The sequence below is a fragment of the Micromonospora chokoriensis genome (assembly GCF_000718555.1).
GTDB lineage: Bacteria > Actinomycetota > Actinomycetes > Mycobacteriales > Micromonosporaceae > Micromonospora > Micromonospora chokoriensis_B.
In genome coordinates this window covers 1-226,232 of the sequence record NZ_JOAN01000006.1, presented here as the reverse complement: position 1 = coordinate 226,232, position 226,232 = coordinate 1, and the positions used below count along the sequence as shown (strand labels likewise).

Annotated in this window: 226 protein-coding genes, 2 tRNA genes and 1 pseudogene (1 of these 229 running past the window's edge); 84 read left to right on the top strand and 145 right to left on the bottom strand. The window is 70.9% G+C overall.

Annotated elements, in window-relative coordinates:
* A protein-coding gene (locus IF46_RS0111105; protein ID WP_030488232.1) for an acyl-CoA thioesterase crosses the window boundary here: on the bottom strand, positions 1–33 show its 5' end (the start). It extends 414 nt beyond the left edge of the window; the window shows 33 of its 447 coding nt (coding positions 1–33); it begins with the start codon at positions 31–33; its stop codon lies off the left edge, out of view.
* A 12-nt stretch (positions 34–45) separates the two neighbouring features.
* Positions 46–1,722 (bottom strand): energy-dependent translational throttle protein EttA, encoded by a 1,677-nt coding sequence (gene ettA, locus IF46_RS0111100; RefSeq protein WP_030488231.1) that lies wholly within the window; start codon positions 1,720–1,722, stop codon positions 46–48.
* Positions 1,723–2,073: 351 nt separating this feature from the next.
* Between ettA and IF46_RS0111095 the strand changes: the two genes are divergently transcribed.
* A complete protein-coding gene (locus IF46_RS0111095; RefSeq protein WP_030488230.1) occupies positions 2,074–3,474 on the top strand; it encodes an alpha,alpha-trehalose-phosphate synthase (UDP-forming) in 1,401 nt (466 codons plus the stop codon).
* A 41-nt stretch (positions 3,475–3,515) separates the two neighbouring features.
* Complete coding sequence (otsB, locus tag IF46_RS0111090) at positions 3,516–6,077, top strand: trehalose-phosphatase (protein ID WP_051723845.1); 2,562 nt, start codon at positions 3,516–3,518, stop codon at positions 6,075–6,077.
* Positions 6,078–6,273: 196 nt separating this feature from the next.
* On the opposite strand, the gene cobA is transcribed toward otsB, so the two are convergent.
* From cobA to cobC, 3 genes are read right to left on the bottom strand one after another with little or no spacing between them, the layout of a single operon-like run.
* Positions 6,274–7,503, bottom strand: coding sequence for a uroporphyrinogen-III C-methyltransferase (gene cobA, locus IF46_RS0111085; RefSeq protein ID WP_030488228.1), 1,230 nt, complete (start codon positions 7,501–7,503; stop codon positions 6,274–6,276).
* Positions 7,500–8,615 carry a nicotinate-nucleotide--dimethylbenzimidazole phosphoribosyltransferase gene (gene cobT / locus IF46_RS0111080; protein WP_030488227.1) on the bottom strand — a complete coding sequence of 372 codons (1,116 nt, stop codon included), beginning with the start codon at positions 8,613–8,615 and terminating at the stop codon, positions 7,500–7,502. The genes cobA and cobT overlap by 4 nt, the downstream gene beginning before the upstream one ends.
* Positions 8,615–9,700, bottom strand: coding sequence for an Rv2231c family pyridoxal phosphate-dependent protein CobC (gene cobC, locus IF46_RS0111075; protein ID WP_051723835.1), 1,086 nt, complete (start codon positions 9,698–9,700; stop codon positions 8,615–8,617). Before cobC ends, cobT begins: the two co-directional genes overlap by 1 nt.
* Before the next feature lie 121 nt (positions 9,701–9,821).
* Here cobC and IF46_RS0111070 point away from each other — a divergent pair, with 121 nt between their 5' ends.
* A complete protein-coding gene (locus IF46_RS0111070) occupies positions 9,822–11,951 on the top strand; it encodes a transglycosylase domain-containing protein (protein WP_030488225.1) in 2,130 nt (709 codons plus the stop codon).
* Between the two features lie 15 nt (positions 11,952–11,966).
* Here IF46_RS0111070 and IF46_RS0111065 read toward each other — a convergent pair whose 3' ends face one another.
* Positions 11,967–12,536, bottom strand: a complete 570-nt coding sequence (locus IF46_RS0111065) for a GNAT family N-acetyltransferase (protein ID WP_030488224.1) — start codon at positions 12,534–12,536, stop codon at positions 11,967–11,969.
* Positions 12,533–13,936: a cobyrinate a,c-diamide synthase gene (locus IF46_RS0111060; RefSeq protein ID WP_036391711.1), complete on the bottom strand. Its 1,404-nt coding sequence runs from the start codon at positions 13,934–13,936 to the stop codon at positions 12,533–12,535. The genes IF46_RS0111065 and IF46_RS0111060 overlap by 4 nt, the downstream gene beginning before the upstream one ends.
* A 217-nt stretch (positions 13,937–14,153) precedes the next feature.
* On the opposite strand from IF46_RS0111060, the gene IF46_RS0111055 reads away from it, so the two are divergent.
* A complete protein-coding gene (locus tag IF46_RS0111055) occupies positions 14,154–14,975 on the top strand; it encodes an SURF1 family protein (protein WP_030488222.1) in 822 nt (273 codons plus the stop codon).
* Between the two features lie 10 nt (positions 14,976–14,985).
* Here IF46_RS0111055 and IF46_RS0111050 read toward each other — a convergent pair whose 3' ends face one another.
* From IF46_RS0111050 to IF46_RS0111030, 5 genes are all read right to left on the bottom strand, one after another.
* Positions 14,986–16,578: an ATP-dependent DNA ligase gene (locus IF46_RS0111050; RefSeq protein WP_030488221.1), complete on the bottom strand. Its 1,593-nt coding sequence runs from the start codon at positions 16,576–16,578 to the stop codon at positions 14,986–14,988.
* Positions 16,579–16,672: 94 nt separating this feature from the next.
* A complete protein-coding gene (locus tag IF46_RS0111045; protein WP_030488220.1) occupies positions 16,673–16,879 on the bottom strand; it encodes a hypothetical protein in 207 nt (68 codons plus the stop codon).
* Positions 16,880–16,956: 77 nt separating this feature from the next.
* Entirely contained in the window at positions 16,957–18,300 is a 1,344-nt protein-coding gene (locus tag IF46_RS0111040; protein WP_030488219.1) for a dipeptidase, read from the bottom strand.
* A gap of 36 nt (positions 18,301–18,336) precedes the next feature.
* A complete protein-coding gene (locus IF46_RS0111035) occupies positions 18,337–19,482 on the bottom strand; it encodes a M48 family metallopeptidase (protein ID WP_036391705.1) in 1,146 nt (381 codons plus the stop codon).
* A 179-nt stretch (positions 19,483–19,661) separates the two neighbouring features.
* The gene (locus tag IF46_RS0111030; RefSeq protein ID WP_232234005.1) at positions 19,662–20,450 is read right to left on the bottom strand and encodes a uridine kinase family protein; all 789 of its coding nucleotides are present in this window, start codon (positions 20,448–20,450) and stop codon (positions 19,662–19,664) included.
* Between the two features lie 224 nt (positions 20,451–20,674).
* On the opposite strand from IF46_RS0111030, the gene IF46_RS0111025 reads away from it, so the two are divergent.
* Entirely contained in the window at positions 20,675–21,076 is a 402-nt protein-coding gene (locus tag IF46_RS0111025; protein WP_030488216.1) for a rhodanese-like domain-containing protein, read from the top strand.
* Between the two features lie 383 nt (positions 21,077–21,459).
* Here IF46_RS0111025 and IF46_RS0111020 read toward each other — a convergent pair whose 3' ends face one another.
* The 3 genes from IF46_RS0111020 to IF46_RS0111010 all read right to left on the bottom strand — a co-directional run bounded on the left by IF46_RS0111020 (position 21,460) and on the right by IF46_RS0111010 (position 25,117).
* Entirely contained in the window at positions 21,460–23,001 is a 1,542-nt protein-coding gene (locus IF46_RS0111020; protein WP_030488215.1) for a cobyric acid synthase, read from the bottom strand.
* The gene (locus IF46_RS0111015) at positions 22,998–24,065 is read right to left on the bottom strand and encodes a cobalamin biosynthesis protein (RefSeq protein WP_084597865.1); all 1,068 of its coding nucleotides are present in this window, start codon (positions 24,063–24,065) and stop codon (positions 22,998–23,000) included. Before IF46_RS0111015 ends, IF46_RS0111020 begins: the two co-directional genes overlap by 4 nt.
* A 227-nt stretch (positions 24,066–24,292) precedes the next feature.
* Positions 24,293–25,117: a single-stranded DNA-binding protein gene (locus IF46_RS0111010; protein ID WP_030488213.1), complete on the bottom strand. Its 825-nt coding sequence runs from the start codon at positions 25,115–25,117 to the stop codon at positions 24,293–24,295.
* 303 nt (positions 25,118–25,420) lie between these two features.
* Between IF46_RS0111010 and IF46_RS0111005 the strand changes: the two genes are divergently transcribed.
* Positions 25,421–25,831: an HPF/RaiA family ribosome-associated protein gene (locus IF46_RS0111005; RefSeq protein ID WP_030488212.1), complete on the top strand. Its 411-nt coding sequence runs from the start codon at positions 25,421–25,423 to the stop codon at positions 25,829–25,831.
* A gap of 163 nt (positions 25,832–25,994) precedes the next feature.
* Positions 25,995–26,990 carry an alpha/beta hydrolase gene (locus tag IF46_RS0111000; RefSeq protein ID WP_051723834.1) on the top strand — a complete coding sequence of 332 codons (996 nt, stop codon included), beginning with the start codon at positions 25,995–25,997 and terminating at the stop codon, positions 26,988–26,990.
* A 21-nt stretch (positions 26,991–27,011) separates the two neighbouring features.
* Here the strand turns inward: IF46_RS0111000 and IF46_RS0110995 are convergent, their stop codons facing one another.
* From IF46_RS0110995 to IF46_RS0110980, 4 genes are all read right to left on the bottom strand, one after another.
* Positions 27,012–27,707 (bottom strand): hypothetical protein, encoded by a 696-nt coding sequence (locus tag IF46_RS0110995; RefSeq protein ID WP_030488210.1) that lies wholly within the window; start codon positions 27,705–27,707, stop codon positions 27,012–27,014.
* A gap of 302 nt (positions 27,708–28,009) precedes the next feature.
* On the bottom strand, positions 28,010–28,525 hold the full coding sequence (locus IF46_RS0110990; protein WP_157562893.1) for a hypothetical protein: 516 nt from the start codon (positions 28,523–28,525) through the stop codon (positions 28,010–28,012).
* A gap of 139 nt (positions 28,526–28,664) precedes the next feature.
* Positions 28,665–29,069, bottom strand: coding sequence for a GntR family transcriptional regulator (locus IF46_RS0110985; protein ID WP_030488208.1), 405 nt, complete (start codon positions 29,067–29,069; stop codon positions 28,665–28,667).
* A 396-nt stretch (positions 29,070–29,465) separates the two neighbouring features.
* Positions 29,466–30,221 carry a GntR family transcriptional regulator gene (locus tag IF46_RS0110980; RefSeq protein WP_084597864.1) on the bottom strand — a complete coding sequence of 252 codons (756 nt, stop codon included), beginning with the start codon at positions 30,219–30,221 and terminating at the stop codon, positions 29,466–29,468.
* Between the two features lie 94 nt (positions 30,222–30,315).
* Here IF46_RS0110980 and IF46_RS34350 point away from each other — a divergent pair, with 94 nt between their 5' ends.
* The 4 genes from IF46_RS34350 (at position 30,316) to IF46_RS0110960 (ending at position 31,783) form a co-directional block, all read left to right on the top strand.
* Positions 30,316–30,510: a hypothetical protein gene (locus IF46_RS34350; RefSeq protein WP_157562890.1), complete on the top strand. Its 195-nt coding sequence runs from the start codon at positions 30,316–30,318 to the stop codon at positions 30,508–30,510.
* A gap of 2 nt (positions 30,511–30,512) precedes the next feature.
* Complete coding sequence (locus IF46_RS0110970) at positions 30,513–30,833, top strand: hypothetical protein (RefSeq protein ID WP_084597863.1); 321 nt, start codon at positions 30,513–30,515, stop codon at positions 30,831–30,833.
* Positions 30,830–31,066, top strand: coding sequence for a hypothetical protein (locus tag IF46_RS0110965; RefSeq protein ID WP_051723832.1), 237 nt, complete (start codon positions 30,830–30,832; stop codon positions 31,064–31,066). The genes IF46_RS0110970 and IF46_RS0110965 overlap by 4 nt, the downstream gene beginning before the upstream one ends.
* Positions 31,067–31,357: 291 nt before the next feature.
* Positions 31,358–31,783 carry a hypothetical protein gene (locus IF46_RS0110960; RefSeq protein WP_030488204.1) on the top strand — a complete coding sequence of 142 codons (426 nt, stop codon included), beginning with the start codon at positions 31,358–31,360 and terminating at the stop codon, positions 31,781–31,783.
* Positions 31,784–31,962: 179 nt separating this feature from the next.
* Here the strand turns inward: IF46_RS0110960 and IF46_RS0110955 are convergent, their stop codons facing one another.
* Positions 31,963–32,244 carry a hypothetical protein gene (locus IF46_RS0110955; RefSeq protein ID WP_030488203.1) on the bottom strand — a complete coding sequence of 94 codons (282 nt, stop codon included), beginning with the start codon at positions 32,242–32,244 and terminating at the stop codon, positions 31,963–31,965.
* A gap of 84 nt (positions 32,245–32,328) precedes the next feature.
* Between IF46_RS0110955 and IF46_RS0110950 the strand changes: the two genes are divergently transcribed.
* On the top strand, positions 32,329–32,562 hold the full coding sequence (locus tag IF46_RS0110950; protein ID WP_030488202.1) for a hypothetical protein: 234 nt from the start codon (positions 32,329–32,331) through the stop codon (positions 32,560–32,562).
* Between the two features lie 88 nt (positions 32,563–32,650).
* On the opposite strand, the gene IF46_RS0110945 is transcribed toward IF46_RS0110950, so the two are convergent.
* The 35 genes from IF46_RS0110945 to IF46_RS34750 all read right to left on the bottom strand — a co-directional run bounded on the left by IF46_RS0110945 (position 32,651) and on the right by IF46_RS34750 (position 55,976).
* Positions 32,651–32,908 carry a hypothetical protein gene (locus IF46_RS0110945; RefSeq protein WP_036391702.1) on the bottom strand — a complete coding sequence of 86 codons (258 nt, stop codon included), beginning with the start codon at positions 32,906–32,908 and terminating at the stop codon, positions 32,651–32,653.
* 27 nt (positions 32,909–32,935) lie between these two features.
* Positions 32,936–33,184, bottom strand: a complete 249-nt coding sequence (locus IF46_RS0110940) for a hypothetical protein (protein ID WP_030488200.1) — start codon at positions 33,182–33,184, stop codon at positions 32,936–32,938.
* 2 nt (positions 33,185–33,186) lie between these two features.
* A complete protein-coding gene (locus IF46_RS0110935) occupies positions 33,187–34,077 on the bottom strand; it encodes a hypothetical protein (protein ID WP_030488199.1) in 891 nt (296 codons plus the stop codon).
* Between the two features lie 31 nt (positions 34,078–34,108).
* A complete protein-coding gene (locus IF46_RS0110930) occupies positions 34,109–34,399 on the bottom strand; it encodes a hypothetical protein (protein ID WP_051723831.1) in 291 nt (96 codons plus the stop codon).
* 10 nt (positions 34,400–34,409) lie between these two features.
* The gene (locus tag IF46_RS0110925; protein WP_030488197.1) at positions 34,410–36,542 is read right to left on the bottom strand and encodes a hypothetical protein; all 2,133 of its coding nucleotides are present in this window, start codon (positions 36,540–36,542) and stop codon (positions 34,410–34,412) included.
* Positions 36,539–38,155: a hypothetical protein gene (locus tag IF46_RS33235; RefSeq protein WP_051723830.1), complete on the bottom strand. Its 1,617-nt coding sequence runs from the start codon at positions 38,153–38,155 to the stop codon at positions 36,539–36,541. Before IF46_RS33235 ends, IF46_RS0110925 begins: the two co-directional genes overlap by 4 nt.
* 1 nt (position 38,156) lies before the next feature.
* Entirely contained in the window at positions 38,157–38,570 is a 414-nt protein-coding gene (locus tag IF46_RS0110915; protein WP_030488195.1) for an HK97 gp10 family phage protein, read from the bottom strand.
* 6 nt (positions 38,571–38,576) lie between these two features.
* Positions 38,577–38,708 (bottom strand): hypothetical protein, encoded by a 132-nt coding sequence (locus IF46_RS35500; RefSeq protein ID WP_269638755.1) that lies wholly within the window; start codon positions 38,706–38,708, stop codon positions 38,577–38,579.
* A 31-nt stretch (positions 38,709–38,739) separates the two neighbouring features.
* The gene (locus IF46_RS0110905; protein ID WP_030488194.1) at positions 38,740–39,087 is read right to left on the bottom strand and encodes a hypothetical protein; all 348 of its coding nucleotides are present in this window, start codon (positions 39,085–39,087) and stop codon (positions 38,740–38,742) included.
* Positions 39,088–39,099: 12 nt separating this feature from the next.
* The gene (locus tag IF46_RS0110900) at positions 39,100–39,504 is read right to left on the bottom strand and encodes a hypothetical protein (RefSeq protein WP_030488193.1); all 405 of its coding nucleotides are present in this window, start codon (positions 39,502–39,504) and stop codon (positions 39,100–39,102) included.
* A 2-nt stretch (positions 39,505–39,506) separates the two neighbouring features.
* Positions 39,507–39,914 (bottom strand): hypothetical protein, encoded by a 408-nt coding sequence (locus IF46_RS0110895; RefSeq protein WP_030488192.1) that lies wholly within the window; start codon positions 39,912–39,914, stop codon positions 39,507–39,509.
* A 3-nt stretch (positions 39,915–39,917) separates the two neighbouring features.
* Positions 39,918–40,496, bottom strand: a complete 579-nt coding sequence (locus IF46_RS33230) for a hypothetical protein (RefSeq protein WP_030488191.1) — start codon at positions 40,494–40,496, stop codon at positions 39,918–39,920.
* Between the two features lie 12 nt (positions 40,497–40,508).
* The gene (locus tag IF46_RS0110885; protein ID WP_030488190.1) at positions 40,509–40,946 is read right to left on the bottom strand and encodes a hypothetical protein; all 438 of its coding nucleotides are present in this window, start codon (positions 40,944–40,946) and stop codon (positions 40,509–40,511) included.
* Between the two features lie 41 nt (positions 40,947–40,987).
* Positions 40,988–44,188: a phage portal protein gene (locus IF46_RS0110880; protein ID WP_030488189.1), complete on the bottom strand. Its 3,201-nt coding sequence runs from the start codon at positions 44,186–44,188 to the stop codon at positions 40,988–40,990.
* 62 nt (positions 44,189–44,250) lie between these two features.
* On the bottom strand, positions 44,251–45,783 hold the full coding sequence (locus IF46_RS33225) for a terminase (RefSeq protein ID WP_232234004.1): 1,533 nt from the start codon (positions 45,781–45,783) through the stop codon (positions 44,251–44,253).
* The gene (locus IF46_RS0110870) at positions 45,671–46,084 is read right to left on the bottom strand and encodes a terminase small subunit (protein WP_157562887.1); all 414 of its coding nucleotides are present in this window, start codon (positions 46,082–46,084) and stop codon (positions 45,671–45,673) included. The genes IF46_RS33225 and IF46_RS0110870 overlap by 113 nt, the downstream gene beginning before the upstream one ends.
* A 202-nt stretch (positions 46,085–46,286) precedes the next feature.
* Complete coding sequence (locus tag IF46_RS0110865; RefSeq protein WP_030488186.1) at positions 46,287–46,661, bottom strand: hypothetical protein; 375 nt, start codon at positions 46,659–46,661, stop codon at positions 46,287–46,289.
* A 336-nt stretch (positions 46,662–46,997) separates the two neighbouring features.
* Positions 46,998–48,227: an HNH endonuclease gene (locus IF46_RS0110860; protein WP_030488185.1), complete on the bottom strand. Its 1,230-nt coding sequence runs from the start codon at positions 48,225–48,227 to the stop codon at positions 46,998–47,000.
* A 122-nt stretch (positions 48,228–48,349) separates the two neighbouring features.
* Positions 48,350–48,613 (bottom strand): hypothetical protein, encoded by a 264-nt coding sequence (locus IF46_RS0110855; RefSeq protein WP_030488184.1) that lies wholly within the window; start codon positions 48,611–48,613, stop codon positions 48,350–48,352.
* Positions 48,610–48,975 carry a hypothetical protein gene (locus IF46_RS0110850; protein WP_232234003.1) on the bottom strand — a complete coding sequence of 122 codons (366 nt, stop codon included), beginning with the start codon at positions 48,973–48,975 and terminating at the stop codon, positions 48,610–48,612. The genes IF46_RS0110855 and IF46_RS0110850 overlap by 4 nt, the downstream gene beginning before the upstream one ends.
* Positions 48,968–49,324, bottom strand: coding sequence for a hypothetical protein (locus tag IF46_RS0110845; RefSeq protein ID WP_030488182.1), 357 nt, complete (start codon positions 49,322–49,324; stop codon positions 48,968–48,970). The genes IF46_RS0110850 and IF46_RS0110845 overlap by 8 nt, the downstream gene beginning before the upstream one ends.
* A complete protein-coding gene (locus IF46_RS0110840) occupies positions 49,324–49,629 on the bottom strand; it encodes a hypothetical protein (protein ID WP_030488181.1) in 306 nt (101 codons plus the stop codon). The genes IF46_RS0110845 and IF46_RS0110840 overlap by 1 nt, the downstream gene beginning before the upstream one ends.
* Before the next feature lie 34 nt (positions 49,630–49,663).
* Positions 49,664–49,846 carry a hypothetical protein gene (locus tag IF46_RS0110835; RefSeq protein WP_030488180.1) on the bottom strand — a complete coding sequence of 61 codons (183 nt, stop codon included), beginning with the start codon at positions 49,844–49,846 and terminating at the stop codon, positions 49,664–49,666.
* The gene (locus IF46_RS0110830) at positions 49,843–50,742 is read right to left on the bottom strand and encodes a hypothetical protein (RefSeq protein WP_030488179.1); all 900 of its coding nucleotides are present in this window, start codon (positions 50,740–50,742) and stop codon (positions 49,843–49,845) included. Before IF46_RS0110830 ends, IF46_RS0110835 begins: the two co-directional genes overlap by 4 nt.
* The gene (locus IF46_RS33220) at positions 50,735–52,060 is read right to left on the bottom strand and encodes a hypothetical protein (protein WP_051723829.1); all 1,326 of its coding nucleotides are present in this window, start codon (positions 52,058–52,060) and stop codon (positions 50,735–50,737) included. Before IF46_RS33220 ends, IF46_RS0110830 begins: the two co-directional genes overlap by 8 nt.
* Positions 52,057–52,458, bottom strand: a complete 402-nt coding sequence (locus IF46_RS0110820) for a hypothetical protein (protein WP_030488177.1) — start codon at positions 52,456–52,458, stop codon at positions 52,057–52,059. Before IF46_RS0110820 ends, IF46_RS33220 begins: the two co-directional genes overlap by 4 nt.
* Positions 52,451–52,972 (bottom strand): DUF6085 family protein, encoded by a 522-nt coding sequence (locus IF46_RS32450; protein ID WP_036391697.1) that lies wholly within the window; start codon positions 52,970–52,972, stop codon positions 52,451–52,453. The genes IF46_RS0110820 and IF46_RS32450 overlap by 8 nt, the downstream gene beginning before the upstream one ends.
* A complete protein-coding gene (locus tag IF46_RS0110810) occupies positions 52,969–53,208 on the bottom strand; it encodes a hypothetical protein (protein WP_030488175.1) in 240 nt (79 codons plus the stop codon). The genes IF46_RS32450 and IF46_RS0110810 overlap by 4 nt, the downstream gene beginning before the upstream one ends.
* The gene (locus IF46_RS0110805) at positions 53,205–53,450 is read right to left on the bottom strand and encodes a DUF6011 domain-containing protein (protein ID WP_030488174.1); all 246 of its coding nucleotides are present in this window, start codon (positions 53,448–53,450) and stop codon (positions 53,205–53,207) included. The genes IF46_RS0110810 and IF46_RS0110805 overlap by 4 nt, the downstream gene beginning before the upstream one ends.
* A complete protein-coding gene (locus tag IF46_RS0110800; RefSeq protein WP_030488173.1) occupies positions 53,443–53,979 on the bottom strand; it encodes a hypothetical protein in 537 nt (178 codons plus the stop codon). The genes IF46_RS0110805 and IF46_RS0110800 overlap by 8 nt, the downstream gene beginning before the upstream one ends.
* A complete protein-coding gene (locus tag IF46_RS0110795; protein ID WP_051723828.1) occupies positions 53,976–54,632 on the bottom strand; it encodes a sigma-70 family RNA polymerase sigma factor in 657 nt (218 codons plus the stop codon). The genes IF46_RS0110800 and IF46_RS0110795 overlap by 4 nt, the downstream gene beginning before the upstream one ends.
* On the bottom strand, positions 54,629–54,928 hold the full coding sequence (locus tag IF46_RS34755; protein ID WP_030488171.1) for a hypothetical protein: 300 nt from the start codon (positions 54,926–54,928) through the stop codon (positions 54,629–54,631). Before IF46_RS34755 ends, IF46_RS0110795 begins: the two co-directional genes overlap by 4 nt.
* Complete coding sequence (locus IF46_RS0110785; RefSeq protein WP_030488170.1) at positions 54,928–55,326, bottom strand: hypothetical protein; 399 nt, start codon at positions 55,324–55,326, stop codon at positions 54,928–54,930. The genes IF46_RS34755 and IF46_RS0110785 overlap by 1 nt, the downstream gene beginning before the upstream one ends.
* 45 nt (positions 55,327–55,371) lie before the next feature.
* Positions 55,372–55,614, bottom strand: a complete 243-nt coding sequence (locus IF46_RS0110780; RefSeq protein WP_051723827.1) for a hypothetical protein — start codon at positions 55,612–55,614, stop codon at positions 55,372–55,374.
* Positions 55,615–55,763: 149 nt separating this feature from the next.
* On the bottom strand, positions 55,764–55,976 hold the full coding sequence (locus IF46_RS34750) for a helix-turn-helix domain-containing protein (RefSeq protein WP_030488168.1): 213 nt from the start codon (positions 55,974–55,976) through the stop codon (positions 55,764–55,766).
* Positions 55,977–56,289: 313 nt separating this feature from the next.
* On the opposite strand from IF46_RS34750, the gene IF46_RS35730 reads away from it, so the two are divergent.
* The 5 genes from IF46_RS35730 (at position 56,290) to IF46_RS0110750 (ending at position 59,198) form a co-directional block, all read left to right on the top strand.
* On the top strand, positions 56,290–56,610 hold the full coding sequence (locus tag IF46_RS35730) for a hypothetical protein (protein WP_030488167.1): 321 nt from the start codon (positions 56,290–56,292) through the stop codon (positions 56,608–56,610).
* Positions 56,610–57,947 carry a tyrosine-type recombinase/integrase gene (locus tag IF46_RS35145; RefSeq protein ID WP_232234002.1) on the top strand — a complete coding sequence of 446 codons (1,338 nt, stop codon included), beginning with the start codon at positions 56,610–56,612 and terminating at the stop codon, positions 57,945–57,947. Before IF46_RS35730 ends, IF46_RS35145 begins: the two co-directional genes overlap by 1 nt.
* A 43-nt stretch (positions 57,948–57,990) precedes the next feature.
* Positions 57,991–58,063 (top strand) — tRNA-Arg (locus IF46_RS0110760).
* A gap of 140 nt (positions 58,064–58,203) precedes the next feature.
* Positions 58,204–58,671, top strand: a complete 468-nt coding sequence (locus IF46_RS0110755; RefSeq protein ID WP_030488165.1) for a hypothetical protein — start codon at positions 58,204–58,206, stop codon at positions 58,669–58,671.
* Positions 58,672–58,751: 80 nt separating this feature from the next.
* Positions 58,752–59,198, top strand: a complete 447-nt coding sequence (locus IF46_RS0110750) for a hypothetical protein (protein WP_030488164.1) — start codon at positions 58,752–58,754, stop codon at positions 59,196–59,198.
* 209 nt (positions 59,199–59,407) lie between these two features.
* Here IF46_RS0110750 and IF46_RS0110745 read toward each other — a convergent pair whose 3' ends face one another.
* Both IF46_RS0110745 and IF46_RS0110740 read right to left on the bottom strand, forming a co-directional pair.
* Positions 59,408–59,941 (bottom strand): hypothetical protein, encoded by a 534-nt coding sequence (locus IF46_RS0110745; protein ID WP_030488163.1) that lies wholly within the window; start codon positions 59,939–59,941, stop codon positions 59,408–59,410.
* Between the two features lie 127 nt (positions 59,942–60,068).
* Complete coding sequence (locus IF46_RS0110740) at positions 60,069–60,605, bottom strand: barstar family protein (protein WP_030488162.1); 537 nt, start codon at positions 60,603–60,605, stop codon at positions 60,069–60,071.
* Between the two features lie 198 nt (positions 60,606–60,803).
* Here IF46_RS0110740 and IF46_RS0110735 point away from each other — a divergent pair, with 198 nt between their 5' ends.
* Together IF46_RS0110735 and IF46_RS0110730 are read left to right on the top strand one after the other, a co-directional pair.
* A complete protein-coding gene (locus IF46_RS0110735) occupies positions 60,804–61,967 on the top strand; it encodes a DUF4236 domain-containing protein (RefSeq protein WP_198041415.1) in 1,164 nt (387 codons plus the stop codon).
* Positions 61,968–62,368: 401 nt separating this feature from the next.
* Positions 62,369–62,848, top strand: a complete 480-nt coding sequence (locus IF46_RS0110730) for a hypothetical protein (RefSeq protein ID WP_030488160.1) — start codon at positions 62,369–62,371, stop codon at positions 62,846–62,848.
* Between the two features lie 49 nt (positions 62,849–62,897).
* Here the strand turns inward: IF46_RS0110730 and IF46_RS0110725 are convergent, their stop codons facing one another.
* Positions 62,898–63,131, bottom strand: a complete 234-nt coding sequence (locus IF46_RS0110725; RefSeq protein ID WP_030488159.1) for a GntR family transcriptional regulator — start codon at positions 63,129–63,131, stop codon at positions 62,898–62,900.
* Positions 63,132–63,306: 175 nt separating this feature from the next.
* On the opposite strand from IF46_RS0110725, the gene IF46_RS0110720 reads away from it, so the two are divergent.
* The 5 genes from IF46_RS0110720 (at position 63,307) to IF46_RS0110700 (ending at position 66,711) form a co-directional block, all read left to right on the top strand.
* A complete protein-coding gene (locus IF46_RS0110720) occupies positions 63,307–63,828 on the top strand; it encodes a hypothetical protein (RefSeq protein ID WP_157562875.1) in 522 nt (173 codons plus the stop codon).
* 227 nt (positions 63,829–64,055) lie between these two features.
* Complete coding sequence (locus IF46_RS0110715) at positions 64,056–64,382, top strand: YciI family protein (RefSeq protein ID WP_030488157.1); 327 nt, start codon at positions 64,056–64,058, stop codon at positions 64,380–64,382.
* 61 nt (positions 64,383–64,443) lie between these two features.
* Positions 64,444–64,941, top strand: a complete 498-nt coding sequence (locus tag IF46_RS0110710) for a SigE family RNA polymerase sigma factor (protein WP_030488156.1) — start codon at positions 64,444–64,446, stop codon at positions 64,939–64,941.
* Complete coding sequence (locus IF46_RS0110705) at positions 64,941–66,005, top strand: hypothetical protein (RefSeq protein ID WP_030488155.1); 1,065 nt, start codon at positions 64,941–64,943, stop codon at positions 66,003–66,005. The genes IF46_RS0110710 and IF46_RS0110705 overlap by 1 nt, the downstream gene beginning before the upstream one ends.
* 172 nt (positions 66,006–66,177) lie before the next feature.
* Entirely contained in the window at positions 66,178–66,711 is a 534-nt protein-coding gene (locus IF46_RS0110700; RefSeq protein ID WP_030488154.1) for a hypothetical protein, read from the top strand.
* Positions 66,712–66,910: 199 nt separating this feature from the next.
* On the opposite strand, the gene IF46_RS0110690 is transcribed toward IF46_RS0110700, so the two are convergent.
* Positions 66,911–67,888, bottom strand: a complete 978-nt coding sequence (locus IF46_RS0110690) for a hypothetical protein (RefSeq protein WP_030488153.1) — start codon at positions 67,886–67,888, stop codon at positions 66,911–66,913.
* Between the two features lie 143 nt (positions 67,889–68,031).
* Here IF46_RS0110690 and IF46_RS0110685 point away from each other — a divergent pair, with 143 nt between their 5' ends.
* From IF46_RS0110685 to IF46_RS33745, 5 genes are all read left to right on the top strand, one after another.
* Positions 68,032–68,427 (top strand): VOC family protein, encoded by a 396-nt coding sequence (locus IF46_RS0110685; RefSeq protein WP_030488152.1) that lies wholly within the window; start codon positions 68,032–68,034, stop codon positions 68,425–68,427.
* Positions 68,428–68,545: 118 nt separating this feature from the next.
* Complete coding sequence (locus tag IF46_RS0110680; RefSeq protein ID WP_030488151.1) at positions 68,546–69,724, top strand: sensor histidine kinase; 1,179 nt, start codon at positions 68,546–68,548, stop codon at positions 69,722–69,724.
* Complete coding sequence (locus IF46_RS0110675) at positions 69,714–70,922, top strand: hypothetical protein (protein ID WP_051723826.1); 1,209 nt, start codon at positions 69,714–69,716, stop codon at positions 70,920–70,922. Before IF46_RS0110680 ends, IF46_RS0110675 begins: the two co-directional genes overlap by 11 nt.
* The gene (locus IF46_RS0110670) at positions 70,895–71,608 is read left to right on the top strand and encodes a response regulator (RefSeq protein ID WP_030488149.1); all 714 of its coding nucleotides are present in this window, start codon (positions 70,895–70,897) and stop codon (positions 71,606–71,608) included. Before IF46_RS0110675 ends, IF46_RS0110670 begins: the two co-directional genes overlap by 28 nt.
* Positions 71,609–71,680: 72 nt before the next feature.
* Positions 71,681–72,403: a hypothetical protein gene (locus IF46_RS33745; protein WP_157562871.1), complete on the top strand. Its 723-nt coding sequence runs from the start codon at positions 71,681–71,683 to the stop codon at positions 72,401–72,403.
* Here the strand turns inward: IF46_RS33745 and IF46_RS0110660 are convergent.
* The 6 genes from IF46_RS0110660 to IF46_RS0110635 form a co-directional block, all read right to left on the bottom strand.
* On the bottom strand, positions 72,285–73,268 hold the full coding sequence (locus IF46_RS0110660) for a GlxA family transcriptional regulator (protein ID WP_084597859.1): 984 nt from the start codon (positions 73,266–73,268) through the stop codon (positions 72,285–72,287). The genes IF46_RS33745 and IF46_RS0110660 overlap by 119 nt on opposite strands.
* 4 nt (positions 73,269–73,272) lie before the next feature.
* Positions 73,273–73,881, bottom strand: a complete 609-nt coding sequence (locus IF46_RS0110655; protein ID WP_030488146.1) for an isochorismatase family protein — start codon at positions 73,879–73,881, stop codon at positions 73,273–73,275.
* A gap of 81 nt (positions 73,882–73,962) precedes the next feature.
* Positions 73,963–74,715 (bottom strand): lysophospholipid acyltransferase family protein, encoded by a 753-nt coding sequence (locus IF46_RS0110650; RefSeq protein WP_030488145.1) that lies wholly within the window; start codon positions 74,713–74,715, stop codon positions 73,963–73,965.
* A 97-nt stretch (positions 74,716–74,812) separates the two neighbouring features.
* Positions 74,813–76,873, bottom strand: coding sequence for a glycogen debranching N-terminal domain-containing protein (locus IF46_RS0110645; protein WP_030488144.1), 2,061 nt, complete (start codon positions 76,871–76,873; stop codon positions 74,813–74,815).
* Positions 76,873–77,244, bottom strand: coding sequence for an SCP2 sterol-binding domain-containing protein (locus IF46_RS0110640; protein WP_030488143.1), 372 nt, complete (start codon positions 77,242–77,244; stop codon positions 76,873–76,875). Before IF46_RS0110640 ends, IF46_RS0110645 begins: the two co-directional genes overlap by 1 nt.
* A 242-nt stretch (positions 77,245–77,486) precedes the next feature.
* Positions 77,487–77,903: a CBS domain-containing protein gene (locus IF46_RS0110635; protein ID WP_030488142.1), complete on the bottom strand. Its 417-nt coding sequence runs from the start codon at positions 77,901–77,903 to the stop codon at positions 77,487–77,489.
* Between the two features lie 165 nt (positions 77,904–78,068).
* Here IF46_RS0110635 and IF46_RS0110630 point away from each other — a divergent pair, with 165 nt between their 5' ends.
* Positions 78,069–78,641 carry a nucleotidyltransferase family protein gene (locus IF46_RS0110630; RefSeq protein WP_030488141.1) on the top strand — a complete coding sequence of 191 codons (573 nt, stop codon included), beginning with the start codon at positions 78,069–78,071 and terminating at the stop codon, positions 78,639–78,641.
* Positions 78,642–78,656: 15 nt separating this feature from the next.
* Here the strand turns inward: IF46_RS0110630 and IF46_RS0110625 are convergent, their stop codons facing one another.
* The 5 genes from IF46_RS0110625 to IF46_RS0110605 all read right to left on the bottom strand — a co-directional run bounded on the left by IF46_RS0110625 (position 78,657) and on the right by IF46_RS0110605 (position 83,350).
* On the bottom strand, positions 78,657–79,097 hold the full coding sequence (locus IF46_RS0110625) for a PPOX class F420-dependent oxidoreductase (RefSeq protein WP_030488140.1): 441 nt from the start codon (positions 79,095–79,097) through the stop codon (positions 78,657–78,659).
* A gap of 139 nt (positions 79,098–79,236) precedes the next feature.
* Positions 79,237–80,262 carry an aspartate-semialdehyde dehydrogenase gene (locus tag IF46_RS0110620; protein ID WP_030488139.1) on the bottom strand — a complete coding sequence of 342 codons (1,026 nt, stop codon included), beginning with the start codon at positions 80,260–80,262 and terminating at the stop codon, positions 79,237–79,239.
* A gap of 167 nt (positions 80,263–80,429) precedes the next feature.
* Positions 80,430–81,767 carry a M16 family metallopeptidase gene (locus tag IF46_RS0110615; protein ID WP_030488138.1) on the bottom strand — a complete coding sequence of 446 codons (1,338 nt, stop codon included), beginning with the start codon at positions 81,765–81,767 and terminating at the stop codon, positions 80,430–80,432.
* Entirely contained in the window at positions 81,764–83,053 is a 1,290-nt protein-coding gene (locus IF46_RS0110610) for a M16 family metallopeptidase (RefSeq protein WP_030488137.1), read from the bottom strand. Before IF46_RS0110610 ends, IF46_RS0110615 begins: the two co-directional genes overlap by 4 nt.
* A 78-nt stretch (positions 83,054–83,131) precedes the next feature.
* Entirely contained in the window at positions 83,132–83,350 is a 219-nt protein-coding gene (locus IF46_RS0110605) for a hypothetical protein (RefSeq protein WP_030488136.1), read from the bottom strand.
* Between the two features lie 273 nt (positions 83,351–83,623).
* On the opposite strand from IF46_RS0110605, the gene IF46_RS0110600 reads away from it, so the two are divergent.
* The 3 genes from IF46_RS0110600 (at position 83,624) to IF46_RS0110590 (ending at position 85,587) form a co-directional block, all read left to right on the top strand.
* The gene (locus tag IF46_RS0110600; protein ID WP_030488135.1) at positions 83,624–84,718 is read left to right on the top strand and encodes a 3-deoxy-7-phosphoheptulonate synthase; all 1,095 of its coding nucleotides are present in this window, start codon (positions 83,624–83,626) and stop codon (positions 84,716–84,718) included.
* A 417-nt stretch (positions 84,719–85,135) separates the two neighbouring features.
* Positions 85,136–85,369 (top strand): hypothetical protein, encoded by a 234-nt coding sequence (locus IF46_RS0110595; RefSeq protein WP_420063559.1) that lies wholly within the window; start codon positions 85,136–85,138, stop codon positions 85,367–85,369.
* A 23-nt stretch (positions 85,370–85,392) separates the two neighbouring features.
* Positions 85,393–85,587, top strand: a complete 195-nt coding sequence (locus IF46_RS0110590; protein WP_030488133.1) for a hypothetical protein — start codon at positions 85,393–85,395, stop codon at positions 85,585–85,587.
* Between the two features lie 45 nt (positions 85,588–85,632).
* On the opposite strand, the gene IF46_RS0110585 is transcribed toward IF46_RS0110590, so the two are convergent.
* The 3 genes from IF46_RS0110585 to IF46_RS0110575 are packed head-to-tail and all read right to left on the bottom strand — an operon-like array spanning position 85,633 to position 86,899.
* A complete protein-coding gene (locus tag IF46_RS0110585; RefSeq protein WP_030488132.1) occupies positions 85,633–86,169 on the bottom strand; it encodes a DUF1360 domain-containing protein in 537 nt (178 codons plus the stop codon).
* A gap of 53 nt (positions 86,170–86,222) precedes the next feature.
* The gene (locus IF46_RS0110580) at positions 86,223–86,561 is read right to left on the bottom strand and encodes an SRPBCC family protein (RefSeq protein ID WP_030488131.1); all 339 of its coding nucleotides are present in this window, start codon (positions 86,559–86,561) and stop codon (positions 86,223–86,225) included.
* Positions 86,561–86,899, bottom strand: coding sequence for a DUF6158 family protein (locus IF46_RS0110575; protein WP_420063558.1), 339 nt, complete (start codon positions 86,897–86,899; stop codon positions 86,561–86,563). Before IF46_RS0110575 ends, IF46_RS0110580 begins: the two co-directional genes overlap by 1 nt.
* Positions 86,900–87,031: 132 nt before the next feature.
* On the opposite strand from IF46_RS0110575, the gene IF46_RS0110570 reads away from it, so the two are divergent.
* Positions 87,032–87,457, top strand: a complete 426-nt coding sequence (locus tag IF46_RS0110570) for a hypothetical protein (RefSeq protein ID WP_198041414.1) — start codon at positions 87,032–87,034, stop codon at positions 87,455–87,457.
* A 25-nt stretch (positions 87,458–87,482) separates the two neighbouring features.
* Positions 87,483–87,812, top strand: coding sequence for a DUF3817 domain-containing protein (locus IF46_RS0110565; protein WP_030488128.1), 330 nt, complete (start codon positions 87,483–87,485; stop codon positions 87,810–87,812).
* Positions 87,813–87,861: 49 nt separating this feature from the next.
* Here the strand turns inward: IF46_RS0110565 and IF46_RS0110560 are convergent, their stop codons facing one another.
* Positions 87,862–88,383 (bottom strand): DUF6232 family protein, encoded by a 522-nt coding sequence (locus IF46_RS0110560; protein ID WP_030488127.1) that lies wholly within the window; start codon positions 88,381–88,383, stop codon positions 87,862–87,864.
* A gap of 413 nt (positions 88,384–88,796) precedes the next feature.
* On the opposite strand from IF46_RS0110560, the gene IF46_RS0110555 reads away from it, so the two are divergent.
* Complete coding sequence (locus IF46_RS0110555) at positions 88,797–89,774, top strand: C40 family peptidase (protein ID WP_030488126.1); 978 nt, start codon at positions 88,797–88,799, stop codon at positions 89,772–89,774.
* 72 nt (positions 89,775–89,846) lie between these two features.
* Here the strand turns inward: IF46_RS0110555 and IF46_RS0110550 are convergent, their stop codons facing one another.
* The 4 genes from IF46_RS0110550 to IF46_RS0110535 all read right to left on the bottom strand — a co-directional run bounded on the left by IF46_RS0110550 (position 89,847) and on the right by IF46_RS0110535 (position 94,159).
* Positions 89,847–90,836 (bottom strand): sigma-70 family RNA polymerase sigma factor, encoded by a 990-nt coding sequence (locus tag IF46_RS0110550; RefSeq protein ID WP_030488125.1) that lies wholly within the window; start codon positions 90,834–90,836, stop codon positions 89,847–89,849.
* A 377-nt stretch (positions 90,837–91,213) separates the two neighbouring features.
* Positions 91,214–92,155 carry an N-acetylmuramic acid 6-phosphate etherase gene (gene murQ, locus IF46_RS0110545; RefSeq protein WP_051723823.1) on the bottom strand — a complete coding sequence of 314 codons (942 nt, stop codon included), beginning with the start codon at positions 92,153–92,155 and terminating at the stop codon, positions 91,214–91,216.
* Positions 92,152–93,066, bottom strand: coding sequence for a MurR/RpiR family transcriptional regulator (locus IF46_RS0110540; RefSeq protein ID WP_030488123.1), 915 nt, complete (start codon positions 93,064–93,066; stop codon positions 92,152–92,154). Before IF46_RS0110540 ends, murQ begins: the two co-directional genes overlap by 4 nt.
* 76 nt (positions 93,067–93,142) lie before the next feature.
* Positions 93,143–94,159, bottom strand: a complete 1,017-nt coding sequence (locus tag IF46_RS0110535; protein WP_036391681.1) for an NAD-dependent epimerase/dehydratase family protein — start codon at positions 94,157–94,159, stop codon at positions 93,143–93,145.
* 170 nt (positions 94,160–94,329) lie between these two features.
* On the opposite strand from IF46_RS0110535, the gene IF46_RS0110530 reads away from it, so the two are divergent.
* Positions 94,330–95,022 (top strand): SDR family NAD(P)-dependent oxidoreductase, encoded by a 693-nt coding sequence (locus IF46_RS0110530; protein ID WP_030488121.1) that lies wholly within the window; start codon positions 94,330–94,332, stop codon positions 95,020–95,022.
* Here the strand turns inward: IF46_RS0110530 and IF46_RS0110525 are convergent.
* The gene (locus IF46_RS0110525) at positions 95,007–95,675 is read right to left on the bottom strand and encodes a thymidylate kinase (protein ID WP_157562908.1); all 669 of its coding nucleotides are present in this window, start codon (positions 95,673–95,675) and stop codon (positions 95,007–95,009) included. The genes IF46_RS0110530 and IF46_RS0110525 overlap by 16 nt on opposite strands.
* 182 nt (positions 95,676–95,857) lie before the next feature.
* Between IF46_RS0110525 and IF46_RS0110520 the strand changes: the two genes are divergently transcribed.
* Genes IF46_RS0110520 through IF46_RS34745 form a run of 4 tightly spaced genes read left to right on the top strand, consistent with a single transcriptional unit; the run spans position 95,858 to position 97,635 of the window.
* Complete coding sequence (locus IF46_RS0110520; RefSeq protein WP_030488119.1) at positions 95,858–96,442, top strand: nucleotidyltransferase; 585 nt, start codon at positions 95,858–95,860, stop codon at positions 96,440–96,442.
* On the top strand, positions 96,439–96,714 hold the full coding sequence (locus IF46_RS0110515) for a hypothetical protein (RefSeq protein ID WP_030488118.1): 276 nt from the start codon (positions 96,439–96,441) through the stop codon (positions 96,712–96,714). The genes IF46_RS0110520 and IF46_RS0110515 overlap by 4 nt, the downstream gene beginning before the upstream one ends.
* Before the next feature lie 10 nt (positions 96,715–96,724).
* Positions 96,725–97,501 carry a metallophosphoesterase family protein gene (locus IF46_RS0110510; protein ID WP_030488117.1) on the top strand — a complete coding sequence of 259 codons (777 nt, stop codon included), beginning with the start codon at positions 96,725–96,727 and terminating at the stop codon, positions 97,499–97,501.
* Entirely contained in the window at positions 97,492–97,635 is a 144-nt protein-coding gene (locus IF46_RS34745) for a GPGG-motif small membrane protein (protein ID WP_007464364.1), read from the top strand. The genes IF46_RS0110510 and IF46_RS34745 overlap by 10 nt, the downstream gene beginning before the upstream one ends.
* Positions 97,636–97,750: 115 nt before the next feature.
* Here IF46_RS34745 and IF46_RS0110500 read toward each other — a convergent pair whose 3' ends face one another.
* Positions 97,751–98,524, bottom strand: coding sequence for a M23 family metallopeptidase (locus tag IF46_RS0110500; protein ID WP_030488116.1), 774 nt, complete (start codon positions 98,522–98,524; stop codon positions 97,751–97,753).
* A 250-nt stretch (positions 98,525–98,774) separates the two neighbouring features.
* Here IF46_RS0110500 and IF46_RS0110495 point away from each other — a divergent pair, with 250 nt between their 5' ends.
* The 5 genes from IF46_RS0110495 (at position 98,775) to IF46_RS0110475 (ending at position 105,025) form a co-directional block, all read left to right on the top strand.
* A complete protein-coding gene (locus IF46_RS0110495) occupies positions 98,775–100,118 on the top strand; it encodes an ABC transporter substrate-binding protein (protein WP_030488115.1) in 1,344 nt (447 codons plus the stop codon).
* Between the two features lie 66 nt (positions 100,119–100,184).
* Positions 100,185–101,231, top strand: coding sequence for a carbohydrate ABC transporter permease (locus IF46_RS0110490; RefSeq protein WP_030488114.1), 1,047 nt, complete (start codon positions 100,185–100,187; stop codon positions 101,229–101,231).
* 1 nt (position 101,232) lies between these two features.
* Entirely contained in the window at positions 101,233–102,201 is a 969-nt protein-coding gene (locus tag IF46_RS0110485; protein ID WP_030488113.1) for a carbohydrate ABC transporter permease, read from the top strand.
* 69 nt (positions 102,202–102,270) lie between these two features.
* The gene (locus tag IF46_RS0110480; protein ID WP_030488112.1) at positions 102,271–103,317 is read left to right on the top strand and encodes a LacI family DNA-binding transcriptional regulator; all 1,047 of its coding nucleotides are present in this window, start codon (positions 102,271–102,273) and stop codon (positions 103,315–103,317) included.
* Between the two features lie 34 nt (positions 103,318–103,351).
* Positions 103,352–105,025, top strand: a complete 1,674-nt coding sequence (locus IF46_RS0110475) for a glycoside hydrolase family 13 protein (protein WP_030488111.1) — start codon at positions 103,352–103,354, stop codon at positions 105,023–105,025.
* Positions 105,026–105,115: 90 nt separating this feature from the next.
* Here IF46_RS0110475 and IF46_RS0110470 read toward each other — a convergent pair whose 3' ends face one another.
* From IF46_RS0110470 to xylA, 3 genes are all read right to left on the bottom strand, one after another.
* Complete coding sequence (locus tag IF46_RS0110470) at positions 105,116–106,549, bottom strand: MFS transporter (RefSeq protein WP_030488110.1); 1,434 nt, start codon at positions 106,547–106,549, stop codon at positions 105,116–105,118.
* 94 nt (positions 106,550–106,643) lie between these two features.
* A complete protein-coding gene (xylB, locus tag IF46_RS0110465; protein WP_030488109.1) occupies positions 106,644–108,071 on the bottom strand; it encodes a xylulokinase in 1,428 nt (475 codons plus the stop codon).
* A 9-nt stretch (positions 108,072–108,080) separates the two neighbouring features.
* Positions 108,081–109,268, bottom strand: a complete 1,188-nt coding sequence (gene xylA / locus IF46_RS0110460; RefSeq protein ID WP_030488108.1) for a xylose isomerase — start codon at positions 109,266–109,268, stop codon at positions 108,081–108,083.
* A gap of 78 nt (positions 109,269–109,346) precedes the next feature.
* Between xylA and IF46_RS0110455 the strand changes: the two genes are divergently transcribed.
* Both IF46_RS0110455 and IF46_RS0110450 read left to right on the top strand, forming a co-directional pair.
* Positions 109,347–110,585: an ROK family transcriptional regulator gene (locus IF46_RS0110455; RefSeq protein ID WP_030488107.1), complete on the top strand. Its 1,239-nt coding sequence runs from the start codon at positions 109,347–109,349 to the stop codon at positions 110,583–110,585.
* 127 nt (positions 110,586–110,712) lie between these two features.
* Positions 110,713–112,323 (top strand): PP2C family protein-serine/threonine phosphatase, encoded by a 1,611-nt coding sequence (locus IF46_RS0110450; RefSeq protein WP_232234001.1) that lies wholly within the window; start codon positions 110,713–110,715, stop codon positions 112,321–112,323.
* A gap of 13 nt (positions 112,324–112,336) precedes the next feature.
* Here the strand turns inward: IF46_RS0110450 and IF46_RS32435 are convergent, their stop codons facing one another.
* Positions 112,337–112,957: a MarR family winged helix-turn-helix transcriptional regulator gene (locus tag IF46_RS32435; protein WP_036391673.1), complete on the bottom strand. Its 621-nt coding sequence runs from the start codon at positions 112,955–112,957 to the stop codon at positions 112,337–112,339.
* A gap of 96 nt (positions 112,958–113,053) precedes the next feature.
* On the opposite strand from IF46_RS32435, the gene IF46_RS0110440 reads away from it, so the two are divergent.
* Positions 113,054–114,184 (top strand): PP2C family protein-serine/threonine phosphatase, encoded by a 1,131-nt coding sequence (locus IF46_RS0110440; protein WP_030488104.1) that lies wholly within the window; start codon positions 113,054–113,056, stop codon positions 114,182–114,184.
* Positions 114,185–114,194: 10 nt separating this feature from the next.
* Here IF46_RS0110440 and IF46_RS0110435 read toward each other — a convergent pair whose 3' ends face one another.
* From IF46_RS0110435 to IF46_RS0110405, 7 genes are all read right to left on the bottom strand, one after another.
* Positions 114,195–115,676 (bottom strand): sugar transferase, encoded by a 1,482-nt coding sequence (locus IF46_RS0110435; protein ID WP_030488103.1) that lies wholly within the window; start codon positions 115,674–115,676, stop codon positions 114,195–114,197.
* Positions 115,677–115,892: 216 nt separating this feature from the next.
* A complete protein-coding gene (locus IF46_RS0110430; protein WP_030488102.1) occupies positions 115,893–117,647 on the bottom strand; it encodes a substrate-binding domain-containing protein in 1,755 nt (584 codons plus the stop codon).
* Between the two features lie 157 nt (positions 117,648–117,804).
* Positions 117,805–118,842 (bottom strand): lactonase family protein, encoded by a 1,038-nt coding sequence (locus tag IF46_RS0110425; protein WP_030488101.1) that lies wholly within the window; start codon positions 118,840–118,842, stop codon positions 117,805–117,807.
* Between the two features lie 86 nt (positions 118,843–118,928).
* Positions 118,929–119,531, bottom strand: coding sequence for a GTP-binding protein (locus IF46_RS0110420; RefSeq protein WP_030488100.1), 603 nt, complete (start codon positions 119,529–119,531; stop codon positions 118,929–118,931).
* Positions 119,512–119,901 carry a DUF742 domain-containing protein gene (locus IF46_RS0110415; RefSeq protein WP_030488099.1) on the bottom strand — a complete coding sequence of 130 codons (390 nt, stop codon included), beginning with the start codon at positions 119,899–119,901 and terminating at the stop codon, positions 119,512–119,514. The genes IF46_RS0110420 and IF46_RS0110415 overlap by 20 nt, the downstream gene beginning before the upstream one ends.
* Complete coding sequence (locus IF46_RS0110410; RefSeq protein WP_030488098.1) at positions 119,891–120,313, bottom strand: roadblock/LC7 domain-containing protein; 423 nt, start codon at positions 120,311–120,313, stop codon at positions 119,891–119,893. The genes IF46_RS0110415 and IF46_RS0110410 overlap by 11 nt, the downstream gene beginning before the upstream one ends.
* Positions 120,313–122,679, bottom strand: a complete 2,367-nt coding sequence (locus IF46_RS0110405) for a nitrate- and nitrite sensing domain-containing protein (RefSeq protein ID WP_030488097.1) — start codon at positions 122,677–122,679, stop codon at positions 120,313–120,315. Before IF46_RS0110405 ends, IF46_RS0110410 begins: the two co-directional genes overlap by 1 nt.
* Before the next feature lie 313 nt (positions 122,680–122,992).
* Here IF46_RS0110405 and IF46_RS0110400 point away from each other — a divergent pair, with 313 nt between their 5' ends.
* The 5 genes from IF46_RS0110400 to IF46_RS0110380 all read left to right on the top strand — a co-directional run bounded on the left by IF46_RS0110400 (position 122,993) and on the right by IF46_RS0110380 (position 127,121).
* Positions 122,993–123,586 (top strand): hypothetical protein, encoded by a 594-nt coding sequence (locus tag IF46_RS0110400; RefSeq protein WP_030488096.1) that lies wholly within the window; start codon positions 122,993–122,995, stop codon positions 123,584–123,586.
* An 11-nt stretch (positions 123,587–123,597) separates the two neighbouring features.
* Positions 123,598–124,485, top strand: a complete 888-nt coding sequence (locus IF46_RS0110395; protein WP_030488095.1) for a hypothetical protein — start codon at positions 123,598–123,600, stop codon at positions 124,483–124,485.
* Positions 124,486–124,676: 191 nt separating this feature from the next.
* Complete coding sequence (locus IF46_RS0110390) at positions 124,677–126,335, top strand: sodium:solute symporter family protein (RefSeq protein WP_030488094.1); 1,659 nt, start codon at positions 124,677–124,679, stop codon at positions 126,333–126,335.
* A 15-nt stretch (positions 126,336–126,350) separates the two neighbouring features.
* The gene (locus IF46_RS0110385; protein WP_030488093.1) at positions 126,351–126,659 is read left to right on the top strand and encodes a hypothetical protein; all 309 of its coding nucleotides are present in this window, start codon (positions 126,351–126,353) and stop codon (positions 126,657–126,659) included.
* Between the two features lie 75 nt (positions 126,660–126,734).
* On the top strand, positions 126,735–127,121 hold the full coding sequence (locus IF46_RS0110380; RefSeq protein ID WP_030488092.1) for a hypothetical protein: 387 nt from the start codon (positions 126,735–126,737) through the stop codon (positions 127,119–127,121).
* A 121-nt stretch (positions 127,122–127,242) separates the two neighbouring features.
* On the opposite strand, the gene IF46_RS0110375 is transcribed toward IF46_RS0110380, so the two are convergent.
* On the bottom strand, positions 127,243–129,018 hold the full coding sequence (locus IF46_RS0110375; protein WP_030488091.1) for a glycoside hydrolase family 6 protein: 1,776 nt from the start codon (positions 129,016–129,018) through the stop codon (positions 127,243–127,245).
* Between the two features lie 600 nt (positions 129,019–129,618).
* Between IF46_RS0110375 and IF46_RS0110370 the strand changes: the two genes are divergently transcribed.
* Both IF46_RS0110370 and IF46_RS0110365 read left to right on the top strand, forming a co-directional pair.
* Positions 129,619–130,755 (top strand): hypothetical protein, encoded by a 1,137-nt coding sequence (locus IF46_RS0110370; RefSeq protein ID WP_030488090.1) that lies wholly within the window; start codon positions 129,619–129,621, stop codon positions 130,753–130,755.
* A 1-nt stretch (position 130,756) separates the two neighbouring features.
* A complete protein-coding gene (locus IF46_RS0110365) occupies positions 130,757–131,458 on the top strand; it encodes a class F sortase (protein ID WP_030488089.1) in 702 nt (233 codons plus the stop codon).
* A 74-nt stretch (positions 131,459–131,532) separates the two neighbouring features.
* Here IF46_RS0110365 and IF46_RS0110360 read toward each other — a convergent pair whose 3' ends face one another.
* Positions 131,533–136,614, bottom strand: a complete 5,082-nt coding sequence (locus IF46_RS0110360; RefSeq protein ID WP_030488088.1) for an NAD-glutamate dehydrogenase — start codon at positions 136,612–136,614, stop codon at positions 131,533–131,535.
* A gap of 289 nt (positions 136,615–136,903) precedes the next feature.
* On the opposite strand from IF46_RS0110360, the gene IF46_RS0110355 reads away from it, so the two are divergent.
* Positions 136,904–138,868 (top strand): penicillin-binding transpeptidase domain-containing protein, encoded by a 1,965-nt coding sequence (locus IF46_RS0110355; protein ID WP_030488087.1) that lies wholly within the window; start codon positions 136,904–136,906, stop codon positions 138,866–138,868.
* 615 nt (positions 138,869–139,483) lie between these two features.
* Here IF46_RS0110355 and IF46_RS0110350 read toward each other — a convergent pair.
* From IF46_RS0110350 to IF46_RS0110320, 7 genes and pseudogenes are all read right to left on the bottom strand, one after another.
* A pseudogene (locus tag IF46_RS0110350) lies at positions 139,484–140,452 on the bottom strand (arginase family protein); the annotation flags it as partial.
* A 66-nt stretch (positions 140,453–140,518) separates the two neighbouring features.
* Positions 140,519–141,433 carry a tetratricopeptide repeat protein gene (locus IF46_RS0110345; RefSeq protein ID WP_030488085.1) on the bottom strand — a complete coding sequence of 305 codons (915 nt, stop codon included), beginning with the start codon at positions 141,431–141,433 and terminating at the stop codon, positions 140,519–140,521.
* A 208-nt stretch (positions 141,434–141,641) separates the two neighbouring features.
* On the bottom strand, positions 141,642–143,330 hold the full coding sequence (locus IF46_RS0110340) for an acyl-CoA mutase large subunit family protein (RefSeq protein WP_030488084.1): 1,689 nt from the start codon (positions 143,328–143,330) through the stop codon (positions 141,642–141,644).
* Positions 143,331–143,436: 106 nt separating this feature from the next.
* The gene (locus IF46_RS0110335; protein WP_030488083.1) at positions 143,437–143,838 is read right to left on the bottom strand and encodes an Asp23/Gls24 family envelope stress response protein; all 402 of its coding nucleotides are present in this window, start codon (positions 143,836–143,838) and stop codon (positions 143,437–143,439) included.
* 160 nt (positions 143,839–143,998) lie between these two features.
* On the bottom strand, positions 143,999–144,418 hold the full coding sequence (locus IF46_RS0110330; RefSeq protein WP_030488082.1) for an Asp23/Gls24 family envelope stress response protein: 420 nt from the start codon (positions 144,416–144,418) through the stop codon (positions 143,999–144,001).
* Between the two features lie 275 nt (positions 144,419–144,693).
* Positions 144,694–145,698 (bottom strand): methylmalonyl Co-A mutase-associated GTPase MeaB, encoded by a 1,005-nt coding sequence (gene meaB / locus IF46_RS0110325; RefSeq protein WP_030488081.1) that lies wholly within the window; start codon positions 145,696–145,698, stop codon positions 144,694–144,696.
* Positions 145,695–146,894, bottom strand: a complete 1,200-nt coding sequence (locus IF46_RS0110320) for an acetyl-CoA C-acetyltransferase (RefSeq protein WP_030488080.1) — start codon at positions 146,892–146,894, stop codon at positions 145,695–145,697. The genes meaB and IF46_RS0110320 overlap by 4 nt, the downstream gene beginning before the upstream one ends.
* Before the next feature lie 61 nt (positions 146,895–146,955).
* Here IF46_RS0110320 and mce point away from each other — a divergent pair, with 61 nt between their 5' ends.
* The 4 genes from mce (at position 146,956) to IF46_RS0110300 (ending at position 152,845) form a co-directional block, all read left to right on the top strand.
* Complete coding sequence (mce, locus tag IF46_RS0110315) at positions 146,956–147,429, top strand: methylmalonyl-CoA epimerase (protein ID WP_030488079.1); 474 nt, start codon at positions 146,956–146,958, stop codon at positions 147,427–147,429.
* A gap of 320 nt (positions 147,430–147,749) precedes the next feature.
* Entirely contained in the window at positions 147,750–149,105 is a 1,356-nt protein-coding gene (gene ccrA / locus IF46_RS0110310; RefSeq protein WP_030488078.1) for a crotonyl-CoA carboxylase/reductase, read from the top strand.
* Positions 149,106–149,435: 330 nt separating this feature from the next.
* The gene (locus IF46_RS0110305; protein WP_030488077.1) at positions 149,436–150,698 is read left to right on the top strand and encodes a DivIVA domain-containing protein; all 1,263 of its coding nucleotides are present in this window, start codon (positions 149,436–149,438) and stop codon (positions 150,696–150,698) included.
* 176 nt (positions 150,699–150,874) lie between these two features.
* Positions 150,875–152,845 carry a hypothetical protein gene (locus IF46_RS0110300; RefSeq protein WP_030488076.1) on the top strand — a complete coding sequence of 657 codons (1,971 nt, stop codon included), beginning with the start codon at positions 150,875–150,877 and terminating at the stop codon, positions 152,843–152,845.
* Positions 152,846–152,936: 91 nt separating this feature from the next.
* Here the strand turns inward: IF46_RS0110300 and IF46_RS0110295 are convergent, their stop codons facing one another.
* Positions 152,937–153,275, bottom strand: a complete 339-nt coding sequence (locus tag IF46_RS0110295) for a hypothetical protein (RefSeq protein ID WP_030488075.1) — start codon at positions 153,273–153,275, stop codon at positions 152,937–152,939.
* 364 nt (positions 153,276–153,639) lie between these two features.
* Here IF46_RS0110295 and IF46_RS0110290 point away from each other — a divergent pair, with 364 nt between their 5' ends.
* The 3 genes from IF46_RS0110290 to IF46_RS0110280 all read left to right on the top strand — a co-directional run bounded on the left by IF46_RS0110290 (position 153,640) and on the right by IF46_RS0110280 (position 155,834).
* The gene (locus tag IF46_RS0110290) at positions 153,640–154,419 is read left to right on the top strand and encodes a helix-turn-helix domain-containing protein (RefSeq protein WP_030488074.1); all 780 of its coding nucleotides are present in this window, start codon (positions 153,640–153,642) and stop codon (positions 154,417–154,419) included.
* The gene (locus IF46_RS0110285; protein WP_030488073.1) at positions 154,410–154,598 is read left to right on the top strand and encodes a DUF397 domain-containing protein; all 189 of its coding nucleotides are present in this window, start codon (positions 154,410–154,412) and stop codon (positions 154,596–154,598) included. Before IF46_RS0110290 ends, IF46_RS0110285 begins: the two co-directional genes overlap by 10 nt.
* A gap of 135 nt (positions 154,599–154,733) precedes the next feature.
* On the top strand, positions 154,734–155,834 hold the full coding sequence (locus tag IF46_RS0110280; RefSeq protein ID WP_084597870.1) for an AI-2E family transporter: 1,101 nt from the start codon (positions 154,734–154,736) through the stop codon (positions 155,832–155,834).
* A gap of 3 nt (positions 155,835–155,837) precedes the next feature.
* Here the strand turns inward: IF46_RS0110280 and IF46_RS0110275 are convergent, their stop codons facing one another.
* The 5 genes from IF46_RS0110275 to IF46_RS0110255 form a co-directional block, all read right to left on the bottom strand.
* Positions 155,838–156,647: an alpha/beta hydrolase gene (locus IF46_RS0110275; RefSeq protein WP_030488071.1), complete on the bottom strand. Its 810-nt coding sequence runs from the start codon at positions 156,645–156,647 to the stop codon at positions 155,838–155,840.
* A gap of 92 nt (positions 156,648–156,739) precedes the next feature.
* Positions 156,740–157,063 (bottom strand): hypothetical protein, encoded by a 324-nt coding sequence (locus IF46_RS0110270; protein ID WP_232233999.1) that lies wholly within the window; start codon positions 157,061–157,063, stop codon positions 156,740–156,742.
* 46 nt (positions 157,064–157,109) lie between these two features.
* A complete protein-coding gene (locus IF46_RS0110265) occupies positions 157,110–158,900 on the bottom strand; it encodes a 3-hydroxyacyl-CoA dehydrogenase family protein (RefSeq protein WP_030488069.1) in 1,791 nt (596 codons plus the stop codon).
* A 129-nt stretch (positions 158,901–159,029) separates the two neighbouring features.
* Positions 159,030–160,100 (bottom strand): alpha/beta fold hydrolase, encoded by a 1,071-nt coding sequence (locus IF46_RS0110260; RefSeq protein WP_420063556.1) that lies wholly within the window; start codon positions 160,098–160,100, stop codon positions 159,030–159,032.
* An 82-nt stretch (positions 160,101–160,182) separates the two neighbouring features.
* On the bottom strand, positions 160,183–160,599 hold the full coding sequence (locus IF46_RS0110255) for an FHA domain-containing protein (protein WP_030488067.1): 417 nt from the start codon (positions 160,597–160,599) through the stop codon (positions 160,183–160,185).
* Positions 160,600–160,855: 256 nt separating this feature from the next.
* On the opposite strand from IF46_RS0110255, the gene IF46_RS0110250 reads away from it, so the two are divergent.
* Both IF46_RS0110250 and IF46_RS0110245 read left to right on the top strand, forming a co-directional pair.
* Positions 160,856–162,352, top strand: a complete 1,497-nt coding sequence (locus IF46_RS0110250) for an aldehyde dehydrogenase family protein (RefSeq protein WP_030488066.1) — start codon at positions 160,856–160,858, stop codon at positions 162,350–162,352.
* An 80-nt stretch (positions 162,353–162,432) separates the two neighbouring features.
* Positions 162,433–163,089 (top strand): methyltransferase domain-containing protein, encoded by a 657-nt coding sequence (locus tag IF46_RS0110245; RefSeq protein WP_030488065.1) that lies wholly within the window; start codon positions 162,433–162,435, stop codon positions 163,087–163,089.
* Positions 163,090–163,097: 8 nt separating this feature from the next.
* Here IF46_RS0110245 and nucS read toward each other — a convergent pair whose 3' ends face one another.
* On the bottom strand, positions 163,098–163,757 hold the full coding sequence (gene nucS, locus IF46_RS0110240) for an endonuclease NucS (protein ID WP_030488064.1): 660 nt from the start codon (positions 163,755–163,757) through the stop codon (positions 163,098–163,100).
* A 71-nt stretch (positions 163,758–163,828) separates the two neighbouring features.
* Between nucS and IF46_RS0110235 the strand changes: the two genes are divergently transcribed.
* Entirely contained in the window at positions 163,829–164,446 is a 618-nt protein-coding gene (locus IF46_RS0110235; RefSeq protein ID WP_030488063.1) for a DUF4126 domain-containing protein, read from the top strand.
* Between the two features lie 80 nt (positions 164,447–164,526).
* Entirely contained in the window at positions 164,527–164,823 is a 297-nt protein-coding gene (locus IF46_RS0110230) for a DUF1540 domain-containing protein (RefSeq protein WP_030488062.1), read from the top strand.
* Positions 164,824–164,860: 37 nt separating this feature from the next.
* Here the strand turns inward: IF46_RS0110230 and IF46_RS0110225 are convergent, their stop codons facing one another.
* Positions 164,861–166,867 (bottom strand): protein meaA, encoded by a 2,007-nt coding sequence (locus tag IF46_RS0110225; protein ID WP_030488061.1) that lies wholly within the window; start codon positions 166,865–166,867, stop codon positions 164,861–164,863.
* Between the two features lie 151 nt (positions 166,868–167,018).
* On the opposite strand from IF46_RS0110225, the gene IF46_RS0110220 reads away from it, so the two are divergent.
* Positions 167,019–167,870 carry an ABC transporter ATP-binding protein gene (locus IF46_RS0110220; RefSeq protein ID WP_030488060.1) on the top strand — a complete coding sequence of 284 codons (852 nt, stop codon included), beginning with the start codon at positions 167,019–167,021 and terminating at the stop codon, positions 167,868–167,870.
* Complete coding sequence (locus IF46_RS0110215; protein ID WP_030488059.1) at positions 167,867–168,712, top strand: ABC transporter permease; 846 nt, start codon at positions 167,867–167,869, stop codon at positions 168,710–168,712. Before IF46_RS0110220 ends, IF46_RS0110215 begins: the two co-directional genes overlap by 4 nt.
* Before the next feature lie 42 nt (positions 168,713–168,754).
* Here the strand turns inward: IF46_RS0110215 and IF46_RS0110210 are convergent, their stop codons facing one another.
* Positions 168,755–169,603: a 3-hydroxyacyl-CoA dehydrogenase family protein gene (locus IF46_RS0110210; protein ID WP_030488058.1), complete on the bottom strand. Its 849-nt coding sequence runs from the start codon at positions 169,601–169,603 to the stop codon at positions 168,755–168,757.
* A 78-nt stretch (positions 169,604–169,681) separates the two neighbouring features.
* Positions 169,682–171,127 (bottom strand): UDP-N-acetylglucosamine 1-carboxyvinyltransferase, encoded by a 1,446-nt coding sequence (murA, locus tag IF46_RS0110205; protein ID WP_030488057.1) that lies wholly within the window; start codon positions 171,125–171,127, stop codon positions 169,682–169,684.
* On the opposite strand from murA, the gene IF46_RS0110200 reads away from it, so the two are divergent.
* A complete protein-coding gene (locus IF46_RS0110200; protein WP_030488056.1) occupies positions 171,126–171,698 on the top strand; it encodes a cob(I)yrinic acid a,c-diamide adenosyltransferase in 573 nt (190 codons plus the stop codon). The genes murA and IF46_RS0110200 overlap by 2 nt on opposite strands.
* Before the next feature lie 413 nt (positions 171,699–172,111).
* On the opposite strand, the gene IF46_RS0110195 is transcribed toward IF46_RS0110200, so the two are convergent.
* From IF46_RS0110195 to glyA, 13 genes are all read right to left on the bottom strand, one after another.
* Positions 172,112–172,567, bottom strand: a complete 456-nt coding sequence (locus tag IF46_RS0110195; RefSeq protein ID WP_030488055.1) for a DUF2550 domain-containing protein — start codon at positions 172,565–172,567, stop codon at positions 172,112–172,114.
* A gap of 12 nt (positions 172,568–172,579) precedes the next feature.
* Positions 172,580–172,861: a F0F1 ATP synthase subunit epsilon gene (locus IF46_RS0110190; protein WP_030488054.1), complete on the bottom strand. Its 282-nt coding sequence runs from the start codon at positions 172,859–172,861 to the stop codon at positions 172,580–172,582.
* Between the two features lie 88 nt (positions 172,862–172,949).
* The gene (locus tag IF46_RS0110185) at positions 172,950–174,092 is read right to left on the bottom strand and encodes an LCP family protein (protein WP_030488053.1); all 1,143 of its coding nucleotides are present in this window, start codon (positions 174,090–174,092) and stop codon (positions 172,950–172,952) included.
* Between the two features lie 223 nt (positions 174,093–174,315).
* Entirely contained in the window at positions 174,316–175,752 is a 1,437-nt protein-coding gene (gene atpD / locus IF46_RS0110180) for a F0F1 ATP synthase subunit beta (protein ID WP_030488052.1), read from the bottom strand.
* Entirely contained in the window at positions 175,752–176,681 is a 930-nt protein-coding gene (locus IF46_RS0110175) for a F0F1 ATP synthase subunit gamma (protein WP_030488051.1), read from the bottom strand. The genes atpD and IF46_RS0110175 overlap by 1 nt, the downstream gene beginning before the upstream one ends.
* 4 nt (positions 176,682–176,685) lie before the next feature.
* Positions 176,686–178,338, bottom strand: coding sequence for a F0F1 ATP synthase subunit alpha (atpA, locus tag IF46_RS0110170; protein WP_030488050.1), 1,653 nt, complete (start codon positions 178,336–178,338; stop codon positions 176,686–176,688).
* Between the two features lie 140 nt (positions 178,339–178,478).
* Entirely contained in the window at positions 178,479–179,300 is an 822-nt protein-coding gene (locus IF46_RS0110165; RefSeq protein ID WP_030488049.1) for a F0F1 ATP synthase subunit delta, read from the bottom strand.
* The gene (locus tag IF46_RS0110160) at positions 179,300–179,839 is read right to left on the bottom strand and encodes a F0F1 ATP synthase subunit B (RefSeq protein WP_030488048.1); all 540 of its coding nucleotides are present in this window, start codon (positions 179,837–179,839) and stop codon (positions 179,300–179,302) included. Before IF46_RS0110160 ends, IF46_RS0110165 begins: the two co-directional genes overlap by 1 nt.
* Positions 179,840–179,865: 26 nt before the next feature.
* Entirely contained in the window at positions 179,866–180,099 is a 234-nt protein-coding gene (locus IF46_RS0110155) for an ATP synthase F0 subunit C (RefSeq protein WP_030488047.1), read from the bottom strand.
* 66 nt (positions 180,100–180,165) lie between these two features.
* Positions 180,166–180,963 (bottom strand): F0F1 ATP synthase subunit A, encoded by a 798-nt coding sequence (atpB, locus tag IF46_RS0110150; protein ID WP_030488046.1) that lies wholly within the window; start codon positions 180,961–180,963, stop codon positions 180,166–180,168.
* An 11-nt stretch (positions 180,964–180,974) separates the two neighbouring features.
* Positions 180,975–181,211: an AtpZ/AtpI family protein gene (locus IF46_RS0110145; protein ID WP_030488045.1), complete on the bottom strand. Its 237-nt coding sequence runs from the start codon at positions 181,209–181,211 to the stop codon at positions 180,975–180,977.
* A gap of 181 nt (positions 181,212–181,392) precedes the next feature.
* Entirely contained in the window at positions 181,393–181,818 is a 426-nt protein-coding gene (locus tag IF46_RS0110140; protein WP_030488044.1) for a hypothetical protein, read from the bottom strand.
* On the bottom strand, positions 181,811–183,100 hold the full coding sequence (glyA, locus tag IF46_RS0110135) for a serine hydroxymethyltransferase (protein WP_030488043.1): 1,290 nt from the start codon (positions 183,098–183,100) through the stop codon (positions 181,811–181,813). Before glyA ends, IF46_RS0110140 begins: the two co-directional genes overlap by 8 nt.
* A gap of 35 nt (positions 183,101–183,135) precedes the next feature.
* Here glyA and IF46_RS0110130 point away from each other — a divergent pair, with 35 nt between their 5' ends.
* Positions 183,136–184,596, top strand: a complete 1,461-nt coding sequence (locus IF46_RS0110130) for an SDR family oxidoreductase (RefSeq protein WP_030488042.1) — start codon at positions 183,136–183,138, stop codon at positions 184,594–184,596.
* A gap of 10 nt (positions 184,597–184,606) precedes the next feature.
* Here IF46_RS0110130 and IF46_RS0110125 read toward each other — a convergent pair whose 3' ends face one another.
* The 4 genes from IF46_RS0110125 to prmC form a co-directional block, all read right to left on the bottom strand.
* Positions 184,607–186,718: a transglycosylase domain-containing protein gene (locus tag IF46_RS0110125; protein ID WP_030488041.1), complete on the bottom strand. Its 2,112-nt coding sequence runs from the start codon at positions 186,716–186,718 to the stop codon at positions 184,607–184,609.
* Positions 186,719–186,824: 106 nt separating this feature from the next.
* Positions 186,825–187,436 carry a phosphotyrosine protein phosphatase gene (locus tag IF46_RS0110120; protein ID WP_030488040.1) on the bottom strand — a complete coding sequence of 204 codons (612 nt, stop codon included), beginning with the start codon at positions 187,434–187,436 and terminating at the stop codon, positions 186,825–186,827.
* Positions 187,437–188,084, bottom strand: a complete 648-nt coding sequence (locus IF46_RS0110115) for an L-threonylcarbamoyladenylate synthase (RefSeq protein ID WP_030488039.1) — start codon at positions 188,082–188,084, stop codon at positions 187,437–187,439. It lies immediately after the preceding gene.
* Positions 188,084–189,031: a peptide chain release factor N(5)-glutamine methyltransferase gene (gene prmC / locus IF46_RS0110110; RefSeq protein ID WP_030488038.1), complete on the bottom strand. Its 948-nt coding sequence runs from the start codon at positions 189,029–189,031 to the stop codon at positions 188,084–188,086. The genes IF46_RS0110115 and prmC overlap by 1 nt, the downstream gene beginning before the upstream one ends.
* A 73-nt stretch (positions 189,032–189,104) precedes the next feature.
* Between prmC and IF46_RS0110105 the strand changes: the two genes are divergently transcribed.
* The gene (locus IF46_RS0110105) at positions 189,105–190,652 is read left to right on the top strand and encodes a sensor domain-containing diguanylate cyclase (protein ID WP_030488037.1); all 1,548 of its coding nucleotides are present in this window, start codon (positions 189,105–189,107) and stop codon (positions 190,650–190,652) included.
* A 121-nt stretch (positions 190,653–190,773) separates the two neighbouring features.
* Here IF46_RS0110105 and prfA read toward each other — a convergent pair whose 3' ends face one another.
* Positions 190,774–191,862, bottom strand: a complete 1,089-nt coding sequence (gene prfA / locus IF46_RS0110100) for a peptide chain release factor 1 (protein WP_030488036.1) — start codon at positions 191,860–191,862, stop codon at positions 190,774–190,776.
* A 134-nt stretch (positions 191,863–191,996) separates the two neighbouring features.
* Positions 191,997–192,221, bottom strand: coding sequence for a 50S ribosomal protein L31 (gene rpmE, locus IF46_RS0110095; protein WP_030333150.1), 225 nt, complete (start codon positions 192,219–192,221; stop codon positions 191,997–191,999).
* 275 nt (positions 192,222–192,496) lie between these two features.
* On the opposite strand from rpmE, the gene IF46_RS0110085 reads away from it, so the two are divergent.
* Complete coding sequence (locus IF46_RS0110085; protein ID WP_030488035.1) at positions 192,497–193,393, top strand: AAA family ATPase; 897 nt, start codon at positions 192,497–192,499, stop codon at positions 193,391–193,393.
* A 68-nt stretch (positions 193,394–193,461) separates the two neighbouring features.
* On the opposite strand, the gene rho is transcribed toward IF46_RS0110085, so the two are convergent.
* The 9 genes from rho to argS form a co-directional block, all read right to left on the bottom strand.
* A complete protein-coding gene (rho, locus tag IF46_RS0110080) occupies positions 193,462–195,615 on the bottom strand; it encodes a transcription termination factor Rho (RefSeq protein ID WP_030488034.1) in 2,154 nt (717 codons plus the stop codon).
* 296 nt (positions 195,616–195,911) lie between these two features.
* A complete protein-coding gene (gene thrB / locus IF46_RS0110075) occupies positions 195,912–196,856 on the bottom strand; it encodes a homoserine kinase (RefSeq protein WP_030488033.1) in 945 nt (314 codons plus the stop codon).
* A 64-nt stretch (positions 196,857–196,920) separates the two neighbouring features.
* Positions 196,921–198,165 carry an MFS transporter gene (locus tag IF46_RS0110070; RefSeq protein ID WP_030488032.1) on the bottom strand — a complete coding sequence of 415 codons (1,245 nt, stop codon included), beginning with the start codon at positions 198,163–198,165 and terminating at the stop codon, positions 196,921–196,923.
* A gap of 11 nt (positions 198,166–198,176) precedes the next feature.
* Entirely contained in the window at positions 198,177–198,995 is an 819-nt protein-coding gene (locus tag IF46_RS0110065) for a polysaccharide deacetylase family protein (RefSeq protein ID WP_030488031.1), read from the bottom strand.
* A gap of 159 nt (positions 198,996–199,154) precedes the next feature.
* Positions 199,155–202,433: an efflux RND transporter permease subunit gene (locus IF46_RS0110060; protein WP_030488030.1), complete on the bottom strand. Its 3,279-nt coding sequence runs from the start codon at positions 202,431–202,433 to the stop codon at positions 199,155–199,157.
* A gap of 142 nt (positions 202,434–202,575) precedes the next feature.
* A complete protein-coding gene (gene thrC, locus IF46_RS0110055) occupies positions 202,576–203,625 on the bottom strand; it encodes a threonine synthase (RefSeq protein ID WP_030488029.1) in 1,050 nt (349 codons plus the stop codon).
* 139 nt (positions 203,626–203,764) lie between these two features.
* Positions 203,765–205,075, bottom strand: a complete 1,311-nt coding sequence (locus IF46_RS0110050) for a homoserine dehydrogenase (protein ID WP_030488028.1) — start codon at positions 205,073–205,075, stop codon at positions 203,765–203,767.
* A gap of 8 nt (positions 205,076–205,083) precedes the next feature.
* Positions 205,084–206,469 carry a diaminopimelate decarboxylase gene (lysA, locus tag IF46_RS0110045; RefSeq protein ID WP_030488027.1) on the bottom strand — a complete coding sequence of 462 codons (1,386 nt, stop codon included), beginning with the start codon at positions 206,467–206,469 and terminating at the stop codon, positions 205,084–205,086.
* 1 nt (position 206,470) lies between these two features.
* Positions 206,471–208,138, bottom strand: coding sequence for an arginine--tRNA ligase (gene argS / locus IF46_RS0110040; protein WP_030488026.1), 1,668 nt, complete (start codon positions 208,136–208,138; stop codon positions 206,471–206,473).
* Between the two features lie 97 nt (positions 208,139–208,235).
* On the opposite strand from argS, the gene IF46_RS0110035 reads away from it, so the two are divergent.
* From IF46_RS0110035 to IF46_RS0110020, 4 genes are all read left to right on the top strand, one after another.
* Positions 208,236–209,033, top strand: coding sequence for a DUF3105 domain-containing protein (locus IF46_RS0110035; RefSeq protein WP_030488025.1), 798 nt, complete (start codon positions 208,236–208,238; stop codon positions 209,031–209,033).
* Between the two features lie 8 nt (positions 209,034–209,041).
* Positions 209,042–209,713 carry a DUF305 domain-containing protein gene (locus IF46_RS0110030; RefSeq protein ID WP_030488024.1) on the top strand — a complete coding sequence of 224 codons (672 nt, stop codon included), beginning with the start codon at positions 209,042–209,044 and terminating at the stop codon, positions 209,711–209,713.
* Between the two features lie 421 nt (positions 209,714–210,134).
* Positions 210,135–210,827 carry a winged helix-turn-helix domain-containing protein gene (locus IF46_RS0110025; RefSeq protein ID WP_030488023.1) on the top strand — a complete coding sequence of 231 codons (693 nt, stop codon included), beginning with the start codon at positions 210,135–210,137 and terminating at the stop codon, positions 210,825–210,827.
* A gap of 90 nt (positions 210,828–210,917) precedes the next feature.
* A tRNA-Arg gene (locus IF46_RS0110020) sits at positions 210,918–210,992 on the top strand.
* Between the two features lie 81 nt (positions 210,993–211,073).
* Here IF46_RS0110020 and IF46_RS0110015 read toward each other — a convergent pair.
* Positions 211,074–212,426 carry a hypothetical protein gene (locus tag IF46_RS0110015; RefSeq protein ID WP_030488022.1) on the bottom strand — a complete coding sequence of 451 codons (1,353 nt, stop codon included), beginning with the start codon at positions 212,424–212,426 and terminating at the stop codon, positions 211,074–211,076.
* A gap of 122 nt (positions 212,427–212,548) precedes the next feature.
* Between IF46_RS0110015 and IF46_RS33215 the strand changes: the two genes are divergently transcribed.
* A complete protein-coding gene (locus tag IF46_RS33215) occupies positions 212,549–213,007 on the top strand; it encodes a hypothetical protein (RefSeq protein ID WP_051723818.1) in 459 nt (152 codons plus the stop codon).
* 22 nt (positions 213,008–213,029) lie between these two features.
* Here the strand turns inward: IF46_RS33215 and IF46_RS0110005 are convergent, their stop codons facing one another.
* From IF46_RS0110005 to IF46_RS0109985, 5 genes are read right to left on the bottom strand one after another with little or no spacing between them, the layout of a single operon-like run.
* A complete protein-coding gene (locus IF46_RS0110005) occupies positions 213,030–215,402 on the bottom strand; it encodes an ATP-binding cassette domain-containing protein (RefSeq protein ID WP_030488020.1) in 2,373 nt (790 codons plus the stop codon).
* A gap of 29 nt (positions 215,403–215,431) precedes the next feature.
* The gene (locus IF46_RS0110000) at positions 215,432–215,842 is read right to left on the bottom strand and encodes a VOC family protein (protein WP_030488019.1); all 411 of its coding nucleotides are present in this window, start codon (positions 215,840–215,842) and stop codon (positions 215,432–215,434) included.
* Between the two features lie 5 nt (positions 215,843–215,847).
* Positions 215,848–216,297 carry a helix-turn-helix transcriptional regulator gene (locus tag IF46_RS0109995; protein ID WP_030488018.1) on the bottom strand — a complete coding sequence of 150 codons (450 nt, stop codon included), beginning with the start codon at positions 216,295–216,297 and terminating at the stop codon, positions 215,848–215,850.
* Between the two features lie 38 nt (positions 216,298–216,335).
* Positions 216,336–217,295, bottom strand: a complete 960-nt coding sequence (ligD, locus tag IF46_RS0109990; RefSeq protein WP_030488017.1) for a non-homologous end-joining DNA ligase — start codon at positions 217,293–217,295, stop codon at positions 216,336–216,338.
* Positions 217,292–218,755 carry an MFS transporter gene (locus tag IF46_RS0109985; protein WP_084597856.1) on the bottom strand — a complete coding sequence of 488 codons (1,464 nt, stop codon included), beginning with the start codon at positions 218,753–218,755 and terminating at the stop codon, positions 217,292–217,294. The genes ligD and IF46_RS0109985 overlap by 4 nt, the downstream gene beginning before the upstream one ends.
* Before the next feature lie 78 nt (positions 218,756–218,833).
* Between IF46_RS0109985 and IF46_RS0109980 the strand changes: the two genes are divergently transcribed.
* The 3 genes from IF46_RS0109980 (at position 218,834) to IF46_RS0109970 (ending at position 222,179) form a co-directional block, all read left to right on the top strand.
* Positions 218,834–219,265, top strand: coding sequence for a winged helix-turn-helix transcriptional regulator (locus tag IF46_RS0109980; RefSeq protein ID WP_420063555.1), 432 nt, complete (start codon positions 218,834–218,836; stop codon positions 219,263–219,265).
* Between the two features lie 101 nt (positions 219,266–219,366).
* Positions 219,367–219,951, top strand: a complete 585-nt coding sequence (locus tag IF46_RS0109975) for a TetR/AcrR family transcriptional regulator (RefSeq protein WP_051723816.1) — start codon at positions 219,367–219,369, stop codon at positions 219,949–219,951.
* Positions 219,951–222,179, top strand: a complete 2,229-nt coding sequence (locus tag IF46_RS0109970; RefSeq protein ID WP_030488013.1) for an MMPL family transporter — start codon at positions 219,951–219,953, stop codon at positions 222,177–222,179. The genes IF46_RS0109975 and IF46_RS0109970 overlap by 1 nt, the downstream gene beginning before the upstream one ends.
* 109 nt (positions 222,180–222,288) lie before the next feature.
* Here the strand turns inward: IF46_RS0109970 and IF46_RS0109965 are convergent, their stop codons facing one another.
* On the bottom strand, positions 222,289–223,545 hold the full coding sequence (locus IF46_RS0109965; protein WP_030488012.1) for an erythromycin esterase family protein: 1,257 nt from the start codon (positions 223,543–223,545) through the stop codon (positions 222,289–222,291).
* A 128-nt stretch (positions 223,546–223,673) separates the two neighbouring features.
* On the opposite strand from IF46_RS0109965, the gene IF46_RS0109960 reads away from it, so the two are divergent.
* Together IF46_RS0109960 and IF46_RS0109955 are read left to right on the top strand one after the other, a co-directional pair.
* On the top strand, positions 223,674–223,865 hold the full coding sequence (locus IF46_RS0109960) for a DUF2795 domain-containing protein (protein WP_030488011.1): 192 nt from the start codon (positions 223,674–223,676) through the stop codon (positions 223,863–223,865).
* Between the two features lie 131 nt (positions 223,866–223,996).
* Complete coding sequence (locus tag IF46_RS0109955; RefSeq protein WP_030488010.1) at positions 223,997–226,204, top strand: PQQ-binding-like beta-propeller repeat protein; 2,208 nt, start codon at positions 223,997–223,999, stop codon at positions 226,202–226,204.
* Positions 226,205–226,232 lie beyond the last annotated feature (28 nt).

The following is a 226,232-nucleotide window of genomic DNA, read 5'->3' as shown; positions in this document are numbered from 1 at the left end:
CAGTGTGCAGTGGTAGACGAAGCGATCAGACACCTTCTCGGCCGGTCAGTCGCGGGTCAGCTTGCGGTAGGTCACCCGGTGCGGCCGGGCAGCCTCCGCGCCGAGGCGGTCGATCTTGTTCTTCTCGTACGCCTCGAAGTTGCCCTCGAACCAGAACCACTTGGACGGGTCCTGGTCGTCGCCCTCCCAGGCCAAAATGTGCGTGGCCACCCGGTCCAGGAACATCCGGTCGTGCGAGATGACCACGGCGCAGCCGGGGAACTCCAGCAGCGCGTTCTCCAGGCTGGAGAGCGTCTCCACGTCCAGGTCGTTCGTCGGCTCGTCGAGCAGGATGACGTTGCCGCCGATCTTCAGGGTCAGCGCCAGGTTGAGCCGGTTGCGCTCACCGCCGGAGAGCACCTTCGTCGGCTTCTGCTGGTCCGGGCCCTTGAAGCCGAACGCGGCGATGTACGCCCGCGACGGCATCTCGACCTTGCCCACCATCAGGTAGTCCAGCCCGTCGGAGACGACCTCCCAGACGGTCTTGTCGCCGTTGAGGCCCTCGCGGTTCTGGTCGACGTACGACAGCGAGACGGTGGGGCCGACCCGGACCGCGCCGTCGGTCGGCTCCTCCAGCCCCACGATGGTCTTGAACAGCGTGGTCTTGCCGACGCCGTTGGGGCCGATGATGCCGACGATGCCGTTACGCGGCAGCGAGAACGACAGGTTGTCGATCAGCAGCCGGTCGCCGAAGCCCTTGCTGAGGTTGTTCGCCTCGATCACCGTGCTGCCCAGACGCGGGCCCGGCGGGATCTGGATCTCCTCGAAGTCGAGCTTGCGGGTCTTCTCCGCCTCGGTGGCCATCTCGTCGTACCGGTCCAGGCGGGCCTTGGACTTGGTCTGCCGGGCCTTGGCGTTGGAGCGGACCCACTCCAGCTCCTCAGTGAGGCGCTTCTTCATCTTGGCGTCACGGCGACCCTCGACGGCCAGCCGAGCGGCCTTCTTCTCCAGGTAGGTGGAGTAGTTGCCCTCGTACGGGTAGGCCCGACCGCGGTCCAGCTCGAGGATCCAGTTGGCCACGTTGTCGAGGAAGTACCGGTCGTGGGTGATCGCCATGACGGTGCCGGCGTACTTCGCCAGGTGCTGCTCCAGCCAGGAGACGCTCTCCGCGTCCAGGTGGTTGGTGGGCTCGTCGAGCAGCAGCAGGTCGGGCGCCTCCAGCAGCAGTTTGCAGAGCGCGACCCGGCGGCGCTCACCACCGGAGAGCTGGGTCACGTCGGCGTCCGGCGGCGGGCAGCGCAGCGCGTCCATGGCCAGTTCGAGCTTGGAGTCGATGTCCCAGGCGTCGAGGTGGTCAAGCTCCTCCTGGAGCTTGCCCATCTCCTCCATCAGCTCATCGGAGTAGTCGGTCGCCATCTGCTCGGCGATCTTGTTGAACCGCTCCAGCTTGGCCTTGGTCTCGGCGACCGCCTCCTCGACGTTGCCGAGCACGGTCTTGGCCTCGTTGAGCGGGGGCTCCTGGGCGAGCATGCCGACGGTGTAGCCGGGCATGAGTCGCGCCTCGCCGTTGCTCGGCTTGTCCAGCCCTGCCATGATCTTGAGGAGGCTGGACTTACCGGCGCCGTTCGGGCCGAGCACACCGATCTTGGCCCCCGGCAGGAAGCTCAACGTGACGTTGTCGAGCACGACCTTGTCGCCGTGCGCCTTGCGCGCCTTTTCCAGGACGTAGATGTACTGGGCCACGGTGCGGGCTACCTCCGTCGGTTGCTGTCGCTGATCGGCGGCGCGGCGCGGGCTGTGAGATCCGCCCGCCGCCGCCGGCCGGGAGCCGGCCACGCGCACGCCATCGTCAATCCTGACAGGTACGGCGCGCTTCGCCCACATCACCCCGCCCCAGGAGTACGCGGACGTGCCGCGTTCCGCCCCGGCAGTGGCCGGTCATCGACCTCCGAGGCACCGACTGTCACCAAGATCACCTTTGGGATTCGGCACGTCCGGGGCGGGTAGGAGACTCCGGCACGGGGCACAAGACGCCGCAGCTACGCTCAGTACGCTCATCGCGGTGGACCCGTCAGCACCCGGAGGTGGCCGATCGTGACCGTCCGTAGCTCCTTTGTCGTAGTGGCGAACCGTCTGCCGGTCGACGAGGTGAGCACACCCGAGGGCCGGCAGTGGCGACGCAGCCCCGGCGGGCTGGTCACCGCGCTGCATCCCGTACTCGCCGAGCATCAGGGCACCTGGGTCGGCTGGGCCGGTGGCACCGGCGCGGCCCCCGAGCCGTTCGACCTGGAGGGGATCCGGCTGCACCCGGTCCCGCTCAGCGCGGAGGAGCTGGAGCGCTACTACGAGGGCCAGTCCAACGCGACGATCTGGCCGCTCTACCACGACGCGGTGGAGACGCCGGCCTACAAGCGCCGCTGGCGGGAGGCGTACCGCCTGGTCAACGCCCGGTTCGCGGAGGCGGCAGCGGACGTGGCGGCCGAGGGTGCGACGGTCTGGGTGCAGGACTACCAGCTTCAGTTGGTGCCGGCGATGCTCCGCGAGCTCCGCCCGGACCTGCGGATCGGGTTCTTCCTGCACATCCCGTTCCCGCCGATCGAGCTGTTCATGCAGATGCCGTTCCGCACCGAGATCCTGCGCGGTCTGCTCGGCGCCGACCTAGTCGGTTTCCAGCAGCGGCTGGCCGCGCAGAACTTCGTCCGGCTGGCCCGGCACCTGCTCGGGCTGCGCTACGAGGGGCAGATGATCCAGGTCGACGGTCGGCAGGTGAAGGCGGGCGCCTTCCCCATCTCGATCGACACCCAGGAGATGGAGCGGATGGCCGCCGACCCGGCGATCCAGGCCCGGGCCAAGCAGATTCGCGCCGAGCTGGGCGACCCGAAGACGATAATCCTGGGTGTGGACCGGCTGGATTACACCAAGGGCATCGAGTTGCGACTCAAGGCCTTCCGGGAGCTGCTGGCTGACGGAAAGTTGACAGTTCCCGACGCGGTCATGGTTCAGGTCGCCACGCCCAGCCGTGAGCGCGTGGAGCACTACCAGGCACTTCGGGTGAAGGTGGAGCGCGAGGTCGGTCGGATCAATGGCGAGTTCGGCAGGGTCGGCGTGCCGGCGGTGCATTATCTGCATCAGTCGTACAGTCGCAGTGAGCTTGCCGCGATGTACGTTGCTGCCGACGTGATGATGGTGACCCCGCTGCGAGATGGAATGAATCTCGTAGCCAAGGAGTACGTCGCGTCGCGTGCCGACCAGGGTGGCGCGCTCGTGCTCAGTGAATTCGCCGGCGCCGCAACGGAGCTGCGTCAGGCCTTCTTGTGTAACCCGCACGACCCGGACGCGGTCAAGGACGCCCTGCTCCGGGCAGTGCACGTGGAGAAAACCGAGGCACGCCGCCGGATGCGGACAATGCAACGTCACCTGCGTACCCACGACGTGGGCCACTGGGCCAAGTCTTTCCTCTCCGAGCTGGGAGTTCCCGAGGCGGAGGCCGAGTGAACACGACCGTCAACGATGGCCCCGCGAACGCCACCGGGGTGATGGACCCCGAGCTGCGCGCCGCCATCGGCCGGATCGCCCGGGTCCCCCAGCTCCTGGTCGCCTGCGACTACGACGGCACACTGGCGCCGATCGTGGAGGACCCGAGCACAGCCGTCCCGCTGCCGGAGTCGGTAGCCGCAGTCCGCGCGCTCGCCGCGCTGCCGCAGACCACCGTGGCGGTCGTCTCCGGGCGGGCGCTGCGCGACCTGGCCGCACTCTCCCGCCTGCCCAGCGAGGTGCACCTCGTCGGCAGTCACGGCTCCGAGTTCGACATCGGCTTCGTCGAGCGGCTCTCCCCGGAGCTGGTCGCGGTGCGCACCCAGGTCCGCAACGCGCTGCGTGAGATCGCCGCCGAGCATCCGGGCATCCGGCTGGAACGCAAACCGGCAAGCGTCGCGATGCACACCCGCGGGGTCGACCCGCAGGTGGCCGCCGCCGCCATCGAAGCGGTCCGCACCGGCCCGGCCACCTTCGACGGCGTCACGGTGACCCAGGGCAAGGAGGTCATCGAGCTCTCCGTCGTGGCCACCCACAAGGGCACCGCGCTCGACCAACTGCGGACCCAGCTCGCCTCCAGCGCGGTGCTGTTCATCGGTGACGACGTCACCGACGAGAACGCGTTCGGCCACCTGCACGGCCCCGACCTCGGCATCAAGATCGGCCCGGGCGACACCCAGGCCAACTACCGGGTGGCCGACCCGCTGGAGGCCGCGCGGGCACTGGCACTGCTGCTGGAGACCCGGCGACACTGGCTGTTCGGCGAGCGTGCGGTGCCGATCGAGCGGCACTCCATGCTGGCCAATGGACGTACCGTCGCTCTGCTCACCCCCGAGGCCAAGGTGAGCTGGCTCTGCCACCCCAAGCCGGATTCGGCGGCGATCTTCGCCGACCTGGTCGGTGGCAGCCCGGCCGGTCACTTCAGCGTCGCGCCGGAGCGCGGTGGCATCCCGCTGGGCCAGCGCTACCGCTCCGGCACGATGACCGTGGAGACCCGCTGGTCCGGGCTCACCGTCACCGACTGGCTCGACAAGCCGGCCCGGGAGACCACCCCGGACGGCCCGGCGGTCGTCACCGGTGACTCGACCCTGATCCGGGTGCTCACCGGCAGTGGCAAGGCAACTGTGGAGTTCGCGCCGAGGCCCGAGTTTGGTCAGGTGGCCGTGCAGTTGCAGCCGCTCGGCGACGGCCTGCTGGTGCTCGGCTCCAACGAGCCGGTCGCGCTCTACTCCCCCGGCCTGCAGTGGGAGGTCCGCAACGACGGCGGGTACGAGACCGCCAAGGCGGTCGTCGACCTCTCCGCCGCCGGCGGGCAGGTCGTGCTGGAGCTGCGCTTCGGCACGCACAGCCTGGAGCACCACCGGGTGCCGATCCACGAGCGGCAGGCCGCCGCCGAGCAGCCGTGGAAGGACTGGGTGGCCTCGCTGCGGCTGCCGTCCACCGCTCGGGACCTGGTCGCGCGCAGCGCCCTCACCCTGCGCGGGCTGTGCCACGAGGCCACCGGCTCGATCCTGGCCGCGGCGACCACCTCGCTCCCCGAGGAGCTGGGCGGCGTCCGCAACTGGGACTACCGCTACTGCTGGCTGCGCGACGCCGCCCTGACCGCCCGCGCGCTGGTCGACCTGGGCTCCGTCGAGGAGGCCGAGGCGCTGCTGCGCTGGGTGGACGGCTGCATCGAGCGCACCGGCGGGCACCCGGAGCGACTGCACCCGCTCTACACCATCGACGGGTACGAGCTGGGCGCCGAGGCGGTCATCGACACGCTGCCCGGGTACGCCGGCTCCCGGCCGGTCCGGGTCGGCAACCTCGCCAACCACCAGTTGCAGCTGGACGTCTTCGGCCCGATCGCCGACCTGATCGCGGCCGTCGCCGACGCCCGCGGCTCGGTCCGTGACGACGAGTGGCGGGTCCTGGAGAACATGGTCGAGGCGGTCCGCCGCCGCTGGCACGAGCCCGACCACGGCATCTGGGAGGCCCGGCTGCCACCCCGGCACCACGTCTTCTCCAAGGTGATGTGCTGGATGACCGTCGACCGCGCGCTGCACGTCATGCGCGAGCACGGCGGCGAGGACCGGCCCGAGTGGAAGGACCTGCGCGACCGGATCGGCGCCAACGTGCTGGAGCACGGCTGGCACTCCGACGTCGAGGCGTACAGCGTCGCGTACGGGGACGAGGACATGGACGCCTCGTCGCTCTGGATCGGGCTCTCCGGCCTGCTCCCGGGTGACGACCCGCGCTTCCTCTCCACCGTCCTGCGGATCGAGGCGGACCTGCGCAGCGGCCCGGTCGTCTACCGCTACCACTGGGACGACGGCCTGCCCGGCCGTGAGGGCGGTTTCCACATCTGCACGGCGTGGCTGATCGAGGCGTACCTGCGCACCGGCCGCCGCACCGACGCCGAGGAACTGTTCGCGCAGATGGTGCTGACCGCCGGCCCGACCGGGTTGCTCCCCGAGCAGTACGACCCGCTCGCCGAGCGCGGCCTGGGCAACCACCCGCAGGCGTACAGCCACCTCGGTCTGATCCGCTGTGCCCTGCTGCTGGACAACATGCTCAAGCAGTAGTTCGCCGTACGTGACTGACGGGGCCGGAGCGCTTGCGCTCCGGCCCCAACGTCGCTCCGGCCAAGGGCGAATCCGTGCGAGCTTGGATCGCCGAGAACCGCCCCAGCCCAGCCGACGAGGACTGACCGGCCGCAGCTGGCAATCTTGGACAGTTTCCGTTAGCGCGTACTGCAGCGACCTCGATGAAGTCGGCCGGTCAGCCGTCGAGGGCGTCCACCACGTCGCCCAGCACCACGACGGCGGGTGGGCGTAAGTCGGCCGTGAGCACGTCGGCGGCCACCTCACCCAGCGTGGAGCGCAGGACCCGCTGGGTGCCGGTGGTGGCTTCCTGGACCACGGCGGCCGGGGTCTGCGGCGACCGGCCGTGCGCGATCAAGGTGGCCGTGATGGCGGCGAGGTTCTTGAGCCCCATCAGGATGACCAGCGTCCCGCGCAGGCCCGCCAGGGCGTCCCAACGCACCAGCGAGGCCGGTGAGTCGGGTGCCAGGTGCCCGGAGACGACTGTGAACTCGTGCGCCACCCCCCGATGAGTGACCGGGATGCCGGCCGCCGCCGGCGCGGCGATCGAGCTGGTCACCCCGGGCACCACTGTCACCGGCACGCCGGCCGCCGCGCAGGCCAGCAGCTCCTCGCCGCCCCGCCCGAAGACGTACGGGTCACCGCCCTTGAGCCGCACCACGAAGGCACCAGCCAGAGCACGGTCGACCAGGATCTGGTTGATCTCCTCCTGGGCCCGGGACGGCCCATAGGGGATCTTCGAGGCGTCCACCAGCTCGACGTCCGGGCGCAGCTCGTCGAGGAGCAGCCCGGGCACCAGCCGGTCGGCGACCACCACGTCGGCCTCGGTGAGCAGCCGCCAGCCCTTCACGGTGATCAGCTCCGGGTCACCCGGCCCGGCACCCACGAGCGCGACCCGCCCACCGGTCGTCCCAGTCGAGGCGTCGGGTCGGCCAGCGATCCCGCCCGGCACCAGGCGGACCGCGAGCAGGTCACGGATGGCGTCGCGGACGGTCATCGCGCGGCGGGGGTCGCCGCCGCCGAACACCGCCACGGTGACCGGGCCGTGCCGGGTCACCGCGGGGGTCCAGGCGGTGGCGGCGGTCCGGTCGTCGGCCCGGACGCAGAAGATCCGCCGCTCGGCGGCGACGGCGCTCACCGAAGCCGCCGCGATGGGGTCGTCGATCGCCACGTGGACCAGCCACGCGCCGTCCAGGTCCTCGGGTGCGAACCGGCGCGGCACCCAGTGCAGCCGACCCGCGTCGACCCGAGCGCGCAGCGCCGGGGTCAGCTCCGGGGCCACCAGCAGGACGTCCGCACCGGCGTCCAGCAGCGCGGGCACGCGCCGGGTGGCGACCGCGCCGCCACCCACCACGACGACCCGCCGCCCGTCGAGCCGCAAACCCAGGGGGTACGGACTAGTGCTCACTTCTCGGCCACCCCGGCGGAGTCGAACGTGGCCACCTCGTGCAGCACCCGGACCGCGCCGGTGACCACGGGCAACGCCAGCAGCGCTCCGGTGCCCTCGCCGAGGCGCAGCCCCAGGTCGATAAGCGGGTCGAGGCCGAGGTGACGCAGTGCCACGGTGGCCCCCGGCTCGGCCGAGCGGTGACCGGCGACCATGGCGTCGACCGCTGCCGGGGCGAACGCGGCGGCGGCGAGCGCGGCCGAGACCGCGATCACGCCGTCCAGCAGCACCGGCGTCCGGCGCGCGGCGGCACCGAGGATCAGCCCGGCCAGGGCGGCGTGCTCCAGGCCGCCGACGGCGGCCAGCACACCCAGCGGGTCGGTCGGGTCAGGCATGTGCCGGGCCAGCGCGGCCCGGACCACCGCCACCTTGTGGGCGTACGTCGGGTCGTCGACCCCGGTGCCCCGGCCGGTGGCGTCGAGCGGGTCGGCACCGGTGAACGCGGCGATCAGCGCGGCGGCCGGGGTGGTGTTGCCGATGCCCATGTCACCGGTGAGCAAGATGCCGGCACCGGCGTCGATCAGCTCGTCGGCGATCCGGATGCCGGTCTGCACTGCCGCCAGCGCCTCGTCCCGGGTGAGTGCCGCGGTCACCGCCAGGTCGCGGGTGCCCCGGCGGACGGACGCGACAACCAGACGAGGCACGGCCGGGTCGAGCACAGCCGGGTCGAGCACAGCCGGGTCGAGCCCAGCCGGGTCGGCGACCGGCCCGGTGGGCAGCGGGGTGGCCACCCCGACGTCGACCACGGTGACCGACGCGCCGGCCTGCCGAGCGAACGCGTTGACCACCGCCCCACCGGCCAGGAAGTTGCCGATCATCTGCGCGGTGACCTCCTGCGGCCAGGGGCTCACCCCCTGGGCGTGCACCCCGTGGTCGCCCGCGAAGATCGCCACAGCGGCCGGCTCGGGCAGCGGTGGTGGGCAGGCTCCGGCCAGGCCGGCGAGGCGTACCGAAAGCTCCTCCAGCGCGCCCAGCGAGCCCGCCGGCTTGGTCAGCCGGCCGTGCAGCTCCCGGGCGGCGGCCATGGCCGCTTCGTCCGCTGGGCGGATCGCCGCGATCGTGGTCTCCAGCATCATGCCTCCATGATCTCGCGCAGCACCTCGATGAACGCATCGGTGGTGTTTCGGTCGCGTACCGCCACTCGCAGCCAGTCCGGGCCGAGGCCGGGGAACGTGTCACCTCGGCGCACCGCCCAGCCGCGCTCGCGCAGGGCGGCCCGGACGAGGGTCGCGCCGGGCCGGTGCAGCAGGACGAACGCGCTGGCGGGGCGGCCGATGACGCGTACACCGGGAAGGTCGGTGAGGCGCGCGACCAGGTGGTCGCGGTCGGCGGCGAGGTCGGCGGCGATCGCGCGTTCGGCCTGGACCGCGACGTCGCTGGCGCAGGCGGACGCGGCGGCCAGCGCGGGTGTGCTGACGGCCCAGAGCGGCTGCACGGCGGCCAGCCGGGACAGCAGCTCCGCAGCGCCGAGCAGGTAGCCGATCCGCAGGCCGGCGAGGCCCCAGGTCTTGGTGAGGCTGCGGACCACGAGCAGCCCGGGCAGGTCGCGGCGTTCGGCGAGCGACTCCGGTTCGCCGGGGTGCCCGGGGGCGATTGTGGTGTCGGCGAACGCCTCGTCGACCACCAGCACCCGGCCGGGGCGGGCCAGCGCGGCCACCGTCTGGGCGGGGTGCAGCACCGAGGTCGGGTTCGTCGGGTTGCCGATCATCACCAGGTCGGCGTCGGCGGGCACCCGGGCCGGGTCGAGGCGGAAGTCGTCGGCGGCGTCGAGCAGCACCCGCTCGACCGGGTGCCCGGCGGCCCGCAGCGCGGCCTCCGGCTCGGTGAACTGGGGGTGCACCACCACCGGGCGGCGAACGCCACGCAGCGCCTGCGCGATCAGCACGAAGCCCTCGGCGGCGCCGGCGGTGAGCAGCACCTCGTTCGGGTGACGGCGGTGTCGGGCGGCGACCGCCGCCCGCGCCGACGTCGGGTCCGGGTAGCGGGCCAGGTCGGTCAGGGTCGCGGCGATCGGGTCGGCCAACCAGGCGGGTGGCCGGGCCCGACGGACATTGACGGCGAGGTCGATCAAGCCGGCGGTGGCCTCGGCGTCGCCGTGGTGCGCGAGGTCCGGCTCGGCCCCGGGGGGCGGGGCGATCGGGCTCGACTGATCGGACATGTCCGCGATCCTGCCGGGAAGGTGGGCGGGGGGACAGACGATCTCGGCGTAAGCCGCGTCACCACTCGCCGGTTTAAGAGTTCTTCTCATGTACGAATCGGAAATGTCATAACTTGACCCTGTGAGCAACCGACCCCTTGCTGCCGCTGGTCGTCTCGTCCCTCTCCTGCGCGCCGGGCTGATCGCCGGAATCGTGATCGCCGCCGCCGCGTACCCACTCGTCGCCCTCACCGGGCTCGGCGCGAAGGCCACCGCGCACGCCGTGGATCAGAAGACCCGGGTGCTGACCACCGCCATGCCCGCCGAGACCTCGTACGTCTACGCGCCCGATGGCAAGACCGTGCTGACCATGTTCTACGAGGAGTACCGGCAGTACACCAAGCTGTCGGACATGTCGCCGAACATCCAGCAGGCGATCGTGGCCGCCGAGGATTCCCGGTTCTACCAGCACCACGGCGTCGACCCGAAGGGCGTGGCCCGGGCCTTCGTCTCCAACGCCCGCTCCGGCGGCTCCCAGGGTGCGTCGACGCTGACCATGCAGTACGTCCGGATGGCCCTGCGGGACAGCGCGACCACGCCCAAGGAGGTCCAGGAAGCCACCCAGCAGACCAGCCTGCGCAAGGTCAAGGAGATGCGGATGGCGCTGGACCTGGAGAAGGAGCTGAGCAAGGAACAGATCATGGAGCGCTACCTGAACTCGGCGTACTTCGGGCACCGGGCGTACGGCATCTACGCGGCCAGCGAGATCTTCTTCTCCAAGACCCCGAAGGACCTCACCCCGGTCGAGGCCGCCACCCTCGCAGGACTGGTCAAGTCCCCATCCGAGTACGACCCGGCCGACTCCGACCAGAAGGAGGCCACCGGACGGCGTAACTACGTCCTGGACCGGATGAGCCAACTCGGCTATCTCTCCCCCGACTCGGCCGCCGCCGCCAAGTCCGAGCCGATCCGGCTCAAGCTGACGACCCCGCCGCACGACTGCGCCGCGGTGCCGGAGAAGTACAACAGCTGGGGCTTCGCCTGCGACTACCTGAAGAACTGGTGGAGCGCGCAGCCCGCGTTCGGGGCGAACCGGCTGGAGCGGATGGACAACCTGCGCCGGGGCGGCTACCGGATCGTGCTCAGCCTCGATCCGAAGATCCAGGCGGCGGCGGAGAAGAGCGTCGGCGCCAAGGAGGCCACCGGCAGCCCGTTCGCCAACGGGATCGTGGTCTCCGAGCCGGGCACCGGCCGGGTGAAGGCGATGGCGGTGAACCGGACGTACTCGCTGGACCTGGCGGAGAACCCACAGAGCTCCAACCCCGAGGCCGGGCCGAAGGTGAAGGCCAACTACCCGAACACGGTGGCGCCACTGCTCGGTGGCGGCGACCTGGCGGGCTACCAGGCCGGGTCGACGTTCAAGATGTTCCCGATGCTGGCCGCGCTCGACGCGGGGATGCCGCTGTCGACCTCGTTCAACGCCCCACACCGCTACCGGTCCGAGGTCTACGACGGGTGGGCGCCCTCCAACGCCAGCGGCGCGATGAGCGGCCAGCAGACCATGTGGTCCGGCTTCGGCAAGTCGGTCAACACGTACTTCGTGTGGCTGGAGGAGAAGGTCGGCGCGGACCGGGCGGTCCGGCTCGCCGAGCAACTCGGGCTGCGGTGGCGCACCGACGTCGACCGGGACCACGCGTCCCCGGCCAAGGCGAAGAAGTGGGGTGCGTTCACCCTGGGCGTCTCCGACGCCACCCCGCTGGAGATGGCGAACGCGTACGCCGCCATCGCGGCCGACGGACGCTACTGCGAGGCCATCCCGGTGCAAGCGATCATGAACCGGGACGGCACACCCGCCACGTACGCCACCCCGGGCGGCCTGCACCGCGAGGTGGCCAAGCCACGCTGCCGGCAGGTGGTCAACGCGGACGCCGCGCGGGCGGCCACCGACGCGGCCCGCTGCCCGACCGGAGACACCCCGGCACGCGGCAGCTGCGGCGGCTGGTCCACCGCCGACAGCGTGCGCGGCACGGTCGGGCGCCCGGTGGCCGGCAAGACCGGTACGACCGACAGCACCCGGTCCGCCTGGTTCGTCGGCTACACCCCGGAGTTGGCCGCGGCGAGCTTCATCTCCGACCCGGACAACCCGTTCAACGCGGTCGGTGACGGGCAGTCCCAGATCCCGATCAAGGCGGTCTCGGAGACCCTGCGCGACGGCCTGAAAGGCACACCGACCCGCCAGTTCACCCCACCATCCGACGCCATAGTCGGCTGACAGGGGCAGAGCGGGTCAGCGCAGGTCGGCGGCGACGAACGACCAGAGCTCCAGATCCACCCGACCGCTGCCGACGAACCCGGCGTTACGCAGCAGGCCCTCGTAGCTGAAGCCGGCCTTCTCGGCGACCCGGCGCGAGGCCAGGTTGCCGGGCGCCACCCGCAGCTCGACCCGCTGGAAGCCGTGCTCCAGGATCAGCGCGATGGCCACCGCGTCGACGGCCTCGGCGGCGAGGCCGAAGCCCCGGGCGTGGGCCGCCATCGCGTAGGAGATCTCGGTGAGCCGGGCGCCCCAGTCGGTGCGCCGCGTCCACAGCGAGCCCACCACCTGGTCGTCCTCCCGCCGGAGCACCGCGTAGTGGTCGCCCTCCCCGCTGTCGCGCCGCTGCCGGGCCAACTCGGTGCACCAGGCGTGCCCGTCAATCGGGCCGGAGTCGTCGGGCAGTGGCAGCCACCGCCGGGTCAGCTTGTCGGCGAAGATCCCCCCGGCCGCCGCCGCGTCCGCCGCCGTGAGCCGGCGCACCTCGGTACGCGGGGTGGAGACGGTCAACGCCGGGAAGCGGCGCACCGCCACCTGACCGATCACACCGACACCCCGCCAGGCTGCGCGGGGACCACCTCGCTCGTCGGGTCGGCCGCCGCCGCGGCGACCAACCGGGCGGCCGTCGCCGGATGGCCGGCCCAGTGCAGGGTGAGCTGTGAGGCGTGCACGTTGCGCCAGACGAAGCCCTCCGGCGTGCCGCCGTCCCAGCTCCACGCCGGGCGTTGACCAGCACGGGGGGTGAGCACGGCGCGGTGCGCCTTGTGCCCGACCAGCACCGTGCCGTTGGCGGCCACCACGCTGTCGGTCTGGGCGGTCGCCTCCCGGTAGCCGGCCACCACCCCGTCGCGGCTGACGCCGACCGCGTCCAGGACACCGCACATCGGCAGCCCGTCCAACTCCCGAGCCAGCCAGAGCAGCCCGGCGCCCTCGGCGATCACCGGACGCCCGGTCCGCGCCAACTCGGCCACCGCGATGCAGAGCCGCCGGTTGGCCGACAACTGCTCGGCGTACGCCTCGGGCAGCGCGCCACCGACGACAAGCGCGCGGGTGCCGACCGGCAGCGCCTCGTCGCGCAGCGGGTCGACGACGACGACCTCGGCGCCGGCGGCCCGGAGCAGCTCGGTGGTCTCCGGGTGGCTGAAGCTGCCCCCCGGCCCACCGGCCACCGCCACCAGCGGGCGGTTCGCCGGAGGTGTGAACGCACCGAGAGCCTCCTCGGGAGACCAGGCCGGCGCCGGCAGCGGCGGGGCGGAGCGGGCCAGCCCGAGCAGCCGCTCCAGGTCGACCGTGGCGGCCACGGCCTCGCCCAGCCGGCGGACCGCACGGACGGCATCGGGCGAGTTGTCGACCACCGGGGCCACACCGTGCCGCCGCGACGGCAGCACCGCCGGCAGGTCCTGACGACGCAGCGCGCCGTAGACCGGCACTCCCACGTCGTCCAGCGCCTCGCGCAGCATCGCCTCGTGCCGCGACGACGCCACCCGGTTGAGGATCACCCCGCCGAGCCACAACTGCTCGTCGTACGAGCGGAAACCGTGCACCAGGGCCGCCACCGACTGACCCATCGCGGCCACGTCGATGACGAGCACCACCGGGCTACGCAGCGCGGCGGCCGCGGCGGCCGTGGACTCCTGCTCGGGGCGGCCACCGACCGAGTCGTACAGGCCCATGCTGCCCTGCACCACGGCGAGCCCGGCACCGGCGGCGCCGTGCGCCACCAGCGGGGCGAGCCGGTCGACGCCGACCAGTCGGGGGTCGATCACCCGACCCGGCCGACCGGAGGCGAGACCGAGGTAGGCGGCGTCGACGTGGTCCGGCCCGAGCTTGAACCCGGCGACGTCGACCCCTCGCTCGGCAAGGGCGGCGAGCAGCCCGATCGCCAGCGCGTTCTTACCGTGCCCGGAGGACGGCGCGCTGAGCACCAGGCGCGGCACGACGGTCATCATCGACTCCTCGCGAGCGGCGGCGGGTACGCGACGGGACGACCGAGGCCGATCCGTCGGCGTGACGATACCCGTCCGGCCGGAGACGCGAGCACCGCCAACCGGGGCGAGCGGATCGGCCCTGGCACGGCCCTGCGGGCCGGTCCCGGCCCGGTCTCGGCCCGAACCCGCCCCGGTCCAGGTCAGTGGCGCCGGTCATACGAGTAGCCTCGGTGCCGTGTACCGGTTCCTGCTGAGCCCACGTTGGCTGGGCGCTCTCGCGCTGACCTTGGTCGCCGCCGCCGTGATGGTCTTCCTCGGCAACTGGCAGCTGGACCGCTACCGGGGGCGCACCGAGGTCAATGAGCGGATCGACGCGGGCCAGCGGATGGCCCCCGCGCCGCTCGCCGACGCGCTGCGCGCTCCCACCGGCGGCGCGGGGACGGTGGGTCCGGCCCCCGCCGAGGACAAGGTCTGGACCCGGGTCACCGTCACCGGCCGGTACGACCCCGCGAACTCCGTGCTGGTGCGTGGCCGGACGGTGGACAGCCGGGTCGGCTTCGAGGTGCTCACCCCGCTGGTGCTCGCCGACGGCACGGCGCTGCTGGTGGACCGGGGCTGGATCCCGCCGGCACCGGGTGGGGCGACCGCCCAGCCGTCGGTGCCCTCCGTGCCGACCGGCGACGTGACGGTGGTCGGTCGGGTGCACGAGACCGAGAGCGGCGCCGGTAAGGCTGCCCGTCGCGACGGGCTGCTGGAGATCCGGCGGATCGGGTTGTCGCGGCTGGCCGGCGAGCTTCCCTACCCGGTCTACGGTGCCTACCTGCTGCTCGACGAGCAGACGCCGGCGGCCGATCCGGTGTTCAAGGCGGTGCCGGTGGGGCACACCAACAACTGGCAGAACTTCGGCTACGTCGTGCAGTGGTGGCTCTTCGCGGTGATGGCCCTGTTCGGTTACGGCTGGGTGGCCCGCCGCGAGGCCCGCCGGGCCGCCGGCATCGGCACCACCCCGGCACCCCTGGACCGGGCCGCCGAACCGACCCCGACCGCGTCCGCCTGATCTTGCCCGGTCAGCCACTCACGCGTCCGTCGTGGATGGCGCGGACCGCGTCGATGGTGTCCGCCTCGGCGGCGGACTTGTCGTCGCGATAGCGCACCACCCGGGCGAAGCGCAGCGCCACCCCACCGGGGTAGCGCGAACTCGTCTGCACCCCGTCGAAGGCGATCTCCACCACCTGCTCGGGCCGGACCCGGACCACCCACTCGCCGCGCTCCACGGCGAGGTCGAGGAATCGCTCGGTCTGCCACCGCAGCAACTCGTCGGTGAGCCCCTTGAACGTCTTGCCGAGCATGACGAAGTCGCCGGTGCTCGGGTCACGCGCGCCCAGGTGCAGATTCGACAACCAGCCCTGCCGTCGGCCACTGCCCCACTCGACGGCGAGCACCACCAGGTCGAGGGTGTGCCGCGGTTTGACCTTGACCCAGGCGGCACCGCGCCGGCCGGCGTCGTAGGGGGCGTCGGGTGCCTTGACCACCACGCCCTCCTGCCCGGCGTCGAGGGCGGCGGTGAAGGCCATTGCCGCCTGCTCCGGGTCGTCGACCTCCATCCGCCCGACCAGCAGCGACGAATCGACCGAACCGGCGAGGGCGGCCCACCGATCCCGGCCGGGAAGGTCGATCAGATCCTCGCCGTCGAGGTGCAGCAGGTCGAAGAAGTACGGAGTGAGCACTGTCGCCCCCGTGCTGGCAGCCGCCGCGAGCACCGCCGGGGCGACCGGAGTGCGCCCGGTGGTGCTCGGGGTGGTGCGTCGGGCGGCCCGGCTCGACGTCTGCTGGAACGGCAGTGGTCGGCCGGTCTCGTCCAGGCCGATCGCCTCGCCGTCGAGCACCATCTCCCGGCCGGGGAGGGCACGGACCGCGGCGACCACCTCGGGCACCCGGGTGGTGATCTCGTCGAGGCTGCGGGTGAAGACGGCGATGTCGGCGCCGGAGCGGTGCACCTGGATGCGGATGCCGTCGAGCTTCACGTCGACCACCGCCGGCAAGCCGGTCGCGCCGAGCGCCGCGTCGACCGAGGGAGCACTCTGCGCGAGCATCGGTGCCAACGGTCGGCCGACCCGCAGACCGAACCCGGCCAACTCGGCGGCACCGCCGGCCAGCGCGGCCACCGCCACAGCCCGCAGGTCACCGGCGAGCAGCAGCGCCCGGCGGACCGCCGCCACCGGCACGTCGGCGGCCCGGGCCACCGCGTCGGCGAGGAGCCCGGCCTGAGCCCCCTGGCGTAGCTCGCCACTGAACAGACCGGTGAGCAGGCGCTGCTCGTCGGCCGTCGCCGCCGCGTAGAGGGCACCGAGCAGCGACCGCCGCCGAGCCTGCGAGCCCGAGCCGTGCACCGCGGCGATCTGCGCGATGGCCGCGTCGACGGCGGCCACGGTCAACGTCGGCTCGGCGGCCGGTGGCGGCAGGTCACGCAGACTCGCGTAGCCGACCCCGGTCTGCCGTTGGCGCAGCTCACCGGCGAGATAGCCAGCGCCGGGCTCGATCTCGGCGGGATCGAGGCGGCGCAGCGCGTCAGCGAGCAGCGCCACCTTGGCCCGTCGGCTACTGGTGGCGCCGACGGCGGCCGAGGTGGCTGCCAGGTCGAGGAACCGCACGTAGCTCATCCTGCCAGTCACCTCCGACACCGCCCGGGCATTGCCGTGCCCGGGTGGTGTCGGCAGGGTGCCGCCCGCTCACGCGGACGACGGGTCAGGCGGATCAGGCGGAGATGGGCTCCTCGATGCGCAACCCTCGGGCGCGGACTTCGCCGGCGACCCGGGAGAGCACCGAGTCGAGGGCGACCAGAGCGGCGGAGAGCTCACCGAGCTGTTCGTTGAGCGTGTCCTCGGACCACGCGGAGACATCGACATCTCCCAGTGCGCTGACAGCGGCCCCCAACCGGGCCATCACCTCGTTCGTACTCATGTACGAAAGGCTATAACAGACAGCCGTCCGACACGCCGTAAACTCCCAGATCAGGCCCAAAGTTGCCGTTCTGGTGCCTACCTGCTCGCTGCCGCCACGTTGCCCAGCAGGAGAGCCTCGGCGAGGCACACCTTGGCGAACTCACCCAGGTGCAGACTCTCGTTCGGGCCGTGCGCGCGGGCGTGCGGGTCCTCCACTCCGGTCACCAGGATCGCCGCCTTCGGGAACATCTCCTGGAAGGTGGCGATGAACGGAATCGAGCCACCGATGCCGATGTCCACCGGATCGGTGCCATCCCAGGCGACCCGGAATGCTGCCCGGGCGGCGTCGAACATCGGCCCGGACGCGTCGATCACGCACGGGTCACCGTCGTGTTCGAAGGTGACCGTCACCTGCGCACCCCACGGCGCGTGCTGCTCCAGGTGCGCGCGCACCGCCGCGTACGCCCGCTTGGGGTCGTCACCCGGGGCCAGGCGGATGCTGAGCTTCGCCTTCGCGGCCGGCACCAGGGCGTTCGGCGCCTCGCCGGTGGACGGCGCGTCGATGCCGAGCACCGCCAGCGCGGGCTTGGTCCAGATCCGGTCGGTGATCCGGCCGGTGCCGATGAACTGCACGCCCTCGGCCAGCCCGGCCTCGGCCCGCACCCGGTCCTCCGGGTAGTCGACGGTGGCGCCCACCCGGGCGACCAGCCCTTCCACGGCCACGTCACCGGCGTCGTCGTGCAGGGTCGCCAGGAGCCGGACCAGCGCGGTGAGCGCGTCCGGCACGGCGCCGCCGAACATGCCGCTGTGCACCGCGTGGTCCAGCGTGCGCACCTCGACGAAACAGTTGACGATGCCGCGCAGCGAGGTGGTCAACGCCGGTACGCCGATGTCCCAGTTGCCGGAGTCGGCGATCACGATGACGTCCGAGGCGATCTCGTCGCGGTGATCGATCAACAGTTGCTCCAGCGAGTCGGAGCCGTACTCCTCCTCGCCCTCGATGAAGAGGACCACGCCGACCGGCAGCGCGTCACCGTACGCGCGCAGCGCCGCGACGTGCGCCATGATCCCGGCCTTGTCGTCGGCCGCGCCTCGGGCGTAGAGCCGACCATCCCGTTCCACCGGCTCGAACGGGTCGGACTCCCACAGCGACCGGTCGCCGACCGGCTGGACGTCGTGGTGGGCGTAGAGCAGCACGGTGGGCGCACCGGGCGGGGCGGCCCGACGGCCGATCACCGCCGGCTGGCCACCGGAGCGCACGATGTCGACGTCCAGGCCACAGCCGCGCAGCAGCTCGGCGACCGCCTCGGCGGAGCGTTCCACGTGCGAGTGGTCGAAACCCTCGAAGGCGATGCCGGGGATGCGGACGAGGCGCTCCAGGTCGGCCCGTACGCCAGGCATCTCCCGCTCGACGGCGGCCCGCACCTCGGACTCGGACATGATCGGTGAGGTCATGACCGGCATCGTATGCCGGCCTTACCCGGGCGTGCCGGCCGAGCCCGTACCGTCACCGCCTCCCGCCGGGCCGGCACCTGCCCGCGCGCCGGGGGCGGCCCGGCCGGCGCGATGCGCGCGGCCCGCCGCCTCGGTAGCCGCATCCATCCACGAGCGGGCCCGACCGGCGGTGCCGCCCACCCACTCGCCGACGTCGCTCGCGCCGTCGCCGAGGCGACGCAGCAAACCCACCAGCGGGTCGGTGGAGCGGCTGAACTCCTCCCGGTACGACTCGGCAGCCGCCTTGATCTCCTCCGAGACGCTCGTCGAGCTGTCGTCCTCGCGGCGCGGATAGTCCCCGGCCAGCACCCGCCCGTACGCCCCGGAGTCGATCCACTGGCGCAGTTGCGCAGCCCGCGCCACCGGCGTCGGATGGGTGCTCCACGCGGTCATCCGAATCTTGTGCAGGCTGTCGCGCAGGTCACCGCCGCCGGCGTACTCGGCGGCCTGCTCCAGGAAGGCGGCGGTGTCGATCTGGGACAGGTCACCGCCGCCAGCCAGCTTCATCAGCAGCCGCAGCGCGGCCGCCGGGTCCTGCCCGGCGAGCAGACCAGCCCGGTCGGCGGAGAGTTCCGCCTTGCGCCACCACTCCAGCATCGCCGCGATGATGGCCCGCAGCGCGATCGCGCCGACCGGCAACCAGCTCAGGTTGGCCGCCCACCGGGTAAGGATCATGAGCATGGTCTTGTAGACCGCGTGCCCGCTGCCCACGTGGCCCAACTCGTGGCCGAGCAGGCAGCGCAGCTCGTCCTCGTCGAGTTGCTGCACGCACGCGGAGTTCAGCACGATGAACGGCCGCTCCAACCCGACCGCCTCAGCGCCCAACCAGGGCGACTGGGTCACGTACAGCTCGGGCAGCTCGGCCACGTCGAGCACCGCCGCGGCCTCGGTGTAGCGCTGCCACACCGCCGGGTACTGACGGTGGTCGACCCGGATCCCGGAGGCCAACACGGACAGCCGGAAACCCCGCTCGTTCCACATCCCGAAGAACGCCCGCACCACATCGTCGAACCCGCGCAGCTCCCGCAACGCGACCAGGGCGCCCCGGTCGGCCGGGTGCTCCCAGGCCCGCGAGCTGATGCCGGTGAGGGTGATCCGACGCCGCGCTGGCGCATCCGCTGCCGTCATGGTGGCTCCCCGTTCGCCGTAGCTCCCCGCATCGTGAGCTCCCCGCATCGTGCCCCAGCCAGCGGCCGACGTCCATGCCCGCTCGGGGACTGACGTTGATGCCCGCTCGGGGACTTACGTTGATGCCCGCTCGGGGACTGACGTTGATGCCCGCTCGGCTGCTGACGCTGACGCCCCGCTCAGCGAATGCGCGTGTAGTACCGATCCGCGTCGTGCGGCAGCGTCGGCGCGCCATCGACCACCAGGTGCGCGTGGGTCACGGTCTCGTCGGCGGCGAAGTGCGCACGCTCCCCCTCATGCCAACGACGCAGCTCGGGAAGGATCTCCGGCCCGTCCCGGGCGACCGCGCGAGCCAGCCGCAGCGACGCGGGCGCGGTGACGAACACGGCCAGCGTCAGCTCCGGCCGGACCACCGCTCGGGCCGCGCTGACCCCCTCCACCACCAGCACCGGCGCCGCCGGAACCGGAACCGGCCAGGGCAGAAAGCATTTCCGGACCCAGCTGTACCTCCGGTAGACACCCGGCTCCCCGTTGCGCAGCGGAGCGAGCACCCCCTCCTCGAGCCGGGGCCAGAAGGTGACCTGGTCATCCCAGCCGTCGAGCAGGTCGTCGGTGTGCAGCAGCGGCGGTCGGCCGCCAAGCAGCGCCGCCAGGGCAGCCGCGAGCCGCGCGGCGAACCGGCTCTTACCCGCGCCACTCGGCCCGTCGACTGCGACCAGCCGGGTCCGCCCCAACCGCGCCGGGCCCGCGAGCACCCGACGGGCCAATTCGGCGTACGCCTCGACAACTGCCACGGTCGGCCCGCCAGTTCCCGGGTCCGGTGCGGCGTCCTGCTCCAGCGCAGCCTGCGGGTTCGGCCCGTCAGCCTGCGGGTTCAGCGCGGCGTCCCGGTTCAGCGCAGCCTCGCGTGGTGCATGACCGCAGTATGCCGCCACGGCCGCTGGGCGGGGTGATCGACTCCGGCTCATTGATGTCGCGGTATCCCGGTCACCAGGACACCGCGACTTCAGCAAAGCCGAGTGGATCAAGCCGGTTGGGCGGTCACGATGGGCCACCCTGACACGTCCGGCTGACCGTCCCGGCCGAGCATTCTCACGTCCGGGGGAATTGGGGCGGCGACGGGTGACGGGCGGCCCGTTCGCCGCCCCGGGTGCTACCGAATCGGCATGATCGGGTGGTGCTCCGAGACGTGATGAGCCCCGGTATAGACGCCCTGCTCGAACAGGCCCGCGCCGGGCTGCACCGACTGACTCCGCAACAGACCGTCGAAGCGGTCCGAGGTGGTGCGCTGCTGGTCGACACCCGCACCGAACCGCAACGCCGCGAACAGGGCGACCTGCCGGGTGCGGTCGTCATCGACCGGACCGTACTGGAATGGCGCCTCGATCCGGCCAGCGCCTGGCGGATCCCGGAAGCCACCGGGTACGACCGGGAGATCGTGCTGGTCTGTCGACAGGGCTACAGTTCCAGCCTTGCCGCCGCCAGCCTGCAGACCCTCGGGCTGCGCCGGGCCACCGACATGATCGGCGGCGTGGACGCCTGGCTCGCCGCCGGCCTCCCCACAACCGACCGCCCAGCCGACATCCGCCCCTGAACCCCAGCACCTAGCGGTGCTGTCCAGGGCCCCCGCGACCCCGAGACCTCGCGACCCCGCGACCCAGCGACCTCGCGACCCAGCGACCCAGCGACCTCGCCACCTCGCGACCCCGCGACCTCGCCACCCCGCGGCCCCACCACTCGCGACCTCGCAACCCGCGACCTTGCGGCCGCGCCCACCTCAAGATCGTGCTCGATCCAGGAGATAGGCCCCTCCTCGGCGGGGCGAGGCCCCTATAACAGAGATCGAGCACGATCATGCGGAAGTGGCGACCCAAGGACGGGCCGCGGCCAGGCGGGCAGGCGGGCAGGCGGCTAGCTGAAGATCACGCCTCACCGCCCGGCCCCCTACCCCACCGTCCGCAGGGGATGGTGGGCCGGTCAGGAAGGTGGAGCGCCGGGTGGGATGAAGGGGAGGTTTGCGGGTGGGCCGGCTTCGATGAGACGCCAGAGGGCGTCGGTATCCAGGTGTTCTTCGACCAGGTCACCGAGCAGGTCCAGTGAGCGTTCCCGAGCGGCGGCGAAGCTGGTGGCCGGCGCGATCCGGAAACCGCTGCGGCCGGCCAGGCGAGCCGACTCGGTGAGGAACCACCGGCGGAACTCGTCGGACTCGAACGCCCCGTGCCAGTGCGTGCCGTGCACCGCGCCGAGCACAGCGCCCTCTCCGATACCGTCGTCGCTGGTCAGCAACGGGGTCAGACCGGGGTCGGCGGATGAGACGTACCCGTGGTGGATTTCGTAGCCGCGCACCGGGAGGCCGCCGTGGCCGGTGCCCACCGACTGCCGGACGGTCTTGCGCGGATCGAAGGTGACTTCGATGGGCAGCAGACCGAGCCCCGGCACACTGCCCTGTCGGCTCTCCACCGGGTCGTGGATGGCGCGGCCGAGCATCTGGAAGCCGCCGCAGAGACCGAGCAGAGGCTTGCCAGCCGCCACATGTGTGGCCACCGCGTCGGCCAGGCCGGTTTCGCGCAGCCAGGCGAGGTCGGCGACGGTGGACTTGGAGCCGGGCAGGACGACCAGGTCGGCGGCGGCCAGCTCGGCCGGTTCGATGGTGAGGCGTACGCGGACGCCCGGCTCGGTGGCGAGTGCCTCCACGTCGGTGGCGTTGCTGATCCGGGGTAGGCGGACGACCGCCACGTCCAGCCATTCGGTGCCGTGCGGGGCGGCGGGTCGGCCGAGCACCCGCCCGTAGGCGAGTGAGTCCTCCGCGTCGAGCCACAGATCCAGTGCCCAGGGCAGCACCCCGTACGTGGGTCGGCCGGTGACGTGCCGCAGCATGTCCAGACCCGGCTGGAGCAGCCCACGATCGCCCCGGAACTTGTTGATCACGAAGCCGGCGATCAACGCCTGGTCAGCCGGGTCGAGCAGGGCCACGGTGCCGAACATCGAGGCGAAGACCCCGCCCCGATCGATGTCGCCGACGACGATGGTGGGCAGGTTGGCGTGCCGGGCCAGCCCCATGTTGACGTAGTCACCGGCCCGCAGGTTGATCTCCGCTGGGCTGCCGGCGCCCTCGCAGATCACCACGTCGTACGTCTCACGCAGCTCGGCAAGCGCCGCGTACGCGGTCTCGGCCAGCCGGGGCCGTAGCTGCCGGAAAGTGCTGGCGGTGATCGTGTCGACCGCCTCACCCAACAACACCACCTGACTGGCCAGGTCGCTGCCCGGCTTGAGCAGCACCGGGTTGAACCGCAGGTCGGGTGCGAGCCCGCACGCTGCGGCCTGCATGGCCTGGGCACGCCCGATCTCGCCGCCACGCCCGTCCGGCCCGACGACCACGGCCGAGTTGTTCGACATGTTCTGTGCCTTGTACGGCGCCACCTTCACGCCCTGCCGGTGCAGCCAGCGGCAGATGCCGGCGGTCAGCACGCTCTTTCCGGCATCGGACGTCGTGCCGGCGACCAGCAGCCCGCCGCTCACCGCCCACGCCCATCGGTCGCAGCAGCCAGCCCGCGCTCATCGGCCGCACGAACCAGCCCACGCCCGCCGGTCGCAGCAACCAGCCCGCGCCGAGGCACGGCACCGAGCAGTGCGCGCCTGCTCACGGCACCGACCAGCCGGCCGAGAGTCACCGGGTACGCGGCGGCCAACCCGACGGCGGCCAGCCCGACCGCGCCGGAGATCCGGGCCGCCCGCTTCAGGTGCCGCGCCTCCGGGCGGGGGCCGTCGCCGAGGAACGGCCGCACCTCGGAGCGCCCGAAGTAGACGTTGCGGCCACCGAGGCGGACGCCGAGCGCACCGGCCATCGCCGCCTCGCACTGGCCGGCGTTGGGACTCGGGTGGTCGTTGCGGTCACGCCGCCACACCCGCCAGGCACGCTGTCGGTCCCCGTGCGCGACCGGCGCGACGGCGATGGTGAGCAGCCCGGTCAGCCGGGACGGCACCAGGTTGAGCGCGTCGTCCAGCCGAGCCGCCGGGGTGCCGAACCGCGCGTAGCGCGCCGATCGGTGCCCGACCATCGCGTCGAGGGTGTTGGCCGCGCGGTAGCCCAGCAGCCCGGGTAGGCCGGCGACCGCACCCCAGACCAGTGGGGCGACGACCGCGTCGGAGGTGTTCTCCGCGACCGACTCGACAGTGGCACGGGCCAGCTCCGACTCGCCCAGCGTCGACGGGTCACGCCCGCAGAGGTTGCCGAGGCGCAGCCGGGCAGCGGGCAGGTCGCCGGCGCGCAGCGTACGACCCATGGCGGTCGCTTCGTGCCGTAACGTGCGACCGCCCAGCACGGTCCAGGTGCCGGCCGCCACGAGCACTGCCCGGGTCACCGGCCGATGCCGGGTAGCCGCCGCGGCGACCGCCCCGAGCAGTACCGGCCCGCCGACAGCCAGCGCGGTGAATGTCGTACCCGCCGTTCGGTCCGGGCGGTAGAGACGGCGCTCCAACGTTCCTGCGGCCTGCCCGAAGCCGGCCACCGGGTGCCACCGGCGTGGGTCGCCGAGCAGCCTGTCCAGTGCGTACCCGGCCAGCAGCCCCACCGCGTTCGCCATCGGCGCTGTCCGTCGCACCCGCACCACCTCCGGCCGGCCAGCCTAGACGAGCACCGGAGTGAACCAACCCAGCCCACGGTGCCGCACCGGCGACGAGCACCCCGTGTGGCGAGCGGGCGGACCGGCTCCGGCCGCTGCCGCCCGGCAGCCTGCGGGACGACCGGCCGTTGCCACGCGGGGTGACGACGCTGGTCGCGCCGCCACCCCGCCCCCGTCGTGCCGATCGGTCAGGCTGGCTGCGGGATCCGGCCCCGACCGCGCCGCCCTCGACCGGACTGCGCCGGCTCCGGTTGCCCCTCGTCTGGCACCGGCCCCAACTCGAGGTCCAGGTCACCGTCGGCGTTGCCATCGCTCGCCTCGGGCGGCGGGGCCAACTCGTCGTCGAGGCCCGTCGGGACGTCGACCTGCCCGCCCGGCCCGCCGCTCGGGAGGCCTCTGCCGTCAGCAAAGACCCCACCGTCAGACGAGACCCCGCCACTCAGGGAGTCGTCCTCCGGGGTCTCGCCGAACGGGCTGGTGCCGACCGGGCTGGTCCGCAGCTCGGCGTAGTCGGGCAGCTCGAAGTCGTCGTCCAGCGAGCGGTCGTCGGGCAGGACGGGTGTCTGCCCGGCCGGCACCGGCTCGGTGGGCTCGCCGTGCACCCGGCTCTCGGCTTCCGCGTCCTCCACGGTGCTGGTCGTCATGCTCGGCCGGTTGCGCAGGAACCGGGCTCGGCCCCGGGACAGATCGTGGCCGACGGCGACCGCCTCCAGCTCGTAGAGCGTGCGGTGGTTGCCGGCGTCGTCGGTCCAGTCGCGGGTGTAGAGCCGCCCGCAGACCACCACGGGATCGCCGACCATGACGGAGGACGCGACCCCCTCGGCGAGCTTTCGCCAGCAGTTGACGCGGACGCGGAGCGAGTTGCCGTCGACCCACCGGCCGCTGTCCCGGTCGAGTCGGCGGGCGGTGGAGGCGACCTTGAAGTTGGCCACCAGGGTGTTGCTCTGGGTCGTACGCCGCCACTCGGGCGTAGTCAGCACATTGCCGACAATTGTCACGTAAGTGTCGAACATCGTCCCTCCAGGGGGATCGGGGCCTGCCAGCGCGAGTCGACTCGACACCGAGCCTGGGCACTGAGGGCACGCACCGCCAGCGCCCATCCCCGACCTGTGGACAACGAACCCACCTGTGGACAACGCCCTGATCAAGCCCTCGTGTGGTACGCGCAACCCGCCCGACCCGACGTCGACGTTTTCCAGGCCGTACGAACTGGGTAAGCACTTGATCAACGCACCACCGACAGCTGCACGTCGACGAGAGGTCAGCGCCATGATGATCACTACCATCGGCTTCGCGAACGCTTCCGAGGCGCGGCGATGAGCGCCGTGGCGAACCCGGCCACCGTGGCTGAGTGCCTGCGGGTGGGCGCCGGGTTCTCGCAGGGCGACCGCAACTGGATCGCCGAGCAGTTCGCCACCCTCGACGCCCGGCTCGCCGGATTCCACGCGGACGCCACCGAGCTGGAAGTGTCGGTCAAGGACCGGGAGGCGCGCGGCCAGAAGGTCACTCTGGAGTGCTGGGTCGCCGGTCGGCAGAAGATCGTCACCACCTCCGGCGAGGAGGACCTGCACGCCGCCCTCAACGACGTCCGCGACGACCTGCGCCGCCGGCTCAACGATGCCAAGACCCGCCAGGAGCCCCGGCACAACAAGCACCTACGCGACGTCCCCCAGCCCCAGGATGAGGCCGACGACCTAACCCCCCGCGCCGACGCGGAAACGGCGTAACCCACCCCCCGCCCCGCGATCTTGCGCTTTCGAACGTCGATTCACGGCTATCACCCCTTATGTCGCGACAGAAAGTGCAAGATCGCGGGGGTGGACGGGCGGGGTGAGGTAGGCGGCGGATGCGGGCTACCGCTGGGTAGGTTCGCGGCGTAGCGTCGCGTTCGTGGAACCGGACGTGTTGGGGCCGCCGTACGAGCGGCAGACGATCGACCTGGGCACTGACGACGAGGGGCCCGTTGTCGCGACCCTGGTCCGGCGGCGGGCCGAGCACCCCACCAGGCGGGCCGTTCTCTACGTGCACGGCTTCGTCGACTACTTCTTCCAGACCCACCTGGCCGACTTCTTCGCCGAGCGAGGCTGGGATTTCTACGCGCTCGACCTGCGCAAGTACGGCCGCAGCCTGCTCCCGGGCCAGACCCCGAACTTCTGCCGCGACATCAGCGACTACCTCCCCGAGCTGGATGCCGCTGCCGAGATCATCCGCAAGGACGACGGGCACGAGACCCTGCTGGCGATGGGCCACTCCACCGGCGGCCTGATCATCTCGCTCTGGGCGGACGCCCGCCGCGACGCCGGCACCATCGACGGCCTGGTGCTCAACAGCCCCTTCTTCGACCTGAATGCCCCCTGGGCGGTGCGCCGACCCCTCGCGGCCGCCGTGTCCCGGCTGGGCCGCAGGGCGCCGCACCGCATTCTCCCGTTCGGGCTGGGCACGGTGTACGGCGAGAGCATCCACTCCGACCATCGCGGCGAGTGGACCTACGACCTGGCGTGGAAACCGCTGGCCGGGTTCCCGGTCCGGGCTGGCTGGCTCAACGCGATCCGCACCGGGCAACGCCGGCTCCGCGCTGGGCTGGACATCCAGGTGCCGGTGTTGCTGGCCTGCTCGACCCGCTCCTTCCGGGGCACCAAGTGGCACGACAACGCGACCCTGGCCGACGCCGTACTGGACGTCGAGCACATGGTCCGCTACGCCCCCCGCCTCGGTCGCCACGTCACCGTGGCCCGCTTCGACGGTGGGCTGCACGACCTCACGCTCTCCGGCCCCGCCGTACGCAAGAAGGTCTTCGACGAGGTAGGCCGCTGGGCCGAGGCGTTCCTCGCCGCCGGCCCCACCGCCCCGGCCGACGCGGCGGGGGCGGCAACGCCCGGCGACTGATCGGCCCGGACGGCGTGCGGATCAGATGTCGCCGGGCGTCGCCGGGAGGACGGCACGGATCCGGTCGAAGGTCGCCACCTGGTGCTCGCCGACGCCGGGCAAGACCAGGCCCAGGCAGTACGGGGAGACTTCACCGGCACCGTCAGCCTGGACGATGAAGACCGGCGCGCCGACGTACCCCGGTGGCAGCTCGGTGGTGATCAACACGGCGTCCCCGTCGCGGACCACCCGCTCGATCGCGACCTCCAGCGGTCGCGACCCGTCTTCGCGTACCCCATGGGCCAGCACGAAAGCGGAACCGGCGTCGGCGCCGAGGCGGGCGACCACCTCGGGCCCGGCGGCGATCCCCGCCGGCACCGGCTGCACGCGCCACCGCCAGCCGCCGTCGCCGGCGTAGCGGTGCAGGCCAGCGGTCGGCAACACCGCGACCCCGTCGCCCGGGAAGCGGGCCCAGCCGGGCACGATCTCGGCCACGGCAACGACGGCCGGTGCGACCCCCGCCGGCTCGGTGACGCTCGCCCGCAGGCTCAACTCACCACCCGACCCGCCCACCAGGTCGGCCGCCGTCAGCAGCGACTCCCCCACCGGGTCGTCGCCGCCCCGAGAGAAGAAGGCGGTGCCGAAGTCGTCCGACGATCGGTACGGCAGGATGGCGCGACCAACGACCTGGCACAGCTCGTAGGCGACGCTGCTCTCGGCGTCGGAATCCAGCAACACCAGCCCAAGGTACGGTCCGAGGCAAGGTCGGTCCGCAGGAACCCGGATGCCCGTTAGGCGGCGAACGTGAGACCCTGCTCGGCGACGCGGACGCGGGCACCCTTTTTGCCGCCGGGCAGTGCGACGGCGGTACCCTCTGGGCGCGACATCCACGCCACACGCGCCCGTAGCTCAGCGGATAGAGCAGGGGACTTCTAATTCGTCAGATGTACCCGCACCACCCCGCATGACCAGCAGTTCTGGTATTCGGTGCGGGTCGCTACGGAGGGGTGCGGTACACCCTCTAGTACACCCTCGGTTCGTTACCGACCGTCACGACGGACCGGAACGTCACCCGTCGGTCCGTCGATCAGCTTCCGGGCGAGCAGCCGCGCGTTGCGAATCGTCTCTGGATCCAAGCCAACGCCCGGTTGTTGCACAGGGAAGCGCACCGTCTCTCCCTGCTGGCCACCCACGACCGCAGACAAGTACTGAGCACCGTCATGGCGCTTGTGCGACTGAGGCAAGTAGGCGACACGGCTCTTGCTGACATTGCCGCCCAGCTCGTCCAGCGCTGCGGCGACCCGCTCCAGGCCCGCACTCAGGTCGTGGCAGCGCTGCGCTTCACTCGATCGGACAATCCAGCCGCACCCCCCGACAACCCACAGGCCGACGAAGATCGCGTATAAGCCCGGCGGGGCAGTCACTGACGGATGCGCCTGACTGATGATGAAGAGAGCGCCGGCGCTGGTCAGTGCAACCACGCCAAGGGCAAGGTAGCCATATTCGGTGCGGCGCCGTGGCGGGTCAAGGTGAAGAGTTCCCCACGTTTTGTCCATCGTGGAAGTTTCACGGGTGGGGCGGGGGGTGGGGCAACGGTCGCGCGCCGTGATTCGCAAATAGCGAACGTTAGTCACCTCAGCAGTTCCCATCCTGGCCACAATTGGAGTTGTTACAACTCCAATCGTTCCGATCTGCTCAGTCGACCGGCACCACAACCTGGTCGCCCGGATACGCCTCGGGCAATCCGTCCGGCCCAGTGATGACTAGCACGGGCACCCCGTCCGCCATCCCAAACGCCGCGCGCTCCGCTGGCGTCGGCATGCGGGTAGACACCACCGAACCCGGCTCCGGACGCACGATCTGGGGCTCTGCCGGCACGGGGACTCTCATGCCGTAGCCGTGCTGAACGACGACGACGCCCTCCGCCCGCAAAGCAGCGACGGCCCGCCGCACCGTGGTGCGGCCCAGTCCGTACTGCTGGCCGAGCTGCGCCTCCGACGGTAGCGCGGCGCCCGGGGCGAACTCACCGCTACCGATCCGAGCGCGCAGGTCGTCGGCCAGCTGTCGCCAAGCTGGCACCCCTGACCGAGCGTCGATCATGGACGGAGACGGTATGGTGCGGCCGTGGGTCGTCCGCACGTGGACACGTGTCCACGAGTTGCCCTGTTAGGTGACTCGGCGATGCCGCCCGCCACGCGAGGCCCGGAGTCGCGACCGGACCCTTGCCAGAGAGCTCTACCGTGCGACGCAGGGGGTACGCAATGGGCCTACGCCGCGACGTCGTCGCCCAGGTCGCCCTGGCGACGATCCTGGCCGGACTACTCATCATGGCGGTCGGTGCATCGCCGCCGCGACAGCCAGCGCCGCCGGCGTCGCCGGCGCGGACGTGGCGGCCGGCGACCGAGCTGGAGCGCCGCGAGTACGAGCGGCAACAGCTCCTCGATGAGATGGACCGGCTGTACGGGACCCCGTCCCCAACGCCGCAACCCCGGCACCTCAGCCGAGCGGCATCCGGTCATAGATGCGAGCGACCCGACGCGCGTCGGCAACGGACCGCAGGAGCTCCACCGGCCGGCCGGCGCGATCCCGAGTGGTCCGCCAGGTCTCCAGCACCATGCCCGCGTCCGGCAGATCCAGGCGCCGCTGCTCGTCCGCAGTCGGCGCCCGACCAGTGACCTCCTCGGTCGCAGTGGCCAGCTCGACTCCCGCCGCGGTAAGTGCCGCATAGAGGCCGCCTACGACCTTGGCGCTGTGCTCCAGCGCGGTGCCGGCGGCGATGTCCGCCGGGATCCAGGACTCCTGCAGCTGCGCCAGGTCGTCGCCGGCGTACATCAGCCGCTGGCGGTGCACCACCTCGGTGTCGGGTGGCAGCTCCAGGCGCCGCGACACGTCCGCCGGCGCCGGCTCCCGGCCGACACCGGTCACCTCCACTCGGGACGGCACGCCCTGCTCGGCGCACGCGGTCTCCCACGGGCCGAGCTCGCGGCCGGAGCGGGTCGGGTCGACCGCGCCGGCGTAGTGGGTGAGTGTGACCCGCACCGGCGGTTGCGACACGACCGTGCCCTGGCTGGTCGCCGTGGTCACGAGGCCGAGGACCTTCAGTGCGGCCAGCGCCCGTCGCACCGTCTCGCGCGACACGCCGTACTGCGTGGCCAGCGCCTGCTCTGTCGGCAATCGGTCACCCGGCCGGTGCGTGCCCGATTCGATCGCATTCCGCAGCGCGGCGGTGATCTCGCGGTAGCCCATGGGCATCAGGTCTGCCTCCCTCCCCGAGCGGTCGATCACCAGTATGCGTACGCGGACGCTTGACGGGCCATCCGATCCTGCTCACACTCAGCGTAGAGGTTTGCGTACGCAAACCACCGATGAGGGGACGCTGATGTGGCGCAACCTGATCAACCGCATCTTCCGCCGCCGAGGCTGGGGGCACGCCGCCACCCAGGCATGGGAAGCAGACGACCGCCGGGCCGCCCAGCAGCGGCTACTCGATCAGGCGCGGCACCGGCAGGCCGATCACCGCTACGACGGCAGGTCGGACTGACGATGGGCGAGATCCCGGCACCGACCACCGTCCGGGACGCCTTCGCGGCGTACGCCCAGCGGGTGTCACGAGCCCTCATCGCCGTCGAGGCGCTGCTGGTCGACGAGCACGTGCCGCGCCGCCCGGAGTGGGAGTGCCAGGCATGCGACACCGGCACACCCTGGCCGTGCGCTCCCGCCCAGGTGCGTCTACTGGAGGCGTACCGCCGCGACCTGGCGGGCCTGTCGGACTACGTCAGCACCCTCTATCACGCCGCGCTCGAGGACCTGCGCACCGACAGCTGGCGCGAGCTGCGCGACCGGTTCGTCGGCTGGATTCCGTGAAGGCCGCGGCCACGCCGGTGAGGGTCGGGGAAGTCCTGAGCCTGACCCGCTCGGCGAGCGTGCAGTTCAGCCGCCGACCGATCGCGGTCCGGGTCATCCGGCCCCTGACTGACCGGCACACCTACGACGGATGGCTCTGGATCGACGCCTACGAGCTGGGCCCTGCGGGCGATGCCGTCGCCCGGCGCGAGTTGTTCGTCCGCGTCGACGGGCTGATCCGGGCCGGATCGTGAACGGGCCGATCGACGACTCCCCAGGCATGCCGCCCGCGAGCGGCGCGTCGCGCTGCATGGGCTGCGCGGGATTGGCCGGGGCCGGCCATAACTGCGGTGGGGACAAGATCCCCGCCCAGGGCGTGGGCTGGTGGTGCGACTGCCCCGAGGCTGAGTGCCGCCGCCGGCAACAAGGCATCTGGCCCGAGCCAGAGACGAAACGTCGGCGAACCCGCCGAACGTAGGCGGCCCCGGGAACGGCGATGCAAGCGCCGCCCCAGGGGCCTGGACCAGACACTGGAGGTCTGACTTATGCACCATCCTGACCGAACACGCCGCGCCGTCAAGGCCCTGGCGTTCCTGCTCGCCATCACCGCGGTACTCGCCTGCGAGGGCGAAGGCGGCGTCAAGAGCGACCGACCCGCCACCGACAAGCAGGTCGACCCACGTGCTCAGCGGGTCGTCACGATCGAGATCACCGAGGCCACCGGCCCCTACGACATCTACGTCCGGGCGGCGAAGGTCGGCGAAGCGCGAGGCGACCACACCCGCGACAAGATCGCGGGCGGCAAGTACAAGCAGACCCTGGACTACACGTCCGGGCTGAAGATCGAGATCACCGTTACCGCGACCGGGCACAGAACCGACATGTTCCGCTGCGAGATCAGCGACGGGGAGAAACGGGCCCGGGAGCGCGGCGCCGGTCAGGTGCAGTGCAAACTCACAACCTCGCGGTGACCCGACGCCGTACCCACCGCGACCAGGCCCGCCGGGCCCGCTGACGCCAGGTCAGCGACAGCACCGGCTCCGGGGGGTTCAGTCTCCAGCCACCAGCCATGCGGCCAGTATGAGCCACCCACCCGCACAGCGAAATGCCCCCGCCAGCCTGATTAGGCGAGCGGGGGCATTTCGGCGGTCTATGCCTGCCGCGGCTTGCGGCCACGTCTCGCCGGCGCACCCGTGCGCTTGCGGTGCGCGGTGACGCGGCGGTTGACCTCGGAGGCGGAGATGCCCAGCTCGGCGGCGACCTGGTCGTAGGTGGCGGTGTCGCAGGCCGTGGCCACGGCGGCGTCCTGCACGGCGGCCAGGGCGCTCTTGATGAGCGGGGCGAGGTCGCCGGCGGCCCGGTAGCAGGCGGCCGGGTCGAGCTGGTCGACGACGGCGAGCCGGGCGGCGAGGTCGGAGAGCGTCTCAGTCATGAGGAAATACTAGCCCACCCTATTGACTTAAACAACAGGGCAGGCTAGTATTTAGGTACAGGCAAGCGAGAGAGGGAGACGAAGATGAACCGGCAGGCGAAGACCACCGCAGAGCAGATCCGCCTCGGACGCAGGGCAATCATGTTCCCCGGGGTTGCCTCCACCGGCCGACCCGCCCGGTTCATCGACGGCCCGGCCGGTGCCCGCCACCACCTGCTCACCGAGCGGGCCGCCGCCAGCCCTCGCCACCCGCGCACCGTCCGCACCACCCACGACGGCCGCCGGGTGGTGATGCGCCGCACGGGCCGCCTGGCCTGACCCGGGCAGGGCGAAGCGCCCCCGCCGGCTGGAGAGCCGAGCGGGGGCGCTTCGTTTCGGCGCAAAGGTTGCCTAGGGCAACCAACTGTTAGTCCGCCGGCGCGGTCGCAAGCCACGGCACGTACGTCCGCAGCCAAGCGTCCACCCCCGGCAGTGCCAAGACGCGGGTGATCGCACCGGCGACGCCCACCGCCTGGGCGACCGCCGGCACGGTGTCCACACCGGCGGTGGCGGCCGCCACCGGAAGCAGCGACAGCGCACCAACGCCGGCGGCGAAGAGCGTCCGGACGGTCGCCCGCCACGGGTAGCGGGTCTGAGTCGGCTGTGCGGATGAGTTGGGCTGCACGGTTTACCTCCTTGGGTACGGTCGGGCTCAGTTGAGCAATCGGGGCAGCAGCGCGGTACCGAGCGCCGCAGCGGACACCAGCAGTGCCGCCGCCGGCAGCGGCCACTGCCTCGACTCCAGATGCCGGATCCGCTCTTCGTGATCCTGCACGTCCCGAGTGGTGGCCTGGTGCTGCTCGATCAGCACGTCCACGCGGCCGGTCAGGCGCACCACGGCGTCGTAGATCTCGCGGCCAGTGATCCGGATCGCGAGCGGGTCACCGAGCGGATCGGGCATGGTCACGACGCGAGCCGCCGGGTCAGCTCGTCGACGACCTGCTCGGCGGTCAGCTCCCCGCTCGTGGCGCGGCGGACCAGCTCGGCCAGGGCGGCGTCGCGCTCCGACTCGGCCGCGGCGACCTGGTCGATGCGGGCGAGGACGGCTTTGGTGTCGAGGCCCTTCGCGGCGGCGAGCACCGCGGCGAGGGTGGCGTCCGTCCGCTTGCGCCACGCGACGTCCTCAGCCTGGTATGCCTCGTCGCGCTTGCGCCAGAGCACCGGCTCGACGGGCTCCTTGGCGCTGGTGGCCAGGTTGCCGACCGCCCACGCCTCAATGGCCCTGCTGGCTCGCTCCGACATGTCGACCTCCGTGCTGGTGGTGGGGCCCGGAATGAGGCCGATGCTGGTCAGGTAGCGGCGGAACAGCGGCCGTTGGTCGCGGCCCGCCTTGATCGCGTCGCGGAAGAAGCTGAAGTGCGTGTGCCAGCGGTGCGAACTGTCCCCGCTGGTGCGCTTGCCGAGCCGGTCCCACCGCTTCACGATGGTGCCGTCGGGGCTGTAGATGATTTCCCGGATGTCCCGGGTGTCGGCCGCGTTCGCGACGCACTGCGCGACACACCAGACCGAGAAGGTGGCCAGGGTGTTGGTACGGCCACCGGAGCGGACGTCGAACGGGCCGATGTCCAGCGCTGCGGCGTCGAGGGTCAGCCCGGCCCGGTCCCGGGGCGACTCCACCACCGAGTAGTCGCCGGTGACCACCCGGTCCGAACCGCAGTGGTAGCCGCCCCGGTGCGCGGTGTCGCCGACGATGCCCACCTCGCCCGGATCCAGGTCGTCTGGTCCGGGGGCGTTGTCAAGGTGGGTGAGGAGCAGGGTGCGGACGGCCAGCAGATTCGCGGGTGCACGGGTCATGTGTCTCTCCCGGTCAGTAGGTTGCGCCGAATCACGACGGGATCGCCCACCACTGCACGGGCACCCCAGTCCACGTGGCCGACGCTCCCGACACCCGCAGCGTGAAGCCCGTCGTGCTGATGGAGTGCGCCTTCGCGATCCAGCCGGCGGTGGCCCCGGCCGACGACGCGATGTTTACCCCCACCCGCGGTGAGTTGGTGAACGTGAACCCGTAGGCGACGACAACATCGACTTGGCTTTGGCTGGTGAAGCTGACGCTGACGCTTCCAGCGGGGATGCTGATCCGCTGCGGCGTGAGCTTCATTCCGGTCTGGATGATCACTGGTCACCTCTCACAGGGGCGCTACCGCTGGGGCCCACACGTCCACCTCGGTGCCGGCCGCCCACGCCCGCTGTACGCCGTTGATGCCCCGGGCGGAGATCGTGCCGGTCTGAGGGCTGCTGCCCCCCGTAATCGCCGATAGGCGGATCCGTTCCCCGCCTACCCGCACGTCGAGGGGAAAGTCAGCCGCCGCAGTGGTCCACAGGCCGTTCTGAATGGTCGACGTGATCCCGATGAACATCCCGCCCGCGGTCAGCAACGAGCCCAGCGTCGACCCGTCAGCGGCTACCCGTGGATCACCGTCCGCCTCGGCAACGTCCCACGGCGTGGCCGGGCGGGCCGCGAAGGTGAGCTTCCAGAGCCATTCGTCGAGCGTCTCGGTGTACCCGGTCACCAGTAGGCGCGCGTCGCCCGCAGCCCACGACGGCAGCGACGTCACCCGTAGCGCGGCACCGCTGTCCACGGCCAGCAGTGCGGCCATTCCCGGTAGGTCGGCCTGCCACTCTGGTTCCGCGAGCTGCACCGACACCTGCGGATAGCGCGGCTGATCGATGGTGCCCAGATGCCGAATCCACTCCGCGTGATCCTGTAGGGGGGCGTCGGCGAACAGGTTCAGCTCGATCTCGGTGGGGTACACGCCGACCCCATCCGGTGGTGGCACAGCGGCCAGCGGCCCAACGGCCTGCACCGACCGCGCGGAGCTGCCGCCGGTGCGTTTCACCGTGACGTCGTTACGGACCTGGTCGGCGTCGTCGACCGGCGCAAACGGCGGGATCAGCCGCGTGTACGGCACGTCGAGCGGCGTCTGGTTGTAGAGACTCGACCGCGTCCGGCAGGCCAGCCCAAGTGCACCGCGCTGCTCGAAGAGCATCCCCGCGTCGGCTTCCACCGACTCGTCGAACAGGGCCTGCAATGTGGCGACCGGTTGCGGACCCAGCGTCGTGTCCGATGCCACTGCGGTGCCGGTGAGGGGGATCCCCGCTTCCGCGCACACCCGGGCCAGCCGCGCGGTGGCCGACTCCCCGCGGTACGACTGCAGGTCCCCGAACGCCATCGGCGTGATCGCGGCGGTGTCCCAGACCCGCAGATGGCCCACGATGAACTCGTCGGAGACGGCGAACGTCGCCCGGTTTGGGTTCAGGGCGACCGCAGTGATGCGGGTCAGAGTGCCCGCCACGGAAGCGCTGGACGTCAGGGTGCCGAACTTGACGGTGACGCTGATGCTCCCGCCGGACTGCGCGGCCGAGATCACCAGGTCGGCGGGCCCGCCGAACGTCGTGATTGTGCTCCACACCACCGTCGCGGCGCCACCAGCGGCGTAGCCAACCAGGTAGGTGCCGTCCACGCCTCCGCGGTCCTGGACGAGTTCCCACCGGGCGTACGTGCCGCCCGCTTCGGCGTCCCAGCCGACCAACGCGAGGTTGTCGTCAGTGCCACCAACGGACTGCCAGAACATATGCACCGACCACGCCACTGGCGAGGAAACACCAGCCGGCACCTGCCCGGTGAGACTACCGGCGGCCGTCAGTGACGGAAGCGGCAGCGTGCCCCACCGGGTGGTGCCACCGGCTGACACGTTGACGTCACCGGCCGCGAACGCCACAGTGCCGGCGCGCTGCATCGCCGCGATCCCGGTGACCGCCGACGCGGCTTCCGTCGCGTCGGCTTCGTCCTCCAGCGGCCAGTAGGCCAGCAGCGACGTCCCGGCTTGGACAGTGCGGCGGATCGGCGACCACGCAGGCTGCTCTCCCTGCCCGAGCCGACGCAGGATCCCGGCCGCGTCCACGTCCGTGTACCGGTCCTTGCCCTCGATGGACCAGCCGGGCGGCCACGACGCGATTTCGCCGTAGAAGCGGCCCACCAGGGCGCCGCCGATCGGACCAGCGGACACCCGAACCGGGGTGTTCCGGCCCAGGTAGCCGTACCACTGGCCCAGCGGGTTACGCGGCGAGTAGTCCCCCGACAGGTTGTCCAGTCGGAAGCCGCACTCGCCGGGGTCGGCGCGGTTGCCCTCGGACGTGCGGCCACGGGTGATGGTCACCGCGCCGCGCAAGTCGGCGGTGATATCCACCCAGCCGTGAATCGCACCCAGGTACAGCTCGATCTTCAGCTGGAACCGGGCGCCGGCTGCGGGCGCGGTCACTTCGACCCGCCGAGCACGACCTGGACGTTGCCGCCACGCTTCCCGATCGCCCGGCGCAGCACCTCCAGCAACAGGAGGTCAAGTTGAGATCCGGCGGAGTCGATGATCAGCGTTGCGCTACCGCCACCGGATGCGCTGCGCGACGAGATCTCCTCACCGGCCAGGGCAAGGATCGGCACTGGCGTCCCCGGGGTGCCCGGCACCCGACCGCCGGAGTGGAACGTCGGCAGGTGCGGGGCGCTGATCGAGTTTCCGCCGAGGCCGGGCACCCAGCCCGGCACTGTCCACGACAGCCGGCCGACGGTGTTGTTCCAGGCCCGGGCGATCGCGTTGAAGCCGTTGCGGAACGGCGTCGAGATGTACCCGGCGATCTTGAGGAACGCTTTGCCGATACGGCCGGGCAGGCCGATCGTGTAGTCCAGGAATCGGCCCGCCATCCGGCCCACACCGGACCAGAAGCCGGAGAACAGGTCCCACCACGCCCGCACTCCGGTGGTCAGGGTCTTGAAGACCCACTTCCAGCCGCCGACGATCCAGTTGAAGACGAATTCGGCGGCGGCCTTGATCCCGGCCCAGGCGACAGCCCAGATGTCCTGGAACCAGGTCGTCTGTGTGGCCACCCACACGATCCCGGCGACCAGCAAGGCGATCCCGGCGACGACCAGGGTGATCGGCGAGGTGGCCACCATGATCGCGATGTTCCACGCCCACTGCGCGGCCGTCGCGATCGCCGTGGCGGCGGCGCCGGCGATCGTCGCGACCTTCGCCACCGTCATCGCTGCGGCCGACTTGACCGCCGAGGCGCTGACCGCGCCGTTCGCCATGGCCAACAGATTCACGATGCCGACCAGCCCCAGCGCGGCCGTCGACACCGTTTCGATCTCCTTGCCCCAGGTCGCGAGGGTGCCCGGGTCGGCGGCGCGCTGCGCGTCGTTCAGGTTCAGCTGGGCGTCTTTGGCGTCGCGGTTGGCCTGGGCCATGTCCCGGTTCGCCTGCGCGCCGTCCTCGTTGGCTTGGGTCAGGTCGACCTGCGCCTGCTCCGAGTCGATGCCGGCTTGCTTCAGGTCCAGCTGCGCCTGGGCGAGGTCCTGCGCGGCCTGCTTCGCCTCCACCGACCCCTTGCCGTGCTCCTTAACCGCCGCGGCGTAGTCCTGCTGGGCGACCTTGGCATCGATACCGGCCTGCTTCACGTCGAGCAGCGCCTGCTCCGCGTCGGCGCCGGCTTGCTTCGCGTCGACCTGCGACTGGTTGAGGTCGATCTGGGCCTGCTTCAGGTCACCGAGTGCCTGCCCTGCGTCCAGGCCGGCCTGCTCGACGTCGGCCAGCGCTCGGGCCTGCGCCTGCGCCCGGTCCGCGCTGCGGTTCTGCAGAGCGGACAGCGCCGACACCGTGCCGCCGGCGTCGCCGATCGCCGCGGACATACCGGCCGCGCTGGCACCGACCCGGGCCATCCGGTCGCCGTACGCGCCCGCCGCCGCACCGGCCTGGTCGGTCTGCCTGCTGACCCGCTGCGCCGCGTCGCCCACAGACTCCTGCGCCTTGACGGCCTGCGCGGCGGCCTTGTCCAACTTGGTGGCGTCGCCGGCGAAGGTGAGCGTTACGGAGTTCCCCACGTCAGTCCACCTCCAGACCGGCGTCGCGGACCACCTTCAGCAGCGCCGACTCCAGCGCGTCCTGGACATCACCGCGGGTGCGGTGGAACGCCGGGTACACGTACCGGCCGCCCTTCTTGAACTCCCTGTGCGAGGGCCGGCCCTTGCGCCGGCCCTCGCCGCCGTAGTCCAGCCACGGCACGTACGGCGCCCGCGCGGACCCGGCCGACACCCGCGTCGCGGTACGCGTCGACCTTGTCTTGATCGCGGCCCGGGCCCGGCCGGTACGCGAGGGCATCAGCGGGCGGGCGGCGTCGACCACGATCTGCGCCGCCTCGTTGTGGGCCAGCCGCAGACCCTTCGGCGCGTTCGCGTCGAGCTTCTTCAGCGCCCGGTTGAACTCGGCCAGGCCCTCGACCCGGATCGGCTCCGTCACGCTCGCTCACCTCCCCCGCTGCTGTCCCTGCGCCATCAGCTCCTGCATCTGCCGGCGCTGCGCCCTCCGCGCGTAGAAGATCGACCACTGCACGTACTCGTCGTTCGACATCTCGGCCCGCATCCGGGCCACCGTCATCCCGAGCTTCTCGGCCAGGACGAAGTCGAACTCAAGATCCGGATTCGTCTCGAAGGCTTTTGTACGCCTCCTTGTCGGCGCGGCCGGCGATGCCGGACAGCTTGTTGATCGCGGTGTTCAGCGTCTCGATCTCGCCGAAACCGGCGACCGCCGTCCATTGCCGGACCTCGTCCTCGGTCAACTGCGGGTCGACCATCGCCAGCGACAGCGACAGCGCCTCGGTGGCCGCCGGGTTGCCCTCGTTCGCCTTCGCGGCCTCGCTGATCCGGATGACCTCCGCCCGGGTCAACGCCCGGATGCGGACCACACCCAACCCGGGCAGGTCCACGTCCTGCTCCGTGCACCTCGGCCGGAACAGCGCCGCCTTGTCTACCGCCACAGCTGATCTCCCCTAAACCTGCGTCGTCTCGACGACGTCGTCCGAGATGGTGAACTGGGCCGACCAGGTGACGTTGTCCGCCACCGGGTTGGTCTCGACGTACTGCGTCAGCAGCGCTTCGAACGTCTGCTCGGGCCGGCCCGTGCCCGGCCCTTCCGGCTGCCGCACGATCTCCACGACCGTGCCCACGATGGGGTTGAGCACGGCGTGCGGGCCCGTCGCGGCCGTGTTGTCGTAGATCCCGCCGCAGGTGAACTGGCCGTTCTTCAGCCCACCGGTGTGGACCTCGGCATTCTTGCCGTACGTGGTGACGTTGTGCCCGGCCGCGCCGCGGGTCATCTCCGACGTGTTCGTCCATTCCGAGATGTCGTCACCGGCGACGGTGATGTTCGTGTCCTTGCCGTGCTGCCATCCCATGGCTATGCGCCCTTTCCGCTGATATCGAGGTGGAACATCGCCGCCAGGTAACTGACGTCGGCGTACGAGACGACCTCGAACTCACACGAGGTGACCCGGACCGCGTCACAGGCCGTGTACGCGTGGGCCTCGATCGCCGCCTTGACGGACTTCGCGCCGGACCCTGCGCCGTACTCGGCGATCGCGCGCCGCGACTCCGGTCGCGCCGGCCGGTCGACGAGCACCATCACCGGCCAGTCCTCGATCCGGTCCCCGCCACGGCCGTACGCCAGGTCGTAGGAGATCTGGTCCGGGAGCGGGATCAACGCGAACGGCGGGGACACCCGCTGCACGCCCCACTCCGGAACGGTCAGCCCGCCGATGGTGCGCAGCGCGACGCTCAACTCGTCAGCGACGTCGACCGGGTCCACGGCTCAGCCCACCCGCCGGCGCCGCGACAGACCGGCCAGGGCCGTCGACACGTCCGGGTCAAGGCGTGCCAGCAACCGCATCTCCGACCCCTCCGACGGCGACCCGGCCACCCCGTAGGGCGAGTCCCGACGCGAGTCCCACCGCGACACCTGGAGCTTGCAGGCACCGATCACGCCAGCGGGCACCGCCGACCAACCCCAGATCGCCGAAACGACGACCGGGCTGTCCGGGTAGTCGCTGAAGCCGAGACGCTCGTACGGCTTGCTCTCCAACGCCGCGTCGTCGGGCAGCAGCGTCACCCCGCTCGAGGCGAGCGCCACGCCGCCGACGGTCATGCCGGTGACGTCCTGGACGTCGTCGACCTCCAGCAGCCACAGCCCCGACACCACGTCGTAGGAGGCCGGCCGGCGGTACGTCCGGGCGACCGGCGCATCGACCTTCCCAAACTGCCGGTTCGTCTTCTTATCGATCGCCCGAGACGCGGCCGTGCACCAGGTCGCCAGCTCCGCCTCGTTCACGCCGGGGGTGCGCACGAACGCCGCGGCTTGCGCCGCGGTGACGTAGTCAGGCTTCCAGGGCACGGCCGCGTCCCCTCAGCGCCTGCGACCCGAGGCGGGCCGGCCGCCAGCCGGCTTGCCCGCCGGCGCTGCGGTCGACTTCACCGGCGGCTTGGCCTTGGCGTACTCGTCCGCCGTGGCCTCGCGGGCGTCGTCCGGGCTGGAGCCGACGTACCGCGTGCCCGTGAACGGGCTGACGGTACGGCCGGTGCGCTCCAGCTCGTCACGCTGGCCCTCGGAGAAGGTGAACCGCGGCTCCGTCGCCTTGCCCGGCTTGGGCGTCTGGCCGGCGGTGGCCAACTGCTCGCGCAGCTCGGCGACCTCCGCCTCCAGCTCCCGCACCCGCACGTCGGCCGCCACGGTGGTGGTGGCGGCCGGCGGCGTGGTGGCCGGCAGCGTCGCCGGCTGGGCCGGAGTCTGCGTGTCGGCCGGCGGGGCGCTGTCGGCCCGCGCCGGCGTCTGGTCCTGCGGCATCAGTGTGCCTCCCTGCTCGATTCGGTCAGTCCGGGTCCGGCTCACGGCACCGGGTCGTAGGTGATTTCGCGGACGCCGGTGATGTCCGTGATCGCCGTGGCCTTGTAGCCCCACAGGGCCACGTCGACGTACGCGACCCGGTACTCGAACTGGAGCCGCTGCGGCGCGGACGCCCAGCCGTGCACGACCTCCCGGTCGAACAGGTAGGAGCTGGCCACCACGGCGCCGGACGCGGCGAGCGCCCACGCCGGCAGCGCCACGACGCCGTTGACGTCGATCGCCTGCCACCGCGTGCGGGACTGCCCGTTGGTGTTCGCCGGGCCGAGCGCCGGGAACAGCGGCCGGCCGTCGTTGTCCTTCGCCCCGGTCAGCGCGAGGTACAGGTCGACCTGGGTGAACAGGTCGGTCATGGAGAAGCCGCCGCGGACGAACTGCAACCGGGCGAACGCGGCGGTCAGCTCGGATGCGAGGGTCTGCCCGGTGGTGCCGCCGCCGGCGGTCAACGCGATCGCGGTCGGGGTGGCCGCGTCGAGCACGGCGACCGCCGAGGCCTCCAGCGACTCGAACCACGCCTTGACCATCTGTCGCCAGATGATCCCGGACAGCTGAGGGTTACCGCCCTGCTCCCACGCCTCCCGGGTCACCTCGACCTTGCCGGACACGGCGGTCGGGGTGATCGTCTGCGACGTCGCGGTGTACGTACCCGGCGTCGGCTCGGTGCCCTCGGTGTGCGCGGCCACCAGACCCGACGCGGTGGCGAACTTCGGCAGCACGAACGGCGTGCTGTCCGGCAGCGTGCCCTTGTTGATCGCCTCCCACACCGGGTAGCGGTACGACAGCTGGTCGACGTACATGTCGGGCCGCTGCCGGTTCGGGTTCAGCGCCGTGGTGTCGGCCCGGTCGACGTCGAACTGACCCGACTGGATCTGGTCGAACTGGGTGCGCATGAACGTCTGCGCCCGCTCCAGCGCCTTACCGTCGCCCTGCGACCCGGCGATCAGGTCGGTGGAGAAGTCGTGCGTACCGCGCGTCAGGTTGCCCTCCCGGTCGAACCGGTACGGCAGATCCTCGGACACGCTGGCCGTGACCGTGGTGCGCCGCGTCGGGTCGACCGTCGGGCGCCGCTCCGGCTCCTGCTGCGCGGTCTGGGTCAGCTGCGGCACACCGAGCAGCGCGCCCAGCTGGCCCGCGCGGATCAGCCCGTCGACCTGGTCGGCGGAGAGCACCAGTGCGCCCTCCGGGGTGGACGGCCGCTCCGGTTGCTGCGTCTGCTGGGCCGCGACGAGCGCCTGGATGGCGCCGGGCCGCTGAAGCAGCGCGGTCAGCTGGTCCTGGTTGAGGTTGACGCCGCCGGTCGCCGGCGGCGTGGTCTGAGTCTCGGTGGACTCCTGCTCGTCCGGCATCCCGGATCTCCCCTTCACTCGTGGTGGTGCATTGCGACTCGCGGCCACCTTCGTGACTCTCGCGTCGTCAAAGGCGGGCATGGGCGTCGACGACGTCTCGCGCCAGCTCGCGCGCTTCACGTCGTAGACGCTGTCTTTCTCGTTCCACTCGACGTCCCCGTCGTCTGGGTTCATCGAGAAGTCCACGCCGATGGACAAGCCGTCGTACAGGCCGTGTTCCGCGTCGTAGAGCAGCTGGTCGCGCTCCAACTTGGCCGGGGAGCCGACGGGACCGTCGAGCACCCGCAGCTTCACCACCGGGCCCGCCTTGGTCTCCGTCACCGACTCGTGCACACCGACCGGCTTGTAGTGGTCCATCAAGTGCTTGATCCGGGACACGTCGGCGTACTGCAACGAGCCGGGAAGGAACCGGAACTTGAGCCCGTACTTGCTGGCGATCTTGTTGTACGGCACGGCCAGGCCGGTGATGGTGCGTCGCTCGACGTCGACCTGAGCCGGGTCGGTTCCACCGGCGAAGTCCCCACCGGCGAACGTCATCGCCGGGCCCTGGTCGTCAGCAGCGAACGTCATCGCGGCGGACCGGGCCGCGTCGACCTGCTCCGCGCTGTCCGTCTCGGCGTCCTCGTCGCCACCGGCCGCCGGCGGGGGAGCAGACGGAGCGGGCGCCGGCTTCGGCTTCGGCGGTGCTCCGGACCAGCCGGCGGCGGCGCGGATCTCGGCCTCGTCGATGACGTTCATGTCGTAGAGACCTCTCCAGTAGGCGACCTGCCCGGCCGGGTCCGGCTTCAGGTAGTCCGACAGGTCGAAGCGCACGGTGTTCCCGCGCGGGGTCACGTCGCCCATGGACAGCCGCTGAGTGATCGCGGTCATGTACGGCGCATACGTCTCGTTGATCTTCGTCATGCGCCGGTCGGCCGCGTTGAAGTACGTGCGCGACGTGGTGCTGACGCCCAGGTCCTCGGGATCCACACCGAGGCCGTTGGCGATCTCCAACGTCACCTGCCGCTGAAGCTCCACCAGCTGCAACTCCGCCGGCGACGGCGCATTGGCGTCGACGCGCTTGACGTTGCCCGGGATCCAACCGGTTGAGCCGCGCTTGCGGCTGGCCTTCCAGTCGGCCAGGAACCCGTCGATCTCGTCGTCGTCCATCGGCTCGACCGACGGATCATCGCCGTCGGTGAACCAATCCAACGGCCTCGGGTTGTCGGCGTACGTCGACGCCAACCGGTCCAGCAGCAAAGCCCGCCGGATCGCCCGCGCGTTCGCCGACAGCAGGCCGGGGTTCGGGCTGTCGAACCGAATCACCCGGTCGGCCGGAGTTGCCTCGCCAGCAACCCACACGATCTTGACACCGCGTGCGTCACGGCCGGACGGGAACGGGTTGGGCTGCCCCTTCGGCGGATCCAGGCTCACCGTGGCCACGTCCAGGTGCCGGGCCGCGAGCGGGTACCCCTGGAAGTCCTGCGCGGTGATCAGCCACCACGAAATGGCGTCGAACGCCAGATCCTCGATCGTCTGCGACAGCGTCACCACGTTGGCGACGTCCGGGTCGATCTGATCCAGGAACGGTGAGCGGACGATGTCCAGTTGGCGGTACTGGCGCAGCGGCAACGTCGCGATCGAGCACAGGCTATTGCGGCCCTTCTGCACGGCCGCCACAGACAACGCCTCGTCGCGGGTGACCCGGCCCGTGCCGGCCGCGTTCAGCGCGGCGAACACCTGCTCGATCGGCCGGGGGGCGGTGTCGAACTCAGCGGCGGCCGGCTCGTCCAGCACCAGCGGACGAGGCAGAGACAGCAGATCGCGCAGCTGGTTTGCCGCCGCGTTGATCCACCCCATGGCCAGCAGTGTACGGCGCGGAGCCGAAGAATCTACGGTCCCAGCGCGTGGCGTCGAATAATCTACGGCGCGGCACGAGTCTTGCGCGAAATCTTCCGGGTCTTGGGCAGAGTCCGCGCCAGCTGGGCGGCGCCGGCGATGGCGTACACCGCGTCAACGTTGCCGCCACCGGCGCGGGTGAACACCCACGCGTCACCGCGCTTGGCCTTCTCCGCCTTGGACACCTGCGTGTCGAGCATCTCCTGACCGGAGTGCGCGAGCGTCTTGGCCGACACCTCCTTACCCAGGGCCATGCACACCGCGGTCGTCTCGCCCCGAATCTCGGCCACCTTCACTCCACGCGGCGGCCAGGAGTAGACGCCCTCCTTGCGACGGTCGGCCACCTTGGACGCCACGGCGGCGGCCGGGCCCGCCGGGAACCACCCGAGCACCTTCGGCTTCACCGCCAGCACCCAGCCGGGCAGCTCCCGCTCCATCGCCATCGCCGCGTTCGGGCCGGTCCACTCGTGCACCGTCTCCACCCGCACCCGGTCGTCGCCGAGCACCGCCGCCACCGCCAGGGTCGCGTGCGTGCCGGCCGGGTTCAGGTCGATACACGCGGCCAACATCGTCCGGTGCTCGTCCAGGTCGCCGACGTCGAGGCACGCCTGCCACGCAGCCGGATCGATCGCCGGGTCCAACCGGTCGACCGACATGCACAGCGCCTCGGTCTTGAAACCGGCCAGCTCGGCCGGGTCCGCGTCCGGCTTCGTGACCCGGGCCGCCGGGCCGGCGAGCACAGCTGGGTCCATCCGTCGGCCCAGCTGCGGGTTCGCCGCCGCCCACGCCGCCGGATCGGTCACGGCCGCGCCGGGCGGCGCCGACCACTCCAGGATGCCGAGCCCTGGATCATCGCCGGCGAGGGCCGAGCGGCGCAGCGCCGCGAGTACCACCGACCTGGCGTCGCCCTGGTTGGTGATGTAGACGATCTGCGCGTCCGCCACCGCATTGGTCGCGAACGTCACCGCGTTGTACGCCTCCCAGGTGTGCTGCTCGCGCAGCTCGTCACCGATCGCCCGACGGATCGTCTTACCGCGCCCGCCCTTACGGTCGGCCGCGCCGATCTTGTACCGGCACCGGTCCGTCGTCGAGAGCACCTGCTGGCCGTTGCCGATGCGCACCGAGCTGACCCGGTCCGACAGCGCCGGCGTCTTCTGGGCGGTCTCGACGGCGTGCTCCCACGATTCCTTCGCCTGCTCCAAGTTCGTTGACGTGCCGAACACCATGGCCTGCCGCTCGACGAACAGCCAGTACAGCGCGAGGACCTTGCACAGGTGCGTCTTGCCGTTCTGGCGGGCCACGAGCAGCAGGACCTGGCGGAAGCGCGGGCGCCCGTTCGGCAGCAGCTCGCCGAGGTGGATGACGGCCCACTGCTGCCACGGATCGAGCGGCTCGCGCAGGATGAACGCGGCGAACCAGATGACCCGGAAGCCGTACGACGTCTCAGGCGTCAGCGGCCGTAACGGCCGGGTCCACAGCCGCGGCGTAATCGACCCCAGCGGTACCGGCTGCGGCGTCGGCTCGGAGCTCGTCGAGGGCGCGAGTTGCAGGGTCACCTAATTCCCCCTCTCCGCCACCACGAACGGCCGGCCGCGCGCCGGGGGACATGCCGAGCCGATCCAGCACGGCCTCCAGCCGCCGGCCCATGATGTCGATCTCCGTGATCACCCGCTTGTGGTGCGTCGCCGAGTCGGTCGCCTCGTCCTCGCCAAGCCGGGTGAACAGGCCGTCCAGCTCCCGGGCGTACACCCGGGCCAGCTCGGCGATCGCCCCATCGCGCTTCAGCAGCGTCATCGATTCGAGCGCCCTTTCGAGCGCAGTCGCGATAGCCGATTCCGCTTTGTTGTCATTCGTCACGAATGCCCCGGAATGGCGAAAAGATTGGGATCCCGGAAACTCGGGGGGAGAGAAAAAGGACAGGGCGGGCTGTCCACCGGGCCCCCCGATGGGGAAAACCGCAGGTCACGCGTCGACTCGACTGCGCTCGCGGTCGTGAGCGCAATGATAGGCCGCGCCATTCTGAATGCGAGGACCGACGCGCGGTCACAGTCGCCACTCATCATGGCGCGTCCTCGAAGCCGAGGTCCCGCAGTTCCTTGCATCGTTCGCATGAGTCGGGTGCGTACTCGTGCACGACCAGCTCGAACGTCTCGCGGTCCCAGTGCTGGACGATGCCCGGCTCTGGTCCGCCGGTCACCTCGCCTGTGCTCATGTTGATCACGTACAGCTCAGGCTTGGGCGCTGTGACCTCGATCAGCTGGTCGTCGATGGTGGGGCGGTGGTCCTCGGTGACGTGCTGCTCGGCCTGCTCGACGACTCTCGGCACGGTGTCGTTGTCGCCGACGAGAGGCAGCTCCCAGGCGTCGTGCTGGTGGCACCGGAGTACCGCCCCGCCGCAGTCGTCCCAGGACACGTAGACCATGGTCAGATCCATCTGGTGACCGCCTTGTTCGGTGGGTCGGTGCTCCGCGTCGGGTCACCGATATGGAGGTTGCACGGGGCACACGCCGCCACGAGGTACCGCGGGTCGTCGCCCGTGGCCGCTCGGCCCAGGGTGTGGTGAGCGTGGCCAGCGTCTGGTCCAGTCAGCGCGGCCACGCCCGTGCACCGGTGCTCGCCCTCGACCCGGTCGCACCACCCGTCCTGGTGTGCCCGACATCGCTCCTTGTCCCGAGTGATGACGTGGGCTCGGGTGCGGCGCCATCTTCTGGTGCTGCCGCCCTGCCAGCTCTGGCTCATGCCCACCTCCCCGCTGTCTCCCTACAACTGATCATGGGTGCCCAGGGTTCTCGGGTCGGGCAGGCGGGGGCGTAGGTCGGGAGCGTGGTGCTCTTCGTCCTCGCTTGCGGTTCGTCTGGGCTGGGCGGGGTGGAGCGCCCGACCCGTCCCGACCCGACCCGACCAATCCAGATCCTGGAGGCTTGGGTTCTGCCGGATCGGCCGATGATCGGCCGATGGACTTCCCCCTCACCTGTTGATCTTGGGTCGGGTTGCGCGGTGTCGGGCCGGCGGCCCGGTCGCGCGGAGCGCGGTGTCCCTTCGCAGCGGTCGCGCTGGTGGTGGTGCGAGCGCGGTGTCCCGGTGGTGGGGTCGCGCTGACGGTGCGAGCGCGGTGTCCCTCGGTGGGGGTCGCGCTGGGTTGCGGGCGGCTGGCTGCGCGCTCGCGGCGGGTGGGCGTGGTCCGGCCGGGTGCCGGGTCGCCCTGGTCGTCGTGGTCCGGCCGGGTGCCGGGTCGACGCGGGTGCTGCTGGAGCGCGGGATCCGGCTGGTCGTCGGGTCGCGCTTCGTCGATGCGGGGTCCACCGGTCAGGCCGGTGGGCCGCTTGCCGCTGGAGAGCGGCACGTCGTAGCCGTGCTTCGCGAGGTGCGTCACGGTGATCTGCCCGTAGTACGGCTTCGCGGGCGTGGGGAGCAGCTGCCACCGCTCCGGGTGGGAGTCCTTGCCGCGGCGGCCGTTGCACTGATTACAGGCGACCACCAGGTCGTCCGGGCCGGCCGCGCTGCGGCCCGGGGTGCGGTGGTCGTACGTGCCGGCCAGACCGCCTTTGCGGGCGTCCCAGTTGACGACTCGGCCGCAGTAGCGGCACGCATCGCCGTCGCGCAGCCGTACCGGGATGGTGAGCGCGGGGTTCCCGTTGTCGTTCTTGCGATTGCGTTCCCACTCCAGTTCGGCCTTGAGGCGGATGTGGAACAGGTGTTCGGAGTCATCGGCGAGCAGGTAGCTACCGTCCGCGAGCGGGGTCCAGATTCCGGCCCGGGTCGCCCACTCGGCGAGGCGGCGCCACTGCGGGCCGCCGTAAAGCGCGACCGTCGCAGCGGGCACCACGTAGTCGGTGGTCTGGTCGGCGGAGTACGTCGCGCAGAGCCATGCGATGCCGGCGACGGCTGGTAGCCGGAGGTCCCAGCCGTCCAGGTCGTCATCCGGCCCTTTCTCCCACGCCAACGGGGCCAGCACCGCCGGATGCTGGTTGCTGCTGTCGGACGACTTCAGCCAAGCCACGGGACACCCGGTCTAGCGATCTTGGTCAATGGATCTCCCGTTGTGCAGCGGCGCGGCCACCCAACGGGGGTGGCCGCGCCGGAAGGGTCGGAACGGCAGAGCAGTCGGCGGACGCCTCGGGCCTACCCCGGCGGCGGGTTGTCCACCTCGGCGGAGGCGTTCACCGGCTCGAAGGTCCGCGAGCCGTACCGACCCGGGCTGGTGGGCAGCACCTCCGGCGTCCAGCGGCGATCGGCTTGGAAGCCGAACGCCGGCCCGGGCTCGTCGCCGGGGACGTTGGCGGTCGCCTCGAACAGGCTGAGCGCCGCCACGCGCAAGGGCTCCAGCTCGCCGGTGTGGTCGACGATGATGTGCCGGCCTCCGGCGTTGATCTCGATGCGGCTCACAACTGGGCGCCCTTCTGGTTGTCGGTGTACGCGCTCGCTCGGCGGTCGAGCGCCTCGATCCACGCGACCGCCACGGCGGCGACCTGGAGCAGCTCGGCACGAAGCTGCGCCGGCCTCGGCTCGGCGAAGGCTTCCGCGACCTCTTCCCGCAGGATGTGCAGCCAGTCGAGGTACCCACCGTCGGCGGCGTCCTGGCACGCCATTCGGGCCACGTCCGCGTCGATGGTCTCGGGGTGCTGGCCGGTGCCGTCGGGGTGGTTCTGCTCGCCCCACTTCGCGTCCTGCTTGACCCGCTCGTTCGCGACCTCAGCCAGGACGCCGTACGTGGCCAGCCCTTCGTCGGACGGGAGGTTGTCAGCCACGCTGGCCACCGCCGACCGAGGTTAGGTGGACGCCGGCGCCGTCGCGGAGGTCCATGCCCGGCAACGGGTCCGGTCGCGTCGGCGGCGGGATCCGCTTGTCGGTCAACCGCTTCGCGTGGGCTAGCAGCCGGGCGGCCTCGTCCGGGTCGGTCTCCGGCTCGATGCGCAGGATCCGGATTGTGGGCGTGGGGATCAGGTCGCCCTCGACGACGTCGTGCTTGATGCTCACGCAGTCAAGCACCACGATCGCGACGTGCTGGCCCTCCGGGTACTCCAGCATCTGCTGGCGGATCTCGGAGAGTCCGTTGACCTCGTACGGCGGCAGCGTCTGCTTGATCTTCGCGCCCATCAGTGCGCCTCTGCCTGACCGTTAGCGATCCGCTCCTGCTCCAGCGCCGCGGTGAGCACCTGCTCGCCGAGGTCCGTGAGCTTGTACGGGCGGGCGGGTTTCCCGCCGGCGGCGTCGTCGTCGACCAGCTCGACCAACCGGGCGCCCTTGAGCGGCCGGAGTCGCGCGGTGGCGCGGCGCTGGCCGAACGGGTAGTCCGCCAACTTCTCGAAGTCGGGCGAGCTGAACTGCGGGTCCGTGTGCACGCGGCCCTGCTTCACCGCGGTGAGCAGCTGCACCTGCTCCAGGTCCAGGGCGATCTCCATCAGTTGCTCCGATCGTGTGTTGTGCGGCAGGCGGTCACGCCGCCGCCGTGGTGGTCGCGTCGCCGCCGACGACCCGCAGGTGCCGGCGGCGGACAGGTGGGGGCGGGGCGGGCAGCTCGGCGGGCGCCCGCACCACCGGATCCGGGGCGACGGGCGGGGGAGGCAGGTGCGCGTACCGCTCGACGAGGAGCAGCTCCATCAGCTTGTCCTTCGTCACGGCGCCGCCGACGAGTCGGGCGGCTCGGTGGCGGCCATGCGGCGCAGGAGCAGCAGCATCCGGTCCGCGGTGCCCGGGTCGATTGCCGCGCGGGGGTGCAGGGTGTCCGGGTCGAGGTCGCCGCGCCAATGCGCGGCCCGGACGGCGAGGGCGTTGGGGTTGCCGCCGTACCAGCCGCCGGGAGCCTTGATGCCGTACACGTCGCGGAGTAGGAAGACGCCGCGCTCGTGCCATGTGACGAGCACCGGCCAGCCGAGCACCGCCCGCACCTGCTCGGCGACGTCGTCCGGCGCGAGCGCGTCGGCGGGGACCGCCTTGACCCGCGCGCCGGCCAGCCGGATGGTCGCGTCGAGCAGCCGGCGGCCCGTGGCGTCCACGGCGTCGACGCGCAGCGCCACCGGGGTCAGGTTCTGCCGTCCGGACAGCGCCGGCGGTCGCAGCACCTGCTCGATGCGCAGCACCACCGCCGGCTCGAACAGCGGGTCCAGGATGGTCCGCGCCCACTCGCCGACCTCGGCGCGGGAGCGGCGGGCCAACGCCACTGCCTTCTGCAACCGGGTGATCTGCGCGCACGCCACGCAGAGGCCAGCCGAGGCCGGCGGCCGGTCCGGGTACGCGCCGCACGCCTGACACTCGCGGGCGCCCGGGGCGCTGCGGTTGCGGGCCGCTTCCAGCTGCGCTGCGCTCGCTGGCGACGGCACCGACTCCGACAGCCGGTACAGCTTCACGCTGGTCTTGCGGTCGTTCCAGTCGCGGGTGTGCACGTACGCGCGGACCGGGCCACCCACCACGCGCGGGAAGTCGAGATCCGCCAGCTGCGTCTTGCTGAACAGCCCCGGCGGCACCTGCCGCCACCCCTCGTAGGCGGGCAGCTCACTCGGCAGAGGATCACGCATCGGTCGTCTCCGTCCACTCGCCGTCGATGGCGTCGCCAGCGCGCATTCCGGCCTGGACACCGGCGGCATATTGCCGCGAGAACCGGTCCGGGAGGACGCCGTATGCGCAAAGCAGGTCGATGGCCTGGTGGACGTCGACCGGCCACATGTCCACGACGTCGAGCTCGTACTTGTCGGAGCGCCAGAAAATGTCGACCTGGCCAGCGCCCCAGGTGACTTCGACCAGGGCAACGGGGCCGCGGCCCGCGGCGGCCGTGGGGTGCACGGGTGGGGTCGGTTCGCCGGGGGCGTACTGCATGCAGATCGTCGCGTGTTTGCCCCGGCCGGCGGCGTTGCGCGGGTGTCCGGCCAGGCCGGCCCGCGCCCAGTCGAAGACAGCCCGCAGCCGGGCGATCTCGGAGAGGGTCAGCCGGGGCTTGCCCGGGTCGGGGGTTACCCCCGCCCCGCCGGCCGCCGGGGTGGGGGCAGGCGGGGCGGGAGCTGGAGCGGCGTGGTCGACGTCGGGCGCCACCGGCGTACCGGGTCTCAGGGCCTCGGGAACGACGTCCGCTCCATCCGCCGGGGCAACCCCGGCGGCCGTCTCGGTAGTGGGGGTGCCTGCCGGGGCGGAGTCGCGACGCTCCGCCCCGGCATCCCGCGAGGCCCGGGGGTCGTGGGCCTCGTCGGCCGGTCCGGTCGGGACCGGTTCACCCGCCGCGAAACGGGTGGTCTCTTCCGCCGGCCAGCAGACGCGGCACCAGGTGACGCCCCACCGGTTGGTGGCCTGGCCGGCGGGCAGGGTCAGGCCGGTGCGGGTCGCGCGGCTGCACCGGGTGAGCAGTGACGACTTGATGCGGTGGGCCTCGATGCCCTTGCGGGCGATGGCTACCCACACCTGCTCATCCGGTGGCGGGCCGGCCGGGACTGCGGCGGGCGTGGCCGGCGGGGTGGGGCGGGTCGCGGCGTACGTCTTGCCGTCCGCGCCGCGGATCGCGGCAGGTGATGCATCTGCATCAGCTGCGTCGAGGTCCCGCTTCACGGTCGCCTGGTCGACGCCGACCACTGCGGCGATCGCCCGCTGACTCATGCCCGCGATCCGGAGCTCGGCCACGGCTTTCTGCCGGTGCTCGATCGGCAACCTCAGCCGGTCCGCGCCGAACTCCCCGTCGACGTACCCCTGCCAGTCGGCGTACCCGAGCACTGCCCAGTCGCGGCGTTCCCAGGCGAGGGCGATCTCCGCGAGGGTCTCCAGGTAGGTGTGGATGCCAGCGCGGATCCGCTCGGCGCGGGCCCGGGCGACGTCCTCGGTGGACCGCTCGGTCAGCTCTTCGAGGGTCACAGCGAGCCCGCCTTCCGGGCAGCGCGGGCGGTGCGGCGCCGGGCGCCGGACTCGGTCCAGCAGTAGCCCCACGCGGTGTGGCCGGTGGCGGGCATGACGGCCCACATCCACCGGCGCCGCCACCGAGGCCGGTGCTTGGCGTACTCCAGCGGGAACTCGTAGATCCGGGTCGGCGGCAGCTCGGCCAGCGGCACCGGCACGCGGGCCGCGATCGGTTCGGCGGATACCGGCGGTGCCAACGGCCGCCCGACGACCACCGGGTGCCCGCTGCCGTCCGTGGGCCGGATCCGCAGCGGAGCCAACCGTTCCTGGCTCGACGGGCGGTACTGCGGGTACGTGGCGTACCCGGGCCGGCCGGCGGCCGCCGCGCGCCACTGCTTCTCGGTCAGGTCAGCCATCGGTGGCCTCCGGGACGTCGACGCGGTCCAGGATCAGCAGCCGATCGCCGAGGTCGTTGACCTCGCACTCGTACCGGCCGGGCGGCACCGGCGATCCGTCGAGCTCCATCACGAGCTCGTTCACCGGGCAGGCGGCCAAGGTCGGCCGGCAGGCCAGCGGGTGCTGGAGTGTCACCCAGCCGTCGGGCAGGAACTCGATGATGTGGTGGGGCTCGTCTTCGGCGAGGGCGGCGCGGAGCCGCTTGATCTCGGCGACCATCGCGGGCACGTCATCACGCGACCGGGCGATGAACTCGGCGTCGAGGGTGCTGCGCGGGTGCTCGTCCATGCGGCCGGTCATAGCGACCACGTCGAAGCCGTCGGACGAATCCGTGACCACCTGCTCGTGGACCCCGTCGACTCCCCTGATGGTGCCGATGGACGCCCTCCACGGGCCGGGCGTAGCGGCCAGGACGCGGGCCTCGATCGCGTCCAGGTCGAGGTAGACCGCTGGTGGTGCCGGGTTCGTCGTCACCGGTACTCCTCTCGATCGTGTTCGCCGAGCACTGCGGCGTCGAGCGCGGCAGCGGCCTCGACGCGCCAGGCCGGCTGCGGCTTGGGTGCGGTCGGGGTCTGGGGCGGGGGTGCGGTGTGGCCGGCGTCGCCGCGCGAGCCGACCCGGTGGCAGGAGCGGCAGATGCGGCGGCCGCGGTGGTCCGGCCCGATGCTCGGGTCCGGATCCCAGGTGCCGCAGTAGCGCGGTGCCGTCATCGGTCGTCGTCCTCGTCCAGGTCGCCGAGCTGGTCGACGCCGGTGAGCAGGTGTGGGCCGGCCTGCCCCCGGGACCCTGCCCGGCCGAGGCCGGGCAGGGTGACCGGGGCGGCTGCGGCGCGGGCGGCGCGGCGGCGTTTGCGCCAGCAGCCCTCTCCGTACCGGCGGGCCCGAGACTTGGGCGTCCGCAGGGGGCGCTTGCAGGCCAGGCACGGCACCTCGGGCTGCTCCGGCTCACCCATCGCTCGGCCCGGTCCGGACCGGCCACCGCTCGATCACGTCGGTCGGGTGCACCGAGGTGATGAAGCCGGTAGGCCGGGGGATCGGCCGGCCGGGCAGCGCGGCGGTCGCCTCGGACGCGCCGATCGTGATGGCGCGGAGGCGGCCCTGGACGTCGGGTGGCACCCAGCATCCGGACAGGTTGACCGGGTCACCGGTGGCGTACGCGTCGACGATGCGGTGCACGTACGCCGGGGTCACCTCGGTGCCCGCCTCGCCGCGCCAGAGGGTGTCGGTGTCCAGGTGGATGCCGTCGGGACGGTACTGGTCCCAGATCGCTGATGCCTGGCGCAGGAGCGTGGCCAGGTTCGCCGGGTCGGCGCAGGCCTTGGCTGCGGCGAGGAGGTCCCGGAACGCGGATCCGCCGCGCTCGCCCTCGTCGAGCAGGCGAGGGCGGAAGGCCATGCCGATGGCGAAGCCGCCGGCGAGAGCGCCGAGAGCGAGCGCGAAGAGCAGCGCGGTGACGAAGGTGTACGGATCGACGTTTCTCATCGTGGGACCTCCGGGGTCTCGAATCCGGGCGGGAGGAGCCGGGCGAGCGTCTTCGTGGCCCGGTACTGGAGCGCCTTCACGGCGCCCTCGTTGCGGTCCATCGCGGCTGCGACCTCGGCGATGGACAGGCCCTGAAGGAAGCGCAGGGTGATGCACTCGCGCTGCTCCGGGTTGAGCTGCTGCACGGCGGCGATCAGCGTCAGGTTCGTGAGGTGGGAGACGACGAGCTCCTCCGGGCGCCCCTCCGGGGACCGGTCCGGCGGGTGCTGGCCGTGGATGGTGCCCGGCTCGGGGTCGAGGGTTTCGGTGCGGTAGCGGCCGGACTTGAAGTGGTCGACGACGAGGTTCCGGGTGATCGTCATGAACCACGCGCCGGGGTCGCTGCCCTGCCACTTCAGCCCGCTGATGTTGCGCAGCGCCTTCACGAACACGTCGCCGGTCAGGTCCTCGGCCAGGTGGTGGTTACCGCACCGACGCAGTGCGACCCGGTACACCATCGGGCCGTAGATCCGGTACAGCTCGGCGAACGCCTCCCGGTCGCCGGCCTGCGCCGCGTCGACCAGCTGCCACCGCTGACGGCGGTCGGTGTCGGTCTGCTCGATCGCGGGCGGGCGGGCCTGGCCCGGCACCCGCACCGACACCGCGGCGGTCACCGGGCACCCGCCGGGGACACGTCGAGCACCGTCAACAGGACCAGGTCGTCCTCGTCGGTGTTCGGCCACGGGTCCGCCGGCGGCGGCAGTACACCCCACGCCCCGGACACCGGCGGCAGCACGGCCAAGGTACGTAGGGCCCGCCGGCGGGCGGCCCGGGCGTCGCGGCGGCGCTGCGCCACCCGCACGTCGTGACGGCGGCACAGCCACGCGACCAGCGCAACCAGCAGCACGGTGACGAGCAGCCCGCCGGCCTCCGGGGCGGCGTCCTGGATGCCCTGGACGATCCCGGTCATCACGCCGGCACCGCTTCCCGCTGCTGGACGGCGGTGTCGCGGATGCAGGCGGCGACGGTGATGGGGAAGCCGCGCCAGGTCGCGTGCACCGTGTAGATCAGCCACCGGTCCCCGGCCAGGTCGACCGTGTCCTCGGTCTTCGCGTCGGCGGCCACGCCCAGCACGACGGCCCACTCGGCCGCGTCGGTCGGGGTGTCCAGCTCCACGTTGATCGCCTCGTCGGCGGTGAAGCGGACGCTGCGCGGTGCGGGCAGGGCCGGGTCGTCCACGGCGAAGCAGAGCCGGGAGATCTCGCGGAGCATGTTCGCCCGAGCGATCCGGATCCGCGCCGGCTGGTTGCCGGGCGCCGCCGCGACCGGCAGGTGCGCCACCTGTCGGGTGGCCGGTACGTTGGTCATCTCGACCGTCCTTTCCTTGGGGTTTGAGCGGGTAGAGATCTGGGGTCACGGCGTGTGGAGCGCCGTGGCCCCTTCTTGCTGGAGCCGGTCCATCTCCTCGTGGAGCAGCTGCCGCTCGTACTCGCGGCGCTCCTCAGCGGTCGCCGGCCGCAGCCACATCCGCAGCGGCTCCGCCGGCGGCGGCGTCGGCGCGGTGACGGTGGCGACGACCAGGACCAGACCAATCACGATCAGCGCGACCGCCTGGACGACCAGCGCCGTGGTGCGCGCGAGATTGGGCCTGGGCATCGATTTGTCTCCTTCTGGCAGGTCAGGTCGGTTAGTGCGGCGCTATGCCGCTCCCCTGCGCTTCGGCGGCTTCGCCGGTCGAGCCGGCTTCGGCTGCTTGGGAGGCTTCGAGGGTCGCGGTGGCGGCGGCGGCTTCGGCCGGAGCCCACTCACGACGCGAGCTTTTGCTTCTCTTCGAGGAAGTCCTCCAGGACCTTCCGCGGGATCCGACGAGAGCGCCCGATCTTGATGGACTTCAGCTCGCCGGACTGGATCATGTACTCGACCTTCCGAGTGCCCAGGGACAGCAGCTTCGCGGCCTCAGGGATCGAGAAGGCGCGAGGTTCACTGTCGTGTGTGGCACCATCCGCACTGTCACGCATGGCACTACCGTACACGACTGCCACGCGTGGCATCGGCTCAGCCGTTCGGATGATTTCAGCAACCACTCGGGCGCTTAGTCTGTAGACCATGCGGAACAGTGCGGAACCAGTGAGGGCGCGGATCCTGTGGCCCACCAGCCCCGGAACCCGCCGCAGCCGTGCTCGGCAGTACTCCCGTCCACGCGACAACAGGCCCACGAACGGCACTTACCGTGACGACGTGGCAGCTTCCCCAGCCCCGACGCCCGACCTCGCCCGAGCACGATTCGCTCGGTTCGTCGCGGCCGCACTCACATCGGCCCGCAACCGAGGCATGACCGACAAGGACATCGCCCGCGTCACCGGCATCGGCGCATCGACCTTTCATCGCTGGCGGCGCGGCGAAGGCCGGGAGCTGCCCGAGCTGGAGAAGGTGCAAGCGTTCTGCGACGGCCTCGGTGTCAGCGTCGTCGGCGCGATTACCGCCCTCGGGCTCAACCCCAGCGTCCGCGACGACCCGGAACCCGAGCCGCCGCTGCCGCCGGAAATCCGCAAGATCTTGCGAACCCTCGCCGACCCCAACGTTGCCGACAGCGACAAACTGGTGCTGCGGGAGATGCTGAAGATGCTCGCTGAGCGCGGCGGCCGCAGCTGATGGCCCGCCGCCGGTACCCACCAATCAAGCTCGGCAAGGACGAGCTTTACCACGCGTGGGTCGTCGTCGGTACCAAGGGCAACGGCCGCCCCGACCAGCGGCACGTCAAGCGGCGGACCATCGAAGAGGTCGAAGAGCGCGTCGACGAGCTGCTCGACCAGAAACGCTCCGGCACGGTCGCCCGGCCAGGCCGTGGCCCCACCGTCCGGACCTGGCTACTCGACACTTACCTCGGCACCATCGCGCCCGGCCGCATCGACCCCACCACCATCCAGGGTTACCGCAGCAAGCTCGACAACCACGTGTTCCCGGTCATCGGGTCACTGCGCATGGATCGGGTGATCTCCGACAACATCGACGCCGTCTACACGGCCATGCGGCGCAAGCAGCTCGCCGACGCCACCGTGGTGCAGGTGCACCGCATCCTGGCCCGGGCGTGGAAGGTCGCCGCCCGACGGCGCGTCGTGCCGCACAACATCATGCTCGACGTGGACCCGCCGACGGCTAAACGCAAAGAGATGGAGCCGCTCACCGAGGACGACGCCTTGGCCGTGCTGGCGGCGGCAAGACGGCGTCGTAACGCCGCCCGCTGGTCAGTCGGCCTGGCCATCGGTACCCGACAGGGTGAGGCCCTCGGGCTGCGCTGGCCGTACCTGCTGGTGGTGTGCGACGACTGCGGCGCCACCGTCAAGGTCGTCGACTGGTGGGAGCAGAAGCTGCAGCGGTGCCGCGGTTGCGACTCGGCGGACATCGGTGTGGTGGCCCGGATCTGGTGGCAGTTGCACCGCCGGTCGCACGAGCACGGCTGTGCGGACCGGCCGCCGTGGACGTGCGGACGCAAGCGCGGCGGCAACTGCACGGCCAGGAGGTTGCCGCTGCGGTCGGGAGAGATTCACGTCGGCGGCGGGCTGATCCTGAAGGAGCCCAAGGGGAAGTCCAAGCGGAGCTCCCCGATCCCCGTCGAGCTAGTCGCGGAGCTCCGCGCTCACCACGAGGTGCAGGCGCTGGAGAAGATGATGGCCGATGGGGCGTACGCGAACCACGAGTTCGTCTTCGCCGACCAGCTCGGCGAACCGATCGATCCGGGCCGCGACTGGCGGGAATGGAAGGCGGTTCTGGCTGCGGCGGGGGTGCGGGACTTCCGGGTCCACGACACCCGGCACGCGGCGGCGACCCTGCTCCTGGCGCAGGGCGTGGACGTGCGGGTGGTGCAGGAACTGCTGGGCCACTCGACGGTGAAGGTCACCGAAGGGTACGCACATGTGGTGTCGAAGTTGGCCCGGGATGCTACGGAGCGTATGGGTCGGCGATTGCTTCAGCCGCCGGGTACACCCTGACGTACACCCTGGATCATGAGGTGTGGCATATTCTGCCAGGCACGCGCCCGTAGCTCAGCGGATAGAGCAGGGGACTTCTAATCCCAAGGCCGCAGGTTCGAATCCTGCCGGGCGCACAGGTACTTCTCCCTTCTGACCAGCCCGTCTGGGGCTATTCGTGGTGCGAGCGCGCTGGTGGCTCCGTGGCAGCCTCGAACGGACGCACCAAGCACCAGCGCGACCGCGCGACCTCTGATTGGCTTGGCAGACTGACCGCGTGACGGATCAGCGCGGCTCTGACGAGCCCAACACCGACCAGTCGCCCCGGACACCAACGCTGAAAGTCGCGAGGCAGTTGGCAGCCGAGTTGGCGGGGGTGGCGACTGTGGAGATCGACAGCATCGAGGGCGGGATATCGGTGGGCGTCACACCACGTACCCCCGATGCTCGCGCCTTCGGGTGGACGGACTTCTCCGATGAACTCGTCCTGGGCGTCGGTGAGCACGGCGGCCGATGGGAGCTGGAAGCCGGCCCTGAAGACGTTGCGATGCTCGAAGACATCGCCCGCTCAGTGATCGCCGGCAGGGTCCGCGAGGTGTTCGCTCCGGGCCGCTCGGCTGTCTCGGTCACGCTCGCCGACGGATCAGTGGAGACCGAGATCGGCGGCGCAGCGCCGGCCGGTTGCCTGCCGCTACCCTTCTGGCGGCGCTGGTCGCGCAGCGTGAAGTACGCCCCCTACAGGTAACCAATGTCAGCGTCAGGTTGGAAGTGTGTGATCTGCCGACCGTGATGCGCGCAACGCCTGCGCACAGGAGGGCACTGGTAGTGGATATCGACGCGCTGCTTCCACGCGCACGGACACCGCGGGACTACCTGGACCTCGTTGCGGACCCACGAATCGATCAGGACGGGCTGCACACTCTTGCCCGCAACCCCTTCTCGTTCGTGCGGCTGGCCGTCGCCAAGGACATCCGCACAGGCGCGGCAACCCTGACCGAGTTGCTCGCGGGCGAGTTCAGCCAGTGGGACCGTAACTACCTGCTCCGGCTCGTCGCTCAACACCCACAGGCGGACCGAGATGTCCTGCTCAACGTTCTGCAGGAGGCCGAAGTCCTGCTACGTCAGCACGACGCTAGGCCGTATGCCGCAGCGATTGTGCTAGCCAGTCGCCAAGAGTTGGAGCCGCACGAGGTACGCCGTTTGCATGGCCTACCGGGTGCGTCGCGACGGATGCGCCGAGGCGTGGAGCGAGCACTCGCGCGACGACCCTGAAACCCGAGGGCAGGCCGGGTTATGGTCACACGTCCGCCCTGCGAAGGCGCTTGCGGGAGTTCGTTGGGCTGGCGCGCAGAGCACGCACGAGCGGGGAACGCATCTACTGCTGGATCTGCCTCTAGCAGGGGCCGACCGCAGAGCGTTCCGCACGGGTTGGGGGATGGCTACACCGAGTCGGAAGGCATGGCGCTCCTCGGCGGGTCGGCCTAAGGCCAGGCAATCTCGTCGAGGAACGCCTCTATCGCGACGACGACCTGGCCGAGCACCGCGATCGACTCGGTCAGGGGGCCGGGCACGTACATCCCGTGGTCCGCGTCGGCCACCTCGAACACGTGCGGTGACAGCCGGCGGGCCGCGTCTCCGTCCCAGAGCTTGTCGGCCGTACCGCCGACGAGAAGGAATGGCGCCGTCGCCCGCCGCATCGCGTCGAGCACCCACGGCATGGTGAGCACCGGCGTGAGCCACACCGCTGGCAGGGAACGCTCGGCGGCGATCACTGCCGCGTTCGTGCCGAGTGACTTGGCCATCAGCAGCGGACGACCGCCGACGCGGTCGATCAGCGGGGTGACCTCGCCGCGTACCCAGTCTTCGATCTCTGGCCGATTCGGGCTCGGGGATTCCTGGGTCCAGGAGTGCCGGTGCACTGTCGCGCCGCGCAACTCGGCGACGTCGCCCGCGTACATGGGCAGAGGCGCACCCGGCCCGAACATCCGGCCGGCAAGCACGATCGCGTCAGCCACGTGGCACCTCCATTTTCGTGGCAACTCACGCCGAAGCCGCAGCGCTCAGTCCCGGACCGACTGGGCATGGTGAGGTGCGCCTTGAGGGATTGCAAAATATCGCGGAACGGATCAGTCGGGAACCCACTCAGGCCGGTCGACGGTTGGCATCCCGCTGCTCGGCGTCGTTCCAGTCCACGGAAACCGCGCCGACCGGCTGGAACCGAATCTGCGGGTCGTTGCTTTGCACGAGACACATCAGGCGCTGGCCGAACAGACTGGCGATCCGGGAGTGGTCAGCCATGATGTCCAGCACGATCTGAGCTGACCTCGGGCAATGCGACGCGAAAGTTTCGTAGTTGGTGAAGACGAGGGCGAGGCCGGCTGCCTCAGCAGACCACCCGTACTCGTGGCTGACCACGTCACGCATGCAGTCGTTGAGGGCATCAAGGTTGCGCCCGAAGTAGTCGGGAAACCCGAGTGCAGCCGCCATGTCACGGTGCATGGCTTCGTCAGTCGTCCATCCGGAGGCGTCCAGGCGCGTGACCTGATAGCCGTGACCGTGTAGCCACTCGGTCGTCTGGTCGAGGATCGATGTGCGCCAGAAGAGAGTCACCGACGTGTTGATCATGAGGCCAAAGGCTCGGTCGTGACTGAGATCGGTCTCCCCGTCGAAGGCGGCCATGGTCGGGAGAGTACCGCCAGCCTGCATGCGAGCGCCGACACTACCTGACCACCTCAGCACCTCCCGATGCTTCAGGAGGGTGGTCCCGATTCAGCCGGAACCGCGCGGTCAGTTTTCGGGCAGAGCCGATAGGAGCGTCCGACTGGCCGAACGACCATGCCGGCCTGGGACGCGCTCCACCTGAAATGGCAACCAATCGTGACCGAAAGCACCGGTACCGCAACGTCGCAGACGACCTATCGTGGCCTTCTCGCGGCACTATTCGCGTCGTGGAGCGAATGCCGCACGGACTCCCGGCGTAAGGACGACATGGGTTTTTATCTGCGAACGAGCCTGAAGGCGGGCCCCTTCCGCTTCAATCTGTCGCCATCAGGCGTGGGCGTCTCGGTCGGTATACCGGGCTTCCGAGTCGGGACCGGCCCTCGCGGCAACTACGTTCGCGTCGCGGGTCTCGGCACTTCCTACTTCGGCGGCCAGACGCCTGTGTCTGCGCCTGTACGCAAGGGCATCGCGCGGGGCCCTCAGCCTGCAAACCTGAACACCGATGTCGTCATGCAGGAGTTGACCGGAACGCCGGTGCAGCACCTGACCGCAGCCCATCCATCAGACTTGATTAATCAGATACAGACCGCAGCCCGGCGGCAGCCATTATGGCCGTGGGCTGCCACCGCCATTGCGCTCCTAGCCGTGGCCACCGCACCACTTGGCCTTCTGCTGCTCCTGCTCGGAGCCCCGGCAGTGTGGTGGCTGAGGCAACGAGACATCGCCCGGCGGTCCGTCGTCGTGTTCTATCAGGTAGAGGACGCGCCTGCGGCAAAGTATGAGCAGTTCACCGGCAGCAGCGGGTTCGTCAGCCGGGTCCACCGGGTGTGGCAGATCGAAGCCGAAGGACATCTCCACACCACCTACCAGCGGAAGGTGAATGCTGGAGCGAGTGCGCTCATTCGGCGAGGCAGCGGGTCATTGGATCTGGCAGGGCCACCGGTGCTCGTCACGAACATCGCCGTTCCAAGCCTCCACGGGAAAGAACGGTCCGTGCACTTCCTTCCGGACCGGGTCCTGGTCAGGCACGGGAGGCAGTACGCGGATCTCCCCTACGCTGCGGTCAGCGCCCGGATGGAGCTACAAAGATTCATCGAGACCGACAGCCCACCGACCGACTCGCAATGCGTTGGTACAACGTGGCAGTACGCAAACAAATCCGGCGGTCCGGATCGCCGGTACAACAACAACCGGCAGTTGCCGATCATGATGTACGGCCGGCTCACCCTGACGACGCCGCAGGGCATCTTGATGGTGTGGGACTTCTCCCGACCCGACGTTGCGGCGTCCCTCGCCGACGCGCTGAATCGCATGCGCTAGACGATGGCCAGTCAGCTACCGGCCCTCCGCAAGCGAGCTACCCGCGAATTCCCCCGGACTTTGCCGGACCGACCATCACAGGCCGGATCTCGGTAGCAGGGATAAGGGTGGCTGTCTGCATGAATAGACACCCCTACGGACCGCGAATAACTGGGGACATGATTGACATTCAGCTTCTAATTCCAAGGCCGTAGGTTCGAATCCTGCCAGGCGCACCCACCTCACCGCAGGTCGCGGCCTCCCCCTCTCGTAGTGGACGATCACCACGGCCCAGTGCGGCCATTCGTTCAGCCAGGTCGGCCGTCGCCGGGCCCGTCAAGGGTCAACAGCCTCCGGCCGCCGGGTTATGGCCGCGCGGCCGTTCCACAAGTCGCGGCATAGCAACCGATCGGGAGGCTCCTGTGGGTGTTCTGTATGACTACTTCCGCGCTGTTGACGACGAGGCTGTCGCAAAGCTGATGGCCGCCACTGATGGCGGCCCTGTGGTCCGAGCGGAGGATTCTCCCGTCGAAGACGCCGTGGACGGCAAGGGGATCGATCCGACCGTCGTCCTCGGCAAGGTCGTCTCGTTCGCCCTCGACGTGTCATGGAGCACCGACGTAATCGGGGATCGACTCATCTGGCCGGAGGGTGCTCGTGAGGACCTTGAGTACGAAGGACCGTGGGTCGTCGTCCTGAGCGACCGAGCCCGCGATGCGCTAGCCGACATCCCGGATGACCGCTTGCCGGGCCTGGCCAAGCAGTGGTCACACATCGAGGATTTGTCCCACTACAGCGACGCGCAGCCGGAGGTCATGCTGTCGCGCCTGCGGGAGTTCGTCGGCCTGGCGCGCAGAGCACGCACGAGCGGGGAAAGCATCTACTGCTGGATCTGCCTCTAGCTGCGGTCGACGGCAGCGGTACAGGTCGGTGCAACCGCGACAACCGTCGTCAGCTTCGCTCGGCAACGAAGGTGCCCCGCGCATGCACGGTGACGACCAGACCGCGGTCGCGTAGCTCGCGCATGGCCATCCGCACGGTGCCCCGCGCTACGCCGTAGGTCTGCTGCAAGTGGAGTTCGCTCGGCAACGGCTGCCCGGGGCGCAGCTTGCCCTCCTCGATCTGCTTTGCGAGCAGGTCCGCCAACTGCCGGTAGATCGGCACATTGGACAGCGGACTGGTCATGGGCGGGAGCGTAGACACGCACATGATCTGTACGTGTTCAGGGTTGTCCAGCCTCTAGACGTCTAGCCACTAGACGTACATTGACTGTACGTTTGTCATGGCCAGTACAGAGGCGGCCCCCGACCAGCGATTGCGCCGCTGGCCGAGGGCCTTGATCGCCCCATGGAGGCGACCCATGCGAACCCTACCCAGCCTGCCCGTCTGCGGAGAGCCTGCGACCGTCCGCATCGAGTTGTGCACATCAGGCTCTCTGGACGCCTGTGCGTACGCCTGCGCCACCCACGCCCCTGACGTCACCGCCGAGGTCCTCACGGCAGGACTGAGCGCCAACCCAGGCGGCATGGCAGCCGGCGTCGAGCGCCCCTGCGGCTACGTGCACGTCTTCCCGACTGGCAACCTCGCCAACCCGCCTCACCCGGCCTGGTGCGACCGAGACGACTGCCAGCGCAGGGGACAGCACCGCTCCCAAGCCAGTCACCTGGACACCAACCGGCCGGAGTCACTCAAGGTTGACGCCTGCTTGGTGCAAGCCCTACACCCTGCCGCGGAGCCGATGGTGAACCTGACCAGCGTGGAGGGCAACGCCGCAGCCTGCCTGGTCCTCTCGGTACGGCAGACGCGGGTGTTGCGGTATCGGCTGGCCAACCTGCTCGACGCGGCCAAGCCAGCCCGCAACAACGCCGGCCGTTGGCAGTAGCTCACCCGCCCATACCCACACAGCACCAGTCGGCTACGGCAAGGATATTTATTGCTTTGGACATAGATTTTCTCCCCAGAACCGGATGGACGCCGACCTGCCCCCACCAGCCCGAGCCGCAGAGATCCGGCAAAATTCTTCTGACCTGATGTCGGATCCGACCTGAGTCGTTCGTAGTAGAGACGAAGGGCGGCCGGAGAAGCCGCCCGGGACAAGGGAGTCATCGGATGACGCAGTACTTGATCTCGTTCAACGACGGCGCGATGGACCACATCTCCGCCGAGGAGCTTCCCGACGTGGGCAAGGCAGCGCACGCGGTGTACCAGGAGGCGGTGGACGCCGGCGTGTGGGTGTACGGCGGTGGGATCGAGAGGCAGCGGGCGAGCATCGTGGCCACGGACGGGACGGTCACCGACGGCCCACTCCCGGAGACCAAGGCGGTCATTGGCGGGTTCTCGGTCGTCAACGTGGCCACCCGCGAGGAGGCGCTGACCTGGGCTGCCAAGTTCGCCGCTGCTTGCCGCTGTGCGCAAGAGGTCCGGGAGATCGGGTAGGACCCCGGAGAAAACCCGGCGGGCTGTCTACGTGTTGGCCGACCTACGACGTTAATAGGGCGTGACGTTCGAGGAGTACGCGTTCGCTCGCACTTCGGCGCTGGTGCGGCTCGCCCGGCTGCTGACCGGTGACGAGCACCGAGCCGAGGACCTGGTTCAGGATGTCCTCGCTCGGGCGTACGCCCGGTGGGGGCGCATCTCGCGGACGGACCGTCCTGATGCCTACGTCCGACGCATGCTCGTGAACGCCCACAATTCCTGGTGGCGTCAGCGCAGCAGCCGAGAGATCTCCGTCGCCGCCGTACGCGATAAGGCGGGCGACGTGGACGAGGCCGCCGGGGTCGCCGAACGCGACGCGCTGTGGCGGCTGGTCTGTGATCTGCCGGCGCGTCAGCGCACCGTGATCGTCCTGCGCTACTACGAGGACCTCGACGACACGTCGATCGCCGAGATCCTCGCCTGCTCGGCCGGGACGGTTCGCACACACGCGAAGCGGGCCCTGGCGGCGCTGCGTCAACGGCAGGAAGCGGCAACCCCCGCACGGGCAGGAGAGTTCTGATGATCAGCGACCTCGACCAGCAGCTCGCCACCACGCTCAAGCATCGCGCGGGCGGCGACATCGACCCGACACCGATCGTGGAGCAGGCCCGTCATCACGGTCGCCGGATCCGACGGCGTCGCCGTGGGCTGATCGCCGGCGGCGCGGCGGCAGCGTGCATCGCCCTAACCTCGGTGGTCTTGGCGATCCCGGGTGTCTGGACCATCGATGACCCGATCCCGTCGGTCGATCCGTTCATGCGCCAGGTGCTCAGCTTGCCGGACGCGCCGGCGCAGACCGGCGCCATCGCCCGCCCTCAGGAGGTAGGTGCCGATCCCGCCACTGTGCACTTCTCGGCCGACACGCTGGTGAGCGATGCCGAGTACGCGACCTGGCGTACCGGGCGCGGCACCGAGAGCGCCGAGTTTCGGGGCCCGACCGGTCAGGCTCGCTTCGTGCTGGCCCGCAGCGAAGCGTTGCTGAACGAGCTACAGCAGACCCTGTCCTCGGCGGGACGACCGCAGCCCCGCACCGACGTACGGGTCGGTGACCGCCCGGGGGTCGCCTGGTTCGATCCGTCCGGCGACCGGAAGCTGTGGTTCGTTCGCTGGCAGCCCGGCGACGGGCTCTGGGCCCAGTTGGACGCGTACGCGACCACCAGCGACGAGGCGACGGGTATGGCGAGCCTGGTCCGTTTCGACGGTGCCCACCGCTGCGTCGTGCCGTTCCGCCTGGAGTCGCTGCCGCCCGGCGGACGGCTACTCGAATGCTCGGTCACGCTCGGCCAGTCGGTGCGAGACCCCTTCGTCGAAGGCGCACTCGTGGTCGGTGATGATGAGGGTCGCTGGCTGACGGTCCGGGCGCAACCCGCCCCGAACGGCGACAAGGCCCGGCCCGGGGATCTCGTCGCGGGCCCCTACCGGGCTCGCCGGCAGGGCAGCGACGTGCTGGAGATGACCGTCAAGCCCTGCGTCGTCGAGGCGTTCCGCAAGGGTTGGGGCAGCGGCTACACCGAGTCGGAAGGCCTGGCGATCCTCGGCGGCTACCAGCCGGCCCGCGACCTCAACCGCCCAGAGACCTGGTGACGCACCCACAGCCGGTCGCCGCCCGGGTCGTGGGGCGGCCCGGAACCCCCGCACGGATGTCGACCAGCACCGAAACGAATGATTCTGCAGGGCAACCAAACCAAATACTCTTGGCCATCAAACGATCACGGGGCGCAATGACGGCTCCCCGCGTCAGGTGACAGGAGACGATGTGTTCACACGCACCGCGCAAGCCGCCATCGCGCTGATGGTAGGCCTCAGCGTCGCCGTGGCATCCGCCGCGCCGGCACAGGCATGGCTACCGGAATGCCCCATCGACGACTGCGGCGGTGGCGAGGGCGGGGGCGGCGGTGGTGGTGGCGGGGGCACCCCGCCGGGCCCGGCCTACAACTTGCAGGGTGTCATCCAGTTGGAAGAAGTAGGCCACGACGGCGCGTGGCCGTATCGTCTCGGCGGCGTCAAGGTCCGCGGATACTCCCGGCTCGCCAACCAGAGCAACGACCGGGTGGACGCCAACTACATAAACGTCCGGTGCAGCACCAGCGTGCTCAGCTACTCCACCAACGACTACGACTCCGAGAACAACGGTGCGCTCGTTGACGTGCACTTCTGGTCTCCGACCGTGCCGGTCTCCGGCGTTCCCGTCCAGTCCCGGACGGTCACGGTCAACTGCAGCCACCACGCGGAGAAGAACGGCGTCAGCTACGACACGACCAGCACCGCGCAGTTCGTCATCCCCGAGTGATCCGCGGCGGGGCGGTCCGAACCGGACCGCCCCGCCATCTCAAACACAGCAACAACCCAGGGCATCCAGGCACCCGCCCGCCGATCATGGAGTTGTGGTGGGCGACAAAGCACCCGCTAGAGCGCCAAACTGGGCACCACACCTCCATGATCGGCGCGACGCGACGCGACGCCCTCGGCCAGGGGGCCGCCTAGTTGGATCAGACGGGGCCCAGCAGGGCGGCCAGCGCGGCGTCGCCCTGGCCGAGTTGCGCCCCTCCGCTCGGCGGCGCGACCAAGAAACGAAGGCATTCGTCGAGTTCCACGTACTGCTCGGGGCCTCCCCCGTCGAGCGGGCGCAGCACCGCAAAGCGGGACGCCGGGGTGGCGCAGTCGACCACCGCGCGGCGGTTGGACAACGCCCGGAGCACACCCGCCTGACGCTCGGCTGGCAGCGGCCCGCCGTACACGAATTCACCCGCCGGTTTGTCGCCGCCCTGAATCGACGCGGGCACCTCGTACACACAGAGGCGCAGCGGCCCGGCGGCCCGCGAGGTGACCGACCCGGGGCGACCGCTCCTGGTTTCCACCCACACCATGTCCGTCCACTGTTGCGCGCATCCGGCGGCTTCAGCCGCCGGAGATTCGACCTGCCGGATGGCACGGGTGTCCACCGTGATCCACTGCGGCCCAGCCAACGCGGCGATCACCTCGACGCGAGGTTTCCCGCAGGAGTCCGTCGGGATGTGGGGCCGCAGCCAGCGCCCCCGGTCGTCCACCAGAGCCAACCATGGCGGGATGACCATGTCGAGGGTGCAGGCGACATTCCCGCCGGCCTGCTGGCTGGGCAGGCGCAGCGCGGTGACCAGCGGTGCGATCTGCTCGGCGCGTCGCTCGGTGGCGATCTGCTCCTGGCCGCCGTTGGGGCCGGGTCGGATCTCCCGCCCGCAGATCACGGCGGCGACCGGGGTGAACGTGGAGTCGATGCGACCGGCCTTCGGCTCTCTCGCGGCCGGTGGCGACGTCTCCATGATCATCTCGCCGGCCCGAGGCGCCTCCTTGGCGCAGGAGGTCCACCCATCCACGATCTGGGCCGGGTCGGGCTCCTCGGCTGCGCCGGGCCCGATCCCCGTGCCACCGCAGCCACTCAGCGCCATGCCGAGCAGCGCCATCACCAGTACGGTGCGAGACGAGCGCATCCGGCTCACCACCTTTCCAACCGAGGATGAGACGGACGCCGAGCGCGCCTGGTTCCGGGCCGCCGCAGGCCGCCGGCGTGACGCGGGTGACCAGCGCGGACGCCGCCGGGTGGGCCCGCAGCACCCGCCGGCAGAATGGCCGAATGGCACATCTGGGACTTGTCACACTGCTGGTCGAGGAGTACGACGAGGCGATCGACTTCTACGTCGGGGACCTCGGTTTCGAGTTGGTGGAGGACACCGCTCGACCGGACGGCTCACGCTGGGTGGTCATCCGCCCGGCGGGCGCCCGGGAGACGGCCCTGCTGCTGGCGCGGCCGAGCACCCCCGAGCAGCGCGCTCGGGTCGGCGACCAGACCGGCGGCCGGGTCGGGCTGTTCCTCTACACGGAGGATTTCGCCCGGGACCACGCCCGGATGGCGGCGGCCGGGGTGCGCTTCCTGGAGGAACCGCGGCACGAGGCGTACGGATCGGTAGCGGTATTCGTCGATCTCTACGGCAATCGCTGGGACCTGCTCCAGCCGCGCAGCGAAGGGTGACTCATTAGCGACACACCACACACAAAGGGTCACCCTTTGCTGCCAGGCATGCTATTGTCCGATGTCGATCTACGCCGTGCGGACCCGGACCGGGTCGTTGTCGGAAGGACACACTCCGATGCCGGCCGTTGCCGTCCCCACCGCGTCGCCACCCACACTGGACAGTCCGGCCGGCGGTGCGCTCAGCCTCATCTTCACCACGCTGCCGGCGTTGCTACGGCTGACCTGCGGCCTGGTCGGCGCGGCGGTGGCCCTGTCGGTGCAGACCCCGCCGGTCGAGCTGGCGGTGTTGCTGCCCGGTGTGGCCGCGCTGACCGGCTGGTCCCTCTGGTACGCGTATCGCGCGTTCCGCCACGGGATCAGCCAGCCCCTGGTCGCCGGTGACGTAGCGGCCACCGCGGTGGCCTGCCTCCTCATCCCCGTGCTGGTGGCACCCGAAGTGCTGCCCGGCGAGGGCAGTTGGATCGCTGTGCTGGCCAGCACCACGGTGATCAACGCGCAGGCCACCGCCCAGGCGCGGTGGTCGATCCCGGCGGGGCTGCTCGTGGTCGCCGCGTACGCGACGGGCGCGCAAGCGGCGGGCAACCCCATCGAGGCTCGGGCGCACGCGACGACTTTGCTGGTCCAGACCGCCTGCACGGCGATGATGTCGGAGGTGATGCGTCGGCGGATCGGCCGCGCCGACCGCGCCTTCGTCGAGCATCAGCGGCTGACCCGGGAGGCGACGGTCGCCCGCGCCGCCCGCGACGCCGAACGCCAGCAGAATCGCGACCTGCACGACACGGTGCTCGGCACGCTGACCATGGTGGGGCTCGGCGCGGTGGCCGGCCCATCGGCTTCCTTTCGCGACCGGTGCGCCGCTGACCTGCGTACCCTCGTGGCACTCACCGACGTCGGCCCGGTGGCCGGCGACGGCCCGGTGCCGCTGGATGGGCGGTTGCGCGCGGTGGTGGGCCGTCTGCCCGAGCTTGCGGTGCGGCTGGACCTGGCGTCGTGCGCCGTCCCCGCCGGTGTGGCCGACGCGATCAGCGAGAGCGCCTACGCGGCGTTGTCCAACGTGGTCCGCCACGCGCCGGGCACGCCGGCCACGCTGCGACTGACCCGGGACGCGATCGGCGTCGTGGTCGAGGTCGCGGACGACGGCCCCGGCTTCGACCCGGCCACCGTTCCCCCGCACCGGTACGGGTTGCGCGAGTCGATCCGCGGGCGGATGGCGACGGTCGGGGGGCGGGCCGACGTGCGCTCGGCGATCGGCGACGGCACCCGGATCCGACTGGAGTGGCCAGGTGTCGGCTGACCTCGGCGCCCCGGCGCACCCCACCGACGCTCTAGAGGCACCGGACCGGGCGAGCGTGCCGACACCCCGGGAGCCGATCTCTGCCGAAGGGCTCGCCGCGCCGGCCGCCGTGGCGCACGCGTCCGACCGTGGTGCCCGGATCGTCGCCGTCGCCATCGCACTGGCCTGGCACGTCGCGATCGGGTTGCCAGCGGTGCTGACCGCCCGCGCGCAGTTCGCCGCGCCGACGGTGGTGCTCGGCGCCTGGGTGCTTGTCGCGGTGGCCGGCGCGGTGGCGGGCGTACGGCTGCTGCGGGGCTCGCCGCTGCCGCCGTGGCCACTGGCCGGGCTGCTGCTGGCCGTCGACGCGGCCGTCTTCGCCGCAGCCGGTGAGCAGCAGTTGTTCACCGCCGCCAACTGGGTGTGGGGCACGCTCGGCTGGTTCTTCGTGCTGGCGCTGTGGGGTCAGCGGGTCGTGGGGCTGATCGCGCTGCTGAGCACGCACGCGTTGATCGCACTGGTCGCCGTACTCGGGCATGGTCCCGACCCGGCGGACGTTGCCCGTTACGTGATGTACGTGTACGGGACGTTCTCGCTGCCGGTGGCGGTCTTCGTGGGCAGCGCGACGATCGTCGGCCTGGCTCGGGAGCGGGCCGCCGTCTCGGCCGCCGACCACGCGATGGCCGCGGAGCGCGATGCCGCCGAGCGTGGCCGGCGGGAGCGCCGGGACCGGCTCGCGCTGGCCGGCTCGGCGGCCGGGCGGGTCCTCGGGGAGTTGGCCGCCGGTCAGGCCGACCCGGACGACCCGGAGGTGCAGCGCCGGTGCGTGCTGGCCGCCGCCCGGCTGCGCCGCCTGATCGCCGAGTCCGACGACGTGCCCGACCCGCTGCTGCACGAGCTGCGGGCCGCCGCCGACCTGGCGGAACGCAACGGCCTGCCGATCGACCTGGTCACCATCGGCACCCCGCCGCCGCTGCCGGTGGAGGTCCGACGCCGGCTCGCCGACCCGCTCACCGGCACCCTCGCCGACGCTCAGGGGTGGGCACGACTGACCGTGGTCTCCAGCCCGGACGAGGTGGTGGTCAGCCTGGTCACGCCGGACCGGGAAGGACCAGGGGCGACCGGCTTGCCGCCCGGGGACCACGACGACGGGCAGGTGCAGTACCTCTACGAACGGGACGGGAACATCAGATGGGCGCAGACCCGGTGGCAGCGATGACCGGCGATCGGCCGGTCGGGGTGGCGATCGTCGACGACCACCCGGTGGTCGTCGAGGGGGTTCGCGCCTGGCTCGCCACCGAGCCGCGCCTGACGGTGCTCGCCACCGGCGACGACCCGGACGCGGTACTGCGGGCGGCACCGGACGCCGACGTCATCCTGCTCGACCTGCGGCTGCACGGGCGGATGGCGTTGGACAAGCTGGCCGAGCTGAGCGCTGCCGGGCGACGGGTGGTGGTCTATTCGGAGCACACCGACCCGCAGACGATGCTCGCCGCGCTGGACGCCGGGGCGGTGGCGTTCCTCGCCAAGCACGAAGGCCGGGAACACTGCGTCGAGACGGTGCTGGCCGCCGCGAGCGACCGCCCGTACGTGCCGCCCGCGCTGGCCGGCGCGATGGTTGGCGACCCGCGGCCGGACCGGCCGATGCTCTCCGACAAGGAGCGTGAGGCGCTGCTGCTCTGGTTCCAGTCGATGTCCAAGGCGTCGGTGGCCCGGCGGATGCAGATCAGCGAGCACACGGTGAAGCAGTACGTCGACCGGGCTCGGATCAAGTACACCCGGGCGGGTCGGCCAGCCGCCACAAAGGCAGCATTACTCGCCCGCGCGATCGAGGACGGCCTAGTCCGCCCGGAGGAGATCGGCATCTACCGGTCACAGGCGGCGCACGACCGGCCGACCCCCTAACGGCCGTCATGACAGCGGCTCCCCGGTCCGCCAGGCTTCACTACACAGCCAGCTGACCGGAAGGTCGTGACGATGCACGCCGACACGTCCCCCTTCTTTATCGGTCCCCACCGGTTCGACGCTCCGGACGACGACGTGGGGCCGACCCTGGACCGCCGCTACAATCTGCGACCTCGGCCCGGTGAGCGGGTGCTCGGGCGTCACCAACTGCTGGTCGCGGGCTACCTACTCGGGCCGAGCGAGGCGCGACGCCGTTGGCAGCTGCCCGAGCCGGTCGCGGTTACCGTCACCGATCAGCGGATCTGCTGGGTGGGCAGTGGCTCGCAGCTGTCGCTGGTCGCCGAGAGCACGCACCGGGCACGGCCGCCCGCTCGACTGAACGGCCTGATGAGCGGGCAGATTCGCTGGCAGTGGCCGTCCCGGTTGGAGCTGCCGGCGACCCCACAGGACGACCCGGCGCAGTTGCTGATCGTCTGCGACGCGCTGCGCACCATCCAGCAGCCGGCGTTGGCCCTCAGCGGAGCGGCCGCCGAGGTCGTGGCGCTGGCCCGGCAGGTTCGCCGGGCGGTGGCCATGTTCCGGCTCACCCGCCCGCAACTTGTCGACCTCTCGGCTCAGGAGCGCGACGTGCTGCTACTGCGGGCCGGCCCCAGCCTGCTCGCCGGCGACACCCGGGTCACGCTGCCCGGCTCGCTGCCGGTGGAGTTCCACTCCCGGGACGACTACTACCGCTCAAGACCGGAGCCGACCTCCTGGGGCGGGCTCGCAGGCGGCGCAGCATCCGGGCATCGGTAAAGCCGACGGTCCGCGCGGCGGCCTCCACCGTCGTCCCGTGCCCGATCAGGTGCTCGGCCCGTTCGACCCGCAGCAGTTGCTGATAGCCGAGCGGGGTGAGGCCGGTGCTCGCGCGGAACAACCGGGTCAGCGTCCGCTCGGCCACGCCGCCGGCTGCGGCCAGCTCGGCCAGTGGCAAGGGCTCGGCGTACCGGCTGTCGATCAGATCCTGCACCCGGTGCACCGAGTCGGACAGGTGCGAGCGGTGCCGCATCATCGCGCTGGCCTGCTGCTCGTGCCCGTTACGGCGGGCGTAGACGACAAGCGTGCGGGCGATCTTCGCGGCGGTCGCCGGGCCGTGCCGGGTCGCCACCAGGTGCAACGCCACGTCGATGCCACTGGCAATGCCAGCGGAGGTGACCACCCGATCGTCCACCACGTAGAGCACGTCGCGGGTGACCTGGGCCGCCGGGTGCCGGCGGGCCAGGTCGTCCTGCACCTCGTGGTGGGTGGTGGTGCAGCGTCGGCCGTCGAGCAGCCCGGCCCGCCCGAGGGCGTACGCCCCGGCGCAGACGCTGGCCACCGTGCCGCCGGCCGCGTGGTGCTCGGCGAGCCGCCGCAGGTCGCCGGGGGACACCGGCCCCTGCGGCCCGTGCGCCGCCGGCCGCCAACCGGGCACGATCAGCAGGTCGTCCGGGGTCAGCTCGGGCCACCGGACGTCGGCGACCAGCGGTACGCCCTGGACCGTCGGCACCTGCTCGCGCTCGGCGACGTAGTGCAGCCGATAGTCGTACCCGAGGTCGGCGGCGCTGGAGAAGACCTGGGCTGGCCCGGCGAGGTCCAGCAGGTGCAGCTGTGGGACCAGCAGGAAGACGACCCGGGTCACGACGTCAGCTCCGGCTGCCGGCGAGGTTCGCGCCGGTCACCTCGTCCACGGTCCGGATGGTCGCGAAGCGGCCAGCCAGCGCGTACTCGGTGCGGGTGACGATCGCCTCGTTGGTGAGGGTGCGCGGGTCGGCGAGGATCTCCGCGACCGTGGCGGTCTCCGGCAGGTCCCAGTGCGGGATGGGGAACGTCAGCGTGGCGTCGCTCACGAACGTCATTCGGTACCCCAGGTCGGAGCCGACCCGGGTGGTGGTCTCCACGCACTGCTCGGTGCGAATGCCGCAGACGGTGATGTCCTGGATGCCGGCATGGGTGAGCAACTGCTGAAGGTTCGTCGTGGTGAACGCGTTGTGCGCGGTCTTGACCAAGATCGGCTCACGGTCGGCGGGCACCAGCCCGTCGAGCAACCGCACGTACCCGAGGGCAGGGTCGAAGAGGGTGCCGGTGCCGGGCTCGGAGTGCAGGACCCAGACCACCAGGTCACCACGCTCCCGGGCGGCGGCGACCAGCCGGTCGACCTGCCGGACCAGGTCCGGGTTGGAGCCGTACGCCCAGATCGGGCGCTGACGGAAGGACTCTTGGGCATCGATGACGACGAGTGCTGCTCTGCTCATGACTGAAGATCCTGACCGGTTGGCAGCCGCACCGGCAGACACCATTCTGCCCCGGTGCGGAACGATCCGGCCAACTCGACGTCAGGTGCTGGGCGTGCGCTCTTCGGCGGCAGCGTCCAGGGCGGCGGCCTCCTCCGGCGTGGGCGCGCTGCCGCCCAGGTGCGCGGGCAGCCACCAGGTGTCGTCCGGGCCGCCCGGCGCGTCGGGGTAATCCCGCTGCGCCCGGTCGACGAGGGCGCTGAGCCGGGTGGTCAGCTCGGCGGCCAGCACGTTCGGGTCCGGGAAGTCCGCCGGGTCGATCGGCTCACCGATCAGGATGGTGATCGGCGTGTGCCGGCGGGTGAGGGTGCGCGGGCGACCCTTGGTCCAGAGCCGCTGGGTGCCCCACAGCGCGACCGGCAACACCGGCACCTTCGCCGAGCGGGCCATCCGGACCGTGCCGCTCTTGAGCTCCTTGACGGTGAACGACCGGCTGATCGTCGCCTCGGGGAACACGCCGACGACCTCGCCGCTCTTGAGAGCGGCGACGGCGGCACGGAACGAGGCCGCGCCGGCCTGCCGGTCCACCGGGATGTGCCGCATGCCGCGCATCAGCGGGCCGGAGATCTTGTGCGTGAAGACCGAGTCCTTGGCCATGAACCGGACCAGCCGACCCGACGCGTTAGCGCCCAGACCGGCGAAGATGAAGTCGAGGTAGCTGACGTGATTGCTGGCCAGCACCGCCCCGCCCGTGCGGGGTACGTGGTGGGCGCCCTCGATGGTGATCTTCAGGTCGAGGACCCGGAACAGCGTCTTGGCGGTGGCGATAACGGGCGGGTACACGAGCTCCGGCATTGGCAGAATCTACCCTGACCGGCTGGAGATCGGCTGGGTGGCGAACCGGCGGCGACGCGGGCTGCGCGCCACCGCCGGGTACGGCGCTCGAATCGGGTCAGTCGGCGAGGTTGTCCAGGTCCAGTCGACCCCGGGCGAACGCGTCCACCCGACCCCAGCGGCCCGGGATGTCCAGCACCTCGATGCGGCCCATCCCCACCGGCAGCCGTGGCTCGACCGCCAGGTGACCGTCGTGCGGCTCCAGGCCGAGCATGGTGCGCAGCAGCAACAGCGGCGTACCTGTCGACCAGGCCTGCGGGCTGCACGCCGTCGGGTACTCCACCGGGAACTTGGTCAGCTCCCGCGGGTAGCCGCCGAACGCCTCCGGCAACCGACCGTCGAAGTACGTGGCCGCGTCCAGGATGCCGTTGGCGATGGTCGCGGCCTCCTCGGCGAAGCCGTAGCGGCGCAGACCCCAGGCGATGAACGAGTTGTCGAACGGCCAGATCGTGCCGTTGTGGTAGCCGATCGGGTTGTACCGGGCCTCCCCCTCAGCGAGCGTGCGCACCCCCCAGCCAGAGAAGAGCCGTGGCCCGACCAGGTGCGCGGCCAATTTCTCCGCCCGTTCGGGCTCGACGATCCCGCTCCACAGCAGATGGCCGATGTTGGAGCTGAGGATGTCGCACTGGCGGCCGTCCGGGTCCAGGGCCAGGGCGAAGAACTCACCGTCGGCCACCCACCAGTCCCGGTTGAACCGCTCCTTCAGATCTGCCGCCTCCCGCTCCAACTGGTCGGCGAACTCCGGGTCACCCCAGAACTCGCGAGCCAGCCGGGCCGCGCGGACCTTCGCGTCGTACGCGTACCCCTGCACCTCGCAGGTGGCCCGCGGGAACGGCGGCAGTGTGCCGTCGGAGTAGGAGATCGAGTCCCAGGAGTCCTTCCAGCACTGGTTCTCCAGGCCGGTATCGGTGTTGCGCCGCTCGTACCAGATGTAGCCGTTACCGACCAGATCGGCGTAGTTGTCGATCCACCTCAGCGCCGCCCGGGACTCCTGCTCCAACTCCTTGACCAGGGCGGCGTCCCCGCTCCACCGCTCGTACTCGTCGAGCAGCACGACGAACAGCGGCGTCGCGTCCACCGAGCCGTAGTACGGCGAGTGTGGCTGCTCCTCGAAGGCCGCGGTCTCGCCGTAGCGCATCTCGTGCAGGATGCGCCCGGGGTCCTCGTCCCGGAAGTCGTCGAACCGGCTGCCCTGCAAAGACGCCAGGATGCGCAGCGTCGTCTTCGACAACTGCGGGGTGAACGGCAGTGTCTGCAGGCAGGTGAGGATGCTGTCGCGGCCGAACATGGTCATGAACCAGGGCAGGCCGGCGGCCGGCAGGGTGGCGCCGCCGAGCGACAGCGGCGAGAAGCGCAGCGCCGCCAGGTCGATCAGGCTTCGCCGGTAGGTGCTGGCCACCCGGCCGTGCTCACTGTTGACCTTGGGCGCGTCGGCGATCCACTGCTCCAGGTCGTGCTGCAGGGCGAGCCGCTCGGTGCCGTGCTTGCGCAACCCGAGACGCAGGTCCCGGCCGCCGGGCCCGACCGCGTGCGTCTGGACGTCGATCGAGGCTTCCCACTGCTCGTTGGGCTCCAGGTGCACGGTGTACGCGAAGCCCTTGCTGTCGTACCGGGCCGACATCGACGACGAGATGACGGTCTCCCGCCGGAAGTTGCCCCGGCGGTACCCCAACCGCAGCCGATCCGACTCCACCTCGGTGTAGATCTCGCCCTTCTTGTTCAGGATCTCGTCCTTGACCTGGAACAGGTCGGCGAAGTCCGACGCGGCGTCCATCCGGACTTCCAGGTCGACCGGCTTCTCGTCATGGTTGAGGATGGTCAACTGTTCCCGGAAGCTGCCGCCCACCGCGCGCTCCCGGATGATCGAAAGCTTCGCGTCCACGTAGTGCGTCGCCATCCCCGGAACGAGAAAGAACCGCGACTCGAAGTACTGCAGGTCGTCGAAGGAGAGCGAGTTGAGTCGCTCTCCGTTGACGGTCAGCACCCAGGTCGACAGGAATCGGGTGTCGATGGAGAAGAGCCCGGTCGGCTCGCTCGGCGTCGCCTCGATGTCACCGGTGTCCTCGCAGACGACGAACGTGTTGCCGTCCAGGATCCGGATCGTGTTGCTCTGCCCCATCAGTGCACCTCCCCCACGAAACGCCGACGGGGCCCGCGGGCGTCCGGGGAACCCGGGAAGATCCGCTCCACCTGTACGACGAGACGAGCGTCGCCCGTCACCGTCATGTCCCCCCGCAACAGCGCCGCCAGACCATGCTCGCGACCTGCGGCGATGTCGTCGAACAGGACAGGGCTCGCCCCGATCACCGTGTCGGCCTCCCGGTCCTCCTGACTCACGTTCAGCCGACCGTGGTCGATCCGCAGCAGCCAGTGTCGGGTCTGTGCCCCCTCGTGCAGGTCGATACGCAGCGTCCCGGAGGTCTTGGCCAGCAGGGGCTCGTACCCCCGCCGGTCCAGATCCTCGAAGAACCTCGTGGTCGCGTCCACCATCGGGTCCACTCCTCCCAGTTGCCGGGCCCGGGATCCCACCCACCGCGCTCGCGTCGCGCGGACGGCCGGCGTCACACGTCCCCGCACGGGTGCCCGCCGCTGCCCCACCCAACCTCGCCCAATTGGGGTGACCCCTGCCCCCACCTGCGGCCGTGCCCCGGTCTTGCCCCGGCCGTGGGGTGGGGACACCGCAGCGCCGGCCCTCCCCAGGGGGAGAGCCGGCGCGCGCCCGCGGCGGACGGTCAGTTGTTCGGGTCGTCGGCGCTGATGTCGGCCAGGACCGACTGCGGTTCGCGCTCGACCGCGAGGTCACCCATCGAGACCAGGCCGACCAGACGCCCGTCGTCGACCACCGGAAGCCGGCGTACGGCGTACGTGCGCATCAGGTCCGCGGCGGCCACCGCGTCGTCGTGCTGACTCACGGTGATCACATCGCGAGTGGTGATCTGGTTCAACCGGGTCGAGCCCGGGTCCATGTTCTCCGCGACACCTCGGACCGTGATGTCCCGGTCCGTGACGATGCCGACCACACTGTCGCCGTTGGTCACCACCACATCGCCGATCGCGCTGTCCCGCATCTCCTGCGCGGCTGCGATGAGCGTGTCGTTGCCGTCCATCGTCACCAACCGGGTCGTCATGAACTCTCCGACCGTTGTCATGGTGCTCCCCTCTCGGTGTCGGCACGGTCGTCTACCCGCCGCCCGGGAGGAGGTAACGCCGACGTCCCCGTGAGCTAACCGTGCGGGCGGCGCAGTCGCGTAGCTCGTGCCGGCCGCTGCTGGTCCGGGCGGGCAGGCGGCGGCGCCGCTGCCTACCGTGAGCGAATGGAGGATGAGCTGCAGGAGCTGGTCGCGGCCAGCAGTTGGCTGACTAGGGCACTGAAGGTGGTGCGTGACTCCGGGCTGCCGGACGCCTGGATCGGCGCGGGAGCCCTGCGCGACCTGGTCTGGGGCGAGCGATACGGCGACGGGTTCGACCCGGCGCGGGTCCGAGATGTAGACGTGGTCTTCTTCGACCCGGCAAGGCTGACCCGTGCCGACGATGACCGCGCCACCGCCGGGCTGGTCAGGGCCTGGCCCGAGCCGCCGTGGCAGGCACGCAACCAGGCGGCGGTGCACACCTGGTACGCGGCCAAGTTCGGCGGCGACCCGATCGAGCCGTACCGCAGCGTGGCCGAGGCGGTCGCCACCTGGCCGGAGTACGCGACAGCGGTGGCGGTCCGCCTGGACCCGGCTGGCCGGCTCAAGGTCTGTGCCCCGTACGGCCTGACAGATCTGCTGGGCGGGGTGTGGCGGCACAACCCGGCCCGGGTGGACGTGGCCCAGTCCCGACAGCGGTTGGCCCGGCACCGGCCGGCGCAGCGTTGGCCCGGCGTGACCGTGATCGAGCCAAGCTGATCGACTGTGGGCGGGTCAGCCTCGGGGCGGCATGCCGTAGAGCCGCTCGACGTGCAGGCGTAGCACGATCCGTCCCTCGTCGACCATGGCCTGCCGGTACTCGTCCCAGTCGGGGTGTTCGCCGCTCAGCCCCCGGTAGAGCGCCACCAACTCCTCGACCGTCTCGTCGCCGAGCTGGGTGGCCGGCGGGGTCAGTTCAGCGCGACCCTCGACCACCGCGTACGCCCAGCCGTCCTCGCTGCTGACGTGGAAGCTGGCACGCGGGTCGCGGCGCAGGTTGGCGGTCTTGGCGCGGCCGTCGGTGACCGAGACCCGGATCAGGCCCGCGTCCCGGTCGAAGGAGTAGAGCACGGTCGACAGCTGCGGACGCCCGTCCCGTTTGATGGTGGCGAGCACGCCCATCGAGCGTCCGGCCACCAGGTCGGTCAACGCCTGCTGGGTGCGGTCATCCGGCATGGTGTCCTCCAGGTTGGACGTTCGTCTCCGACCCATCCAAGCACGACCTGCCGGCTGTCGCCGGTGACTGCCAGCGACGGCACCGAGCCCTCACCGACGTACGGCGAGGGCTCGGTGTTCGGTGTCTGCGTCGGCCCGGTCAGCGCCGCTCGGCGGCGACCAGCTCAGCGAGTTGCACCGCGTTCAGCGCGGCGCCCTTGCGCAGGTTGTCGTTGGCGCAGAACAGGGCCAGCCCGTACTCGACGGTCTCGTCCGCGCGGATCCGGCCCACGTAGGTCGGGTCCTGGCCGGCGGCCTGCAACGGCGTCGGGACGGCGGTCAGCGCCACCCCGGGCGCGTCGGCCAACAGCTCGTGCGCGCGTTGTGGGGTGAGCGGCCGGGCGAAGCGGGCGTTGATCTGCAGCGAGTGCCCGGTGAAGACCGGCACCCGCACGCAGGTGCCGGAGACCAACAGGTCGGGGATCTCCAGGATCTTGCGGCTCTCGTTGCGGAGCTTCTGCTCCTCGTCGGTCTCGAAGGAGCCGTCGTCGACGATCGAACCGGCCAGCGGGAGGACGTTGAAGGCGATCGGCTCGGCAAACGAGCGCGGCGCGGGGAACTCCACGGCCGACCCGTCGAAGGCCAGCCCGGCGGCGTGTTCGGCGACCTTGCGGACCTGCTCGTCCAGCTCGGCGACGCCGGCCAGCCCAGCGCCGGAGACAGCCTGGTAGGTGGAGACGACCAGACCGACCAGACCAGCCTCGGCGTGCAGCGGTCGCAGGACCGGCATCGCGGCCATAGTGGTGCAGTTGGGGTTGGCGATGATGCCCTTCGGCCGGTCCAGGGCGGCGTGCGGGTTGACCTCGGCGACCACCAGCGGCACCTGCGGGTCCATCCGGAACGCCGACGAGTTGTCGATCACCACGGCGCCAGCCTCGGCGACCCGGGGCGCCAACTCCAGTGCGGTGCCCTTACCGGCCGAGAAGAGCACGATGTCCAGCTCGGAATAGTCCGCGGTCGCGGCGTCCTCGACGGTCACCTCGCCATCGCGCCACGGCAGCGTACGCCCGGCGGACCGCGCCGAGGCGAACAACCGCACCTGCTCCGCTGGGAACTCCCGCTCCGCCAGCACCTGCCGCATCACGCCACCGACCTGGCCGGTGGCCCCCACAATGCCGATCCTCATGCCCGGAGGCTACCCACCCCACCCCCGAAACCGGGACCCCTTTCCCACCCCCCGGGTCCCACCTCACATCGCCCCGGCCCTCAGCCCGAGTGATCAAGAGGTTTGCGTCAGAAATCGCGCTCCGGTTGACGCAAACCTCTTGATCAACAAGCCGAGGCCGGTGGTGCTTAGGGGAGGAGGGTTCCTAGGGCGGCGGATTCCAGATCGTCGCGGATTACCGCGGCGTCGCCCTCGATGACCAGGGTCAGCGATTCCGGGTGTAGGTGGGTGGCTGCCGCTGCGGAGACCTGGTTTACATCGGCGGAGAGCAGCGACTCGCGCAACCGCGCGTGGTAGTCGTCCGGCAGGTCGTGCACCACCAGGGTGGTGAGCGCGGAGGCGATCGCCCGAGGGCTCTGCAACTCGACCGAGAGCTGCCCGGCCCGCCAGGAGCGGGCCACCTCCAGCTCGTCCTCGGTCACCCCGGTCGCCTGGGTACGGGTGATCTCGCCCACCGCCTCGACCAGGGCCGGCACGGTGACCGCCGTCTGCACGCCGGAGCTGACCGCGAACCGACCGAAGCGCCGCGACGAGGCGAAGTCGCCCCGAATGCCGTACGTGTAGCCGTGCACCTCGCGGAGCAGGTGGTTGAGTCGGGAGGTGAACGCCCCGCCGAGCACCGTTCCGGCGAGCGCCATCGGCACGTGGTCGGGGTGCGCCCGGTGCGGTGAGGGGTGGCCCAGCCGCAGCGTGGACTGCACCGAGCCGGGCCGGTCCACCAGGATGATCCGCCGACCGCTGTGCAGCGGCACGTCGATCGGGCCGCCCCGCTCGGCCGGGCCGCCACCGGTGCCGGCGAACGCCGCGGCAGCGAGTGCGTCCAGGTCGATCCGCTCCAGGTCGCCGGCGACGATCAGGGTGCCAGGGCGCAGGAACCACTCGGAGTGAAAGACGGTCACGTCCTCGACGTCCAACCCGGCGACCGACGCCGGGTCGCCGTGCAACGACCGTCCCCAGCGGTTCTGCGCGCCGAACAGGTCGGCGCGCAGCGCGGCGTCGGCGCGCGGGCCCGGGTTGGCCCAGTCCATGCGCAGTGCGGTCGCCTCGTCGTCCCGGACCCTTCGTACGTCGGCAGGGTCGAGCTTGGGCGTCCGGACCGCCTCGGCGAGCAGCTCCACGGCCGCGCTGAGCCGGTCCACCGGGATCACCACGCTGGCCTGGAACGAGTCCCAGTCCAGACCGGTCGACAACGCGGTGCCGAGCCCTTCCACAGCGAGCGCGTACGCGGCGGCGTCCCGCTGCGCGGTCCCCTCCTCCAATGCCTTGGCCAGCACACCGGACAGGCCCTCCTTGCCGACCGGCTCCCGGCCCGCACCCACGTCGAGCAGCAGCAGGGCTACGGCGAGGTTCTGCCCCGGCAGGTGCGCGGCGACGACCTGGCCACCGGCCACGGCGCGGCGGACCACCGGCGGGAACCGGTACGGGCGGGCGGCACCCGGGCCGGGACGGTCGGCGATCAGCGTCATGAGGTCTCCTCGGGCAGGTAGGTCAGGGTCACCCGGTCGGTGGCGAGCACGTCGGCCGCGGCCTCGGCGATCTGCTCGGCGGTGACCGCGAGCAGGCCCGGCAACTGGTCGGCGATGCGGGCCGGGTCACCGAACTGCGTGGCGTACCGGCCGAGCAGGTCCGCGCGGCCGTCGACCGTGGACAGCTGACGCCACCACCCGGTGCTGAGCAACGCCTTGGCCCGATCCAGTTCGGCAGCGGTGACCGGCACGGTGGCCAGCTCGTCGACGACCTCGGCCAGCCCTTCGGCCAGCCGCTCGGCGCTCACTCCGGGGCGGGCGGTGGCGGTGGCGATCAGCGGTGCTGGTGCGTGCGCGAGGTCCACCCCGTACGCCCCGACCAGGTCCGGCTGGGCGATCCGCTCACCATCGGCGAGCCGCTGGTAGAGCCGGCTGCCCCGGCCACTGCCCAGGACGCTGGCGAGCACGGTGATCACGTTGTACTCCGGGCTGCCGAACGCATAGGTGCGGTGCGCGATGTACACCCGCGGCGCGGGCACGTCGGCGCTCACCGACTCGACGGCCGTCTGCCCGGTGGCGGGGACGCTGCGGCCGTCCGGTGCCGGCGGGATGTCTTCGCGGGCGGGCAACGCGCCGAAGTACTTGTCGGCCAGCGCGAACACGTCGGTCGCGGTGGCGTCGCCGACCACGGTGAGCACCGCGTTGTTCGGGGCGTAGTAGGTCTGGTGGAACGCCTGGAAGGTGGCGAGGTCCGCGGCGTTCAGGTCGGCCATCGAACCGATCGTCGCGTGGTGGTAAGGGTGTCCCGGCGGGTAGAGCAGCGGCAGCAATCGCAGCCAGGCGTCACCGTACGGAACGTTCTCGTAGCGCTGCCGGCGCTCGTTCTTGACCACGTCCCGCTGGTTGTCCAGCGTCTCCTGGGTGAGCGCGGGGACCAGGCCGCCCATCCGGTCGGCCTCCAGCCAGAGCGCCAGCTCCAGGTGCTCCGCCGGGACCGTCTCGAAGTAGTTGGTCCGATCCGGGTTGGTGGTGGCGTTGAGCGAGCCGCCGGAGCCCTGGATCAGCTTCATGTGCTCGGTCTTCGCCACGTTCACCGAGCCCTCGAACATCAGGTGCTCGAAGAGGTGGGCGAAACCGGTCTGCCCAGCCGGCTCGTGCCGGGAGCCAACGTCGTACCAGAGGTTGACGGCCACGGCGGGCGCGGTGCGATCCTCACTCACCACCACGCGCAGGCCGTTGTCCAGTCGAGACGTCTGAATGGGCCAGGGGTAACCACTGTCGGGCATCCCCCGACGCTATCCGATCTCGCGGGCGGAAAGGTGACGTGCGGTCGGTCGGCGAGCCGACCGACCGCCGGGGGCCACTCAGTCCGGCGGCTCGACCGCGACCACGGCCTGATCCGAGGTACGACGTTCCAGCACCGTGTCCGGGGCGGCGTTCTGGTCCGCCGCGCGGATGTCCGACTCGGCGAGGATCGCCTCCGCCTGCGCCTCCGGGTCGTCGCTTCCCACCGCCGTCTCCTCCGGCAGGAGGTGGTGTGCGCGGGACTCCACCCGGTCCTGATCGCTCTGCTCGTGTGTCATGGCACCCCTGTTACCCCGACCTCGCCCCCGGCACGCGATGTTCGCCCCGCATCTTGGGACGACGGGCCGGGTGGTCGCGTCCGGTCGGGTACGCTGGCCCGGTGACGCGTTCCTATCGATGGTTTAGGCAGCCGGCTCGCACGCCGGTGACTTCACCATGAACTGACGTCACCACGGACCGAGCCGGCTGGGCAGGAGCTGTCGTTCCTGCCCTTTTGCGTACGAGCAGCCGGCTCGTCCCGGGCACCGGCCCCGGGCACGGTCGGCGAAAGGATGCCCACCGTGACGACCCCGGAGACCGATCGGGTCAGCGATCAGCGGATCGACCGTGTTGTGCCGCTGACCACTCCCGCCCTGCTGCACCACGAGTTGCCCCTGGACGCCCCGCTCGCGTCGGCCGTGCTGACTGGCCGCCGCGCGGTGAGTCGTGTGCTGGACCGCGAGGACGATCGCCTGCTGGTGGTGGTCGGCCCCTGCTCGGTGCACGATCCGGCCGCTGCCCTCGACTACGCGCAGCGGCTGCGGACGGCAGCCGACCGGGTGGCCGACGACCTGCTGATCGTCATGCGGGTCTACTTCGAGAAGCCACGCTCCACGGTCGGCTGGAAGGGCCTGATCAACGACCCGGGCCTGGACGGCAGCGGGGACGTCAACACCGGCCTGCGGCTGGCTCGGGCGCTGCTGCTCGACGTGCTGCGCCTCGGCCTGCCGGTGGGTTGCGAGTTCCTCGACCCGATCACCCCGCAGTACATCGCGGACACGGTGGCCTGGGGTGCGATCGGCGCCCGCACCGTGGAGAGCCAGGTGCACCGCCAGCTCGCCTCCGGCCTGTCCATGCCGATCGGCATGAAGAACCGCCCGGACGGCAGCATCGGCACGGCCGTAGACGCGATCCGTGCCGCCGGGGTGCCGCATGTCTTCCCCGGCATCGACTTCTCCGGCACCCCGGCGATCATGCACACCCGGGGCAACACGGACGGGCACCTGGTGCTGCGCGGCGGGGGCGGCCGGCCCAACTACGACGCGGAGTCGGTCGCCGGCGCGCTCGACCTGCTGCGCGCAGCCGACCTGCCGGAGCGGCTGGTAATCGACGCCAGTCACGCCAACAGCGGCAAGGACCACCGCAACCAGCCGCTGGTCGCCGCAGACGTGGCCGCCCAGATGGCCGCCGGTCAGCGTGGGATCACCGGCGTGATGCTGGAATCGTTCCTGCTGCCCGGCCGGCAGGAACTCGACCCGACCCGGGAGTTGGAGTACGGCCGCTCGGTCACCGACGCCTGCCTCGGCTGGGACGACACCGCCGAGGTGCTCGACCACCTGGCCTCGGCCGTACGGGCCCGGCGGGCCACCCTGCCAACCACTGTGTGACAGTGTGACCGCCGACACTGCGGCGCCCGGAACACGAGCGGGGGTCGGCTCGTTGACTGGGGTGTCGGTGTGTCCAGTGTCCCCGGGCCTCACCTAAATAGCCTTCGCGGAATACCGTTCGGCTGGAGCCGCGCAGTGCCACTCGCCGAGAGGCGACCTGCACACCGACACCAGCGCCGCCCCCGGCCCACGAGGCCGGGGGCGGCGCTGTCTGTATCTCCCCCCACCCCGAGGCCGGACGGGCCGAGACGGCCCGGCAGCATCAGCCGCTCCCTTTGCTCTGCACCCACCCATGCACCGCCTACGGCGCGTGACCGTCGCCTCGGCGGGTGCAGAGCAAAGGGAGCCTCGCAGGGCCATCGACCGACGGCGCAGACGAGCCAGCGGGGCACGTTTGACCGATTCCGCCCCGGGTAGCTGATCGAGGTGACCGACGACGCATCCGTGGCCGACGAGCCGGACACCCGGGCCCTCGACGACCTGCTCGACGACATCTTCCGGGCCCAGGAGCGGGTCACCCAGGCGGAGATCTATCGCCGGGCGGTGGCCGCCGAGCTTCCGCCGGACCTGCTCGCCCGCATCGATGCGCTTCCCGAGGGTGAGTACGCGGTGGACGAGGCAAGCGACCTGCTGGGCGGTTCCGTCGGGTGAGCGACCGCAGAAGGGACACCGAGATGACGCAGCACAAGGATCACGAAGAAAAGGTGCCGGCGTTGGGTCAGCCTCCAAAGGGCAGGGACACCACGCCCGAGCCGGACTTCGCCAACGAGCACGACCGCACGGCGGTGGATCGGGACATCATCACCGGGGCGGACGAGGACGAGCGGGAGCCGGAGTCGCCGCACGGCTGGTCCGGGATGCAGCGCTGAGGCGTACGCGCAAAGGGGGCCGGCTCGCGCCGGCCCCCGCTGCGTTCAGTCGTCGTGCCCACCCTCGGCGGCCTGCTGCGCCGTCGCGTACGCCATCTGCAGGAAGTCGGACGCGGCGACCGCCGTCAGCGCGGTGGCCACCAGGCGGGTGAGCCGGGGTGCGAGCACCAGTCCGCCGGTCAGCCCGGTGGCCACCCAGACCGCCAGGCAGAACGGGCAGCTCAGTAACTCGCCGATGGCGTGCCGGGTCGGGCTGCCCGAGTCGCGGACCTGCTCCATCACCTCGCCGCTGCCGATCGGGCGGTCGTAGCGGGTGAAGGGCGCCCGCAAGGGGCTGGTTACCGCGTCCTTGGACAGCAACCGGCTCAGCTTGTGCGTGGCGATGGAGAGCAGCACCACGTCGGCCGGGGCAGGACGCTCCGGCACCGGCCGCCCGGTCGCCTTGACCAGGCCGGCAAGAGCCCCGGTCACCCCGGCGTAGGCGCCCATCGCCACCAGGTAGCCGCCGAGCGGCCGGTGTTCGTGCGGCGCGTACGCCCGGCGCAGCCGTGCCGCCTTCTGTCGCAGGCCAGTGTCGCTCACCCGGTCTCCTCACATGTCGTGGTGGTGCGGGAGCGGCGTCCCACGTGGCCGGCTCAGCCGGCCTGGAGGTTGTCGGCGACCTCGCGTACCAGGTTGGTGAGCGCCTCGTCGGCCAGTTGGTCCGGGCTGGGCCCGCCGGACCTGCCAGCCAGGTCGAGCTGGATCCGGGCGCCGCCGGAGTCTGCCGGCTCGACCCGGATCTCGGCCGACCAGTCGTCGGCGTCCCCGTCGCCCCAGCGGGCCCGCAGTTCCTCGCCGCTGATCTCCGCGGCGGGGCTGCCGTCGCCGCGCAGCGGCTCCGGCAGCCAGGCCGAGGCACGGTCGGGGTCGGTGGCCGTGTTGAAGACCACCTCGGGTGGCGCGGACATGCCGCGCACGGCGCGCGCCGGCATCACGCGTCCCGCAGGCGGCTGGGGTCGACCTCGCGACCCGGGTGGCGGGCCAGGTATTCGGTCTCCAGCTCCGCCGTGCGCCGCAGGTGGTTGGCGAGTGCGGAGTCCGCCGCGTGCCGCAGGGTGTCCAGGCGGGTGCGGTGCAGGCTGTGCATCTCGCGGATCAGGTCCTCGTTGCTCAGCTCGGTCGGGTCGATGCCGAGCAGGTCGCCGTCGAGACCAGGAGCGCCGGCCGGGTCGGCGAGCTGATCGCCGCCCCACTCGGGCGCCCGCTGCTCCGGGCTCATTTCGGTGCTGCCGCTGGCAGAGCCGTCCGCATGTACCGATCCGGTCATGATCGCCCCCCTTGATCTCGTTTGGGCTGGCGTCTAGACGATTGCCCAGGCGTGGTGACGCCAAACCATCCCCTCCGACACGGCAACTACGACACGGTGTCGGAGACCGGCAGCGCCCCCGGTACCCTCGATGCCATGAAGCGGCTCTGGACCCCGGCGTGGATCGCGCGCCATGTGGCCATGGTCGTGCTGGTCGTGAGCTTCCTCGGGCTGGGCTGGTGGCAGATCAGCCGGGCCACCGCCGGCAACAGCCTGAGCTGGGGGTACGCGGTCGAGTGGCCGATCTTCGCCGGCTTCGTGGTCTACGTCTGGTGGCGCGAGGTGAAGCTGGCCCGTCGCCGGGAGGCGGAGGCCGACGCGCCGCCCGCCGATCCGGCCGTCGAGCCGGCGCCGACGGTCACCACCGGATCCCGACCGGCGGTACGCCGCCCGGTGCGGGTGTCCCGGGTGCCGGCCTCCACCGGCGATGTCGTCGAGGACACCGACCTGGCCGCCTACAACCACTACCTGTCATGGTTGAACGCCAATCCGGGCGCCCGGCCCGGTGACTATCCCGGCTGAGCCGGCTTCGGAAGGACGGACGAAGGTGGGCGCTGCCCTTACCCGGTACCGCGTGATCGCCTGGATCGTGGGCGTGGTGCTGATCCTGCTGGTCGTGATCGGCATGCCGCTGAAGTACGCGTTCGACAACCCGGTCGTCGTGGAGACGATCGGGCCGGCGCACGGCTTCCTCTACATGATCTACCTGGTGGCCGCGTTCGACCTGAGTCGCCGAGCCGACTGGCCGCTGAAGCGGATGCTGCTGGTGATGCTGGCCGGCACGGTGCCGTTCGTCTCGTTCTACGCCGAGCGCCGGGTCAGCGCCTGGGTGGCCGCGCCGCAGGAGGCACGGACTCCGGAGCCGGTCGCCCACTGAACGGCCGGCGGGCCGACGCCGCCCCGGCGCCGGTCCACCGCCCACCGGGTCAGCGGTTGGGGCGCCACGGGTCGGCCGTGGCGAGCGGGTCGACCCAGCTGCCATAGCGGTTGACCTCCCGGGCCCGCAGCAGCGCCCGGGTGACCTGGCCGAACTGCCGCTCGTCGTCGGCACTGAACAGCAGCACCTCCGATCCGCGGTACCACCCCCACAACTCGTGGGGCGGTGGTCGCCAGCGATCGCCGACCAGGGCGAGCGCGGCCGGAAGCAGGAACACCGCGCCGAGAATCAGGTACGCCCCGGCGCTGAGGCGTTGCAGACCGCCGGTGAAGCCGAGGAGCAGCCCCACACCGCCGAGCATGCTGGCGGTGATGACGACGGCCCGGACGGCGATGCGGTCGTGCGGGCCCCGAGTGGTACGCAGATGGGTCAGGTCGGCGACCCGGTAACTGGTCCGGCCGACGGTGAACCGGTCGACGGTCACGACGATGCCGGGCCGCGCGTACAACAGGGTCGACCGGGCACCCGGCACCGTTCGCGGCGGTCGCGTCTTTGCGCCTTCACGATTCACGGTTCCTCCCGCAGGGACGGTTGGCCGAGTCGACCCGCCGGTGACAGTCATCGCTACCTGTCGACGGGATTCCCGGCACCGGCCTTCATTGTGTTGCGGCCATGCCAGTCGACCTGGGCATTTAGCGGCTCGCGACTGCCTCACCGATGAAAGTCGCATATCTGTCACTAGCTCGCTAAAAGGGCGATATTCGCTCGCGCACAGGTGTCTTCAGCCACGATGACGCCACCCAACCCAGGGGCACGACCCGCAACTCTTCCAACTTTCGCCCCTGCTTCAACTGCGAGTGACATCCGTCCCGGGTTAGGTTGGGCGAGCCGGTCCGGCCCAGTGCCGTCCGCCCGGATGACCCCGGCCGGTGTCGTCGAGGGCATCAGCAGCCCCGACGGCCGTGGGAGAGGGGCCTTCCGCTCTTGTCATCCCTGAGAAATCTGCTGCGCACCATGGCGCTGGCCGGCATGTCGGCCGCGCTGATCGCCCCGACGGCCGTGGCTCACGCCGAGCCGTCCCCCGCCGACCTGACCCGCCGGATCGAGACGTCCTCGGCCGAGTTGGAGCGGGTCGTCGAGTCGTACAACAAATTGCGTGAGGAGATCAAGACCAACGAGGCCGCCGTGGCCCGATTACAGACCCGCATCGGCCCTCTGGAACAGCAGGCCGAGCAGAGCCGGGCCGACGTGGCCGAGCTGGCCGCCACCGCGTACAAGAATGGCGGCCTGCGCACTGCGGACGCCCTGCTGGGTGCCGGCGGCTCGGCCGCGCTGCTGGACCGGCTCGGCACGCTGGAGCAGGTGACCCGGCAGCGGCAGGAGCGCATCTCCGGTTTCACCGCCGACCAGAGGCGGCTGCTCGACGAGAAGGCCCGCCTGGACGCCACACTGACCCGGCAGGCCGCGCAGGCTCGTCAGCTCACCGCGGGTAAGAAGCAGATCGAGGAGGACCTGGCCAAGCTGTACGAGCTGCGCCGGCAGGCGTACGGGGCCGCCACCGAGCGACCCGACCCCAAGGCGGCAGTGGCCGAGGCCAAGAACGTGCCCGCGGTGGCCGGTGCGGCCGGCACGGCGGTGCGCTACGCGTTCGGGGCGGTGGGCAAGCCGTACGTCTGGGCAGCTGACGGGCCGAACGGCTACGACTGTTCCGGGCTGACCTCGGCGGCCTGGCGGGCGGCGGGGAAGTCCCTGCCACACAACACCCGGATGCAGTGGAGTGCGGTCGCCCACATCGGCCGGGACGACCTACGCCCAGGCGACCTGGTGTTCTACAGCGGGCTCGGGCACGTCGCCCTCTACGTGGGTGACGGCCAGGTGATCGACGCGCCGACCGCCGGTCGCAACGTGCTCAAGCGCGGCATGAACCTGATGTCCATCCAGGGCTACGGCCGGGTTCGCTAAGCACGACCGGCAACGGCGAACGGCCGGCGTCCCCCTATCGGACGCCGGCCGTTCGCCGTCATTACTACCAGGTCAGGCTGCCTGCAGCCCTTCGGCCCGGGCCAGCTCACGCAGCCGGCCGAGGGCCTGGATCTCCAGTTGCCGGATCCGCTCACGGGACAGCGAGAACCGGGACGCGACCTCGGTGAGCGAGTGCTCCCGGCCGTCCTCCAGCCCGTAGCGGGCCCGCATGATGCCGGCGGACCGGTCGTCGAGGTGGTTGAGCAGCCCCTCGATGCGCTGCCGCTCCAGGCCGCTGAGGACGATGTCCTCCGGCGACGGCGCGTCACTGTCGGCGACCAGGTCGCCGAGTTTGGTGTCGCCATCGTCGCCCACCGGGGTGTCGAGCGAAACGGTGTCCTGCGACCAGCGGCGCAGCTCGTTCACCCGCTCGACGGTGACGCCGAGGGCGTTGGCGATCTGCTCCGGCTCCGGGTCGCTGCCCAACTCACGGGTCAACTGCCGCGCCACGTTGCGCATCCGGTTGACGTCCTCCACCAGGTGCACCGGCAGACGGACGGTGCGCTCCTGCTGGGCGATCGCCCGGCTGATCGCCTGGCGGATCCACCAGGTCGCATAGGTGGAGAACTTGTAACCGCGCTCGTAGTCGAACTTCTCGACCGCCCGGACCAGGCCGGTGTTGCCCTCCTGGATCAGGTCCAGCATGGGCATCCCCGAGCGCACGTAGCGTCGGGCGATCGAGACGACCAGTCGGAGGTTGGCGCGGATGAAGAGGTCCTTCGCCCGCTCTCCCTCGACGACCAGCCACTCCAGGTCGGCCCGGTCGACACCGGCGGGAACGGCTTCCTCACCGAGCAGGTGCTCGGCGTAGAGGCCGGCCTCGATCGCCTTGGAGAGGTCGACCTCCATGGCGGCGTCCAGCAGTGGCGTCCGGGAGATCTCGTGCAGGTAGACGCCGACCAGGTCGCGCTCCTCGGCAACCTCGTCGGTTCGCATGCCGATGTTCTTGTCCACGTTGCCCACGGTCCCCTCGCTCGCGCCGGTTGCCCGGTTCCTTGCCATTCCCCACGCCTGTCAGCCCCTGGTAACTTCTGCTGTGCCCATCGGTGCTGACACCTACACAACAGATGAGACGTGTCGGGGATTCCTCGTCGTGAGTCGAAAGTGTCACGAATGCCTGAGTAGTAGCTGAGAGCACGGTCCATGTTTGCTGTCAGCACCCCATCGGGTGGCTCGCCACTGGGCACCACGTACGGGTTACCGCACCATGGCAACACCACCCGCCGCGGGGGCACAGCGACCCGGGTCACCACCGCACTGCGATCCTGGTCACTGCCAGATACGCACCGGTGGACCGGTTGGTTCATCCACGAGGGTGTTATTACCCCCGGGCTAGATGAACAATCCGAGGCCCCGTTCGCTTCCCGGGACCCTCGGCGCTAGGAGGCGAGCAGGGCGAGGGCGCCGCGCACCTGGTCGGCCGAGCGGGCCAGCGCGGCCCGTGCGGCGTCGATCTCGGCGCCCGAGACAAGGGAGACGAGCGCCGTCTTGAGGTCGCCGTCGGCCTTGGTGAGGGCCTGCTGGGAGATGTCCTCGGAGCAGCCGGTGGCCTCGACCAGAATCGAGATCATTCGTCCGCGGAGTTTCGCGTTGGTGGCCACCATATCGATCATGAGGTTCGAGTAGACCCGCCCCAGGCGCACCATGACGGCGGTCGAGAACGTGTTGAGCACCAACTTCTGCGCCGTGCCCGCCTTCATCCGGGTCGACCCGGTGACCACCTCGGGTCCGGTGTCCACCCCGATGAACACGTCGACCGACCGGGCGGCCTCCGCCTCCGGATTGGCGCAGAGCAGCACCGTCGAAGCGCCGTTGGCGCGGGCCGCGGCAAGCGCCCCGAGGACGTACGGCGTGCGTCCGCTGGCCGCCAGACCAACCACCAGGTCACCGGCGCGCACACAACTCGCCGCCTCGACCGCGCCGCCCCCGTTATCGTCCTCGGCGTCCTCCACGGCCCGCCACATGGCGTCCGGGCCTCCCGCGAGGTGTGCGCAGAACCAGTGTCGGGGGGAGTTGAAGGTGGGGGCCAACTCGGCGGCGTCGAGCACACCGAGTCGGCCGGAGGTGCCGGCCCCGAAGTAGTGCACCCGGTGACCGCCGCGAAGCGCCGCGACCGCCAGGTCGACGGTGGTGGCGATCTCGTCGAGCACCGCGGCGACCGCTGCGGGCACTCGCCGGTCCGCCTCGTTGATGACGGTGAGCACGTCGCGGGTCGACATCAGGTCGAGGTCGACGCTGAGCGGATTACGCCGTTCGGTGGGGGCGCCCACCCGGACCGTCGGGCGGGCGGGCGATGCGGGCAGGTCCGCACCGGCCGTCATGCCCGCCTCCGGTTGGCACCCACCCGGTGCGACTGGACCGCCTCAGCGGTCGCCTCGAGGGCCTTGCGGGCCCGGGCCCGGTTGCGGGCGGCCACCCCTACGAAGAGGCAGTCGACAACTGTGAGCTGGGCCAACCGGCTGGCCGTCGCGCCGGAGCGGTAGGTGGTTTCCCGAGCCGCCGTGGTCAGCACGAAGTCCGCCACGTCGGTGATCGGCGAGCGTGGGAAGTTGGTCAACGCGACGGTTGCGGCACCGCGCGTACGGGCCTGCTCCAGCACCTCGATCACGTCGGAGGTGGTGCCGGTGTGCGAGATGCCGATCGCCACGTCACCCCGGCCGAGGAGAGCGGCCGAGGTCAGCGCGGTGTGCACGTCCGGGAAGTAGAACGCGATCCGGCCGATGCGGTGCAGCTTCTGCTGGAAGTCCGAGGCGACGAACCCGCTGGCGCCGGCTCCGTAGATGTCGATCCGGCCGGCACCGCTGATCGCCTCGACCACCTGCTCGCAGACGGCAGGGTCGAGTTGCTCGGCAGTCTCCTCGACCGCGCGGGCGTCGTTGAACGCGATGGTGGCGATGATCTGGGCCAGGTCGGCGCCGGGCGGGATGTCACCGCCGACCACCCGGGCGTCCGGTGGCTCGATCCGGCGGGCGGCCTCGGCGGCGAGGCGAATGCGCAGCTGGGGGTAACCATCCATGCCCACCGAACGGCAGAACCGGATGACTGTCGCCTCCGATGTCTCGGCTGCGGTGGCGAGGTCGGTGATTGTTCGCCGGGCGGCGGCGGCCGGGTCGGAGACGACCAGCCGGGCGACCCGCTGCTCGGCGGGCGACAGCGATGGCAACAGCCCGCTGATGTGGACGATCAGTCCACCGGGCTCGTGACTCGCAGAAATCTTCGGACTCTTCGCCACGGGTGAAACTTACTTTCACGAAGCGTGAGCGTCAACTATGACTGTCCGAGGTGGGGGAAACTGTGATCAGCCGGGATCACCGGTCCCGCACAGCCTGCCACTTCCCCAGGATCGCCGCCTCATCCGCCGGGTCGAGTCCACCCTGCCGGACGGCGGCCGGGTGTGCGGTCATCCAGGACGCGGTCGCCCGAACGGTGTCGAACAACGGACGGATCGTCAACCCGGCGTCCAGGGCCGGTCGGACGTCCCGGTCCATCAGGCCACCGGTCTCCGGCAGTCGCACCCAGAGCGGCAACGCCCGCTCCCCCGACCACTCGCGTACGTCGTTGGCGAGCAGGAACTCCTGGTCGACCCAGGTGAGGAGCGGATCGGCGACGCCCAGCCCGGCGGCCACCCCGGCCAACAGCTCGGCCCGGGACATCGCCGGGCCGGTGCCGTCGTACGTGCCGGCGAGGCGGGTGCCGGCGGCGTGCAGCAACCAACGTGCCAGATCGGCGACGTCCACGAACTGCACCCGGTCGGTCGGCCGTCCGGGTGCCAGCACCTCACCACCGGCCGACAGCCGCCGCACCCAGTACGGGAAGCGGTCGCTCGGGTCCTCAGCGCCGACGATCAGCCCCGCCCGGCACACGAACGAACGGTCCACCCCCATCCGCTCCCGAACCAGCTCCTCGATGCTCACCTTGCACTCGCCGTACCAGCGGTGGTCCGGGCCGATCGGACCGTCCACGTCCGGCGGTGCCGGCGCCAACAGCGGCGCGTCCGCCGCGGTCTGGCCCGGGGTGGTGTAGTCCGCGTACACCGAGATCGTCGACACGAACGACCAGTGGCCAACGTGGTCGGAGAGCGCGGCGAGGGCATGCCGGGCATGGCTGACCTGACGGGTCACGTCGACCACCGCGTCGAAACCCGCGTCGGCGAGCGGAACGAGCGCCTCAGGATCGTCGCGGTCGGCCGACACGAACCGCGCACCGGCCGGCACGACGCCGGACAGCCCCCGGGCCGCACAGGTCACCTCATGCCCCTGCTCGACGGCGAGCCGAGCCGTTTCCCGGCCGAGAAACCGGGTGCCACCGAGAATGAGTATCCGCATCCGCCGATACTGCGCCCCCCGACGCCCAACGAACCAGCCGCTCTGCCCACGGCAGACCGCGATCATGAAGTTGTTGCCACTCAGCTCGGCGTGTCACGGCAATAACTTCATGATCGACGGAGGAGGGCGGAGGGACGCGGAGGGAAGTGGGGGGCACTAGCGTGGGGTTCATGGCAGAGGGCAGCGTGTTGGTGACCGGTGGTTCTGGCGGGCTGGGCGGGGCTGTCGTCGCCGCGTTCGTCGAGGCGGGCTGGCGGGTGGTCGTACCGGAGCGGAAAACCCGGCCCGGGTCGGAGCCGGCGGCGGCCGGACTGGTCCGGGTGATCGCGGACCTGGGCGAGCCGGCGGGCGCTGCGCAGGCGGTCGAGGCCGCCGCCGGCGAGCCGGCGGCGCCGCTGCGCGCGGTGGTCAACCTCGTCGGGGGGTACGCCAGCGGTCCGCTGGTGCACGAGACCCCGGTCGAGGAGTTCGAGCGGATGCTCACCATCAACCTGCGGCCCACCTACCTGGTCACCCAGGCCGCGTTGCCACACCTGGTGGCGGCCGGCGGCGGCGCGGTGGTCTGCGTCTCGGCCCGTGCGGCGCTCGCCCCGTTCCGCGGCGCGGCCGGCTACTCGACGGCCAAGGCGGCGGTGCTGGCCTTCGCCAACGCGGTCGCGGTGGAGTACCGGCCCCACCACGTGCGCTGCAACACCGTGCTGCCCAGCGTCATCGACACCCCGGCGAACCGGGCGGCCCAGCCCGACGCCGACCATTCCCGCTGGGTGACTCCGGACGAGATCGCGCCGGTGATCCGGTTCCTCGCGTCGGCCGAGTCCGCCCCGACCAGCGGCGCCACCGTTCCGGTCTACGGGCGGGCCTGAACGACCACCGGGTCGACGTCACCCCCGGCCGACGCGGACGGCGGCAGCCAGGTCTCCAGGTGCGCCTGGATCTGCTCGGTCACCTCCTCGGCCGGGCGCCCGGCGTCCACAAGCACGAAGCTGGGGTATTCGGGCAGTGTCCGGTAGGCGGTGTCGGCAGCGGTCAGCCAGCCCATCGTCTCGTGGTCGGTGCCCCGTTCCTCGATTCGCCGGTACGCCTCGGCCGGATCGACGGCGAGCAGGAAGGTCACCTGCGGCGTCGGGAACAGCCGGTAGCCGGCCCGCGCGAACCGCTCCCAGCGCTGCCCGCCATGCGCCCGGATGCTCGCGTACTGGCAGGCCGAGTAGCGGTCCATCACCGCTGTCCGGCCGGTGAGCAGGCAGCTGAGCAGGGCGATGGCGATGGCGAGCCAACGCAGCACCGACTCGACGGCGAGCACGCCGTCCCGACCGACCAGCCGTTGCGCGTCTGGTCGGCCCAGTCGGTGGGCGAGCCGGCCGAGCCAGCGTCGGCCACTGGCGTTGCGGCGGTAGGTGGCGGGGCGGCCGGCGGCGGTCAGCGCGTCGGCCAGTCGGTGTGCCTGAGTGGTCTTGCCCGAACCGTCGATGCCGATCAGGGCGACGGTGCGCAATCGGGCCTTGCGTCGTCGCATCCCCGATGATCTGGCCACTCTCCACAGGTTATCCGACCCACGCACCTGCTCTGCGGGGTTTGTGGTGGTTCATCCCTGTTGACGCCCGACCGCGACACCAGCAGGTGTGGCCGACCGGTTTGCCGGGTACCGGAGTTTGAAATCCAACCGCCGGTCCACCAACACGACGACGGAGGAACCAGATGGCTGAGCGCGGGGACGAGAGTCTTGTGCACACCCTCAAGAAGGTCGCCGCCGTGCTCAAGCAGTCCGAGATTCCGTTCGCCCTGGGCGGCAGCTTCGCCGTCTATGCCCACGGGGGCCACTCCAGCGACCACGACGTCGACTTCCTGATCCGGGAGGCGGACGTGGAACAGGCGCTGGAGGCCCTGGTGGCCGCCGGCTTCGTCGCCGAACGCCCACCGGAGGACTGGCTGGTCAAGGTCTTCGACGACGACCGGATGGTGGACCTGATCCACCGGCCGATCGAGACGCCGGTGACCGAGGAGACGTTCGCCGACACGGTCGTCCGACCGGTGGACGCGATCCACATGCCGGTCCTGTCCGCCACCCAGCTGATGGTGCACAAACTGCTCAGCTTCTCCCAGCACTACTGCGACTTCGCCCGCGGTCTGCCGCTGGCCCGGTCGCTGCGGGAGCAGATCGACTGGGAACGGGTACGCAAGGAGACGCAGCACTCGCCGTACGCCGAGGCGTTCCTGGTGCTGCTGGACCGGCTGGAGGTGGTGCCGGCCGCCGGCACCCAGCCAGGAGAGGGGACATCGTGACCCACCATCGCGACATCGGCGCCGATCCACCGGACGAGTACGTCGAAGCGGAGATCCACCGACTGCTCGCCGAGGACCCGGCCGTCGCCGAACAGGGGATCACCGTGGTTCGACGGGAACGCGCCCTCGTGCTCTACGGCGAGGTGGAGAGCCCGCACCGGCGGGAGGAGATCCTGCGTCGGGTGTCCGAGCGCTTCCCGGACGTGCCGATCACCAGCGACATCGGGGTGATCCGCGCCCAAGCGCCCACGGAGATCGAGCAACTGCCCTGAGGGAGGTTCCATGGTGATCCGGATCGCCGCTGTGGGCGACGTGCATCTGGACGAGGACGTGGTCGGCCGGTTCCGACCGGCGTTGGAGGAGCTGCCGGAGTGCGCCGACGTGCTGCTGCTGGCCGGGGACCTGACCCGGCACGGCACCGAGGCCGAGGCGCGCTGTGTGGCGGAGGAGTTCGGTGGGTTGGCCGTACCGGTGGTGACCGTGCTGGGCAACCACGACCACCAGTGTGACCAGGTGCCACAGGTGGTCAAGGTGCTCCAGGACGCGGGCATCACCGTGCTGGAGGGCAACGGCGTGGTGCTGGACTGTGCCGGTGGCCGGCTCGGCATCGCCGGCGTCAAGGGCTTCGGCGGCGGGTTCGCCGGGCGGTGCGCGAGTGACTTCGGCGAGCCGGAGATGAAGGCCTTCGTGCGGACCACCACCGACAGCGCGGACCGTCTCGGCGCGGCGTTGCGCTCGCTGGACTGCGACATGCTTGTCGCGCTCACCCACTACTCACCGGTGCCGGACACGCTGGCCGGCGAACCGTTGGAGATCTACCCGTTCCTCGGGTCGTACCAGCTGGGGCAGGCGATCGACTCGGCCCCCACGGCGCTGGCCCTACACGGGCACGCGCACGCCGGCACCGAGCGCGGCACCACCCCCGGTGGGGTACGCGTACGCAACGTCGCGCACCCGGTGATCAAGCAGGCGTACAGCGTGTTTCACGTTGGCGATCAACTCGACACCGACCAGGTTTCCCCGATCGGCCAGTCGGGTATTCAGAGGTCATGGAGCTGATTCTCTGGATTCTCGCAGTCGTACTCGTGGTCGCCGGCATCCTCGCGCTGTTCCGCCGGCAGATCCTGTGGGGCATCGTCCTCATCGTCGTCGGGCTGTTGGTCGGCCCGGGTGGTGTCAGCATCTTCAATTAGCGTTCGTTCGGCATAACACCGGGACCCGCCGGGGTCGCCGCGACCGAAGCTCCGTCCTCCCGACAGGAGCATCGGCCGCAGCGATCCCGGCGCTTTTTGTCCGTTTCCTAGCCGCTCAGCAGCGGGGCACGCCGGGGATGTACCCGTCGGAGCCGGTGTAGACGTACGCGTCGGCGATGTAGCGGCCGGAGCCGATCCGATCCCAGATCGAGCTGGTGCCGTACGTGCCGGTGACCGTGGTGCCACTGGTCTGGCAGGCGATGGTCACCCGGGTGCCGTCGGCGACGGTGCCCACCGAGGCGTACCCGGTGCCGGGGCCGGAGCGGACCGTCAGCGGCGTGCCGCTGGTGTCGACAGTGCCGTTGCCGCCGCCCGAAGAGCACCCGTTGTCGCTGGTGTAGCTCTTGCTGCCCCAGTAGAGCCCGAGGGTGCCGTTGAAGCGGACCTGGACGTCGCTGCCGTTGAGGCGCTGCTCGTAGTGCAGGTGTGGGCCGGTCGAGCCGCCGGTGCTGCCGACCCAGCCGAGCACCTTGCCGTACCCGACCGTCTGCCCGACCGAGACGTTGAAGCCCTGCAGGTGCGCGTAGTAGGTGCTGTAACCGCCCCCGTGGTTGATTCGGACGTACTTGCCGTAGCTGGTGCCGCCGAGGTCGGTCACTCGGTCGACGGTGCCGGGGGCGCTGGCGACCACCGGGTCGCCGAGGTCGTCGGTGCGGTTGAAGTCGACTGCGTACGCCGGGCTGTGGTCCGACCGGGTCTGCCCGGACCAGGACTGACCGCACGGGAACGGCACCTTGAAGGTTGGCGCGGCCAGCGCCGGACTCGCCGGCACCAGCGCTCCCCCGACGAAGAGACCCGTCACCAGCAGGCTGATCCACCGCTTTCGCATACAGCTCCTCCTATGTCGAAAACCTTCGATCCGGCCTGATCAGCCTGACAGATTTCGTCAATCTTCGGAAGAGCCCGCAGCGCACCTCGGGTGCATGCCCACCAGGCAGCCCGCAGGTTTCCGGATTGTTACTCGCTCGTGTCTGACAGGGGGTGGACCGGGCCGGATGCAAGCGCTTACATGTGTGCACGCCCAATCGGACCGGCGACGGGTCACCAGCACGACCGCGCCGGCTAGGAAGGAGGACGGCATGGCCGTCTTTACCAGACCACGCCAGGCCTTCGCGATCGCTGGTGTGATCGGACTGGCGCTCAGCGCCACCGCCTGCGGTACCGGCGACGACAAGAAGAGCAGCAAGGCAGGCTCCGCGGAGTGTGCCGCATACGAGAAGTACGACGGCAACGACGGCAAGAAGGTCTCCATCTACGCGTCCATCCGTGACGCCGAGGCCGACCTGCTCAGGAACTCCTGGAAGTCGTTCGAGGACTGCACCGGCATCGAGATCGACTACGAGGGCAACGCCGAGTTCGAGGCGCAGCTCCCGGTCCGGGTCGACGGCGGAAACGCACCCGACCTGGCCTTCGTGCCCCAGCCCGGCCTGGTCAAGCGGTTCGCCGACGCCGGCAAGCTGAAGTCCCTCGGGGCCGACACCAAGACGATGGCCGAGCAGAACCTGCCGGCCGACTGGCTGAAGTACGGCACCGTCAACGGCACCCTCTACGGCGTGCCGCTCGGCGCCAACGTGAAGTCCTTCGTCTGGTACTCGCCGAAGCTCTTCAAGGAGAAGGGCTGGACGGTCCCGACCAGCTGGGACGACCTGATCAAGCTCAGCGACACGATCGCGGCAAGCGGCATCAAGCCGTGGTGCGCTGGCATCGAGTCCGGTGACGCCACCGGCTGGCCGGCCACCGACTGGATCGAGGACGTGATCCTGCGTACGCAGGGCCCCGAGGTCTACGACCAGTGGACCACCCACGCCATCCCGTTCAACGACCCGCGGATCGTCGACGCGGTCAACCGGGCCGGCACGATCCTGAAGAACGAGAAGTACATGAACGGCGGCTTCGGCGGGGTGAAGAGCATCGGCACCACCGCCTTCGGTGAGGCCGGGCTGCCGGTGACCACCGGCAAGTGCGCCATGCACCGGCAGGCGTCGTTCTACGCCAACCAGTTCCCCAAGGGCACCAAGGTGGCCGAGGACGGTGACGCCTTCGCGTTCTACTTCCCGGCCATCGACACGGCCAAGGGCAAGCCGGTGCTCGGCGCGGGCGAGTTCGTCGTCGGCTACACCGACCGCCCCGAGGTGCAGGCGGTGCAGACCTACCTCGCCTCGGCTGAGTACGTCAACAGCCGCGCGAAGCTCGGCAACTGGGTCACGGCGAACAACAAGCTGGACATCGCCAACGTCGCCAGCCCGATCGACAAGCTCTCCGTCCAGATCCTGCAGGACAAGACCGGCGTCTTCCGCTTCGACGGATCCGACCTGATGCCGGCCGCGGTCGGCGCGGGAACGTTCTGGAAGGGCATGGTCGAGTGGATCAACGGCAAGGACACCGCGACGGTGCTTCAGGGCATCGAGAGCAGCTGGAAGTGATCTGAACGGTGGGCCGGTCCGCACCCGCGGGCCGGCCCACCGGCGGATCTGGACCTGGGAGGGTCGATGGAGTTCGACTTCGCTGAGCAACAGCCGAAGTTCCTCATGCTGATGTACGGGCTGATCGCTTTCGTCGCGGTGGTGGGCGGTCTGCTCCTGCTTCTCGACGTGGTGCCGGCCTGGTTCGCTCGGCGGCGAGAGGCGCAGCTGGTCGCCGCGTCCGTCAGCGGTGCCCCGCTCCCCCGCCGGCGCAAGCAGGGGGAGGGACTCTTCGCGCTCTTCTTCCTGCTGCCGACGTTGCTACTGCTCACGGTCGGGTTGGTCATACCGGCCATTCGCACCACGCTGCTCTCCCTGATGGACGGGACCAGCACCAACTGGGTGGGGCTGCGCAACTACGGCTGGATGTTCGCCGAAGACACGATCTTCCGAGTCTTGATCAACACCCTGATCTGGGTGCTCCTGGTCCCGCTGGTGGCGACCGGGTTCGGCCTGATCTACGCCGTCCTGGTGGACAAGGCCCGGTTCGAGGCGGTGGCCAAGTCACTGATCTTCCTGCCGATGGCGATCTCGTTCGTCGGTGCCAGCATCATCTGGAAGTTCGTCTACGCCTACCGGGGTGAAGGCGACCAGATCGGCCTGCTCAACCAGATCGTGGTCACCCTCGGCGGTGAGCCGCAGCAGTGGCTGCTCGAATCACCACTGAACACGCTGCTGCTGATCGTCATCATGGTCTGGATCCAGGCCGGTTTCGCCATGGTGGTGCTCTCCGCCGCGATCAAGTCGATCCCCGGGGACATCGTCGAAGCCGCCCGGCTCGACGGTGTCAGCCCGTGGCAGATGTTCTGGCAGATCACCATGCCGAGCATCCGACCGGCGTTGATCGTCGTGATGGTGACCCTCACGATCGCCTCGCTCAAGGTCTTCGACATTGTGCGGACCACGACCAACGGCAACTACGACACCAGCGTGATCGCCAACGAGATGTACAACCAGGCGTTCCGGTACGGCCAGAACGGGCAGGGTTCCGCGCTCGCGGTCTTCCTCTTCATCCTGGTCATCCCGGTCGTGATCTACCAGATCCGCAACCTCCGTCAGCAGCGGGAGGGCTGAGATGACGACCGCAACGCCCACCGTCGCCGTCGGCACGCAGAAGACCGACGGCACCCCGACCACCACGGCCGGACGGGTCCGCAAGCGGCTGAACAGCCGCACCGCGACGCTCGTCTCGATCGTCATCGCGGTGCTCTGGACCATCCCGACCTTCGGCCTGCTCGTCTCCTCACTCCGGCCGGAGGACGAGATCAAGACCACCGGCTGGTGGACCGGGTTCACCAACCCGCAGTTCACCCTGGAGAACTACCAGCAGGTCCTGTTCGGGCAGTCCTCGTCCTCCGGGCAACTCGCCGGCTCCTTCATCAACTCGCTGGCGATCACCATCCCGTCGGTGCTCTTCCCGCTCGCCTTCGCGTGCCTTGCCGCGTACGCGCTGGCGTGGATCAAGTTCCGTGGCCGGGACTGGCTCTACATCGCGATCTTCGCGCTGCAGATCGTGCCGTTGCAGATGGCCCTGGTTCCGCTACTGAAGTTCTTCTCCACCGGCGTCACGCTCGGCGGCGTCACCCTGATGCCGGCCTGGGACCTGGTCGACGAGCAGAAGTTCGCCCAGGTGTGGTTCGCGCACACCTGCTTCGCGCTTCCGTTCGCCGTCTTCCTGCTGCACAACTTCATCTCGCAACTGCCGGGTGACCTGATGGAGGCGGCCCGGGTCGACGGGGCCACCCACCCGAAGATCTTCCGCACCATCGTGCTGCCCCTGATCACCCCGGCGCTGGCGGCGTTCGGCATCTTCCAGTTCCTCTGGGTCTGGAACGACCTGCTGGTCGCGCTGATCTTCGCGGGCGGTGGCAACGAGACCGCCCCGCTCACCGTCAAGCTCGCCGAGATGGCCGGCACCCGGGGCAACGAGTGGCAGCGCCTGACTGCCGGCGCGTTCGTCAGCATCGTCGTACCGCTCATCGTGTTCCTGTCCCTGCAGCGCTTCTTCGTGCGAGGTCTGCTCGCCGGCAGCGTCAAGGGCTGACCCGCGTGCCCGCCGCCGCCTGGCCCCTCGGGCGGCGGCGGGCACGGCGGGCACCGAGCGGGGGAAACCGTGACGAAGATCGATGATGTGGCCCGGCTGGCTGGGGTGTCCACGGCCACCGTCTCTCGGGCGCTACGCGGACTGCCGACGGTCTCCGCAGCCACCCGGCGCCGGGTCCTCGCCGCCGCCGAGCAGCTCGACTACGAGGTCTCACCCAGTGCGTCCCGGCTCGCCGGCGGCCGAACCGGCACGGTCGCGGTGGTGGTCCCCCGGATCACCCGCTGGTTCTTCAGCACGGTCGTCGAGGCGGTCGAGGAGTACCTCCACCAGTCCGGCTACGACCTGCTGCTCTACAACCTGGGCGGCCGGGAACAAGTCCGCCAGCGGGTCCTGCGTACGGCCAACCTGCACAAGCGGGTGGACGCCATCATGCTGGTCGCCACGCCACTGCGGCCGGCCGACCTGACCGCGCTGGCCGCCCTCGAACTGCCCGGAGTCACCATCAGCTCGGGCAGCAGGGTGCCCAACTGGCCGTGCGTACGGATCGACGACGTGGCGGCGGCGCGGGCCGCCACCCGGCACCTGATCGACCTCGGCCATCAGCGAATCGCCCACATCTCGGGCGACCCGGACGACGAGTTGGCCTTCACCACCCACCTCGACCGACGCCGGGGTTACCAAGCGGCACTGCGCTCCGCCGGCCTGCGACCCGACCCGAGCCTCGATATCGAGTCCAGCTTCACCATCGACGGCGGCACCCAGGCCGCCGCCGAACTGCTGGCGCGCGGGGAGCCGCCGACCGCGATCGTCGCCGCCTGCGACGAGATGGCGATGGGCGCGATGACCGCGCTGCGCGACGTCGGGCTGCGGGTGCCGCAGGACGTCAGCGTGATCGGCATCGACAACCACGACCTGGCCGGCGTGCTCGGGCTCAGCACCGTCGCCCAGCCCGCCGCCGAGCAGGGGCGGCTCGCCGCCCAGATGCTGCTCGACCCGCTCGGGGCCCGCCCGCAGGGCCCTATCGTCAGTCAGAGGGGCGCCGGTTGCGACACGCCGGTGGTCCTGCCCACTCGGTTGGTGGTCCGGGATTCAACCGCACCGCCCCGGGCACACTGAACTCACCACCCACAGCGCGACACGGGAGACGACCCTGAACACCGATCCGACCCAGCAGACTCCCTCCGGTCACCCGGTCACCGGCTGGTGGACCGAGGCGACCATCTACCAGATCTACCCCCGCTCGTTCGCCGACTCGGACGGGGATGGCATCGGTGACCTGCCCGGCATCACCGCCCGTCTCGACCACCTGGTCGAGCTGGGCGTGGACGCGGTCTGGCTCTCGCCCTTCTACCCGTCGCCGCAGGCCGACGCCGGCTACGACGTGGCCGACTACCGCGACATCGACCCGCTCTTCGGCACCCTCGCCGACGCGGACAAGCTGATCGCCGAGGCCCGCGCGCGCAACCTGCGGGTGATCGTCGACCTGGTGCCGAACCACACCTCCTCGGCACATCGCTGGTTCCAGGCCGCGCTGCCGGCCGCGCCGGGAAGCCCGCAACGGTCGCGCTACATCTTCCGAGACGGCCGTGGCCCGGCCGGCGACGAGCCGCCGAACGACTGGCAGAGCGTCTTCGGCGGTCCAGCCTGGACCCGGACGGTCGATGCCGACGGGCAGCCCGGCCAGTGGTACCTGCACCTGTTCGACACCGGGCAGCCGGACCTCAACTGGGACAACCCGGAGGTGCACGCCGAGTTCCTGGACGTGCTGCGCTTCTGGCTGGACCGCGGGGTGGACGGCTTCCGGGTCGACGTGGCGCACGGCCTCATCAAGCAGGCCGACCTGGCCGACTGGCAGGAGCCACAGGAGATCCTCTCCGGCAACGAGGGTGACAAGCCCCGCCCGCCGATGTGGGACCAGGACGGCGTACACGAGATCTACCGGCAGTGGCGACAGGTCCTGGACAGCTACCCCGGTGAGCGGGTGCTGGTCGCCGAGGCCTGGGTGGAGCCGGCCGAGCGGCTGGCCCGCTACGTCCGCCCGGACGAGATGCACCAGGCGTTCAACTTCGAGTACCTGCTCGCCGCGTGGACCGCACCGGCCCAGTACGCGGTGATCACCCGTTCGCTGGAGGCGACCGACTCGGTCGGCGCGCCGACCACCTGGGTGCTGTCCAACCACGACGTGGTGCGGCACGCCTCCCGGCTCGGCCTGCCGATCGGCACCGTACGCCCCAACGGCATCGGCATCGGCGACCCACAGCCGGACGCCGCGCTCGGTCTGCGCCGGGCCCGGGCGGCCACCCTGCTGATGCTCGCGCTGCCCGGCTCGGCGTACCTCTACCAGGGCGAGGAGTTGGGGCTGCCCGAGCACATGACCCTGCCGGACGAGGCCCGGCAGGATCCGACCTGGGCGCGCAGCGGGCACACCCAGCGGGGGCGAGACGGCTGCCGGGTGCCGATCCCGTGGGAGGCCAACGCCCCGTCATACGGCTTCGGGCCGACCGACGCGAGCTGGCTGCCGCAACCCGCGCTCTGGGCGGAGTACGCGCTGGATCGCCAGCGCGACGTGCCCGGCTCGACGTACGAGCTGTACCGCATCGCGCTGCGGTTGCGCCGTGCCCACGGGCTGGGTCGCGGCACCCTGGAGTGGTTGTCCTCCGACGACCAGGTGCTGACCTTCCGCAACGGTGAGCTGACCGTGCTGACCAACTTCGGCGCTGCCCCGGTGCCGGTGCCGCCCGGTGCCGAGGTGCTCGCCGCCAGTGCTGCCCTGAACGACGACGGCACCGTCGGGACCGACGTGACCGTCTGGCTGCGCGGCTGATCTCGTGCCGACCGGCCCGTCCCGCAGAGCGGTGCTCGCGGGCGGGCCGGTCGGGGTCTCACCTCTTGACGGCGCGGCGATTCGGCGGGGTCAGAGGCGGTCGGCCCGGGTGTGGAGCAGGTCGTGGACGTTGTCGATGTCCGCTGGTGAGGTCCGCGAGGCGAGCCAGTACATGACACCTGTCGGAATGAAGAAGAGTTGGAACACGGCGAGCCCGACGGCGAAGTTCAGCGGCGGCGGGAATGCCGTTCGCAGTGCCTGGAAGGCCACTCCGACCAGGCCGTTGCCGGCGGCGCGACCAACTCCGTTGACCAGGTTGCCCAGGCTGTAGACCGTGCCTCGGTGCTCGGGTGGGTTGACGTCGGCGATCAGCGCGAACCAGTTCGGTGAGTTGGCCGAGGTCAACGCGAGCGCCACGATCGCGGTGAGCAGGCTCAGCCCGACCGACGGCTCGGTGAACACACTGGCCAGCACGGCACCGATCACCGCGCCGCCGCTCGCGCCGTCCGGCACGTCGATTGTCACCGGGACGAAGAACAACACCAGGTAGAACGGCAGCGCGGCGAGGATGCCGATGGAGGCGACGAGTGCCCGCCCTCGCGGCGTACGGCGTTGCACCGCGTCGCCGATCAGCCCGCCCACGATGGACAGCACCCCGCCGAGCTGGAACAGGGTGGCGAAGACGCTGCCCACCACCACTGCGGTCGACGTCGAGTAACCCTGGGCCTCGGCCCGTTCGGCGAAGAGCACCGGCAGCCAGACCAGCGAGCCGAAGGCCGCCTGCGCGGTCAGACCCTGAAGGATCAGCCACCGGTTGGTCCGGCGGGCCAGGATGCGCGGCAGGTCGGCACGGCTGATCCGATAGTCGTACTCGGCACCGGCGTCCAGTCGGCCGGCCAACTCCGGCTCGCTCTGGCCGCGCCGAACGTCGTACGTGAACAGGTAGGCCACTGTGGCGACCAAGCCGACGCCGGCCAGCAACAGGAACGGCCGCCGCCAGTCGGTCGCCCCGAGCAGCCCACCGACGAGGGTGCCAGCGAGGGTGCCAATCCCCTGGGAGAGCCCCCAGAAGCTCATCACCAGCCCTCGCCGGGTCGGTGAGATCAGGTCGGTGACCACGGAGAAGCCCACCGAGCCGACCGCGCCGAGACCGACCGCCGCGACGAGCTGCGCGGCCAGGAACGTCAGGTAGCCGCCGGCGAGCGCGCTACCGCCGGTGCCCGCCGCCCAGAGCAGCGTGCCCACCATGAGCAGCGGTTTGCGGTTGGTCCGGTCCCCGACGTACGCCCAGCCAACCGCCGCAACCGCGCTGACCAGGAAGCTGACCGCGGTGACCACGCCGAGCAGCCGACCGGACACGTCGAACGCGTCGGAGATCGGGCCGTACAGGGGCGGGACCAGGCCGATCGCCACGTTGTCCAGCGAGGCGAGCAGCACGAACACCACGACGCTGTAGAGCCGGTGCGCCGGCCCACCGCCCCGACCGTGCGGGCGCTGGCCGGGCCCACCACTGGTCACCGTCATGACCGGCAGCCAACCAGACTCGGTGCAGGAGGTCGTCACGCGGGTGGGTGCCGGTCACACTCGAGCGGCACCCACCCGCGTCGATCCCCGATGCTCAGCGCCGGTCGAGGACCAGCCCGCGAGCGGCGGCGTACTGGTCACGCACGGCGGGAACAGCCTCTGCCGCGTACTCCTCGGTGCCCTCCAACGCCCAGACCGGCGGCTCGGCACCGCCCAGGGCGACCCAGGCGGCCTGCCGGGCGGCACCGTCGGCGACGTACTCGCCAGCCGGCGGGACGACGACCGGGCAGCCGAAGACCTGCGGGGCGATCCGACGCACCGCGGCCGACCGGGCTCCCCCGCCGACCAGGATGACCCGGCGGACGGTGGCACCCTGCGCGGTCAACGCGTCCAGACCGTCGGCGAGCGCGCAGAGCATGCCCTCCACGGCGGCCCGCGCCAGGTGCGCGGGGGTCGACGTGCGCAGGGTCAGGCCGTGCACCGCGCCGGTGGCGAGCGGTCGATTCGGCGTCCGCTCCCCCTCCAGGTAGGGCACCATGACCAGCCCGTCCGCACCGGCTGGCGCGGAGAGCGCCAGCTCGGCCAGCTCGTCCAGGCTGACACCGAGCATCGCGGCGGCGGCGTCCAGCACACGGGCCGCGTTGAGCGTGCAGACCAGCGGCAGGAAACGACCGGACGCGTCGGCGAAGCCCGCGACGGCACCGCTCTCGTCGGCGGCTGGTACGTCGGCGACGCTGAACACGGTGCCGGAGGTGCCGATCGAGACGACCACGTCACCCGGGCCGGCGCCGACGCCCAACGCGGCGGCGGCGTTGTCCCCGGTGCCGGCACCGAGCAACGCACCGCCCGGCCCGCCCAGCTCGTCGGCGAGCTTGCCCGCCGACTCCGCCGGACCGATCACCTCGGGCACCACCAACCGCCGACCGAAGCCCCGCTCCAGCAGGTCCAGTCGGTAGTCGCCGGTCGCCGGCGACCAGTAACCGGTGCCGCTGGCGTCGCCCCGGTCGGTGCGCAGCGCACCCAACCCGGGTGCGCCGGCCAGCCGCCAGGTCAGCCAGTCGTGCGGTAGGCAGACGGCGGCCACCCGGGCGGCCAGCTCGGGCTCGTGCTTGGCCAGCCACCGCAGCTTGGTGATGGTGAAGCTGGCCACCGGGACGCTGCCGGTGGCTTCGGCCCAGAACCGACTCCCGGCCGAGCCGCCGCCGGCCTCCTCGATGAGGTCGGCGGCGGCGTCGGCGGATCGGGTGTCGTTCCACAGCAGGGCCGGGCGGACCACCCGGCCGTCCTCGTCGAGGCACACCATGCCGTGCTGCTGGCCGGCGACGGAGATCGCCGCCACGTCGGCCAACCCGCCGGCCTGGTCGGCGGCGCTACGCAGCGCCTGCCACCAGGCTTCCGGGTCGACCTCCGTGCCGTCCGGGTGCGGTGCCCGGCCCTGCCGGAGCAGGGCGCCGGTCTCCGCGTCCCGGATCACCACCTTGCAGGACTGGGTGGACGAGTCAACGCCTGCGACCAACGGCATGGCGGGGCCTCAGCGGGCGCCGAGCAGGTGCTCGACGGCGAGTTGGTTGAGCCGGACGAAGGCGAAGCCCCGGGCTGCCACCGCGTCCACGTCGACATCCTCGAACGCGGACCGGTCGGCCAGGAACTCCTCGTAGCCCTCGCCCTCGTTGAGCGTCGGCGTGCTCAGCTCGCCGACCTTGCTGGCGGCGAGCGCCTCGATCACCTCGGGGTCGGCGCGGAACGCCGCGGCACGCTCCTTGAGCAGCAGGTAGGTGCTCATGTTGGCCGCCGCGGAGGCCCACACGCCATCCATGTCCTCGGTGCGGGAGGGCTTGTAGTCGAAGTGCCGCGGCCCGTCGTAGGTCGGCCCGCCGGTCGGGCTGCCGTTCTCCAGGAGGTCCACCAGGGCGAACGCGTTCATCAGGTCACCGTGGCCGAAGACCAGGTCCTGGTCGTACTTGATGCCGCGCTGACCGTTGAGGTCGAGGTGGAACAGCTTGCCCTGCCAGAGCGCCTGGGCGATGCCGTGGGCGTAGTTGAGCCCGGCCATCTGCTCGTGGCCGACCTCCGGGTTGAGGCCGACCAGCTCCGGGTGGGCCAGCTGGGAGATGAAGCCGAGCGCGTGCCCGATGGTGGGCAGCAGGATGTCGCCGCGCGGCTCGTTGGGCTTGGGCTCCAGGGCGAACCGCAGGCCGTAGCCCTTGTCGATGGAGTACTGGGTGAGCAGGTCCACCGCCTCGCGGTAGCGGTCCAGCGCGGCCCGGACGTCCTTGGCGACGTCGTACTCGGAGCCCTCGCGGCCACCCCACATGACGAAGGTGCTCGCACCCAGCTCGGCGGCGAGGTCGACCTGGCGCAGCACCTTGCGCAGCGCGTACCGGCGGACGTCGCGGTCGTTGCTGGTGAAGCCGCCGTCCTTGAAGATCGGGTGGGTGAAGAGGTTGGTGGTGACCATGGGCACCACGAGGCCGGTCTCGTCGAGGGCCTTGCGGAACCGGGCGATGTGCTGGTCCCGGGTGGCGGCGTCGGCGCCGAACGGGATCAGGTCGTCGTCGTGGAAGGTGATGCCGTACGCGCCGAGCTCGGCGAGCCGGTGCACTGCCTCGACCGCGTCAAGCTCGGGACGGGTCGCGTCACCGAACGGGTCGCGGGCCTGCCAGCCCACGGTCCAGAGGCCGAAGGAGAACTTGTCGGCGGGGGTGGGACGGGGTGCCATGAGCGACCTCCGGGGTGGTGTTGTCTGGTATTTGTTCAGCGATTGAATTATTTGCCCACCCTATGGCACTGTCAAGGGGTGAGCCTCACCCCCGCCCCGGCCGGCGCAGTTCGACAGGGCAGTCTGCGCGAACTCAACCTCGCCCTGGTCCTCGGTCGGATCGCCGCGGCCGACCGACCTCCGTCCCGGGCCGACCTGGCGACCGCGACCGGCCTGACCAGGGCCACCGTGTCCGCGGTCGTCGAGGACCTGCTCGCCGGCCGGTTGGTAAGTGAGTCCGACCCCGCGCCCCGTTCCGGCGCCGGCCGCCCGGCGCGCGGCCTGGTCCTGGCCGATCAGGGGCCAGCCGGGCTCGGCCTGGAGGTCAACGTCGACTACCTGGCGGTCTGCGTGGTGGACCTCGCCGGCCAGGTCCGGCACCGCACGGTGCACCGGGCCGATCTGCGCCCGGTGGCCCCCGCCGACGCCCTGGCCCGGTTGGTCGAGATGGCCGGGGCGGCTCGCGACGACGCGGCACGGCACGGCCTCACCCTGGTCGGGGCCGCGCTCGCGGTGCCGGGCCTGGTGGACGACGCCGGGGTGGTCCGGCTCGCGCCGAACCTCGGCTGGCGCGACGTGCCGGTGCCCGCGCTGCTCGCCGAGCACCCTCCGCTGATCGAGCAGGTCCCCGGTGTCCCCGCGCTGACGGTGGACAACGAGGCCAACCTCGCCGCGCTCGGCGAGCTGCACTCCCGACCACCCGGCCCGTCCAGCTTCCTGCACATCTCCGGAGAGGTGGGCATCGGCGCCGGCATCGTGCTGGATGGCGCGCTGTTTCGCGGCGTACGCGGGTGGAGCGGCGAGATCGGGCACCTTCCGGTCCACCCCGAGGGCCAACCGTGCCGCTGCGGCGGGCAGGGCTGCCTGGAGCAGTACGCCGGCCAGGAGGCGATCGTGTCGGCCGCCGGGCTGGCCCGGGCGGAGCTTCCCGCCGACACCGCTACGGCCCGGCTGGCCGAGTTGGCCGAGGCCGGCGACGCCAACGCGCTGCGGGCGCTGCACGACGCCGGCACGGCGCTCGGCGTCGCGGTGGCCAGCGTCGTCAACCTGCTCGACCTCGACACAGTGGTGCTCGGTGGCGGATACGCGGCGCTGGCGCCCTGGCTGTGCCCTCCGGTGCTCGCCGAGATCAGTGCCCGGGTGCTCACCGCCGCCTGGTCGCCGGTCACGGTCCGGCCGTCGACGCTCGGCGCGGAGGCCGCCGCGGTGGGCGCCGCCGGCTCGGTGGCCCGCCGGATCATCGCCCAGCCCGCCGGCTGGCTGGCCCGCGCCGACTGACCCCCACCCCTGCGCCGCGCGGCGTCTGTCGGGCCGAATCGGTACCCTTGCCCTCAGGCAACGATCCCGGTGAGGAGTCGAGAAGCAGCATGCGCACACGTCGTCAGACGCGCGTCGGCGTCCGGCGGTGACCACGACCCGGCAACCCGGCGGCACCCCGTTGCCGGCCGACGAGCGGTTGGCCCGCGAGCTGCTCGACGGGCTCGCCGAGGCCGTGCTGACCACGGACGAGGCCGGCCTGGTCACCCTGGTCAACGCCATGGCGACGGAGCTGCTGCCGGAGATCGACGCCGGCACCGAGCTGGCCCGCTGCCCGGTGGCGGCCCTGACTCGGGCGGTCACCAGCGGCGCTGACCGCTTCGACGCCGACCACCACGGCCGGCGTTTACGCGGCGTCCGGCGGCAGCTGGCCGGCTCCCGGTACGCGTGGTACATCCGCGACGTCACCGAAGAGCACGACCGCGCCGATGCCCTACGCGCCGAACGCTCCCGCACCGCGTTCCTCGCCCAGGCCGGCAGCCGGCTCGCGTTGGCCCTGCACCGCGACCAGGTCCTCCTGGCCGCCACCACACTCGCCGTCCCCTACCTGGCCGACGTCGCCGTGGCCCTGCCCCGACCGGCCGGGCCGGCCGAGCCACACGCCCGGTGGATCCGGTACGCCGACGGCGAGCCCGCCCCGGTCACCGGGCTGGCCGGCCCCGCGCTGACCAGCACCGTGCCCGGCCTGGCCGAGGCGCTGGCCGGCGAACTCGCCGAGTCGGGCCCCTGGCTGGACGCCCCGCTCGCCGACCTGGCCACCCTGTTGCCGCCCGGGTTCGGCCCCCCGGGCACGGTGCTGGCCAGCCCGCTGCTCAGCGCCAGCGGGTCGGCCGGTGCGCTGCTGCTCATTCGCCGGCCCGAGCGTGCGGGCTTCGACCCACGCGAGGTGGAGCTGGCCCGGGAGTTCGCCGCCCGCGCGGGTGCCGCGCTGGCCACCGCCGATCTGCACGGCGAACAGGCCCACCTGGCCCGGGTGCTACAGACCAGTCTGCTCCCGCCCGAGCTGCCCGTCGTGCCCGGCGTGACCATGGCCGGCGGCTATCGGGCGGCGGGCGACACCCTGCGCATCGGCGGCGACTTCTACGAGGTGTTCCCGCACCCGCGCGGCGCCCTGTTCGCGCTCGGCGACGTGTGCGGCAAGGGCGTGGGCGCGGCGGTGCTGACCGGCCGGGTCCGTCAGTCGTTGCAGACGCTGCGGCTCGTCGAGCAACGCCCGCTGGAGCTGATCCACCTGCTCAACCAAGCGCTCTTCGACGCTCCGGACGCGGCGCGGCGCAGCCAGTTCACCACCCTGCTGCTCGGTTCCCTGGCCCGGGGGCCGGCCGGCCTGGACGTTCAGATCGCCGGCGGGGGGCACCCGGCGCCACTGCTGGTCACCGCCGACGGCACGGTCACCCCGGTCCCGGTCGGCGGCATGCCGGTGGGGGCGCTGACGGCCGCACGGTTCGCCGAGACCCGGGTACACCTCGATCCGGGCGACCTGCTGCTCGCGTACACCGATGGGGTGACCGAGGCGCGCGGGCCGCGCGACGCGGTGATGTTCGGCGAGGCCCGACTGCGTGCCGCGCTCGTGTCGGCGGCCGGTCAGCCGCCGGCGGCGCTTATCGACCGGGTGCTCCGGGCGGTCGACGACTGGTTGGACGGGCAGGCCCACGACGACATCGCGATGCTGGCCGTGGCCGCCTCGGCCCCGGCGTGACCGACGGGCGTGATCAGGCGGTACGCGCTACCGGCGGGTCGCTGGCCGGCCACTCTCGGGTGGTGCTCACCGATCGCTCCGGGTTGCCCGACGAGCCCGCCCACACGGCACGGGTCTGCGGGCCCGAATCGACCGACCAGTCCCCCGACCGCCCACCGGGCCGGTCCGGGTCGCCCGGCCAGTCCCCCTGGCCCGTCGACTCGCCCGGCGCATTCTGCGCCTGCTGGCGGCGGGCGATCTCGTCGAATTCCCGCATTCCGCGCAGCAGCGCATCCCGGCCCTCCGGACTCATCCCGGCCAGCACGGCGGCGAGTTGGGCCTGGCGGTCGGCCCGCAGCTCAGCGAGGAGGCGGCGGGCCTCCGGGGTGAGGTGCAGCGAGATCTCCCGCCGGTCGAAGCGGCCCGGCTCGCGCTCCAACATTCCGGCGGCGACCAACCGGTCGCAGAGGCGGCTGGCGGAGCTGAGCAGCATGTCGAGTCGGGTGGCCAGCCGACGCAGGTTGATCCCGTCGGACTGCTCCACCACCATCACCGCCCGCAACTGGGCGCCGGAGACCCGGTTGGCGGTCCCCTCCCGGGCAGACTCCCAGATGCCCAACAGGGCAGCGGCCGTCGCGTCCAGCGCGGCAGCCATACTCGTCTCAGGGTCCGTCGGACGGTTCAGTTCGGCCATGGTGGCCCGAGAGTACTCCGAAGCCACCGATGGTCGAGCTTTCAGCGAGGAGTGACGATGAGCGAACCGGTCAACCAGGCACGACGTGCCCTGAACGAGACGCCAGCGGATCGGCTCGTCGGTGGCATCGAGGACGTGCTCGCCCGGTCGTACGGGATCACCGACGTCGAGCTCTACCAGGTCGACTACCGGCTTGCCGAGCTGCTGCCACTCACCGATGGCGAATCGATCACGAGCCCCGGGCACCCGGCCTGGCGTGCCTTCGACCACCAGTCGCCGTTACTGACCGACGGCACCGCCTGGTTCCCGGTGACCATGCGTGGCGAGCGCCGAGGGGTGCTGTGCCTGTCGCCCGTTCCGGACGACCGGGAGGTCCTCGCCGAGCTGGCCGACATCGCCACCGCGCTCGCCCACGAGGTGGCGGCGGTCTCCGCCGGCACCGACGTCTACCGGGCGGCCCGGCGCACCCAACGCCTCACCCTGGCCGCCGAGATGCAGTGGGACCTGCTCCCCGGCCGCAGCCGGATCCGCCCCTCGTTCAGCCTGGCCGGGCAGTTGGAGCCGGCGTACGCGGTGCGCGGCGACAGCTTCGACTGGTCCGATGACGGGGAGCGGCTCTGGTTGTCGACCATCAACGGCACCGGTGAGGGCGTGGCCGCCTCCCTGCTCACCTCGTTGGCCACTCACGCGCTGCGCAACGCGCGCCGGGCCGGGCTGGGCCTGGGCGACCAGGCCGCCCTCGCCGATCAGGCCATCTACGACCTCTACCGGGGCGAGCAGCACCTCTCCGCGTTGCTGATGGAGCTGGACCTGCGTTCCGGGATGATGACCGTGGTCGACGCCGGGTCACCCCGGCTGGTCCTGCTGCGCCGCGGGGAAGTCACCGAGCAGCCCCTGGAGGCGCAGTTCCCGCTGGGTATGTTCGAGGCGACCGACTACCACGAGCAGAAGTTCCCGCTGGAGCGCGGCGACCGGGTCTTCGTGGTCAGCGACGGGGTGGTCGAGGCCACCGGGCAGCACATGCGCTACGGGGAGACGGCACTGGACCGGTTCCTGCGGCGGACCGGGCCGATGGCACCCCTGGACGCCGTCCGGTCGCTGATCGGTGATCTGCGCGCGTTCGTGGCCGGTGACCTGGTCGACGACGCGGTGGTCGTCTGCCTGGACTGGACCGGCCCGCAGCCGTGACCGGCGGCGGTCAGTACGCTCCGCGGCCGTTCAGCACCGCGCCGAAGGTCTTCCAGAGGATGGTGAGGTCGGCGGCGAGGGACCAGTTCTCCACGTAGTACAGATCGAGCCGGATGCCGTCCTCCCAGCTCAGGTCGGAGCGGCCACTGACCTGCCACAGGCCGGTCATGCCCGGCTTGACCAGCAGCCGCCGGGCCACGTCGCCGTCGTAGCGGGCCACCTCCGAGGGCAGCGGCGGACGGGGCCCGACCAGGCTCATCTGGCCCAGCAGCACGTTGACCAACTGCGGCAGCTCGTCCAGTGACCATTTGCGCAGCAGCCGGCCGACCCGGGTGACCCGGGGGTCCTGGCGCATCTTGAACATGAGGCCGTCGGTCTCGTTGCGCGCGGTCAACTCGGCGAGCATCGCGTCCGCGTTCACCACCATGGTGCGGAACTTGAACACGCCGAACTCCTGCCCGCCCCGGCCGACGCGGACCTGCCGGAACAGCACCGGACCCCGGCTGTCCAGTTTGATGGCCAGGGCGATGAACGCGATCAGCGGCAGCAGCACCGCCAGCGCCAGCGACGAGACGGACCGGTCGACGAGCCCCTTCACCAGCTTGCGGGCACCGCGGAACTCGGGTGCCTCGACGTGGATCAGCGGCAGGCCGGCAACCGGGCGGGTGTGGATCCGCGGGCCGGCGACGTCGGTCAAGGCGGGTGCCACGACCAGGTCGACGCCGGTCCCCTCCAACTGCCAGCCGAGGCGGCGCAGCCGGGTCGCGGTCAGCTCACCGGAGGCGGTCACCGCGACCGTGTCCGCGCCGATCGCGGTGGCCGCCTCCGGGATGCCTCGGAACGACCCCACCACCGGCACGTCACCCAACCGCTGCGCCACCGGCGCGAGCAGCGCGTCCGGGATGCACGCGCCCACCACCTGGTAGCCGGCGTACGGCTCACGGCGCAGCGTGTGCACCAACTCCAGCACGTGGGCGGTGTCGCCGACCACGAGGACCTTTCGGGACCAGCCGGCGCCGACCGAGCGGGCCCGGTGTAGACGCTTGCGGGCGGCGAACCGGGCCACCTCCAGCCCAACGGTGCCCACCGCGAAGGAGATGCCCAGGAAGCCCCGGGACACGCCGACGTCGGCGACGTAGCCGAAGATGGCTATCGCACCGGCCAGGCGCAGGCTGGCGGAGCTGACCCGCCGGTACTCGTCCGCCCCGTAGCCGATCACCCGGTCGTCGTAACAGCCGAGCGCCTTGAGTGAGATCAGCCAGGCCAGCACCAGCCCGGGGGCGACCAGCACGTACGGGACCTCCGAGCCGCTCGGCTCGCGGTCACCGAAACGGGTGACGTACCCGATGAGCAGCGCGAAGATGAGAACTGTGGTGTCCAGCACCACCAGGACCCGGACGTAGGACCGTTCGTCGGCGCGCGCCACCAGCCCGGCGCGTCGGCCGTTCGGCTCCGCCGACGTGGCGGGGGTCAACAGGGTCGCCGCGCTCACCGGCCCTCCCACTCTGGTCAGGATGGCCCCGGTCGACGGGTCGGACCGAAGGCGGACCGACTCTGCCGGAACAGTCGACATCCTGCCTCGACAACTATGACGGCCGATTGCTTCGGACGTATTGCCGTCACTTTTCTTCAACAACCTGGTGGCCGAAAAGAGGCCCGCCATACCGGATCGACGGTACGGCAGACCTCTTCGCGTCTGAGCAACGGATCAGCGCGGTGCGGGCGGACGCCGCGCGATGGCGGTGAGGAAGATGCTGCCGATCTCGCTCGGGTCCTTGGTGACGAAGACGTCGCCGCCGGTCACCTTGGTGATCGACTCCAACTCGGTCTTGCTGACGCCCTCACCGATACCGATCATGATGACCTGGACCGGCCGCTCCGGGTCAGCGATCCGCTTCAACTCCGCGAGCAGTTGCGCCTGGTTGACACCGCTGTTGTCCTCGTTCTTGCCATCGGTGAACAGCACGATCGAGTTGACCCGGCCGGGCTGCCAGTCTTCCTGCACCGCCTTGTAGGCCGCCAACATGGTGTCGTACAGGCCGGTGCCGCCATCGGAGGGCCGGACGGTGGCGAGCGCCCCCTCCAACTGGGACCGCTGGCCGGAGAGCGGCCCGATGGGGACCAACTGTCGGTAGTCCCGGGTGCCGACCAGCTTCGTGGAGAAGGTCCACAGGCCGATCGACCAGGAGTCGTCGAAGAGGCTCAGGCCGCGGCGCGCCGCGTCCACGGTGACCTCCTCCCGGCTCCGGTTGTTGGCGGAGGGCACCGGCTCCTTCATCGAGCCGGAGACGTCGATGACGGCCAGCATCCGACCGGACTGGGTGGCAATCGACCAACTGGAGACGACCCGCTGGATGGCGGCCGGGTCCAGGCCACCCGCCGCGGTGCCGCCGTTCGCCGGTGCGGTCGGCGCGCCGCCGGACGGGCTCGGAGCACCCTGCGGCGCCTTGAAGCCCTCTCCCCAGTTGCCGTCCGGCGCGCGCAGCGACTGCGCGGCGAGCCGGTTACGGAAGGCGGGGCTGGTCAGAAGTTCGAACAGCACCCGGGCGGCCGACGCCTTACTCGGCTCGATACCGGGCAACACCGCGTACGGGTAGTCCAGCGGCATCGGCGCCGGCTCCATGTAGAGCGCGGCGAGCGGCACCGGCGGCTTCTCGCTGTTGTAGGCGATCACGTCCTCTTCGGACAGGGCCGCCGCGCCGAGACCACTGGCGATGGACGTCGCGTCGTTGGCCTTCGGGAACCGGGCCAGCAGGTCGTTGCGGAGCGAGGAACGCCCGGTGGCCAGGGCGCGCAGCGCACCGACCGTGTTGCGCTGGGCATCGCCGCCGGCACCGTTGGCAGCCGCGGTCAGCGAGAGCAGACCGGACAGGCCCGCCGCGTCGCGAGTCGGCTCGACGATCCCGGTACGCAGCGGCGTGCTGGTGTTGACCTGCTTGAGCAGGTCGGTCCAGTTGAACTTCTTGTCCGGCCAGCCCAGCCGGAGGGCGATCGGCTCGGGCATCGCGACGACGATCGGGCTACGCGCGATGGACGCGCCGTTGGTCGGAGCGAACGCGGTCGCGTCCTTCTTCAACCGCAGCAGCCAGGTCGAGGAGTCGGGCACCCAGACGTCCGGGCTGACGGCGGTGCCACTGGCCTGCCCCACGCCGGCCAGGACAGCGCCGTGCTTGGCCGCCACCACGGCCGCCACGTCGACCGGGTCGGATGCGGAGACGTCGACACGGATGCAGGTCGGGCCCACCGCAGCGCCGTCCTTGACCCACTGGGACGCGGCGGCATCCACCGCTGGCGCGAGCTCGGTGGCGACCGCCACGGCGAGCCGGATCTCGCCCGAGCAACTGGGCTGGATCAGTTCCCGATAGCCGAACCACGCGCCGGTCGTGACGACGAGCACCGCCACCGTCGCGGCGGCGGCTGCTAGGTGGAGTTTCGAACTCATGCGATGGCGGCCTGCTGACACGGTGACCATCTTGCGTACTAGGTGCGGTCTCTGCCACATCCGTTCGGCCTAAAGTTACGGAGGAGAAACAGTTGACCGCCAATTTGCAACGCAGAGTGACGCGACAGCCTCACGGCGTTGCCAAATCGGTGCACCCCTCGCGTCTTGACTCCGGTGTTCAGGGCAGCACGCACGTCGGGCTCGGCACCGGCACCGGCTCGCCGACCGCCGCCAAGGCACCGGTGTCGGCGTCGCGCCGGAACACCCGCACCATGTCCGCCCGTTCGTCGGCGACGTAGAGGTGTTGACCGATCAGCGCGAAGTGCCGGGGCCACTCGCCACCGGTGTCCACTTCGGCCACCAGCTCGGGCAGCTCGCCGGCCAGGGCGAAGACCGCCACGCTCCCCACCCCACGGTTGGCGACGTAGAGGAACCGACCGTCCGGGGCGACCGCGACCTCCGATGGTTGAACGTGACCGGCCCGTTCGCTGGCCTGGACCCGCCCACGCTGGTGCAACGCGCCGTCGTCGGTCAGCTCGTACGCGGTGACCGAGGCGTCCAGCTCACCGACGAGGTAGCAGCGCCGCCCGTCCGGGTGGCGGGCCAGGTGCCGGGGCCCGGTGCCGGGAGTCGTGCGGATCCGCGCCGCACGGGGCACCAGCCGCCCGGTGGCGTCGTCCACGTCGTACCGGTAGACCGAGTCGGTGCCGAGATCCACCGCGAAGATCGGCCCCCGGCCCGCGCCCGGGGAGACCATGTGGGCGTGGGCCTGGTCCTGGCGCTCCGGGTCGGGGCCGCGCCCCTCGTGCACCACCAGGTCGGTGCGCTCGCCGGGCACGCCCTGCGGATCGAGGGGGAAGACCGCGATGCTGCCGCTGCCGTAGTTTGCCGCCAGCAGGTGATCGCCGCTGGGCAGCACCGCCAGGTGGCATGGCTCGGCACCACCGGTCGACCAGCTGCCGAGTGGTTCCAACGCGCCGTCCGCACCGACCTGCCAGGCGCTGATCTCTCCGTCGGTCAACTCGTTTACCGCGTAGAGCACCGGGCGGGTGGGGTGCCGCGCCAGGAAGGAGGGGGACGGGGTGACCGCCACCGTGCCGAGCGGAGTCAGCGCCCCGGTCGCCGGGTCGCGACGTGCCGCGACGATGCCGCTGCCCCGCCCACCGCTCTGCGCGGTGTAACCCCCGATGTGGACGACCTCACCCTGACCACTCACGTTCCACTCCTCCGCCGGCATCCTTCGTTGATCCAACCAGAGCTGCCCGCGTTGCCCGCCCGTTAACCGGCTTTCCGGCCCGGTTCTCAGACCGCCGGCACCGGTTCACCGCGCTGTCGGGCGACGTGCTCGACCAGAGAGATCAACACCATCTTCCCGGACTGCCGGTCCCGGGCGTCGCAGAGCACCATCGGCACGTCCGGGTCCAGGTCGAGCGCTCGGCGTACGGTCTCCAGGTTGAACCGGCGGGAGTCGTCGAAGCAGTTCACGCCCACCACGAACGGGATGCCCCGCTGCTCGAAGTAGTCGATCGAGGGGAAGCAGTCGGCCAGCCGCCGGGTGTCGGCGAGCACCACCGCGCCGAGCGCGCCGAAGGCCAGCTCGTCCCAGAGGAACCAGAACCGATCCTGACCCGGGGTGCCGAACAGGTAGACCTGCAGGTCGTCGTTGATGGTGATCCGACCGAAGTCCATCGCCACAGTGGTGGTGGACTTGCCCTCCACACCGGAGATGTCGTCGGTGCCGATCCCGGCACCGGTCAACACCTCCTCGGTCTGCAACGGACGGACCTCGCTCAGGGCGCTCACCAACGTCGTCTTGCCAGCCCCGAAGCCTCCCGCGATGAGGATCTTCAGGGCCAGCGGGATGGTGGTGCTGGTGCCCACCTGGTCATAGCGCACGGAGTCCACTGACCACCGCCTTGAGGATGTCGTCGTCGGGAAGGATGCCGGCGGCCGGCGGCTCGTGCACCGCGACCAGGTCCTCGGCGAGGAGATCACCGAGCAGGACCCGGACCACGCCGACCGCGAGGTCCAACTCGGCTGCCAACTCGGCCACCGACACCGGCCGACGGGCCAACGCGACCAGCCGTCGATGCTCCGGCAGCAGGTGCGGGTGGCTCGCCACGTCGACGTCCGAACCGGCCAGCACGAACGCGACCAGGTTGAAACCATCGACGGCGGAGCGTACCCGGCCGCCGGTGAGCGTGTACGGGCGCACTACCGGGCCGGCGTCGCCGTCCAGCCACTCGTGCTGCGGCCCGGGCGGCTCAGTCCGCATCACCGGCACCCGCTGTCGATCGGGCCGGCGCGGCCAGGCTCTCCCCCACCCGGATCACCAGCATCGCCATCTCGTACGCGACCAGGCCGATGTCCGCGTCCGCGTCGCTCACCACCGCCAGGCAGGCGCCCTGCCCGGCGGCGGTGACGAAGAGGTACGCCGACTCCATCTCCACCACGGTCTGCCGGACCGGGCCGCCGTCCACGTGCCGGCTGGCGCCTCGGGCGAGGCTGGAGAAGCCGGCGGCCAGCGCACAGAGGTGCTCGGCGTCGGAGCGCTCCAACTCGGCCGAACAGCCGAGCAGCAGGCCGTCGGCGGAGAGCACCACCGCCTCCCGGGCGGCCGGTACCCGTTGCACCAGTTCGTCGAGCAACCAGTCGAGACCGGCGCTCTGCTTCGTCGGATGCCGCACTAGACGTCCCTCTCAGTCGCGGTCGGGGGTTCGGGGGTCGCCGCCGAACCCGTGGGTGTCACCGAGCCCGAAGGTGTCGCCGGTGCGGTCGGGGTGATGACGGTGGCGCGTCCGCGTGCCGTGCCGGCCTGTAGCGCCGCCATGACCCGGCGTACCTCCTCCGGAGAGCGGGGTGACGGTGTGTCGGTGACGGTCGACCGGGGCTGCGTGGCCGGGGTGCGGCGTCGCACCCGCTGGGGCAGGCCGTCCAGCTCGTCGGCCGAGTCGTCGGAGGCCGCCGACCCCTCGTCGACCCCATTGGCAGCCGCGGTGGCCGAGGCGGGTGCTCCGGAAGGCAGGGCGGGCGGGGTGGGGCTGGCCGGCGGAGCCGTTGGCGGGCGGGTGCGGGGGCGGGGCACGGCACTGCGGCGCGCGGTGCGAGCCAGCCGCGGGCCCGGGTCCGCTGACGCGGCACCGAGCGTGGCGGGGTCGGGGCCGGCCGGCGGCTCGGGGGTGACCAGGTCGGTGGGGACCAGCACCACGGCGGTCACCCCGCCCTCCCCAGAGGGGCGCAACCGCACTCGGATGCCGTGCCGGGCCGCCAGCCGGGCCACCACGAACAGGCCGAGTCGGGCGCTCTGCGCCGGGTCGAACTCGGGCGAGCTGGCCAACCGGGTGTTCGCGGTCTCCAGCGCCGCTTCGGACATGCCCAGCCCCTGGTCGGTGATCTCCAGGGCGTACCCGTTGGCCACCTTCTCTCCGGTGACGGTGACCCGGGTGTCCGGCGGGGAGAAGGCGGTGGCGTTCTCGACCAGCTCGGCGAGCAGGTGGATGACGTCGCCGACCGCCCGTCCCAGCACGCCGGCCGGCTGCACGGCGGTCACGTGCACCCGTTCGTACGCCTCGACCTCGGAGATCGCGCCGCGGATCAGGTCGACCATCGCGACCGGGTTTCGCCAACCTCGGCCCGGTGCGGAGCCGGCGAGGATGACCAGGTCCTCGGCGTGCCGGCGCAGCCGGGTCGCCAGGTGGTCGACCTGGAACAGCTCGGCCAGCTCGTCCGGGTCCTCGGCGCGCCGCTCCATCCGGTCCAGCAGGTGCAGCTGACGATGCACAAGGCTCTGGCTGCGCCGGGCGATGTTGAGGAAGACCTCGTTGAGGCCCCGGCGCAGGGTGACCTCGTCGACCGCGGCCTGGACGGCGGTGCGCTGCACCTTGGTGAAGGCCCGCCCGACCTCGCCGATCTCGTCGTTGCCGTACTCCAGCGGTGGCGCTTCCCGGGCGACGTCGACCTGCTCGCCACGGCGCAGCCGGGTCACCACGTCGGGCAGACGATGCTCGGCCAACTCCAGTGCGGCGGTACGGACGCTGCTGAGCCGCCGGACGAGGGTGCGGCCAACCCGCACCGCCACCAGCACCGAGACCACCACGGCGACGAGCCCGAGCACGCCAGCGGCGGCCAGCCGCACCAGGATGCGGACCGCCATCGGCACCGAGCGATCGGTGAGATTGTCGGCCTCGGCCAGCTCGAAGTCGCGCAACTGCTGCTGTACGGCGTCGTGGCTGGACTGCCACGAGGCCGCGTCCACCGGCGGTCGGCCTGACCTGTTGGCCCCGATCAGCGCGTCCTGCATGGCGCGCAGGCTGGTGAACGCTGGGCTCTCGGACAACCGCTGGTACGCGGCCCGGGTGGTCTCCGGCAGGTCGGCCACCGCGCTCTCGGTGAGCCACCGCTGGTTGCCGATGGACTGCACGAGCTGGGCGTGCTCTCCCTGGGCGAACCGGCCGCCGGTCAACACACCGGCCAGCATGGCGTCGGTCTGGCCGAGCAGCTCCCGGGATCGGCCCAGCGTGGTGAGCGCCAGCGCCTGCCGATTGATGCCGGGGTCGGTCAGGGTGGCCATCCCCGCGAACGCCTGGAAGGCCGCGGAGACCATGCCGCTGTACAGGCCGAGCGCGCCGGAACGGTCCATCAAGCGGTCGTCGATGAAGTTCCGACCGGTCGGCAGCGCCGCCAGAGCGGTGAGCAGCCGGTCGACCCGGTCCTCCAGCAACTCGTCGGCGGCGTCGCGCAGCGCTTCGCCGTCGACTCGGCGGCGCAGCTCGGCGATCGCCCGGTCGGTGCGCTGGCGCTGCTCGGCGAGGGCGGGCAGCTCGGTCGTGCCGGCGAGCTGCACCACCGAGAGCCGGCGTTCGCGTTGCAGCTCGGTGACTACCGTCTCGCCGGGGCGGCCTAGGTCGTACAGCAGGGTGCGGGCGGAGAGCAGGTTCAGGGCGGGACCGAAGGTCAACGTGGTTGCGAAGATCCACAGCGCCAGGAGCGCTGTCACCGGCGCGACGACCAACGCGGTCAGCTTGGAGCGGATCGGCCAATCGCGGGTTTTCATCAGACCTCGCCCGTACAGGGGTGGCAGGAGGGGTGCCGGCACCGCCGGGCATGCAGCCGGCCGGCTGCATGCCCGGCCGTTCACGCCGGGCACCGGCGTGGGCGCCTTGGGCAGGATACGTAATCGAGGCCCTTTGCACTACCGCCCGTCGCACCAACATCGACGCTCCGGGATGGACCGGATGGACGGCCACTTTCTGGCCTAAATCAGGTCTTGGTGTGGCGAGTAGTTGCGTTCCTCGTCAGGAAAGTGTCCCGGATCGGGATTGGCGATCACTCCACGGAGGGAATACCAGATGACGAAGGAGGAGCCCATGTCGCCAACGCAGGTAATCGTCATCGTGCTCGTCGTGCTGGTGATCGTCGCGGTGCTCGCCGTGGCCGCCCGCTCGCTCAGCCGCCGTCGCGAGCTGCGCAACCGGTTCGGCCCGGAGTACGACCGGGTGGTGGCGGAACAGGACAGCCGGTCCGCCGCAGAGCGCGAGCTGCGCGACCGGGAACGCCGGCATGCCGAGCTCACGCTCACCCCACTCAGCCCGGAGTCGCGGGCCCGGTACAGCGCCGCCTGGGAGGAACTCCAGGTCCGCTTCATCGACTCCCCCGGCGAGACCGTGGGTGACGCAGACGAACTGGTCACCCGGCTCATCGAGGAGCAGGGCTACCCGACCGGCGACTTCTCCGACCAGATCGCCCATCTCTCCGTCGAGCACGCCCGCACGCTTACCAGCTACCGGGACGCGCACGAGATCCACCTGCGCAACTCCCGGGGCGAGGCCAACACCGAGGAGCTGCGGCAGGCGGTCGTGCACTACCGCGCACTCTTCGCCGACCTGCTGGGCGACGAGCCGGTCGGCCACCGTACGCCCGAACAGCGCCACCACCCGGACCACGACGCCACGAGCCGCTGAGGAGGCCACCGATGCGCCAGGAAGAGCAGCAGGTGAGCAACGACCACCCGGAGGCCGTCCGATCGGCGCCCGTGCCGGTACCCCCGGCGGGCGACCGGGCTGGCCGTTCCGACGTACCCGAGGACGCCCTCGACGATCGGGGCACCTTCGACGACCCGGCCGACGACGAGCGGGCTGACGACGCCGACTCGCGCCACCGGCGGCGCGACGACCGGTCCACCGACGAGGGCGGTCTCCACGAGCCGGGGCCGCTGCCGACGGCATTCGGCGCCACCACGGTGGCCGACGCGGTGGCCGCCTCCGCGCTGGCCAGCCCACGACCGCAGGACCAGCCGGACCCGCGAGCCGAGCGGACCGCCCAGCCAGGCGACGGAGCCGAGGACGGCGAGCGTGAGGGTCTGCGCGCCGACCCGACCGCCGAGCTGCACCGGCGCCACCCGGATGTCGACGACAGCACGGACCTCGACGATCGCACCGATGCGGCCACGGCCGGCGCGGCCGGCTACGGCAGCGCGACACCGGAGATGGTCGACCCGGACGCCGACGGCGACCCGGTCACCACCGATGGCCCCGACACGACGCTGGAGTCTGCCGGGACGTCCCGTCCCGTCGGGTCGACAGTCGCGGCCGAGCCGGCCACGCTCCTCGACCCGGACACCGCACAGGGCTTCCGGGACCGCTGGCGGGACGTACAGCTGCGTTTCGTCGACGACCCGCACGCGGCTGCTGGCGAGGCGCAGTCGCTGGTGGAGGAGGCCATCCAGGCCCTCTCCTCGGCGCTGGCCGCGCAGAAGAACACCCTGGGCGGGTGGCAGGACGCCGGCTCGGCCGACACCGAGCAACTGCGAATGGCGGTCCGCAACTACCGGGACTTCCTGGACCGCGTCCTGGGTCGCTGACACACCCGACCGCCAGCAGGGGCGCTCCGGCCGGCTGGCCGGAGCGCCCCTGCTGCCGTGCTGGCAGCCCGCGAGACCGCCCCGACCGGCCCGAACGCGACGGATTCGAGGTCCGGGAGTGAAACCCTGCGCAAGGGGGTAATACGGCGCGCGCACACCAACCAGTGCGACGTCGGACGAGGGGTGACGGGATGGACGGCGGCGGTCTTCGGCTCAACATGAACGGGCTGGACTACCTGATTCTGGCGCTGTACTTCGTCACCGTCCTCGGGGTCGGCTTCGCCGCCCGCCGGGCGATCCGGACCAGCGTCGACTTCTTCCTCTCCGGGCGGTCCCTGCCGGCCTGGGTGACCGGTCTCGCCTTCGTCTCGGCGAACCTGGGCGCGTTGGAGATCATTGGAATGGCCGCGAACGGGGCCCAGTACGGCGTGATGACGCTGCACTACTACTGGATCGGCGCGGTCCCGGCGATGGTCTTCCTGGGCATCGTGATGATGCCCTTCTACTACGGCTCGAAGGTCCGCAGCGTGCCGGAGTACCTGCGGCTGCGGTTCAACCGCCCCACCCACCTGCTGAACGCGCTCAGCTTCGCCGTCGCCCAGGTGCTGATCGCCGGGGTGAACCTGTACGCGCTGGCCCTGGTCATGCAGGCGCTGCTCGGCTGGCCGCTCTGGACCGCGGTCGTGGTCGGCGCGGCGATCGTGCTGGCGTACATCACCATCGGCGGTCTGTCCGGGGCGATCTACAACGAGGTGCTCCAGTTCTTCGTCATCCTGGCCGGTCTCATCCCGGTCACCGTGATCGGCCTGGTCAAGGTCGGCGGAGTGAACGGCCTGATGGACGCGGTACGCGACTCCAAGCTCGGCGAGGCCGGTCTGCACGCCTGGCAGAACACCGGCAGCACCGCCAACCCCCTCGGCGCGCACTGGCTCGGCATCGTCTTCGGCCTGGGCTTCGTGCTGTCGTTCGGCTACTGGACGACGAACTTCGCCGAGGTGCAGCGCGCCCTCTCGGCGAAGAACATGAGCGCCGCCCGGCGTACGCCGATCATCGCCGCGTACCCGAAGCTGTTCATCCCCCTGGTCACGGTCATCCCCGGCCTGGTGGCCCTGGTCACGGTCAAGGGGCTCGGCGCGGAGAGCGGCGACCTGCAGTACAACAACGCGATCCCACTGCTGATGCGCGATCTGCTCCCCAACGGCGTGCTCGGGGTGGCGGTCACCGGCCTGCTCGCCTCGTTCATGGCCGGCATGGCGGCAAACGTGAGCGGCTTCAACACCGTCTTCACCTACGACATCTGGCAGGCGTACATCCGTCCCGGCCGGTCCGACGACTACTACCTGCGGGTCGGCCGGTGGGCGACGGTCGGCGCCGTGGTGGTCGGGATCGGCACCGCGTTCATCGCGGCCGGGTTCAGCAACATCATGAACTACATCCAGGCGCTCTTCTCGGTCTTCAACGCGCCGCTGTTCGCCACCTTCATCATCGGCATGTTCTGGAAGCGGATGACCGCGCTGGCCGGCTTCTGGTCGCTGTTGCTGGGCACCCTGGTGTCGCTGAGCCTCTACCTGCTCTACAAGGGCGGCGTGATCGGCTTCAACTCCGACCTGGAGGAGAGCTTCTGGGGCGCCGGCCTCGCCTTCGTCACGGCGGTGGTGGTCGCCGCGGTCATCACCCCGCTCACCGCACCCAAGCGCGACGAGGAGCTGCGCGGGCTGGTGTACGGCATGGGTGGCATCGACCTGAAGGGCGACGTGCTCGCCGGGGACGCCGCCTGGTACCGCTCCCCCGTGCTCCTCGGCCTGATCGCGGTCGCGCTGGCCGCCCTCTTCTACATCCCGGTCTTCTAGGAAAGGGGTCGGCAGATGGACAACCACAGCCAGCCGGCGCAGGACCCGTTGATCGACTCGACGCAGGAGGAACAGCGGCGTTCCGCCGCGGCCCGACTGTTCGACATCCGCCGGGTGATCGGTGGCCTCTTCGTGGCGTACGGGATCATCGTGACGCTGATCGGCATCTTCGACAGCCGGGCCGAGATCGACAAGGCCGAGGGCGTACGGATCAACCTGTGGGCCGGGCTGTCGATGCTGGTGTTCGGCCTGCTCATGCTGCTCTGGCAGTGGCTGCGCCCAGCGGAACCGCCAGCCCCCAACGAGCAGCAGCCCGACGCCTGACCGCCCGGCATGAGCGCGGCCCGAGGGGGTACGCGTGGGAAACCAGGCACCGTGTCGGACACAGGAGGCAGCACCATGACCGCTCGCGATCGCCAACCGCCGTTGGAGGAGAGCCCCGAGGTGGCCTCGGCAGTGGCTGATGACGCCACCGTCGCGCAGCTGCGCACCGGAGGTGGCCCCGACCGGGACACCCCAGCCTTCTCCGCACCCCGCAACCGACCGGACGACCTCGCGCCAGACACCGACGAGCTGATCGGCGACCCGTACGCTGCCGGCACCGGAGCGACCGGGACGGGCACCGGCGCCGGCGGGGACAACATCCGTACCGGGGCTGAGCAACCCTGGGAGCCGGAGGACCTGGTGATGGCCCGCGGCCAGGACCTGACACCGGAGAACCTGGACAAGGCGCGCCGTGACCTGGCCGAGCAGGGCCGGGCGGCGATCGAACGCACTGTGCCCTGATCGAGGCAGAAGGGGGGGTCCCCGGCCCGACCATTCACGGTCGAGCCGGGGACCCGGGGGGAACCTGCCGCCGGCAGTGCCTCACCAACTGCCGGCGGCGGGTAAGTGCGGAGCGTTCCGGTCAGAGCGCCGGGTACGCGTTGCGCATGAGCTCCTGGAACTGGGCGGAGAACCACGCACCGGAGATCGGCGCGTCGGCCAACGCCCCGGACGGGTTGTTGCCATTGCGGGCGTTGCCGCCGTACGTCGGGTCGCACATCCGGTCGAAGCCCTTGCCCTCGTTGTTCGGGATCTCCTTGCTGGAGCCGTCCGACTCACCCGGCGGCTTCACCCAGACGTAGGCGTCGATGCCGGTCTCCGGGTTGGCCCGGGGCCGCTCGCCGATGCCGGCGCCGGCCTGGTTGCACCAGTTGCCGAGGTGGCCCCGACGGTCGATGCGACCCCCGTTGACGTAGGTGTCGACGCTTGTCGTCGCGCCCGGCCCGGTGGGCCGCGCCGAGCCGCCCCAGCCGTTGCGGGAGGTGTCGATCAGCATGCCGATGTTCGAGTTGAAGCCAACCGAGACCAGCTTGGTACGGAACGCCTGGGCGAAGGAGAGCTCGTCGACGTAGAAGTTCCAGTCGACCCACTTGGACTGCCGCACCGACTGGCCGTTCACGTTGTCGGTGACCTTGAAGTACGGCTCGCGCAGCGCCGAGTAGTTCGCCGTGTTGGTGATGAACCCGTGCACGTTGTTGACAGTGCTGCCGGAGGCGACCGCGGCGGTCTTCAGGATGTCGGCGGTCGGGCCGAAGTTGCTGTCCCAGCCGAGCCAGCCGTGGTGGCCGGCGTCGATGTAGTTGTAGACGTTGCCGAGCGAGCCCAGCTTGGCCAGGGCGTAGCCGACGCCGTTGACGTAGGCGCCGTTGGCCTTGACCGTGTCGCACATCGCCGTGCCGCCGGGCTGGCCGGAGGTGTTGGTGACCAGGTTCGGCAGCGAGTCGATCTCGATGATGTTGATGATCCGCAGGCTGCTGTACTTCGAGTCGCCCTGGATCGCGGCGATCGGGTCGATGTACTGGGCCTTGTACTTGGGCAGCTCGTCCGGGCCCAGCTCACCGTTGGAGGCGAGCGCCGAGCAGTCCCGGCCGGGCAGGTTGTAGATCACGAACTGGATGTACCCGGCGCCCTGGCGCAGCGCCTCGTCCAGGTGCTCCCGCACCCCGAACGCTCCGTTGGAGCTGCTGTCCGGCGTGCCGTTGATCGCGGCGATCCGGTCCAGCCAGACAGCGGTGGGGTTGTTGGAGACCCGGCTTCCGCCGGTCTCGGCGTCCGCCTTGGCCTTCCACTCCGGGTTCACGTAACCGCGCACCCCGGCGTACGGGTTGTCGACCTTGGTGCCGGGCGGCGGGGTGGTGGGCGGCGGCGTGGTGGGCGGCGGATCGGTCGGTGGGGGCGTGGTGGGCGGGGGCGTGGTCGGCGGGGTGGTGCCACCGTTGCAGACCACGCCGTTCAGGGTGAACGAGGTCGGCTTCGGGTTGCTGCCGCTCCACGCGCCGTTGAAGCCGATGCTCGTCGACGCGCCGGTGGCCAGGGTGCCGTTGTAGGACAGGCTCCGTGCGGTCACCTGGCTGCCAGACTGGGTGAACGTGGCCGACCAGCCCTGCTGCACCCGCTGGCTGGAGTTGGGGAAGGTCCAGCCCAGCGTCCAGCCGTTGAGCGCGTCTCCGACGTTCTTGATGGTGACGTTCGCGGTGAAGCCGCCGGGCCAATCGTTGGTCGTGTAGGCGATGTCGCACTGCGTCGCGGCCTGCGCCGCGGTAACCGGAATCGTTACCAACCCGCCGGCGACCAGGGCACCCGCGCCGGCGAGCGCGAGGGCCCGGCGTGGGCCGGATAGCCTTCTCCACACATTCATGCCACTGATCTCCTTGGGCGAGACCGGGCTCGAGTACGGCCCGGCGGGACGGCCCGGTGGGCGTCCTGCACGGACGGCCGCCGGCGCCACGGGATTCTTTGGGGGGCGCCCGACCCGGACGGGCGATGGTGGTGGTGGTGCACGGCCGATGCGTCGGCCGGTCGATCGGCGGCGGGATGTCGCCCGGCGAACCGGGTGCCCTCGACTGCCCTGCCTGCACGGTGTGGCTCTCTGAACCGCGTTCGCCGATTCTTGCATGGGAGCGCTTCCATGGCAATGGCTCGATGCGTTGCGGGAGGCCGATTCGGACGATACCCCCCACTGTGCCCGAGTGGCATGCGCTAGCCCGGAGCCCGTCGCTACGGGATGACCGACGCTGCCCGGGACGGCTAACGCAGAACACCGTGCGGCGCTCGCGACGTCACGCGCCGACTGAGACGACGCTCAGCGTAGGGAAAGCCGCGTAGCACCCCTTCGCCTCTTACTGGATCAAAGGTCAAAACGCGAATCTTTCACTTCATAAGTCATGAAACGGTCTAACGTCGGTCTTAGCTCGGTTGTCGCCGGGCTCAGGACAACAGGGATGGAGTGACGCAGGTCATGGCTAAGAAGATGCTCGGGAAGGTCGTTGCGGGTGCCGCTCTCGGTGGCGCGTCGCTGCTGGTGTTCGCACCGGGGATCGCGTTCGCCGACGGCCACGATGACGGCAAGGTCTACGCCAAGCCGCACGTCGTCAAGGCCGGCGACGAGGTCAAGCTCCTCGAGATCTGCCCGGATCGGCAGGAGCACGCGTACGTGTGGTCCAAGGTCACCGGCAAGGTCAATCTCAAGCCGGCGCACGAAGACCGGGACGAGGACCGCGAGTGGTCCGAGGAGGAGAACTCCTCGGACCACGACAAGGGCAAGGACGAACACGGCAAGGACGACAAGGGCAAGGACGAGCACGGCAAGGACGACAAGGGCAAGGACCACGAAGACAAGAAGGACGACAAGGGCGAAGACGGCAAGGACAAGCCGCAGCCGCCCGCCAACGGTGGCCAGGGTGGCGGCGCTGCCGCCGATGCTGCCGCCGACGAGGACAGCAAGGACTGGAAGGGCGAGGAGCACGGCCAGGACGCGGACGACAGCCGTGACAAGAAGGACTGGGAGTCCAAGGACGAGCACGGCTCCGACAAGGGCTGGGAGAACAAGGACGAGCACGGCTCCGACAAGGGCTGGGAGAACAAGGACGAGCACGGCTCCGAGAACGGCTGGGAGAACAAGGACGAGCACGGCTCGGACAACGGCTGGGAGAACAAGGACGAGCACGGCTCCGACAACGGCTGGGAGAACAAGGACGAGCACGGCTCCGAGTACGGCTCGGAGAACGGCTCGGAGAATGGCTGGGAGAACAAGGGCCACGGCTCCGACGAGTACGGCTCGGACGAGCGCGGCGGTTACGGCTCGGACGAGGGTCGCTCGGACGAGCGGAGCTGGGACGAGGAGCGCGAGTTCGTCTACTACGGCGAGGCCAAGGTCGACAAGGACGCCAAGCCGGGTCGCTACGAGCTCAAGGGCTCCTGCGGCGAGGGCGAGCTCGTCGTGCTGCCGCACGGTGGTGTCGACGGTGGTGACGGTGGCGCCAGCACCGGCACCGACCGGGGTCTGGCCACCGGTGGGGCGGGCCTGCTCGGCGCTGCCGCGCTGGGCGGGATCGTGCTGATGCGTCGTCGGCGGACCGATGGTTCGCTCGTCTGACGTGACGACGACACGGGCCGGCGGCCGTCACGGGAGACCGTGGCGTGCCGCCGGCACGGCCGTCGTCGTCACCATGGCCATGATCGGCGCCGGCATGATCGGCGCCGGCCTGAAGACCACTCCCGCTCCCCGGCCGCCGCAGCCGCTGGCCCAGGCCGGTCCCGAGGTCAGCGGGCCGGCGAGCACCGCCGACGACGCCCCGATCGACGGGCAGCCGGTCGGCCAGGGGAACGCGCCGGCTGGGTTGGCCCGGTCGGCACCGACAAGCATCGAGATCCCCCGGATCGGTGTCGACGCGACGATCATGTCGCTGGGCACCAACCCGGACGGCACCGTCCAGGTTCCCGCGCTGGACAAGGCCGACCAGGCCGGGTGGTACGAGCCGGGTGCGAGCCCGGGCGAGACGGGTAACGCGGTCATCGTCGGGCACGTGGACTCGGCGGTGCTCGGCCCGGCCGTCTTCTTCGACCTCGGCGCGCTCACCCCCGGCGACACCATCACCGTGCGCCGCGCCGACGGAGTGCCGGCCACCTTCACTGTCGACTCGGTGAAGTCGTACCCGAAGACGGCCTTCCCCACCGAGTTGGTGTACGGACCCAGCGACCGACCCAGCCTGCGGGTCGTCACCTGCGGCGGCCAGTTCGACGAGGTCGCCAAGAGCTACCCGGACAACATCGTCGTCTTCGCCACCCTGGCGGCGTGACCGGCGACGAAACGGAACGCGGTCCGGCCGGTCGGGGTGACCCGACCGGCCGGACCGCGTCCGGCGTACCTGACTCAGGCGGCCGCGGAGGTCCGCACCAGGGTGCGGATCTGGCGCAGCAGCACCGACAGGGCGGCGAGATCCGCCCGCGACTCGTCGAACTCCCCCATCGCCCGCCGAGCGCGGTGGATCGAGGTCGCGTTGGACTGCTCCCACTGCTGCACACGCTCGTGCGGCGGCAGGTCGTTCGGGGTGGAGTCGAGCACCTCCGCGGTGAGCGCGGCCAGCGCGGCGTACAGGTCGTACCGCAGCGCCATCCGGGCCAGCGTCTGCCAGCGGTCCTCCCGCGGCAGCAGGGAGATCTTCGACAGCAGCGAGTCCACCCGGAACAGGTCGGACAGCACGAAGTAGACCGAGGCCACCTCACTGACGTCCCGCCCGCTGGCGTTCGCGGTCTCCACCACGTCCATCAGGCCGAAGCTGTACATCAGCCGGGTCGCCCGCTCCGCCAACTCGCGGGGCAGCCCACGCTCGGTCATCGAGTCCATGTGTGCGGCGATGCCCTGGCGCTCGTTGCCGTAGAACAGCTCCTCGAGCCCCGGCAGCAACCGGGTGACCCCGTCGCGGAGCCGGGCAATCTCGGCCGGCACGTCGATCGGCGAGCGCCGGTTGGAGACCAGCCACCGCACCGCCCGGTCGAGCAGCCGGCGGGTGTCCAGGTAGACGCTGGTCTGTAGCTCCGGCGCCACCTTGTTGTCCAGCGCCTCCACCGCGTCCCACAGCTCGCGCAGGCCGAACACCTCGCTGACCACCACGTACGCCCGGATCACGTCTGCCGCGCTGGCCGCCGTCTCCTCGACCACCCGGAAGATGAACGAGATGCCACCCCGGTTGATCGCCTCGTTGACCAGCACGGTGGTGACGATGTCCCGGCGCAGGCGGTGCCGGCCCATCCGGTCGGCGAACCGCTCGCGCATCGGCGTCGGGAAGTAGTTGACCAGGACGTCGGTCGTCCACTCCTCGTCGGCCAACCCGTCGGTGAGGATCTCCCGCTCCAGGACGATCTTCACGTACGCGAGCAGCACCGCGAACTCCGGCGCGGTCAGGCCGGACTCGCTGCGGACCGCCAGCTCCTCGTCCGGCGGCAGCGCCTCCAACGCCCGGTCCAACCCACCCGAACGCTCCAGCTCGTTGATCATCCGGCGGTGCACCGGGAGCAGCGAGGCGGCCTGGGCCTGGGCGTTGTTGATCGCCCGTGCCTGGTCGTAGTTGTCCCGCAGCACCAGCTCCGCGACCTCGTCGGTCATCCCGGCCAGCAGCTCGTCCCGGTCGGCCGTGGTCAACTCCCCGTCGGCCACCGCCGTGTTGAGCAGGATCTTGATGTTCACCTCGTGGTCGGAGGTGTCCACACCGGCCGCGTTGTCGATGAAGTCCGTGTAGATCCGGCCACCGGTCAACGCGTACTCGATCCGGCCGAGCTGGGTCCAGCCCAGGTTGCCGCCCTCGCCCGCCACCCGGCAGCGCAGGTTACGCCCGTCCACCCGGATCGCGTCGTTGGACTTGTCGCCCACCTCGGCGTTTGTCTGGCTGGACGCCTTGACGTAGGTGCCGATGCCGCCGTTCCAGAACAGGTCCACCGGGGCGGTGACGATCGCCTTCATCAACTCCTGCGGCGACATCTGCGTGACGTCGTCGTCCAGGCCGATCGCCGCCCGGACCTGCGGCGTGATCGGAATGGACTTCGCGGTACGCGGGAAGATGCCGCCACCTGCCGAGATCAGCTCCGGGTTGTAGTCCTCCCAGGAGGAACGCGGCAGGTCGAACAGGCGCCGCCGCTCCGCGAACGAGGTGGCCGCGTCCGGCTCCGGGTCCAGGAAGATGTGTCGGTGGTCGAAGGCGGCCACCAGACGGATGTGCTCGGAGAGCAGCATCCCGTTGCCGAACACGTCGCCGGACATGTCACCGACGCCGACCACGGTGAAGTCCTGGGTCTGGGTGTCCAGACCCAGCTCCCGGAAGTGCCGCTTGACCGACTCCCAGGCGCCCCGGGCGGTGATGCCCATCTTCTTGTGGTCGTAGCCCGCCGAACCACCGGAGGCGAACGCGTCGCCCATCCAGAAGTTGTGCGCCTTGGAGATCTCGTTGGCGATGTCGGAGAACGTCGCCGTGCCCTTGTCGGCAGCCACCACCAGGTACGGGTCGTCGCCGTCGTGCCGGACCACGTCCTCGGGCGGCACGATCTTGCCACTGACGATGTTGTCGGTGACGTCCAGCATCGCGCCGACGAACTCCTGGTAGCAGGCGACCGCCTCGTCCCGGTCACCCGGCTTCTGCTTCAGCACGAAGCCGCCCTTGGCGCCGACCGGCACGATCACGGTGTTCTTCACCATCTGCGCCTTGACCAGGCCGAGCACCTCGGTCCGGAAGTCCTCCCGACGGTCGGACCAGCGCAACCCGCCCCGGGCCACCGGCCCGAACCGCAGGTGCACACCCTCGAACCGAGGCGAGTAGACGAAGATCTCGAACTTCGGTCGCGGCGCGGGCAGGTCCGGAATGGCCTGCGGGTCGAGCTTGAACGCCACGTACGCCTTCGGCCGCCCGTCGGCGCGCTTCTGGTAGAAGCTGGTCCGCAGGGTCGCCTCGATCAGCGTCAGGTAGGACCGCAGGATCCGATCCTGGTCGAGGCTGGCCACGTCGTCCAGCGCGCCTCGGATCGTCTCCACCAGCTCACCGCTGCGCTGCTGCCGCTGCTCGGTGCTCAACTCGCCCGGCGCGAACCGGGTCTCGAAGAGCTCCACCAGCAACGCGGCGAGCTTCGGGTACGCGACGAAGGTCTGCTCCATGTAGTCCTGCGAGAAGACCGTGCCGGCCTGCCGCAGATACTTCGCGTACGCCCGCAGCACCACCACCTGCCGCCAGGTCAGCCCGCCACGCAGCACCAGCTCGTTGAACCGGTCCACCTCGGCCTCGCCGCGCCAGGCAGCCGCGAAGGCGTTCTCCACGTGCGGGCGCACCTCGGCCAGCTCGTGATGTCCCTCGGGCAGCATCAGGCCGAAGTCGTACAGGTAGACCCGACCGTCGATCCGGTCCACCTCGTACGGGTGCTCGTCGACCACGCGTACGCCGAGCGAGTGCAGCACCGGCAGCACCGCGGAGAGCATCATCGGCTCGCCGTACCGGTAGACCTTGAACCGGACGTCCATCGCCTCGGCTAGGTCCGCACCCGGCACCCGGGTGCCCGGCCGGGGGGCGAGTTGCTTGCGGAACAGGTGCATCTCCAGCTGGCCGGGCTCCTCCAGCAGCTCCAGCTTCGCCAGGTCCTTCATCGCCTCGTACGGCGTGTGCCCGTCCTTGTAGCCCTCCGGGAACGCGTCGGCGTACCTGGTGAACAGGTGCTTGGCCTGCTCGTCGCCGAGCTTGCGCTCCAGCACCAGCCGGTAGTCGTCGTCCCAGAGCCGGGTGGCGTCGGCCAACTCCTCGGCCAGCAGGTCGGCGTCGATCTCGCCGGGCGGCCGAGTCGGGTCGGTACGGACGATGAAGTGCACCCGAGCCAGCATCGACTCGGTGACCCGGGTCGTGTAATCCACCCCGACGCCGTTCAGCTCACGCAGCAGGATGTCCTGCATACGCAGCCGGTTCTGGGTGGTGAACCGGTCCCGTGGTAGGTAGATCAGGCAGGAGATGAACCGCCCGTACGCGTCCCGGCGCAGGAACACCCGCAGCTGCCGACGGCCCGCCATCCGCAGCACGCCGATCACCGCGTGGTAGAGGTCGTCGGTCTTGATCTGGAACAGCTCGTCGCGCGGGTAGGTCTCCAGGATCTGGATCAGGTCCTTGCCCGAGTGGCTGCGCCGGCTCAGGCCGGAGCGGTCCAGCACCTCGGCGACCTTGCGGCGGACCACCGGCAGCTCGCGGACGCTGGTCCGGTAGGCGGCCGTCGAGAACAGGCCCAGGAAGCGCCGCTCGCCGATCACCTCACCGTCGGCGTTGAAGATCTTGAAGCCGATGTAGTCCAGGTACGCCGAGCGGTGCACGGTGGCACGAGAGTTGGCCTTGGTGATGATGAGCAGGCGCTTCTCCAGCACCTTCTCGTGCGCCTCGGGCGTCATCGAGGCCAGCGACCGCGCCTCCGGCGAATCCGAGCGCAGGATGCCCAGGCCCGTGCCGAGCACCGCCTCCAACGCCTTGCCGTCGACCGGGTCCGTGGCGTCTCCGCCCGGAGCGTCCACCAGCCGGTACTCGCGGTAACCGAGGAAGGTGAAGTGGTCGTGGGCGAGCCACCGCAGCAGCTCCACCGAGTCGGTGATGTCCTTCTCCGGCACCGGTGGGCGATTGTCGGAGGTGCGGGTCGACGCCAACTCGTCGGCGAGCGCGAGGGCCCGCTGGCGCATCTTCGGCCAGTCCTCCACCGCCTCGCGGACGTCGGTGAGCACCCGCTGCAGCTCGCGGCGCAGCCGGTCCCGCTCGGCCGCGTCCCGGACCGGGTCGATCTCGATCCGCATCCAGCTCTCGATGATGTCGCCGTCGATCGCGTCGTCCGGCTCCACATCCGCGGAGACCTCGCTGAGCAGGCCCAGCGGCTCACGCCGCACCACCACCAGCGGGTGCACCAGCAGGTGCACGTCCAGGTGGTAGGAGTTGAGCAGCGCGGTCACCGAGTCGACCAGGAACGGCATGTCGTCCGTGACGATCTCGACGACCGTGTGGTGCTGGTCCGCGTGCGGCTCGTGGATCCGCAGCTTCAACTCGCCCGGCACCCGCTGCTGCGCGAGGTCCCGGTGTGCCCGGGCCGCGTCGAGCATCTCTTCCGCCGTGAAGCCGACCAGCTCCTCGTCCGGGGCGAACCGCCAGAAACGGCCGACAAGTGTCGCCGCGTCGTGGTCGTCCCCGGCGAGCGCGACGGCCTGAGCCACCAGGCGCTCCGCGTTGGGGACGGGTTCGTCGAGCTCGGCGTCCTCCACGTCGTCGGCCAACGCCTCGACGGGCAGGCCCAGATCGTAGATTGTGTCGATGCTCGACCCGGTCAGCCCGGTGACTCCCGTGTCGAGTCGGCCGTAGCCGTCCCCGTCGGTCGCCGAATCGAAGCTGTCGTCGTCCCGGCCGGAGTCATCCTGCCGGAGGTCGGGTTCCGGTTTGATCGCCGGACGCCGGTCCATCGGTGCCACTCCCCTCGACCCACCGCGTTGTGGGTCACTCTGCCGCCCAGCCTAGGCCCTGCCGTTCTGCGCCTTCGTCGGCGGACCACTGGCCAGACGTCCGGATCGGGACTTTGTCCTTTCACCCGTTGCGGGTCCGAGGTTGGCCGGCTGCGGGATACCCCGCCACGCGATGTTCATCACACGGGCGCGGCTCGTCTTTGCGCGCGGCCGAGCACCTGAGGGACGTTGCGGACACCGTTCGCGTACTACCGTGCGAGGGCAGTCCGAGATCGGAAGGACCAGCTTCATGCCCCTGTCGTACCCCCGGCCCCACCGACCGAACCCCGCCCGCCGCCTGACCGCCGCCGTCACCACGGCGCTGCTCGCGGCCGGTGTCCTGGTCGGGTGCTCGAGCGATGACGGGCCGCAACGCACCGTCGACGCCTTCCTCGCGGGCTGGCGCAGCGGCGACCTACAGGCGGTCGGCCTGATCGACGCGCTCGGCAAGAAGCTGCCCTCGGCCGACGTGGCTCGCGAGATCAAGGAGCTCTCCGGTGAGCTGGCGGCCACCCCGCCCACGCTGACGCCTCGCGGCGAGCCGAAGATCACGAAGGACATCGCGACCACGACCGTGCAGGTGGAGTGGACCCTGCCCGGTCAAACCCGCTGGGCGTACGACCGGGAGCTGCGCCTCGCCCACGGCAAGGACGACCAGTGGCAGGTGATCTGGGAGCCGAAGGTGGTGCACGAGCAGCTCACCAAGGGCGACCGGATGGCGCTGCGCCGTGACGCCGGTGCCCGCGCCAGCGTGCTGGACAATGCCGGGAAGCCGATCGTGACCCCGCGTCCGGTGGTCCGGGTGGGTGTGCAGCCCAACGGGGTCGCCGACCTCACGAAGCTCGTCAAGGACCTCGACGCGGCGTTCAAGGCCATCCGTCCGACGCTGGTCCCCGGTGTCGACCTGGCCGACCTGCCCGAGCGGGTGGCCAAGGCCGAGCCGGGCGCCTTCGTCGAGGTGGTGTCGCTCCGCGAGGAGGCGTACCTCCAGATCAAGTCCCGGATCTACGACCTGCCCGGCACCAAGTTCATCTCCGACAAGATCGATTTGGCGCCCACCCGCGAGTTCGCCCGTGCGCTGCTCGGCACGGTCGACCCGGCGCAGGCCGACGACCTCGCGGCACACCCCGACCGGTACGTCGCCGGCGACCTGGTCGGGCACGGCGGGCTCCAGGGCCGCTACGACGAGCGGCTGCGCGGCGGCCCCGGGCTCACCGTGGTGGTCGAGGGTCCGGCCGAGGACGGCAAACTGGAACCCACCGGCACCGAGTTGTTCCGCCGGGAGCCGCAGCCTGGGCAGGCGCTGAAGACCACGCTGGACGTCGCCGTCCAGAACGCGGCCGACGGGGCACTGCGCGCCGAACCGCACCGATCCGCCCTGGTGGCGCTTCGGATCAGCGACGGTGCCGTGCTCGCCGCCGCGAACGGCCCCGGCCCGGCCGGGGAAAACCTGGCGTTCAACGCCCAGGTGCCTCCAGGCTCCACCTTCAAGGTGGTCAGCGCGCTGGGCCTACTGGACCGAGGCGCGGTCACCCTGGACGGGCCGGTGGACTGCAAGAAGACCTTCACCGTCGACGGTCGGTCCTTCAAGAACTCAGACAACTTCGAGCTCGGCTCGGTGCCGTTCCGCACCGACTTCGCCAAGTCCTGCAACACGGCGTTCGCCGCGCTGGCACCGAAGCTCGGCAGCGACGGGCTGGCCGCCGCCGGCCGCACGCTGGGCCTGGAGGGTCAATGGGACCTCGGCACCGACGCCTTCACCGGCAAGGTGTCGACGGGCGGCAGCCTGGCCGAGCAGGCCGCAGCGTCGTTCGGGCAGGGCACCACGCTGGTCAGCCCGCTCGCCATGGCCGGTGCCACCGCCGCCGTCGCCCGCGGCCGCTTCGAGCAGCCGAAGCTGCTGATCGACCCCGCGCCGGCCAAGCCGGCCCCGGCGGGCGAGCAACTCAAGCCCGAATCGGTCGCGGCGCTGCGCGCGATGATGCGCGAGGTGGTCACCACCGGCACCGGCAGCGCGCTCAAGGATGTGCCCGGCGAGGTCTACGGCAAGACCGGCACCGCCGAGTACGACGACAACCCGGCCCACACCCACGCCTGGTTCGTCGGCTGGCGGGGCGACGTGGCGTTCGCCGTCTTCGTGGAGAAGGGCGGCTCCAGCACGGCCTCGGCCGTCCCGATCGCCGAGCGCTTCCTCCGCGCACTCCCTGCCGCCTGATCCCACCCGACCACCGCCCGGGCCCGACCACCGACCAGGCCTGCCGTCCGGCCCGTCGCTTAGCCTTGATCGACTCGGTTTCGCTGAAACTGCGGTATCCGAGCGACCCGGACACCCGGTTTCACTGATTCCGAGTCGATCAGGGCTGGAGGGCCGAGGATCGGGTCAGACGGTGTCGGCTTTGCGCCTTTCGAGCGGGTCTTGGGCCGGCAGGGAGGTCCGTCGGAGGAGACCCGGGCCGGCCGACGCCGGCGGGCCGACCGGCTCGCGCTCGGCCAACGGCGCGACACTGACCGCTACGCCCGATGCATCGGCGTGGGCCTGTCCGCCCGTGCCAGGGGACGCCGCCTCGACCGGGACGTCGTGCGGCACCGCGCTCACCGGCGGACCAACGTCGGGGCCACCGCCGCCGGTGGCCCCGAGATCAGCAGCCCCGAGAGCCGCAGGCCCGACATCGGCGGGGTCGATGCGAGCGGGGACACCAAGCCCGGCAACAAGCTCAGCCCGGTCGAGCCCGCCAAGCCCAAGCAGCCCGTCGTGCCCCTCAACACGGTCCGAACGCTCAACACGGTCCGAACGCTCAGTCGAGGTCGAGGTCGTGGCGCGGCCATTGCCGCGCCGTGGGGAGGGTGTCGGCCGGGCCGACAGCAGTCGGGGCGGCATGGCTTCCGGGGCGCTCACCGGTGCCAGACCGGCGACCACGGTGTTGACGATCTCGGCCGCGTACGAGCCGTCCGGGTCGTAGTCGGGGTCGAAGACGGTCAGCTCCACACCGAGGCAGTGCGGGGTGTCGACCAGGCCGGCGAGCAGGATCTCCAGCTCGGCGAAGGCGATCCCGCCCGGGTCGGGGGCATCCACGGCGGGCATCACCGCGGGGTCGAGCACGTCCACGTCGATGTGCACCCAGTAGCCCGCGCAGTCGGCGAGTTGCTCGTGTGCCCACTGGGCCGTCCGGGCGGCGCCTTCGGCGCGCAGCGCCGGCACCGGTCGGGTGGTGATCCCGGCGGCCTGGAGGTCGAGCCGGTATTCGTCCTGCGCGCGGATGCCGAGCACCACCACGTCGATGTCGCGGAAGTAGGGCCGGCGGCCCTCCAGCGCGGCCAGGTCGGCTTGCCCTCGCCCGGTGACCAGGGCCAGGTCCTCACCGGCCGCCGCGCCGACGTAGGAGGCGTTGCCGGGATGCCGGAAGTCGGAGTGCCCGTCGACGAAGACCAGCCCGATCCGCCCGCCGACGGCCTCACCGAGGCGGTGCATGGCCAGGGCCGAACCGAGCAGCACGGAGCAGTCGCCGCCCAGCACGACCGGGAACTCGCCTCGGTCGATGATCGAGCCGATGCGTTCGGCGAGGGCCAGCGAGTAGTCGGCGATCTCCCGGGCGTGGCACACCCCGTCGCCGGGGCGCCAGTCGCCCGGGTCGTACCGGGCCGGGGTGACGCAGCCGGCGTCGCGGGCGCGCAGCCGGGCCAGCAGGTCGTGGTCGCGCAGCGCGCCGGGCGCCTTGGCGCAACCGGGCACCGACGTGGGCGTCGGCGGCCGTAGACCGAGATTTGTCGGCGCGTCGAGGACGGCGATCCGGCGCATCATGAGCTCCCGTCCTCGGTGGTCGGGCGGGCCGGCCGGAACGCCGGCCCGCGCTGGCGTGCTTCGAACTCAGAACAGGGCGCTGGCCAGGGCCCGACGTGCCGAGGCGACCGCCGGGTCGTCCGGGCCAGCAATGGAGAAGAGCGAGACCAGGTGCTGGCGTACCGTCTCGCGGTCCTCTCCGGCGGTGCGCCGGACCAGACCGACGAGCCGCGCGTACGCCTGCTCGGCCAGGCCACTGAGCACCTCGATGTCGGCGGCCAGCAGTTGGGCGGCGACGTCGTCGGGGGCGCTCTCGGCGGCGGCCAGCGCGGTGGACGGGTCGGCGCCGGCCACCCGGCGGGCCACCCCGACCTGGGCCAGCCCGGCCGTGGCCGCGGCGTCCGCCGGGGCGTCGGCCAGGATCTTCCGGTACGCCTGCTCGGCGGCGTCCAGATCGCCGCTCATCAGCGCGTCGTCCGCCTCGTCGAGGCGGGGGTCCTCCGGCTCGGCGACGGTCACGCCGCCGGCCTTGAGGACGGCCTGGAGCCACTGCCGCAGTTGCGCCTCGGGCACCACGCCGGAGAAGGCGTCGACCGGCTGACCCCCGACGACCGCGTAGACCATAGGAATGCCCTGGACCCGGAACATCTGGGCGATTCGGGGATTTTCCTGCACGTCGACCCGGGCCAGCACCCAGGTGCCGCCGCCCTCGGCGTTCAACCGCTCCAGGACCGGGGCGAACTCATCGCTCTCCGGGAAGCCGGCCGCGCCGAAGAACACGACGACGGGTGTGGCCATCGAGCGTTCGAGCACGTCGGACTGGATGGTCGCCTCGGTGACATCGACGATGGCGGTGTCACCGCCGGCTGTGGGGGCGCCGTTGGTCGGGCCGCCCTGCGCGGGCGTGCCGGGGCGGGGACTTGCTGGTGCGGGGCCACGCAGCGTGCTGAGGTCGACCGCGCCGCGGGTGAAGATCGACGAGGTGATCCGTGGGTCGCTCATGGTTACCTAGTCTCGCACGTGAGCCCCCGATCTCAGCTCACCCGCAACCCCGACGTTGCAACTCTCACCCCGCCCTCCCACCTCGCCCCGCACCCCCGTGCCCCACCCCCGCGATCTTGCACTTTCTGCTGTCAAAACGCGGCATTCACACCGTTTGCCGGGACAGCAAGTGCAAGATCGACGGGGGCAGGGTGGGGTGGGGTGGGGGTTAGAAGCGGGCTGGTTCGCGGTAGGTGCCCCATTCGGCGCGCAGGGCGTCGCAGATCTCGCCCAGGGTCGCCTCGGCGCGGACGGCGTCGAGCATCGCGGGGATCATGTTCTCGTCGGTGCGGCTCGCCTCGATCATCCGAGTCACCGCCGCGCGGACCGCCGAGGAGTCCCGCGCGCTCTTGCGCTCGGCGAGCACCCGGCGCTGCTCCAGCTCCACCTCGTGCGAGATGCGCAGGATCTCCAACTCCTTGGCGACGGTGCCGGTGTGGCAGTTGACGCCGACGATCTTCTTGTCGCCCTTCTCGAGGGCCTGCTGGTAGACGAAGGCCGACTCGGCGATGTGCCCGGTGAACCAGCCGTCCTCGATACCGCGCAGGATGCCCGAGGTCATCGGGCCGATCTGGTGTGGTCCGTCCCCGCCGAGCTGCCGGATCCGGGTGAAGATCTCCTCCGCCTCGGCCTCGATCTTGTCGGTCAGCGCCTCGACGTACCAGGAGCCGCCGAGCGGGTCGGCCACGTTGACCACGCCGGTCTCCTCCATCAGCACCTGCTGGGTACGCAGGGCGATCTCGGCCGACTCGTCGGTGGGCAGCGCCAGGGTCTCGTCCAGCGCGTTGGTGTGCAGCGAGTTCGTTCCGCCGAGCACCGCGGCGAGCGCCTCGACGGCGGTGCGTACGACGTTGTTGACCGGCTGCTGGGCGGTCAGCGACACCCCGGCGGTCTGCGTGTGGAACCGCAGCCACAGCGCCTTCTCGCTGGTCGCGCCGTAGACGTCGCGCAGCCAGCGGGCCCAGATGCGGCGGGCGGCGCGGAACTTGGCGATCTCCTCGAAGAAGTCGAGGTGCGAGTCGAAGAAGAAGCTCAGGCCCGGCGCGAAGACGTTCACGTCCAGCCCACGCGAGAGACCCAGCTCGACGTAGCCGAAGCCGTCGGCGAGGGTGTACGCCAACTCCTGCGCGGCGGTCGAGCCAGCCTCGCGGATGTGGTAGCCGGAGACCGACAGCGGCTTGTAGCGCGGGATCTCGGCGGCGCAGTATTCCATCAGGTCGCCGATCAGGCGCAGGTGCGGCTCCGGGTCGAAGAGCCACTCCTTCTGCGCGATGTACTCCTTGAAGATGTCGGTCTGCAGGGTGCCGTCCAGCTTGGACAGGTCGGCGCCCTGCCGCTCGGCGGCGACCAGGTACATGCAGAACACCGGCACGGCCGGGCCGGAGATGGTCATCGAGGTGGTGACGCCGGCCAGGTCGATGCCGTCGAAGAGCGCCTGCATGTCGGTTGCGGTGTCGATGGCCACGCCGCAGTGGCCGACCTCGCCGAGCGCCTGCGGGTCGTCCGAGTCGCGGCCCATCAGCGTCGGCATGTCGAACGCGACCGAGAGGCCGCCGCCACCAGCGCCGAGGATCATCTTGTAGCGCTCGTTGGTCTGCTGGGCGTTGCCGAAGCCGGCGAACTGCCGGATCGTCCAGGTCCGCCCGCGGTAGCCGGTCGGATGCAAACCCCGGGTGTACGGATACTCGCCCGGCCAGCCGATCCGTTCGAAGCCCGGATAGGTGGCGCCTTCGGGCGGCCCGTACACCGGCTCCACCGGCATTCCGGAGAGCGTGGTGAAGTCCGCGTCCCGCTTGCGCGCGGCGTCGTACCGGGCCTGCCAGCGCGCCCGTCCGGCGTCGATCTCGTCGGCGTCCATGAGCAGGGCTCCTCCTCGGGGTCCTCGACTGCACGTCGAGTGTAGAGCCCTCACCTGAACGATCGCTAAGTCACTTCGTACCGGTGGGTAATCAGGTCAAGATCACCTACGCGGCGGGCCCGCCCATCGCCACGTCGTCGACCCGGATGTTGACCTCGTCGACCCGCAGCCCGTACGCCTCGACCGCCTCGGTCACCTGGGCACGCACCTGACTGGTGATCTCCGGCACCGGCCGACCGGCCTCGATCACCAGGACCAGGTTGACCACGGCGGCGTCCCCGGTCACGTGGGCCGAGCAACCCCGTCGGGCGTCACCCACCTGATCCAGCCCGACCCGGTCCAGCACCGCATTGAAGAACCGGGCGACGTCCCCACCCAGCTCGACCACACCGGGCACCGCGCGGGCGGCCGCGACGGCGATCTTCTCGATCACCTCGTCCGCGACGTGCGTCGTCCCGCCAGCCGGCACCGAAGCCGTGGTCAGTTCCTGCGTCGCCTCGTGGTCCACAGTCACTCCCCTGTTCCTCGCGTTGCCGTGCCGGGACACCGTCCGGCCCACTGCCGGAGGGGCGGTTGCGAGCCTACTAGGAAGAGGTGCCAGCAGGCTGGCCCCGCTGGGCGGCCAATGGGCGGCCCGACAGCCCTTGCGCCGTCGGGCCGCTGACGCGTCAGGCGCCGGCTGCAGCCTCCGGCTGGTTCAGCTCGATGTCGTCCACCGTGACGTTGACCCCGGTGACCGTCAGGCCGTACTTCTCCACTGCCTCGATCACCGCGACCCGCACCGCTTCGGTCACGTCGGCCACGATGTGCCCGGCCTCGATCACCAGGACCACGTTGATGACGGCCGAACTGCCCTTCACCTCGGCCGAGATGCCCCGACCGGCGTCGCCCGTCTCGTCCAGGCCGACCTTGTCCAGGATGCCGTTGAAGAACCGGGCCACGTCACCGCCAAGATCGGCGACACCGGCCACCGAGCGAGCGGCGGCCCCGGCGATCTTCTCTACGACCTCGTCGGAAACCGCCGTGACGCCCCGAGCCACGCCTGTCGCGGGCTGCACTGCACCGGCGTTCTCCACCGCATCCGTCATGTTCACATCTCCCCTGGTCCCGAAGCGTGTGGGCCGACCGATTCGGCAGCCCGCCGCGCGGCAGCTAGCTTCCGGCCACGCGCCGCGAGCCTACTAAAACAGCAGCGACAGTCGCTTTTGGGCAGGCGATGGGCCGTGACCGCCCGACCGCGCGAGCCGCAGATTCTCGGCCGCTCGCCGGCCTCGGGCCCCTACGCTGCCGATCCGGTTCGTCCAGATTGGACGACCTCGCGCGGAGTCGCCCGGCGCGACTCCAGGAGCCACGTCACCGACGGTCAGCGGGCGAGCTGGGCGAGCAGTTCGTCCGCCGCCGTGTACGGGTCGGTGGCACCCTCGGCCACCTGTGCGGCGAGAGTGGACAACTGCGTACCGTCGCGAAGGGAGCCGATCCGGGCGCGGAGGATGCCGAGCGCGATCGCCTCGACCTCGGCGGCGGCCCGCGCCTCCTGGCGGCGGCGTAGCTCGCCGTGTTCGACAAGCCAGGCCCGGTGCTTGTCGATGGCCGCGGCGATGTCGTCGATGCCCTCGCCGCGCGCGGCGATCGAGCGGACCACCTGTGGCCGCCACTGCCCCGGCCCGCGCTCACCGAGAGCGATCATGCCCTGGATGTCCCGGACGGTGGCGTCGACGCCGTCCCGGTCCGCCTTGTTGACCACGAACACGTCGGCGATCTCCAGGATGCCGGCCTTGACCGCCTGGATCGCGTCGCCCATGCCAGGCGCGAGCAGCACAAGCGTCGTGTCGGCCAGCGAGGCGACCTCCACCTCGGCCTGCCCGACGCCGACGGTCTCCACCAGCACCACGTCGCAGCCGGCGCCCTCCAGCACCCGGACCGCCTGCGGCGTCGCCGCGGCCAGCCCGCCGAGGTGCCCCCGGCTGGACATCGACCGGATGTAGACGCCCGGATCCGTGGCGTGGTCCTGCATCCGGACCCGGTCACCGAGGATCGCCCCGCCGGTGAACGGGCTGGACGGGTCGACCGCCAACACGCCCACCCGGTGCCCCTGGGCCCGCAGCGCGCGGACCAACTCGTTGGTGGTGGTCGACTTGCCCACGCCGGGTGAACCGGTCAGCCCGACCACCTGGGCCTGCCCCGCGTACGGCGCCAACGCCGCCGCGATCGCCGGCAACAGCGGGTCACCGTTCTCCACCAGCGTGATCAGCCGGGCCACCGCGCGGGGGTCACCCGCGCGGGCCCGCTCGACCAGCAGCGGTACGTCCCGGCTGCGGCGCACCGACGTGGTGCCCGCTGCCGGGGCGTGCTCAGCCGCCTCGCTCACTGGTTGATCTCAGCCTTGCCCGGCACGTGGATGATCAGCGCGTCGCCCTGGCCACCGCCGCCACACAGCGCCGCCGCGCCGGTGCCACCACCGCGCCGCTTCAGCTCCAAGGCGAGGGTGAGTACGAGACGCGCGCCGGACATGCCGATCGGGTGCCCCAGCGCGATCGCGCCGCCGTTGACGTTCACCTTGTCCGGGCTGATCCCGAGGTCCCGGGTCGACTGCACACCCACCTGCGCGAACGCCTCGTTGATCTCGATGAGGTCCAGGTCCGTCACGCTCAGGCCACCCTTCTTCAGGGCGTGGTTGATCGCGTTGGACGGCTGCGAGTGCAGGGAGTTGTCCGGGCCCGCCACGTTGCCGTGCGCGCCGATCTCGGCCAGCCAGGTCAGCCCCAGCTCCTTCGCCTTGGCCTTGCTCATCACCAGGACCGCGGCGGCGCCGTCGGAGATCGGCGACGAGCTGCCGGCGGTGATGGTGCCGTCCTTGGCGAAGGCGGGACGCAGCTTGGCCAGCGACTCGACCGTGGTGTCCGGACGGATGCCCTCGTCCTCGCTGATCACCAGCGGGTCACCCTTGCGCTGCGGGATGACCACCGGGGCGATCTCGTCGGCGAAGTGGCCGTTCTTCTGCGCGGCGGCGGCCCGCTGGTGGCTGGCCGCGGCGAAGGCGTCCTGCTCCGCGCGGGAGATGCCGTGCTTGGCACCGGCCCGCTCGGTCGACTCGCCCATCGAGCAGCAGTCCCAGGCGTCGCTGAGCCCGTCGTGCGCCATGTGGTCCTTGACCACCACGTCGCCGTACTTGTAGCCGGTGCGCTGGCCCATCAGCAGGTGCGGGGCGTTTGTCATCGACTCCATGCCGCCGGCCACCACGATGTCGAACTCGCCGGCGCGGATCAGCTGGTCGGCCAGGGCGATCGCGTCCAGGCCGGAGAGGCAGACCTTGTTGATGGTCAGCGCCGGCACGGACATCGGCACGCCGGCCTCGACCGCCGCCTGCCGAGCCGGGATCTGACCGGTGCCGGCCTGCAACACCTGCCCCATGATCACGTACTGGACCTGGTCCGGGCTTACCCCGGCACGCTCCAGCGCCGCCTTGATGGCGATCCCGCCGAGCTTGGTGGCCGGAAGGTCCTTGAGGTTGCCCAGCAGCCGGCCCATCGGGGTCCGCGCGCCGCTGACGATCACCGAAGCCATGCCTGCCTCCGAGGGGGTGCCGAGCTGTACGCCTTAACGATTGTTCGGCCAGACTAGCGCCATGGCAGAGAACTCCCCCGCCGAGCCCGGTGCGGACTACGTCACAGACATCGGCCTTCGCAAGATTGACCACGTCGGGATCGCCGTGGCCGACCTGGACGCCGCGATCGACTTCTACCAGCGGACGTTCGGGATGCGCTGCGTACACGTCGAGACCAACGCCGAGCAGGGCGTTCGGGAAGCGATGCTGGCCGTCGGGCCGACCACCGAGGGCGGCTGCGTGCAGTTGCTCGCCCCGCTCACCCCGGAGTCGACGATCGCCAAGTTCCTGGACCGCAACGGGCCGGGCGTGCAGCAGGTCGCGTACACGGTGGTGGACATCGACGCGGCCTGTGCGGCGCTGCGCGAACGCGGGATGCGGCTGCTCTACGACGCTCCCCGTCGCGGCACCGCGGACAGCCGGATCAACTTCGTCCACCCGAAGGACGCCGGCGGCGTCCTGATCGAACTAGTAGAACCCGCCCCCACCCACTGACCCGCACCCCACCCTGTTGATCAAGAGGCTTGCGTCATCCTGCGCCTCGTACGTGACCGAAAGCTCTTGATCAACAGGGTGGATCGACGCGGACGCGCACGTCAGTGCGCGGTTGGCGGGGTGGTTGGGCACCTTTACGCATCAGCGGATGCAGTTTTTCACAGAGGACTTCCCGGCCTAGCTACCGTTCAGTAACGTCCGGCCCCACAGGAGCGCGACCGGTGCCGGATGTGTCGAATGCCGACATGGTGGTCGCGCCTACCGGCGCCGACGATGGCAGCACCCGGGCCCGTGCGGGTGCGGATGAACCGGAGGTCACCGTGCAGCACATCCTCGAAGCGATCATGGCGGCGGAGGAATCGAACGATCCGGACCGCGAACTCGCGGGCGTCGCCGGGCTGCCCGTACCGGAGAGCTACCGAGGCGTGGTGGTCCGCGCCGAGGAGGCCCGGATGTTCGACGGAATGGCCACCCGGGACAAGGACCCCCGCAAGGCACTCCACGTGCAGGAGGTGCCGACGCCGGAGCTGGCGCCGGGCGAGGCGCTGGTCGCCGTGATGGCGAGCGCGATCAACTACAACACCGTGTGGACCAGCATCTTCGAGCCGGTGTCCACCTTCAAGTTCCTCCAGCGCTACGGCCGGGTCTCCGAGCTGACCCGCCGGCACGACCTGCCGTACCACGTGGTCGGCTCGGACGCGGCGGGCGTGGTGCTGCGCACCGGCCCCGGGGTGACCCGCTGGGCCGCCGGCGACGAGGTGGTCGCGCACTGTCTCTCCGTCGAGCTGGAGGACGCGGCCGGGCACGACGACACCATGCTCGACCCGCAGCAGCGAATCTGGGGCTTCGAGACCAACTTCGGCGGGTTGGCCGAGCTGGCCGTGGTCAAGGCCAACCAGCTGATGCCCAAGCCACGGCACCTGAGCTGGGAGGAGGCGGCCAGCCCCGGGCTGGTCAACTCCACCGCGTACCGGCAGCTCGTCTCGCACCACGGGGCCAACATGAAGCAGGGCGACGTGGTGCTGATCTGGGGCGCCTCCGGTGGGCTCGGCGGGTACGCAACCCAGATGGCGCTCAACGGCGGCGCCATCCCGGTCTGCGTCGTCTCCTCGCCGGAGAAGGCCGAGCTGTGCCGCCGGATGGGCGCGGACCTGGTCATCGACCGGGCCGCGGAGGGTTTCCGCTTCTGGAAGGACGAGGAGACCCAGGACCCGGACGAGTGGCGGCGCTTCGGCGAGCGCATCCGTGAGCTGACCGGCGGCGAGGACCCGGACATCGTCTTCGAGCACCCGGGTCGGGAGACGTTCGGCGCGAGCGTCTACGTGGCCCGGCGCGGTGGGACCATCGTCACCTGCGCCTCCACGAGCGGTTTCCAGCACCAGTACGACAACCGCTACCTGTGGATGCACCTCAAGCGGATCGTCGGGAGCCACTTCGCCAACTACCACGAGGCGTGGCAGGCCAACCGTCTCGTCGCGCTCGGCAAGGTGCACCCGACGGTGTCCCGCACCTACCCGTTGGAGCAGACCGGCCAGGCCGCGTACGAGGTGCACCGCAACGCCCACCAGGGCAAGGTCGGTGTGCGCTGTCTCGCACCCACCGACGGGCTGGGCGTACGCGACGGGGAGTTGCGGTCCCGGCACGAGGACGCGATCAACCGGTTCCGAGGTCACTGACCGCCACCGGCGGTCGCTTCGGTCACTGACCGCTACGGCGCACCCGGCCGGTACCGGCCGGACGGTTGAACGTTGGTTGGCCATTACGATGATCGCTCATTGTTCTTCCGCTCCCATTAGCGGATAAGCCACCCGGATCGAACAAAGGGCCTCGGGGTAACCCCGGGGCCCTTTTCCGCGTCACGCTGCGTGGCGTCCGACCCGCCTGGACCTGCCAAGATCGCCGATTGGCCCCACCCCGCCCATCACAGGAGTTGACCATGTAAAGAGGGCACGAAAGCTGCGCACCGCTCTTGCGAAGCACCCTGGGGCGTCTGCCAGTATGTCCCAATGCCCCAGCAGCAGTCCTCCCCTCTCGCGTTCTTCGATAACGCGAACTCGCAGCCAGATTTCACCGTTGGCCTGCGCGGATACAACACCCATCAGGTCGACGACTTCCTCGGCCGGATGACCGCCGCGCTGACCCAGTCCGAGCAGGCCCGTGCCGAGGCTGAGCAGCGGATGAACGACGCCCAGCGTCGGCTCCGCCAGGCCGAACAGCGCATGAGTGCGCTGGAGCAGAAGCTCACCGACACGAACAAGCAGCTCGAAGAGAACAGCCGGCCCACCCTCTCCGGGCTCGGCACCCGCGTCGAGCAGATCCTCCGGCTCGCCGAGGAGCAGGCCAACGACCACCGCAACGAGGCCAAGCGCGAGGCGGAGGGCATTCTCTCCGCCGCCCGCCTCGAGGCCCGCGAGATCACCGACAAGGCCCGCGCCGAAGCCGCCGCCATGAAGGCGAGCGCCGAGCGCGAGGCTGGCAACCTGCGCACGACCGCCGAGCGCGAGGCCGCCGAGGTCCGGGTGCAGGCCCGCCGCGAGGCTGACACGCTGCGCGCGGACGCCGACCGCGAGACCAAGCAGCTGCGTACCGTCACCGCGCACGAGGTGGCCGAGCTGAAGTCGACCGTCGAGCGGGAGGTCGCCACCCTGCGGGCCACCGCCGAGCGGGAGATCACCCAGCAGCGGGCGAAGGCCGCCCGCGAGGCTGAGGAGAAGCGCGCCGAGGCGACCAAGCTGCTGACCGATGCGCGCGACAAGCGCGACAAGGACCTGCAGGCCCTGGAGCTCCAGCTGGCCGAGCGGCGGGAGAAGGCCGAGCGCGAGGAGTCCGAGCGGCACGCCGCCCAGGTCGCGCAGACCCAGAAGATGGTCAGCGAGGCCGAGCAGCGTGCCCGGGCCGCGCAGGAGCGGGCCAAGGAGATCGAGCAGCGCGCCGAGGCGCGGCGGGTCGAGTCGGAGCGCAACGCCGCCGAGACGGTCGACAAGGCCAAGGCCCACTCGGAGAAGACGCTCAACGAGGCGAAGGCCGAGTCGCAGCGTCTGCTCACCGAGGCCCGCACCGAGGCGGAGCTGACCACGCAGGCCGCCCGCCGCGAGGTCGAGGACCTCACCCGGCAGAAGGACGCGGTCACGTCGCAGCTGGGCCAGATGCTCTCCGGGCTCGCCGGCATCGTTCCGGGAATGCCGGCACAGGCCGCCCCGGCTGCCAAGCCGGAGGCCAAGAAGACCGATGGCGGTCAGGAGCGGGTCCCCGCGGAGACCGCCGGCTGACGCGAGCGTCAGGTCGGGGCATCGACGGCGCGAGGTGACACTGGGTAACCAGTGCCACCTCGCGCTGTACGCGTTTCCCAGCCCGTGGTGTCACCCACCCGCAACTGAGTGAAGTAGCTCCCACAAGGGCCGTCCGTATCGCCCCAGCAGGGCCGGTTGCGTGTGAGGATGGGGGCATGTCGCACGGCGAGGAACTGTTCGCTCTCGGCGGGGACGTGACGACGGAGCCCAGCTTCGAGTCCGCTCTGCGGGGGTATGAGAAGAAACAGGTCGACCGTTATGTCGCGCGTGCTGAGCACGAGATCGCGACCCTCGCCTCCGAACGGGAACAGGCGTACACACAGATCCACAAGCTCGCCGGCCAGGTCGAGGTTCTTCAGCGCGACCTGACCCAGGTGCGCAAGCAGATGAACGTGGTCGACCGGGCCTCGTTCCGGCATCTCGGCCCGCGGGTCGAGTCGATCCTCACGCTCGCCGAGGAGCAGGCCGAGGAGATCCTCGCCGACGCGGGTGGGGTGATCGAGGCTCGCCGTGCCGCAGCGGAGAACATCATCGAGGAGGCCCGCGAGCAGGCCGCGCGGGCACTGAAGGACTTCGAGATCGCCCTCGCCGCCCGGCGCTCGGAGGAGGAGCGGCACAGCGCCGCCAAGCGGGCCGAGGCGGACGCGACCCTGCGGTCGGCCAAGGACGAGTCGGCGCAGTTGCGCAAGGCGGCGCAGGACGCGCTGGCGAAGGCCCAGCAGGAGGCCACCCAGCTGCGGGACACCGCCAAGGAGATCCACGCCCGGGCCCAGCAGGAGGCCACCAAGCTGCGCGAGGCGGCCCGCGAGGCGCTGGTCACCGCCCGGCAGGAGGCCAGCGATCTGCGCGAGGCCGCCAAGGAGGTGCATGCCAAGGCCCTCCAGGAGGCCAAGCGGCTGACCGACACCGCGACCGAGGCCGGTCGGGCCACCCACGCCAAGGCGCAGCAGGAGGCCAAGCAGATCATCGACGACGCGTCGATGGCCGGTCGGGCCACCCGCGCCAAGGCGCAGCAGGAGGCGGAGCGGCTGACCACGCAGGCCTCCGAGGCGGCCAAGCGCGGCCGCGCCGAGACCGAGGCGTACGTGCAGCGCATGCGCACCGAGACCGAGGCGTACGTGCAGCACACCCGGGCGCAGACCCAGCAGGAGCTGGGTGCCTGGCGGGCCGGGGTGGAGCAGGAGGTCAACTCCCGTCGGGAGGCCGCCGAGCAGGAGTTCGCCAAGCGCCGCGATGAGCTGGACAAGCAGCACGCGTCGCGCCAGCAGGAGCTGGAGAGCGGGTTCACGAGCCGGCAGCAGGAGCTGGAGACCGCATACTCCGGCCGCAAGGACGAGCTGGAAGCCGAGCACTCCACGCGCAAGAACGAGCTGGAGGCCGAGTACACGGCTCGCAAGAACGAGATCGAGCAGGGTGCGGCCGGGGTCCGCCAGGCCGCCGAGCAGGACGCGGCGGCGCTGCGCCAGCGCTCCGAGGAGGAGGCCGCCGAACTGCTGCGCCGGGCCGAGACCGAGGCCGGCGACAAGCGCCGCAAGGCCGACGAGCATGTCGCGGCGTCACGGCGGCAGTTCGAGGAGTACGCGGCCACCACGCAGCAGCACCTGGCCACCACCCAGCAGCACCTGGCGGCGACCCAGCAGGAGTCGGCGGCGGGCCGGCAGCAGTTGGCCCAGGTGATGCTGGAGATCGCTCAGGCCCAGCAGCAGCTCGCGGACCTGCGGCAGGAGACCTGGAAGGCTCGACAGGAGTCCGACGAGCTTCAGCGTCAGATGTCCGAGGCACGGTTGGAGAGTGTCGCCGGTCCGATCGACGGTCCGACCACGCCGGCCACGCCGACCGCGCCGGTGACGGCAGAGAGCGCGAGCGTCGGCGTACCCGCTGGTGGGGGCGAGGCCGGGCAGACCACGACGCGGCCGGTGGCCGAGCCGGTGACCACCGTGGACGGTGGGACGGCGAGCGCCGGGGTGGACGGGGAGCCGACCGTGGCCGCCGTTCCGGGCGAGGGTGGCCGGGGCGCCAAACCCACCAAGATCACTAGCACCGGTGAGAACGGCAAGCGACCCACCAAGCCGACCACCGACGAGCGCAGCGCCAAGCCCAGCAAGGTCACCATCGAGAAGGAGTGACGGGCACCTCCACCCGCCCAAGCTTCGAGATCTTGGACAGTTTCCGTCAGGGCGGAACGGAAACTGCCCAAGATCTGCGGATCGGCAGGGTCTAGCCGACGTCCGGAGGCGGGTCGATGATCGGGCGACGGAACGGGCCCCACGCCACGAAGCGTTCGAACAGCTCCCTGGGCGCCGGCCCGTCGTAGGGATTGAGCTGGTACAGGTCGTGCGCCGCCTCGTGGTAGAGCCCGGCCAGGTAGATGGTCAGCGCGGCCGGGTCCTCGCCGAACTCCGCCTTGAGCAGCAGCCGGGCGTCCACGCAGGGCCAGGGCCGACCATCGGCCCGGCAGCGCCACGTGGGTCGCAGCGGGGTGTGCGGCGTCCGCGCGCCGCAGGGCCGGGGAAAGATGGGGTACGGCCCGAGCCGCGGCTGCGGCAGCCCCGACACCGGGGTACGTGCCTTCCCGGCGGGGCTGGAGCCCGGCGGAGTGCAGCCGGCGGACGACCGCGACGTCGAGGTGACGCCGACAGACAGCGACCGGCCGGCAGGGCGAGACGTGGGCATGGGGTTATCTCCTCGACTAAGGCACGGTCGCTCCGCCGTGCAACGACAGTCCCGCGCGGTGGGGATCCGCAGTGGTCCGGGGCGACCCGGTACGTGACAGTCTGCTGAGGACACGGCTACGGTCGGAAGACATCGTCGAGCCCGGTGGGGTGACTGCGGGAACGATGCGACCCGCCGGGTCGACCGGTGGAGATGACCCTCGACCTGCGGAGGCACTGTGGAAGGCGACGCCGCGCCGACGGCCGACATGATCCGTGCGCAACTGCGCCGGCTGCGGACCGCCGCCGGGATGAGTCAGGAGGACTTCGGCCGGCTGGTGCACTACTCCGGCTCGATGGTGTCCGCGCTGGAGCTGGGCCAACGCCCGCTCGATCGGCTCTTCCTGGCCCGCGCCGACGAGGTGCTGACCACCGGCGGCCTGCTCATCTACCTGCTCAAGCTCGCCGAACGCGACGGTCAGCCGAGCTGGTTCCGACCCTGGCTGGATGCCGAACGCGGTGCCCGCCAACTGCGCTGCTTCCAACCCACGCTGATCCCCGGCCTGCTCCAGACCGAGAACTACGCCCGCGCGGTGATCCGCTGCGACGACCTACTGAGCGACGACGAGGTCGAACGACGAGTCCACGCCCGCCTGGACCGCCAGTCCCTCCTGGTGCAGCCGGAGCCGCCGCAGTTCGTCGCCGTCGTCGACGAGTTGGTGCTGCGGCGTGCCGGCGAGGAGGTCCGAGGGTTGATGGTCGAGCAGATCAGCCATCTGGTCGCCAGCCTGGCGCGGCCGCACGTCAGCTTGCACATCGTTCCGGCCGAGGTCGGGTTGCACGTAGGCCTGTCGGGGCCGTTCAACCTCGCCCGAGGCGCGGACGGCGGCTGGGTGGGGCATATGGAGCACCAAATTGACGGCCTTGTGGTCGATAGCGACCACGAAGTGGCTACGCTGCTGACGCGCTGGGAGATGATCAGAAACAGTGCGCTGCCCCGCCAGCAGTCGATCGAGCTGATGAAGGAAGTTGTGACCTCATGGACCTGACCGGCGCGTTGTGGCGCACGTCCACCCGTAGCGGCAATGGTGAATGTGTCGAGGTGGCGGACAACCTGCCCGGGTTCGTGGGCGTACGGGACAGCAAGGACCCGACCGGCCCGGTGCTGGTGTTCGCGCCGGCCGTGTGGCGGGCGTTCGTCGCTGTCGCTCGTCGTCCCACCGCCTGAGCCCGGAGGTCCCTGGTGCCACAGCACGACCCATCCGGCGACGACTCGGACGTGACCCACAACCCGGACGCGACCAGCGGTCGTCCGTCGACGGAAAGGCCGACGGCGGAAACCGCACCGGTCGACACACCGCCGGTGCCGGTCCCCGCCCCGGGGTTCGACCCGGAGGAGCCGCCGGCGGTCCCGTCCGGAAAGTTCGGCACACCGGGGCGGCCACTGCGCCGCAGCAGCTTCCTGCTCGGCTTCACCGGCGCGCTGGGCGTGCTGCTGGCGTACACCCTCTATCTGGGGATTCGCAATGCCGGCGGCATCCTCGTGCTGGTGGTGATCGCGCTCTTCCTCGCGGTCGGCCTCAACCCGGCGGTGGCCCGGCTAGGCCGCTGGGGCGTGCCGCACGGCCTGGCGGTGGCCGGGGTGGCGTTGACGGTGGTGTTGCTGCTCTGCGGCGGCATCGTGGCGCTGGTCCCGCCGATCGTCACTCAGTCGGGGCAGTTCATCGACCAGATCCCGAGCCTGCTCGACGAGTTGCGCCGCAACCCGACGGTCAATGACCTGGTGGAGCGGTACGACGTGGTGGAGCGGGTGCAGGGTGCGGCCAACGCGGAGACGGTCGGGCGGGCGCTCGGCGGGGTGCTGGGCGGCGCACAACTGATCTTTGGCACGGTGTTCCGGACGCTGACCGTGCTGGTGCTGACGATCTACTTCCTGGCCTACTTCGACAAGCTGCGCTCACTGGGCTACTCGTTGGTGCCCCGGTCGCGGCGGCAGCGGGTGCAGCTGATCGGTGACGAGATACTGGCCAAGGTTGGCGCCTACATGGTCGGCGCGCTGAGCATCGCGGTGCTGGCCGGCGCGACCACCTTCGTCTTCGCGCTGATCGTCGACCTGCCGTACCCATTCGCGCTGGCCGTGGTGGTCGCGGTGACCGACCTGATCCCACAGATCGGCGCCACCCTGGGCGCGGTGATCGTGAGCCTGGTCGGCTTCGCCGCCGACCTGCCCACCGGCATCGCCTGCGCGGTCTTCTTCCTGATCTACCAGCAGGTGGAGAACTACCTCATCTACCCGAAGGTGATGCGGCGCTCGGTGGAGGTCAACGAGGTGGCCGCCCTGCTGGCCGCGCTGCTCGGGGTGGCGCTGTTGGGCGTGGTGGGCGCTTTGATCGCCATCCCCACGGTCGCCGCGCTGCAACTGATCCTGCGCGAGGTGGTGCTGCCCCGCCAGGAACGCCGCTGAGCGTCAGTCGGCCTGACCGGCGGCCGGGCCGGGGACGGGCGTGTCGGCGAAGGCGGCCACCGTCCGGTCGGCGTACGCGCTGACGTCGCCGGCCTCCATCGGGCCGTCCCAGGTCGTCGGCAGCGGCACCTCGACGGCCGGGTTGACCCGCCGGACGATCTCGTCGAGCACCGTCTCCGCGTCGCCCACCCAGAGGTGCTTGGCGCCCGGCACCCCGACCACCTCGGCCTGCGGCACGGCGGCGAACCGCTCCCGCGCCTCGGTCGGGCGCAGGTAGTCGTCGAACTCCGGCACCAGCGCCACCAGCGGACGACCCGAGTTGGCCCAGGTGGCCAGGTCCTCAGGGGCGGAGAAACGCAGCGGCGGGGAGAGCAGGATCGCCCCGGCGATCGTCGGGTCGCAGCCGTACTTCAGCGCCAGGTCGGTGCCGAACGACCACCCGACGAGCCAGATGTTGGGCAGCTCGGCGAACTCCGCGTACTCGATGGCGGCGGCCACGTCGTACCGCTCGCCCACCGCGCCGTCGAAGGCGCCCTCGCTGGTGCCGCGCACGCTGCTGGTGCCCCGGGTGTTGAACCGGAGTACGGCCAGGTCGGCGAGCGCGGGCAACCGCCAGGCGGCCTTGCGGAACACATGGCTGTCCATCATCCCGCCGTGGGTGGGCAGCGGGTGCAGGCAGACCAGGGTGGCCACCGGCGGCCGGTCGGCCGGCAGGGCCAGCTCACCGACCAGCTTCAGACCGTCGGCGGTATGCAGCTCGATGTCCTCCCGGCGACCGGGCAGGATCGACGACGCGCGGATCGCTGTGCTCACCGCCCAAGTCTGTCGCGAAGTCGCCGTCGCCGCCCGCCCAGGCACGAACAGGGTGACCCACGTCGCTCAGCGGGGTCGCTCAGCCGCGCCACTCAGTAGCGCGGGGCGCCCCGGCCGCGCTGCACCGCCGGGCCGCGCCGGTCCCGGGCCCGCCAGCAGCCGCTGTGCCAGTGCCGCCGGTCGGTCAGATCACCCAGGCCGTCCGCCGGCCAGGCCACCAGGTGCGCCACCCCGGGCCGGATCTCCTGGTTACAACCGGGGCAGCGGTACGTCTTCACGGACGCGCCCGCGCCGATTCCGCGTACCTGCCAAGCGCCGTCGGTCCACTGCTGCACCGAGGCGACGCCCTGCCGGACCCGGTCGTCGTCCAGGTTGGCGTTCTCGTCCCGGCGAGGGCGGTTGCGACGGGGGCTCACAGTCACCAAGCGTACTTCCGGCGGGTGAGACCGACCCCGGCGGCGGTCAGCGGTGCGAGTGGTCGCGGAAGCCGCGGCGAGTCTTGCGGCCCAGGTAGCCGGCGGTGACCAGGTGCTCCAGCAGCGGCGCGGGGGCGAAGCCCGGCTCGCGCAGCTCCAGGTACAGCTCCCGTTGGATCGCCAGGGAGACGTCCAGCCCGACGACGTCGAGCAGCTCGAACGGGCCCATCGGGTAGCCGCAGCCCAGCTTCATGGCGTGGTCGATGTCGTCGGCGGTCGAGTAGCTGGCCTCCAACATCTTCACCGCGTCGTTCAGGTACGGGAAGAGCAGCGCGTTGACGATGAACCCGGCCCGGTCGCCGCAGACCACGCCGGTCTTGCCGAGGGCGGCGCAGACGGCGCGGGCGGTGGCGGTGGCCTCCGGGGAGGTGCGGATGGTGCGGACCACCTCCACCAGCGGCATGACCGGCGCCGGGTTGAAGAAGTGCAGCCCCACCACGTCGGCCGGTCGCTGGGTGGCCATCGCCACGTCGATCACCGGCAGCGACGAGGTGGTGGTAGCCAGCACCACGCCCGGCTTGCAGATCTCGTCGAGGCTCGCGAAGAGGGCCTTCTTGACGCTCAGCTCCTCGACGACCGCCTCGACCACCAGGTCGACGTCGGCGAGGTGGTCGAGCGTGGCGGACCAGCTGATCCGGCCCAGGGCGGCGTCCCGATCGGCCTCGGCGAGCTTGCCCCGCACCACACCCTTGTTCAGCGAGGTCTTCACCGCCTCGCAGACCTTCGCGGACTTCTCCATGCCGCGGGTCACCGAGACGACCTCGTAGCCGGCCTTCGCGAAGACCTCGATGATCCCGGTGGCCATCGTCCCCGAGCCGACCACGCCGACCTTGGCGATGGCGCGCGCGCCGTCGGCGAGCACGGCCTCCGTCGCGGGCGGCGTCGCCTCATCCGGTACGACCACCGGGGAACCGGGCCGCTCATAGGTGTAGAAGCCCCGGCCGGACTTCCGGCCGAGCAGCCCCGCCGTCACCATCTGCTTGAGCAGTGGCACCGGAGCGTGCCGACGGTCCCGCCCGCCGCGCCGGTACATGGTGTCCAAGATCTCGTACGCGGTGTCCAGGCCGATCAGGTCCATCAGCGCCAGCGGGCCCATCGGCAGGCCGCAGCCGAGCTTCATCGCGGCGTCGATGTCCTCCCGGGTCGCGTAGTGCGACTCGAACATGCCGACCGCGTGGTTGAGGTAGCCGAAGAGCAGCGCGTTGGCGATGAAGCCGGCCCGGTCGTTGATGGTGACGTCGACCTTGCCGAGCCGGGCGCAGAGCGCCTCCACGTCGGCGACCACCTCGGGTGCGGTGACGACCGTGCGGACCACCTCGACCAGCTTCATCACCGGGGCCGGGTTGAAGAAGTGGATGCCGATCACCTGATTGGGTCGGCTGGTGGCCACCGAGATCTCGGTGACGCTCAACGACGAGGTGTTGGTGGCGAGGATCGTCTCCGGGCGACAGACCCGGTCCAGCTCCGCGAAGATCCGCTGCTTGAGGTCCAGGTGCTCGGGTACCGCCTCGATGACCAGGTCGACGGAGTGCAGCGCGTCCAGCCCGACCGCGAAGTGCACCCGCTCGTGCAGAGCGTCGCGGTCCGCCTCGGCGAGCTTGCCCTTGGCGACCGCCCGGTCGGTGGAGCCCTTCAGGGTGGCCCGGCCACGCTCCAGCGCCGGCGCGGAGATCTCGACGGCCACCACGTCGATGCCGTTGCGGGCGAAGACCTCGACGATGCCGGCACCCATGGTGCCCAGCCCCACCACGCCAACGGTGCTGAACTCGCGCGCCACGACCGGCCTCCCCAGACACTCCGCACGACCGCTGAACGGCCGCTAAGGTTATGCGCGCGAGTCTGCCACGTGACGGTGGGTTGTCGAGATGCCGTGGCATATTTCACCCACGGCTGCCGGCCGGTGCGGTCAGCCGACTGACGAGCCGGTCAACGCCAACAACTCCGCGACGAACTCCGCCGGGCGCTCCAGGTGCGGGCTGTGACCACAACCGGGCAACACCACCTCGTGGTACGCACCGCCCGCCGCCGCGTACCGATCCAGCACCGCCCGGGTCTGGCCGACCATCGGCTGCGGCGGGCAGGCGTCCTCGCCGGGCCAGCCGGGCACGAGGCCCAGCGAGCCCAGGTACGCCAGGTCGAACAGCGAGGTGTCCGAGACGATGACGTCGGCGTCCCCGCGTACCCAGGTGACCGGGGGCTTCTCGGCGACGGCCACCAGCTTGTCGGCGAGCCGGAACCAGGTCGGCGCGAGCGCGTTGAGCACCCCCCGCTCCCCCGGCGCGGTGCCCGGCCAGTTCTCCGACGGCACCGCCGTGCCCGGGTAGTTGTCGTCTCCGGTAGCGGTGGAGAGCACGGTGTCCAGCAGCAGATCCTCGTCCACGCCCAACGCGGAGGGATCGGCCACATAGGTGGCTCGTAGCACGGCACGCGGGCTCGCCGGAGCATCCGCGCTGCGGTCACCGGTCGCGAGTCGGGCGACGAAGTCCGGGTTCGCGGTGCCGGCGCCGGTGCCGGCGAAGTCGGGGGTGGTCGGCGTGCCGGTCAGGTCGCGGGTGCCCCCGAAGCCGTACGGCGAGACCGGCGCGGCGAGCAGCAACGCTCCTACCCGGTGCGGCTGGTCGACCAGCAGACGCATCGCCACTCCGCCGCCCAGGGAGTGCCCGACCACCACCGGGCGAGCGTTGGCGTCGAAGAGCGTCGGGTCGTCCAGCAGCGCGGCCACGTCGTCGGCGAAGTCCCGCAGGCCCCGGGTGGCGTCCACCGGAGCCGTCGCGGAGTCGCCGTACCCCCGCAGGTCGGGGGCGACCACCCGCAGCGTCGGTGGCAGCCGCCGGACCAGCGGCTCCCAGAACAGCGCGGACGAGCAGTTGCCGTGGATCAGCAGCACCGGCGTGCCGTCCGGCGGGCCGGCAACCCGTACCGCCTGGGTGATGCCGTTCGCCGTGACGGTCCGCTGCTCGGTCTCCATCCGCGGCATGCTGCCACGGGCGTCCCCGCCGGTCCAGGTGTCGGACCGCCATCCGGCGCAGCGGCCCGGTGTGGCCGACCGCCGGGGGCGGTCAGCGACGCGCGCCCGGCGGTGTGGCCAGCGGCAGCGGCAGCGTCGGTCGGACGTCCCGCCGGGACGGGCCGAAGCTGAGCCCCACCGGGTCGGTAAGTGCCACCCCCGGGTCGAACAGGCGCAGCTCGGTACGGCCGAGCCGGATCACGTCACCGTCGGAGAGTCGTTCCACCTCGGTGATCCGGCGGTCGTTGAGCCAGGTGCCGTTTGTGGACCCCAGGTCCCGCAGGGACGGGCCCTCCGGCGCCAGCCACACCTCGGCGTGGCGACGGCTCAGGTGGGGGTCGTTGATGACCACCTGACCGGTTGGCGCCCGACCGATCACCTGTGGGTCGACCCCCATGCGAAAGCTCGCTCCGCGCATCGGCCCACCCGCGACCGTCAACAGCGGCATCAGTTCCGGGTGATCCTCCATGGACAGTCATCCCTCCACCCCACACCGTTACTCCGCGCGTCAGCCTGCCATCAGACGGTAATCGTCAATACCGACCGGCCGGTCAGCCTATCGTCACCTCCCGGCCATCTGCCGTTCGACGATTCGGGCGGGCAGTGTTCACCATCAACGCCCTGACCTGCACTGATCAACGATCGGCCGGGCCGGTGCGACGCCGGTCCCCCCACCCCGAATCGCGGACCTACCGGCGAGTAATCCTCGGGTCTAGACTTCCGCCATGACGGCAGTGCATATCCCGGGCGTTCCGGTCATCGAGGCGGGCCGGCTGGTCTCCACCAGCCCGGCGACCGGCGTAGAGGCCGGTCGCCTCCCGGTCGCCACCGACGAAGACGTCCGACAGGCCGTCGACCGTGCCCGCACCGCCGGCGAGTGGTGGGCCGCTCTCGGCTTCACCGGCCGCCGCACGCGGATGCTGCAATGGCGCGCGCTGCTCGCCAAGCGGATCGAGCAGTTGGCCGAGTTGGTGCACGTCGAGGGCGGCAAGCCGGTCGCCGACGCCATCGTCGAGATCGTCACCGCGATCGAGCACATCGACTGGGCCGCCCGCAACGCCGGCCGCGTGCTCGGCCCCCGCCGGGTGCGGTCCCGGCTCATCCTCGCCGAGTTCTCCGGGCACCTCGAATACCAGCCGCACGGCGTGGTGGGCGTGATCGGGCCGTGGAACTATCCGGTCTTCACCCCGATCGGCTCGGCCGCGTACGCCCTCGCCGCCGGCAACGGCGTGGTGCTCAAGCCGAGCGAATACACGCCCGTCGTCGGCCAGTGGCTGGTGGACAGCTTCGCCGAGGTGGTGCCCGAGCAGCCGGTGTTCACCGCCGTGCACGGGCTGGGCGACGTCGGTGCCGCGCTGTGCCGCTCCGGCGTCGACAAGCTGGCCTTCACCGGCTCCACCGCGACCGCCCGGAAGGTGATGGCCGCCTGCGCCGAGACGCTGACCCCGGTGCTGATCGAGGGCGGCGGCAAGGACGCCATGATCGTCGACAGCGACGCCGACCTGGACGCTGCCGCCGAGGCGTGCGTCTGGGGCGGCATGACCAACGCGGGTCAGACCTGCATCGGCATCGAGCGGGTGTACGCAGTCGACGCCGTCTTCGACGCCTTCGTCGACAAGGTGGTGGCTCGTGCCGGCCAGCTGACCGTCGGGGCGGAGGGCACCGACATCGGGCCGATCACCATGCCCAAGCAGATCGACGTGATCCGCCGGCACATCGACGCTGCGATCACCTCCGGCGGGCGTGCCGTGCTCGGCGGCCCGAGCGCCGTGCAGCCGCCGTACGTCCACCCCACTGTGCTCGTGGACGTCCCGGAGGAGTCGGCCGCCGTCCGCGAGGAGACCTTCGGCCCCACGCTGACCATCAGCCGGGTCCGCGACGCCGACGAGGCCGTCGCCCGCGCCAACGCCCTGTCGTACGGCCTGGGGGGTTCGGTCTTCGGCCGGCGGCGCGCGGTGGCCATCGCCCGGCGGCTGCGCTCCGGGATGGCCTCGGTCAACTCCACGCTCACCTTCGCCGGCATGTCCACCCTGCCGTTCGGCGGTGTCGGTGACTCCGGTTTCGGGCGCATCCACGGGGAGGACGGGCTGCGCGAGTTCGGTCGAGCCAAGGCGATCACCCGGCGTCGGGCCCGGTCGCTGCTGCCGTCGATGACCTTCGAACGGACCCCGACCGACGTGGCCCGACTCGTCAAGGCCATCAAGGTCATGTACGGAAGGTGAGTGTCGGATAACCGATCTTCAACAAAGATCGGCGTATCCACATGTTTATACACCGTGTCCGCAGCGGTACATTGCGTTAAATGGGCCACAATCGATTGCGCTACCGCCTTGTCGACAGCGACCAGTCGTGGAGCGCCCGGCGACGTCGGCACCGCTCGGACTGGCTGGCACGCACCTTTCCCGACATCGGTGACATGCACGTGGTCGATCTCGGTGGCCGGCTCGGCACCTGGCACCGCGCCACGGTTCGGCCGGCCCGGGTGACGGTCGTCAACCTGGAGCAGCCGCCCACCGTCGTGCCCGAATGGGCCCACGTCGAGCAGGCCGACGCCTGCGACCTGCCCCCGCACCTCGCCAAGAGCAGCTTCGACATGGTCTTCTCGAACTCGGTGCTGGAGCATGTGGGCGGGCACGAACGCCGACTTCGCTTCTCCGCCGCCGTCCGCTCACTGGCCGACCGGCACTGGGTGCAGACGCCCTACCGCTACTTCCCCATCGAGCCACACTGGATCGCGCCGGGAATGCAGTTCCTCCCGGTACGACTACGCACCGTGCTCGCCCAGCGCTGGCCGTTGGGGCACAAGCCGACCCGCAGCCACGACGCGGCCATCCACCAGGTGCTCTGGACCGAGTTGTTGGACCGCTCGCAGATGCGCCACTACTTCCCCGACTCGACCATGCTTGTGGAGCGGGCGTTCGGCCTGCCGAAGTCGCTGATCGCGGTGCGCGCCGGGTAGCGCGCCGGTCAGAAGAGGGTCAGCTCGTCCTTCTCGATGCCGCGCAGCTTGTCGTAGTTCACGACCACACACCGGATGCCCCGGTCGGCGGCGAGCACCCGGGCCTGCGGCTTGATCTCCTGGGCGGCGAAGACCCCGGCGACCGGGCTGAGCAGCGGGTCACGGTTCATCAACTCGAGGTAACGGGTCAACTGCTCCACCCCGTCGATGTCGCCACGCCGCTTGACCTCGACGGCCACCGAGCCCGAGTTGGCATCCCGACACAGCAGGTCGACCGGGCCGATCGCCGTCATGTACTCGCGACGGACCAGCGTGAACCCCTCACCCAAGGCACTCGGGTTGGCGGCCAACAACTCCTGGAGGTGCGCCTCCACCCCGTCCTTGCGCAGGCCCGGATCCACACCCAACTCGTACGAGGTGTCCTGGAAGATCTCCTCAAGGGTGATCCGCAGCTCCTCGCCAGCCTTGTTGACCACCCGCCACACACCGGGGGCCTCCTCCAGCCGACAGGGCGGGCTCATCCAGTTCAACGGCTTGTACGCCCGGTCGTCGGCGTGGATGGACACCGACCCGTCCGCCTTCACCATCAGCAACCGGGTGGCCAGCGGCAGGTGAGCCGAGAGCCGTCCGACGTAATCCACCGAGCACTTCGCAATGACCAACCGCACCCGACGAGGGTAGCCGAGCACCCACCGGTGGCCAGCGAGCGGCACTGGCGCGTCGGTGCGATGCTGAGACCGTGTTCGAAGTTCTCACCGGCACCGGTCTCGCCGCCTCGGCGGGGCTGAACGCCTACATACCCCTGCTCATCCTCGGCCTGCTCGGCCGCTACACCGACCTGATCGACCTGCCCAGCGGCTGGGCCTGGCTCGGCAACGGGTGGGTCATCGCCATCATGGCCGTGCTGCTCGCCGTGGAGATGGTGGCCGACAAGGTGCCCGTGGTCGACCACATCAACGACGTGGTGCAGACCGTGGTCCGGCCCACCGCCGGTGGCCTGGCCTTCGGCGCCGGCTCCTCGTCGGAGACGGTGACGGTCAGCGACCCGGGCAGCTTCTTCTCGTCCCACCAGTGGGTGCCGGTCGTCACCGGCGTGCTGCTGGCGTTGGGTGTGCACCTGCTCAAGTCCGCGGCACGCCCGGTGATCAACGCGGCCACCGCCGGCATCGGCGCCCCGGTCGCCAGCACCGCCGAGGACGCCACAAGCGTGGTGGTCTCCCTGGCGGCGATCATCCTGCCGGTGCTGGTGCTCGTCTTCCTGGTCGGCCTGGTGTTCTTCATCTTCTGGTTCGTGCGCCGCCGTTCCGACCGACGCCGCGAACGAGAGGCGGCCCGTGCCGCTGGCTTCCGCGTCTGACGGTGGGCCCGCTCGCCGTACCAGGTCTCCAGGAGCTGACAAAAGCCTAGGATCGGGGCAAGAGCCTAGAGGAGGTCGGCATGACCGCAGCGTTGGAGATGCCCCGAGTCCAGGAATGTGTGGTCGCCGCGTGCGCGTACAACCAGTCGGGTGACTGTCACGCCTTCGCGATCACGATCGGCAGCATGGATCACGCCCACTGCCACACCTTCGTCGAGTCGCCCGTCCGGGGCGGCGTGGAGAGCCTGATCGCGCAGGTGGGCGCCTGCCAGCGCGCCGACTGCCGGCACAACGAGCAGTTGGAGTGCCACGCGACGTCCATCCGGGTCGGCCCGGACAACGACCTGGCCGACTGCATTACCTACGCCGGCCGCTGACCCACAGCGGCCGGCGACCTGCCGGGACGGCGCCTGATCAGGGCAGGTCGTTGGCGCGGCGGATAACCGTGACCAGGTCGTCGATGATGCCGGTGAGGGCGAAGTCCTTCGGGGTGAAGACCCGGGCGACCCCGGCCGCCCGGAGGGTGTCCGCGTCACCGGCCGGGATGATGCCGCCCACGACCACCGGCAGGTCCGCCCGGCCAGCGGCGCGCAGCCCGTCCAGCACCGCGGGCACGGCGGCCAGGTGCGACCCGGAGAGCACGGAGAGCCCGACCAGATCGACGTCCTCCTCCACGGCGGCGGCGACGATCTGCCCTGCGGTCAACCGGATGCCCTGGTAGATGACCTCGAAGCCGGCGTCGCGGGCCCGTACCGCGATCTGCTCCGCGCCGTTGGAGTGCCCGTCCAGCCCGGGTTTGCCGACCAGCAGCCGCAGTCGGCCGCTGCCCAGCTCGCGCGCGGTGGCCGCGACCCGTTCGCGGACGGCCGCGAGGCCCGGCTCAGCGCCGCCGCCGGTGGCGCCGGCCAGGCCGGTCGGTGCCCGGTACTCGCCGAAGACCTGGCGCAGCGCGCCGGCCCACTCGCCGGTGGTCACCCCGGCCCGCACGCACTCCAGGGTGGCCGGCATCAGGTTGGTGGTGGTCGCGGCGTCCGCGCGCAGCCGGGCCAGAGCCGCGTCGACGACGGCCGCGTCCCGATCGGCCCGCCACCGGCGTACGCCGTCCGCAGCGGCCGCCTCGACCGCCGGGTCGACCTGCTCGACGGCCCCCGCACCGGCTGCGGTCAGCGGGGACGCTTCGGTCTCGGTGTACCGGTTTACCCCGACCACCACGTCGGCACCGGACTCGATTCGGCGGCGGCGTTCGGCCAGCGACGCGACGAGCGCGCTCTTGAGGTAGCCGGTCTCCACGGCGGCGACGACGCCGCCCAGCTCCAGCACCTTGTCCAGCTCGACCCGAGCCCCGGTGACGATCTCGTCGACAAGCGCGGTCATCACGTGCGAGCCGGCGAAGAGGTCGGGATATTCGAGCAGATCCGACTCGTACGCCAGGACCTGCTGCATCCGCAGCGACCACTGCTGGTCCCAGGGGCGGGGCAGGCCGAGCGCCTCGTTCCAGGCGGGCAGCTGCACCGCGCGGGCCCGAGCGTCGCGCGACATGGTCACACCGAGCATCTCCAGCACGATGCGCTGGATGTTGTTCTCCGGCTGCGCCTCGGTGAGGCCGAGCGAGTTGACCTGCACGCCGTAGCGGAAGCGACGTTGTCTGGCCTCGGTGACTCCGTACCGGTCCCGGGTGATCTCGTCCCAGAGCACGCCGAACGCGCGCATCTTGGCGATCTCCTCGACGAAGCGCACCCCGGCGTTGACGAAGAACGAGATCCGCTGCACCACGTCGCCCATCCGCTCGGCCGGCACCTGGCCGGAGTCACGGACCGCGTCGAGCACGGCGACCGCGGTGGCCAGCGCGAAGCCGACCTCCTGCACCGGCGTGGCCCCGGCCTCCTGGAGGTGGTACGAGCAGATGTTGACCGGGTTCCACTTCGGCATCGTCGTCAGCGTGTGGGCGATGACGTCCGCGGTGAGGCGCAGGGAAGCGGCCGGAGGGAAGATGTACGTCCCCCGGGACAGGTACTCCTTGACGATGTCGTTCTGGGTGGTCCCGGCGCAGCGAGTCAGGTCGGCGCCCTGCTCCAGCCCGACGGTGCCGTACAGGGCGAGCAGCCACATCGCCGGGGCGTTGATGGTCATCGAGGTGTTCATCTCGGCGAGCGGGAGACCGTCGAAGAGCGCCCGCGCGTCGCCCAGGTGGGCCACCGGCACGCCGACCCGGCCGACCTCACCGGCGGCGAGCTCGTGGTCCGGGTCGTACCCGGTCTGGGTGGGCAGGTCGAAGGCGACCGAGAGGCCGGTCTGCCCCTTCGCCAGGTTGCGGCGGAAGAGGGCGTTGGTCGCCGCGGCCGACGAGTGGCCGGCGTAGGTGCGCATCACCCACGGGCGGTCCCGCTCGGGCAACCGGCTCGCAGATGCCATCTCATCCATGGCCGGAGTCTAAGTTACCGTTCAGTAAAAGGTGCTGTGGAAAACCACACAGGTCCATGTCGGGGACGTCCGGGTGCCAAGCGCCCGCAGTGGCGCCGACCGCCACACCCCGGGCACGCCCCTTGCCCGGTCAGGACGCACACTTGACGGCATGGATGACGAGCTGGCCATCTCCGTCCGAGGGCTACGCAAGGTGTACGGCGACAACGTGGCCGTGGCGGGCGTGGACCTCGACGTCCGCCGTGGTGAGGTGTTCGCGTTGCTCGGCCCGAACGGCGCCGGCAAGACCACCACCGTGGAGATCCTTGAGGGCTACCGCCGCCGGGATGCCGGCGAGGTCACCGTGCTCGGCGCGGACCCGGCCCAGCCGGACGCAGGCTGGCGATCGAGGGTCGGCATCGTGCTCCAGGGCACCGGCGAGTTCGACGAGCTGACCGTGGCCGAGGTGATCCGGCACTTCTCCGGCTTCTACCCCGACGCCGACGACCCGGCCAAGGTGATCGAGCGGGTCGGGCTGGCCGACAAGGCCAAGGCCCGGACGCACACCCTCTCCGGCGGGCAGAAACGCCGGCTGGACGTGGCGCTGGGCATCATCGGTCGCCCCGAGCTGCTCTTCCTCGACGAGCCGACCACCGGCTTCGACCCGGAGGCCCGCCGCGAGTTCTGGGAGCTGATCCGCGACCTCGCCGCGGCCGGCACCACGATCGTGCTCACCACCCATTACCTGGACGAGGCCGAGGCCCTCGCCGACCGGGTCGGCGTAATCGCCGGCGGCCGGCTGGTCGAGGTCGCCGCCCCCAACCGGCTGGGCAATCGGCAGGAGGCTCTCGCGACGGTCTCCTGGCGTACCCCGGACGGGACGTTGGAAAGCGCGCAGAGCGCGACGCCGACGGCCTTCGTGACCGACCTCGCCGCGCGCTACGGCGGCGAGATCCCCGGGCTCACGGTGACCCGGCCGACCCTGGAGGACGTCTACCTCACCATGATCGGACACGCGCGATGACGACCACGACGAAGCCGGCGACGCCGGTCACCGCGACCCGCGGCCGGCGGCCGGGTGCCGGCGCGCTCGCCCTGCGCCAGGGCCGACTGGAGATCACCCAGTTCCTGCGCAGCCGGGAGTCGGTGGTCTTCACGATGGGCTTCCCCATCATCATGATCCTGATCTTCGCGTCGATCTTCGATGGCACGATCGGCGGCGGGGTCAAGTTCACGCAGTACTTCATCACCGGCATGATCGCGACCGGCCTGATGACGGTGAGTTTCCAGAACCTCGGCATCTGGATCCCGATCGAGCGGGACCGGGGCGTACTCAAGCGCTACCGGGGCACGCCGATGCCGAAGTGGGTCTGGTTCGCCGGCAAGGTGATCATGGTGGTGGCGATCGGCATCGCCGAGACGGCGCTGCTGCTGGCCGTCGCGGTGGCGCTCTTCGACCTCGACCTGCCGGGCACCGCCGCGAAGTGGTTCACCTTCGGCTGGGTCGCCGTGCTCGGGGTGACGGCGTGCACCCTGTGCGGCATCGCCATCTCGTCGCTGGCCCGCACCGCCCGCAGCGGCTCGGCGGTGGTCACCCCGGTCGCCCTGGTGCTCCAGTTCATCTCCGGGGTGTTCTTCGTCTTCACCGACCTGCCCACCTGGATGCAGCAGGTGGCGGCGCTGTTCCCGCTCAAGTGGATGTGCCAGGGGCTGCGGTCGGTGTTCCTGCCGGAGAGCTTCGGCGCTCAGGAGCCGGGCGGCTCGTTCGAGCTGGGCCGGGTCGCGGTGGTGCTGGCCCTGTGGTGTGTGATCGGTGTGGTGCTCTGCCTGACCACCTTCCGCTGGACCACCAAGCGCGACGGCTGAGCGGCCGACCGGGGCGGATGCCCGCCCCGGTCACCCCAACTCTCAGTACGTGTAGAAACCCTTGCCGGTCTTGCGGCCCAGGTCGCCGGCGGTGACCATCCGCTGGAGCAGCTCCGGCGGGAAGAACTTCTCGTCGGCGGTGTCGGTGTAGATGTTCTGCGAGGCGTGCAGCAGCACGTCCACGCCGGTCAGGTCGGTGGTGGCCAGCGGGCCCATCGCGTGCCCGAAGCCGAGGCGGCAGGCGGTGTCCAGGTCCTCCGCGGACACCACGCCGGACTCGACAAGCTTGACCGCCTCCATCACCAGGGCGGAAATCAGCCGGGTAGTGACGAAGCCGGCGATGTCCCGGTTGACCACGACGACCGTCTTGCCGATCTCCTCGGCGAAGGCCCGCGCGCTGCCCAGCGTGGCGTCGCTGGTCTTGTAACCCCGGACCAGCTCGCAGAGCTGCATCATCGGCACCGGAGAGAAGAAGTGGGTGCCGACGACCGCCTCGGGCCGCTCGGTCACCGCGGCGATCTGGGTGACCGGAATGGCCGAGGTGTTGGTGGCGAGCACCGCGTCCGACTTGCAGATCTTGTCCAGAGCGCGGAACACCTCGTGCTTGATCTCCAGCCGCTCGAAGACCGCCTCGACCACGATGTCCGCGTCCGCCGCCGCCTCCAGGTCGGTGGTCGGGGTGATCCGGGCCAGCGTCGCCTCGACCTCGGACGCCTCGATCTTGCCCTTCTCGGCGAACTTCTCCAGTGACTTCCGAATGCCGCCGAGCCCTCGGGTGGTGGCCGCGTCGTCCAGGTCGCGCAGCGTCACCTGCCAGCCCGCCTGCGCCGCCACCTGGGCGATGCCGGAGCCCATCAGCCCGGCCCCGACGACCGCGAGTCGACCCGCCATCTACTTCTCCCTCGCTGCGATTGAGTGCCTGCCTGCACCCTAGTCGGCGAGCCTGAACGATGGCTAAGTGGCGGGGCGTCAGATCTCCAGTGCTGGCTCCTCCGGCGTGGTGCCCCGCTCGACCGTCACCCCGAGCGCGCGCAGGTCGGCCACGAAGTCCGGGTAGCCCCGATCGACGTGGTGCACGTGGGAGACCTCGGTGACCCCCTCCGCACAGAGCCCGGCGATGATCAGCCCCGCTCCGGCACGAATGTCGGTGGCTCGCACCGGGGCACCGGAGAGCCGATCCCGTCCACGGACCACCGCGTGATGCCCATCGGTCTTGATGTCCGCGCCGAGCCGCATCATCTCGTTGGCGAACATGAACCGACCGTCGAAGATGTTCTCGGTGATCAGCGAAGCGCCGTCGCTCACCGCCGCCAGCCCGATCGCCATCGGCAGCAGGTCGGTGGCGAAGCCGGGGTACGGCAGTGTCACCACGTCCACGGCCCGGGGCCGCTCGTCCATCCGTACGCGGAAGCCGTCACCCCGGGTCTCCACCAGCCCGCCGGCGGCCACCACCTTGTCCAGCGCGACCTCCAGGTAGGCCGGGTCCAGCCCGGTCACCGTCACGTCACCCCGGGTCATCGCCGCGCCGAACGCCCAGGTGCCGGCGACGATCCGATCCCCCACCGTGGCGTGGCGGACCGGGCGCAGACCGGGCACACCGGTGATCCGCAACGTGGACGTGCCCGCGCCGACGATGCGAGCGCCCATCTGGTTGAGCATGGTGCAGATGTCAACGATCTCCGGCTCCCGGGCCGCGTTGTCGATCATCGTGGTGCCCTGGGCCAGGACCGCCGCCATCACAAGGTTCTCGGTCGCGCCGACGCTGGGGAAGTCCAACACGATGTCCGCGCCGCGCAGCCCGTGCGGGGCGGAGGCGATGACGAACCCGTGCTCACCGGAGATCTCCGCACCCATCCGGGTCAGCCCGGAGATGTGCATGTCCAACCCCCGCGACCCGATCGCGTCGCCGCCGGGGTGGGCCACCCGCACGTACCCCCGACGGGCCAGCAGCGGACCGAGCACACAGATCGACGCGCGCAGCCGGCGGACCAGGTCGTAGTCGGCCTCCGCGCCTGGCTTTTCGGGCACGTCGATCGTCACCGACCGGGACCGGGCCACGCCACCGCGAGCGACCATCGGGTCGACCGGCTCGTCCGCGTCGAACTGGACGTCGCAGCCCAGCCGACGGAGCACCTCACCCATGATGGCGATGTCGGTGATCCGTGGAACGTTGGTGATCACGCTGCGGCCCGGGGCGAGCAACGCCGCGGCCATCAGCTTCAACGCCGAGTTCTTGGCACCGACCACGTGCACGGTGCCGGCCAGTCGGGTGTCACCGTGCACCCGGATGACGTCGACATCGTTGAGGGCCGGATCGCCGGCGTCACCGGGGCCCACCACCACCGGCCAGCCGGTAGTGGTGGTGTCCGGCCGTGCCGGGATCGTCAGGTCGGGAATCCGTAGGCTGTGCGTCATGGCCGTCCACCTCACGCGCATCTACACCAAGGCCGGCGACGCCGGCATGACCAGGCTGAGCAACAACGAGCAGGTGCCGAAGACCGATCCACGGATCGCCGCGTACGCCGACGTCGACGAGTGCAACGCGGCGATCGGCGTCGCGCTCGCGCAGGGAGACCTCGACGAGGAGCTGCGCGAGGTGCTGGGGTCGGTGCAGAACGATCTGTTCGACGTCGGCGCCGACCTGTCCACCCCGGTCGAGCCGGAGCCGAAGTACCCGCCGCTGCGGGTGACCGAGGAGTACGTCGAGCGCCTGGAGGGCTGGTGCGACGAGTACAACGCACGCCTGAGCAAGCTCGACTCCTTCATCCTCCCCGGCGGCACCGCGGGCGCGGCGCTGCTGCACGTGGCGCGGACCGTCGCCCGGCGTGCCGAACGGGCAGCGTGGGCGCTGGTCAGCCACGATCCTGAACGAACCAGCACGCTCCCGGCAAAGTATCTCAACCGGCTCTCCGATCTGCTCTTTATCCTGTCAAGAACGGCAAATCCGGCAGGAGACGTGCTATGGGTGCCGGGCGGCAAGCGCTGAACGTCGGCGCCCCGCACCACGTCGAGCTACGGGTTCCCAATCTGACCGCCACCACGCGTAGCTGAGGCCGACTCCTCACCTGCGGCCGCCTGGCCGCCCGGCGGCCAGGCTCAGATCAACTCCGGTTCCTTGAAGTCGCGGTATCCCAGCCACCACAACACCCCGACTTCAAGGAAGCCGAGTTGATCAAGTAGCTGCGCTGCCGAGGAGGCAAGACCCAGCTACATCGGTAACGGCAGCTGGCATGAAGGCGACCTGAAGGGGCGAGAGCCGACCGTCCCGGGTAACGGCAGGTGAGAGAAGCGCGGCGGACGGGTTTCCGGGGGAGCCCGCCCGGCGCAGGGATCAAGCCTGACCGCCCGGCGCCGGGTGGGCTCCCCCGGAAACCCAAAGAGCGACCAAAGACGAACAGATCAGGCAGCGGGCCAATCCTGAGACGCCATACGCGGCGAGACCGCCCCCGGAGGAGCGGCCTCAAGCCAAGAGAGAAAACCGGTCACGGTAGACCGCGCCATGGCGATCTCCACCGGTGCGTGGTGACTGGTACAGCGGAGGATCACCCAGTCGGCCGGCATGGAGAGCCGTTCCTGACCTTCGGGCAACCGGCGGCGTTCCACGGCCAGCCCTTTGCGGGAGAGCACCCGCTTGGGCCGGATCGCGAAGCTGAACATCCGATACCAGCGCAGCTCGTCACCGGCGAACCGGCCGAAGCCGGGCGACCAGCCACGGCCGTCGAGCATGGTGGAGACCCGGACGCTGAGCCGGATGATGCCACCGCTGCGGGTGACCAGCGCTCGCCGGACGAAGAGGATCAGAAGCGCGCCGAGGATGACGACAACGCCGATTCCGAATCCTTCGACGATCTCCATCCCCGGTGTGGCTCAGCGGCTCTGCGCGGAGACCGGGGTCGCGCTCTCGGCCAGCACGGTGACGCCGTCGGCGCTCACCGAGAGGAAGCCGCCGGCCACCTCGTAGGCGATCTGCTCGCCACCAGCGAGCTTGATGCGCACCTGGCCAGGCTCGGCGAGCTGACCGAGAAGCGGCGCGTGCCCCGGCAGGACACCGAGCTCGCCTTCGGTCGTCCGGGCGACGACCATCTCGGCGTCACCGGACCAGACCTTCTCCTCGACGGCGACGAGCTCGACGTGAAGCTGCTGTGCCACGCTGTCTCCTTGCTGCGGCTATGGATTGCCGAAAGTCTAGCCTGACGATGCGGCGCACCCAACGCGGGTGGCGACAACAGCGCCCTGACTACTTGGACTTGTTGACGAAGTCTGGGTGCTCCAGCAGGAACGGGTCGAGTTGCTCGTTGTGCAGGGCGGTGAAGAAGTCCGGAACACCATCCTGGAACTGCTCACCCAGGTACGTCTTGCCATCGAAGAGCCCGCCACCGGGGAGCTTGATCATCTCGATGGTGTTCGGACGGATGTCCTTCAGGGCCAGCCCGAAGTCGACAACGCTGTTGCCCCGACCGTTGAAGATCAGCGACTGGCCGGCGGCGCGGAGCACCTTGTCCAGCTTGATCGGGTTGGACACCACGTCGGCGCTGAACGCCTGGCCCACCATGGCCTTGACGAACTGCTGCTGGTGGCGCTGCCGACCGTAGTCGGAATCCGGAACGCCGTTCTTCGGGTAGCGCTGCCGGACGTAGTCCAGCGCCTGCCACCCACTCAGGTGCTGGTTGCCCTTCTTGTAGAGCGCCTGCGGGCCGACGTAGCCCTCACCGCGGGTGTTGCCCGGACGCGGTTTACCGTCCGGCCGCTTGTGCTCGGACTTCACGTCACGCTCGATGTACATGTCGACACCACCCATGGCGTCGACGATCTTCTGGAAGCCGGTGAAGTTGATGATCGCTCCGGCGTCGAAGCGCTTGATGCCGGTCACCTTCTGCACCGTGCTGGCCAGCAGCTCGAAGCCCCGGGCCGCGTCGGGGTTACCCCCCGGCACCTTGCTGCCGAACGACATGGCAGCGTTGATCTTGGTGGTCTCGCCTGGGAAGTCGGCCTTCTTGAACGGCGGGATCTGCACGTAGAGGTCGCGCGGCAGCGAGAACAGGTAGGCCCGGTCCATCGACGCCGGCACGTGCAGCACCATGATCGAGTCGGCCAACGGCGCGGCCGTCGGCGTACGCGGGTCAATGCCGACCAGCAGGATGTTGAGTGGGCCCTTGATGTCGCTCTTCTTGGCCTGGGCGCCCGCCGCCTGGTCGCCGAAGAGGTCGGCCTTGCCGACAGCCCCCTCGTAGCGGGCCATGAGCACCTCGGTGCCGACCAGCACCCCGCCGCTGAGCACGGTCAGCACGGTGCCGAACACCGTGCAGATCTTGGCCCAACGTGGCACACCCCGCCAGATGGACGGCTTGCGGCCACTCTTGCCGGCCTTACCCACGAGCACTCCGTTCGTTACGCCCACGAGGAGAAAGACGGGCGCACGTCGTCGAAAGGTTGCAAAGATCAACGCGCGTCCAGGTGAACGCGCGGAACGAACCGTATCTCGGGAGCCCGGGGAGTGACGACCACGAGTAACGGACCGCGACGATGGTAAGGCGCGAACATGAACAAAAGACTGCCCCGGCGTTGCCGGGGCAGTCTTTTTGCTCTGGGAACCAGTCAGGCCGTCAGGCCTTCATGAGCTCCTCGGCCTTGGCCTCCAGGTCCTCGAGACCACCGCACATGAAGAACGCCTGCTCGGGGAAGTGATCGTACTCACCCTCGCTGATCTTGCGGAACGCCTCGATGGTCTCCTTGATCGGGACCGTCGAGCCCGGCACGCCGGTGAACTGCTCCGCAGCGTAGGTGTTCTGCGAGAGGAAGCGCTCGATCCGCCGGGCCCGAGCCACGGTGATCTTGTCTTCCTCGGAGAGCTCCTCGATACCGAGGATGGCGATGATGTCCTGCAGGTCGCGGTAGCGCTGCAGGATCCGCTTCACCTCGGTGGCGACCGCGAAGTGCTCGGCGCCGACGAACTCCGGGGCGAGGATCCGGGACGAGGACGCCAGCGGGTCCACGGCCGGGTAGATGCCCTTGTCGGAGATCGACCGCTCCAGGTTGGTGGTCGCGTCCAGGTGGGCGAACGTGGTGGCCGGGGCGGGGTCGGTGTAGTCGTCCGCCGGCACGTAGATCGCCTGCATGGAGGTGATGGCCTGGCCCCGGACGGAGGTAATCCGCTCCTGGAGCTCGCCCATCTCGTCGGCCAGGGTCGGCTGGTAACCCACCGCGCTCGGCATACGCCCGAGCAGGGTGGACACCTCCGAACCGGCCTGCGTGAAGCGGAAGATGTTGTCGATGAAGAGCAGCACCTCCTGCTTCTTCACGTCCCGGAAGTACTCCGCCATGGTCAGCGCGGAGAGCGCCACCCGCAGCCGGGTGCCCGGCGGCTCGTCCATCTGGCCGTAGACCAGCGCGGTCTTGTCGATGACGCCGGACTCGGTCATCTCGGCGATGAGGTCGTTGCCCTCACGGGTGCGCTCACCCACGCCGGCGAAGACCGAGGTACCACCGAAGTTGCGGGCAACACGGGTGATCATCTCCTGGATGAGCACCGTCTTGCCCACGCCCGCGCCGCCGAACAGGCCGATCTTGCCGCCCTTGACGTACGGGGCCAGCAGGTCGATGACCTTGATGCCGGTCTCCAGCATCTCGGTCTTCGGCTCCAGGTCCGCGAAGGCCGGGGCCTTGCGGTGGATGCCCCACCGGTCGTCGGCCTGCAGCGTCTCACCCTCGGTGAGGTTGAGGCACTCGCCGATCGCGTTGAACACGTGGCCCTTGACGGCGTCGCCAACCGGAACGGTGATCGGCTCACCGCGGTCGGTGACCTCCGCGCCACGAACCAGGCCGTCGGTCGGCTGCATCGAGATGGCACGGACCAGGTTGTCACCCAGGTGCTGGGCAACCTCCAGGGTCAGCGTCTTCTCACCGCCGGACAGGTTCACCTTGACGTTGAGGGCGTTGAACAGGGCCGGCATGGCGTCACGCGGGAACTCGGCGTCGACGACCGGGCCGATGACCCGGACCACGCGACCCGTGGCCGTCTTGGTCTCTACTGGTGCAGTCATCACACTTCACTTCCCGACGCGGCCAGCGCGTTCGCGCCGCCGACGATCTCGCTGATCTCCTGGGTGATCCCGGCCTGCCGGGCCGAGTTCATCTCACGCGTGTACTTGTCGATCATTTCTTCGGCGTTGTCGGTGGCGCTCTTCATCGCCCGCCGCCGTGCCGCCGACTCACTCGCCGCCGACTCGATCAACGCCGCGTAGATCCGCGTGTTGATGTACCTCGGAAGAAGCGCGTCGAGCAGCGCCTCCGCCTCCGGCTCAAACTCGTACGCCGGCAGCAGCCCCTCGGAGCGCGGCCGGTCCTCCACCTGCATCGGACCGATGACCTTGGTAACCGGGGTCTGCGTCATCAGCGAGTGGAACTCGGTGTAGACGATGTGCAACTCGTCGACGCCGAGCACGCCGTCTGCTCCGGCACCGCCGTCGGCGTCGTCCGCACCGGCGGTGAACGCCTTGATCAGCGTCTCACCAACGGTACGGGCGTCCTCGAACGACGGCTGCTCACTGAAGCCGGTCCAGTTCGCCTCGATCGGCCGGTCACGGAACCGGTAGAACCCGACACCCTTACGCCCGATGACGTAGAGCACCGGCTCCTTGCCGTCCGCCTTGAGCCGCGCGATCAGCGACTCGGCCATCCTGATCGCGTTGGAGCTGTAGCCGCCGGCCAGGCCACGGTCGCTGGTGACCAACAGGACGCCAGCCCGCCGCACCCGCTCGCGCGGGGTGAGCAGCGGGTGGTCGATCCGCGCGTTGGACGCCAGCGCCGTGAGCACACCGGTGATGGCCTGGGCGTACGGCAGGGACGCCTGCACCCGGGCCTGAGCCTTGGCGATCCGGCTCGTCGCCACGAGCTCCATCGCCTTGGTGATCTTCTTCATCGACTTCGCCGAGCGGATTCGTTGACGAAGAACGCGAACCTGGGCCGCCATCAGATCAGCTCTCGGCCGGGCGGTCGGTCGCGCCGTCGCGGAAGCGGGTCACCGTCTCACGGTTCTCGTCACCCTCGAGCGGCGTGGCCGGCGCGTCGTTGACCTTGCGCTCGTCCTCCTTGCCGAGGAAGACCTGCTTGAACTCGCTGATCGCGGCGTCCAGCGAGCCGATGATGTCATCGTTCCACTGGTTGTCGGCGATGCCAGCCAGCACACCCGCGTGCTTGTGCCGCAGGTACTGCAGGAACTCAGACTCGAAGCGCTTGACCTCACCCACCGGGATGTCGTCAAGCTTGCCCTCGACGCCGGCCCAGACCGAGACGACCTGCTCCTGCACCGGGTACGGCGAGTAGTTCGGCTGCTTGAGCAGCTCCACCAGGCGCGAACCGCGGTTGAGCTGGTTCTGCGAGGCCCGGTCCAGGTCGGAGGCGAAGGCAGCGAACGCCTCCAGCTCGCGGTACTGGGCGAGGTTGAGCCGCAGCGAACCGGCGACCTTCTTCATCGGCTTGACCTGCGCGGCGCCGCCGACTCGGGAGACCGAGGTGCCGACGTTGATCGCCGGACGAACGCCCTGGTTGAACAGGTCGGTCTCCAGGAAGATCTGGCCGTCGGTGATCGAGATGACGTTGGTCGGGATGAAGGCCGAGATGTCGTTGGCCTTCGTCTCGATGATCGGCAGGCCGGTCATCGAGCCGCCACCCAGCTCGTCGGAGAGCTTCGCGCAGCGCTCCAGCAGGCGGGAGTGCAGGTAGAAGACGTCACCCGGGTACGCCTCACGGCCCGGCGGGCGACGCAGCAGCAGCGACACGGCCCGGTACGCCTCGGCCTGCTTGCTCAGGTCGTCGAAGACGATCAGAACGTGCTTGCCGCCGTACATCCAGTGCTGCCCGATGGACGAGCCGGTGTACGGGGCGAGGTACTTGAAGCCGGCCGGGTCGGAGGCCGGGGAGGCGACGATGGTGGTGAACTCCATCGCGCCAGCCTCTTCCAGCTGGCCCTTGATCGAGGCGATCGTCGAGGCCTTCTGGCCGATGGCGACGTAGATGCAGCGAACCTGCTTCTTCGGGTCGCCGGTCTTCCAGTTGTCCCGCTGGTTGAGGATGGCGTCCAGGGCGACCGTGGTCTTACCGGTCTTCCGGTCACCGATGATCAGCTGCCGCTGACCACGACCGATCGGGGTCATCGCGTCGATGGCCTTGATGCCGGTCTGCAGCGGCTCGTCGACGGACTGCCGGGACATCACGTTCGGAGCCTGCAGCTCCAGCTCGCGGAAGCCCTCGTTGGCGATGTCGCCGAGCGCGTCGATCGGCTCGCCGAGCGCGTTGACCACGCGGCCGAGGAAGGCGTCGCCGACCGGAACGGAGAGAACCCGCTCGGTGCGCTTGACGCGCTGCCCCTCCTCCAGCTTGGCGGAGTCACCGAGAACGACGACACCGATCTCCCGGACGTCGAGGTTCAACGCCACGCCGAGCGTGCCGTCCTCGAACTCCAGGAGCTCGTTGGTCATGGTCGAGGGCAGGCCCTCGACGTGGGCGATGCCGTCGCCGGTGTCGGCGACGGTGCCGACCTCCTCGCGGGAGACGTCGGACGAGTAGGAGGAGACGTAGCGCTCCAGGGCGCCGCGAATCTCCTCCGTCGAGATGGTCAGCTCGGCCATCCTCTGCTTCCTTAAAATTCAGGGGCCCGGGATACCTAGTACCAACCGGTCCGAATGGCGTCTGTCAATCCGGGCGTTGAGCGGCAGAGCCGCCCGACTGGGCGGCGGAGCCACTCAAGTCGCTGGGCGGCGGAGCCGTTTCAGCGCTTCGCGAGCGCGTTGCGGGTCTCGTTGAGGCGGCGCAGGATCGTGCCGTCGTACAGATCGGAGCCGACCCGGACGCTCACGCCACCCAGGACGGCGGGGTCGACCGTCTGCTTGACGGAGACCTCTCGACCGTATATCGCAGTGAGGCTCGCACCCAGCCGACGCTCGTCCTCGTCACTCAACGGGGCCGCGACGGTCACGTATGCCACCTGTCGGTCACGCCGGTCGGCGGCAAGCTCCACCAGCCGGGTGAGCGCACCACTGAAGGAGCGCCCCCCGAACCCGCCGAGGGCGACCTCGACGAGGCGGACGGTGACCGGGCGGGCCTTGTCGGCGAGCAGCTCACGGGCCAGCGTGGCCCGCTGCTCGACCGGGGCGACCGGGTCGGCGAGCGTGTTGCTCAGCGCCGACTGACCGGCCACGACCTGACCGAAGCGGAACAGCTCGTCCTCGACCTCGCCCAGCTCGCCGGCCTTGTCGGCGCTGGCCAGCAGTGCCTCCACGCCGAGGCGCTCGGCGCCGTCGAGCAACTCCGACGGTGCCGACCAACGGCCGGAGACCAGCGCCACGAGCAGGTCGAGCGCGTCCGCGCCGATCCGCCCACCCAGCATGTCGCCGAGCAGAGCACCGCGATCCTCACCGCTTCGAGCCGGCTCGGACAGCGCCCGGCGCAGCCGCGGCTCACGCCGCAGCAGGGTCGCCACGGAGAGGATGGCGTCGGCGGTGGAGGCCACCGCCGACGGCTCCGCGCCGCGGACGTACGCGTCGAGGCGCTCGGCCGCGACCTTGTACGACTCCCGGCTGGCGGCCTGCATCAGCGGGCCCCCGTGCTCTCGAGACCGCTCAGGAACCGGTCGACGGTGCCCTTGCGTCGCGCCTCGTCGGCCAGCGACTCGCCAACGATCTTGCTCGCCAGGTCCACCGCGATCGTGCCGACCTCGGTGCGCAGCTCGCGCACGATGGTGGCCCGCTCGGCGGCGAGTGCGTCCTTGCCGGCCTGGATCACCCGGTCGGACTCTTCCCGTGCCTTGGCGAGGATGTCCTGACGGATGCCCTCGGCGTCGGCCCGCGCGTCGTCACGGATCTTGGCGGCGTCGGTCCGGGCCTCAGCGAGCTGGGCACGGTACTGCTCGAGCAGCTGGTTCGCCTCGGCCTGAGCAGCCTCGGCGCGCTTGATGCCGCCCTCGATCGCGTCGACCCGAGCCTGGAACGTCTGCTCCATGCGGGGGAAGACGAACTTCATCAACACGAAGCAGAGCACGGCGAAGGCCACCGACCCGACCACGATCTCCTGCCAGAGCGGGATGATCGGGTTGTGGGCGGACTCACCACCCTCAGCGGCGAGGAAGTACATGGTTACCTCCCGGTCTAGGGGCGGAATCAGCCGGCCCAGATGAAGCCGAAGGCGATGCCGAGCAGCGCGAGCGCCTCGATGACGGCGAAGCCGATCCAGACGTACGGCAGGGTCATCCGCGACGACTCCGGCTGGCGGGCGGTCGACTGGATGTAGGCGGCGAAGACCAGGCCGACGCCGATACCCGGGCCGATGGCCGCGAGGCCGTAGCCGATGGCGGCGGTGCTGCCCTCTACCGCGGCGAGAACGCTAGCGTCCATTGGTGTGGTTCCTCCTGGTTATCACGCGTGACTCTCACGCGGGACGACAACGGTTGGTGCGGTGGATCAGTGCTCGTCGGCGAGCGCGCCCTGCACGTAGCTGGCGGTGAGGACGGTGAAGACGTATGCCTGCAGGCAGATCACCAGGAACTCGAGGAAGGTGAGCGCGATGGTCATCACCCAGGAGAGCACCGAGACCGGAGCCAGCCAGGCGTTGGCGCTCAGCATCGCGAAGCCGCCGAGCGTGAAGACCAGCAGGAGCATGTGACCGGCGAACATGTTCGCGAAGAGACGAACCGCGAGCGAGAACGGCCGGACGATGAAGGTCGAGAAGAGCTCGATCGGAATCAGCAGCGGCAGGATGTACCAGGGTGCCGGCGGAATCAGCGAGTTCTTGAAGTATTTGACGAAGCCGTGCTTCTTGATGCCGATGTAGTTGAACAGCACGTAGCTGATGATCGCGAGGATCGCCGGGAAGGCGATGTGCGAGTTCGGCGAGATCTGGAAGAACGGGATGATCGCGAACGCGTTCGTCAACAGCACGAAGCAGAAGAGCGTCGTGAAGTAGGGGGCGAACCGCACACCCGCGTGCCCGATCATGTCGACCGCGATGTTGTTACGCACAAAGCCGTAGATCGACTCGGCGAACCACTGCTTCTTGGTCGGCACCAACTGCGGGTTCCGGTAGCTCGCCAGGAAGAAGATGATCAGGACGCCGACGGCGATCCAGACCATCGCCGTGATCTTGGTGAACCAGTACGAGTTCTCCGCGCCCCAGGGCAGGATGCTGGGCAGGTAGAAGTCGTCCACCGTGGGTGGGAATCCCGCCTGGCCCGCTGCCAGAACGTTCGCCTGTCCGAACACCGCGTCCCTTCCTAAGTAGGCGTGCCGAGCCGGCGGACGACGAGGATGATTCCCCCGGCCATACCGAGCACGACGCCGATCCCGGTGGCGACGCCGCCGGTGTCGAGCCACTGGTCAACAAGCCAACCGATGAAACCCCACACGAGCATGCCTCCGATGAGGTAGCTGAGCGCGGTCCAACCCTGGCCGGCGCCGGACGGGATGTCGTCTGGTTCGCCGGCTGGACGGGGGGTTTGGTCACCAGCCATGACGGGGCGAACGATATCAGCCGGGAAGACGAGGCTGTGCCTCACCCCCCGCACAACCATCGTTGTGTGGGCTTCTCGTGGGCGCCGTCGTCTGTGGGCACGCTACTCCCCTTCCGCCCGTCGGAAAATGACCGGAGCCCGACACATTGCCGCGCGTCCGAAAGGTGGGACGACCGCCAGGTCAGCGCTGCGCCCGACGGGCGTGCACCGTGGTCAGCCACCAGATGTGCACCGCCGTCCACACTGCCACCCCGGAGACGATGCCGAGGCAGAGCGGGACCAACCCGTCCCAGCCGGTCGACGCCACCGCCACCAGCACAGCACCCAGCAGGCTGAACTTCAACACGTACAAACCCAGGCCGAGCGGCAGCAGCAACTGCGGGTTGACCTGGTCGGCCCGGGCCAGCACCACCGTGGTCAGCGTGTAGCTGAGCACCGTGACACCCACGCCGGCCGCCGCGCCGAGCGCGGCCGTCGCGCCACCGGTCACCCCGCCCACCACCGCGGCGACCGCGGCGAGGGCCGCCGAGGCGCCCAGCAGCACCGGCAGGTGCCGCAGCCGCCACCGTCGGTCGGTGTCCGGCTCGACCACCCCGGGCTCAGCCACGGGGGTACGCCGGAAACGTCGCGACCAACTCAGCCACCTCGGCGCCGAGCCGGGTCAGCTCGTCAGCACCGCCCGGTGCGCCGGGATCGGTGCGCACCGCACGGGCGATCAGGGTCGCCACCTGCCGCATCTCCCCCTCCCGCATCCCCTGCGTGGTGACGCTCGGGGTGCCCACCCGGATGCCGGAGGCCACCATCGGGGGCTGCGGGTCGTACGGGATGGCGTTCTTGTTCAGGGTGATCGACGCGGCGTCGCAGCGTCGCTCGGCCTCGGTGCCGGTCACCCCCAGCTCCCGCAGGTCGATCAGGGCGAGGTGGGTGTCGGTGCCACCGGAGACCGGGCGCATCCCCTCGTCGGCCAGCCCGGCGGCGAGCGCCTGGGCGTTGCTGACCACCTGCCGGGCGTACGTCTGGAACTCCGGCTGGGCGGCCTCGCGCAGCGCGACCGCCTTGGCCGCGACCGCGTGCATCAGCGGGCCGCCCTGGGTGAACGGGAAGACCGCCTTGTCGATCCGCTGGGCCAACGACTCGCGGCACAGGATCATGCCGCCACGCGGGCCGCGCAGCACCTTGTGGGTGGTGGCGCAGACGACGTCGGCGTACGGCACCGGGGACGGGATCGCCCGGCCGGCGACCAGGCCGATGAAGTGCGCCGCGTCCACCATCAGGTACGCGCCGACCTCGTCGGCGATCTCCCGGAACCGGGCGAAGTCGATCAGGCGCGAGTACGCGGTGGCACCACAGATGATCAGCTTGGGCCGGTGCGCCCGGGCCAGGTCGCGTACCTCGTCGTAGTCGATCTGCTCGGTGTCCGGCCGCACCGGGTAGCCGACCGGGTGGAACCACTTGCCGGAGAAGTTCACCCGGCTGCCGTGGGTGAGGTGCCCGCCGTGCGGCAGGTCCATCGCCAGCACCGTGTCCCCCGGCTGCACAAGCGCGGCGTACGCGGCCAGGTTGGCGCTCGCCCCGGAGTGCGGCTGGAGGTTGGCGTGCTCGGCCCCGAAGAGCTCCTTGGCCCGGGCGATGCCGATCTCCTCAGCCCGGTCCACCTCGGCGCACCCACCGTAGTAGCGCCGCCCCGGGTAACCCTCGGCGTACTTGTTGGTAAGCGTCGAACCGAGCGCCGCCAGCACGGCCGGCGAGGTCAGGTTCTCGCTGGCGATGAGCTGCAGGCCACCGCGCAACCGGTCCAGCTCGCCGAGGACCACCCCGGCGATCTCCGGATCGGTGGCCCTGAGCTGCGCGAAATCCGGCCCCCAGAAGGTGCTCGTCTCGGTCTCCACAGCGAACGAGTCTAGGCGGCCGCACACTGGGAGTCGTGAGATGCCTCGTCACCGGAGCGACCGGCTACATCGGCGGGCGGCTGACGCCGCTGCTGCTCGCCGATGGGCACACCGTGCGCTGCCTCGCCCGCAAGGCCGTGCGGCTGCGGGACGTGCCCTGGGCCTCGGCGGCTGAGATCGTCGAGGGGGACCTGAGCCGGCCGGAGACGCTGCCCGCCGCGTTCGCCGACGTGGACGTGGCGTACTTCCTGGTGCACTCGCTCGGCCGGGCCGACTTCGAGCAGGTCGACCGGGCGGCGGCGACAAACTTCGCGGCGGCGGCGCACGCGGCCGGCGTACGCCGGATCGTCTACCTGGGCGGGCCACTCCCGGCGACCGACGCCGTCCCCTCGCCGCACCTGCGCTCCCGGGCCGAGGTGGGCCGGATCCTGCTGGCCAGCGGGGTGCCCACGGCGGTGCTCCGGGCCGCGGTGATCATCGGCTCCGGTTCGGCGTCGTTCGAGATGCTGCGGTACCTGACCGAGCGACTGCCCGCCATGATCACGCCGCGCTGGGTGCGCAACCGGATCCAGCCGATCGCGGTCCGCGACGTGCTGAACTACCTGGTCGGCTGCACCGCACTGCCGGCGGAGGTCAACCGGGGCTTCGACATCGGCGGGCCGGACGTGCTCACGTTCCGCGAGATGATGCAGCGCTACGCCCGGGTGGCCGGGCTGCGCCGACGGATCATCGTGCCGGTCCGGGCGCTCACCCCGTCGCTCTCCTCGCACTGGGTCGGTCTGATCACCCCGGTGCCGAACGCCATCGCCCGCCCGCTAGTGGAGAGCCTGATCCAGGAGGCGGTCGCGGACGAACACGACATCGCCCGCTACGTACCCGACCCGCCGGGCGGGCTGACCGGCTTCGACGAAGCGGTGGCGCTGGCGCTGGCCAAGGTGCGCGACGCCCAGGTGGAGACCCGCTGGTCGAACGCGAGTGGCCCGGACGCGCCGGCCGAACCGCTGCCCACCGACCCGGTGTGGTCGGGTGGCACCGCCTACACCGACGTTCGGGAACGGGCGGTGGACGCACCACAAGCGGCACTCTGGCGGGTCGTTGAGGGCGTCGGCGGCGAACACGGCTGGTACTCGTTCCCGCTGGCCTGGTCGATCCGCGGCTGGCTGGACCGGCTCGTCGGCGGGGTCGGACTCCGGCGGGGTCGACGCGACCCGCACCGCCTCCAGGTGGGTGAGGCGCTGGACTTCTGGCGGGTCGAGGAGATCATCCCCGGTGAGTTGCTGCGGCTGCGCGCCGAGATGCGGCTACCCGGCCGGGCCTGGCTGGAGATGCGGGTACTCCCGGCCGACGACGGCCGCAGCCGCTACCAGCAACGCGCCGTCTTCCTGCCGCGCGGCCTGCCAGGGCACGCCTACTGGAAGTCGGTGGCCCCGTTCCACGCGATGGTCTTCGGCGGAATGGCCCGCAACATAGCCCGCAACGCCGAACAGACCCGCTGACCGCATTGGGTTAGTTGCCGGCTTGGGGTTGGGTTTGGAAGGCGGTTCGTTCGCTTGGCGGGACGAAGTCGCGGACCGGTTGGTCGCGCAGAGCGAAGGCGAGCACCTCACCGACCGCGTTCACCATCTGGGCCTGCACCGCCTGACCGACCGCGTCCCGGGGGTCGTCCGGGTTCGCGGCCATCGAGGCGACCGCGAGCTGCGGCGTGAACGCCACCACAGTCTCCGTCTCGTACCGTTCCGAACTGCCGGTCTTGCCCGCCACCGGTCGGCCGAGCTTCGCCCGCAACCCGGGTGCGGTGGCACCGTCGCAGCGTCCGTACATCGACTGGTCGCCGACCGGGCAGCGGGCCGCGTCGGTGGCCGCCCGCGCCACATCGGCGTCGAGCACCTGCCGGCAGTCCGGCTTGGCGGCGTCGACCGGCCGGCCGGCCGAGTCGGTGATCGAGACCACCGGCAGCGGAGCGCACCAGGTGCCCTCGGCCGCCACCGTGGCGTACGCGCTGGCCAGGTCCAACGGGGTGGTCGCGGCCACGCCCAGCGTGAACGGACCCCAGTCCTTCGCGCCGTAGCGGGCCAGCTCGGCGTCGGAGTCGGCCCGCAGCACGATGCCGAGCCGCTCGGCCATCTCCACCACCCGGTCGGCGCCGACCTTCTCGGTGAGCCAGGCGAAGTACGTGTTCACCGAGCGGCCGAACGCGCTCCACATGGTGCGGGGGCCGTCCATCGACGACGGGCTGGCGTTCGCCGGGCACCAGCGACCGTCGCAACTCGCCTCCCCGGTCACCGGGAAGCGGGTGAGCAGTTGGGTCGGCGCCACGAAGTCGGTCGACAGCGGCAGGCCGGATTCCAGCGCGGCCAGCAGGGTGAAGAGCTTGAACGTCGAGCCGCCCTGGTACCCGTCGATCGCGCCGCCGCCAGCGATCAACTGGTTGACGGTGTTCGGGCGGTTCTTCTGCCCGACCGGGTTGCCCGCCACGCTGTAGGCGCGGTTCACCGACATCGCCAACACCCGCCCGGTGCCCGGTTGCACAACCGCGGTCGGCACCGCCTCGGCCGTCGTCTTCGGATAGATCCGCAGCACCTGCTCGGTGGTGGCCCGCTGCACCCCCGGGTCCAGCGACGACACGATGGAGAACCCGCCCCGGCGAAGCGCGCGCTGCCGCTCGTCGGCGGTCGCTCCGAACGCGGACTGGCTGCTCCACCAGCGGGTGAACCAGTCGCAGAAGAAGCCCCAGTCGTTCTGCGCCTCGGGGACGCCGGTGCAGTCGTTCGGGGTCGCGCTGGGCCGCAGCTGCAGTGGTTCGGCGCGCGCCGCCGCCGCCGCGTCCGCCGGCACCTGCCCCGACTCCACCAACCGCTCCAACACGTACGAGCGCCGGGCCACCGCGCTGTCGGCGTCGCCGTTGATCGGGTCGTCGCTGTCCGGCGAGCGCACCAGGCCGGCCAGCAACGCCGCCTGGGCCAGGGTCAACTCGGCCGGAGAGCGGGAGAAGTACCGCTTGCTGGCCGCCGCGATGCCGTAGGCCCCGGCGCCGAAGTAGGCGATGTTGAGGTAGCGGGTCAGGATCTCGTCCTTGTCCAGCTCCCGCTCCAACGCGAGCGCGTACCGCATCTCCTGGAGCTTGCGGACGGTGGTGAGTTCGGTGGCGGCGTCCCGCTGCGCCTCGGTCAACCGAGGGTCGTTGCTGAGCACGTTACGGACGTACTGCATGGTCAGCGTGGAGGCGCCCTGCCGGGTCTGGCCGTCGCGCTTGTTGACGGTGAACGCGCGCACCACGCCTCGCAGGTCGACCCCGCTGTGCTGGTAGAACCGGACGTCCTCGGCGGCCACGATCGCTCGGCGCATCACCGGGGCCACCTCGTGCAGCGGCACGTCCACCCGGTCCTCCTGGTAGAAGGAGGTGATCAGGGTGGTGCCATCGTTGGCGTAGAGGTTGGAGCGCTGCGCGGTGGGCGGCGTGCGGAGGGTGTTCGGCAGCTCCGAGTACGGCGTCGACAGGGCGCTGAAGCCGATCCCGAAGACCAGGGCCGCGGGCAGGGCGGCTGCTGCCAGCACCAACCCGGCCAGCACTCCGGCGATCACCACGGTCAGCAGTTTGTCGAGTTGGGCCCGGATCATCAGCTCTCCCCGCAGGAGCCGGTCACGCTAGGACCCGTTCAGAATGACCCGGAACGCCCCTTTAGCCCCTGGTTTTCCCCAAACCCGGAGGAAACTCGCACCCCGCTCAGGGCAGCAGCGCGCCGGCCAGCGGGTGGACCGTCTCCTCGATCTCGTCAGCAACCCGGCTGAAGCACTGGTCGCCGCGACCCCACGGGTCGTCCAGATCATCGGTGGACAGCGCCGAAGCGCCCAGCCGCGCGTCGTGAGCCGCCGCCACCAGGGCCACACCCCGGGCGTACACGGCCTCCGGGGTCGCGTCGTCCGCCGGCAACGCGGCGGCATCCACCGCGGCCAGCAGCCGGCCGAACTCACCCAGCACGAACGTGCGGGCCGCCGCGTCCGGACGGAGCGCCACCACGTACTCCTGCTGGTCGGCGGTGGCGGTCAGAACCAGGTCGGCGGCGTCGATGTGGTCTGAGCGCAGCTTGCGCGCCGCGAACCCCTCCACGTCACCACCACGGCCGGTGACCTGCCGCGCCGCCGGCGGGTTCATCTCCTCGCCCGCGTGCCAGCCACCCGTGCCGGCGCTGTGACTGTGCACCAACTCCTCGGCCTGGGCCGGGTCCTGCGCACGCCGGGTCAGCCGCTCCCGCACCGCGAGGGCGAGCAGCCGCTCCGCCATCGGCGAGCGGCAGATGTTGCCCATGCAGACGTGCAGAACCGTGAACGGGGGCACTCAGACCGCCCGACCGTCGACGAGATCCGGAACCACGTCGCGCAGCTTCTCCAGTGGGATCGCCCCGGCCCGCAGCAGCTGCGGCACCTCACCGGTCAGATCCACGATCGTGCTGGGCACCGGGTCCGGGCAGGGCCCGGCCTCCAGATAGGCCCGCACGGAGTAGCTGAGCTGGTCACGCGCCTCCTCGGCGGTGACCGCAGCCGGCTGGCCGGTCTTGTTGGCCGACGAGACCGCCATCGGGCCGGTCTCGCGCAGCACCTCCAACGCCACCGGGTGCAGCGGCATCCGCACCGCCACCGTGCCCGTCTTGTCGCCCAGGTCCCATTGCAGGCTCGGCGAGTGCTCGACCACGATCGTCAGCGCACCCGGCCAGAACGCCTCCACGAGGTCCCGTGCGGCCGTGGGCAGCGAGAAGACCAACCCGTCCAGGGTGTGCCGCGAGCCGATCAGCACCGGCGGCGGCATCTGCCGACCCCGGCCCTTGGCGTCCAGCAGCGCCTTCACCGCGTACGGGGTGAACGCGTCCGCGCCGATTCCATACACGGTGTCCGTCGGGAGAACGACCAGCTCGCCGTTCTTGATCGCCTCGATTGCCGCAGCGATGCCGCGGTCCCGATCGGCGGGCGACCGGCAGTCGTAGAGCATCACGAGGAGTCAGTCTGCCACGCCGACCCGATCGGGGCGTGCTGGCCGTCCGCCCGTCGGGACGCGGTCGCGTAGCGGGGCCGCCCGGCGAGGTCCAGATGCTCCGCGACAGCGGTGAAGTTGCCGCCCTGGGCGAGCAGCGCGGGCACCGCCGCGCCGTGGGTGTCGTCGTGCTCGACGCCGAACCCGCCCCCCGGGCGCAACAGCACTGCCGCCCGCGCGACGACCGGCCGGATCACCACCAGACCATCCGCTCCACCAAAGACCGCCTCCGCCGGGTCGTGCCCGGCCACGTCCGGCGGGACCACCACGTCGTCCGGCACGTACGGCGGGTTGCAGAGCAGCACGTCCACCCGGCCCACCAGCTCCGCCAGCAGGTCCGGCGCGGTCACGTCGGCCTCGACCACCTCGATCGGCCGGTCCCCCGCCGCGGCCCGCTCCGCCGCGTTGCGCCGCAGCCAGGCCAATGCCGCCGGGGACCGCTCCACCGCGATCACCCGTGCCCCCGGCAGCTCCTGAGCCACCGCCAGCGCGATCGCGCCCGAGCCGCTGCACAGGTCCACCACCACCGGGTCGGGCCGACCCCGAGCCTGCTCGACACCCCAGCCGGCCAACAGCTCGGTCTCCGGCCGGGGCACGAAGACACCCGGGCCGACCGACAGCTCCAGGTGCCGGAACCCGGCCCGACCGGTCAGGTGCTGCAACGGCTCATGCCCGGCACGGCGGCGGGTCAGCTCGTCGAGCCGCGCCAACTGGTCGCCGCTGAGGTCGTCGGCGAGCGCCAGCCGACCCCGGGGAACCCCCAGCACGTACGCCGCCAACAACTCGGCCTCCACCCGGGCGGAGCCGACCCCGGCGGCGGCGAGCGCACGGGTCGCTCGGGCCACCGCGGCGGACGGCCGGATGGGGCCTGTCCCTTCGGGGGGGTGTTGCGGCAAAGTACTCACGACATAATCATGAAGCGTCGCGGGCGACGTGACGAACCGGTGCGCCCAGGCGCGCACGACAGGAGGTTGGCGGGTGGGCTGGCTCGACCGGGTCGATGACCAGGTTGATGCCCTCACGCGCGCTCGTGCGTTGCAGGAGGCCAGTCGCTCCGCGGAGGCGTACGTCCTCCTGGAGCGTGTGATCCGCACCACGACCGACCCGGCGGCCCGCGCGGACGCGATGGTGCAGCGCCTCTCCGCGCTGATCAATCTCGGTCGGACGGCGGAGTTCACCCGGGCCATCGAAGAGGCGTCCGCGGCGGTCCGCGACCTCGCCGAGCCCTATCTACACGGGCACCTCAACGCACTGGCCGCGCTCGCCGCGCACCACCAGGGCGCACTGGACCGGTGCGTCACGCACCTCGTCCGAGCGGCCCGGGCGCTGGGGGCCGTCGCCGACCCGGACCGGGACACCGCCTGGGGCTGGCACGACCTGGCCATGGCCTACAGCTACCTCAGCTTCCACGGGTACGCGCTGGGCGCCATCGAGCGGGCCCGGCAGCTCGGGGTGACCGCCGGGATCCCGGAGGAGACGTTCGCCGCGCCGGGCATCCGGCTGCGCAACGCCGTGGCCCTGGACCACAACGGCGACAGCGACGGTTGCCTGCGGGTGCTCCGGGACGTGGCCGCCGACCTGGCCCGCTTCGTCCGCGGTGGGCGGGCCGGCCAGCTACGCCCGAGCAGCCTCGCCGCGTACGGCTACGCGGCGGCCCGGCAGGCCGCGCTCGGCGACCAGGCGGCGACCGGGACAGACGTCGAGCCGGCCCGGTTGATGAGCCACGGTGGGGACAGCGCCCGTGCCCGCGACCTGCGTCAACTCGGGCAGGTGTGCCTCGCCGTCGCCGACGGGCGACCGATCGAGGCGGTCGCCCGACTGGACACCGTCCAGGTGTCCGCCGAGACGCTCGGCGCGGCCGAGTCGGCCCGGCTGCGCAGCATCGCGCTGACCCGTGCCGGTGACCACCTGGCGGCGCACCGGGCCGACCGGCTCGCGTTCCGGCTCGCCGCGCAGCGCAACGACCGGCTGCGTGACGTCTACATCGACGGCATCGCCGCCCGCATCGACCACGAGGAGATGCGCCGCGAGGCGGCGCGCTTCGAGGGCGAGGCGTTGACCGACCCGCTCACCGGGCTGCCCAACCGCCGCCGACTGGAGCGGTACATCACCGCCGTGGTCACCCGTGGCGAGCGGGTGGTGATCGGCGTCTGTGACCTGGACGGCTTCAAGGCGGTCAACACCCGGCACGGGCACCACTCCGGTGACCTGGTGCTGCAACGCATCGCCGGCGTGATCAACCGGGTGATGCGCCGGGGCGACTTCGTGGCCCGCTATGGCGGGGACGAGTTCGTGGTGGTGCTGCCCGAAACCGGCATGGCCGAGGCCGCCGAGGTGGCCCGCCGGATCGAGGCCGCGGTCCGACTCGAGGATTGGGAATCGCTGGTGCCAGGCACCCCGGTCGGGGTGAGCATCGGCTTCGCCGAGGTCTCCGGCGGCAGCGGGCTGCGTGACGCGCTCAGCATCGCCTTCGAGCAGGCCGACCGCGAGATGCTCCGCGCCAAGACCCGCCCCCGCGCGAGCTGATCACCCGCGTTCGCGTCGATCAAGGAGTTGTGGTGCCTGACAAAAGCCCCACAGCACGATAATCCGCCCACCATAACTCCATGATCGGCGGGACGGCGGGGCGACGGCGCGGCGGGCGTGGTTAGCGGCGGGTCAGCTCGGTGTCGCCGGCGAGGCGGGCGGCGCGGTCGGCCTCGGAGAGGGCGTCCAGCACCCCGTCCAGCTCACCGGCGAGCGCCAGGTCCAGGTTGTACGCGGTGTAGCCGATCCGGTGATCGGTGATCCGGTTCTGCGGGAAGTTGTAGGTGCGGATCCGCTCCGAGCGGTCCACGGTGCGCACCTGCGCCTTGCGCGCGTCCGAGGCGGCGGCGTCGGCCTGCTCCTGGGCGGCGGCGAGCATCCGGGCCCGCAGGATCCGCATGGCCTGCTCCCGGTTCTGCAACTGGGACTTCTCGTTCTGGCAGGAGACGACGATGCCGGTCGGCAGGTGGGTGATCCGCACCGCCGAGTCGGTGGTGTTCACCGACTGGCCGCCCGGGCCGGACGAACGGAACACGTCGATCCGCAGGTCGTTCTGGTCGATCGTGACGTCGACGTCCTCGGCCTCCGGCAGCACCAGCACCCCGGCGGCGCTGGTGTGGATCCGGCCCTGCGACTCGGTCACCGGGACACGCTGCACCCGGTGCACGCCGCCCTCCCACTTGAGCCGCGACCAGACGCCGTTGCCGCCGTCCGGCACGCCCTTGGTCTTGATCGCCAGGGAGACGTCCTTGACCCCGCCGAGGTCGGAATCCTGTGCGTCGATCACCTCGGTGACCCAGCCGTGCCGCTCGGCGTACCGGGTGTACATCCGCAGCAGGTCACCGGCGAACAGCGCCGACTCCTCGCCACCCTCACCGGCCTTGATCTCGACGATCACGTCCTTGGCGTCGTGCGGGTCGCGCGGAATGAGCAGCTCGGCGAGGCGCTCCTCCAGCACCGGCAGGGACTCGGCGATGGATTCCGCCTCACCCGCGAAGGACGGGTCCTCGGCGGCCAGCTCACGAGCCGCGGCCAGATCGGCGCGGGCCTGTTCCAACTCGCCGGCGGCCTTGTGCAGCGGCACCAGCTCGGCGTACCGGCGGCCGACCCTGCGTGCGGTGTTCTGGTCGGCGTGGATGGCCGGGTCGGCCAGCCGCTTCTCCAGGTCCGCGTACTCGTCGAGGAGGCCGGCCAGACGCTCGCTGCTCATGCTGCGGATGCTCCTTCGACGGTGCGCGACGACCGGGCCAGGGCCTTGAAGGCCAGTGGCCGGGCGGAAACGGAGGGAAATGCGGACGGCGCCCGCATCCGGCGGAAAACCGGACGCGGGCGCCGAACGAGGAGCTACTTGGCCTTCTTGGCCTGAACCTTGGCGTACTTCTGCTGGAACTTCGCGACCCGGCCGGCGGTGTCGAGAACGCGCTGCTTACCGGTGTAGAACGGGTGGCAGGCGCTGCAGGTCTCGGCGTGGATCGCCCCGCCCTTGGCGGTGCTGCGGGTCGTGAACGTGTTGCCACAGGAGCAGCTGACCTCGGTGGTCACGTACTCCGGGTGGATGTTTGCCTTCATCTCGCCTCGGTCCTCTCGTTGGTGGTCGCCGGGTCGCCGTCATCGCTCGTCGCGCCGTACACGACGGGCTCGGGCGTGAACCGGAACCGGTGGCCGATTGACCAGTGTGCCATGGGCCTGAGCCGACCCGGTAATCGGGCCGCACACCTCGTCCGGCATCGTCAACACGTGCCGACCCGTCCGCATTCCCGCCGCCCGACCGGGCATTCGTCCGCCCGGTGGACCGCAGTCAGGTACCCCGCCGGGGGTACGTCCGCCCAGCCGGGAACACGTCGATGACCCGCCTGATCGCCACCCGGGGCCTGCCCGCCTCGGGCAAGACGACATTCGCCCGGACGCTTCAGCCGTCCGTCGCGCGGGTCAACCGGGACGAGTTGCGCCGGATGCTGCACGGCGAGCGGCTGTTCACCCAGTGGGCCGAGGCGCAGGTGACCGCCGTACAGCAGGCGCAGGTCGAGGCGCTGCTGCGGGCCCGAGCGGACGTCTGCGTGGACGACACCAACCTGCGCGCGCGGACCCTGCGGGGCTGGGCCGAACTGGCCGCCCGCCACGGCGCGGAATTCGAGGTGCACGACTTCACCGACGTGCCGCTGGACGAGTGCCTGCGCCGCGACGCCGCCCGCCCGGCCACCGACCAGGTCGGTGCGGACGCGATCCGCCGGCTGCACGAGCGGTACCTCGAGGGGCGGGAACTGCCGCTGCCGGTGCCGCAGGCCCGCACCGGGTCCGCCGCCGTGGTGCACCCCCCGTCGACCGAGCCACCGGAGATCGTCCTGGTCGACATCGACGGCACCGTCGCGCTGGCCGTCTCCCGCAGCCCGTACGACATGACCCGGGTGGGCGAGGACGAGCCGAACCCGGCGGTGATCGCGGCGGTCCGGGCGATGCACGCCGCCGGCTACGGGGTGGTCTTCTGCTCCGGGCGGGACGCCTCGGCCCGCGCCGCCACCGAGGCGTGGTTGGCCCGGCACGTACGAGTGCCCTACCTGGGTCTGCACCTGCGCGCCGTCGGCGACGCCCGGAAGGACTCGATCGTCAAGCGGGAGATCTACGACCGGGAGATCCGGGACCGTTACCGGGTGGCCGGCGTCTTCGACGACCGCGTCCAGGTGGTCCAGATGTGGCGGGCCCTCGGCCTCACCGTCTTCCAGGTGGCCGACGGCGACTTCTGATCCGCAGGCGACATGCCGAAGGGGCACGGCCGCGATGGCCGTGCCCCTTCGTCGTTACCCGGGGATGGTTACTCCCCCGGCGTCGACTTCGCAATCTGCATCAGGAACTCGATGTTGGTGCGGGACTGCTTGAGCCGGTCCAGCAGGAGATCCATCGCGGCCTGCGAGTCCAGCGAGTGCAGCACCTTCCGGAGCTTGTGGATGATGGCCAGCTCTTCCGGTGCGAGCAGGACCTCTTCCTTACGCGTACCGGACGGGTTGATGTCGATGGCCGGGAAGGTCCGCTTGTCGGCGATCTTCCGGTCCAGCTTCAACTCGGCGTTGCCGGTGCCCTTGAACTCCTCGAAGATGACCGTGTCCGCCATGGACCCGGTCTCCACCAGCGCCGTGGCGATGATGGTCAGCGACCCGCCGTTCTCGATGTTGCGGGCCGCGCCGAGGAAGCGCTTCGGCGGGTAGAGCGCGGTGGAGTCGATACCACCCGACATGATCCGGCCGCTGGCCGGCGCCGCCAGGTTGTACGACCGACCGAGCCGGGTCACCGAGTCGAGCAGCACGACGACGTCATGTCCAAGCTCGACGAGGCGCTTGGCCCGCTCGATGGCCAACTCCGCCACCGTGGTGTGGTCCTGCGGCGGACGGTCGAACGTGGCCGCGATGACCTCGCCCTTGATCGACCGCTGCATGTCGGTGACCTCTTCAGGCCGCTCGTCCACCAGCACCACCATCAGGTGGCACTCCGGGTTGTTGCGGGTGATCGCGTTCGCGATCGCCTGCAGCACCATCGTCTTACCCGCCTTGGGCGGCGACTGGATGAGTGCCCGCTGGCCCTTGCCGATCGGCATGACCAGGTCGATGACCCGAGTGGTCAGGATGTGCGGCTCGGTCTCCAGCCGCAGACGCTCCTGCGGGTAGAGCGGAGTGAGCTTGTAGAACTCCGGACGACGCCGCGCCTCCTCCGGCTCCATCCCGTTGATCGTGTCCAGCCGCATCAGCGGGTTGTACTTGTCGCGCCGCTGGTCGCCGCTGTTGCCGCCCTCGCGGGCCGCCCGCACCGCACCGGTGATCGCGTCACCGCGGCGCAGGCCGTACTTCTTGATCTGGGACATCGAGACGTACACGTCGTTCGGGCCGGCCAGGTAACCGGTCGTCCGCACGAAGGCGTAGTTGTCGAGCACGTCGATGATGCCGGCCACCGGGACGAGCACGTCGTCCTCGCTGACCTGCGGCTCACGCCCGCCGGTGTCGGCACCGGTCTCGGTACGCTCGCCGCGCCCGCGGCGACGGTCCCGGAAACGGCTGCGCCGGCCGCGCCGGCCGCCACCCTCGCCGTCATCGTCGTCGCTGTCCCGCTCGACGGCACGCTGACCACGGTCGTTGCGGTCACCACGGTCGTTGCGGTCCGGCCGGTCGTTGCGCTCGGCCCGCTCACCGCGGTCGGAACGCTCGGTACGGTCGTTGCGCTCGCCCCGATCGGTGCGCTCGGCGCGCTCGCTCCGGTCGTTGCGCTCGCCCCGCTCGGCACGCTCGCCACGATCGGCACGCTCGCCACGATCGCCCCGGTCGGAGCGCTCGGCACGCTCGCCACGATCGGCACGCTCGCCACGATCGCCTCGCTCGGCGCGCTCACCACGATCGGAACGCTCGGCGCGCTCCGGACGCTCGGCCCGGTCGCGGCGGTTCTCGCCACGGTCGGCCCGCTCGGTGGCTTCCACCTCGTCGGTACGCGTCTCGGTCGCACGCGCCTCAGTCGCACGCGTCTCGGTTGCACGCGCCTCAGCGGGGCGTGCCTCGGTGGCACGGGCCTCCGCCGTGGCGGTCCGGCTCCGCCGGGTGCGGCTACGGCCGCCCTCGGCCTCGGCAGCCGGCTCGGCCGGTGCCTGCTCGGCGCCACGCCCTTCGGCGGCCGGCCGGTCGGCGGTCTCCCGCACCTCGGCACGCACCCCCTCACGGGTCGGGGCGGCCGCGGCCGCGACCTCGGCCCGTGGTCGAGGGGTTCCGGCGGCGTTGCCGCCCTGCCGCTCGGAAATCGCGGCGATCAGCTCGCCCTTGCGCATGCGAGCCGTGCCGGAGATGCCGAGCGACGCGGCCAGGCTCTGCAGCTCTGGCAGCAGCATCGCCGACAGACCGGTGCCGCTACGCCGACGACGGGCGGGAGCGGATGCGGTGGCATCGCCAGCGACGTTGGAAACATCCGACGTCACGTCGGTGGTGTCGCTCAATGGATTCCTTCCCTCGATAAGGCCGGGACTGCCCGGAGTCGGAGCTCAGGTGGCCGGGCGGCCTCGGTGCACCCGCCTCGCAAGGACGCGTCGCGGGAGTCTGTGACACAGCAGCCGGTCGGTATCCCGACCCACCAACGTCGGTGGGCAGGTCTCGCCGTCTGCGGCGACCTGTGGAAACTGCGGTGCGGCGTGGGCCTTGGCAGGGGTAGACGGGCTGACCGCCGAGAGCTTCGGGGGTGCGCCGCCCCGCAGGAGATCGCGTGCTTCGCGGCTGTGCTAGGTCTAGAGCGTAATCAACTCTTCCGACCTGCGGCAACAGGGTCCCGCTCGGCGTGTCCAAGTCTACCCCGTGCGACCCGCGCGCCGCTGACGTCTATCGGTAACTGCCAGATCTCCCAGTCTGTTCCCACTGGGAAGCTCGCTGGAGGCTCGCTGAGCGCCAGGACAGTCGGCCCAGCCCCACTGACCACAGCCGCCACACCGGCCGCTCGCAACGCGCTGACCAGGGAAAATGTGCCCGGCATCCCGGCCGCGCGGTAATCCTGGTGGAGCCGGTCGACGGTGGCCGGCAGCAGCAGGGTCGGGTCGGTGGTGAGCGCGTGCACCAGCAATGCTGCCCGCCCTGCGGTCAACGCAGCGTCGCCGTGCGGCACGGTGGCCGGCAGAGCCGCCCGCGCGGTCGCGGTCAATCCGCGTTCCGCCGGGACGAAAACGATGGGCCGCACCCCGTCGGCGACCGGCAGGGAGACCGACCGGGCACCGCCCGGCTCGGACCAGGCCACTGTGAAACCGCCGAGCAGGCACGGGGCCACGTTGTCGGGGTGGCCCTCGATCTCGGCGGCCAGCCGGAGCGCGCCGGCGTCGTCCAGGCGGTGCTCCCCATCGGTGAAAAGAGCGCGGGCCAGCAGCACCCCGGCGACAATCGCGGCGGACGAGGAGCCCAGCCCACGCGCCTGTGGGATCCGGTTGACGCACTCCACGCTCAGCCCGTCGGGGTGGGCCCCGAGCACGTCGAACGCGGCGCGCATGGCCCGCACCACCAGGTGTCGGTCGTCGTCGGGCAGCTCGCCGGCACCCTGCCCGGTCACCGTCACCCGGGCACCGCCCGACGTGACCTCGGCGGCCACGTCGTCGTAGAGCCCGAGGGCGAGACCCAGCGCGTCGAAGCCCGGGCCCAGGTTGGCGCTGGTCGCGGGGGTCCGGACACGGACCGGCCCGGCGGTGAAGTTCGTCGGCACGCGCTCATGCTAGGGCTCGACACCGACGAAGCGGTCCCGCGCCCGCTGCCTGGGACCGCCGAAGTCAGCGGGCCGGGTTCCCGACCGGCTCGGCGGCCGGATCGGTGAGCGAGAGCCGGCGGGTGGCGATCCGCCAACCGACCGCGTACACGAGGGTGATCAGACCGCAGCCGGCGAGCACCACCCGCTCGTCCACCGAGTCCACCACCAGGGCCACCGCCAGTTGGCTGACCGAGATCGCCAGCGTCGCGAGCATCATGTCGGTGGCGAAGACGCGGCCACGCAACCGGTCCGGGACTTCACCCTGGAGGGCGAAGTTCGACATCACCCAGTTGCTGCCACCCGCGAAGTGCGCCACGAAGACCAGCAGCAGCACCAGCGGAAACCAGCGCACCACCGAGGTGCCCAGGTAGGACAGGCCGTAGAGCGACATGGACAACGCGAGCCCGGGCAGCAGCCAGGCCCGATTGGTCAGCACCCGGCGCATCAGGATCGGCCCCACCAACGCCCCCGCGCCGCGTACCGCGAAGAGCAGGCCGGCGCCGAGCGGGCCGACACCGTACACACCGGCCAGCAGCGGGAACACGGTCAACACGCCGTTGCCCAGGCCCACCGCCGACTTGACCGTGACAAGCGCCAGCACCCGGGGGCGGTGGCCGATGTAGCCGAGCGCCTCACGGACAGCCGTCCAGGTCCGCTGGGCCGGTTGGTCGGCGTCCCGGGGCGCCTGCAACGGCCGGCGGATCCGGGTGGCGAGGCCCGCGGCCACCGCCAGGCCCACCGCCGCCACCCAGAAGCAGACGTACGGGCCGGCAGCGGTGCTGAGCACGCCGCCGAGCGAGGCGCCGACCACGGTCATGGTGCCCCAGGCCGAGCCGGCGACGGCGTTCCCAGCGGCAAGCTCGTGCGGCTCCAGCACGTTGGGCAGCGCGGCCTGGGCGGCCGGCGAATAGAACGCCTTGGCGACCGCCACCACGCCGATCGCGACCAGCGCGAGCCACGCCGTTCCGGCGTTGCGCACCCCGAGCAGCAGCAACACGCCCGCCAGCGCGGCCACGTTCGAGGCAATCATGATCTTCCGGCGGTCGAAACGGTCGGCGATCGTGCCGGTGTACGGCAGCAGCAACGCCACGATGCCGGTGTCCACCGCCAACACCAGCGCGCCCCAGACTCCGCTGCCGGTCAGGTGCGGCAGCAGCACCAGCAGAGGCACCATGACGAACCAGTCGGCGCCGAAGACCACCAACTCGGCGAGGAACAGGTTGCGGAAGCTCCGATTGCCGGTCAGAACCGAGAGGGTGGACGCCACGGAGCGTGACCCTACCTGGTCGGTGTGGGAGCCACACCCGCTCCCAGCAGCGCCGAGACCGTGACGAAGGTGTAACCGCGCGACCGTAGCCCCTTGATCATGTCGGTCAGGCCACGCAGTGCGACAAGCCTCCGGTGTGCCCCCACATCGTGGCCGAGCACGATCGTTCCCGGTCGGACCTCGGCCACGATCCGCCGGGCATGGCCGGCCGGATCGTCGGGGAACTCGCGCTCCACCATCTGCAACGACCAGAGCACCAGCCGATAGTCCAGCCGGGCCGCCGCGTGCAGCACCGCCCCACCCAGGTGGCCGTACGGCGGGCGGAGCAGCACCGGCGGCGTCCCGATCAGGTCGGCGATCGTGTCGTGGCTGCGGCGCAGGTTGTCGTACGCCTCGGTGGCGTCCAACTCGGCCAGGTCCCGGTGGTCCCAACTGTGGTTACCCACCTCGTGCCCCGCGAGCCGATCGCGGACGATGTCGGCGTGCCGGCGGACCTGCTCCCCGACCATGAAGAAGGTGGCTGGTACGTGGTGCTGCGCCAGGGTGTCGAGCACCATCGGAGTCCACTGTGGTGCGGGGCCGTCGTCGAAGGTGAGGGCCACCAGGCGCTGGCTGGTCCTTCCCGACCAGAAGACCTCCAGCGCGCCGGAGCCGACATCCTGCTGCCCGTTTCCGAGGGTGGCGCCGGCTGGGCCGCCGGCGATCGGCGCCCGGCGATGAGTGATCCACCACGCCTCGGACGTCCCCGCGCCGATGACCACGCCGCCGACGACCAGCAGGCCACGGCGCAGCAGGTTACGTCGCCCCCACCCGCGCGCGCCGTCGGCCATCCACCCGCCCCCGCTCCACCCGCACCCCCACCCATCTACGAGGAGTATGCAAGAAGTTACGCAAAGTGTGGGGGTGGTCGGGTCGGAGTGTTTCGGCCGGGTGAACCTGGAACGCCCCCGGCAGAAATCCGCCGGGGGCGTTCCGAACTGCGATTCGACCTACTCGGTCGGCTCCGAGGGAGGCAGCGGCGAGGTACGGCTACGGGGCAGCCGCAGCACCTCGAACTGGTCCGTACCCTCCACCAGCGCGGCCGACGGCGCGGGTCGCCCGGTCGACTGCGCACCACCGGCCGCAGCCGGGGCAGGCGCGCCGCTCGGCACCGCGACCTGGTTCGGGGCGGACACCTCGTCGGTCTCCGTCGCGGTCACCGCCGGCTCGCCGGAGCGCCGCCGATCGCGCCAATTCCGCAGCCACTCCTTGGTGTACTCCACCATCGTGTAGAGCGTCGGCACCAGGATCAGCGTGAGCAGCGTCGAGCTGAGCAGACCGCCGATCACGACCACCGCCAGCGGCTGCGAGATGAAGCCGCCCTCGCCGGTCAACCCGAACGCCATCGGCAGCAGCGCGAAGATGGTCGCCACTGCCGTCATCAGGATGGGGCGCAACCGACGCCGGCCGCCCTCGACCACCGCTTCCTGCACTCCCATGCCCTGGGCTCGGTACTGGTTGATCAGGTCGAGCAGCACGATCGCGTTCGTCACCACGATGCCGACCAGCATCAACACACCGATCAGCGCCGGCACACCGAGCGGCGTCCCGGTGACCAACAGCAGCCCGATCGCGCCTGTCGACGCGAACGGAATGGAGATCAGCAGGATCAGCGCCTGGGTGAGGCTGCGGAACGTGGCCACCATGATCAGGAAGACGATCGCGATCGCGGCCAGCACCGCCAGGCCCAGGTCCCCGAAGGCATCCGCCTGATCCGCGCTGACGCCACCGATGGTGAAGCTCGCACCCGGCACGTCGATGGCGTCCAGCCGCTTCTGCAGCTCCTTGGTGGTCGCCCCCAGGTTCGAGCCGGTCGCCGCGCCGGTCACCGACACGCTGCGCTCACCGTCGATCCGGGTGACCTGCTGCGGGCCCTCACCCTGCGTGACATCCGCGATGTCGTCCAGCTTGACCGGACCCACCGGCAACGCCCGCAGCTCCTCCACGCTCATCGGCGCCTGCGTGCCCAACCGCAGCACCACATTCTGCTGCTGCCCGTCGACCGCGACCTGACCGAGCGGCGCTCCCCGGAACGCCTGCGACACGAGCTGCCCCACGGCGGCCTCGGTGAGCCCGGCCCGCCCGGCGGCGACCCGGTCGACAGTCACGTCGACCCTCGGCACCCGCTCGGCCAGGCTGGTGGAGACATCCTCGACGTCCGGGACACCGGCCATCGCGGCCCGCGCCTCCTCGGCGGCGCGGGTCAGCACGTCCGAGTCGCTGGCCTGGACGATCACCGCCAGCTGACTGGTCGACGCCTCCTGCCCGCCACCGAAGCTGATGTCGCCCACGCCGCTGCCGAGCTTGTCGAACTCCTTGCGCAGCACCTCGCGCATCTGCTTGGCGTCAGTGTCACCGTCGAGCGCCAGCGACCAGCTCGCGACGTTGTTGCCGCCGCCGCCCGCCCACGGGTTGTCCCCGCCACCCGCGGTCACCTGGTACGTCTCGACGCCCTTGGTTCCCGACAGCACCGACTCGACCTGCTTGGCCGCCGCATCGGTGGCCGCCAGGCCACTGCCGGCCGGCAACTCCTGGCTCATGTTGAGGGTGTCCTGGCCGGAGTCGTCCAGGAAGTTGGTTTCCAACTTCTGCGCCAGACCGAAGGTGCCGAACAGCACCAGCAGGCCGAGCCCGACGGTGATCCAGCGCGTCGACCGCTTACGGGTGGCGAAGCCGATCACCGGCAGGTACGCCCGCTGCAACGGGCTGCGCAGCTCCTTCTCCTCCGCGGCACGCCGCACCGCCTCGTCGTCCGCAGTGCCACCGCGCGGCTTGAGGAACCAGTACGCGAGCACCGGGATCACGGTCAGCGACACCAGCAGCGAGGCGAGCAGAGCCACCGTCACGGTGATCGCGAACGGCGCGAAGAGCTGACCCACGAACCCGCCGACCAGCGCGATCGGCGCGAACACCGCCACCGTGGTGAGGGTGGACGCGGTCACCGCACCGGCCACCTCGCGGACGCCGGTGATGATGGCGTGCCGCTTCTCCTCGCCGTACTCCAGGTGTCGTTTGATGTTCTCCAACACCACGATCGAGTCGTCCACCACCCGGCCGACCGCGATCGTCAGCGCGCCGAGGGTGAGCAGGTTGAGCGAGTAGTCGCCGATCCACAGGGCGATCAACGCCACCAGCACGGAGAGCGGGATGGAGACCGCGGTGACCACCGTCGAGCGCACCGACAGCAGGAAGACCAGGATGACGATGACCGCCATCACCAGGCCCAGCAGGCCCTCGGTGGTCAGCGACTCGATCGACTTCTCGACGAACGGCGCCTGGTCGAAGACCACTGTCAACTCCGCGCCGGAGGCGTCCTTCAGGTCGCCGAGCCGGTCGCGGATCTCGTGCGAGATCTGCACCGCGTTGCCGTCCGGCGACGCGGTGACCGCGATGCCGAGGCTGTCCTTGCCGTTGGTCCGGGTGATCGCCGTGGCCGGAGCGAGCTGCTGCTCGACCGTCGCCACGTCACCGAGGCGGACGGGTGCCGCGCCTGGGGTGACCACGATGCCGCGCAGCTCCTCCAGGGTGGCGATCGGCGTGCCGACCTGCACCGGGAGGGTCAGCGCGCCGTCGGTCACCGCGCCGGCCGGAACCGCCACGCCGTTAGTCTTCAACGCCGCGCCGATCGCCGTCGGCTGGATCTGCGCGGCGGCCAGCTTCGCCGGGTCCGGGGTGACCACCACGATGTCGTCGCGGGTGCCGGTCACCTCGACCGTGCGTACCCCCTCGATGCCTTGCAGCTCCGGCACCACAGTCGCGCGCAGCTTGTCGGCGAGCGCCCGCTCGTCCGCCGCGCCGGCGGCGGCCAACACGACCGCCGGAAGGTCGTCGGTGCTACCCGCGATGACCTGCGGGTCGACGCTCTCCGGCAGCTGGGCGTCGATCCGGCTCAGCGCGGTCTGCATCTTGTTGACCACGTCGTCGAGGTCGGTGCCGAACTCGTACGTCACCTGGACGGTGGCCGAGCCCTCACGGGACGTGGAGGTGATCTTGTCCAGACCGGGGATGCCCTGGAGGGCATTCTCGATCGGCTCGGTCACCTGCGACTCGACGATCTCGGGGCCGGCGCCGGGGTAGGGGGCCACGATGAACGCGGCCGGGAATTCAAGCGACGGCAGCAGTTGCTGCTTCAGCGACGGTACGGCGAACGCTCCGAACGCCGTAATCACCACCGCGATGAGTGCGACAAGCCCTCGGTTGGCGAGGCTGAATCTGGCGAGCAGCGACATCGGCCTGGGTCACTCCTGAACGAGAATGCGGGCGGGGATACCCGAAAGTGTGCCGGACTCGCATACCCCGACCCCCGCCGCCCCCGGGCCGTCCCGCGGGGCCGCCTACCCGCCGTCGATCATCACCCGGACGGCGACGTCCTCAGGCCAGGTCGAGGGCGCGGGCTGCGGCCAGCGGGTCGTTCGCGATGGTCAACGGCGCCGGCGCGGTGGAGATCGCCCACTCCGGGTCCTTCAGCCCGTGGCCGGTCACCGTGCAGACCACAGTGGAGCCGGGCGGCACAGCGCCCGCCGCGGCCTGCTGAAGCAGACCAGCCACACTTGCCGCACTGCCCAGCTCGACGAAGACCCCCACCTCACGGGCGAGCAGACGGTACGCGGAGAGGATCTCCCGGTCGGTCACCGACGTGATCAGGCCACCGGAGGCGTCCCGCGCGTCCAACGCCTTCGTCCAGCTCGCCGGGTTGCCGATCCGGATCGCGGTGGCGATCGTCGACGGCTCCGGCACGACCTGGCCGGTCACGATCGGGGCCGCACCGGCGGCCTGGAAGCCGTACATCTTCGGCGCCCGGGTGGTGACGCCGGCAGCCTTCTCCTCGGAATAACCCATCCAGTAGGCGGAGATGTTGCCGGCGTTGCCGACCGGCAGGCAGTGGATGTCAGGTGCGTCACCGAGCGCCTCGACGATCTCGAAGGCGGCGGTCTTCTGGCCATGCAACCGGTCGATGTTGACCGAGTTGACCAACGCGACCGGGTGGTCCTGGGCCAGCTTCGCGGCGAGCGACAAGCAGTCGTCGAAGTTGCCGCTCACCTGGAGCAGCTTCGCGCCGTGCACCAGCGCCTGGGCCAGCTTGCCCAACGCGATCTTGCCCTGCGGCACCAGCACCGCGCAGGTCATCCCGGCCCGAGCCGCGTACGCCGCGGCGGAGGCGCTGGTGTTGCCGGTGGAGGCGCAGATGATGGCCTTGTTGCCGGCCTCGACCGCCTTGGACACCGCGAGGGTCATCCCCCGGTCCTTGAAGGAGCCGGTCGGGTTGGCGCCCTCGACCTTCAGGTAGACGTCGCAACCGAGCCGAGCGGACAGCACCGGCGCCGGCAGCAGCGGGGTGTTCCCCTCGTGCAGCGTGACGACCGGCGTGGCCGCGGTGACCGGCAGCCGATCCCGGTACGCCTCGATCAGACCACGCCACATGTCGTTCTCCTCGCCTCTACCGCCGCGCCGACCCGAGCATCAGGGCCAGATTGGACCAGCCTGCCGGAACGGCCGATGGCACACCCCGGCATACCCACCTGGCGGGACGCGCGAGCCATCCCGTCGATGGTGCAACGACTCAGGCGTCGCCCTCGACCCGCAGCACGCTGGTCACCGACCGGACAATGTCCAGACCGCGCAGCTCACCGACGGTCGCGGCGAGCGCGGCGTCCGGTGCCACATGCGTGACGATCACCAACTCGGCGTCACCGTCGCGGCCCGCCGGCCCACCCGCCGAGCCCTGTCGCACAGTTGCGATCGACACGTCGTGCCGGGCGAACACGCCCGCCACCGACGCCAGCACGCCCGGCCGGTCGGCCACGTCGAGGCTCACGTGGTAGCGGGTCAACGCCTCGCCCATCGGCCGGACCGCCAGGTCCGCGTACGCGCTCTCGCTTGCCGCGCGCACCCCGGCGAGCCGGTTGCGGGACACCGCGACCACGTCACCGAGCACCGCGCTGGCGGTGGGCGCCCCGCCGGCGCCACGACCGTAGAACATCAGCTGCCCGGCCGCGTCCGCCTCCACGAAGACCGCGTTGAACGCGTCCCCGACGCTGGCCAGCGGGTGGCTCCGCGGGATCATCGCCGGGTGCACCCGGACGCTCACCGTCTCCCGGCCGCTTGCGTCGACGCCCCGGGCCGCGATGCAGAGCAGTTTGATCGTGCAGCCCATCGCCTGGGCGCTGGCCATGTCGGCGGCGGTCACCTCGGTGATGCCCTCCCGGTGCACGTCGGCGGCGCCGACCCGGGTGTGGAACGCCAGCGAGGCGAGGATCGCCGCCTTCGCCGCCGCGTCGAAGCCCTCCACGTCGGCGGTCGGGTCGGCCTCCGCGTACCCAAGGGCGGTGGCCTCTTCGAGGGCCTCGGCGAAGCCGGCGCCGGTCGCGTCCATCGCGGAGAGGATGAAGTTGGTGGTGCCGTTGACGATGCCGGTGACCCGGTTGATCCGATCACCGTGCAGCGACTCACGCAGCGGGCGCAGCAGCGGGATGGCCCCGGCCACGGACGCCTCGTAGTAGAGGTCGCCGCCGCCCTCGGCCGCCGCCTCGTGCAGGGCCACGCCGTCCTCGGCGAGCAGCGCCTTGTTGGCGGTGACCACGCTCTTGCCGGCGCGCAGCGCCTCGACCAGCCAGCTGCGGGCCGGCTCGATGCCGCCGACCACCTCGATCACCACGTCCACGTCGTCGCGCTTGATCAGGCCGAGCGCGTCGGTGGTGAACAGACTCTCGTCGATCGGCAGGTCACCCCGGTCGCGGCCGAGCCGGCGCACGGCGATGCCGACGATCTCCAGCGGAGCGCCGATCCGCGCGGCCAGGTCGGCCGACTGCTCGTGCAGCAGCCGGACCACCTCCTGGCCGACCGTGCCGCAGCCGAGCAGCGCCAAGCGCACAGGTGACGTCATCCCACATCCAATGCCAGCAGATCGTCTTCGGTCTCCCGCCGGACGATCAGGCGTGCCTGGCCGTCGCGCACCGCGACCACCGGCGGCCGGGGCACATGGTTGTAGTTGCTGGCCATGCTTCGGCAGTACGCACCGGTGCCGGGCACTGCGACAAGATCTCCGGGCTGCACGTCGGCGGGCAGGAATTCATCCTTCACCACGATGTCCCCGGACTCACAGTGCTTTCCCACCACGCGGGCGAGCAACGGCTGCGCGCCGGAGGCGCGAGAGGCCAACGTCGCCGAGTAGGAGGCGTCGTACAGGGCGGTGCGGATGTTGTCGCTCATCCCACCGTCGACGCTGACGTACGTCCGGATGCCGTCGAGGTCCTTGACCGTGCCGACCTCGTAGAGGGTGAAGACGGCCGGCCCGACGATGGCCCGGCCCGGCTCGATCGAGAGGTGCGGCACGGCCAGGTTCTCCGCCGCGCACTCCGAATCGACGATCTTGCGAAGGCGCTTGGCCAGATCCTGCGGCGTCGCCGGGTCGTCCTGGGTGGTGTACGCGATGCCGAAGCCACCGCCCAGGTCCAGCTCGGGCAGCTCCACCCCGCGCGCGTCGCGGATCTGCGCCTGCAGGGCCAGCACCCGACGGGCCGAGACCTCGAAGCCGCTGGCGTCGAAGATCTGCGAGCCGATGTGTGAGTGCAGACCGCGCAGCTCCAGCACATCCTCGTCGAGGATCTTGAACGCGGCGTTCGCGGCGGCGCCGCCCGCGAGGGAGAAGCCGAACTTCTGGTCCTCGTGGGCGGTGGCGATGAACTCGTGGGTGTGCGCCTCGACGCCGACCGTGACCCGGACCAGCACCCGGGGCCGGACCCCGCGCTCACGAGCCAGCGCGGTGAGCCGGTCGATCTCGGTGAACGAGTCGACGATGATCCGGCCCACCCCGGCGTCCAGCGCCCGGCCCAGCTCGGCGACGGACTTGTTGTTGCCGTGGAAGCCGATCCGCTCCGGCGGCATCCCGGCCGAGAGCGCGGTGGCCAGCTCACCACCGGTGCAGACGTCCAGGTGCAGCCCCTCCTCGGCGATCATCCGAACCACCGCCCGGCAGAGGAACGCCTTGCCCGCGTAGAAGACGTCCTCGGTCGGGAAGGCCGCCCGGAAGTCGCGGCAGCGCGAGCGCAGGTCGGCCTCGTCGAGGACGTACACCGGGGTGCCGAACTCGGCCGCGATGTCGCGGACGCTCAGGCCCGCGACGGCGAGCGCGCCGTCGGCGCCGCGCGACACGCTGCGCGGCCACAACGTCGGCAGCAGGGCGTTGACGTCCTCCGGGGTACGCAGCCAGGCCGGCCCCCGGTTGCTGATGTCCGCGTGCAGCGCACCAGCCTCATGAGCCCTCATGTCACATCCTCTCGGGTGCGGAGACGCCGAGCAGGTACAGGCCGTTGGCGATCACCGTGCGGGTGGCGTTGTTGAGCCAGAGCCGGGCGCGGTGCAGATCGGTGATCTCCTCGTCGCCCAGCGGCAGCACCCGGCAGTTGTCGTAGAACCGGTGGTAGGAGGCGGCGACGCTCTCCTCCAGGTAGCGGGCCACCCGGTGCGGCTCCCGTAGCTCGGCCGCCGTGGCCACCACCGCCGGGAACTCGGCGAGCGCCTTGAGCAGCTCGTTCTCCTTCTCGTGGTCGAGCAGCTCGGGGCGGAACGCCGCAGCGTCGCCCGGAACGAGCCCCACCTCGGCGGCGTTACGGGCCACGCCCGCCGTCCGGGCGGCGACATACTGCACGTAGTAGACCGGGTTGTCGCGGGTCGCCCGGGTCCACAGCTCGATGTCGATGTCGATCGGGGAGTCGCTGGAGTAGCGGGCCAACGCGTACCGGGAGGCGTCGACGCCGATCGCCTCGACCAGGTCCTCCAGGGTGATCACGGTGCCGGCCCGCTTGCTCATCCGCATCGGGGCACCGTCGCGCAGCAGGTTGACCAGCTGCCCGATGAGGATCTCCAGGTTGCGCTCCGGGTCGTCGCCGAAGCAGGCCGACATCGCCTTCATCCGGCCGATGTAGCCGTGGTGGTCGGCGCCCAGCATGATCACGACCCGCTCGAAGCCGCGCTCGCGCTTGTCCAGGTAGTAGGCGCAGTCCGCGGCGAAGTACGTCCACTCGCCGTTGGACTTGCGCAGCACCCGGTCCTTGTCGTCGCCGAAGTCGGTGGTGCGCAGCCAGGTGGCGCCCTCGGACTCGTAGAGGTGCCCCTGCGCGCGCAGCCGGTTCAACGCCAGGTCCAACTCGCCCCGGTCGTGCAGGTCCTTCTCGTTGAAGTAGGTGTCGAACTCCACCCCGAAGTCGCGCAGCGAGGACCGGATCTCGTCGAACATCAGCGCGACGCCCTCGACCCGGAAGACCTCCTGGGCGGCGTCGTCGTCGAGCGAGCGCACCTCCGGCCGGCGGGCCTGCACCTCGGCGGCGATCTCGGCGATGTACGCACCGCCGTAGCCGTCCTCCGGCGCCGGCTCACCCTTGGCGGCGGCGAGCAGCGACCGGGCGAACCTGTCGATCTGCGAACCGGCGTCGTTGAAGTAGTACTCCGTGCCGACGTCGGCGCCGGTGGCCCGCAGCAGCCGGCTCAGCGCGTCGCCGACGGCCGCCCAGCGGACCCCGCCGATGTGCACCGGCCCGGTCGGGTTGGCCGAGACGAACTCCAGGTTGATCTTCTCGCCGGCGAGCCGGTCGCTGCGGCCGTACTCCGCGCCGGCCTCCACGATCACCCGGGCGAGCTGACCGGCCGCGGCGGCGTCGAGCCGGATGTTCAGGAAGCCCGGCCCGGCGATTTCCACCGATTTGACACCCGACGCCCGGCCCAACTCGTCGGCCAGGGCGGTAGCCAGCTCCCGGGGCGCAACGCCCACCTTCTTGCTCAACTGCAGAGCGAGCGTCGAGGCGTAGTCGCCGTGCTCGGGGTTGCGCGGTCGCTCCACCACCGTGGTCGCCGGCAAGGCGGCGCGGTCGAGCCCGCGCTGCTCGAAGACGGCGTGGGCGGCGGCAAGGACGACCGAGGCGAGTTCTGCAGGAGTCACCCAACCATGTTATCGGGGGTAGACTCGGGCACTCGGCGGCTCCCCTGCGCGTCATCCGGCCCGCCACTCCCCTGACCGACCGACTTGACGAGGCACGATGAGCATCAGCACCCCGGGTGGCCCTGAGCGCCGCCCGACCGTGGTCAGCACCGGCAAGAAGCCGGCCGCGGGCCGGCCGGCGTCCGGCGCCAAGGCCGGTTCCGGCAAGCCGACGGGCTCCCCCCGTGCCGGCGGCAAGGGCCCGCGCAAGCCGATCACCCCGGTCAAGGTGAGCCAGGGCCGCGCCTGGGGTCCGATCGCGCTCTTCGTCGCGGTGGGCGTGCTCGCGGCCGGCATCATCGGCTACGGCGCCTATGCGTCGATCCAGGGCTCCAAGCCGTGGGACAAGCGGGCCAACGCCATCGACGGCATCTCCAACATCCGCAAGTCCGACCCGGAGAGCCTGAAGTACGAGTCGCACAAGTCGGGCCCGCTGACCTACAAGTACTCCCCGCCGGTGGGTGGGGTGCACAACGCCGCCTGGCAGAACTGCATGGGTGACGTCTACGACGCCCCGATCGCCAGCGAGCACGCGGTGCACAGCCTGGAGCACGGCGCGGTGTGGATCACCTACCGCCCGGATCTGCCCAAGGACCAGGTCGACAAGCTCGCCGAGAAGGTGCGCGGCGTCGAGAAGATGCTGATGAGCCCGTACGAGGGCCTGGACAAGCCGATCTCGTTGCAGGCCTGGGGCTACCAGCTCAAGGTCGACAACGCGGACGACTCGCGGATCGACGACTTCATCAAGGACCTGCGGGTGAACGCCTCGGTCGAGGGCCCGACGGCGCTCTGCAACACCGGCATCACCGCCACCGGCACCACGCCGCGTGAGCTCCAGCAGCAGCCCACCCAGTAAGGACGGCAATGACCGCTCCGGCAACCACCGACAGCGAGTACGACGAGATCCCGGCCGCCCCGGACGAGGGCGGCCGGGCCCCGGCGTCGCGCTACGGCCTGCTGGCGCTCGCCGTCATGCTGGTGGTGGGGCTACTCCTGGGCTACGCCGGCGGTCTCCTCACCCCGCGGCTCACCCGACCCGGTGACGCCTCGGTCGAGGCGGGCTTCGCCCGGGACATGACCACCCACCACGCGCAGGCGGTGGAGATGAGCCTGATCGCGTACCGGTCGGCGACCCTCCCCGAGGTCCGCCAGATCGCCGTCGACATCGCCACCGGGCAGCAGGGCGAGATCGGCGCCATGCAGACCTGGCTGCGCGAGTGGGGCCTGAGCCCGACCGGGTCGAACCCGCCGATGTCGTGGATGTCCGACGGGGCCACCCTCAAGGACGGGCTGATGCCGGGGATGGCCACGCCGGCACAGATGACCGCTCTACGCAACGCTCAGGGCATCGAGGTCGACCGGCAGTTCCTAGCCCTGATGTACGACCACCACCTGGGCGGCATCCACATGATCGACGCGGCGCTCGGCGCGACCGACAACGCCGAGGTGCTACGGGTCGCCAACACCATGAAGAACACCCAGCAGAGCGAGCTGAACAACCTCCGGCAGCTCCAGGCGCAGGCGGCCAAGGGCTGACCCTCCGCACGGGCAAACCGGGCCCGCGTCACCGCCGCACAACGGCGGGGCGCGGGCCCGCGTCCTGTCCGGGGCGGCCGCAGACCCCGCGTCCTGTCCGGGGCGGCCGCAGACCCCGCGTCCTGTCCGGGGCGGCCGCGACCCCGCGTCCTGTCCCGGGCGGCCGCGACCCCGCGCTCTGCCCCGAGGGCGGGGCCCGATGATCGACTCGGGTTCCTGAAAGTCGGGGTGTCCCGGTCGCGCCGACACCCCGTCTTCCATGAAGCCGAGTCGATCAGGACGCACATCCGCAGGCCCGAGCCCCGCCCGCCGCGCCGATGCCCCTTGTGGGCGTTTTGCGCGGGACAGGCGATTACGTTGCTTAGAGAGTTTTCTCCCCACATATCGTGACCAGTTGCGATTCGGGCTCGTTGCCCAAGACGTGGGGGTTGCACTCAGAGACGCACGGCGTTCGGTCACCAGTTGGTGCCGACGCCACACCATCGGTGGTGACGGGGCGGTGGCAGCCGTCCGTCGCGGACAGCGGCAGGGCGAGCCGGGAATGCTCAGCCGCGAACAGGAACTCGAACTGATCGACATACTGCGGGGCGTCCACCCCGACGAGTTCGGCTTGGACGAGGAGCTGTGGACGCGGCAGAGCCTCACCACGCTCATCCAGCGGCGGTTCGACCTGCCGTTGGACGCTGGCGGAGTCGGGGCGTACCTGCGGGCCTGGGGGTTGGGTCCGCGGGAGCCACGCGAGCGGGCCTGCGGGCTCTGCGTCAGCGCGGTCGAGCGCTGGGTCCGCGGTGAGTACCCGGCGATCACCCGGGCCGCCCAGGAGCACCTCGCGGAGGTCTACTGGATCGGCCGGGTCCGGCTGCGCGGCACGATGCCTGCCGCCGACGTGATCTCCGCTGTCTCGTCCCGCGGTCGGGTGCGCTTCATGATCACCACGCCGACGGTGGACCCGCCACTCCCCCGCGACTTCGTGCTGCGGCTCAGTGGCGAGGAGCAGCGCACCGTCCACCTGATCGTGGACGGCTCCTGGCCGCGCAACGAGTGGCCGCGCCGGCTCCCCCGGCGAATCGTCCTGCACCCGCTGCCGAGTTGCGGGCGGGCAGTCGCCGCCTGAGCACCGGGTGGGCCGGTCCGACACGATCGGCTCACCCGATACCGATTCGGCGTACGCAGGGGAGGTTTGCTAGTCTTCTCCAGTCGCTGAGCCCCCGTAGCTCAGGGGATAGAGCACCGCCCTCCGGAGGCGGGGGCGCAGGTTCGAATCCTGCCGGGGGCACCAAGATTGCTCAGCACGAGAGGCTCCTGACCAGGAAGTTCGGTCAGGAGCCTTCATCGTGTGGGCCAGGCAGTACAGCCCGAGCTAGCTGCCTGCTGGCACCAGGGCTGCGGCGGTCGCCGGTTTCCGGTGCTGCCCACGGCCGGGGCGCTGCCACCACGTGCCGGCCTGCCCGTCGGCCCGCACGAGCAGCAGGAGCCCGAGCAGGAGCCACACGACCGTCGCACAGCGGTTGGCGGTGAGGGCGGGCAGCCCGGTCGAGGCGCAGATGAGCACCAGGATCAGCGCGCCGGTGAACGCCGACTCGGGGCGGTGACTGCGTGCCCGCAGCCACCCGACGGCCAGCGCGGTCAGGACGGCGGTGTGCAGGATGACGCCGATGACGCCCGCGACGACGAGCGCCTCCACCCAGCCGTTGTCGTAGGCGACCCGCAGCCCACCGAAGCCCATGCCGGACGCCGGGGATAGTGCGGTCATCACGTCCACCGCCTGCTGCAAGGAGGACTCGCCGCCGACCCGGCCGGCGGTGTAGAGGCCGAGTTGGTCGTCACTCCCGCCGCTGCCGGGCAGCAACCGCATGGCGAACCGCTGCCCGTCCCACTGATCCAGGTAGGCGTCGGCGGTGAACCAGGCGGCGATGCTCGCCGCGGCGGCGGCCGACAGTCGCTGCTTCCGGCCGGTGGCCAGGATGACATAGGCGATGCCGATCGGCGCTCCGACCAGCAGGAAGATCTTCGAGACGGAGAGCACCCCGCCGACGCTGAGCAGCAGCAGCGCGATCGCCAGTTTGCCGACCTGCCGCTGATAGAGATAGAGGGCGGCGAGGACGGCCACCGAGTACAGCACCCCCGCCTCCGCCGGCTGGTTGAAGATCCCCGAGAAGCGGCCCAACTGCTCGGCACGGTCGGCGACACTCTCCCCGTCGCCGAACAGTCGGAATTGGGCCAGCAGGTCGTTCTCGACGCCGGCCGCCGAGGACACGGCGAGGAGGGCGTTGGCACCCATCGCCACGACGGTCACCGTGCACACCGCACGGAGCATTCGGGCCGGGTCCGCGCCGGCCCCCACGAGCATCCCCACGACACCGACGACCACGAGCGGCAGGACGATGTTGTCGAGGCCCGCGACCACGTCCCCGGCCTCGTACAACGTGTAGTTCTGTGGCGGGAGGACCACCCCGACGGTCGCGACCGCGGCCAGGCTGAGGTGCGCCCCGAGGGCCCAGACGGCGGTGCTGGTGAAGCGGGGGCGTAGCCACAACCCGACCAGGCACAGCACGGCGGCGGCACCATACACGGCCACCTGCTCGGTGCGCACGCCCGGGGCGAGGTACGGGCCGAACGCAGCCACGGTGAGCCCGATGACGATGAGGCGTCCCCATCGGGTGGCGATGGGCGAGTCGGTGGGGACGGTGGTCACACCCGGTGCAACGAGCACCCGGCACCGGGCGTCGCGTGTCGCCCCCCATCGTCCTCCCGACCCGGCGGAGCAGGAAGCGAGAACGCCGTGCTCCCGGACCCGACGAAGACCCGCGATGTCGCGAGATCAAGAATGTCGTCGTGCTGTTTCTCGGGTTGCTCCTCGCCGCGCTGGGCGGGGCCGTCATCGCGACCGTCCTCATCGTCCGTGGGCTCCGTACGATGATCCGGAGCAGCGTACGGTCGAGCCGCCTGCGGGCGGCGGCGTTCCTCGTCGGTGCGGTTGCTGTCGCCATGTACGCCTGGGGTCTGCTGCACCTCGGCTACGCGGTGCTGCGGGCCGAGGACGGTGGCACCGGATCCTCCCCGATCGAACCCTGCCGCCAGGCCGGACCACAGATGGCAAGCCTGGTCGTCGGGTACGACGTCAGCTTTTTACCGCTCCGCTTCGAGTGCCGCCTCAGCGGTGGCGGCACCTACGTCACCTCGTCCGTGCCCGGGTACGTCAACCAGGGCACGGCCGTCCTCGGTCTGGTGACCGCCACCTGCGCAGCCCTCGCCACCACGATGGCTCGGCGGGCCCGACGGCCGGTGGCGTGAATCGTCGACCGGAGGCCGCTGGTCAGCTGCCGACGTACGCCGCCAGGTGCTCGCCGGTGAGCGTCGTGCGGGCGGCGACGAGGTCCGCCGGGGTGCCCTCGAAGACGATCCGGCCACCGTCGTGGCCGGCGCCGGGGCCGAGATCGATGATCCAGTCGGCGTGCGCCATGACCGCCTGGTGATGCTCGATGACGATCACCGACTTGCCGGCGTCGACCAGGCGGTCGAGCAGGCCGAGCAGTTGCTCGACGTCGGCCAGGTGCAGGCCGGTGGTCGGCTCGTCGAGGACGTAGACGCCGCCCTTCTCGGCCATGTGGGTGGCCAGCTTGAGTCGTTGCCGCTCCCCGCCGGAGAGGGTCGTGAGCGGCTGGCCCAGGCTCAGGTAGCCGAGCCCGACGTCGGCGAGCCGGTCGAGGATGGCGTGCGCTGCCGGCGTACGCGCCTCGCCGGCACCGAAGAACTTCTCGGCTTCGGTCACCGACATCGCGAGCACCTCGCTGATGTCGCGACCGCCGAAGCGGTATTCCAGCACCGACGCCTGGAACCGCTTGCCCTCGCAGTCCTCGCACGGTGCGGCGACGCCGGCCATCATGCCCAGGTCGGTGTAGATGACGCCAGCGCCGTTGCAGCTCGGGCAGGCACCCTCGGAGTTGGCGCTGAACAGCGCCGGCTTCACCCCGTTGGCCTTCGCGAACGCCTTGCGGATCGGGTCGAGCAACCCGGTGTACGTGGCCGGGTTGCTGCGCCGCGAGCCGCGGATCGCGCCCTGGTCGATCGAGACCACACCCGCGCCGGCCGGGATCGAGGAGTGCACCAGCGAACTCTTGCCGGAGCCGGCGACGCCGGTCACGACGACGAGCACCCCGAGGGGTACGTCGACGTCGACGCCCTGGAGGTTGTTGGCCGTGGCACCCCGGATCTCCAACTTGCCGGTGGGCGTCCGCACCGTCTCCTTGAGGGCCGCCCGGTCGTCGAAGTGGCGGCCGGTGATGGTGCCGCTGGCCCGCAGACCCTCCACCGTGCCCTCGTAGCAGACGGTGCCGCCGTCCGTGCCGGCGCCGGGCCCGAGATCGACGATGTGGTCGGCGATGACGATGGCCTCCGGCTTGTGCTCCACGACCAGGACGGTGTTGCCCTTGTCGCGCAGTTGGAGCAGCAGCTCGTTCATCCGTTGGATGTCGTGCGGGTGCAGCCCGATCGTCGGCTCGTCGAAGACGTAGGTGACGTCGGTGAGCGAGGAGCCGAGGTGGCGGATCATCTTGGTGCGCTGCGCCTCGCCGCCGGAGAGGGTGCCCGATGGCCGGTCGAGCGACAGGTAGCCCAGCCCGATCTCCTCGAACGAGTCGAGGAGGTGTTGCAGGCCGGCCAGCAGCGGGGCCACCGACGGCTCTTCGATCCCGCGTACCCAGGCGGCCAGGTCGCTGATCTGCATCGCGCACGCGTCGGCGATGTTCTTCCCCTTGATCTTCGACGACCGGGCCTCCTTGCTGAGCCGGGTTCCGGCGCAGTCGGGGCAGGTCGTGAAGGTCACCGCGCGCTCCACGAAGGCGCGGATGTGCGGCTGCAACGCGTCGATGTCCTTGGCGAGGAAGGACTTCTGGATCGACGGGATCAGGCCCGCGTACGTCAGGTTGATGCCGTCGATCTTGATCTTGGTGGGCTCCCGGTGGAGCAGGTCGTGCAGCTCCCGCTTGGTGAACTTGCTGATCGGCTTGTCCGGGTCGAAGTAGCCGCAGCCCCGGAAGATACGGCCGTACCAGCCCTCCATGCTGTAACCCGGGATCGTGATCGCGCCCTCGTTGAGCGAGCGGGTGTCGTCGTAGAGCGCGGTCAGGTCGATGTCGGTCACCGCGCCCATGCCCTCGCAGCGCGGGCACATGCCGCCGAGACGGTTGAAGGTCGCCTTCTCGGTCTTGGTCTTGCCGGCGCCACGGTCGACGGTGATCGCGCCGGTCGCCTTCACCGAGGGAACATTGAAGGAGTACGCGTTGGGCGAGCCGATCTGCGGCTGCCCGAGTCGGCTGAACAGGATGCGCAGCATCGCGTTGGCATCGGTGGCGGTGCCGACGGTGGAGCGGGAGTTGGCGCCCATCCGCTCCTGGTCCACGATGATCGCCGTGGTCAGGCCGTCCAGCAGGTCGACCTCGGGCCGCGCCAGCGTCGGCATGAAGCCCTGCACGAACGAGCTGTACGTCTCGTTGATCATCCGCTGTGACTCGGCCGCGATGGTGCCGAACACCAGCGAGCTCTTGCCGGAGCCGGAGACACCCGTGAAGACCGTCAGCCGCCGCTTCGGGATCTCGACGTCGACGTCCTTGAGGTTGTTCACGCGCGCGCCCTGCACGCGGATCAGGTCGTGACTGTCGGCGACGTGCGGCTGGCTGGCCGTGCTCATCGGGTCTCCATCTGTCGGGCGCGGATGGTTCAGCGCACTTCCTGGATGCGGACCATGTTGCCCGCCGGATCCCGGAAGGCACAGTCGCGTACGCCGTACGGCTGCTCGGTCGGCTCCTGGACGACCTCGGCGTCGCTGGCCTGCAGCTTCGCGAAGGTGGCGTCGAGGTCGGGGGTGGCCAGGTTGACACCGAAGTAGCTGCCCTTGGCCATCAGCTCGAGGATGGTCTGCCGCTCGGCGTCGGTGATGCCGGGGTTGGCCGCCGGCGGGTGCAGCACGATGGCCGTGCTGGGCTGGTCGACCGGCCCAACCGTGATCCAACGCATCCCCTCGTACCCCACGTCGAGGCGGACCTCGAAGCCGAGGATGTCGCGGTAGAAGGCCAGCGAGGCGTCCGGGTCGGTGTGCGGAAGGAAGCTGGAGTGAATGGTGATGTCCATGACCGTCACGCTAGCTGCGCCCCGGTGACCTGCGCTTCTCGATTCCTGACCGGTCTCGTCACCTGCTTCGCCACGCACGACGGCATCCCCACCGTCGCCTGCGCCGCCTGCCGCCGGTAGACGCTGGGCGGCACGCCGACCAGCTCGGTGAAGCGCGTGCTGAACGTGCCCAGCGACGAACAACCGACCGCGAAACAGACGTCGGTGACACTCAGGTCGCCCCGGCGCAGCAGGGCCATCGCGCGCTCGATCCGGCGCGTCATGAGGTAGCTGTAGGGAGATTCGCCGTAGGCGAGCCGGAACTCGCGGCTGAGGTGCCCGGCCGACATGTGCGCGCCACGGGCGAGCGCCTCGACGTCCAGCGGCGACGCGTACTCCCGGTCGATCCGGTCGCGGACCCGGCGCAGCCGGGCGAGGTCGCCCAGTCGCTGGGTCGCGTCGGATTTGCTGCTCACCTGGGAAATCGTGCCACAACCCACCGACAATCAGCCGGTCAGCCGGCCTCGCGGCGGGCCCGGGCTCGGCGCTTCCCCTCGTGCATGGCCTGCACCCGGGCCACCGGGATGGTCCGCCCCTGCGCGACCAGGTCGGCGGGGAGCGGTTGCGGGGCCGGCATCAGCGTGGCCCAGGGGTCGCCGCCGCCGAGCAGCGACGGCGCGGTCCGGATGGTGAAGTCGGCGGGGGTCACCTCGGTCAGGTCGGCCCAGTCGACCGGGAAGGAGACCGGCATCCCGGGGCGCAGCCGGGGGCTGTACGCGGCAGCCACCGTCGCCCCGCCCGCGCGGGTGGCGTCCACGAAGACCCGGCCACCCCGGTCCTCCTTGAGGTACGCCGTGGTGGCCAGCGCCGGGTCGAGGCGCTCGGCGCGCACGGCGAGCGCCCGGGTGGCGGCGGCCAACTCCTCGGCCGTGGGTTCGTCGGTCACCGGAACGAAGACGTGCACGCCCTTCGCGCCGCTGGTCTTGACCGCACCGGCCAGGCCGGCGTCGGCGAGCGCCTGGCGGACCAGCAGGGCCGCGTCGACCGCCGCCCGGAACCCGTCACCGTCCGGCGGGTCCAGGTCGAGGACCAGGTGGGTCGGGCGGTGCAGATCCGCCACGGTGGCCAGCGTCGGGTGGTACTCCACCGCCCGTTGGTTGGCGAACCAGAGCAGGGTGCGGCGGTCGTCGCAGAGGGCGTACGAGATCTCCCGGTGCGATGCCTCCGCCCAGACCGGTGCCCGGCGGACCCAGTCCGGGGTGTAGCGGGGCAGGTTCTTCTGCATGAACGGCGGCTGGCCGGGGCGGACCCGGATCACCGACAGCGGCCGACCGCGCAGGTGCGCGAGGATCCGGTCGCCGACCGCGTCGAGGTAGTCGACCAGGTCACGCTTCGTCGCGTCGTCGCGGTCGGACAGCGGCTGGTCCAGGTTGGTAAGGGCCACGCCGTCCCGGGTCTCGTCAGCCTCGCTCACCCGACCACCCTCCCGGCCTCGCTGCCGTCGGTCAACCGGACGTGCCGATCGGTTCGGGCGGGCCGAGCGCCCGGCAGGGTGGTCAGCGCCACCAACCACGCGGCGACCACCAGACCGGCGGCCACGGCGAACGCGGTCCGGTAGCCGCCGGCGAGCGCGGCCGTCTCGGCCCAGCCGGCGTCACGTAGACCGTCGCTGCGGGCGGCGGCCAGGGTAGCCAGCGCGGCCAGGCCGACCGCGCCGCCGACCTGTTGGGTGGTGTTGGCCAGGCCGGAGGCGAGCCCGGCATCCGTGTCGGTCGCGCCGGCCATGGCCAGGGTGGTGACCGCCGGCAGGGTCAGGCCGCCGGCCACCCCGAAGATCAACATCGCCGGGAGTACGTCGACGAGGTAGGTGCCGTCGGCGGGCAGCCGGGCGAGCAGGAGGAAGCCGACGGTCGCCAGGCCGAGCCCGGCCAGCAGAACGGTTCGGGCACTCAGGCGGGCGATCAGCCGACCGGCCAGGCCGAGCGAGACCACGGCGATCATGATCGGAGTGGGCAGAAAGGCCCAGCCGGTGGCCGCCGGGTCCAGCCCCAGCACCAGTTGCAGCTCCACGGCGAGCAGGAACTGGAACCCGAAGTACGCGCAGACCATGAGGAACTGCACGGCGTTCGCCGCCACCAGACCCGGGACGCGCAGCACCCGGGACGGCACCAGCGGGGTCGGCGCCACCCGTTGACGCAGCGCGAACCCGCCGAGCAGCAGCGCCGCGAGGGCCACCGCGCCGAGCGTCCGCGGGCTGGTCCAGCCATGCTCGCCTGTGCCCACGATGCCCAACACGGCGGCCATCAGACCGGCGGTGGCGAGCAGCGCGCCGGGAAGGTCCAGACCGGCGCGCAGGCCGATGCCTCGTTCGGCCGGAAGCCGGCGCAGCGCCGCGATCAGGATGGCCACCCCGATCGGCACGTTGACCAGGAAGATCGCCCGCCACCCGGCGGCCTGGGTGAGCACCCCTCCGGCGACCGTGCCGACCGACGCGCCGGCCGCACCGGTGAAGCTGAAGACAGCGATGGCGCGGGCCCGCTCGGCCGGCTCGGGATAGAGCCGGACGATCATGCCGAGGCTGACCGCCATGGCCAGCGCCCCACCGATGCCCTGGCCGAACCGCGCGCCCACCAGCAGCGCCGGCCCGGTGGCGACCGCGCAGGCCAGCGAGGCCAGGGTGAACAGCCCGACGCCGGCCAGAAAGACCCCCCGCCGGCCCAGCAGGTCGCCGAGCCGGCCGGCGAGCAGCAGCAACCCGCCGAACGCGACCAGGTAGGCGTTGACCACCCAGGCCAGGCCGGCGGCGGTGAAGCCCAGGTCGCGTTGCACGGCGGGCAGCGCCACCGCGACGACGGTGCCATCCAGAATTATCATCAGGCTTCCGGCGCACAGCACCAGCAGCGCCGGCCAGCGGGACGTGACGACGCGGTCCACGAGAGCCCTCCTTGGTGCACGGTTTGTTACCGAGTTCATCGTCTGTGACCATGGGCTGGAGCGGAAGGAGGCACTGTGATGTCCCAGAGGAACAGCGATGTGCCCGCGCTTGTCGAGGCCGAGCTGACCTGCTCGGCCGAGAACGTGCCGTTCGCCCCGGGGCAGGCCCGCGCGTGCACCGTCCGCCAGGTGCTGGACCGGGTCGGCGGCAAGTGGAGCATCGGCATCCTGGTGGCCGCCTCGAACGGGCCGGTGCGCTTCACCGAGCTGGAGCGGCACATCGAGGGCATCAGCCGCCGGATGCTCACGCTGACCCTGCGCAACCTGGAGCGCGACGGCCTGCTGCACCGCCGGGTCTACCCGACCGTCCCGCCCAAGGTCGAATACACCGCGACCCCGATGGCGCTGGAGCTGTACGAGTCACTTGTCGCGCTGACCAGCTGGGCCGAGCGACACCGCCGAGCCATCGCCGAGGCGCGGACCAGGTACGACGCCGAGCACGCCGGGTAGAGCCGCCCGGGGTGTGGTGAACGCCACCGCTTTCGTCTGACCGATCGGTCAGGGTCTGACCGATCGGTCAGGCATGCTGGTCTGCGGGAGGTGGACCAGCCATGATCAGAGCGGTACCCGACACGCACGGCGAGATCCTCGCCGCTGCGGCTCGGCGCTTCACGGTGACCGGCTACCGAGGCACCTCCCTACAGGACATCGCCCGAGAGGTCGGCTGCTCCAAGGCGACCGTGCTCTACCACTTCGCCAACAAGGAAGCCCTGCTCGCCGAGCTGATGGCCCCCGCCATCGAGGTGCTCCGCGGCCTCGACGACCAGCTCGACGGCCTGACCGGAGCGGCCGCCCAGGAGGTCGCCGCGGCGGGCTTCGTCGACCTCGCGGTCCGGTTCCGGCAGGAGATCGCGGTGCTTCGCGGAGAGTTCCCAGAGCTGCTGTGCCAGCCGGCCTTCGCGCACATCCAGCAGATCTCCGATCGGCTGCGGGACGCGTTGGCCGGGCACTCCGCCCGGCCGGGCGCCCGGATCGCCGCGCTGGTGCTGCTCGCCGGCATCTCCGAGGCGTGCGCCGAGTTCGTCGACATCCCCGACGACGAACTGCGCCCCGCCCTGCTCGCGCTCGCCCTGCGGGCCATCGAACCTGTCGCACCCCTGCCCCATCCATCCACGACCGAGGACAAGGACTCCTGATGGCCACCCTGCTCTACCGGCTCGGCCGGGGCGCGTTGCGCCGGCGACGGCTCGTCGTCGCGCTCTGGCTCGTCGTACTCGTCGCCGCCGGCCTGGCCGCAGCGACCCTGCGCGGCCCGACGGCGAGCAACTTCACCATGCCCGGCACCGAGAGCCAGCGCGCGCTCGACCTGCTGGCCGACCAGTTCCCCGCAGCCAGCGGCGCCACCGGCACCATCACGGTCAAGGCACCCGCCGACGGCCAACTGGCCACCCCGCAGGGTCAGGCCGTGGTGCAGGAGCTGGTCCAGCAGGCCTCGACGCTGCCCGGCGTGGTCGGCGCGGTCAACCCGTTCCAGGTCGGCGCGGTCACGCCCAACGGCCGGTACGCGCTGGTCCAGGTGCAGTTCGCCACCGGCGGGGACGACGTGACCGACGCGCAGCGCACCGCGTACGAGCAGGTCGGCGCAGCCGCCAAGGCACAGGGCTGGCAGGTCGCCCCGGGCGGTGAGGTGCTCGGCGGGGAGCCGGAGATCGGCTCCACCGAGGCGCTCGGCGTCCTGGTAGCCGCGATCGTCCTGATCATCACGTTCGGCTCGCTTGTCGCCGCCGGAATGACGATGCTCAACGCGCTGATCGGTGTGGGCGCCGGCATGGCCGGGCTGTTCGCGCTGAGCGGCGTCGTCCAGCTCACCAGCACCGCGCCGATCCTGGCGCTGATGCTCGGTCTCGCGGTCGGCATCGACTACTCACTCTTCATCACCTCCCGGCACCGGCAGAACCTGCTCGACGGCCTGTCCCCGGAAGAGGCGGTCGGCCGGGCCGTGGGCACCGCCGGCTCGGCCGTGGTCTTCGCGGGCGCCACAGTGGTCATCGCCCTGGCCGGGCTCGCCGTGGTGGACATCCCGTTCCTCACCGTGATGGGTCTCGCCGCCGCCGGCACGGTCACCGTCGCCGTCCTCGTCGCGATCACCCTCCAGCCGGCGCTGCTCGGCTTCGCCGGTCGCCGGGTGCTCCCCCGCCGGCTGCGCACCGTTACCGCCACCGACGGAACCGTCGCGGACGAGGACGACACGGACATCACCGACCGTCCGGCCGCGGCGACGACCACGACCGAGGACACCAACCGGTTCGGCTTCCGCTGGGCTCGGCTGATCACGCGGTTCCGCGTACCGGTCATCCTGGTCGGTCTGCTCGGCCTGGGCCTGCTCGCGCTGCCCACGCCGGACATGCGGCTGGCCCTGCCGGGCGCCGCGACGGCCGCCGTCGGCTCACCCGCCCGGGTGGCGAACGACCTGACCGTCGAGGGCTTCGGCGCGGGCTTCACCGGCCGGCTCGCGGTGGTGGTCGCCGGTGACACCCCAGCGGCCACCTCAGCCGCCGTACCGCAGGTCACGGCCCTGCTCCAGCGCACCGAGAACGTCCTCGCGGTGGCCCCGGCGCAGCTCAGCCCGGACGGCCGGACCGCGCTGCTCGGCGTGGTGCCGAAGACCGGCCCGACCGACGAGGCCACCGAGACCCTGGTGCACGACATCCGTAGCTCGGTGAGCGTGATCCGCGACGCGGACGTGCTGCTCACCGGCGTCACCGCCATCGGCATCGACGTCTCCGAGAAGCTCTCCGACGCACTACCGATCTACCTGTTGCTGGTGGTCGGGCTCTCGGTGCTGCTGCTGATGCTGGTGTTCCGCTCGCTGCTGGTGCCGATCAAGGCTGCGCTGGGCTTCCTGCTCACCGTCGCCGCCACCTTCGGCATCACGGTGGCCGTCTTCCAGCAGGGGCACCTCGCCGACCTCGTCGGCCTGGACACGCCGGGCCCGCTGATCAGCTTCCTGCCGATCCTGCTCATCGGCATCCTGTTCGGGCTCGCCATGGACTACGAGGTGTTCCTGGTGTCCCGGATGCGGGAGGACTTCGTCCACGGTGAGTCCGCCCGGCAGGCCACCATCAGCGGCATGGGGCACGGCGCGCGGGTGGTCACCGCCGCCGCGCTGATCATGATGTCGGTCTTCGGGGGCTTCGTCTTCCTGGAGGACCCGGTGATCAAGTCGATGGGCTTCGCGCTCGCCATTGGCGTCGCCATCGACGCGTTCGTGGTCCGGATGACCATCGTCCCGGCGGTGATGTCACTCCTCGGCGACCGCGCCTGGTGGCTGCCCCGCTGGCTCAACCGCGCCCTGCCGAACGTGGACATCGAAGGCGAAGGCCTCCGCACCCACCTGGAAGACAAGACCCCAACCCCCGTCTGACCCACCCGACAACCACCCGGTCGATCATGGAGTTGTGGTGCCCGTCGTGCCCCGATCGGAGGCCTTCGTCCAGCACCACAACTCCATGATCGACGCGATCGGGCGGCCGTCAGACGCCGGCGGGGTAGGTTTGCAGCTCTCCTGGGGTGGCTGGGACCGGTAGCGGGTGCAGGGCTGTCGTGTCGTCGCACCAGATGAAGGCGTCGTACCGGTCGCCAAGCCTGGTCGGCACGTAGTTGCCCCAGGACTCGAAGGACGGGTCGTAGACGACACCGATCGCCCGGTGGTCCACGGTGTCGGTGACCCAGCCCGGCTGGTCGTCGCCGCCGAAGATCAGCACGGCCCGCTCCGGCATCAGCTCGTGCAACCGCCGTTCGATCGATCCCTCCCGGGCCGGGGGCACCACCATCGCCTCGGGAGGCGAGCCCCACCGGGGTGCGGCGATCACCGTGCCCCGATAGCTGCCGAAGCCGATCAGGGCCACCGCGTCGTCGCCGAGCCGTTCCCGGGCCAACTGGCCAATGTTGACCATGCCGTCGGCAGCCATGTCGGTGGCCCGCGCGTCCCCGACGTGCGTGTTGTGCGCCCAGACGATGCCCCGGGCGTCCGGGCCGTACCGGTCCAGCAGCCGGTCCAGGGTGTCCTGCATGTGGGTGTCGCGGATGTTCCACGAGTCCGGCCCGCCGGCCACCATCGCCCGGTAGTAGCGCTCCGCGCCGGCCACCACCTCCGCGTTCTGCCAGGCCGAGAAGCGATCCTGGCCGCCGGAGAGGGCATGTTCGCGGGTCCGGGCGAGCAGCCGGACGACCTCCTCCTCGCACCGGGCGGAGACGAACCGGCTGGCCGCGCCGTAATCCTCGACCCGTTTGCCGTACGGCTCGAAACACCGGTACGCGTCCTGCGCCGCCTCCAGCGACTTCGGGTCCTCCTCCCCCAGGTAGTCGAAGATCGCCTGCATCGACTCCCAGAGGCTGTACACGTCGAGCCCGTGGAACCCGGCCCGTTGATCCTCCGGCCGCTCCACGTTCCAGGCCCGCAGCCAGCTGGCGAACCGGGCCACCTCGGCGTTGGCCCACATCCAGGTCGGCCATCGTTCAAACTGATCGAGCGCGAGTTGCGGTTCGAGCGCGCCGCCGGGCGCGGCCGTCACCGAACGGTGCACCCGATCACAGTCGGGCCAGTCACCCTCCACGGCGACGAAGGAGAAGCCGCACTCCGCGATCAACCGGCGGGTGAGCTGCTCACGCAACCGGTAGTAGTCGTAACTGCCGTGGGTGGATTCGCCGATCATCACCACCCGGGCGTCCCGAACGCGCTCCAGCAAGCTGTCGAAATCGCTCGGCGCGCCGAGCCGCTGAACCAGCATGCCAGCGGCTACCCGAGCGCCGCCGCGGCAAACCGTGGGCGCGTCGCGGGCCGACACGCCGGCCGCCGGGTCGTCGTGGGTGCCGACCAAGCCGGTGTACGGCCACCGCGAGCGGGTAGCCGGCCGACATGACCGTCACCGGGGTGCAGTTGCAGGAGTACCTGGCCGGGCTCGACTACCCGGTCTCGCGGGAGGACCTGATCCGCTGGGGCCAGGAGAACGGGGCCAGCACGGCGATGTTGCAGATGTTGCAGGCGTTGCCGGCAGAGCAGTTCGACTCACCGGACGAACTGAGCGCCGCCCTGACCACCCTCGCCTGATTCTCAAGGTCTGACGGGGCTACACGGGCCGGTTGCGTTCCGGTCGCCCCGAGTTCGTCCTGGGTCGCTACGTTCCAAGATCAACATCCACTTCCTTCGAAGGGATGTCGGTGACCCAGGTAAGGACTGCAATGCCCACATCGCACAACAACGAGCAGGCGCTCAGCCGGCGCCTCCTTCTCGGCGCGGCCGGCGCCACGCTCGGCACCCTGGCAGCGCCCGGCCTACTCGCGACCGCCGCGACCGCCGCGACCTCGGGCAAGCCCCGCCCCGAGGCCCCGCAGGGATTCGCCCTGGTCTCCGACACCCACCTCAACCCGTCCGCGCCGGCCCGCACCGACACCATGCGGAAAGTGTTCCAGGCCATCGTCGAACGCGACCCGGCCGCCGTGCTGCACTGTGGAGACATCACCGACTCGGGTACGCCCACACAGGTCGCCCTCTACCAGTCGACAATTCCGGCGGCACTCGCCGGCCGCATCCACCACACCCCCGGCAACCACGAAGTGCGGTGGGACGTCTCGGCCAAGGAGGAGTACCACCGAGCCTTCGGCGCCAGCCAGCAGTCGTTCGACGTCTGTGGCGTGCACGTGGTCGCGCTCGACCCGACGATGCTCCTGCAGGAGCCGGGCCACTTCGGCGGGGCCTTGCTGGACTGGCTGGAGAAGGACCTCCGCCAGGTCCGGAAGAACACCCCCATCGTGATCTTCCAGCACCACCCGGTCGGAGACGCCTGGTCCTACGCCGACGACCAGGACCGCTTCCTGGAGCTGGTCGAACGGCACGACGTACGGGTGGTCTTCGCTGGGCATGTGCACGCCGAGGCGGTCCGGCCGATGAACGGCCTGGTCGAGATCACCCTCAAGGCGGTGAAGGACAGCCCGCACTACTACTGGGCAGAGCGCACGCTCGATGGGCGTGGAGAGCCGCAGCTGGTGGTGACCCGGGTCGACCTGCTCGCGACCGGCGGCACCAACACCACGACGGTGGCGACCGTCGCGCTGACCGGCACCGGGCCGGGTGCCGACGTCGAGCCCGCCTCCGTGCACGTCTCCGCGGCTGAGGCGGCGTTCGCCGTCCAGGCCACCTTCGGTCGCAACGCCCCGGTGGCCGTGCGCGCCCAGGTGGTACCGGAGACCGGCTTCAGCGGCACCGTGAACGCGCCGTACACCGAGTTGACCCGCACCGGGGCCCACTGGCGTACCTCTCTGGACGCGGCGGCCCTGCCGCCGGGTAACCACCAGGTACGGCTGCGCGCGGTAGCCGCCGACGGTAGTTGGTGGGACTCGGTCCGCACGGTCGAGCTGCCCGGCGCCGGCCCCCGGGTGGCCTGGGAGACCACCCTGGACGGCTCGGTACAGGGCGCACTCAGTGCGGCCGGTGACCTGGTGGTGGCCGGCTCGACCGGGGGCGTCGTCACCGCCTGGTCGATGCGACACGGTCGGGCGAAGCAGCGGTGGACGGTCCGGACCGGGCCGGTCTACCGGGAGCCGGTGGTCGCCGACTCGACGGTCTTCGTCCCCGGCGCCGACCGCACGGTGACCGCCCTGGACGCCAGGACTGGTCGGCGCCGTTGGCAGGTCCGTACCGCCGAGCCGGTCCTCTCCACACCGTCGCTGGCCCGGATCGACGGCATCGGCGTCCTCCTGGTGGCGGCCGGCACGACGCTACTCGCGCTCGACCCGGGCACCGGCCGCGAGCACTGGCACGCCGCGCTCGGCGGATTCGCCGCCGGCCGCCCCGCCTGCGACGGCGAGCGGGTGTACGTCGGCGCGGGTGACGCCCGTGCCCACGCGTTCGACGCCCGAACGGGTACCCCGCTCTGGACCTTCACCACCCGCGCGACGACCGACCCGAACACGGCGCTGCTCTACGGCCCGTGGGACGACCGGACCGTGCTGGTGCCGAACGGTCCCGTGGTGGTCTCCTCGGTCTCCGCCACCTGGGGTCTGGACCGGGCGACCGGCACCGCGCTCTGGTCGGTCTCCGGCTCGTCGATGTACGCCGGTCCGCGACTGGCGACGGTCGGCGGGTCGACCGCGCTGCTGCTGATTCAGGAACGCGGCGCGACGCTGCTCGTCGACGCGCTGAGCGGGGCGACCCGCTGGCAGACCACGCTGGGCTTCCCGGTCTTCAACTCCGGCGCGGTCGTCGACGGCGACACCGCGTGGGTGCTCGGCGTCAACAGCCAGGTCGGCGCGTTGGACCTGAACACCGGCCGACTGGACCGGCTGGTGAAGCTCGGCACCGGCTACACCTTCTCCACCCCGGTGCTGGCTGGCGGTCAACTGATCGCCGCCGATCAGAACGGCCGCGTACGCGGCATCAACCTCCCCTAACCGCCGCCCACCCCACCCCTCCCCACCC

Coding starts and splice junctions, on each gene's coding strand:
- IF46_RS0110620 (WP_030488139.1), bottom strand. CDS start 80,262: ATGAGGATCGGCATTGTGGGGGCCACCGGCCAGGTCGGTGGCGTGATG.
- IF46_RS0110845 (WP_030488182.1), bottom strand. CDS start 49,324: ATGGGCGCGAAGATCAAGCAGACGCTGCCGCCGTACGAGGTCAACGGA.
- IF46_RS0110685 (WP_030488152.1), top strand. CDS start 68,032: ATGGCACATCTGGGACTTGTCACACTGCTGGTCGAGGAGTACGACGAG.
- IF46_RS0110415 (WP_030488099.1), bottom strand. CDS start 119,901: ATGCGGACTGAGCCGCCCGGGCCGCAGCACGAGTGGCTGGACGGCGAC.
- cobT (WP_030488227.1), bottom strand. CDS start 8,615: ATGCTGGAGACCACGATCGCGGCGATCCGCCCAGCGGACGAAGCGGCC.
- IF46_RS0110400 (WP_030488096.1), top strand. CDS start 122,993: ATGTCGCCAACGCAGGTAATCGTCATCGTGCTCGTCGTGCTGGTGATC.
- IF46_RS0110840 (WP_030488181.1), bottom strand. CDS start 49,629: ATGGAGATCGCCCTGGACCTGGAGCAGGTGCAGCTGCTCACCGCGGTG.
- IF46_RS0110670 (WP_030488149.1), top strand. CDS start 70,895: ATGGGCGCAGACCCGGTGGCAGCGATGACCGGCGATCGGCCGGTCGGG.
- cobC (WP_051723835.1), bottom strand. CDS start 9,700: ATGTCCGATCAGTCGAGCCCGATCGCCCCGCCCCCCGGGGCCGAGCCG.
- IF46_RS0110830 (WP_030488179.1), bottom strand. CDS start 50,742: ATGCGTGATCCTCTGCCGAGTGAGCTGCCCGCCTACGAGGGGTGGCGG.
- thrC (WP_030488029.1), bottom strand. CDS start 203,625: ATGTGGCGTGGTCTGATCGAGGCGTACCGGGATCGGCTGCCGGTCACC.
- xylB (WP_030488109.1), bottom strand. CDS start 108,071: ATGCCGTTGGTCGCAGGCGTTGACTCGTCCACCCAGTCCTGCAAGGTG.
- IF46_RS0110330 (WP_030488082.1), bottom strand. CDS start 144,418: ATGACGGATGCGGTGGAGAACGCCGGTGCAGTGCAGCCCGCGACAGGC.
- IF46_RS0110705 (WP_030488155.1), top strand. CDS start 64,941: ATGATCAGCGACCTCGACCAGCAGCTCGCCACCACGCTCAAGCATCGC.
- IF46_RS0110035 (WP_030488025.1), top strand. CDS start 208,236: ATGAGCATCAGCACCCCGGGTGGCCCTGAGCGCCGCCCGACCGTGGTC.
- otsB (WP_051723845.1), top strand. CDS start 3,516: ATGGACCCCGAGCTGCGCGCCGCCATCGGCCGGATCGCCCGGGTCCCC.
- murQ (WP_051723823.1), bottom strand. CDS start 92,155: ATGACGGCCGGTGCGGACCTGCCCGCATCGCCCGCCCGCCCGACGGTC.
- IF46_RS0110210 (WP_030488058.1), bottom strand. CDS start 169,603: ATGGCGGGTCGACTCGCGGTCGTCGGGGCCGGGCTGATGGGCTCCGGC.
- IF46_RS0110115 (WP_030488039.1), bottom strand. CDS start 188,084: ATGCTCTACGACTGCCGGTCGCCCGCCGATCGGGACCGCGGCATCGCT.
- IF46_RS0110260 (WP_420063556.1), bottom strand. CDS start 160,100: ATGCCGCGGATGGAGACCGAGCAGCGGACCGTCACGGCGAACGGCATC.
- IF46_RS0110635 (WP_030488142.1), bottom strand. CDS start 77,903: ATGACAACGGTCGGAGAGTTCATGACGACCCGGTTGGTGACGATGGAC.
- IF46_RS0110550 (WP_030488125.1), bottom strand. CDS start 90,836: ATGGCAAGGAACCGGGCAACCGGCGCGAGCGAGGGGACCGTGGGCAAC.
- IF46_RS0110175 (WP_030488051.1), bottom strand. CDS start 176,681: ATGGCGGCCCAGGTTCGCGTTCTTCGTCAACGAATCCGCTCGGCGAAG.
- IF46_RS0110340 (WP_030488084.1), bottom strand. CDS start 143,330: ATGGACGCCGACGAGATCGACGCCGGACGGGCGCGCTGGCAGGCCCGG.
- IF46_RS0110370 (WP_030488090.1), top strand. CDS start 129,619: ATGGCTAAGAAGATGCTCGGGAAGGTCGTTGCGGGTGCCGCTCTCGGT.
- IF46_RS0110160 (WP_030488048.1), bottom strand. CDS start 179,839: ATGTACTTCCTCGCCGCTGAGGGTGGTGAGTCCGCCCACAACCCGATC.
- IF46_RS0111035 (WP_036391705.1), bottom strand. CDS start 19,482: ATGACGGCAGCGGATGCGCCAGCGCGGCGTCGGATCACCCTCACCGGC.
- IF46_RS0110690 (WP_030488153.1), bottom strand. CDS start 67,888: ATGCGCTCGTCTCGCACCGTACTGGTGATGGCGCTGCTCGGCATGGCG.
- rpmE (WP_030333150.1), bottom strand. CDS start 192,221: ATGAAGGCAAACATCCACCCGGAGTACGTGACCACCGAGGTCAGCTGC.
- IF46_RS0110715 (WP_030488157.1), top strand. CDS start 64,056: ATGACGCAGTACTTGATCTCGTTCAACGACGGCGCGATGGACCACATC.
- atpD (WP_030488052.1), bottom strand. CDS start 175,752: ATGACTGCACCAGTAGAGACCAAGACGGCCACGGGTCGCGTGGTCCGG.
- IF46_RS0110985 (WP_030488208.1), bottom strand. CDS start 29,069: ATGATCGACGCTCGGTCAGGGGTGCCAGCTTGGCGACAGCTGGCCGAC.
- IF46_RS0110525 (WP_157562908.1), bottom strand. CDS start 95,675: ATGCGACGACGCAAGGCCCGATTGCGCACCGTCGCCCTGATCGGCATC.
- IF46_RS0110470 (WP_030488110.1), bottom strand. CDS start 106,549: ATGACGGTGACCAGTGGTGGGCCCGGCCAGCGCCCGCACGGTCGGGGC.
- IF46_RS0110085 (WP_030488035.1), top strand. CDS start 192,497: ATGACCCGCCTGATCGCCACCCGGGGCCTGCCCGCCTCGGGCAAGACG.
- IF46_RS0110935 (WP_030488199.1), bottom strand. CDS start 34,077: ATGACCCGTGCACCCGCGAATCTGCTGGCCGTCCGCACCCTGCTCCTC.
- IF46_RS0110810 (WP_030488175.1), bottom strand. CDS start 53,208: ATGACGGCACCGCGCTACTGCGGCACCTGGGATCCGGACCCGAGCATC.
- IF46_RS0110165 (WP_030488049.1), bottom strand. CDS start 179,300: ATGCAGGCCGCCAGCCGGGAGTCGTACAAGGTCGCGGCCGAGCGCCTC.
- IF46_RS0110510 (WP_030488117.1), top strand. CDS start 96,725: ATGGTGATCCGGATCGCCGCTGTGGGCGACGTGCATCTGGACGAGGAC.
- IF46_RS0110650 (WP_030488145.1), bottom strand. CDS start 74,715: ATGCCGGAGCTCGTGTACCCGCCCGTTATCGCCACCGCCAAGACGCTG.
- IF46_RS0111010 (WP_030488213.1), bottom strand. CDS start 25,117: ATGTTCGACACTTACGTGACAATTGTCGGCAATGTGCTGACTACGCCC.
- IF46_RS0110305 (WP_030488077.1), top strand. CDS start 149,436: ATGCCCCAGCAGCAGTCCTCCCCTCTCGCGTTCTTCGATAACGCGAAC.
- IF46_RS0110255 (WP_030488067.1), bottom strand. CDS start 160,599: ATGGAGGATCACCCGGAACTGATGCCGCTGTTGACGGTCGCGGGTGGG.
- IF46_RS34745 (WP_007464364.1), top strand. CDS start 97,492: ATGGAGCTGATTCTCTGGATTCTCGCAGTCGTACTCGTGGTCGCCGGC.
- IF46_RS0110380 (WP_030488092.1), top strand. CDS start 126,735: ATGACCGCTCGCGATCGCCAACCGCCGTTGGAGGAGAGCCCCGAGGTG.
- IF46_RS0110495 (WP_030488115.1), top strand. CDS start 98,775: ATGGCCGTCTTTACCAGACCACGCCAGGCCTTCGCGATCGCTGGTGTG.
- IF46_RS0111030 (WP_232234005.1), bottom strand. CDS start 20,450: ATGAGCCGGAGTCGATCACCCCGCCCAGCGGCCGTGGCGGCATACTGC.
- IF46_RS0109975 (WP_051723816.1), top strand. CDS start 219,367: ATGATCAGAGCGGTACCCGACACGCACGGCGAGATCCTCGCCGCTGCG.
- IF46_RS0110530 (WP_030488121.1), top strand. CDS start 94,330: ATGGCAGAGGGCAGCGTGTTGGTGACCGGTGGTTCTGGCGGGCTGGGC.
- IF46_RS0110005 (WP_030488020.1), bottom strand. CDS start 215,402: ATGAGCACGGCCAGCCAGCCGCACGTCGCCGACAGTCACGACCTGATC.
- IF46_RS0109965 (WP_030488012.1), bottom strand. CDS start 223,545: ATGCTGGTTCAGCGGCTCGGCGCGCCGAGCGATTTCGACAGCTTGCTG.
- IF46_RS0110570 (WP_198041414.1), top strand. CDS start 87,032: ATGAAGCGGCTCTGGACCCCGGCGTGGATCGCGCGCCATGTGGCCATG.
- IF46_RS0110610 (WP_030488137.1), bottom strand. CDS start 83,053: ATGCCCGACAGTGGTTACCCCTGGCCCATTCAGACGTCTCGACTGGAC.
- IF46_RS0110645 (WP_030488144.1), bottom strand. CDS start 76,873: ATGGGGCAGAGCAACACGATCCGGATCCTGGACGGCAACACGTTCGTC.
- IF46_RS0111015 (WP_084597865.1), bottom strand. CDS start 24,065: ATGGCGAACGCGGTGGGGCTGCTGGCCGGGTACGCACTGGACAGGCTG.
- IF46_RS0110865 (WP_030488186.1), bottom strand. CDS start 46,661: ATGGATCTGACCATGGTCTACGTGTCCTGGGACGACTGCGGCGGGGCG.
- IF46_RS0110220 (WP_030488060.1), top strand. CDS start 167,019: ATGGATGACGAGCTGGCCATCTCCGTCCGAGGGCTACGCAAGGTGTAC.
- atpA (WP_030488050.1), bottom strand. CDS start 178,338: ATGGCCGAGCTGACCATCTCGACGGAGGAGATTCGCGGCGCCCTGGAG.
- IF46_RS0110200 (WP_030488056.1), top strand. CDS start 171,126: ATGGCCGTCCACCTCACGCGCATCTACACCAAGGCCGGCGACGCCGGC.
- IF46_RS0110820 (WP_030488177.1), bottom strand. CDS start 52,458: ATGGCTGACCTGACCGAGAAGCAGTGGCGCGCGGCGGCCGCCGGCCGG.
- IF46_RS0111040 (WP_030488219.1), bottom strand. CDS start 18,300: ATGTCCGAGTCCGAGGTGCGGGCCGCCGTCGAGCGGGAGATGCCTGGC.
- IF46_RS0110625 (WP_030488140.1), bottom strand. CDS start 79,097: ATGCCGGATGACCGCACCCAGCAGGCGTTGACCGACCTGGTGGCCGGA.
- IF46_RS0111060 (WP_036391711.1), bottom strand. CDS start 13,936: ATGACCGTCGTGCCGCGCCTGGTGCTCAGCGCGCCGTCCTCCGGGCAC.
- IF46_RS0110725 (WP_030488159.1), bottom strand. CDS start 63,131: ATGACCAGTCCGCTGTCCAATGTGCCGATCTACCGGCAGTTGGCGGAC.
- IF46_RS0110060 (WP_030488030.1), bottom strand. CDS start 202,433: ATGTCGCTGCTCGCCAGATTCAGCCTCGCCAACCGAGGGCTTGTCGCA.
- IF46_RS0110390 (WP_030488094.1), top strand. CDS start 124,677: ATGGACGGCGGCGGTCTTCGGCTCAACATGAACGGGCTGGACTACCTG.
- IF46_RS0110360 (WP_030488088.1), bottom strand. CDS start 136,614: ATGGACCGGCGTCCGGCGATCAAACCGGAACCCGACCTCCGGCAGGAT.
- IF46_RS0110065 (WP_030488031.1), bottom strand. CDS start 198,995: ATGGCCGACGGCGCGCGCGGGTGGGGGCGACGTAACCTGCTGCGCCGT.
- IF46_RS0110285 (WP_030488073.1), top strand. CDS start 154,410: ATGGACCTGACCGGCGCGTTGTGGCGCACGTCCACCCGTAGCGGCAAT.
- IF46_RS0110600 (WP_030488135.1), top strand. CDS start 83,624: ATGCCCACCGTGACGACCCCGGAGACCGATCGGGTCAGCGATCAGCGG.
- IF46_RS0110155 (WP_030488047.1), bottom strand. CDS start 180,099: ATGGACGCTAGCGTTCTCGCCGCGGTAGAGGGCAGCACCGCCGCCATC.
- IF46_RS0111025 (WP_030488216.1), top strand. CDS start 20,675: ATGAGCCCCGGTATAGACGCCCTGCTCGAACAGGCCCGCGCCGGGCTG.
- IF46_RS35730 (WP_030488167.1), top strand. CDS start 56,290: ATGACCGACAAGGACATCGCCCGCGTCACCGGCATCGGCGCATCGACC.
- IF46_RS0111050 (WP_030488221.1), bottom strand. CDS start 16,578: ATGAGCTACGTGCGGTTCCTCGACCTGGCAGCCACCTCGGCCGCCGTC.
- IF46_RS0110485 (WP_030488113.1), top strand. CDS start 101,233: ATGACGACCGCAACGCCCACCGTCGCCGTCGGCACGCAGAAGACCGAC.
- IF46_RS0110345 (WP_030488085.1), bottom strand. CDS start 141,433: ATGAGCGACCCACGGATCACCTCGTCGATCTTCACCCGCGGCGCGGTC.
- IF46_RS0110980 (WP_084597864.1), bottom strand. CDS start 30,221: ATGCCCATGGGCTACCGCGAGATCACCGCCGCGCTGCGGAATGCGATC.
- IF46_RS0110375 (WP_030488091.1), bottom strand. CDS start 129,018: ATGAATGTGTGGAGAAGGCTATCCGGCCCACGCCGGGCCCTCGCGCTC.
- IF46_RS0110520 (WP_030488119.1), top strand. CDS start 95,858: ATGGCTGAGCGCGGGGACGAGAGTCTTGTGCACACCCTCAAGAAGGTC.
- IF46_RS35500 (WP_269638755.1), bottom strand. CDS start 38,708: ATGACGGTGGCCCGGATGCGGGCCGAGATGTCGAACGACGAGTACGTG.
- IF46_RS0109980 (WP_420063555.1), top strand. CDS start 218,834: ATGTCCCAGAGGAACAGCGATGTGCCCGCGCTTGTCGAGGCCGAGCTG.
- IF46_RS0110000 (WP_030488019.1), bottom strand. CDS start 215,842: ATGGACATCACCATTCACTCCAGCTTCCTTCCGCACACCGACCCGGAC.
- IF46_RS0110250 (WP_030488066.1), top strand. CDS start 160,856: ATGACGGCAGTGCATATCCCGGGCGTTCCGGTCATCGAGGCGGGCCGG.
- IF46_RS0110215 (WP_030488059.1), top strand. CDS start 167,867: ATGACGACCACGACGAAGCCGGCGACGCCGGTCACCGCGACCCGCGGC.
- IF46_RS0110990 (WP_157562893.1), bottom strand. CDS start 28,525: ATGGACAAAACGTGGGGAACTCTTCACCTTGACCCGCCACGGCGCCGC.
- xylA (WP_030488108.1), bottom strand. CDS start 109,268: ATGGCACCCCGTCCCACCCCCGCCGACAAGTTCTCCTTCGGCCTCTGG.
- IF46_RS0110290 (WP_030488074.1), top strand. CDS start 153,640: ATGATCCGTGCGCAACTGCGCCGGCTGCGGACCGCCGCCGGGATGAGT.
- IF46_RS0110320 (WP_030488080.1), bottom strand. CDS start 146,894: ATGGCTTCGGTGATCGTCAGCGGCGCGCGGACCCCGATGGGCCGGCTG.
- IF46_RS0110355 (WP_030488087.1), top strand. CDS start 136,904: ATGCCCCTGTCGTACCCCCGGCCCCACCGACCGAACCCCGCCCGCCGC.
- IF46_RS0109970 (WP_030488013.1), top strand. CDS start 219,951: ATGGCCACCCTGCTCTACCGGCTCGGCCGGGGCGCGTTGCGCCGGCGA.
- IF46_RS0110580 (WP_030488131.1), bottom strand. CDS start 86,561: ATGCCGGCGCGCGCCGTGCGCGGCATGTCCGCGCCACCCGAGGTGGTC.
- IF46_RS0109960 (WP_030488011.1), top strand. CDS start 223,674: ATGACCGTCACCGGGGTGCAGTTGCAGGAGTACCTGGCCGGGCTCGAC.
- IF46_RS0110385 (WP_030488093.1), top strand. CDS start 126,351: ATGGACAACCACAGCCAGCCGGCGCAGGACCCGTTGATCGACTCGACG.
- IF46_RS0110225 (WP_030488061.1), bottom strand. CDS start 166,867: ATGGATGAGATGGCATCTGCGAGCCGGTTGCCCGAGCGGGACCGCCCG.
- prfA (WP_030488036.1), bottom strand. CDS start 191,862: ATGAGCAGCGAGCGTCTGGCCGGCCTCCTCGACGAGTACGCGGACCTG.
- IF46_RS0110440 (WP_030488104.1), top strand. CDS start 113,054: ATGAGCGAACCGGTCAACCAGGCACGACGTGCCCTGAACGAGACGCCA.
- IF46_RS34755 (WP_030488171.1), bottom strand. CDS start 54,928: ATGACCGGGATCGTCCAGGGCATCCAGGACGCCGCCCCGGAGGCCGGC.
- IF46_RS0110640 (WP_030488143.1), bottom strand. CDS start 77,244: ATGGTGGACGCGACCACGAGGTTCTTCGAGGATCTGGACCGGCGGGGG.
- IF46_RS0110950 (WP_030488202.1), top strand. CDS start 32,329: ATGAACCGGCAGGCGAAGACCACCGCAGAGCAGATCCGCCTCGGACGC.
- IF46_RS0110405 (WP_030488097.1), bottom strand. CDS start 122,679: ATGAAAACCCGCGATTGGCCGATCCGCTCCAAGCTGACCGCGTTGGTC.
- IF46_RS0110970 (WP_084597863.1), top strand. CDS start 30,513: ATGGGCGAGATCCCGGCACCGACCACCGTCCGGGACGCCTTCGCGGCG.
- IF46_RS0110885 (WP_030488190.1), bottom strand. CDS start 40,946: ATGCCGCAGGACCAGACGCCGGCGCGGGCCGACAGCGCCCCGCCGGCC.
- IF46_RS0110535 (WP_036391681.1), bottom strand. CDS start 94,159: ATGCGGATACTCATTCTCGGTGGCACCCGGTTTCTCGGCCGGGAAACG.
- IF46_RS0110680 (WP_030488151.1), top strand. CDS start 68,546: ATGCCGGCCGTTGCCGTCCCCACCGCGTCGCCACCCACACTGGACAGT.
- IF46_RS0110395 (WP_030488095.1), top strand. CDS start 123,598: ATGCGCCAGGAAGAGCAGCAGGTGAGCAACGACCACCCGGAGGCCGTC.
- IF46_RS0110740 (WP_030488162.1), bottom strand. CDS start 60,605: ATGGCCGCCTTCGACGGGGAGACCGATCTCAGTCACGACCGAGCCTTT.
- IF46_RS0110145 (WP_030488045.1), bottom strand. CDS start 181,211: ATGGCTGGTGACCAAACCCCCCGTCCAGCCGGCGAACCAGACGACATC.
- IF46_RS0110615 (WP_030488138.1), bottom strand. CDS start 81,767: ATGACGCTGATCGCCGACCGTCCCGGCCCGGGTGCCGCCCGCCCGTAC.
- IF46_RS35145 (WP_232234002.1), top strand. CDS start 56,610: ATGGCCCGCCGCCGGTACCCACCAATCAAGCTCGGCAAGGACGAGCTT.
- IF46_RS0111045 (WP_030488220.1), bottom strand. CDS start 16,879: ATGAGTACGAACGAGGTGATGGCCCGGTTGGGGGCCGCTGTCAGCGCA.
- mce (WP_030488079.1), top strand. CDS start 146,956: ATGGCAGAGAACTCCCCCGCCGAGCCCGGTGCGGACTACGTCACAGAC.
- IF46_RS0110880 (WP_030488189.1), bottom strand. CDS start 44,188: ATGGGGTGGATCAACGCGGCGGCAAACCAGCTGCGCGATCTGCTGTCT.
- IF46_RS0110955 (WP_030488203.1), bottom strand. CDS start 32,244: ATGACTGAGACGCTCTCCGACCTCGCCGCCCGGCTCGCCGTCGTCGAC.
- IF46_RS0110720 (WP_157562875.1), top strand. CDS start 63,307: ATGCGAACCCTACCCAGCCTGCCCGTCTGCGGAGAGCCTGCGACCGTC.
- IF46_RS0110655 (WP_030488146.1), bottom strand. CDS start 73,881: ATGAGCAGAGCAGCACTCGTCGTCATCGATGCCCAAGAGTCCTTCCGT.
- IF46_RS0110785 (WP_030488170.1), bottom strand. CDS start 55,326: ATGACCAACGTACCGGCCACCCGACAGGTGGCGCACCTGCCGGTCGCG.
- murA (WP_030488057.1), bottom strand. CDS start 171,127: ATGACGCACAGCCTACGGATTCCCGACCTGACGATCCCGGCACGGCCG.
- IF46_RS0110245 (WP_030488065.1), top strand. CDS start 162,433: ATGGGCCACAATCGATTGCGCTACCGCCTTGTCGACAGCGACCAGTCG.
- IF46_RS0110940 (WP_030488200.1), bottom strand. CDS start 33,184: ATGCCCGATCCGCTCGGTGACCCGCTCGCGATCCGGATCACTGGCCGC.
- IF46_RS0110605 (WP_030488136.1), bottom strand. CDS start 83,350: ATGACACACGAGCAGAGCGATCAGGACCGGGTGGAGTCCCGCGCACAC.
- IF46_RS0110960 (WP_030488204.1), top strand. CDS start 31,358: ATGCACCATCCTGACCGAACACGCCGCGCCGTCAAGGCCCTGGCGTTC.
- IF46_RS0110780 (WP_051723827.1), bottom strand. CDS start 55,614: ATGCCCAGGCCCAATCTCGCGCGCACCACGGCGCTGGTCGTCCAGGCG.
- IF46_RS0110125 (WP_030488041.1), bottom strand. CDS start 186,718: ATGATCCGGGCCCAACTCGACAAACTGCTGACCGTGGTGATCGCCGGA.
- IF46_RS0110590 (WP_030488133.1), top strand. CDS start 85,393: ATGACGCAGCACAAGGATCACGAAGAAAAGGTGCCGGCGTTGGGTCAG.
- IF46_RS0110030 (WP_030488024.1), top strand. CDS start 209,042: ATGACCGCTCCGGCAACCACCGACAGCGAGTACGACGAGATCCCGGCC.
- IF46_RS0110300 (WP_030488076.1), top strand. CDS start 150,875: ATGTCGCACGGCGAGGAACTGTTCGCTCTCGGCGGGGACGTGACGACG.
- IF46_RS33745 (WP_157562871.1), top strand. CDS start 71,681: ATGCACGCCGACACGTCCCCCTTCTTTATCGGTCCCCACCGGTTCGAC.
- IF46_RS0110500 (WP_030488116.1), bottom strand. CDS start 98,524: ATGCGAAAGCGGTGGATCAGCCTGCTGGTGACGGGTCTCTTCGTCGGG.
- IF46_RS0110230 (WP_030488062.1), top strand. CDS start 164,527: ATGACCGCAGCGTTGGAGATGCCCCGAGTCCAGGAATGTGTGGTCGCC.
- IF46_RS0110900 (WP_030488193.1), bottom strand. CDS start 39,504: ATGGGATGGCAGCACGGCAAGGACACGAACATCACCGTCGCCGGTGAC.
- IF46_RS0109955 (WP_030488010.1), top strand. CDS start 223,997: ATGCCCACATCGCACAACAACGAGCAGGCGCTCAGCCGGCGCCTCCTT.
- IF46_RS0110800 (WP_030488173.1), bottom strand. CDS start 53,979: ATGAGAAACGTCGATCCGTACACCTTCGTCACCGCGCTGCTCTTCGCG.
- lysA (WP_030488027.1), bottom strand. CDS start 206,469: ATGAGGGCTCATGAGGCTGGTGCGCTGCACGCGGACATCAGCAACCGG.
- IF46_RS0111005 (WP_030488212.1), top strand. CDS start 25,421: ATGAGCGCCGTGGCGAACCCGGCCACCGTGGCTGAGTGCCTGCGGGTG.
- IF46_RS0110805 (WP_030488174.1), bottom strand. CDS start 53,450: ATGGGTGAGCCGGAGCAGCCCGAGGTGCCGTGCCTGGCCTGCAAGCGC.
- IF46_RS32435 (WP_036391673.1), bottom strand. CDS start 112,957: ATGGCTGCCGCGCTGGACGCGACGGCCGCTGCCCTGTTGGGCATCTGG.
- IF46_RS0110490 (WP_030488114.1), top strand. CDS start 100,185: ATGGAGTTCGACTTCGCTGAGCAACAGCCGAAGTTCCTCATGCTGATG.
- IF46_RS34750 (WP_030488168.1), bottom strand. CDS start 55,976: ATGCGTGACAGTGCGGATGGTGCCACACACGACAGTGAACCTCGCGCC.
- IF46_RS0110195 (WP_030488055.1), bottom strand. CDS start 172,567: ATGGAGATCGTCGAAGGATTCGGAATCGGCGTTGTCGTCATCCTCGGC.
- IF46_RS0110630 (WP_030488141.1), top strand. CDS start 78,069: ATGGAGGATGAGCTGCAGGAGCTGGTCGCGGCCAGCAGTTGGCTGACT.